The organism is Paenibacillus sp. NPDC056933 (assembly GCF_042674385.1).
GTDB lineage: Bacteria > Bacillota > Bacilli > Paenibacillales > Paenibacillaceae > Paenibacillus.
This window is the reverse complement of the sequence record NZ_JBHUQN010000004.1, coordinates 230685-461370: the sequence shown is the minus strand read 5'-3', so window position 1 is coordinate 461370 and position 230686 is coordinate 230685. Positions and strand designations below refer to the sequence as shown.

General features: G+C 46.4%; 207 protein-coding genes, 3 pseudogenes and 2 riboswitches (1 of these 212 running past the window's edge). Of the genes and pseudogenes, 36 read left to right on the top strand and 174 right to left on the bottom strand.

Going from position 1 to position 230686, the window contains the following annotated elements; translation table 11 throughout:
* Together thiC and ACFTRD_RS26190 are read right to left on the bottom strand one after the other, a co-directional pair.
* Window positions 1-163: the 5' portion of a phosphomethylpyrimidine synthase ThiC gene (gene thiC, locus ACFTRD_RS26195; protein ID WP_379385265.1), read on the bottom strand. It extends 1622 nt beyond the left edge of the window; the window shows 163 of its 1785 coding nt (coding positions 1-163); the start codon lies at window positions 161-163; the stop codon falls past the left edge of the window.
* 366 nt (window positions 164-529) lie between these two features.
* Window positions 530-643: riboswitch (TPP riboswitch) on the bottom strand.
* Between the two features lie 119 nt (window positions 644-762).
* The gene (locus ACFTRD_RS26190; protein ID WP_379385125.1) at window positions 763-1506 is read right to left on the bottom strand and encodes an IclR family transcriptional regulator; all 744 of its coding nucleotides are present in this window, start codon (window positions 1504-1506) and stop codon (window positions 763-765) included.
* Between the two features lie 357 nt (window positions 1507-1863).
* On the opposite strand from ACFTRD_RS26190, the gene ACFTRD_RS26185 reads away from it, so the two are divergent.
* The gene (locus tag ACFTRD_RS26185) at window positions 1864-2892 is read left to right on the top strand and encodes an alpha/beta hydrolase (RefSeq protein ID WP_379385123.1); all 1029 of its coding nucleotides are present in this window, start codon (window positions 1864-1866) and stop codon (window positions 2890-2892) included.
* Window positions 2893-3090: 198 nt separating this feature from the next.
* Complete coding sequence (locus ACFTRD_RS26180) at window positions 3091-4410, top strand: Fe-Mn family superoxide dismutase (RefSeq protein ID WP_379385121.1); 1320 nt, start codon at window positions 3091-3093, stop codon at window positions 4408-4410.
* Window positions 4411-4560: 150 nt separating this feature from the next.
* Here ACFTRD_RS26180 and ACFTRD_RS26175 read toward each other — a convergent pair whose 3' ends face one another.
* The 8 genes from ACFTRD_RS26175 to ACFTRD_RS26140 form a co-directional block, all read right to left on the bottom strand.
* Window positions 4561-4785, bottom strand: coding sequence for a hypothetical protein (locus tag ACFTRD_RS26175; RefSeq protein WP_053779639.1), 225 nt, complete (start codon window positions 4783-4785; stop codon window positions 4561-4563).
* Window positions 4786-4855: 70 nt separating this feature from the next.
* Window positions 4856-5710 carry a lipoate--protein ligase family protein gene (locus ACFTRD_RS26170; protein ID WP_379385119.1) on the bottom strand — a complete coding sequence of 285 codons (855 nt, stop codon included), beginning with the start codon at window positions 5708-5710 and terminating at the stop codon, window positions 4856-4858.
* 219 nt (window positions 5711-5929) lie between these two features.
* Window positions 5930-6523 carry a GTP cyclohydrolase I FolE gene (gene folE / locus ACFTRD_RS26165; RefSeq protein WP_024633001.1) on the bottom strand — a complete coding sequence of 198 codons (594 nt, stop codon included), beginning with the start codon at window positions 6521-6523 and terminating at the stop codon, window positions 5930-5932.
* Window positions 6524-6603: 80 nt separating this feature from the next.
* Window positions 6604-6867 (bottom strand): YneF family protein, encoded by a 264-nt coding sequence (locus ACFTRD_RS26160; RefSeq protein ID WP_192263097.1) that lies wholly within the window; start codon window positions 6865-6867, stop codon window positions 6604-6606.
* 224 nt (window positions 6868-7091) lie between these two features.
* Window positions 7092-8123 carry an HD domain-containing phosphohydrolase gene (locus ACFTRD_RS26155; protein ID WP_062326241.1) on the bottom strand — a complete coding sequence of 344 codons (1032 nt, stop codon included), beginning with the start codon at window positions 8121-8123 and terminating at the stop codon, window positions 7092-7094.
* A gap of 15 nt (window positions 8124-8138) precedes the next feature.
* Window positions 8139-10028, bottom strand: a complete 1890-nt coding sequence (gene queG / locus ACFTRD_RS26150) for a tRNA epoxyqueuosine(34) reductase QueG (RefSeq protein WP_379385116.1) — start codon at window positions 10026-10028, stop codon at window positions 8139-8141.
* A gap of 173 nt (window positions 10029-10201) precedes the next feature.
* Window positions 10202-10777, bottom strand: a complete 576-nt coding sequence (gene lepB / locus ACFTRD_RS26145; protein ID WP_379385263.1) for a signal peptidase I — start codon at window positions 10775-10777, stop codon at window positions 10202-10204.
* A 389-nt stretch (window positions 10778-11166) separates the two neighbouring features.
* Window positions 11167-11592, bottom strand: a complete 426-nt coding sequence (locus ACFTRD_RS26140; RefSeq protein ID WP_192263093.1) for a GNAT family N-acetyltransferase — start codon at window positions 11590-11592, stop codon at window positions 11167-11169.
* A gap of 538 nt (window positions 11593-12130) precedes the next feature.
* Between ACFTRD_RS26140 and ACFTRD_RS26135 the strand changes: the two genes are divergently transcribed.
* Window positions 12131-12742 (top strand): superoxide dismutase, encoded by a 612-nt coding sequence (locus ACFTRD_RS26135; protein ID WP_024632995.1) that lies wholly within the window; start codon window positions 12131-12133, stop codon window positions 12740-12742.
* 110 nt (window positions 12743-12852) lie between these two features.
* On the opposite strand, the gene mutY is transcribed toward ACFTRD_RS26135, so the two are convergent.
* From mutY to ACFTRD_RS26110, 5 genes are all read right to left on the bottom strand, one after another.
* Window positions 12853-14202, bottom strand: coding sequence for an A/G-specific adenine glycosylase (gene mutY, locus ACFTRD_RS26130; RefSeq protein WP_379385113.1), 1350 nt, complete (start codon window positions 14200-14202; stop codon window positions 12853-12855).
* A 78-nt stretch (window positions 14203-14280) separates the two neighbouring features.
* Window positions 14281-14679 (bottom strand): holo-ACP synthase, encoded by a 399-nt coding sequence (gene acpS / locus ACFTRD_RS26125; protein WP_379385111.1) that lies wholly within the window; start codon window positions 14677-14679, stop codon window positions 14281-14283.
* A gap of 226 nt (window positions 14680-14905) precedes the next feature.
* Window positions 14906-15715, bottom strand: coding sequence for an ammonia-dependent NAD(+) synthetase (nadE, locus tag ACFTRD_RS26120; RefSeq protein ID WP_379385109.1), 810 nt, complete (start codon window positions 15713-15715; stop codon window positions 14906-14908).
* Between the two features lie 148 nt (window positions 15716-15863).
* Entirely contained in the window at window positions 15864-16298 is a 435-nt protein-coding gene (locus ACFTRD_RS26115) for a BrxA/BrxB family bacilliredoxin (protein WP_192263080.1), read from the bottom strand.
* A 168-nt stretch (window positions 16299-16466) separates the two neighbouring features.
* Complete coding sequence (locus ACFTRD_RS26110; protein ID WP_379385107.1) at window positions 16467-18161, bottom strand: two-component system sensor histidine kinase NtrB; 1695 nt, start codon at window positions 18159-18161, stop codon at window positions 16467-16469.
* Between the two features lie 301 nt (window positions 18162-18462).
* On the opposite strand from ACFTRD_RS26110, the gene ACFTRD_RS26105 reads away from it, so the two are divergent.
* Window positions 18463-19731 (top strand): BaiN/RdsA family NAD(P)/FAD-dependent oxidoreductase, encoded by a 1269-nt coding sequence (locus tag ACFTRD_RS26105; RefSeq protein ID WP_192263075.1) that lies wholly within the window; start codon window positions 18463-18465, stop codon window positions 19729-19731.
* Window positions 19732-19861: 130 nt separating this feature from the next.
* On the opposite strand, the gene ACFTRD_RS26100 is transcribed toward ACFTRD_RS26105, so the two are convergent.
* The 3 genes from ACFTRD_RS26100 to ACFTRD_RS26090 all read right to left on the bottom strand — a co-directional run bounded on the left by ACFTRD_RS26100 (window position 19862) and on the right by ACFTRD_RS26090 (window position 22361).
* A complete protein-coding gene (locus tag ACFTRD_RS26100; protein ID WP_379385105.1) occupies window positions 19862-20245 on the bottom strand; it encodes a hypothetical protein in 384 nt (127 codons plus the stop codon).
* 113 nt (window positions 20246-20358) lie between these two features.
* Window positions 20359-21609, bottom strand: a complete 1251-nt coding sequence (locus ACFTRD_RS26095) for an ABC transporter permease (protein ID WP_379385103.1) — start codon at window positions 21607-21609, stop codon at window positions 20359-20361.
* A gap of 20 nt (window positions 21610-21629) precedes the next feature.
* Entirely contained in the window at window positions 21630-22361 is a 732-nt protein-coding gene (locus ACFTRD_RS26090; RefSeq protein ID WP_379385101.1) for an ABC transporter ATP-binding protein, read from the bottom strand.
* Between the two features lie 273 nt (window positions 22362-22634).
* Between ACFTRD_RS26090 and ACFTRD_RS26085 the strand changes: the two genes are divergently transcribed.
* Window positions 22635-23096, top strand: coding sequence for a MarR family winged helix-turn-helix transcriptional regulator (locus tag ACFTRD_RS26085; protein WP_379385099.1), 462 nt, complete (start codon window positions 22635-22637; stop codon window positions 23094-23096).
* Between the two features lie 79 nt (window positions 23097-23175).
* Here the strand turns inward: ACFTRD_RS26085 and ACFTRD_RS26080 are convergent, their stop codons facing one another.
* The 5 genes from ACFTRD_RS26080 to ACFTRD_RS26060 all read right to left on the bottom strand — a co-directional run bounded on the left by ACFTRD_RS26080 (window position 23176) and on the right by ACFTRD_RS26060 (window position 26687).
* On the bottom strand, window positions 23176-23361 hold the full coding sequence (locus tag ACFTRD_RS26080; RefSeq protein WP_192263064.1) for a hypothetical protein: 186 nt from the start codon (window positions 23359-23361) through the stop codon (window positions 23176-23178).
* A 42-nt stretch (window positions 23362-23403) separates the two neighbouring features.
* Window positions 23404-23883 (bottom strand): hypothetical protein, encoded by a 480-nt coding sequence (locus ACFTRD_RS26075; protein ID WP_379385097.1) that lies wholly within the window; start codon window positions 23881-23883, stop codon window positions 23404-23406.
* Between the two features lie 93 nt (window positions 23884-23976).
* Complete coding sequence (locus ACFTRD_RS26070; RefSeq protein WP_379385261.1) at window positions 23977-25488, bottom strand: MDR family MFS transporter; 1512 nt, start codon at window positions 25486-25488, stop codon at window positions 23977-23979.
* A gap of 129 nt (window positions 25489-25617) precedes the next feature.
* Window positions 25618-26190, bottom strand: a complete 573-nt coding sequence (locus ACFTRD_RS26065) for a GNAT family N-acetyltransferase (RefSeq protein ID WP_379385095.1) — start codon at window positions 26188-26190, stop codon at window positions 25618-25620.
* Window positions 26191-26390: 200 nt separating this feature from the next.
* Entirely contained in the window at window positions 26391-26687 is a 297-nt protein-coding gene (locus ACFTRD_RS26060; protein ID WP_192263056.1) for a hypothetical protein, read from the bottom strand.
* Window positions 26688-26873: 186 nt separating this feature from the next.
* On the opposite strand from ACFTRD_RS26060, the gene ACFTRD_RS26055 reads away from it, so the two are divergent.
* A complete protein-coding gene (locus ACFTRD_RS26055; protein WP_062326261.1) occupies window positions 26874-27362 on the top strand; it encodes a GAF domain-containing protein in 489 nt (162 codons plus the stop codon).
* Window positions 27363-27513: 151 nt separating this feature from the next.
* Here ACFTRD_RS26055 and ACFTRD_RS26050 read toward each other — a convergent pair whose 3' ends face one another.
* The 7 genes from ACFTRD_RS26050 to ACFTRD_RS26020 form a co-directional block, all read right to left on the bottom strand.
* Window positions 27514-28326, bottom strand: coding sequence for a MerR family transcriptional regulator (locus ACFTRD_RS26050; protein ID WP_379385093.1), 813 nt, complete (start codon window positions 28324-28326; stop codon window positions 27514-27516).
* Window positions 28327-28693: 367 nt separating this feature from the next.
* Window positions 28694-30118, bottom strand: a complete 1425-nt coding sequence (locus tag ACFTRD_RS26045; protein ID WP_379385091.1) for an aldehyde dehydrogenase family protein — start codon at window positions 30116-30118, stop codon at window positions 28694-28696.
* Between the two features lie 90 nt (window positions 30119-30208).
* Window positions 30209-30631: a universal stress protein gene (locus tag ACFTRD_RS26040; RefSeq protein WP_379385089.1), complete on the bottom strand. Its 423-nt coding sequence runs from the start codon at window positions 30629-30631 to the stop codon at window positions 30209-30211.
* 19 nt (window positions 30632-30650) lie between these two features.
* Window positions 30651-31871: an MFS transporter gene (locus tag ACFTRD_RS26035; RefSeq protein ID WP_379385087.1), complete on the bottom strand. Its 1221-nt coding sequence runs from the start codon at window positions 31869-31871 to the stop codon at window positions 30651-30653.
* Window positions 31872-32062: 191 nt separating this feature from the next.
* Window positions 32063-32503, bottom strand: coding sequence for a MerR family transcriptional regulator (locus ACFTRD_RS26030; RefSeq protein WP_379385085.1), 441 nt, complete (start codon window positions 32501-32503; stop codon window positions 32063-32065).
* Window positions 32504-32747: 244 nt separating this feature from the next.
* Window positions 32748-33110: an SdpI family protein gene (locus tag ACFTRD_RS26025; protein ID WP_379385083.1), complete on the bottom strand. Its 363-nt coding sequence runs from the start codon at window positions 33108-33110 to the stop codon at window positions 32748-32750.
* A 97-nt stretch (window positions 33111-33207) separates the two neighbouring features.
* A complete protein-coding gene (locus ACFTRD_RS26020; protein WP_379385081.1) occupies window positions 33208-35631 on the bottom strand; it encodes a heavy metal translocating P-type ATPase in 2424 nt (807 codons plus the stop codon).
* 265 nt (window positions 35632-35896) lie between these two features.
* Here ACFTRD_RS26020 and ACFTRD_RS26015 point away from each other — a divergent pair, with 265 nt between their 5' ends.
* Window positions 35897-36268 (top strand): ArsR/SmtB family transcription factor, encoded by a 372-nt coding sequence (locus tag ACFTRD_RS26015; RefSeq protein WP_379385079.1) that lies wholly within the window; start codon window positions 35897-35899, stop codon window positions 36266-36268.
* Between the two features lie 138 nt (window positions 36269-36406).
* Here ACFTRD_RS26015 and ACFTRD_RS26010 read toward each other — a convergent pair whose 3' ends face one another.
* The 10 genes from ACFTRD_RS26010 to ACFTRD_RS25965 all read right to left on the bottom strand — a co-directional run bounded on the left by ACFTRD_RS26010 (window position 36407) and on the right by ACFTRD_RS25965 (window position 45273).
* Complete coding sequence (locus ACFTRD_RS26010; RefSeq protein WP_379385077.1) at window positions 36407-37567, bottom strand: AI-2E family transporter; 1161 nt, start codon at window positions 37565-37567, stop codon at window positions 36407-36409.
* 327 nt (window positions 37568-37894) lie between these two features.
* On the bottom strand, window positions 37895-38929 hold the full coding sequence (locus ACFTRD_RS26005; RefSeq protein WP_192263040.1) for an LLM class flavin-dependent oxidoreductase: 1035 nt from the start codon (window positions 38927-38929) through the stop codon (window positions 37895-37897).
* Window positions 38930-39092: 163 nt separating this feature from the next.
* On the bottom strand, window positions 39093-39404 hold the full coding sequence (locus tag ACFTRD_RS26000) for an ArsR/SmtB family transcription factor (RefSeq protein ID WP_063567799.1): 312 nt from the start codon (window positions 39402-39404) through the stop codon (window positions 39093-39095).
* A 93-nt stretch (window positions 39405-39497) separates the two neighbouring features.
* Entirely contained in the window at window positions 39498-40079 is a 582-nt protein-coding gene (locus tag ACFTRD_RS25995; protein WP_379385074.1) for an NAD(P)H-dependent oxidoreductase, read from the bottom strand.
* Between the two features lie 175 nt (window positions 40080-40254).
* Window positions 40255-40677 (bottom strand): MarR family winged helix-turn-helix transcriptional regulator, encoded by a 423-nt coding sequence (locus ACFTRD_RS25990; RefSeq protein ID WP_379385072.1) that lies wholly within the window; start codon window positions 40675-40677, stop codon window positions 40255-40257.
* 390 nt (window positions 40678-41067) lie between these two features.
* Window positions 41068-41745 carry an NAD(P)H-dependent oxidoreductase gene (locus ACFTRD_RS25985; RefSeq protein ID WP_379385070.1) on the bottom strand — a complete coding sequence of 226 codons (678 nt, stop codon included), beginning with the start codon at window positions 41743-41745 and terminating at the stop codon, window positions 41068-41070.
* Window positions 41746-42000: 255 nt separating this feature from the next.
* Complete coding sequence (locus ACFTRD_RS25980) at window positions 42001-42459, bottom strand: 2-thiouracil desulfurase family protein (protein ID WP_379385068.1); 459 nt, start codon at window positions 42457-42459, stop codon at window positions 42001-42003.
* A gap of 65 nt (window positions 42460-42524) precedes the next feature.
* Window positions 42525-43784, bottom strand: a complete 1260-nt coding sequence (locus ACFTRD_RS25975) for a hypothetical protein (protein WP_379385066.1) — start codon at window positions 43782-43784, stop codon at window positions 42525-42527.
* Window positions 43781-44359: an RNA polymerase sigma factor gene (locus ACFTRD_RS25970; protein WP_379385064.1), complete on the bottom strand. Its 579-nt coding sequence runs from the start codon at window positions 44357-44359 to the stop codon at window positions 43781-43783. The genes ACFTRD_RS25975 and ACFTRD_RS25970 overlap by 4 nt, the downstream gene beginning before the upstream one ends.
* Window positions 44360-44538: 179 nt before the next feature.
* The gene (locus tag ACFTRD_RS25965) at window positions 44539-45273 is read right to left on the bottom strand and encodes a class I SAM-dependent methyltransferase (RefSeq protein WP_379385062.1); all 735 of its coding nucleotides are present in this window, start codon (window positions 45271-45273) and stop codon (window positions 44539-44541) included.
* A gap of 167 nt (window positions 45274-45440) precedes the next feature.
* Between ACFTRD_RS25965 and ACFTRD_RS25960 the strand changes: the two genes are divergently transcribed.
* Entirely contained in the window at window positions 45441-46796 is a 1356-nt protein-coding gene (locus ACFTRD_RS25960; protein ID WP_379385060.1) for an MATE family efflux transporter, read from the top strand.
* 144 nt (window positions 46797-46940) lie between these two features.
* Here the strand turns inward: ACFTRD_RS25960 and ACFTRD_RS25955 are convergent, their stop codons facing one another.
* The 15 genes and pseudogenes from ACFTRD_RS25955 to ACFTRD_RS25885 form a co-directional block, all read right to left on the bottom strand.
* Entirely contained in the window at window positions 46941-48977 is a 2037-nt protein-coding gene (locus ACFTRD_RS25955) for a GxGYxYP domain-containing protein (RefSeq protein WP_379385058.1), read from the bottom strand.
* A gap of 323 nt (window positions 48978-49300) precedes the next feature.
* Window positions 49301-52588, bottom strand: coding sequence for a glycosyl hydrolase (locus tag ACFTRD_RS25950; RefSeq protein WP_379385056.1), 3288 nt, complete (start codon window positions 52586-52588; stop codon window positions 49301-49303).
* A gap of 23 nt (window positions 52589-52611) precedes the next feature.
* Window positions 52612-54618, bottom strand: a complete 2007-nt coding sequence (locus ACFTRD_RS25945; RefSeq protein WP_379385054.1) for a glutaminase family protein — start codon at window positions 54616-54618, stop codon at window positions 52612-52614.
* Between the two features lie 54 nt (window positions 54619-54672).
* The gene (locus ACFTRD_RS25940) at window positions 54673-56328 is read right to left on the bottom strand and encodes an extracellular solute-binding protein (RefSeq protein ID WP_379385052.1); all 1656 of its coding nucleotides are present in this window, start codon (window positions 56326-56328) and stop codon (window positions 54673-54675) included.
* 80 nt (window positions 56329-56408) lie between these two features.
* Entirely contained in the window at window positions 56409-57305 is an 897-nt protein-coding gene (locus tag ACFTRD_RS25935) for a carbohydrate ABC transporter permease (RefSeq protein ID WP_192263016.1), read from the bottom strand.
* A gap of 12 nt (window positions 57306-57317) precedes the next feature.
* Window positions 57318-58232, bottom strand: a complete 915-nt coding sequence (locus ACFTRD_RS25930) for an ABC transporter permease (protein WP_240661880.1) — start codon at window positions 58230-58232, stop codon at window positions 57318-57320.
* Window positions 58233-58280: 48 nt separating this feature from the next.
* The gene (locus ACFTRD_RS25925) at window positions 58281-61358 is read right to left on the bottom strand and encodes an alpha-mannosidase (protein WP_379385049.1); all 3078 of its coding nucleotides are present in this window, start codon (window positions 61356-61358) and stop codon (window positions 58281-58283) included.
* Between the two features lie 27 nt (window positions 61359-61385).
* The gene (locus ACFTRD_RS25920; protein ID WP_379385047.1) at window positions 61386-63605 is read right to left on the bottom strand and encodes a hypothetical protein; all 2220 of its coding nucleotides are present in this window, start codon (window positions 63603-63605) and stop codon (window positions 61386-61388) included.
* Between the two features lie 168 nt (window positions 63606-63773).
* A complete protein-coding gene (locus ACFTRD_RS25915) occupies window positions 63774-64910 on the bottom strand; it encodes a GntR family transcriptional regulator (RefSeq protein WP_379385045.1) in 1137 nt (378 codons plus the stop codon).
* Between the two features lie 370 nt (window positions 64911-65280).
* Window positions 65281-66245: pseudogene (locus tag ACFTRD_RS25910) on the bottom strand (TraB/GumN family protein).
* A 494-nt stretch (window positions 66246-66739) separates the two neighbouring features.
* Window positions 66740-67462 carry a DUF421 domain-containing protein gene (locus tag ACFTRD_RS25905; protein ID WP_379385043.1) on the bottom strand — a complete coding sequence of 241 codons (723 nt, stop codon included), beginning with the start codon at window positions 67460-67462 and terminating at the stop codon, window positions 66740-66742.
* A 250-nt stretch (window positions 67463-67712) separates the two neighbouring features.
* On the bottom strand, window positions 67713-68138 hold the full coding sequence (locus ACFTRD_RS25900) for a MarR family winged helix-turn-helix transcriptional regulator (RefSeq protein ID WP_192263006.1): 426 nt from the start codon (window positions 68136-68138) through the stop codon (window positions 67713-67715).
* A 111-nt stretch (window positions 68139-68249) separates the two neighbouring features.
* Window positions 68250-69353: a Gfo/Idh/MocA family protein gene (locus ACFTRD_RS25895; RefSeq protein ID WP_379385041.1), complete on the bottom strand. Its 1104-nt coding sequence runs from the start codon at window positions 69351-69353 to the stop codon at window positions 68250-68252.
* A 69-nt stretch (window positions 69354-69422) separates the two neighbouring features.
* Window positions 69423-70550, bottom strand: coding sequence for an NtaA/DmoA family FMN-dependent monooxygenase (locus tag ACFTRD_RS25890; RefSeq protein ID WP_379385039.1), 1128 nt, complete (start codon window positions 70548-70550; stop codon window positions 69423-69425).
* 25 nt (window positions 70551-70575) lie between these two features.
* Entirely contained in the window at window positions 70576-71613 is a 1038-nt protein-coding gene (locus ACFTRD_RS25885) for an LLM class flavin-dependent oxidoreductase (RefSeq protein WP_379385037.1), read from the bottom strand.
* A gap of 248 nt (window positions 71614-71861) precedes the next feature.
* On the opposite strand from ACFTRD_RS25885, the gene ACFTRD_RS25880 reads away from it, so the two are divergent.
* Entirely contained in the window at window positions 71862-72206 is a 345-nt protein-coding gene (locus ACFTRD_RS25880; RefSeq protein ID WP_379385035.1) for a winged helix-turn-helix transcriptional regulator, read from the top strand.
* Between the two features lie 285 nt (window positions 72207-72491).
* Here the strand turns inward: ACFTRD_RS25880 and ACFTRD_RS25875 are convergent.
* The 7 genes and pseudogenes from ACFTRD_RS25875 to ACFTRD_RS25845 all read right to left on the bottom strand — a co-directional run.
* Window positions 72492-72705 (bottom strand): annotated as a pseudogene (locus ACFTRD_RS25875) (IS66 family transposase zinc-finger binding domain-containing protein); the annotation flags it as partial.
* Window positions 72706-72781: 76 nt separating this feature from the next.
* On the bottom strand, window positions 72782-72871 hold the full coding sequence (locus ACFTRD_RS25870) for a DUF4260 family protein (RefSeq protein WP_379385259.1): 90 nt from the start codon (window positions 72869-72871) through the stop codon (window positions 72782-72784).
* A 37-nt stretch (window positions 72872-72908) separates the two neighbouring features.
* The gene (locus ACFTRD_RS25865) at window positions 72909-73085 is read right to left on the bottom strand and encodes a hypothetical protein (protein ID WP_379385033.1); all 177 of its coding nucleotides are present in this window, start codon (window positions 73083-73085) and stop codon (window positions 72909-72911) included.
* A gap of 1661 nt (window positions 73086-74746) precedes the next feature.
* The gene (locus ACFTRD_RS25860) at window positions 74747-75856 is read right to left on the bottom strand and encodes an NADH:flavin oxidoreductase (protein WP_379385031.1); all 1110 of its coding nucleotides are present in this window, start codon (window positions 75854-75856) and stop codon (window positions 74747-74749) included.
* A gap of 950 nt (window positions 75857-76806) precedes the next feature.
* Window positions 76807-78690 (bottom strand): PTS sucrose transporter subunit IIABC, encoded by a 1884-nt coding sequence (locus ACFTRD_RS25855; RefSeq protein WP_379385029.1) that lies wholly within the window; start codon window positions 78688-78690, stop codon window positions 76807-76809.
* A gap of 12 nt (window positions 78691-78702) precedes the next feature.
* Window positions 78703-80043 (bottom strand): glycoside hydrolase family 32 protein, encoded by a 1341-nt coding sequence (locus tag ACFTRD_RS25850; protein ID WP_379385027.1) that lies wholly within the window; start codon window positions 80041-80043, stop codon window positions 78703-78705.
* A 61-nt stretch (window positions 80044-80104) separates the two neighbouring features.
* A pseudogene (locus ACFTRD_RS25845) lies at window positions 80105-82294 on the bottom strand (alpha-galactosidase).
* Window positions 82295-82459: 165 nt separating this feature from the next.
* Between ACFTRD_RS25845 and ACFTRD_RS25840 the strand changes: the two are divergent.
* Window positions 82460-83296: an AraC family transcriptional regulator gene (locus ACFTRD_RS25840; protein WP_379385257.1), complete on the top strand. Its 837-nt coding sequence runs from the start codon at window positions 82460-82462 to the stop codon at window positions 83294-83296.
* Between the two features lie 299 nt (window positions 83297-83595).
* Here ACFTRD_RS25840 and ACFTRD_RS25835 read toward each other — a convergent pair whose 3' ends face one another.
* The 13 genes from ACFTRD_RS25835 to ACFTRD_RS25775 form a co-directional block, all read right to left on the bottom strand.
* Complete coding sequence (locus tag ACFTRD_RS25835; protein ID WP_379385025.1) at window positions 83596-83886, bottom strand: hypothetical protein; 291 nt, start codon at window positions 83884-83886, stop codon at window positions 83596-83598.
* Window positions 83887-83977: 91 nt separating this feature from the next.
* On the bottom strand, window positions 83978-84913 hold the full coding sequence (locus ACFTRD_RS25830) for an SMP-30/gluconolactonase/LRE family protein (RefSeq protein WP_379385023.1): 936 nt from the start codon (window positions 84911-84913) through the stop codon (window positions 83978-83980).
* A gap of 270 nt (window positions 84914-85183) precedes the next feature.
* On the bottom strand, window positions 85184-85822 hold the full coding sequence (locus tag ACFTRD_RS25825; RefSeq protein ID WP_379385021.1) for an NAD(P)H-dependent oxidoreductase: 639 nt from the start codon (window positions 85820-85822) through the stop codon (window positions 85184-85186).
* 132 nt (window positions 85823-85954) lie between these two features.
* Window positions 85955-87097 (bottom strand): MFS transporter, encoded by a 1143-nt coding sequence (locus ACFTRD_RS25820; RefSeq protein WP_379385019.1) that lies wholly within the window; start codon window positions 87095-87097, stop codon window positions 85955-85957.
* A gap of 62 nt (window positions 87098-87159) precedes the next feature.
* Window positions 87160-87750 (bottom strand): TetR/AcrR family transcriptional regulator, encoded by a 591-nt coding sequence (locus ACFTRD_RS25815; RefSeq protein ID WP_379385017.1) that lies wholly within the window; start codon window positions 87748-87750, stop codon window positions 87160-87162.
* A gap of 323 nt (window positions 87751-88073) precedes the next feature.
* Window positions 88074-89159 (bottom strand): alkene reductase, encoded by a 1086-nt coding sequence (locus tag ACFTRD_RS25810; protein WP_379385015.1) that lies wholly within the window; start codon window positions 89157-89159, stop codon window positions 88074-88076.
* Between the two features lie 35 nt (window positions 89160-89194).
* A complete protein-coding gene (locus ACFTRD_RS25805; protein ID WP_379385013.1) occupies window positions 89195-89896 on the bottom strand; it encodes an SDR family oxidoreductase in 702 nt (233 codons plus the stop codon).
* Between the two features lie 60 nt (window positions 89897-89956).
* On the bottom strand, window positions 89957-90655 hold the full coding sequence (locus ACFTRD_RS25800; RefSeq protein ID WP_379385011.1) for an SDR family oxidoreductase: 699 nt from the start codon (window positions 90653-90655) through the stop codon (window positions 89957-89959).
* 232 nt (window positions 90656-90887) lie between these two features.
* The gene (locus ACFTRD_RS25795; protein WP_379385009.1) at window positions 90888-91466 is read right to left on the bottom strand and encodes a TetR/AcrR family transcriptional regulator; all 579 of its coding nucleotides are present in this window, start codon (window positions 91464-91466) and stop codon (window positions 90888-90890) included.
* Between the two features lie 21 nt (window positions 91467-91487).
* Window positions 91488-91628, bottom strand: a complete 141-nt coding sequence (locus ACFTRD_RS25790) for a hypothetical protein (protein ID WP_379385007.1) — start codon at window positions 91626-91628, stop codon at window positions 91488-91490.
* Window positions 91629-91709: 81 nt separating this feature from the next.
* On the bottom strand, window positions 91710-92555 hold the full coding sequence (locus tag ACFTRD_RS25785; protein WP_379385005.1) for an alpha/beta fold hydrolase: 846 nt from the start codon (window positions 92553-92555) through the stop codon (window positions 91710-91712).
* 3 nt (window positions 92556-92558) lie between these two features.
* Complete coding sequence (locus tag ACFTRD_RS25780) at window positions 92559-93572, bottom strand: NADP-dependent oxidoreductase (RefSeq protein ID WP_379385003.1); 1014 nt, start codon at window positions 93570-93572, stop codon at window positions 92559-92561.
* A gap of 12 nt (window positions 93573-93584) precedes the next feature.
* Window positions 93585-94586 (bottom strand): NADP-dependent oxidoreductase, encoded by a 1002-nt coding sequence (locus ACFTRD_RS25775; RefSeq protein ID WP_379385001.1) that lies wholly within the window; start codon window positions 94584-94586, stop codon window positions 93585-93587.
* Between the two features lie 186 nt (window positions 94587-94772).
* On the opposite strand from ACFTRD_RS25775, the gene ACFTRD_RS25770 reads away from it, so the two are divergent.
* Both ACFTRD_RS25770 and ACFTRD_RS25765 read left to right on the top strand, forming a co-directional pair.
* Window positions 94773-95321 (top strand): TetR/AcrR family transcriptional regulator, encoded by a 549-nt coding sequence (locus tag ACFTRD_RS25770; RefSeq protein ID WP_379384999.1) that lies wholly within the window; start codon window positions 94773-94775, stop codon window positions 95319-95321.
* A gap of 590 nt (window positions 95322-95911) precedes the next feature.
* Window positions 95912-96664 carry an SDR family oxidoreductase gene (locus tag ACFTRD_RS25765; protein WP_379384997.1) on the top strand — a complete coding sequence of 251 codons (753 nt, stop codon included), beginning with the start codon at window positions 95912-95914 and terminating at the stop codon, window positions 96662-96664.
* Between the two features lie 1296 nt (window positions 96665-97960).
* Here ACFTRD_RS25765 and ACFTRD_RS25760 read toward each other — a convergent pair.
* The 11 genes from ACFTRD_RS25760 to gyrA all read right to left on the bottom strand — a co-directional run bounded on the left by ACFTRD_RS25760 (window position 97961) and on the right by gyrA (window position 109906).
* A complete protein-coding gene (locus ACFTRD_RS25760; protein ID WP_192262960.1) occupies window positions 97961-98422 on the bottom strand; it encodes a hypothetical protein in 462 nt (153 codons plus the stop codon).
* Window positions 98423-98511: 89 nt separating this feature from the next.
* On the bottom strand, window positions 98512-98850 hold the full coding sequence (locus ACFTRD_RS25755) for a YolD-like family protein (protein ID WP_379384995.1): 339 nt from the start codon (window positions 98848-98850) through the stop codon (window positions 98512-98514).
* Window positions 98843-100108, bottom strand: coding sequence for a Y-family DNA polymerase (locus tag ACFTRD_RS25750; protein ID WP_379384993.1), 1266 nt, complete (start codon window positions 100106-100108; stop codon window positions 98843-98845). The genes ACFTRD_RS25755 and ACFTRD_RS25750 overlap by 8 nt, the downstream gene beginning before the upstream one ends.
* A gap of 276 nt (window positions 100109-100384) precedes the next feature.
* On the bottom strand, window positions 100385-100624 hold the full coding sequence (locus ACFTRD_RS25745; protein ID WP_379384991.1) for a hypothetical protein: 240 nt from the start codon (window positions 100622-100624) through the stop codon (window positions 100385-100387).
* Between the two features lie 107 nt (window positions 100625-100731).
* The gene (locus ACFTRD_RS25740) at window positions 100732-101235 is read right to left on the bottom strand and encodes a CarD family transcriptional regulator (protein ID WP_379384989.1); all 504 of its coding nucleotides are present in this window, start codon (window positions 101233-101235) and stop codon (window positions 100732-100734) included.
* 64 nt (window positions 101236-101299) lie between these two features.
* Window positions 101300-102217, bottom strand: coding sequence for a sigma-70 family RNA polymerase sigma factor (locus tag ACFTRD_RS25735; RefSeq protein ID WP_379384987.1), 918 nt, complete (start codon window positions 102215-102217; stop codon window positions 101300-101302).
* Window positions 102218-102404: 187 nt separating this feature from the next.
* Entirely contained in the window at window positions 102405-103505 is a 1101-nt protein-coding gene (gene recA / locus ACFTRD_RS25730) for a recombinase RecA (protein ID WP_379384985.1), read from the bottom strand.
* 542 nt (window positions 103506-104047) lie between these two features.
* Window positions 104048-104395 (bottom strand): hypothetical protein, encoded by a 348-nt coding sequence (locus ACFTRD_RS25725; RefSeq protein WP_379384983.1) that lies wholly within the window; start codon window positions 104393-104395, stop codon window positions 104048-104050.
* 5 nt (window positions 104396-104400) lie between these two features.
* Window positions 104401-106938, bottom strand: a complete 2538-nt coding sequence (uvrA, locus tag ACFTRD_RS25720; protein ID WP_379384981.1) for an excinuclease ABC subunit UvrA — start codon at window positions 106936-106938, stop codon at window positions 104401-104403.
* 101 nt (window positions 106939-107039) lie between these two features.
* Window positions 107040-107285 (bottom strand): hypothetical protein, encoded by a 246-nt coding sequence (locus tag ACFTRD_RS25715; RefSeq protein ID WP_336765944.1) that lies wholly within the window; start codon window positions 107283-107285, stop codon window positions 107040-107042.
* 188 nt (window positions 107286-107473) lie between these two features.
* Window positions 107474-109906, bottom strand: a complete 2433-nt coding sequence (gene gyrA, locus ACFTRD_RS25710; RefSeq protein WP_379384978.1) for a DNA gyrase subunit A — start codon at window positions 109904-109906, stop codon at window positions 107474-107476.
* Between the two features lie 342 nt (window positions 109907-110248).
* Between gyrA and ACFTRD_RS25705 the strand changes: the two genes are divergently transcribed.
* Window positions 110249-110815 (top strand): CarD family transcriptional regulator, encoded by a 567-nt coding sequence (locus ACFTRD_RS25705; RefSeq protein ID WP_379384976.1) that lies wholly within the window; start codon window positions 110249-110251, stop codon window positions 110813-110815.
* Window positions 110816-111025: 210 nt separating this feature from the next.
* Window positions 111026-111520 (top strand): endonuclease III domain-containing protein, encoded by a 495-nt coding sequence (locus ACFTRD_RS25700; RefSeq protein ID WP_379384974.1) that lies wholly within the window; start codon window positions 111026-111028, stop codon window positions 111518-111520.
* A 218-nt stretch (window positions 111521-111738) separates the two neighbouring features.
* On the opposite strand, the gene ACFTRD_RS25695 is transcribed toward ACFTRD_RS25700, so the two are convergent.
* The 6 genes from ACFTRD_RS25695 to ACFTRD_RS25670 form a co-directional block, all read right to left on the bottom strand.
* The gene (locus tag ACFTRD_RS25695; protein ID WP_379384972.1) at window positions 111739-111864 is read right to left on the bottom strand and encodes a hypothetical protein; all 126 of its coding nucleotides are present in this window, start codon (window positions 111862-111864) and stop codon (window positions 111739-111741) included.
* 415 nt (window positions 111865-112279) lie between these two features.
* The gene (locus tag ACFTRD_RS25690; RefSeq protein WP_379384970.1) at window positions 112280-113578 is read right to left on the bottom strand and encodes an ABC transporter permease; all 1299 of its coding nucleotides are present in this window, start codon (window positions 113576-113578) and stop codon (window positions 112280-112282) included.
* Window positions 113571-114473 carry an ABC transporter ATP-binding protein gene (locus ACFTRD_RS25685; RefSeq protein ID WP_379385255.1) on the bottom strand — a complete coding sequence of 301 codons (903 nt, stop codon included), beginning with the start codon at window positions 114471-114473 and terminating at the stop codon, window positions 113571-113573. Before ACFTRD_RS25685 ends, ACFTRD_RS25690 begins: the two co-directional genes overlap by 8 nt.
* Before the next feature lie 20 nt (window positions 114474-114493).
* Window positions 114494-115390: an ATP-binding cassette domain-containing protein gene (locus ACFTRD_RS25680; protein ID WP_379384968.1), complete on the bottom strand. Its 897-nt coding sequence runs from the start codon at window positions 115388-115390 to the stop codon at window positions 114494-114496.
* A gap of 15 nt (window positions 115391-115405) precedes the next feature.
* Complete coding sequence (locus tag ACFTRD_RS25675) at window positions 115406-115798, bottom strand: GntR family transcriptional regulator (RefSeq protein ID WP_192273108.1); 393 nt, start codon at window positions 115796-115798, stop codon at window positions 115406-115408.
* A 96-nt stretch (window positions 115799-115894) separates the two neighbouring features.
* A complete protein-coding gene (locus tag ACFTRD_RS25670) occupies window positions 115895-116608 on the bottom strand; it encodes a hypothetical protein (protein WP_379384965.1) in 714 nt (237 codons plus the stop codon).
* A gap of 191 nt (window positions 116609-116799) precedes the next feature.
* Here ACFTRD_RS25670 and ACFTRD_RS25665 point away from each other — a divergent pair, with 191 nt between their 5' ends.
* Complete coding sequence (locus tag ACFTRD_RS25665; RefSeq protein ID WP_379384963.1) at window positions 116800-117129, top strand: hypothetical protein; 330 nt, start codon at window positions 116800-116802, stop codon at window positions 117127-117129.
* A gap of 107 nt (window positions 117130-117236) precedes the next feature.
* On the opposite strand, the gene ACFTRD_RS25660 is transcribed toward ACFTRD_RS25665, so the two are convergent.
* The 9 genes from ACFTRD_RS25660 to ACFTRD_RS25620 all read right to left on the bottom strand — a co-directional run bounded on the left by ACFTRD_RS25660 (window position 117237) and on the right by ACFTRD_RS25620 (window position 124867).
* Window positions 117237-117614 carry a hypothetical protein gene (locus tag ACFTRD_RS25660; RefSeq protein ID WP_379385253.1) on the bottom strand — a complete coding sequence of 126 codons (378 nt, stop codon included), beginning with the start codon at window positions 117612-117614 and terminating at the stop codon, window positions 117237-117239.
* A gap of 106 nt (window positions 117615-117720) precedes the next feature.
* A complete protein-coding gene (locus ACFTRD_RS25655; protein ID WP_192262935.1) occupies window positions 117721-118185 on the bottom strand; it encodes a DUF420 domain-containing protein in 465 nt (154 codons plus the stop codon).
* A 36-nt stretch (window positions 118186-118221) separates the two neighbouring features.
* Window positions 118222-119145, bottom strand: coding sequence for a cytochrome c oxidase assembly factor CtaG (ctaG, locus tag ACFTRD_RS25650; RefSeq protein ID WP_379384961.1), 924 nt, complete (start codon window positions 119143-119145; stop codon window positions 118222-118224).
* A 106-nt stretch (window positions 119146-119251) separates the two neighbouring features.
* On the bottom strand, window positions 119252-119572 hold the full coding sequence (locus tag ACFTRD_RS25645; RefSeq protein ID WP_192262931.1) for a cytochrome C oxidase subunit IV family protein: 321 nt from the start codon (window positions 119570-119572) through the stop codon (window positions 119252-119254).
* A 3-nt stretch (window positions 119573-119575) separates the two neighbouring features.
* Complete coding sequence (locus ACFTRD_RS25640; RefSeq protein ID WP_192262929.1) at window positions 119576-120202, bottom strand: cytochrome (ubi)quinol oxidase subunit III; 627 nt, start codon at window positions 120200-120202, stop codon at window positions 119576-119578.
* Window positions 120199-122049 carry a cytochrome c oxidase subunit I gene (ctaD, locus tag ACFTRD_RS25635; protein ID WP_379385251.1) on the bottom strand — a complete coding sequence of 617 codons (1851 nt, stop codon included), beginning with the start codon at window positions 122047-122049 and terminating at the stop codon, window positions 120199-120201. Before ctaD ends, ACFTRD_RS25640 begins: the two co-directional genes overlap by 4 nt.
* A 71-nt stretch (window positions 122050-122120) precedes the next feature.
* Window positions 122121-123173 (bottom strand): cytochrome c oxidase subunit II, encoded by a 1053-nt coding sequence (gene coxB, locus ACFTRD_RS25630; RefSeq protein WP_379384958.1) that lies wholly within the window; start codon window positions 123171-123173, stop codon window positions 122121-122123.
* A gap of 586 nt (window positions 123174-123759) precedes the next feature.
* Complete coding sequence (gene map / locus ACFTRD_RS25625; RefSeq protein WP_379384956.1) at window positions 123760-124521, bottom strand: type I methionyl aminopeptidase; 762 nt, start codon at window positions 124519-124521, stop codon at window positions 123760-123762.
* A gap of 157 nt (window positions 124522-124678) precedes the next feature.
* A complete protein-coding gene (locus ACFTRD_RS25620; protein WP_017690840.1) occupies window positions 124679-124867 on the bottom strand; it encodes a hypothetical protein in 189 nt (62 codons plus the stop codon).
* Window positions 124868-125260: 393 nt separating this feature from the next.
* Here ACFTRD_RS25620 and ACFTRD_RS25615 point away from each other — a divergent pair, with 393 nt between their 5' ends.
* Window positions 125261-125536, top strand: coding sequence for a transposase (locus ACFTRD_RS25615; RefSeq protein WP_192262921.1), 276 nt, complete (start codon window positions 125261-125263; stop codon window positions 125534-125536).
* A 113-nt stretch (window positions 125537-125649) separates the two neighbouring features.
* Here the strand turns inward: ACFTRD_RS25615 and ACFTRD_RS25610 are convergent, their stop codons facing one another.
* From ACFTRD_RS25610 to ACFTRD_RS25545, 14 genes are all read right to left on the bottom strand, one after another.
* The gene (locus tag ACFTRD_RS25610; RefSeq protein WP_379384952.1) at window positions 125650-126879 is read right to left on the bottom strand and encodes a hypothetical protein; all 1230 of its coding nucleotides are present in this window, start codon (window positions 126877-126879) and stop codon (window positions 125650-125652) included.
* Window positions 126880-127166: 287 nt separating this feature from the next.
* Complete coding sequence (locus ACFTRD_RS25605) at window positions 127167-127829, bottom strand: hypothetical protein (RefSeq protein ID WP_379384950.1); 663 nt, start codon at window positions 127827-127829, stop codon at window positions 127167-127169.
* Window positions 127830-128109: 280 nt separating this feature from the next.
* Entirely contained in the window at window positions 128110-128529 is a 420-nt protein-coding gene (locus tag ACFTRD_RS25600) for an SMI1/KNR4 family protein (protein ID WP_379385249.1), read from the bottom strand.
* Between the two features lie 11 nt (window positions 128530-128540).
* Entirely contained in the window at window positions 128541-128768 is a 228-nt protein-coding gene (locus ACFTRD_RS25595; protein ID WP_379384948.1) for an HNH endonuclease, read from the bottom strand.
* Between the two features lie 8 nt (window positions 128769-128776).
* Window positions 128777-129091, bottom strand: coding sequence for a deaminase domain-containing protein (locus ACFTRD_RS25590; RefSeq protein WP_379384946.1), 315 nt, complete (start codon window positions 129089-129091; stop codon window positions 128777-128779).
* Window positions 129092-129448: 357 nt separating this feature from the next.
* Window positions 129449-129886, bottom strand: coding sequence for an SMI1/KNR4 family protein (locus ACFTRD_RS25585; RefSeq protein WP_379384944.1), 438 nt, complete (start codon window positions 129884-129886; stop codon window positions 129449-129451).
* 1 nt (window position 129887) lies between these two features.
* Entirely contained in the window at window positions 129888-131747 is a 1860-nt protein-coding gene (locus tag ACFTRD_RS25580; RefSeq protein ID WP_379384942.1) for an HNH endonuclease, read from the bottom strand.
* A gap of 215 nt (window positions 131748-131962) precedes the next feature.
* On the bottom strand, window positions 131963-132427 hold the full coding sequence (locus tag ACFTRD_RS25575) for a DUF600 domain-containing protein (protein WP_247900587.1): 465 nt from the start codon (window positions 132425-132427) through the stop codon (window positions 131963-131965).
* Window positions 132428-132442: 15 nt separating this feature from the next.
* Window positions 132443-135475 carry a DNA/RNA non-specific endonuclease gene (locus ACFTRD_RS25570; protein ID WP_379384939.1) on the bottom strand — a complete coding sequence of 1011 codons (3033 nt, stop codon included), beginning with the start codon at window positions 135473-135475 and terminating at the stop codon, window positions 132443-132445.
* Window positions 135476-135505: 30 nt separating this feature from the next.
* Window positions 135506-135883: a DUF4280 domain-containing protein gene (locus tag ACFTRD_RS25565; protein WP_064642503.1), complete on the bottom strand. Its 378-nt coding sequence runs from the start codon at window positions 135881-135883 to the stop codon at window positions 135506-135508.
* Between the two features lie 12 nt (window positions 135884-135895).
* Window positions 135896-136555 (bottom strand): hypothetical protein, encoded by a 660-nt coding sequence (locus tag ACFTRD_RS25560; protein ID WP_379384937.1) that lies wholly within the window; start codon window positions 136553-136555, stop codon window positions 135896-135898.
* Window positions 136552-137049 (bottom strand): imm11 family protein, encoded by a 498-nt coding sequence (locus ACFTRD_RS25555; protein ID WP_379384935.1) that lies wholly within the window; start codon window positions 137047-137049, stop codon window positions 136552-136554. The genes ACFTRD_RS25560 and ACFTRD_RS25555 overlap by 4 nt, the downstream gene beginning before the upstream one ends.
* Window positions 137046-138173, bottom strand: coding sequence for a pentapeptide repeat-containing protein (locus ACFTRD_RS25550; RefSeq protein WP_379384933.1), 1128 nt, complete (start codon window positions 138171-138173; stop codon window positions 137046-137048). The genes ACFTRD_RS25555 and ACFTRD_RS25550 overlap by 4 nt, the downstream gene beginning before the upstream one ends.
* Window positions 138174-138198: 25 nt before the next feature.
* The gene (locus tag ACFTRD_RS25545; RefSeq protein WP_379384931.1) at window positions 138199-139779 is read right to left on the bottom strand and encodes a hypothetical protein; all 1581 of its coding nucleotides are present in this window, start codon (window positions 139777-139779) and stop codon (window positions 138199-138201) included.
* 283 nt (window positions 139780-140062) lie between these two features.
* Here ACFTRD_RS25545 and ACFTRD_RS25540 point away from each other — a divergent pair, with 283 nt between their 5' ends.
* The gene (locus ACFTRD_RS25540; protein WP_079348816.1) at window positions 140063-140401 is read left to right on the top strand and encodes a DUF4870 domain-containing protein; all 339 of its coding nucleotides are present in this window, start codon (window positions 140063-140065) and stop codon (window positions 140399-140401) included.
* 278 nt (window positions 140402-140679) lie between these two features.
* Here the strand turns inward: ACFTRD_RS25540 and ACFTRD_RS25535 are convergent, their stop codons facing one another.
* Both ACFTRD_RS25535 and ACFTRD_RS25530 read right to left on the bottom strand, forming a co-directional pair.
* Window positions 140680-142041, bottom strand: coding sequence for a nucleobase:cation symporter-2 family protein (locus tag ACFTRD_RS25535; protein ID WP_192262897.1), 1362 nt, complete (start codon window positions 142039-142041; stop codon window positions 140680-140682).
* Window position 142042: 1 nt separating this feature from the next.
* The gene (locus tag ACFTRD_RS25530; protein WP_062326302.1) at window positions 142043-142630 is read right to left on the bottom strand and encodes a xanthine phosphoribosyltransferase; all 588 of its coding nucleotides are present in this window, start codon (window positions 142628-142630) and stop codon (window positions 142043-142045) included.
* A gap of 304 nt (window positions 142631-142934) precedes the next feature.
* Window positions 142935-143034, bottom strand: a riboswitch (purine riboswitch).
* A gap of 265 nt (window positions 143035-143299) precedes the next feature.
* Here ACFTRD_RS25530 and mscL point away from each other — a divergent pair.
* Complete coding sequence (mscL, locus tag ACFTRD_RS25525) at window positions 143300-143800, top strand: large conductance mechanosensitive channel protein MscL (RefSeq protein ID WP_379385247.1); 501 nt, start codon at window positions 143300-143302, stop codon at window positions 143798-143800.
* A gap of 167 nt (window positions 143801-143967) precedes the next feature.
* On the opposite strand, the gene ACFTRD_RS25520 is transcribed toward mscL, so the two are convergent.
* Window positions 143968-144270: a hypothetical protein gene (locus ACFTRD_RS25520; RefSeq protein ID WP_062326304.1), complete on the bottom strand. Its 303-nt coding sequence runs from the start codon at window positions 144268-144270 to the stop codon at window positions 143968-143970.
* Between the two features lie 79 nt (window positions 144271-144349).
* On the opposite strand from ACFTRD_RS25520, the gene ACFTRD_RS25515 reads away from it, so the two are divergent.
* Window positions 144350-145036 (top strand): NUDIX hydrolase, encoded by a 687-nt coding sequence (locus tag ACFTRD_RS25515; protein ID WP_379384927.1) that lies wholly within the window; start codon window positions 144350-144352, stop codon window positions 145034-145036.
* Between the two features lie 253 nt (window positions 145037-145289).
* Here ACFTRD_RS25515 and ACFTRD_RS25510 read toward each other — a convergent pair whose 3' ends face one another.
* Window positions 145290-146096, bottom strand: coding sequence for a TrmB family transcriptional regulator (locus ACFTRD_RS25510; RefSeq protein ID WP_379384925.1), 807 nt, complete (start codon window positions 146094-146096; stop codon window positions 145290-145292).
* A gap of 71 nt (window positions 146097-146167) precedes the next feature.
* On the bottom strand, window positions 146168-146959 hold the full coding sequence (locus tag ACFTRD_RS25505; protein ID WP_192262889.1) for a zinc ribbon domain-containing protein: 792 nt from the start codon (window positions 146957-146959) through the stop codon (window positions 146168-146170).
* Window positions 146960-147304: 345 nt separating this feature from the next.
* On the opposite strand from ACFTRD_RS25505, the gene ACFTRD_RS25500 reads away from it, so the two are divergent.
* From ACFTRD_RS25500 to ACFTRD_RS25485, 4 genes are all read left to right on the top strand, one after another.
* Window positions 147305-149986, top strand: coding sequence for a UvrD-helicase domain-containing protein (locus ACFTRD_RS25500; RefSeq protein ID WP_379384923.1), 2682 nt, complete (start codon window positions 147305-147307; stop codon window positions 149984-149986).
* Window positions 149987-150351: 365 nt separating this feature from the next.
* Window positions 150352-150669 carry a hypothetical protein gene (locus tag ACFTRD_RS25495; RefSeq protein WP_379384921.1) on the top strand — a complete coding sequence of 106 codons (318 nt, stop codon included), beginning with the start codon at window positions 150352-150354 and terminating at the stop codon, window positions 150667-150669.
* A 96-nt stretch (window positions 150670-150765) separates the two neighbouring features.
* The gene (locus ACFTRD_RS25490; protein WP_379384919.1) at window positions 150766-151134 is read left to right on the top strand and encodes a hypothetical protein; all 369 of its coding nucleotides are present in this window, start codon (window positions 150766-150768) and stop codon (window positions 151132-151134) included.
* Window positions 151135-151337: 203 nt separating this feature from the next.
* Window positions 151338-152378, top strand: coding sequence for a zinc-binding alcohol dehydrogenase family protein (locus tag ACFTRD_RS25485; RefSeq protein WP_379384917.1), 1041 nt, complete (start codon window positions 151338-151340; stop codon window positions 152376-152378).
* 116 nt (window positions 152379-152494) lie between these two features.
* On the opposite strand, the gene ACFTRD_RS25480 is transcribed toward ACFTRD_RS25485, so the two are convergent.
* Both ACFTRD_RS25480 and ACFTRD_RS25475 read right to left on the bottom strand, forming a co-directional pair.
* The gene (locus ACFTRD_RS25480; RefSeq protein WP_379384915.1) at window positions 152495-153565 is read right to left on the bottom strand and encodes a Gfo/Idh/MocA family protein; all 1071 of its coding nucleotides are present in this window, start codon (window positions 153563-153565) and stop codon (window positions 152495-152497) included.
* A gap of 38 nt (window positions 153566-153603) precedes the next feature.
* A complete protein-coding gene (locus tag ACFTRD_RS25475) occupies window positions 153604-154080 on the bottom strand; it encodes a GNAT family N-acetyltransferase (RefSeq protein WP_379384913.1) in 477 nt (158 codons plus the stop codon).
* A gap of 288 nt (window positions 154081-154368) precedes the next feature.
* Between ACFTRD_RS25475 and ACFTRD_RS25470 the strand changes: the two genes are divergently transcribed.
* Complete coding sequence (locus tag ACFTRD_RS25470; protein WP_379384911.1) at window positions 154369-155442, top strand: copper amine oxidase N-terminal domain-containing protein; 1074 nt, start codon at window positions 154369-154371, stop codon at window positions 155440-155442.
* A 194-nt stretch (window positions 155443-155636) separates the two neighbouring features.
* On the opposite strand, the gene ACFTRD_RS25465 is transcribed toward ACFTRD_RS25470, so the two are convergent.
* The 22 genes from ACFTRD_RS25465 to ACFTRD_RS25360 all read right to left on the bottom strand — a co-directional run bounded on the left by ACFTRD_RS25465 (window position 155637) and on the right by ACFTRD_RS25360 (window position 184747).
* Complete coding sequence (locus ACFTRD_RS25465) at window positions 155637-156065, bottom strand: RidA family protein (RefSeq protein WP_379384909.1); 429 nt, start codon at window positions 156063-156065, stop codon at window positions 155637-155639.
* Between the two features lie 226 nt (window positions 156066-156291).
* Window positions 156292-157263: a M15 family metallopeptidase gene (locus ACFTRD_RS25460; RefSeq protein WP_379384907.1), complete on the bottom strand. Its 972-nt coding sequence runs from the start codon at window positions 157261-157263 to the stop codon at window positions 156292-156294.
* Between the two features lie 317 nt (window positions 157264-157580).
* Window positions 157581-158408 carry a hypothetical protein gene (locus tag ACFTRD_RS25455; RefSeq protein ID WP_379384905.1) on the bottom strand — a complete coding sequence of 276 codons (828 nt, stop codon included), beginning with the start codon at window positions 158406-158408 and terminating at the stop codon, window positions 157581-157583.
* A gap of 249 nt (window positions 158409-158657) precedes the next feature.
* Window positions 158658-161861, bottom strand: a complete 3204-nt coding sequence (locus tag ACFTRD_RS25450; protein ID WP_379384903.1) for a DEAD/DEAH box helicase — start codon at window positions 161859-161861, stop codon at window positions 158658-158660.
* Between the two features lie 354 nt (window positions 161862-162215).
* Complete coding sequence (locus tag ACFTRD_RS25445; RefSeq protein ID WP_379384901.1) at window positions 162216-162668, bottom strand: chemotaxis protein CheW; 453 nt, start codon at window positions 162666-162668, stop codon at window positions 162216-162218.
* A gap of 208 nt (window positions 162669-162876) precedes the next feature.
* On the bottom strand, window positions 162877-164961 hold the full coding sequence (locus tag ACFTRD_RS25440) for a serine hydrolase domain-containing protein (protein WP_379384899.1): 2085 nt from the start codon (window positions 164959-164961) through the stop codon (window positions 162877-162879).
* 260 nt (window positions 164962-165221) lie between these two features.
* Window positions 165222-166184, bottom strand: coding sequence for an ABC transporter ATP-binding protein (locus ACFTRD_RS25435; RefSeq protein ID WP_379384897.1), 963 nt, complete (start codon window positions 166182-166184; stop codon window positions 165222-165224).
* Window positions 166181-167158, bottom strand: a complete 978-nt coding sequence (locus ACFTRD_RS25430) for an ABC transporter ATP-binding protein (protein WP_379384895.1) — start codon at window positions 167156-167158, stop codon at window positions 166181-166183. Before ACFTRD_RS25430 ends, ACFTRD_RS25435 begins: the two co-directional genes overlap by 4 nt.
* A 111-nt stretch (window positions 167159-167269) precedes the next feature.
* Complete coding sequence (locus tag ACFTRD_RS25425) at window positions 167270-168616, bottom strand: M20 family metallopeptidase (protein ID WP_379384893.1); 1347 nt, start codon at window positions 168614-168616, stop codon at window positions 167270-167272.
* Between the two features lie 95 nt (window positions 168617-168711).
* On the bottom strand, window positions 168712-170295 hold the full coding sequence (locus ACFTRD_RS25420) for an ABC transporter substrate-binding protein (RefSeq protein WP_379384891.1): 1584 nt from the start codon (window positions 170293-170295) through the stop codon (window positions 168712-168714).
* A 262-nt stretch (window positions 170296-170557) separates the two neighbouring features.
* A complete protein-coding gene (locus ACFTRD_RS25415) occupies window positions 170558-171433 on the bottom strand; it encodes an ABC transporter permease (RefSeq protein ID WP_192273096.1) in 876 nt (291 codons plus the stop codon).
* Window positions 171434-171484: 51 nt separating this feature from the next.
* Complete coding sequence (locus ACFTRD_RS25410; RefSeq protein ID WP_379384889.1) at window positions 171485-172495, bottom strand: ABC transporter permease; 1011 nt, start codon at window positions 172493-172495, stop codon at window positions 171485-171487.
* Between the two features lie 310 nt (window positions 172496-172805).
* On the bottom strand, window positions 172806-174338 hold the full coding sequence (locus ACFTRD_RS25405; RefSeq protein ID WP_379384887.1) for a PucR family transcriptional regulator: 1533 nt from the start codon (window positions 174336-174338) through the stop codon (window positions 172806-172808).
* Between the two features lie 370 nt (window positions 174339-174708).
* The gene (locus tag ACFTRD_RS25400) at window positions 174709-175335 is read right to left on the bottom strand and encodes an aspartate/glutamate racemase family protein (protein WP_379384885.1); all 627 of its coding nucleotides are present in this window, start codon (window positions 175333-175335) and stop codon (window positions 174709-174711) included.
* 224 nt (window positions 175336-175559) lie between these two features.
* Complete coding sequence (locus ACFTRD_RS25395) at window positions 175560-176513, bottom strand: aminopeptidase (protein ID WP_379384883.1); 954 nt, start codon at window positions 176511-176513, stop codon at window positions 175560-175562.
* A gap of 19 nt (window positions 176514-176532) precedes the next feature.
* Window positions 176533-177204 carry an AroM family protein gene (locus ACFTRD_RS25390; RefSeq protein WP_379384881.1) on the bottom strand — a complete coding sequence of 224 codons (672 nt, stop codon included), beginning with the start codon at window positions 177202-177204 and terminating at the stop codon, window positions 176533-176535.
* A gap of 99 nt (window positions 177205-177303) precedes the next feature.
* Window positions 177304-178254 carry a DUF1177 domain-containing protein gene (locus ACFTRD_RS25385; RefSeq protein ID WP_379384879.1) on the bottom strand — a complete coding sequence of 317 codons (951 nt, stop codon included), beginning with the start codon at window positions 178252-178254 and terminating at the stop codon, window positions 177304-177306.
* Window positions 178255-178481: 227 nt separating this feature from the next.
* Window positions 178482-180428 (bottom strand): alpha/beta fold hydrolase, encoded by a 1947-nt coding sequence (locus tag ACFTRD_RS25380; RefSeq protein ID WP_379384877.1) that lies wholly within the window; start codon window positions 180426-180428, stop codon window positions 178482-178484.
* A 151-nt stretch (window positions 180429-180579) separates the two neighbouring features.
* A complete protein-coding gene (locus ACFTRD_RS25375; protein WP_379384875.1) occupies window positions 180580-181170 on the bottom strand; it encodes a TetR/AcrR family transcriptional regulator in 591 nt (196 codons plus the stop codon).
* Window positions 181171-181608: 438 nt separating this feature from the next.
* Window positions 181609-182907, bottom strand: a complete 1299-nt coding sequence (locus tag ACFTRD_RS25370; protein ID WP_379384873.1) for an ABC transporter substrate-binding protein — start codon at window positions 182905-182907, stop codon at window positions 181609-181611.
* 121 nt (window positions 182908-183028) lie between these two features.
* Window positions 183029-183865 (bottom strand): carbohydrate ABC transporter permease, encoded by an 837-nt coding sequence (locus ACFTRD_RS25365; protein ID WP_192262853.1) that lies wholly within the window; start codon window positions 183863-183865, stop codon window positions 183029-183031.
* Complete coding sequence (locus tag ACFTRD_RS25360) at window positions 183866-184747, bottom strand: carbohydrate ABC transporter permease (protein ID WP_379384870.1); 882 nt, start codon at window positions 184745-184747, stop codon at window positions 183866-183868.
* A 142-nt stretch (window positions 184748-184889) separates the two neighbouring features.
* On the opposite strand from ACFTRD_RS25360, the gene ACFTRD_RS25355 reads away from it, so the two are divergent.
* Both ACFTRD_RS25355 and ACFTRD_RS25350 read left to right on the top strand, forming a co-directional pair.
* Entirely contained in the window at window positions 184890-186716 is a 1827-nt protein-coding gene (locus tag ACFTRD_RS25355; protein WP_379384868.1) for a cache domain-containing sensor histidine kinase, read from the top strand.
* A 5-nt stretch (window positions 186717-186721) separates the two neighbouring features.
* Window positions 186722-188353, top strand: coding sequence for a response regulator (locus tag ACFTRD_RS25350; RefSeq protein WP_379384866.1), 1632 nt, complete (start codon window positions 186722-186724; stop codon window positions 188351-188353).
* Between the two features lie 657 nt (window positions 188354-189010).
* On the opposite strand, the gene ACFTRD_RS25345 is transcribed toward ACFTRD_RS25350, so the two are convergent.
* Window positions 189011-189958, bottom strand: coding sequence for an arsenic resistance protein (locus ACFTRD_RS25345; RefSeq protein ID WP_379385244.1), 948 nt, complete (start codon window positions 189956-189958; stop codon window positions 189011-189013).
* A 232-nt stretch (window positions 189959-190190) separates the two neighbouring features.
* Here ACFTRD_RS25345 and ACFTRD_RS25340 point away from each other — a divergent pair, with 232 nt between their 5' ends.
* Complete coding sequence (locus ACFTRD_RS25340) at window positions 190191-190949, top strand: tryptophan-rich sensory protein (protein WP_379384864.1); 759 nt, start codon at window positions 190191-190193, stop codon at window positions 190947-190949.
* A 137-nt stretch (window positions 190950-191086) separates the two neighbouring features.
* On the opposite strand, the gene ACFTRD_RS25335 is transcribed toward ACFTRD_RS25340, so the two are convergent.
* The 5 genes from ACFTRD_RS25335 to ACFTRD_RS25315 form a co-directional block, all read right to left on the bottom strand.
* Window positions 191087-191461, bottom strand: a complete 375-nt coding sequence (locus tag ACFTRD_RS25335) for a RidA family protein (RefSeq protein WP_062322713.1) — start codon at window positions 191459-191461, stop codon at window positions 191087-191089.
* A 91-nt stretch (window positions 191462-191552) separates the two neighbouring features.
* Window positions 191553-192233 carry an oxidoreductase gene (locus ACFTRD_RS25330; RefSeq protein ID WP_379384862.1) on the bottom strand — a complete coding sequence of 227 codons (681 nt, stop codon included), beginning with the start codon at window positions 192231-192233 and terminating at the stop codon, window positions 191553-191555.
* A gap of 30 nt (window positions 192234-192263) precedes the next feature.
* On the bottom strand, window positions 192264-193475 hold the full coding sequence (locus ACFTRD_RS25325; protein ID WP_379384860.1) for an MFS transporter: 1212 nt from the start codon (window positions 193473-193475) through the stop codon (window positions 192264-192266).
* 154 nt (window positions 193476-193629) lie between these two features.
* Window positions 193630-193965 (bottom strand): ATP-binding protein, encoded by a 336-nt coding sequence (locus tag ACFTRD_RS25320; protein ID WP_379385242.1) that lies wholly within the window; start codon window positions 193963-193965, stop codon window positions 193630-193632.
* The gene (locus tag ACFTRD_RS25315; RefSeq protein ID WP_379384858.1) at window positions 193920-195044 is read right to left on the bottom strand and encodes a sensor histidine kinase; all 1125 of its coding nucleotides are present in this window, start codon (window positions 195042-195044) and stop codon (window positions 193920-193922) included. The genes ACFTRD_RS25320 and ACFTRD_RS25315 overlap by 46 nt, the downstream gene beginning before the upstream one ends.
* Before the next feature lie 231 nt (window positions 195045-195275).
* Here ACFTRD_RS25315 and ACFTRD_RS25310 point away from each other — a divergent pair, with 231 nt between their 5' ends.
* Entirely contained in the window at window positions 195276-195929 is a 654-nt protein-coding gene (locus tag ACFTRD_RS25310; protein WP_379384856.1) for a phosphatase PAP2 family protein, read from the top strand.
* On the opposite strand, the gene ACFTRD_RS25305 is transcribed toward ACFTRD_RS25310, so the two are convergent.
* The 4 genes from ACFTRD_RS25305 to ACFTRD_RS25290 all read right to left on the bottom strand — a co-directional run bounded on the left by ACFTRD_RS25305 (window position 195922) and on the right by ACFTRD_RS25290 (window position 200176).
* The gene (locus ACFTRD_RS25305; RefSeq protein ID WP_379384854.1) at window positions 195922-197451 is read right to left on the bottom strand and encodes an HD domain-containing phosphohydrolase; all 1530 of its coding nucleotides are present in this window, start codon (window positions 197449-197451) and stop codon (window positions 195922-195924) included. The two genes, ACFTRD_RS25310 and ACFTRD_RS25305, sit on opposite strands and share 8 nt — an antisense overlap.
* A gap of 250 nt (window positions 197452-197701) precedes the next feature.
* Window positions 197702-198679 (bottom strand): anti-sigma factor domain-containing protein, encoded by a 978-nt coding sequence (locus tag ACFTRD_RS25300; protein ID WP_379384852.1) that lies wholly within the window; start codon window positions 198677-198679, stop codon window positions 197702-197704.
* Window positions 198676-199272 (bottom strand): RNA polymerase sigma factor, encoded by a 597-nt coding sequence (locus tag ACFTRD_RS25295; protein WP_379384850.1) that lies wholly within the window; start codon window positions 199270-199272, stop codon window positions 198676-198678. Before ACFTRD_RS25295 ends, ACFTRD_RS25300 begins: the two co-directional genes overlap by 4 nt.
* A 604-nt stretch (window positions 199273-199876) precedes the next feature.
* A complete protein-coding gene (locus tag ACFTRD_RS25290) occupies window positions 199877-200176 on the bottom strand; it encodes a hypothetical protein (RefSeq protein ID WP_379384848.1) in 300 nt (99 codons plus the stop codon).
* A gap of 776 nt (window positions 200177-200952) precedes the next feature.
* Here ACFTRD_RS25290 and ACFTRD_RS25285 point away from each other — a divergent pair.
* The 3 genes from ACFTRD_RS25285 (at window position 200953) to ACFTRD_RS25275 (ending at window position 203496) form a co-directional block, all read left to right on the top strand.
* Window positions 200953-201222: a helix-turn-helix domain-containing protein gene (locus tag ACFTRD_RS25285; RefSeq protein WP_379384846.1), complete on the top strand. Its 270-nt coding sequence runs from the start codon at window positions 200953-200955 to the stop codon at window positions 201220-201222.
* Window positions 201223-201378: 156 nt separating this feature from the next.
* Entirely contained in the window at window positions 201379-202509 is a 1131-nt protein-coding gene (locus ACFTRD_RS25280; RefSeq protein WP_379384844.1) for a PsbP-related protein, read from the top strand.
* Window positions 202510-202974: 465 nt separating this feature from the next.
* Entirely contained in the window at window positions 202975-203496 is a 522-nt protein-coding gene (locus ACFTRD_RS25275; RefSeq protein ID WP_379385240.1) for a stalk domain-containing protein, read from the top strand.
* Between the two features lie 102 nt (window positions 203497-203598).
* Here the strand turns inward: ACFTRD_RS25275 and ACFTRD_RS25270 are convergent, their stop codons facing one another.
* A complete protein-coding gene (locus tag ACFTRD_RS25270; protein ID WP_192262825.1) occupies window positions 203599-203925 on the bottom strand; it encodes an MTH1187 family thiamine-binding protein in 327 nt (108 codons plus the stop codon).
* 646 nt (window positions 203926-204571) lie between these two features.
* Here ACFTRD_RS25270 and ACFTRD_RS25265 point away from each other — a divergent pair.
* The 4 genes from ACFTRD_RS25265 (at window position 204572) to ACFTRD_RS25250 (ending at window position 210373) form a co-directional block, all read left to right on the top strand.
* Window positions 204572-206905, top strand: a complete 2334-nt coding sequence (locus ACFTRD_RS25265; protein WP_192262823.1) for a ribonucleoside-diphosphate reductase subunit alpha — start codon at window positions 204572-204574, stop codon at window positions 206903-206905.
* A 210-nt stretch (window positions 206906-207115) separates the two neighbouring features.
* A complete protein-coding gene (locus ACFTRD_RS25260; protein ID WP_062322688.1) occupies window positions 207116-208147 on the top strand; it encodes a ribonucleotide-diphosphate reductase subunit beta in 1032 nt (343 codons plus the stop codon).
* 198 nt (window positions 208148-208345) lie between these two features.
* Window positions 208346-209320, top strand: a complete 975-nt coding sequence (locus ACFTRD_RS25255) for an SMI1/KNR4 family protein (protein ID WP_379384841.1) — start codon at window positions 208346-208348, stop codon at window positions 209318-209320.
* 18 nt (window positions 209321-209338) lie between these two features.
* Window positions 209339-210373, top strand: coding sequence for a phosphotransferase family protein (locus tag ACFTRD_RS25250; RefSeq protein ID WP_379384839.1), 1035 nt, complete (start codon window positions 209339-209341; stop codon window positions 210371-210373).
* Between the two features lie 117 nt (window positions 210374-210490).
* Here the strand turns inward: ACFTRD_RS25250 and ACFTRD_RS25245 are convergent, their stop codons facing one another.
* The 17 genes from ACFTRD_RS25245 to ACFTRD_RS25165 all read right to left on the bottom strand — a co-directional run bounded on the left by ACFTRD_RS25245 (window position 210491) and on the right by ACFTRD_RS25165 (window position 228355).
* Entirely contained in the window at window positions 210491-212302 is a 1812-nt protein-coding gene (locus ACFTRD_RS25245; protein WP_379384837.1) for a S9 family peptidase, read from the bottom strand.
* A gap of 120 nt (window positions 212303-212422) precedes the next feature.
* Window positions 212423-213133 carry a 4'-phosphopantetheinyl transferase family protein gene (locus tag ACFTRD_RS25240; RefSeq protein WP_379384835.1) on the bottom strand — a complete coding sequence of 237 codons (711 nt, stop codon included), beginning with the start codon at window positions 213131-213133 and terminating at the stop codon, window positions 212423-212425.
* 17 nt (window positions 213134-213150) lie between these two features.
* Window positions 213151-214374: a M16 family metallopeptidase gene (locus ACFTRD_RS25235; protein WP_379384833.1), complete on the bottom strand. Its 1224-nt coding sequence runs from the start codon at window positions 214372-214374 to the stop codon at window positions 213151-213153.
* A 16-nt stretch (window positions 214375-214390) separates the two neighbouring features.
* Window positions 214391-215689, bottom strand: a complete 1299-nt coding sequence (locus ACFTRD_RS25230; protein WP_379384831.1) for a M16 family metallopeptidase — start codon at window positions 215687-215689, stop codon at window positions 214391-214393.
* Between the two features lie 24 nt (window positions 215690-215713).
* A complete protein-coding gene (locus ACFTRD_RS25225) occupies window positions 215714-216694 on the bottom strand; it encodes an LpxL/LpxP family acyltransferase (RefSeq protein WP_379384829.1) in 981 nt (326 codons plus the stop codon).
* Entirely contained in the window at window positions 216694-217875 is a 1182-nt protein-coding gene (locus ACFTRD_RS25220; protein ID WP_379384827.1) for an arginase family protein, read from the bottom strand. The genes ACFTRD_RS25225 and ACFTRD_RS25220 overlap by 1 nt, the downstream gene beginning before the upstream one ends.
* Before the next feature lie 27 nt (window positions 217876-217902).
* Window positions 217903-219288, bottom strand: a complete 1386-nt coding sequence (locus ACFTRD_RS25215) for an MATE family efflux transporter (RefSeq protein ID WP_379384825.1) — start codon at window positions 219286-219288, stop codon at window positions 217903-217905.
* A gap of 19 nt (window positions 219289-219307) precedes the next feature.
* On the bottom strand, window positions 219308-220276 hold the full coding sequence (locus tag ACFTRD_RS25210; RefSeq protein ID WP_379384823.1) for a hypothetical protein: 969 nt from the start codon (window positions 220274-220276) through the stop codon (window positions 219308-219310).
* Entirely contained in the window at window positions 220269-221426 is a 1158-nt protein-coding gene (locus tag ACFTRD_RS25205) for an acyl-CoA dehydrogenase family protein (RefSeq protein WP_379384821.1), read from the bottom strand. The genes ACFTRD_RS25210 and ACFTRD_RS25205 overlap by 8 nt, the downstream gene beginning before the upstream one ends.
* Window positions 221423-222157 (bottom strand): hypothetical protein, encoded by a 735-nt coding sequence (locus ACFTRD_RS25200; RefSeq protein ID WP_379384819.1) that lies wholly within the window; start codon window positions 222155-222157, stop codon window positions 221423-221425. The genes ACFTRD_RS25205 and ACFTRD_RS25200 overlap by 4 nt, the downstream gene beginning before the upstream one ends.
* Window positions 222144-223130, bottom strand: coding sequence for a 3-oxoacyl-[acyl-carrier-protein] synthase III C-terminal domain-containing protein (locus tag ACFTRD_RS25195; protein ID WP_379384817.1), 987 nt, complete (start codon window positions 223128-223130; stop codon window positions 222144-222146). The genes ACFTRD_RS25200 and ACFTRD_RS25195 overlap by 14 nt, the downstream gene beginning before the upstream one ends.
* Before the next feature lie 18 nt (window positions 223131-223148).
* Window positions 223149-224030: a hypothetical protein gene (locus tag ACFTRD_RS25190; protein ID WP_379384815.1), complete on the bottom strand. Its 882-nt coding sequence runs from the start codon at window positions 224028-224030 to the stop codon at window positions 223149-223151.
* The gene (locus ACFTRD_RS25185; protein ID WP_068964052.1) at window positions 224027-224287 is read right to left on the bottom strand and encodes an acyl carrier protein; all 261 of its coding nucleotides are present in this window, start codon (window positions 224285-224287) and stop codon (window positions 224027-224029) included. The genes ACFTRD_RS25190 and ACFTRD_RS25185 overlap by 4 nt, the downstream gene beginning before the upstream one ends.
* Window positions 224288-224305: 18 nt before the next feature.
* Window positions 224306-225592, bottom strand: a complete 1287-nt coding sequence (gene lysA / locus ACFTRD_RS25180) for a diaminopimelate decarboxylase (RefSeq protein WP_379384812.1) — start codon at window positions 225590-225592, stop codon at window positions 224306-224308.
* Window positions 225593-226981, bottom strand: coding sequence for a preATP grasp domain-containing protein (locus ACFTRD_RS25175; RefSeq protein WP_379384810.1), 1389 nt, complete (start codon window positions 226979-226981; stop codon window positions 225593-225595).
* Window positions 226920-227930: a 3-oxoacyl-[acyl-carrier-protein] synthase III C-terminal domain-containing protein gene (locus ACFTRD_RS25170; RefSeq protein ID WP_379384808.1), complete on the bottom strand. Its 1011-nt coding sequence runs from the start codon at window positions 227928-227930 to the stop codon at window positions 226920-226922. Before ACFTRD_RS25170 ends, ACFTRD_RS25175 begins: the two co-directional genes overlap by 62 nt.
* Before the next feature lie 113 nt (window positions 227931-228043).
* A complete protein-coding gene (locus ACFTRD_RS25165; protein ID WP_379384806.1) occupies window positions 228044-228355 on the bottom strand; it encodes a hypothetical protein in 312 nt (103 codons plus the stop codon).
* 183 nt (window positions 228356-228538) lie between these two features.
* Here ACFTRD_RS25165 and ACFTRD_RS25160 point away from each other — a divergent pair, with 183 nt between their 5' ends.
* Complete coding sequence (locus ACFTRD_RS25160) at window positions 228539-229789, top strand: helix-turn-helix domain-containing protein (RefSeq protein WP_379384804.1); 1251 nt, start codon at window positions 228539-228541, stop codon at window positions 229787-229789.
* Between the two features lie 130 nt (window positions 229790-229919).
* Here the strand turns inward: ACFTRD_RS25160 and ACFTRD_RS25155 are convergent, their stop codons facing one another.
* Window positions 229920-230117 carry a hypothetical protein gene (locus tag ACFTRD_RS25155; RefSeq protein ID WP_379384802.1) on the bottom strand — a complete coding sequence of 66 codons (198 nt, stop codon included), beginning with the start codon at window positions 230115-230117 and terminating at the stop codon, window positions 229920-229922.
* A gap of 133 nt (window positions 230118-230250) precedes the next feature.
* The gene (gene fosB, locus ACFTRD_RS25150) at window positions 230251-230670 is read right to left on the bottom strand and encodes a metallothiol transferase FosB (RefSeq protein WP_379384800.1); all 420 of its coding nucleotides are present in this window, start codon (window positions 230668-230670) and stop codon (window positions 230251-230253) included.
* Window positions 230671-230686 lie beyond the last annotated feature (16 nt).

Here is a 230686-nt window from a genome sequence, read left to right as displayed (position 1 = left end):
CTTGGGGAGTATTCGTGTCATGAAGGGCTATTTCACGCTCCGGTACAGCAATGTCCGGTCGTGAGCCCTGAATGTACACTTTGCGGCTGCCCGGGAAGGGCTGAACCCGTCCGGCCGCACCTGTACTCTTTTCCAACGGCTGATCCTGCTCGTCTTGTCCCATCGTTCTGTTCTCTGTACTCATCGCTCTTGTCTCCTCCTCATTGGTAATCGACTGGATTGATAGCTTTGTGCACAGTCCCGGATCATCCACAACACAGAAAAAGAAAGAGCGGTCATACGTCAGAAGATAAGGACATCACATTCCAAGTAATACAGACAGTGGGGCAAAAGCACTTCCTACCCAACGCTCGCGAGCCGCTCTGAGCACATGGTCCAAAAAACAGCTCTGGTATCGTCGTTCGCCTGTATACGGTATATAAAAAAAGCCGGTTCCCAAGGGAACCGGCCTATGTCCATCACCACTCATGCAACTCATGCAGGCTCCAGAGCGGAGTCCATCCATAAGTCACATATGTGGTGTTCGTGGTCGTATCGCCGATTACTTCCCTACGCTGGTATGATCCAGATCAGGTGCAAAGGGTCCGGAATCTCATGCGATTCCGTCTCAGTCCGGACAATTCGGACTCCCCCAGTAACGTTAACAAGTTGCAGCATATACGCTGCAGATCCATATTCAGTTATGCTGGCCTGTGAGGCCGTCCATTACAGAGTAGCGTATTGAAATAAAAAAGACAACCTTTATATTCCAGAAATCTGAAATCAGGACAGCATAAGCCCCATCTGTGTGGCAGCTTCCTTCAACACAGGTGCGTATTCGTGCAAGGTCTCCTGGGACAGGCGGCTAACTGGGCCGGATACCGACAAAGCGGCAGCGATATTACCTCTGCGGTCCATAATAGGGACAGAAACTGCTGCTGCTCCCGGCTCACGTTCCTCATAACTTGTTGCGTATCCATGCTCACGAATGTCACCCATCTGTGCTAGATACACTTTGGGATCGATAAATACAGGCCATTCCGGCCCATTCATCAGATCCTCACGGTCCTCTTCGGTCGCAAAAGCCATCAGCACTTTGCTGGACGCTCCCACGGATAGCGGCAGCCTCACTCCCACCGGAGCCACACGGCGAATCGCTTGATCACTCTGCACGGCTTGAATCCGAATCCGCTCACTGCCATCACGCAAATACAAACTCACCGTTTCGCCCAGCCGATCTCTTAGCCGCTCCATCGCAGGAAGGAACAGAATGGCTGGATCATCGCTGCGTGACATATGTGCAGACAGCTCCCATATGCGTATGCCGAGTCGGTACTTCTCGGTTGCTGCATCACGGATGACGAATCCTCGTTCCTCCAAAGTTGCCATCAGACGGTGGACTGTACTTTTGTGCAGACCGATCTGGCTGGCAATTTCCGTGAGTCCCAGATCACTGCGGGTTGTAAAACATAATAATATATCCAGCGCCCGTTCTACAGCCCGGACGGTTAACTTGCGGTCTTCCATGGATGTTATCCTCCTCATGTTTCATCACATGAAACTCGGTTACATAAATTATATGAGAAACGGTCTCATCTGTAAACCAGAAGCGCCAATATGGAATAGGGAGAAGTGTAAATATTTTCTTTTTATAAATATAAATCCCCTGCAATTTGCACCCTTAGGAAATGTTAACCATATATCTTCAGAACTATATAACAATTGCGTAACAAATGCCTCCAATCAATTGACTTTGACTATATTGGAACATACGATAAAGATATATTAAATTCAGCTTTTGCTTCATAAGTAGTCAGAAAAATCATTTATCCGCTCTGTTCGTCTCGTTGTTATCTTCATTTGATTTTAAAAGGAGGGGCAATCATGTATCAGACATCCCAGAGCGAAGCCCCGCTGCAAACGAAAGTGTCCGATCTGCCCTCTTCGTTATCACCGAGGCTGATCCGGTTAAAACATATTGTCGTGGCGTTATTGCTCTCCGTTGTATTTTTTCTGCTCTTTTGTTTCATTGCACTACACGGGTATATTGCCTGGGTATTATCCAATCCAACTGTAGCGCCTGTCTTCTCCAATCCCATGCAGGCCAAGAACATGAAGTATCAAGACATCACGTTCCCGGCAGCTGACGGCAGTCGAACCATGCAAGGTTGGTATATTCCGGCAGATGATAATGCAAATAAAACCATCATATTCAGCCATGGATATGGTGCGAATCGTGAGGAAACCTGGGTTCCGATGTATGATCTGGCCCATTATGCTCACCAGCTCGGATTTAATGTGGTGATGTTCGATTATGGCTTCGCCTCCCAGGTGAACAAGGCCGTCGCTACAGGAGGTAAAGCCGAGTCCCAGCAGCTGCTTGGTGCCATTCAATTTGCCAAGCAGCGCGGAGCTCAGGAGCTTGTCGTATGGGGCTTCTCCATGGGTGCCGGTACGGCCCTCCAGACTGGACTTATTACCAAAGATGTGGATGCGATGATTCTGGACAGCACGTTCCTGCTCGAACCAGATACACTGTATCACAACATCCATAATCAGATTGACCTGCCACGTCAGCCTACGCTGGAGATTATGAACCTGCTGTTCCCGATTCTGAACGGAACCGGATTGCAGCAAATTCCGTATCAGGAAGTGAAAAAAGAAGATTATCCTTTCCCGATCTTCTTCATTCATGGTACCGAGGACGAGAAAGCCCCTTACCCCATTGCGGAGCTGCTTGCTGCCAACCAGACCAATCCGTATTCCGATGAATGGATTGTGGACGGTGCGCATCATGAGTTGATCTTCCGGGAGCATCCGAAGGAATATCTGCGCCGTGTCTCCACATTCCTGAGTCATGTGACGAAGACCAGCAGCGATGATGTGGATAATACCAATAACGGAGAATCGTGATGATTCGGTAATTCAAGAGCCCTTAGGGGCTCTTTTTTTTATGTACACATAGGACAACATGCCGGGAGAATATACTCTTGGGACGTAATTAAAGACAGCTCTAACTTCTACATTAAAATGGAGCGAACCGGGCGATCCGTTTTTATTTCTGCTGTTGGGTCTGAATTTGAATTCAATTTGAATGGAGGTTCACCGTATATGAATTGGTATGGATATGGGCATCTGCTGCCTCTGCGGGTACTCGAAGAGATCCGTTTCTGGAAAGAGCAGGAGAAAGAGCATACGATTGTTTTGCGAGCACTGGTTCCTGAGCTTGAGTCCTCTTATGTCAAGCTGCTTGAGGAATGGGAGGCTACCTTTGCGAATAGTGAGCGAACGGCAAATCAACTGCTGAAGCAGCTCCTGCCAGGAACTCACCCTCCGGCCCCCTACATCATCCGCTGCATCGAACAACTGATCGCCGCCTCCTGCTCACAGTCGCGGGAGTTCATTAGACAGTTGTATGTCCTGCTGGAGCAAAGTACTGCCGTGCAGGCTGTGCCACTCGCCAAAGTGGTTCTCCTGCATTTCATTCGAGAATCCGAGTATTTCCTGGGGGTGCTCGATACGCTGAAGCAGCCTGGAGTTATGCGGGATTTGGCGGCTGACCCATCTTTTTCACTGGATCAGATTCTTCAAACCTCGGGGTACCCGTCTGAACCTAATTTACAAGAAAACCTCACATACGATTCCGGGGAGGCCATTCGGGAGGCAGCGGAAGGTCCTGCTTCTACAGTCGGAAAAATGAGCCCTCCTCCATCAGTGCAGGCACAATCATCTGCGGCTGTTCAGTCTAGTCTTTCAACTACAGAGGGTTCATCCACCTCTTCGGCAGCGCCGGTCAAGGAGAAGCCTGTTCCCATCGGTGGACACACTCTCCCTCCCCTGCCCTATGCTTATAACGCCCTTGAGCCCCATATTGATGAGATGACGATGCGCATTCACCATGACAAACACCATCAATCCTACGTGGACGGACTGAACACCGCAGAGAAAAAGCTGGCGGAATCGCGGAAAAAGAATAACTTCGAACTCGTCAAACATTGGGAACGTGAACTCGCCTTTAATGGTGCAGGCCACTACCTGCATACGATCTTCTGGACGGTCATGAATCCCAAAGGTGGAGGCAAACCCTCCGGTATGCTCTCAGAGCAGATCAAGCGGGATTTCGGCAGCTATGAAGCGTTCAAAAATCAATTCACCGAAGCTGCCAACAAAGTGGAAGGCAGTGGCTGGGCCATGCTGGTCTGGAGCCCACGGGCGCACAGATTGGAGATTCTGCAGGCGGAGAAACACCAGAACCTGTCCCAATCCGACATCGTCCCACTCTTACCACTCGATGTATGGGAGCATGCCTATTACCTGAAACACCAAAATGAACGAAAAAAATATATTGAGGACTGGTGGAATGTCGTGTACTGGCCTGCTGTGGCAGAACGTTACGAGACCGCACGCAAGCTGTTGTGGCCGCCTTACTGAGAATTAAACATTCGGAAATATGCCAAAAAAGAGATATCTTTCAGCCGGATGACTGAAAGGTATCTCTTATATTGAAACTCACAAAAAAAGCAAGCCTCTTGATCCAAGAAGACTTGCTTGTATCAGGATAATTCTATGAACTTCACGCCATTAAGAGGCGCAACCCTCACAGGCCACATAGTTGTCGCCAACCTGTTTGCTAATCGCGATCAGATCACCCAGCTTGATATCTTCTTCACCTGTAAATTCAAGATCAGCGATACGTGCAACGATCAGGGCAGCTGCTTCTTCCTTGCTTGTTGCCATTTGGCTGAATTCAGACTTTTCGCCTGTGGAAATGACCTCATATAAATACGTATATCTTAATGTTTCCATGTAGACACTCTCCTTTCGAAATCACATCATATCATCTCTATTACCCAATTCCAAGTCCAAGCTTGTGAAACTAATCGTAGCGCAGCTTCATCTGCTCGGCTGTGAGTCTTACGGCTTCCTGCTCCACGGTCAACACTCGGTTTGTCTCTGCCAGGGGGTAACGCTGCCGCAGTGTGCGCACCAGCGATGCGGTATACGCCGCAGTAGAAGGGACACCTGCCAGTTCCTGCAGACTCGCCATCGTTCCCGGCCGAACATCGGGATACCCTTCGCCTGCACCGCCTGCTGCGTCCTGATAGAACTTGCGAACGTCTGCTGCCAGTTGGTCTCCTTGTCCTTCCACGATGATAAAAGCTGTAATGATATAAGCCTTGGCCTGCCTGCGCTGGGCAATACCACAGAATTTCAGTCCGCCCACACTGACATCATAATCACCAGGACAGAAAGCACCTTCGATTTCACCCGTCTGTGCCTGACTCGACCATGGTGTTAGCGATTCGGCGATCAGTGAAGCCATCTCCCGGAAATCATCATGAATATTGATCGCACGGCCCGGGTTGGGTAGGATCAACGACACATTGACCACCCCTGGATTCAGGGGAACTGCTGCTCCACCCGATGGACGAACACAGACCGCCGTTCCCATGTCTCTAATGCGTTCCATGGCTTCTACGGCATGTGGCAGCCTCCGATCCCGCAGCCCCGCTACAAAGGCATCTGGATGCCGCCAAATATGAGCAACAGGTAACTGCCCCTCTCCCACTCGGCGGCACATCACTTCTTCCCAGGCAAATGCTTCAAGAACGCTGCTTCCGTGGCGCAGCAGTGGTGTCTCCCAAATCTGAAGACGCAAGGACTGGTGAAGCGGCATTGGTTGCTCTGCTCCCGGCGATCCGGGTTGATCTGAATTGGACGGTACACTCATATTATGATAGCCTCCGACTAAACTAATCTGGATGAAGTGAAGTAATAGCGTGATCCTTATGTATCACCTTGTGTACATGCAAAAGTAATATATAAATAAGCCGGTTCCCCAGGGAACACGGCTTATTTTATGAAATCTTCCATGGGCACTAGCATCTATTCTGCCATTGCCAAAGGATCAATACTTCCGGCTTGTCCAACGAGTGGACTGAGCCCGATCTTAATCTTTCACGAGCGACAGGAACTCGGCACGCTGTGCCGGATTGTCACGGAAAGAACCACGTACAGCCGACGTTACCGTCTTGCTGCCAGGCTTCTTCACGCCGCGGGAACACATGCACAAGTGCTCACCTTCCACAACGACCATGACACCGTTCGGCTCTACCGCTTCAGTCAGAATATCGGCAATCTGTGAGGTAATACGCTCCTGAACCTGCAGGCGGCGGGTAACCGCTTCAACCAGACGGGCCATTTTGCTCAATCCCACAATCTTGCCACTCGGTACATATCCAATGTGCACCTTGCCAAAGAAAGGTGCCATATGGTGTTCACATTGGCTGTAATAGACAATGTCCTTCACAATGACCAGTTCTTCATGATTCTCGTCAAAAGTAACTCCCAGTACATCACGTGGGTCCACTTCATATCCGCCAAAAATCTCTTCGTACATCCGGGTCACGCGTGCAGGCGTTTCAAGCAGCCCTTCGCGTGTACTATCTTCTCCGATCAGTTTGAGGATCTGTTCCACATGGTACTCGATCTTCTCCCGATTGTCGGATACTTTTGAATTCAAATAATCTTTAACGCCAGCCACTGCCGAACGCCTCCTTTCGAACCACATGCTGTAAGCAGTCATTCACTTCAGCATTATGCATAATTCGATTCAAACAGCTTTTATTTTCGGCGGCCCGAGTTTTTACGCGCAGGATGTTGCCCAGGCTGAGGCATCTTCGCGCCAGGCTGCTGGTTCTTCATCATCTGCTGGGCTCGCTGCATTTGCTTGCCGTTCAGGTTATAACCCATTTGCTTCGCCATCTTCTGGAGCATGTCGGGATCACTTTGCATTTTCTCGAGTTGTTTACGCAAGTAGTACACCCCGATGAAAAATCCCCCGACCAGACCTACGATCAATGTAATAATCGGTATTACAATATCCATCTCTTAGACACCTCTGTATGCAATCTAAAAAGCCTGATGATCCGTGTCAGCACTTGATGTTAAACGCTCAAGATATAAACATGTCACGAACCGGATTTCCTGAAAGCTATCATAGCATTTCCGCACGCCTTGAGCAAACGGATTTTCCAGTTGGTTTCTGAATTTGTCACCCAGCAAACGAACAGAAAACGGTGCTTAAAACCACTCAGGCAGATCCGAATCAGCTACGCAAGCACTGATTCTATGAAAACGGTTGTTTGCTGAGCCAGATCCACTTCTATTACGTCCAGATCATAACGTGTACTGCCACGTGCAACCCGAATGACCGGCCTGCCGGGCAACCCCCGATGCTGACGTACAATAACTCCGGTCTCTTTGGTAGACAATCGAACAGCTGTTCCATTCGGATAAACGGACACACTTCGGTTGAATTCAATCAGAATATCACGGTCCAGCCTCGTGCCAGACATGGCCATCATCTCTTCACATGCTTCGTGTGGCAGCATGCTGCGACCCGACAAACCGTTAATCAGATTATCATACGTGTTAGCTGCACTGACGATTTTGGCAAACAGATGAATGTCTTTTCCCTTAATGCCTCTTGGCAGCCCTGTGCCATCCACATGCTCATGATGCTGCAGAGACGTATGTGCCACGAGCAGATTGAACTCCCGTTTGGATTTGATCAGCTCAAATCCCCTCCACGTGTGGTGCAAGGAAGAATTTGCTGCCGAACCGCTGCCGGATGACTCGCCCACTTTGCCGATATCATGCAGCAAGGCTCCAATAGCGAGATCCTTAAGCTGCACATAATTCAGCCCCAGATTCAGGCCTATGACAGACGACAGCAGGCATACATTCATGGCATGAACATACTGTGCGTTATCCTTGGTCCGAATATCGGTGAGCTGAACTAGCAGTTCACGTCCATTCAGGACATCATTCAGCAGTTTGTCTATGCTGATTGCAACCTTTTTCGGGCTCCAATCCTTCCCGGAACGGATAGAGTCAAGCGTGACACTCATTTCATTAATTACTGCCTTTTTCGTGGCTTCATCCAGAATGTCTTCTGTATCCACATCTTTATACGCTTCATCCTGGATGTATAGCATGGTAACGCCAATACGCTTCAGCGTATTAACCATAAATACGGTGAGTTGGACTCCGGCAGACAGCAATACTGTACCGTTACCGGAATATACTGTTTTGCCCAGAAGCTCCCCCGCTTCCACGCTCTCCACGTTAACATACTTCATGAACGTCCCCCGCTCTTACGATTGCTGCTCCAATGTGAGCAATTGCTCTTTGGTTTGCAGACCGCCTACATAACCCACCAGGGTTCCGTCCTTGCCGCTGATGCGGTGACAGGGAATAATGATCGGAATCGGATTTTTGCTAATCGCATCCAGAACAGCACGAACCGCTTTGGGTCTGCCGATGATTTCCGCAACCTGTTGGTGTGATGAGGCCTCTCCATAAGATATATCGGACAGGACTTGCCATACTTGTAGCTGAAACGGTGTTCCAAACAAATCGAGCTTCAGATCAAACCCTTTTCGTTCTCCAGCAAAATACGCTTGTACCTGCTTTGCAGCTTCACTAAGCTTCTCTTCATTTCTCTCATATCGATACTCGCCAATCCAGGTACGGGCCCATTGTTGCAGATGCGCTTCACGCACGTGGAAAGCTCCAAAATCAATGTGACACAGGCCTTTATCCGTAGCACAGAGCGTAAGCGTACCAATTGGTGTCAGCACCTCATCGTAATAGACCGGCGTACCATGCAGGCCCGTTACGGCCGAAGGTTTCCATGCTGCCGCTTCCGGTTTGGCTGACTTTGTAGTTTGCCCGCTTTCCTGTTCGGGTGCATCTTCCGTTTTCTGAATCGACAGTTGCATGTCCAACGGGTTGTTCTGCTTGTTTTGTTCCTTCTGTTCCTCAAGCTTAACATGGCTTACTTGCTTTGCCTTCGTCTTATCGGGTAAGGTCATGGACGCACTCAGTCGTTCCTTGGCCTTCTGCAGCATGCTTAGCACGTTCCCATCTTGTTCGTTAGCGGCAGCTTCCCCAATCGCTCTCATTGCGTCTTCTCCTCCAATTCTGCTCAGCGCCCAGGCTGCGGTTCCCCGCAGCTCAGGACGCGGATCTCGCTTCAGTACCTCGGTTAGTTTCGGTACAGCGGTTTTGTCTTTGAAATTGCCCAGGGCAATCACGGCGTTGCGCTGAATCGGCTTCTTGCCCCGCCAGGCGGCGGAGCTTTGGCCGAAACGCTCTTTGAATTCACGGTTGCCAATGTCCAGCAGCGGTAACAGCAAAGGCTTCACAATCTCTGGATCGGGATGAAACTCGGGATGATGATCCCAGTTCTTGCCACGATTCTTTGGACAGACGATCTGACAAGTATCGCAACCGTACAGACGGTTACCAATTTTCAGCATAAACTCTTCATCCACGAACCCTTTCGTCTGGGTCACAAATGAAATACAGCGCTGTGCATTCAGCTGTCCAGGTCCCACCAATGCTCCTGTTGGACAGGCATCAATACACTTCGTACATTCACCACAATCCTCCGTCACCGGTGTATCCGGCTGAAACGGAATATTCGTGACCAGTTCACCGAGAAAGATCCATGAACCGAATTTGGGCGATATAATGGCACAGTTCTTGGCGCTGAATCCAATCCCTGCGCGCTGAGAGACTGCACGATCTACCAACGCCCCGGTGTCTACCATACTTTCGATCATGGCTTCAGGTACGCGCTCACGTATAAAATGAACCAGCTTGTCCATTGCTGCCCGCAGGACCTGATGATAATCCTGCCCCCAGGCGGAACGGGCCAGAATACCGCGATATGCGCCTGGCTCTGACTTCGGAGGATTGACCATCTTCGACGGATAAGCCACGGCAATGGCAATGAGCGAAGCAGGCTCGCCATCTTTCAGTTCAGGACGTACCCTTTTCTCAATATCAGGCTCCTCAAATCCGGACTCATAGCCTTTAGCCCGATGCTGTTCCAGTATGGATTTCAATGTCACAAACGGTTCTGCCGAAGCAAATCCAATATCATCAATGCCCAGTCCTGGGGCAGCAGCCTTAATCTCCTGTTTTAACTTCTCCCATACAGCGGCTGCCTGTGCTGCCCCGGTCTGTACGCTTGTCATGTCTCTTCCCTCGCTTCTTCCAGCTCGTATTCCGTAAACAGGGAACGCCCGCCTCACGGGGGAGGACAGGCGCTGATTTCGATATGCAAATCTTGCATAACGTATTTGAATATGAAACCGAGTCTATATAATTTACGCAAAATGCGTTGTGAAGTTGTTGTCCTGCTCACATTTTACAGTTTTCTGATCTCCGAGAACGGCCAAAAGATAAACTCCGCCCGGCCTACAATTTCACTGGATGTAATACTTCCAAACACACGGCTATCCTTGCTCTTGCCTTCATGACGGTTATCCCCCATCACGAAGTAATGGTCCGCTTCCAGCGTAACCGGTCCAAAATCAGGATCCTGAACCTCCGTATCCGTATACGTTTCCGCTTGCTGCTCGCCATTCACGTACAAATGATGATCCCGTACTTCAATCGTATCTCCGGGAAGTCCGACAACCCGTTTGACCAGAAAATCCTTCTTCTCGACGCCTTCGCTTGGATCACGAAGTACGATGACATCCGAACGGGATGGTGTCCCAAAATCATATACAATTTTATTCACAAATAAACGGTCCCGCTCGACCAGCGTTGGCTGCATCGATTGCCCTTTGACCATCGAGAGATTGAATACAAACAGATTGAGAAGCATCATGATTACAAAAGCAATCACAATGGTTTTCACCCAATCCCACAACTCTGCAGCCCAGGATTTTCCCGGTTGATCAGGCATTGCCGACCCGTTTCGTTCCTCTGGAGCCATATGCTCCGTAGAAAAGTTGTTGGAATTCACAGGGACACCTCGTTTATCAATTTTGTTAAAAACGTCTATTTCCGGACTCTCAGCAAGTTGTCCACACATAAAGACGTTGCTCATCCAATAACAATAATCCGGTGCTCTATAGGTACATACGTTCAGTTATGATCTAATTCGATGCATCATACTCTCTTTAAGTCTACTTCATTTGGAAGTGTGAAACAATTGGTTATGAGCACCAATATCCGGCAGAAGATGCGATGCGAAAACAGGGGAATAATCGGTGAATAGCGCACATATAAATAGAAAGGCGTATCCCTCACGTTGTTACACGCTGAAGAGATACGCCTAATATGAAATCAAAATCTGTTTTTATTTCTTTTTAACCATACAAACTAAGCTTTGGACAAGATACTAAGTTTCTGGAAAGCACTCATAATCTGATTGGCACCATAACCCATTGCTTCATACAGAGGCATGGCTACTTTGTTGTGCTCATCACCTGCCACCCATATTTGACTGACTTTACGCTGCTGGAACCGTTGTTCCATGGTCTCGACAAGTTTTTTGCCGACTCCGCGGCGACGATAGTCTGGATGGACCGCAATACGGTAGATGCATCCCTGGTTGTGATCAATCGTACCGATCAAAGCGCCGACGAGGTCTCCCTCTTCTTCTGCAACCATGATCAGGTCAGAATCCCATGACAATTGACGGGCAAACGGGCCCATCGTGTTCTCATAACACTCTTCCGATAGTGCAACCTGGAGAAGCTCCGTCATCTGGCTTGCATCACTCAACTGAAAGGAACGAACGTGCATGTCTTAAATCTCCCTTTTCGTTAGCTTAGATGAGGTTTTACAAAAAGGGGCTCCCCTTTTTACCAAAAACCCAATGTTCATATAATGACAAAAAACGAGAAAATACCGCTTCTTCGTCAATTAAACCATACTTTACGCCATAAAACACGCATTTTCTTTTGAAAGCGCTTAATTGTAACCGTTTACATACGAATATTAAACTTTCCCTCTATTTCTCTAGCGAAAATCACATAAATATATTCATAATGGGTAAAATATGTTTGTTATCTCTAGCCCATGTATAGATCAATGTCTCGGGGGACTTAATAAACAAAAATGTTGCTTAATTAGCCCGGATGCGGTTTAATATTAGTGGCAAGGGTATTATTACATAGGTACCTGAGCAATTTGCAAAAATTCAAATGAGCGACTTCAATCAGCAAAATATAGATCGAAATGATTCTATTCGTCTAAATCTTGTCCCGGGAGCGCTTCGAAATTGAATTATGCAAAATGCTAACCTTAACCAAAATCCAAAAATCTCAGGAGGTATTTCACTATGACTTTTCAATTACCAGCACTTCCTTACGCTAACGATGCATTGGAACCACATATTGATGCACAAACGATGGAAATCCACCACGATCGCCATCACAACACTTACGTAACTAACTTGAACGCAGCTCTGGAAAGCGCTCCTGAACTGCAAGGAAAAAGCTTGGAAGATCTGATCGCAAACCTGGACAGCGTACCTGAAGGTATCCGCACAGCAGTTCGCAACAATGGTGGCGGACATGCGAACCACAGCCTGTTCTGGGAAATCATCGGACCTAACGGCGGCGGCGCTCCTACTGGCGACATCGCAGCAGCAATCGATAGCGAACTGGGTGGCTTTGACAAATTCAAAGAAGACTTTGCAAAAGCAGCTACAACTCGTTTTGGTTCCGGCTGGGCTTGGCTCGTAGTTGGCAAAGATGGCAAATTGTCCATCACTAGCACACCTAACCAAGATAGCCCTCTCTTCGAAGGTCTGACTCCAGTTCTGGGTCTGGACGTATGGGAGCATGCTTACTACCTGAAATATCAAAACAAACGCCCTGACTACATCGGTGCTTTCTGGAATGTAATCAACTGGGACGAAGTAAACAAACGTTACGCTGCAGCGAAATAAGACTGTTAGCATAATAGAAGAGCCTGATTCGGTCATTGCGACCGGATCAGGCTCTTTTTGTGTCTTTCGCTTGCTGTGCGTTAGTTCATATCAATATAGGCATGCTCCCATTATTCACGATTAACGTCATATGCTCCTGCAAAATAACTGATGATCAGCTTCAGGAAGATATTCGGGAATGCCATCTTGTCCATATCTTCCGGTCCGATCCAGCGATAGGTCAGGCCATCGCCCTTCCCTGTAAGCATGAGCTGCGTGCTTGCGTTATCAGCCTGTGGTGATTCAGTTCGCAGACTCGGATCGTTCGCAATTTGGAGTGCCTTTGTACTGAACTGCTCCGAGTGATTCGCTGCCGACTCAAATGCAGCTGAAGCTGAGGAGGAGTTGTCCTTGGCAGCCGCCTGTGCGTCGTAGGCGGCTCTGGCTTCCGCGGCGATCAGCGGAAGCTCGTTACTCTGGTCCTGCTCGGTGCACTTGTACACCTGCAGGCTCCAGACAATATGGCTGAACACATGCTCCGCATGGGTAGCCAGCCCTTCCGGGCGGGCAGCGAAGCCTTCCGCCCACAGACTGCCGGCCAGCAAAGCCATGGCCGGCTCATCTGCCAGCGGCCCCGCCGCCTTGTCGGCTGCGGCGGGCGCCGCCAGCACATGCGGCAGCTCCCACATGCGGGCCAATAGGCCCGTTGCTGGGCGCTGGCGCACAAGCACTTGGCCGCGATGAGCACCGCGGCCCTCCACAATGGCGACCAGCCGCTGCTCAGGACGCGGCGGCTTCGCCTTGGTCTTGACCGGCAGTGTGAGCTCCCGTCCGGCGATGCGGCCGGAACATTGCTCCATAACCGGGCAAGTCAGGCAGTGCGGCGCTTTGGGTGTGCACACCAGCGCGCCAAGTTCCATCAGCGCCTGATTGAAATCACGCGCCCGCCCTTCCGGAATGAGCTCTCCTGCGAGCTCTTCCATCAACCCCCGGGTGCTGCCCTTCATAATGTCCTCATCAATGAGGAAGTAGCGGGACAGTACCCGCATGACATTGCCATCCACCGCTGGCTGCGGCTGGTTGAAGGCAATGCTGAGAATGGCCCCGGCTGTATACGGGCCGACGCCTTTTAACGCAAAGACGGATTGCTTGTCCTGCGGCATCTCTCCTCCGTGCAGCTCCATCACTTGTCTGGCAGCTGCCTGGAGATTGCGTGCACGGGAATAATAGCCGAGTCCCTCCCAATTTTTCAGAACTTCTTCTTCCGGTGCCTCAGCCAGCGCCTGTACCGTCGGGAAATTGCCGATAAACCGATTGAAATACGGGATCACCGTATCCACCCGAGTCTGTTGAAGCATAATTTCCGATACCCATGTAAAATACGGATTGTTGTGGCGACGCCACGGCAAATCCCGTCTGTTAACCATATACCAATCCAGCAAATTGACGCTGAAATGTCGTTTCTGTTCCATTAAACCCATATTTCGTCCTCTCCTGTTACCGTGCTAACGTTTTTCCCACTTTTCATTCCCTCATTGTTACTATTCCAGCCTGGGCAACTACTTCTCCAACTGCTCCACAATGGCAAAGGCCGCAGCCAGTTCCGTCTGATGCGTAATACTCAGATGAATGTCATATTTTTTGCCGTAAGGCAACTGAAGTCGTTCCCATGCCTGAGCGGACAGTGTGGCAACGGGACGCCCTTTCTCATCAGGCAGCACCTCAATGTCGGTAAAACTCATCATGCTCCCGATGCCGCAGCCAAATGCCTTGGACACCGCTTCTTTTGCTGCAAATCGACCGGATACAAACTCTGTCATCCGCTTACCCCGGTGATTGGCAATCTCCCGCTCTGCAGGTGTTAAAATCCGATTCATAAATGCTTCCGCATGGCGACCGGACAACAGCTTGCGCATCCGTCCTATCTCCAGCACGTCGTTGCCAATACCATATATCATTAACGCTTCACCCGCTTAATCTTTTATACTGTAAAAGATATCCATTCCGTCGCATTATCCGTAACTCTCCGAACACGTATTCTATTGTAGCAGGAGGGGCGCGCAGAAGCGAGTACCTCCTATCCACATAACAAAAAGAGCCGCTGCTTGTGCAGAGACTCTTTGCTTGTTCACCCTGTTCAGATCCTGGCCTTAACCCTTCATGGCTGGCACGCCTGCATCGTTATTAGATGCCAGGAATGGCATTGCGTTTGTGATGTGTACGCTTGTAGAATGCTTCAAGACGTTCCTGAGCAGCCGGGTCGATGGTTTTGCCTTCCAGATAGTCACTGTTCGCTTCATACGAAATGCCCAGTTCATCCTCATCTGTCTGGCCTTCCCATAATCCCGCCGAAGGAGCTTTGTCCAAAATGGACTGCGGTACATTAAGGTAGGCAGCCAGCTGACGCACCTGACGTTTGTTCAGACTGCTCAATGGTGTGATATCGACAGCACCGTCGCCCCATTTGGTGTAAAAGCCCGTAATGGCTTCGGAAGCATGGTCTGTACCCACAACCAGCAGGTTTTCCTCAAAAGACAAAGCATATTGCATCACCATGCGGGTTCTCGCTTTCACGTTCCCCTTGCCCTGGTGAGTCATATGACGCGGACTGCCCATGGATTTGAAGCCTTGCTCCACTTCAAGAGCAATCTCGTTAACGGCATCTTCAATGTTTGTTTCCACGACATGTTTCAGGTCAAAGGCTTTCGCAACAGCATAGCTATCGCCGATATCCGATTGCTCCCCGTAAGGCTGGAACACACCCAGCGTCTTATATTCCTGGTTGTTCTCGGCAGTTAGCTCGTCCGTCGCTTTTTTGCAGAGCGCAGCAGCTACAGCGCTGTCTATGCCGCCACTAATCGCAATCAGCAATCCTTTGGAACCTGCGTTCTTTACATACGTTTTGAGAAAATCAACGCGTTTGCGCACTTCCTCTTCTTCATTAATGCTTGGTTTAACCTTCAATTCAGCGATGATCTGTTGTTGCAAACTCATCGTTCACACACCCCGTTTCTACAATAATGAAATTTGATGTCCACTTTGAAAGGTCTGAATAAGGTCTGAATGGTTCAATAACCTTATCCACCCAAAATGAAACGCCCCGGCATCGGTCATCCGAAGGGCGGGGCGCTGTTAGAGCTGATTAACGGCAGTAACGGTCAAACGCACTTGTGAGCTCAGCCGCAATTTCCTCCGCAGAACGGTCTTCCACTTGGTGACGCTCGATAAAGTGAACGAGTTCTCCGTCTTTCATCAAGGCGATAGACGGTGAAGATGGAGGGTACGGTGCAAAGAATTCACGTGCTTTCGCGGTAGCTTCCTTATCCTGACCAGCAAATACCGTGTACAGGTGGTCTGGCGTAATGTCATGTTGAAGTGCCTGAGATACACCCGGGCGGCACTGACCTGCCGCACATCCGCAGACAGAGTTAATGACAACCAGAGCAGTACCTTTCGCATCCGGCAAACTTGCTTCAACTTCTTCCGGTGTACGAAGCTCCTGAATTCCCAGACGAGTCAACTCATCCCGCATTGGCTGAACCATATCTTTCATGTATTGATCAAATGACATCGACATTCAGTTTCACTCCTTAAACATGTAGGTTCTATTATTTCAAAAATTAAATGCTTTTATGCTATTCCTATTATACATCCCTAAGCAATGAAAGCAAGGATCAGACACCGCCTGCGGAAAGGCTTCTTCTTCAATATGATGTCTTCATTCTTGGCAAAATATGCTTAAGGCTCAGCGTTGGAATGTCACCTTGAACGTCGTCCCCTGATTCTCTTCCGATTCTACAGTGATGCTTCCGTTATGCCTTTCCACAATGCTCAGACACATGGATAGACCCAATCCGGTTCCTTTCGCCTTGGTTGTAAAAAAAGGTTCGAATAGCTTCTCATGTTTTCCTGGAGGTATACCCGGCCCTGTGTCTCGTACACAGAGCTCTACAGTGTCATCCACCAATCGGGTCTCCAGCGTGAGTACCCCCTTTTCATTCATGGCCTCCATTCCGTTACGGGCCAGATTAAGGACGACTTGCTTGATTTCTTTGGAATTCAGATGCAGCTTGGGTACATTATGAGCAAGCTTGAATTCGATACTTTGACCGCGCAAATTTGCATCCGCCCATAACAATGGACTTAGTTCATGAATAATATCATGCAGCTGGGCTTCTTCTTTCTCGGCAATCCGATTTTGTGCCAATGACAGAAAATCATTGATAATGCTGTTGGCACGATCCAGCTCCTCCAGAACAATCCGATAATAATGATCCAGGGACTGCGGGCTCTTCTCCTGCATTAGTTGAAGAAAACCACGCACAACCGCCATCGGATTCCTTACTTCATGGGTAATACTCGCGGCCATTTGGCCGACCAGACTGAGGCGATCCACATTATCCAGCTCACTTCGCAGCATTTCAAGCTCAGTGATATCCTGAATGATCAACATGGCTCCTGTGACCTCTCTTGGATACTCCTTGGAAAAAGAATAGAGGGGCACTGTTCGGGACTGGAACACATGTGAGCCGTATCGTACAGTCAGTCCGCTCACTTCTCCATGAACAATGGCTTTTCGAATACCATTCTCCATCTTGTCTGCCTGAGCTTGTTCGACAAACTGGCTTGCCGGATGTCCAATCAGGTCCGGTGTCGTTGTGCAGGGCAATTGATCCCGCGCCGTTTGCTCCATGGTGTCGTTGACAAACTGTACGGTCCCCTCCTTATCTACGGTGGCAATCGATAAAGGCACGGCATTCAGAATTTGGTTAAGCTTTTCCGTTTCTGCTATGTATCTGTGATGAACTTCGGATAGATGCTGTTCAAGTCCCCGATGATGCTGCATCTGTTCAATCCAGAGCATACTAAGACTGCCAGCTATGATTGCACCGATCATGTACCCCAGGGATGTCATTACCCACTGCAATATGGAGAACATGGGTTGGCTTTCAAGCGATAGGAAATACAGTACACTCGCTACAGCCAGTTCAGCCGTAATCAAGGCGATAATCGTTCCCATTTTGCGCAAACGAGTATAATGCTTGAATCGTTTGGCTGACAACCATACAATAGGATACAGAAGAATGCCCGTTTGAAGTAGAAATTCGAACAGATTATAGGGATGCGCCAAGAGAAAATAGAAGAATACGTGGAGAAGAGACAACATGATACCGATGCGGGGTTTGCAATACAATATGACGAGGGTCAAAGGCACAATACCCATGGAAATGGGGACGGACACTGAACTCGCATAGTTGGCAAAAAGCAAACACAGCAACATGCTTACCACGCTGGTTGCAGCCAAACTGATCTGCGTCATTCCAGCACGTTCCAACTTGGCGGCAGCCTGTCTTGTGAGCCCCAGATGGAATAAGGGAATCAGGAATACTGCAGATCCTGCAAGCAGAACCTGTAAAAGAATATCCTTTAACGCAACCACAATGCCATCTCCCTCCTCGCCTGCACATCCCTTATGTATTTCTGATTAAAACATAGGCGACAGTATATTACAATATATCCCTCAAGACAGCATAATAGAACGATTGATTTGCCATAAATGGTCAAAAATATGTACCATTTAAACATAATCCTGCATAATTCGATAATAAAGGCCTGACTTCACTATATATAGACGAAACAACAAATAAAAACCTATATATAGATGATTTGTTTTCAATCCCAAGAATGGATACAACTAAAGATATACCGATAAAATTAATAAAAAAAGAGGGTAATAAAATATGTATGATGTCATTGTAATTGGCGGCGGGTCGGCGGGCTTAATGGCTTGTGTGGCTGCTGCCGAGTATGGAGCCTCCGTTCTTCTGTTGGATAAAGGAGATCAACTCGGCCGCAAGCTTGGAATCTCTGGGGGAGGTCGCTGTAATGTGACCAATGCCAAGGAGACGGATGAACTGATCAGACATATTCCAGGCAACGGACGCTTTTTATATAGTTCATTTCAGAATCTGGACAATCAGGGTATTATGCGTTTCTTTGAGAATCTCGGTATTGCCCTGAAAGAAGAGGATAACGGGAGAATGTTCCCGGTCACCGATAAAGCCAAAACGGTCGTTGATGCGTTGGTAGGCAAAATCGTTTCCCTCGGGGTAGAGATCCGCACCAAACAGCCGGTTAAGGATTTAATTCAAAACGGTCAACATGTGCAGGGCGTTAAGCTGGCTTCCGGTACAACAGTGCTTGGACGATCTGTCATCATCGCTACCGGGGGCAAATCCGTTCCTCAAACCGGATCAACCGGAGATGGCTATCCTTGGGCCGAAGCAGCTGGACATACGATTACAGAGCTATATCCGACGGAAGTACCGATTGTGTCTGGCGAGAGCTGGATCCAATCCAAAGAACTGCAAGGCCTCTCCTTGCGTGATGTTGGGTTATCTGTTCTGGATGCCAAAGGAAAATCGGTCATTTCCCATCGCGGAGATATGATCTTTACCCATTTTGGCGTGTCAGGACCCATCGCGCTGCGTTGCAGCCAGTTCATTCGCAAGGTACAGATGAAATCAGGAAATCCTCAGGTCACGATGAGTATTGATCTGTTCCCGGATCTGTCCGCTGGTGCACTGGAAAACCAGGTTCAGCAGGTGCTGGAACACGAATCCCGCAAAGCGGTTAAAAACATACTGAAAACATGGGTTCCTGAACGCATGATTCCATTATTGATGAAACGTGCGGAGATTAGCGAAGACCTCACATTCCACCATTTTCCCAAAGGCATGTTAACTACATTGGTTGGACTAATGAAGGCTTTTACCTTCCGCGCAGACGGAACACGCTCTCTCAAAGAAGCCTTTGTAACTGGTGGAGGAATCCACTTAAAGGAGATATACCCAAAAACCATGGAATCCAAGCTGCTGCCCGGACTATTCTTTTGCGGTGAAGTTCTGGACATTCACGGATATACAGGAGGCTATAATATTACCGCTGCCTTCTCTACAGGATACACGGCTGGTATGCATGCAGCAGCGTATAAAAACGCTCGTGTATGATGCAAACATTTCATGATGTATAACAAAATCTCGTTACGAATTCCGTAATAAAAACATGAAAAACCTCGACATTCCACGATCTGTGGTGTTCGAGGTTTTTTCAGCAGCGAAGGTATCGCTTAAGTGGTCCTTACGCTTTGACACTGCCCGAAAATCCATCAACGGAATCATCATATGTCGGGTCATCGTCCCGGTTATGCAGACCCTGCTCGGGACTCTCTGTCTGGCTTCCGTTCGTATATGCTTCATCCCAATCTTCGTTCACAAGATGAGCCGGTATGGATATATTCTGAAACTGATCCAGATCCTCTACAGAAGATGCAAACACCGCACTCCCTCCATGGGATTGTACGATTTCCACAGCAGACTGCGGGTCCTGACGATCTGTAGGAATGTACAATTCCAGCGGACCTGATTGATACGGCTTATAACCCAGTTCCTCCAGTGTCGCCTGAGCGGCAAGCAGATCTGTACGGTCTGAGAAATGCACCTGAAGTTCACGATCATCCAACATAATCTCTTCCTCCTTGCTAGCTCATCTCTTACCTTCAAAACGATAGGAGCTGCCCTTATATAGCATGGTCAGTTACACGACCGGATATGCTACGATGCGAGGAAGAATATCAATCAATCGGAACGGAGGGAACGAATCCAGCCCGTTATAGACAGGATAAATAACCCCAATGCCACGACAGCAGCAGCTGTAACAACGCCCTCCAACCAGCCCAACCATGCTGCTCCCAATGAAAATCCCATCAGAATCCCCAGTGGTATGAACAACATCCTTACCATGGTCTGCGCTGCCCGGTTCAACGCCTCGGTATCGTATGATACGAGCTGAATATAATCGGAGGTAGCAAATACATCCCATGAACGGTAAAAGAGTACACTCAGCATGATAATCAACAATACACACACAATCGCATTGACCGGAAAAGGCGGCAGCGCAACGGCAGCGATCGATAATCCACCAAGCTGCAAATACAACTTCATGGTTGATGAGTTCCGAAAAAATGCCTTGAATGCCGTCTCTGCTGTCCGATTAGCGATGGAACGATTACGCAGCAACTTGCGTGGCTTGCGAAAGATCATCGTCCGTGTGCGCGGTGCTTTGGGCTTGGTCACAGATCGACTAAGTAAAAGTGCCGTAAGCTTTAGTCTTCCTCGTAGATCCTCACGCACATCGCCTTCAAATGTTCCCTTCATGATCAGCCTCATCTGGCCAACCGTCATTACAAGAAGCATGACCATCACAATACCCAGCATCATTCTCCAGGTCTGTGTATGCATCCATGATGTTGCAATCACCGTCATGATGCCCATTGCAACAGCCAAAGGGATCATTCGAATCCAGCGTCTCCACCCGGTATGACGCACTTTCGCCATATGCAGGACTATGGCCTGAAATGAAGCAACTGCCCCGAACCAGACTGCTATAAGAGCCATCTGGATAAAAGACATGTTATAGACACGGGACCATAGTGGTGCCGTCAGGGCCATAATCGCAATCATTTTGCCCAGATGCTGCAAACAAGCCCGGTACATCCCCTGTTTCATCAATGTTCGCATCCACAACGGCCTCGATTTCAGGAATAACACGTCCGCTTCCTCTACAAATATCAGCACGCCGCCTGTGAGTATAACGATGTCAATCAATCCGGTCAGTGTAGGCAGCGTTATGCCAGTCGCCCATGAGGGCAGCGGTTTGGTCCATAAACTCACATACCACCCGCTAAGATATAACAGACCGGGAACAAGCAGGTATACCCATACCGTCCAATCGACCACCAGTTTCAGGTTTTTCAACTGTTCTTTGAAGTGCTCTCTGCGTCTGCGTCGGTATAAACCAAGTGGTGTGTAACGCTGGAAGGTTTCCATCTCATCTTCCCCCTTTCCGGTCAGGATGTCAGTGTATCAAAACAATCAAATAACGAGGCTTCCGGCAAATCTGCGGCTGCACGAATTTCGTCCAGCGTTCCCTCGGCAGCAGAACGTCCAGAGTGGATGAGTATAAAGCGATCACAGATTCGCTCAGCAGTATCCAATACATGCGTAGACATGAGCACACCTGCACCACGGCGGCGTTCATCATCCAGCAATTTCAGAAAATCCTTGGTTGCCCGCGGATCCAGACCGATGAAAGGCTCGTCCACAATATATACATCCGGCGAGGACAGAAAACCAATCATCAGCATCATTTTCTGCCGCATGCCTTTGGAGAAACTGGCCGGAAGATCGTTGCGCACATGGTCCATTCCGAAACGAACCAGCAGCTCCTCCGCTCTGGTTATAAAGATGTCTTCTTCCATCTCATAAGCAGCTGCAGCCAGATCGAGATGTTCCCACAGCGTCATATATTCGTAAAAAACAGGTTGTTCCGGGATATAGGCATAGCGCCCGTCTCCTCCAATAGTTACTTCGTACTGGGCATGCTCCATCAGGCCAAGCAACGTTTTGATGGTGGTGCTTTTACCAGCTCCGTTCGGTCCGATAATGCCCACCAGTTCCCCCGGCGCCACGTGAATTCGGATGTTTCGTATTATCGATTGCCCCGCAGTATACCCTGCTTCCGTAATATGTACGTCCAATATGGACTCCTGTGCGACTGTATCTTTGTTTTCGATTTGCATATTATTCACTCCCTGCCCTGTCAGGCGCTTGTTTGATTCATTATTGTTATTGTAATCGAGTTAATGAGGAAATGTTTGATCATTTGGAGCATAATTTCCAAGTATGCTGAAAAGACGGAAAATGATTAAATTTTAATTGCTAAAAATGCAAATCTTGTGACATATCGCATGTTTTTCGTGCAAACAGACACTTACAATAAAAACATGGCGAACCTCTGAATCGTCAAATGTAAATTCACATCAACTCCAATAATCTGAAAAGGCGGGATCAGCATGCTGGAATTACAGGAAATCGGAACCGAACGTTCTCTTCATCTGTACCGCACCTTGGCCCAGACATTCAAGAGCGTGAATGAACACGCTGTATCCGGAAGCAAAGTGCATGGCTTCAACCCCACCGCTTACGGGGTGCTCGAAGTGTTATATATGAAAGGAGCACAGCCCATTCAACAAGTCGGTGCGCAGCTTCTGCTGCAAAGCGGAAATGTCACCTATGTCATTGACAAGCTGGAGCAAAAGGGACTTTTACTTCGAAAACACTGCCCGCAGGACAGACGCATTATTTTCGTTGAATTGACCGAGGAAGGCCAGCGTACGATGGATGACATCTATCCGGGTTACGCACACAAAATAGATCGTGCGGTCAGCGGCCTTAGCGAGGATGATAAAACATTGCTCTCTGAGCTGTTGGAAAGGCTTGCACACGGTGCGGATCGTTTATCTGCAAACGGCTAAGACCAGAACCGTATCACCTGTTCAACTACAAATAACCGGTATGCCTATAGAGGCAGTACCGGTTGTTCGTAGTTGTTCATCAAAGATACAGAATCCACATCAATAACGTTAGGGCAGCGACGACCAACCCACCTGCAATCAGCAAATCGACAATGTAACTGGACAGACCCGAGCGGCTGTGACCCTCGATCTCCCTTTGATTCTCTTCGTACTTACGTTTGGCTTCATCTTCCTTGGACGAATTCAGATTATTGGGAAACATCATCCGCGCCTCCATTCAGCATGAGTTGGCTAGTTATCAATAATGCTATTCTGATCTGTTCTTATCACGGCCCCTGCTTAATAACCCGCTCAGCCCTAGTTGCCACAACAGAAAGACAAAGGTCATTATAACGATGTACTGATAATGACCTGTATACTCAAAGGCATCCAACTTGAATACAAAGATCGAGAACAACACTCCACTCCCCACTCCAAGGAGCAAATACGTTAAGATTGCAAATATCACCTTGGTTACAATTCTATTCATTCTTCGGGAAGCAAGCACATTATCCGCAAATAACGATAAAGGCAGTATCAGAAACAGAAGAATAGCCGAGCTGATAAGAATGCTTATGATCAATGTATACCAGAAGGGATAGTAATATGTATGTTCCGCTCGTTCCGCCAAGGGAACATATTCCATGATCCCGACAATCAGAGAAATTGAAGTGCTGGTCAATATGGCTGCCAGACATTTGATTGGGAAAGGTACGAACCAGATCGATCTGATCCATTGATTTGTCATTTCAACTCGCCTCCCATTTATTGCAAACTCCCTTTTAGAAAATAATAAACCAAAAAAAGCAGCCTAGGAACAGCTGCCTTGATTCTTTTCACATCACTGACCGGAAGCTTGGGCCTTTGGCGGAGCATCTGCTGCGTTCTCAGGAACGATTAGCCGTTTGCGCAATGCCAGTGTCGTTATCCATGAGATCATGGCAATGACAAACATGATGACAAACAATGAATGCAGACTTCCTTCCAATACGTTACGCAGAAGCGCCCATTTGTCATCTGACAGCGCAGCTTCTGTATGCGGAGCAAGCAGCTGATTCAGATCACCTTCCGAAATGCCTGCATCTGCAAGATGCTGTTCGTCCGACAACGTTGAAATTCGGTAATTCAACCATGTACCAAACGCTGCAGCCCCGATGGTCTGTCCCAGCGTACGCATGAAGGTATGCAGCGCCGTAGAAGATCCACGTTCCTTATAGCCGACCGACGACTGCGCAATAATGGTGAATATGGTAAAAGCAAATCCGAAGCCGAGTCCGTAAATAAAGGTTAATATAAACAGTACCGCCTGAGGAGACGTTCCACCGACCAGGAAGAGTCCTCCCGATCCAATGGCGATCCCGGTTAATCCAATCACCGCTGTTAAGCGTGATCCAATCTTCATCAACAGACGGCCGGCAAGAACACTACCAATCAGCCAACCAACCGACATCGGTGCAAGCAGCAACCCCGATTCAGTCGCATTACCGCCCCGAACCCCCTGCACCCAAAGAGGCAAATAACTGGTCAGGCCAATCATCAGGGTACTGGTTAACAGTCCGGCGATATTCGCCACCCGAATGTCCCGAATACGGAAGAGATGGAGAGGAACCATCGGGGCCTGGGCCCTTTTTTCCACCACAAAAAATAAAATCATAAAAACAACAGCCACAATGCTCAGTCCCACAATAATCGAAGAACTCCAGGCATAATACTGTCCACCTGCGGACAATACAAAGAGCAATGCGGTAATACCAACGGTAAAGGTCAATGCACCCATATAGTCAATTTTGGCGGTACGTGGAGACATTTCTTCCTTCAAATAACGAAACACAAACCACATCGCCAGCAGCCCGAACGGCACATTGAATCCAAAAATCCACTGCCAGCCCAGATTATCTACAAAGTAACCGCCCAGCAGCGGTCCGGCCAAAGATGAAATGCCCCACACCGAGCTGATCCAACCCTGTATTTTGCCTCGTTCTTCAATGCGGTAAATGTCGCCAATAATTGTAAACGTAACTGGGACCACCGCACCGGCGCCAATCCCTTGAATCGCGCGAAAAATAATCAGTTGCTCCATGTTCTGCGAAAGGCAGCACAGGAGTGAACCCAGTAAAAATAAGGCACAGCCAATCAGAAATACCGGCTTACGCCCGTACAGGTCACTGATTTTGCCAAAGATCGGCGTACTCACAGCCATCGTCAGAAGATATGCGGTAAAGATCCAGCTGAGAAGCTGCACACTACCTAATTCACTAACAATGGTTGGTCCGGCTGGTCCAATCACCGTACCTTCAATTGCAGACAAAAAAGTCGCCAGCAGCAATCCTGCCAGAATGAAACTGCGGTTCAAACCTCCGGTTGTATTCACTCAAACCCTTCTCTCTTCAATTCTCTATATAATTTGGAACATTGATTTACACAGCCCACTAGGGACCAGAACAATTTTTCAATCGCTGTAATCCCTGATTTTTTTCATCTTTTATTTATCTCTCTTACGCAAAAACTCATCGTACAGCAGGGAATACATCACCATATCCTTATATCCGGTGGACGTATGCTGCACCTGACGCAGCAGGCCTTCCCGCGTGAAGCCGCGGTTCGTCAGAAACTCTCCGGAAGCGAGATTACGCGGATCAACCAGCGCCTCGATCCGATTGAGACCCATCGTTTCATACCCGAACGGCAGCAACACCGAAAATGCCTCCGTCATATAACCGTGACGCCAGTGTTCACGCCCTAACTCATATCCGATTTCGCCCCGGAATGCTCCTTCAAGCTGCCATGTGTTATAACCACAACTGCCGATAAGCTGCCCCGTCTCCTTGAGTTCGATTCCCCAGCGAATCGCCTCCTCCTCTCCTGCCATATGGTTCAGCAGCCCAATCATATCCGCGGCTTCGCTTGTCCCAATCATGGGCGCTAAATTCATATAACGGGTCACGTCCCGGTCGGACCAGCAAGCGAACATCTGGGCCGCATCTCGGCGACGCATTTTGCGTAAACGCAGCCGCCCTGTCTCTAGTTCGGGAATTCTCCCTTTGCATTTATACATGAAAAAGACACTCCGATCCGATCTATCTCTAAGACCATAAGATTCAATAGCCATCTAACCATAACCTGCGCTGAATGGCAACTGTTCAGTCATCATAATCACGTCAAAAAAACCGGGTCTCTTCCGCTCCCGGTCTTGTTGTTACGTATGAATCCATTCCAGTTTGAAAGTATGCCCGGGCATGCCTGTCCAATTCAAGTTCAGACGTTAGACGTTTTCTTGCCTGTCGCAAGTAATTCTTCGCTTACTCGGCCAAAGACAGCTATGATTTCTTTAAACTCCTCAATGCCTGTCCCCGTGAGGCTCCATTGATCTCCATGGGCAGTCAGGAAGTTCTCCTGTGTCAGATGCTCAAGCTCCTGCTTGATCTCTCGCTCTCCAACACGATATCCCCGTTCTTCCAATAGAGGCAGCGCGTCGCCAATGGTTAAGTCCTGATTCTGAGCGAAATATAAAAGATGAATTCGTACAAAAAGATTCTGTACCTCTGCATGCATAAGCCAAGCTCCTTCCCGGGTTGTAGCCCTCCGTGATTGCTAAGTAATTACCCCACGCAGGAAGATGAGAAACAGGGGGGATACTCGGGGATTGGCCTCCTTTTCCGAAATCCTCCGCTTGACTAACCGGAGGCTCTGCACTATCTTGAAAATAAGTACCATTTTTGCTCGGGAGGGTGATTTACCATGTTTCAAGCTGTTTCCTATGAAGGAACACGAAGCGAGCAGCACACCGCCGTCCTGGGACAGTTAAGTGCTCTGATCCGCGATGAACCTAGCGCCATTGCCAATCTGGCAAACGCTGCGGCGCTGCTCAATGTATTTTTGACCGATACCAACTGGGTCGGCTTCTATCTGTATGATGGAAAAGAACTTGTACTCGGTCCCTTTCAGGGGTTGCCTGCCTGCATCCGTATTCCGCTTGGACGCGGTGTGTGCGGCACATCTGCTGCGGAAAGACGTACAATGGTCGTTGAAGATGTTCATGCTTTTCCAGGCCATATCGCCTGTGATGCCGCATCGAACAGTGAAATTGTTGTGCCGATTATCAAAAACGGCGAATTGTACGGCGTGCTCGACATCGACAGTCCGCTCAAGAACCGTTTTGACGATGAAGACCGCGTCTTCCTGGAAAAAGCGGTAAGCCTGATTACAGAGCAGTTGGAATTATCCTAAGGACCTCAAGTGAGGCAAATAAGCCGATGGAGAGTTCATCGGCCTTACGATGATGTCCATAACAAAGAGCGCATCCTCCCAAAGGACTGCGCTCTTTGTTATCATTCTTTTCTCACACCCATGTTCTGCTCGCCCATGATACTTTATGCATCTAGGATAAATCCTGTTCCGCTTTTATCATCATCCCGTCTCGCAAAAACTCGGCCAACTTGGGGTGGTATCCATCATACATCTGACGGAAATTTTTGTGCTCGACGTACAGATTGCCCAGATCCCGATAGATCTCTGCCGTGGGGGTGTAATAACCTTTGATCCATTCGAGATGTCTGCCGATAATCTGCTGCACTTCCGGGCTTCCGGGTTCTAACCCATTCTCGATAGCACTCTGCAAATCCAGATGAATGCGGTCAAGCTTCGCCTGGGAATCGAGAAAATCTTCCTTCGACTTCATCTCCTGAACCTCAGGCAGGGTGGATGGCTCCGGGGAAATGGCGTTGTACTTCTGACTGGCCTCTGTCTGCTTCTGTTCAGAATACTTCTTGGTTGCATGGTCAGAGGTTGCTTCATTCAAAAGCCGATGACGCCCCTTATTCGAAAACCCAGCATACAGTTCATCCTTACTCAGTTCCTGCTCGCCACGTAAATAGGATATGGTTTTGTCCAGTGTCTGAATCAATCCATGTAAACGAAGTGCCTTCTCCAGTATCTCGATCCGATGCTGCTGCATGATACGAATCATGTCCCGGGGAGTGTCCCTGAGCATGGGTCCTATCTCTTCCTCCTCCATGCCTACTTCTTTACAGAAGAGAATCTGCTGCAGTCTCAGCAACTCTGGTTCCTCATAGTAAATATCCTCATCTGGACCCACGAAGGCAGGATTCAGCAGACCTGTCTCAGCGTACTGTCCCAATTCACTCAGACTTACACCGGACATCCCGGATACGTCAGCCATGGAATATGCCATTTGAATACACCTCCTGTCTGGCCTGTGACTTCTAGGTTCAGGCTTGTTCATACTGCATTGTATTTAAATTCAAGTGTGAGAGTATAAGACTTCCAACAATTCTGTACCCCAAAATTACGTTCATTTCTCTGAATGGATACAAAATGTTTCGGTGATATGATAGGCATCTAATGGATAGATTTGCGGTACGATAAGTATTTATACCCTTCTCATCAGATGTGAACCCCGGGTCATTGAAGAAAGGCTATGTATTTTTTGACGGAATGGACTGATGGAGAAAAAGCAAAAAAATCCTGCACCCGTAACTCGGGCACAGGATTATCTATTTTATTTTTATCTCAAATATCCGCTAATCCTATGAATGTCTTCAGTTCTTGTTAAACATTACAAATTTCAATTCCGTCATTTCCTCCACGGCATATTTGACCCCTTCACGTCCCATGCCGCTCTGCTTCACGCCGCCGTAAGGCATATGGTCCACACGGAATGTGGGAATATCGTTAATCATCACGCCGCCAGCTTCAATGTGATCTGCTGCATGCAACGCAGTATGAATATTATTCGTGAACACACCCGCCTGAAGCCCATAGATGGAATCATTCACATACTCTATTCCTTGTTCAACCGATTCCACCGTATTAATGACAACGATGGGGGCGAATACCTCCTGACAAGATACCTTGGCATCCCGCGGAACGTTAACCAGCACCGTTGGACGCAAGACACCTCCCTCGGCTTCGCCGCCTGCTGCAACCTCAGCGCCTGCCTGCTTTGCTTCATCAATCCAATCCATTGTACGCTGTACGTCTTTGGATGTAATGAGCGCAGAGACGACAGTATCCGGGTTCAGCGGATCTCCTACTACGACTTGTTTTGCGGCTTCAGCGAAGCGGCGAATAAACTCATCCGCAATCTCGCTGTGCACATAAATCCGCTGCAAAGAGATACATACCTGTCCTTGATAGGTAAAAGCTCCGGTAACACATCTCGGTACCACGTTGTCCAAATTGGCATCTGCGTCTATAATAACTGCCGCATTGGACCCAAGCTCCAATGTTACCCGTTTCAGTCCGGCTTTGCTGCGAATGCTTGTGCCTACAGCCGGGCTGCCTGTAAATGTAATATGAGCCACATCAGGATGCTCTACAAGCACATCACCAATCGTTTTGCCGTCACCGCTCACCACATTCAATGCTCCATCCGGTAATCCGGCCTCCTGAAGCAAGCTGGCGATATAATAGGCAGACAGCGGCGTCTGTTCCGCCGGCTTCAGCACAATTGTGTTGCCTGCCGCCAGTGCTGGGCCTACCTTGTGAGCCACCAGATTCATCGGAAAATTAAACGGCGTAATGGCTCCGATAACGCCCAAGGGCTGTCGCATCGTATACCCGATCCGTCCTTCTCCGCCTTTGGCTGCGTCCATGGGAACCGTCTCTCCAGTGAGCCGCTTGGCTTCCTCTGCGGCGAAACGGTACGTTTCCACCGTACGATCAACCTCCGCGAGCGCCGCAGTAATCGGCTTCGCTGCCTCCAGCGCAATAATCCGAGCCGCTTCTTCCTTCCGTTCTTCCAGCAAGGCAGACAGCTTGTAAAGGATGTCTGCACGCTGATGGGCAGGCATTCTGCGCATCTCTTGACCCGCCTGAATTGCAGCGGCAATCGCCGCTTCGACTTCCTCAGGCGACGCTGTGGATACTTCTGCCAGCGTTTCTCCAGAGTACGGTGCTTGAAGTGCTTTATAGTCTACTGATTCGGTGGGCTTGCCCCCGATGAACAGATGTTGTTTTTTCATTGCTGTATCCTCCATTCATGTTTACCGCAGAGTTTCCCTATACCTATTTATACACTACTTTAGCATCATCCACACAAGAAGGTCATACCACTATTTCACAGTCATCACCGGACATCCTGCATGTTTCAAGACGCCGTGGCTGACACTGCCCACGATGATTTCAGCGAGCATGCTTTTCCCGGCCGTCCCCATCACAATGAGATCACAGTCTCTATCCTTCGCTACACGGCAGATCTCATTCACGGGATCACCAGCTATCAGCAAAGTTTCATAATGAACAGAACGAGCAGCTAACAATTCATTAACAGGTTGTATAATATGCTGTCCTTCTTCTGCGATTCTTGCTTCCAGATCCACACCCAGTGCGGGCTCATTCAGCGAGATCGAAGGATTAACATGTACGATAATCAAGGAAGCCGGTTGTATCAAACTTTCTGCCAGAACAACAGCTTGCTCCAGACCTTTGTGTGCATGATCCGACCCATCGACCGCAACCAGTATTTGTTTCAGCATTTTCCATTCCTCCTGTTCATTAATGATGCGTAATGGCAGCATCGATATCGCGCAGATGTCTGCGGCGTACCAGAAGTACAACGACCCCGATCAGAACCATCAATGCGCCAAAATAAAACGGGGTCTCCGGCAGAAACCACTCGGACAATTTACCAGCAAGCCATGGTGCCAGCGCACCGCCAAGGAACCGGACGAAACTGTAGGCCGCCGATGCCACAGAACGTTCCACGGGCGCAGCTTCCATAACTGCCGTTGTAATTAACGTGTTGTTGATCCCGAGGAAAATCCCGGCCACGATAACAGCAACAATAACCGTTGTGGATGATCCCATCACCGTACCGACAGCCATCACCAGCAAATCAATGGCGAACAGGGTCAGCATGACGCTCATGGAAGGAACCGATCCGAATCGACGTTGCAGTCTTGGTGCGACAAATACAGACGTAATTGCCAGCATCAGACCCCAACCGAAGAATACATAACCGAGTCCGTGCTCATCCAGATTCATGACATAAGGTGAGTAAGCCATCAGGGTAAAGAAACCAAAGTTATACAGGAAGGCGGTAATCGCCAATGTTTTCAATGAAGGATACCCCAGAGCCTTGAACGGATCGGACAAGGAGCTGCGTGTTTTCGGTTTGGCCATCTTAGGCAGCATCAACGTAATACTGATAAAAGCAATCGCCATCAGAGCAGCTACACCATAGAACGGGCCACGCCACGAGATGGAACCCAGTTCACCACCGAGCAATGGACCAACGGCAATCCCCAGACCAAGGGCTGCTTCGTACAAAATAATCGCTTTGGCTGTCCCCGAAGTGGACAGTCCCACGATAGCGGACAATGCGGTTGCGATGAACAGGGCATTCCCCAGTCCCCAACCACCACGATAACCAACGAGAGCCCCTACCGTGTCAGAGGTTCCGCCGAGGAAAGAGAAAACAATGATCAGCAATATCCCGCTGAGCAGTGTCCACTTCACACCGATCCGGCTGGATACAACACCTGTAATCAGCATGGCTACCCCGGTAACTGCGTTATAACTTGTAAACAGTAAAGATACCTGGCTTTTGGAAGCATGCAGTTGATCCGCAATGGCAGGCAGGATTGGGTCAACCAATCCCAGTCCCATAAAGGAGATGATACAGGCAAAAGCTACCGCCCATACGGCTCTGGGTTGGGACAGCAGTCCTCCACGGGATGACGGCAATTCGTCAGGTAATGAGGGTTCTCTTTTCATACGTAATTCCTCCTGGTTCATGATTTCTGTTGTGAAATAAATTGTGAAACGTTGTGAAAATAGTGAAATAATTATCTTTATTTTCAGAAATAATGGAAACAAAACGGCACAAATGACACCGGATCTCCCGGTGCTTGTTGTGGAATACTGATTGAGCATTTTGCATCATTTGGTTCAAATCAAATGCTCAGTTATGTGTCATCTTCGTGCCCTTCCAACCGTCGAATGCCGTTCTGAACCCGTTCACGCAATTGCTCCAGTTCCTCCTGTACGGCATGAATGCTCTGAAGTTTCTGCTCAATGAGTTGCAGTTGGTCATCCAGCGTCGCTTCTATCTTGGTGAGCTTCTCAATCCGTTCCCTCACTTCAGTGGTCTGCTGATAATCAAAACGCTGTTCGTTCAGCGCATCGGCCGTTGCCACATAGGTATGCAGCTCCTGAAGCGAGAAACCCAACACTTCCTTCGCCCGAACCACCTTTTTCAGATAATCGATATCTTCCCGGGAGTACAACCGTGTACCGCCGTCCGTCCGCTGAGGTGAAGGCATAACACCGATCTCTTCGTAATACCGAATGGTACGCTTGGTCAAACCGCATTCCTTCGCTACGTCGTCGATTTTATATAAACTCATTTCCTTCACCTCACTTTTATATGTCTGTAATGTTATGTACATAATTATATATAATATTAACGTTAACGTCAACGTTAGATTCAGAGCTCGAATATTTATTATGTGTCAAACGTAGACAGATTATCTCAATAAACACTTTATAATATGTTGTTAAATGTAGTTTCTGGTATTCTCCACCTCTATAAGATGCAAAAAAGATCCGCTCTCGCGGATCTTCATTCAGTTGCGATTTCACATCGTACCTCTAAGCGCCTTGTTTTTTCTGCCCCTGCTGCTGGACACGCTGCATTTCCTTCAAGCGGCCTTCCACCTTGGTAAACAGTCGAATCGTATAAAAAACAACAGCGAACAGACTCAGAACCAGTGCCTGTACATCAGTAAACCAGAAACCGAGAATACCAAACACGGTGATAATCACACCAAACTGCATCATCAGATTGGCACTATACCGTTGTGCTTCTTCCCATAGTTCTGGGTTACTCATCGCGCGCGGGGTACGGTAACCATATATGCCATTAATTCTTTTAGGCGGTTTTTTGTAAACCATTAACCCCAATACGAAATAACATACGCCACATATCAAACCAACAATTGCTCCTGCCACCATGTCCTCCCCTAACTCCATTAAAAATACACCACTGATATTAAAACAAAAAAACGGCTCTACGTATATACGAAGAGCCGTCTGGATCGTTTCGTAAATCTTAGATGTCCTTCACCCGCAGTACACGCATGGCGTTCAGGACAGCCAGCACGGTCACCCCTACATCAGAGAATACCGCTTCCCACATGGTTGCAATTCCGAACACACCCAGCAGCAGGAAGATCGCTTTGACACCCAATGCAAAACCGATATTTTGCCAAACAATAGTTCGTGTTCGTTTTGCAATCCGGATCGCACTGGCCAGTCTGGATGGCTCATCCGTCATGATGACCACGTCGGCCGCTTCAATCGCTGCATCCGAACCAAGTCCCCCCATCGCTACGCCTACATCAGCACGCGCCAGCACGGGGGTATCATTAATGCCGTCACCGACAAATACCATTTTCTCTTTCGGTGATTTGGCAGCTTCGAGTCGCTCCAGTTGTTCGACTTTATGCTGTGGCAGCAGCTCAGCGTATACTTCATCGACACCCAGCTCACGCCCTACAGCTTCACCAACAGCTTTGGCATCCCCGGTCAGCATGACCGCTTTGCGGATACCGAGCTTCTTGAGTGCCTGAATGGCTGCCGCTGCATCATCCTTCACCTCATCAGCAATGATCAGGTGACCGACATAAGATCCCGATTCGGCAACGTGCACCACCGTGCCCACAGTTTGTGGAGTCGTATAGGAGATGCCTGCCTGCTCCATCAATTTGGCGTTACCCGCAAGCACTTCATGTCCGTCCACACTAACCTTGATGCCATGCCCTGCAACCTCATCGTAATCATCCACACCCTGGGTACGAATATCTTTTGCCCAAGCTGTGCGAATGGATTCTGCAATTGGATGGTTTGAATGGGCTTCGGCAATGGCAGCAAGCTCCATCAATTCATCTTCCGTACGTCCAGCTTCCGGGCGGATAGCTGTTACTTTGAAAACACCTTTGGTTAGTGTGCCCGTTTTATCGAAAACAACGACTTTGACATCGTTCAATGCTTCAAGGTAGTTACTTCCTTTGATGAGAATACCGTTACGCGAGGCAGCTCCGATACCGCCGAAGAAACCAAGTGGAATGGAAACGACCAGCGCACACGGACAAGAGATCACGAGGAACACCAGTGCACGATAGATCCAATCGGCGAACGTTGCACCACTGAGCACCAGCGGTGGAACAAGCGCAATCAGCGCGGCCAGGATGACAACAACCGGTGTGTAATACCGGGCGAATTTGCTAATAAAGTGTTCCGTTTTGGCTTTACGGCTGCTCGCGTTCTGTACCAGGTCCAGAATTTTGGATACGGTGGATTCACCAAAGGTTTTCGTTACTTCAATGGTCAACATCCCATTTTTGTTCACAAATCCACTCAGTACATCACTGCCAGGTTCCAGTTCACGAGGCACGGATTCACCTGTCAGAGCAGACGTATCCACCATGGAACGACCTGCCTTGACGATCCCGTCCAGAGGTACCCGCTCACCCGCTTTCACTACAATGCGATCACCAATGCGTACTTCTTCCGGAGTAACCCGTTTGGTCTCTTCTCCCGCACCGATCAGCATATTGGCATAGTCCGGGCGAATATCCATAAGCGACTGGATGGACTTCCTTGAGCGATTCACCGCCATTCCCTGAAACAGCTCACCGAGCTGATAGAAGAGCATAACCGCAACACCCTCAGGATATTGACCAATGGCAAAGGCACCAATGGTGGCGACGGACATGAGGAAGTATTCATCAAATACCTGACCGCGAATGATATTTTTGAATGCCTGAAGGACGATATCTCCCCCTGCGATCAGATAAGCGACAACATAGAGTGCAAGCTGCGCCCATCCTTCCAGCGGAGACCAGATCGCGGCTGCCACCAGAATGGAACCCGCCGCCAGACGTGCCAGCAGCACCTTCGTCTGCCCAGCGCCATGTTCATGTGAGTGTCCGGCGTGCGCGTCATGGTCGTGACCGTCCGCATGTCCGTGATCGTGCCCAGCAGCATGACTACCATGATCATGCGCTTGCCCTTGAGTGCCGTGATGATGGCTGTGGTCATGTGCATGATCATGCGCTCCATGTTGATGGTTATGGTTATGGTTATGGTTATGATCATGGGCATGACCATCATGATCGTGCCCACTCGTAGCATGTTCATGCCCGTGGGTCACACTACCTGCATATGCGTGCATGTTGCCGGATGTCGAGCCTTCTGGCGCGGCAGCAGCACGACTTCCGTGCGAAGGTTTACCTTTTTCCGATATACGAATATGCGGCTCCAGTCGGAGCACTTTGCGTTTCGCTTCTTCCACCACCTGCTCATCCATATCGGATGTGGTGTGCATGGATAAGGTTTTGGTTACAAAATTGACCGAGCAATCGGTAATGCCTTTAATCTTTTTGACGCCATTCTCAATCTTCAATGCGCAGTTGGCGCAATCCAATCCATCCAGCAGCAGTTCCCTTTTCACCTGTTCCTGTCCGGTTCCCATGTGAACTCTCCCCTTTGCAGTACGTAAAACATGATGGTTATCCGTAATCTTTCGTATTTACAATCCAATATATGAGCAATCATTCATATGTTTTATTACCCTTATTATATGCACGCTTAAACACGAGTGTCAACAATTCCTGTTGATTTTTCATACAGAATATGCTAATAGTAATCATTTCGCTTTAGACGTTTTTTGGATATAATAGGCTTATCGAAGAACAACACTTCATCAAAGGTTGAGTTCATATAGGTGGTGATAGGAAATGGAACAACCGGTTAAGGCTCCAGCCGAATGCGACGCGGCCTGCTCCGGAACAGAGGCTGACGTGCAGACGATTCGCTCTTCTCTCATGGATCGCGAGACCTCTTCCGAGATGGCGGATTGGTTCAAGGCATTCAGCGACCCGACACGGCTTCGTATTATTGATGCGCTGTTGCAGAAGGAATTATGTGTGCACGATCTAACGGTGCTGCTCGATATGGGACAGTCGGCCATTTCGCACCAGCTGCGGTCACTTCGCAACATGCGAATCGTCAAGCGGCGCAAAGAAGGCAAGACCGTGTATTATTCTCTGGATGATGCACATATTGAGCAGATCTTCCTGCAAACGCTCCAGCATATTAAACATGGCTAGGCATTAGCCTGCCTGTTCACACAACAGAACCCCCGCCTCTCGGCTTTAGCCGATGGACGGGGGTTCTGTTGAATAAGGGTACCGTTTTGCCAAAAAGGAAATTTATTACAGGTTCAATTAAGGGCTTGCCCACTCCGGTTACAATAGATTGTTATTCTTCGGATCATATAGACCGGATCGATCCTTGAACCAGTTGAAGATATGCGACACACATACTTTCAGCACAGCGTATCCCGGAACGGCCAGCAAAATGCCCACTACACCGAACAGATTGCCTGAAGTCAGAATGACGAAGATAATCGTGATCGGGTGAATCTTGAGCGTTTTGCCCATAATCTGAGGTGAGATGAATTTACCCTCAATTAATTGCACGATCGTCCACACCGCCACCATCTTCAGCAGCATCACCGGAGAAGTGACCAGAGCCACAATCAACGCAGGCGTAATGGCAATCGCAGGTCCCAGGTACGGAACAACACTGGTAAACGATGCGATAATGGCAAGAATCAGCGCGTAATCCAGACCAATAATCATATAGCCGATGTAGAGCAGAATGCCGATGCAGAAACTGACGATAATCTGTCCACGAATGAACGAACTGATCTGGTGATTGATATCTTCCAGCACATGCATTGCACCTGTACGGCTCTTGATTGGCAGGAAAGACAGAATTTTCGCTGGAAGCTTCTTGCCGTCTTTGAGCAGATAGAACAGGATAAACGGAACCGTTACTATAGACAGCACCGTCTCGGTGAATGCTCCGAGGAAACCGCCCAATTTGGTCCAGGTCGAATTCAGAATCTCAGTGGCTTTCTGGGAGATCGTACCCCACCAGTCCTGTGCATTCAGATTCACCGTCTCCTGGAACTGACTAAACAGCTGGCTGCCCGTAAGTTCCTCAAACTGATGCTTTACCGTCTCACTGTACGTTGGGAAATTTTCAATCAGCCCCATAATCTGGTTACGCACAACCGGAATGACCGCCAGTACGACGACAGTCAGGATACCCCCGATGGCGAGATACAAGATCAGAATGGACCAGCCACGCTTGATCTTCCACTTTTCCATGACATCCACAATCGGATTCAGCAGGTAATAGAGGATACCTGACAGAATAATCGGCAGCACAATCGTCTTGATCAGTACCGCGAGCGGATGCAAAACAAAGGATACCTTGGTAAGAACCATTACGTTCAGTCCTACCAACAGCAGAATCAACAGAAAAAGAACAAACTTGTTATTCAAAAAAAATCGCTTAAACCGATCCGGCCAAATGCGGGGTTGCTCGGGTTGCTCCATAGGCATGTCTTCCTCTCTTATGTATCCTTAATCAACGAATAAGCTGGAAATCTGCATGTTCCATCACATGCGAATAAAGTTTCTTGTACAAGCCAACATATGTATAATACTCTGGGTTTATACGCATGGCGCTGTTTAACCGTTTCAAATTAGACTGGAATTGGACCGGTAAGATCATTTTACCCTAAAAAGAACCATCTGCCTCATACAAACTTTTATGAAAAACAGACTGCCAAAAAACGGTTCGCCTCCGAAGAGACAAACCGTTAATATGTCAGCGGCATTCGAGCCTTATGTTCACGTTCGCTGTTGCGTTTATGCTTTTGTTTATGCTTTTCCCGCCAGTTGTGCAATTAGCTCATACGAGTGCAGGCGCGCCTGATGATCATAGATCATCGACGTAATAATCAGCTCATCTGCTTGGGTCTGAGCGATAAACGATTCCAGTTGACCACGCACGGTCTCCGGAGAACCGTTCACAGCTGCTTTCAGCGTCTGCTCAACACCAGCTTTCTCACGATCTGTCCATTTACCTTCCATATCGGCTGGTGGCTGCACCAATCCGGTTGTCCCACGAATAATGTTCAGGAACTGCTGCTGCATCGTCGTACCCAACCATGCAGCTTCTTCATCCGTATCCGCAACGACTGCATTTACACCCACAATAACGTGAGGCTCCTTCAAGTGATCGGATGGCTGGAAGCTGCTCCGATACGTTTCAAGTGCAATCCGGGTGTAATCCGGTGAGAAGTGGCTGGCAAAAGCAAACGGCAATCCCAGCTGGCCTGCGAGACGAGCACTGAAATCACTGGACCCGAGCAGGTAAATCGGGATATTTAACCCTTCACCGGGTACAGCTCGAACAGGCGCATGATACGATGTGGCAGAAGCATCAAAGTATGCTCTAAGCTCTGCCAGCAATTCCGGGAAATCTTCACCGCTGTTCAGATCTTTGCGTAGTGCAAGTGATGTCCGACGGTCACTACCTGGCGCACGGCCTAGCCCAAGGTCAATACGGCCTGGATACAGTGATTCCAATGTACCAAACTGCTCGGCAATGACAAGCGGCGCATGGTTAGGCAGCATGATACCACCAGAACCGAGACGAATGGTCTTCGTTCCACCCGCAAGATAACCAATGACAACCGAAGTCGCGGAAGAAGCGATGCCCGGCATGTTGTGGTGTTCCGCTACCCAGTAACGGTGATATCCCCAACGCTCTGCGTGCTGAGCAAGATCCAGACTGTTGCGAAGCGCATCCGCAGGTGTGGCACCCACGACGACAGGAGCCAAATCCAGAATGGACAATTTAACATCGTTAATATGTTTTTTGGGGGATGAAGCTGTGTTTTCGGTAGACATAATAGAAAGTTCTCCTCTGTAGGTATATTTTTATTTTTGTATATCCAGATATATAGATGTATAAGCACAAAAAAATGATGTGACAGAGCTGCTCCTCAGCCGTTTACATCCGGACGGAATACCCGCCTGCACCTGCATTCTTGCTTCCGTCTCGGCGTCCGGCTTATAGCTCGTGCTGTACGTACTCGGCAAATTGACGAATGGTTTCTTCGTTGCGGCGATAATACGTCCACTGTCCCCTGCGCTCGGAGATCAGCAACCCGGCTTTGAGCATGGTCAGCAGATAGCTGGATATGACGGATTGAGCCAGTCCGGCCTTCACCTGGATCGTACCAACACATATGCCGCTCTTTCCTGCGTCCGGATGCTGGGATAACTCCAGCGGTGGAAAGTGTTGCTCGGGGTTTTTGAGCCACAACAGAATCTGTCGACGTGTCTCGTTGGATAATGCTTTGAATATGAGTATAGGTTCCATGGGTAAGATTATACCGCCTTTCTTTCATTTTGCAAACCAAACAGGCCGATTCGACGAACGAACCGGCCTGCCAATAAATACATGTGTATACGTTTAGAATTTGGTGCTGACCGTTTCTTTTACTTGCTCCAGCATGGACTGGTAAGCCGTCGCTTCCAAATATCCGATACTGCCGAAGAACAAATGATCTACTGCTTCAATGCCTACAAAATCGAAGATACCCACATCGGAAGTCATTTTCATACTGGCAATCATGCCGATTTGATCGTAAATTTCACTTGGCGTGCCATGTGTGTTAATGATCAGTCCTTTTTTGCCTGTCAGTAATTTCTCAATGCCGGCTTCACCGGAAGCATAAGCGAAACCATATGCGAATACACGATCGACATACCCTTTCATGATTGCTGGAAGACCTGTCCACCAGATGGGATAAATAAAGGTGATGGCCTCTGCATCCGTGACATATTGCTGCTCGGTTGCGATATCCTCAGGCGTCTGTCCTGCACGCATGGACGCTCTATCCGCCGCGCTCAATACAGGCTGGAATCCAAGTGCGTACAGATCCCGTACAACGACTTCGTGCCCTTGAGTCTCAAGTGCTTCCACTGCGGTGTTCAAAATGGCGTGGTTCAAGCTGTCTGTGTGCGGGTGCGCATATACGATTAAATGTTTCATAAATAAATCCCTCCAAGTTTATATTAAATTTTGCTGCCAAATCGTGAATAATTCTCTTTATATACATAGACATCTATGTATATGAGTAAAAAAAAGGGAGTTGGAGCATTTTGCATTTTTGATCATCCGATCGTCTCGGTTTGTTGATTCATGCAAAATGCTTATGGTTTTATGGTTATAACTTGCTAACGATACTGGTCAACAAACTCTCCAGCTGATCTGCCTGATCGTCTGTCAAATGACCATATACCATCCCATTAATCTGTTGTGATACCTGTTGGAATACAGGTTCCAGTTGCCGGCCCTGTTCTGTCAAACGAATCATCGTCACTCGACTGTCTTCGGCACTCTTACTGCGTTCTACATATCCCAACTTCTCCAACTTGTTCACCAGTACTGTTACAGTTGGCTGGGTCCGATGAACTCGCTCCGCCAGTAACTTGATGGATAGTGCATCTTCACGGTACAGGAACATCAGGATATCACCGTGGGACGGAACTATCCCTGTAACATCTTGCTGCTCCAACTGCTGAACAATCCGTTTGTTAATGTGATCTCTGATTCTTGCGATCAGTGCAATTGCGTTGTAATTTGGCATGAGTTCATTATACATAGATGTCTATGTATATTCAACTCTTTTTTAACAAGGAACTCTCCCGAAGGGGATTTTTCTCTTGCCCAAGCGCTAACGAACCTACCGCACCTTCTAAGGCAAAAAATCAGGGAATTCAAAATGTAACGAACCTCAGCGCAGTTATTCATTCATAAAATGGCCCCAGAACGTAAAAATCGACCCGTTGGACGAAATAACGCCTCTGTAATTCGTTACATCTCAGACCTGTGAAAATACAAGCGAATAGCGTGTGCTCGGTTCATTAGAATAAAATAACACCAACAAAGGGCGCCTATATAATTGTTCATGAACAATTATATAGGACCGCCCCCGTTATGATTTATTTATATATAAACAGCCGATATTACATTAACTTTAATCAATCCACTGCGTGATTTTATCCAAAGGCTGACGGGATTTCTCACGTTGTGGATCTTCTGCGCGATATCCAAAGGCTGCCATTACGGAGATATCCCAAAGGCCATCTTCGAGCAAGCCCTCTTCTTCCAGAATAGAATGTACGCCCTCATAGTTAAACCCTTCAATCGGGCAGGAATCGATACCAATCAGCGCTGCTGCAGTCATCATGTTGCCGAGAACAATGTAGGTCTGTTTGGACGCCCAGTCCAATAAAGTACGGGGGTTCTCCAGCATTCGTTGGTTCTTTTGAAACTTACCGTATGCTTCACGGGTTAACTCGAATACGTCATTCGGCATGCCCTTAATTTCCTTCAGCATATACTCCGCGTAAGGTGAGTCATAACTCGCATCGGACCGTGCCAGGATAACAACAAAATGGCTTGCCGTCGCCAATTGTTTCTGAGCGCCGGAAGAGACTTCGGACAGACGTTTGCGCAAGTCCGGGTTCTGTACAATCAGAAATTTCCATGGTTCCAATCCGATCGAGCTTGGCGACAATCGTCCCGTTTCCAGAATATACTCAAAATCCTCTGCCGAAATGGTACGTGAAGCATCAAACTGTTTGGTTGCATGCCGAAAATGGTAAGCGTTCAGGACGCTTTCTTTTGTAATAGCTTTTGCCGATGATTCCATTATATCTGCACATCCTTTTCTTGTTTATGTTCATGTTCATGATTAAACCCGAATACTTAGTATTATTTTAGATGTTATAATCAAGTTATAAAAGTACGCACAATATTGTTCCTTAGTTTATAAAAGTAACTATTATTTCTAACAAGGTTTTTTCAATAATCAAGTGCATGCCCTGTTGTAACAAAAAACAAGCCGCCATGGATCTGCTGCTCCCCAAAGCGACTTACCTGTATTTCGTGTCAGAGATGATTATGATTACAACTGTTCCATGAACTCATTTTCTGAGATGACCGTAAATCCTTCTTGCCGCAGTAAGGCAGAAGTAACCCCTTCGCCCACGACTTTGTGGTTGGCAAAGTTGCCATCGTAGATCATCTGTGTACCGCAGGAAGGACTGAATTCTTTGAGCACCACACAGGTGACATCCAGTTTCTTCGCCCATTCAAGTGTCTGATAGGCTCCTTTAACGTACAAATCCGTGACGTCCTTGCCACTCTTCTCAATTACCTTGGCTGTACCTGCCAGCACATCCTTACCCGTACCGCCTATAATTTCAGCTGGCTCCCGCGGGGTGGAAAACCCTCCAAGCAGTTCCGGGCAGACCATCTTTGCCTGTTCCTGCTCTACAAGCTCCTGAATTTTTGCATCCAGACTCGCTGTTCCGTTGTAACGGCAGGCTACGCCAGCAAGACATGAACTCACCAAATATTTCATCGTTATGCTCCTTATTCTATTCTCGATCCATCTATTAATTTGATTGTACCATATGAAACCAAGGCTTAGAGGACATTTAGTGTAATCATTGTGATCCGTGCATCGTCTTCATAACGAACCTTAAAAGTACTGTAAACCTCTGTCTCTGCTGAACGGAATGTGACCATTCCAGGCGTATTTGGATCTCTTTCAAGTTTATATTTATCAAGATCGATATTGAACATTTGTTTGATTACTGGTGCTGCCTTCTGCCTGATTACACTTTCCTTCATGTTAAGTAACTTCTCAAAGTAAAGTTCATACTCTTCCCGAGTTTCAAGGTCTGGAGTCCCCCTCTGGAAATCCATTACAGTATATCCGTTGCTAAATATCCCACCAATTATACTTACTAAATACCGATCTCCAAAATACAGGTCCGTTGTATCTTCAAGCGTCTTGCCATTTTGTTCAAAAGTTATATCTTTCAAATCAGGTGCGGGCTCACCAGACAAGGCTTCAATCGACATTCTGGCTTCTGTTATTGATTCTTGTGATACAGTATCTGAACTCACACTACCAGAAACGGATACTGCTTCATCCCTCGTCCATTCGATACTGCCACTGCCCCTACTATTCTCCAAAAACACTGTTGTGAACCATACCGGTTTTTCCTGACCCTGCTTCATTTTCACATAACGTCTGGCTGAGATCGGTTTTAGCGTAGGGTCACTTTTTATCCCTTCAAGTAGTGACGGAATCTGGCGCAAATAACGATGCTCCAGCTCATTAGCTGCCATCTCCCGTCTCATCTGTACCTCACGCAGATTGCCTGTTGCTGCATCAAGCCAGATCAACGCATATTCTGCATCTCCTTCTTTTCCAGCCTCGACGGACACTCTTCCAGAGACAGGAAGGTCCTGCACTTTGGTTATGAGTAATTGTTTGCCAAGATAGTCTCGCATCGTGACAGCTACATTCTTTTTCATCTTGGGTGTGAGCAGGCTCATACCGGCATCATCCGTATATTGGAGCGCTGCGGTGGGATATACATTTTCAATTACAGGCTCCACAATCTGTCCGTTCCAGAGAATGAACCCCGCTGCCACGGCTGCAACCGCCGTGCACGCCATAACGGCTCTGCGAGAGCGAAGACGGTGTCTACGTTGATTCGACCGAACATGTCGCCCGTTAGACTCATCGTGAGCATCGCTCATTTTCTGTTCAGATCCCGATTTGAGCCAGGCTACCTGACGAAGTACGTTCTGCTTATGCTCTTCGGTAAAAGGAGACGCCGCAAACGGCTCCTTTCTGACTACTTTTTCCCATTCGTCATCGATATGTTTCATTCGCTTCGCTCCTCCCACTGTTTCCGTACTTTGGCCTTCGCCCTGGACAGTCGCGATTTGACCGTTCCCGCGCTGATGCCCAGCATTTCCGAAATTTCACCCGTCGTAAGCTCATACTTCAGATGCAGCAAAAGCAATTCCCGGAATTTGTTCGGCAAAGCCATGATGATATCCCAGATTTCATGAACGTGCTCCCTGCTAATCGCCTCGGCTTCGGCAGAGGGGTGAACAAATTTTTCGGGTTTCATCTCACCCTGGCTTGCATTAACCTGTTCCGTGTGGATTGGCAGTGTCTCTCCCCATAAACTGCTGCGAAAAAATCTGGATTTCCGGTATGTAAATGTCGTGTTCCTAGTAATAGTCAGCAGCCATGTCTTCAAGGAGCATTCTCCTCGAAAATGGGTGATCCCGGAATATGCCCGGATAAATACTTCCTGTGACAACTCATCCGCTTGCTCTGCACTTTTGGTCAGAAAGTACGCGTAGTTCCATACGTCGTTTCCGTAATCATCCATCATGCTTTTAAGTGTGTAATTGTCGATCGTCTGAGCATGTGCCAGATATTGATAGTCCAACTGATGTTCACCTCACTTAATAAGACTGCGTCCATTCGGGTTTGGTTCCCAAACGGTTTATTTCTTCTCCCTCTCCTGAAAATAAAATAAACCAGCAAGATCCACATGTGCGGAATGCGCTGGTCTATCTGCCTTAAAGCTCTAATTCTTTTCTTCTTTTCTTCCTATCTCGCAGCTGCTTATGCCTTAACCGCAGCCATCATGAGAAACATCGGTCGACGGCTCTCGGCTCGCATACCGGGAACCTGTTCCATCATCTCTGGGGATGGCTTGGACTCCGCTACCTGTTGAATGACAAACCCAGCCTGAATCAATTCATTCAGATGTGTCGCCATCGTCCGATGATATTTTACCACGTCCTGGTTCAAAAAGTTCGCTACCCGCTGCCCTTCCTCTTGATAATGATCCACAGGCCAATGCAGTATCTCACCCTGAGGTCCATAATGCCAGTCCTGCTCCGCCCGCGCCGTGAAGATGGGATGCTCCGCAGACAGGACAAACGTACCTCCTTGAACAAGACATTCATTGATTTTGGCGTATACCTGATCCAGACGCTCGATATAATGCAAGGCCAGTGAGCTGATCACCACATCAAATTGTCCGGGTGCAAAATCAATATCCTCAATCGCCGTACGCTGGTACTCGATATGAGGGTCATCCGTCATCTCGCGTGCACGCTGTAACATATTCTCGGACAAATCCACGCCAATTACAGAACGTGCACCTTGCTCACGTGCATATCGGCAGTGCCAGCCAAACCCGCACCCCAGATCAAGTACGTTCTTGTCCTTTAAGTCCGGCAGCATCGTTTGCAGTTCATGCCACTCGCCAGCAGCCTCCAGCCCTTGAGTCGAGCGGGCCATCTGGCTGTAATTGCCGAAGAATTCGGCTTCATCGTATTTATTTTGCTTCATAAACAGATTCCCTCCCGTGTCATAAAAGATGCTCCATTAACTCTACCATAGAAACGATAATCCTTCGGAAAAGTTGCCAACCAAATTCTTGGCATGTTATTATACAGAACGAACGTTCAGTATAATATAATATAGAATGAACATTCAGTATATTAACGGAGGTCATCATGAACACAAATTGGACGCATCCATTAGAAAGGCAATCTGTAGGTAAGGCATTTGTAAGCTACCTCGTGCCTTCCGTATTAGGGATGCTGGTTGTCGCTTTTAATTTTATTATCGACGGCATTATGGTTGGACACAAACTGGGGTCTACCGCGCTGGCCGGAATCGGGATTGCTTCTCCTGTCTACACGCTTTTTGTGGCCATGTCGCTATGGATTGGAATGGGCGGGGCGACCTTGTATTCAACCTACATGGGCAAGAAAGATCTCACGACAGCGAAGCAAATTTTCACCAAATCCATTACGATCATTTTGCTGATTACGATGGTCATCGGATATACCGCATATACATTCAAAGATAAACTGGTCTATGCCCTTGGTGCCAATGCCGAAACATTCCCGTTTGCTGCGGACTATATAAACATCATGTTATTGTTCGGTTTCGTCTTCACCATTGAGAATGCACTCACTATTTTTGTTCGTAACGATGGAAATCCCAATACGTCCATGTATGCTCAGATTACATTTGCAGTAGCGAATATTGTGCTCAACTATGTAACGTTATACGTGCTGGAATGGGGCGTTCGTGGCGTCGCGATTGGTACAATTGTATCAGCATCTCTGGCACTTCTTGTGTTGCTGACTCACTTTTTCAAAAAAACGAATAATCTCACCTTCACCCGATTCAAATGGAATACCAAACTGCTGGCTTCCATTGTACTCATTGGTTTCCCCAGCTTCCTGGCTGAATTGGGCATGTCCGTCTTCTCCATCGCTCACAACATTTCACTGGACCGGATTGCGGGCACGGATGGCGTAGCATCCTTTACAGTCTTAAACTATATTCATGGCGTTGTACTCCTGGCATTCCTCGGTCTGGCCTCCGCCGCCCAACCTTTGGTCAGTTATTATCACGGAGCCCAACAGACGGAACGTGAAAAACAAACTATTCGTTTAGCCTCCAGAACAGCTCTCGCATGTGGGGTCCTGCTGTTGCTTGTTGTACAATTGGGCGCACCCTATTTTGTGCAAATTTTCGGGAACTTCAGTGACAGCGTGACGGATAACGCCGTGTACGGCTTGCGAATATTTACCTTTGCATACATGTTCATGGGCATTAACTTTGTCATGAGCACATACTTCCAATCTGTTGGAAATGCCAAAATGGCCATCTGGATCACAGCTGCGCGTGAGATGATTATCATGGTTGCATTAATTGTTATCCTCCCCGCATTCTTGGGTGTTACCGGCGTATGGCTTGCCGTTCCGCTATCCGAAATGGTGGTGCTAGTGACTATCGGTATGTACTATAAAAAAAGATCCATCTCCGAACGGATAAATGGTTTAACGATTGAATAAACGTACTAACCAATCAAAGACCCGCCTGATCCCCAAGGATCGGCAGGTCTTTGATTTGGGATTATATTCGGATATCAAACTGGACTTGCGTGACTCAAGCTTCCGATTGCTTCTGCTTCAAAGACTGCCGAAAGATTCATACCCTTACTTGGACAAGCCATATGCTTTTCGGATCAGCGAGAAGTACTCATCCGCTTTCACAACCTGGAATTCTGCTCCAAGAGATTCCGTGATCGCCAGCACATCCGATGGTGTCATGCTCCATGCGTTGATGCCAACCGAGATAAACGTTGGAGAGCTGCCATCCCAATCGGACTTGGTAGTATTCAAGATATTTTTACCATCCTGCACGGTTGAGATGCCTCGCAGAATGGAGACCGGAAGGCTGCCATTCATGATCTGAACATTGGCTTTGTCCTCGCCTGCGAGGAACAGGCCTGGAAGTTTATAGTTCTTCTCGTACGCAGCTGCAATCGAATCACTCAGCGGAACGTCTTTTCCAAGTTCACGATTGAGTACAAAAGGGTACGACATGTTTGTTTTCTTCAGATAAGAGAAGGTTTGTTTCAGATACTCCGGGAATGTACCTGTTGGCCAGACATTTGGATTGAAGTAACCCACTCCGGATGGGCCTGCAACAAGCTGATCATTTGGTGTCGCGGTTGAACGGTAATAGTTTAGGATGGCAGGAGCTGCATCATAGAGTAACGGACTAGAAGTCCAGTTGATAGGCACTTTACCCCGAGCGGGATCAGCCCACAGGTTGCGCATATGATTCTGATCGTATTGCATGTTGTCACCTTCGCCAAAGGTATAAGTTACATAGATTTTGTTCTCCAGCTTGGATTTTACCGGTTTGGGAGCAGGCTGTTGTTTTACGTTTGTTCCTGAAAATACGGTCATGTTATGGAACCAGTCGGAAGGAACAACATAGACACCATGACGAGATGTGAGTTCTATGCCAGCAACTTCGCCTTCAAAATCATTGTCGAACCAACCCAGATAAGGTGTCCCTGGCTTTACATCAGACAGAATCTTCTCAAATAGCGCCTTTTCCTCTGGCACACTGGTAGACAACCAGAACACCATGGCTTTGTTCGCTACGGCATAATCGCGGAGATAGCCATAAGGTTCCTTTTCTTCAGACGAGAGTGGTTGAACATTGCTCGCAGATACCTTGTATTGGTTCCACATCTCGATCGATACGGTTAGTTGCTTTGTGTCCGCTGCAGGCTTAAATTCGTATACAAAGTAGTTTCCATTATCCGCGAAGCGGTGATCGCTTCCAGGCAAAAATTTGGAGTTATGTCGGTCATAGAGAAACGCTTCTTCCTCAGAAGAACCCGTTTTGAAATCCGCAATAATCTGTCCATCTGCTTTCACCGTCACTTGATGAACGGCAGGCCCCCAGCCATCCTGAGGAAAGGCATCATTAAAGCGGAGGTAGACCGCTTCTTTTCCCAAATAGGATGACAAGTCATAGTCGTAGGTCTTCCTGTTGCTTGCATCACGAATCTGTTCCTTCTCGACTCCAACCGTTTGGAATGAATCAAAATTTCCGGACGGAATCGGGATGGAGGTGTCTGGACTCAATCCAACCAACATTCGTTGAGTGGTCTGGCTCCAGAGATGCTCATACTGCCAGTTGTATGCATCCATACGATTCTTGAACTTGCCCTGCAAGTCTTCGATTACCGACAGGTGATACGGTGCAGCAGTCAATTGTTGAGCCAGTTCAGGACTGGCAACAACAGCATTTTTGAGTCCGGCAAGTGTCGTTGCCACATTAATGGAGTCCGGCAGCTGCGGATCATATACAATAATACCTTTGATCTCTTTCGCATATTTCTTGAGAACATCCATTACGTTGTCATGCTGCTTATATGGGACGTTCAAGTCCTGCAGCCAAGGGTCCACTTTATTCTGTTGTATATAAATTCGTGGTTTTTCCCGATTGATAACTCCTTCAAGCGTCGTCAAAAGCAATTTGATATCGCCAGATTCCTCATTTACATTCGCCACATCCAAACGTTCTACTTTATTGAAAGTTGGAAGCGCTTGATTTTGGGGCCACTTCAAAGAGTTTGTATGCTTCAACTCATCTGTGGCAGCAAATGCGCTAGCCGATAACACGGTTGTACAGACCAGGGCAACACACAAAACAGTTAATTTACGAATCATAATGTTCATATCTCCTTTTAGAGGTTGTTCAAAAAGTCAACTTTTGATCACGAGGTAACTCGAGAAGCGGATTCGACATCGAATCTTGAATTCAGCCGGGCCTATAGCATATGCTTCCGAAGTATGTTTCCTACGGAAACATTTCAGTTGCTCACGTAGGTTCGCAAGCACATGCTTCCGAAGCCGTTTTCTCCAAAAACGTGTAGCTCCGCTACTCCGTCCCTAACTTTATCCAACTCCAGCGTTTTGAAAAAACGCACTTCGGAAGCATAAGCTTCGGTGCTGAAAACCTGACTTTTTGAACACGCATTTTTAATGTTTTTTTATGATTTGTTGTGATGTTGTGTCTGTGATGTTCTTCGCGTTCGTCGGATTAACCTCACCTGTCCATTAATTCCTGATGTCAACGCTGACTTTACATACAAATTCTCCAGTGTATTTGCGGCATGTAAGTTCATTTCATTCAATCCTTCTTGAATATATGGCGTTATGTTCCATTGGTAAGGCGGCCATAAACGAATACCTGCTTCAATATCATTCACATATAGGCTTGCTGTCTCCCTTATATCTTCGGCTACCAGCCATAGCTCCTCATTTGCAGCTAAGTTTACGTTAGACAGATCCACCTGCTGCGAGTAGACACCCGTACCTGAATAATAAGGATAGCCAGCAGTATTCCAACTTCCACCCCATTGTTTCACATCGGTATTTAACGTCATATCGTTTTCTATCGCGAACGGACCAATCAGAAATGCTGGGAATGAAATAGCAGGCATCGGCTCCAATAACGAAACCGTCAGAATCTCCAACTCATTCTCGCCAGCCAACAAATGTGGAGTGATATCTACACTGTCATAATCACCATCCTGCCACGAAGAGCGTCTTAACGCTTCCTGACGTACCCCATTGACGAATATTTCAAGATTACGCCTACGCTGCAAAAATCCGATATGGGATGGAATTATCTGATCTACATCATCCAGAAGCAATTCCATCCTGCCCCATGATTCTTCTCCTGCCTTACCGGAACGATCCGAACCACGCCGGGATTGAAGCCGTTCAATCAATTTTGCCGTCATTTCAAACGTCGTGCGATACGTATTTACTTGCCCGGGCATGGTCGCGTTCATCCTGGAATGTCGGTCATTCAACGTAACATGCCATTGATCTAGCAGAAGAACGTTGGGGCCTGCGGTCCTGAACCCCCACTGCTCATCCAGAATAACCTCTACCACATTCGTGGAAAAAGATTTATCTCCCAGGCACGCTTGCTCTGTATACTCCGCATGATCCGTACGTTCTTGCGGAAAAGAGGAGCTCTCTTGAGGACTTACCGACAGCACACGCAGCTCTCCGGGTACGAATGAAAGGAACGATTCAGCGTCAATGCTGCATACTCTTCCATTCTCCAACTCCCACTCTTCCAAGTAACCTTTCTTTTCATCGCAGATGGGCCTAATGGTCACGGAGTGCTCTGACCAATTCATCAGCCATACATACACCAGATTTCCAATCCTGCGTTCGACGATAATCAAATCGTCAGACTGACCTGCAATCCAATCCCATCGTATTACCGGTGGTTCTCTGATCAACTCCCCTAATTGAATACAAAACGCTTCGAGTTGATCCAGACGCTGACTCTGACCGCCTTGATGAACAGCCTCATCCATGGAGTAAAACAGACTGTGCCCCTTGCCAACAGCAACTAATTTTCCGTGCTGAGGATCGGAACCAAACAGCTCCTGGATATCCTTCAGCAGCGCTGGGTCTTGCCGCAAGGATTCACTATGCTGCGGAATTGTACCTATCACAATTAACGTTCCGCCCTGCTTAACAAAGGATACAAGCCTGGTTGCGATGTCCCTTGACATCACCTCAATCTCCGGCATAATGACCATCGAATAGCCATGACCATCTCCATCAAATTGCAAGCCCTCTCCTTCAACAAGGAGCGCATCGCGAAGCTGGCATTCATCCACATAGTCGTAGTCGATAGATGATCGCAGCAAGCGATCCGACAAAAGCGAGAACAGCACATCTGATGAAGGATGCATATCCGCTTCGCCTGATGTGAACATGTTTTCATATACCGTATGGAGAGGCGATAACAGCAGAACTTCCGGCGTTCGTTTTCCTTTTGCTCCAAGCAGACTCAATCGCCCTATATAATCGGCAAAAGCACGATAATGCAGCCAATGGGGTGCATGTTTGAATTCAGTCGGTGGAAAGTCGGTCTTCCGATACCCGGCAAACGAATAATAGAATGCATGCGGAATAAACAGATTAACTCCCAAAAAGGCCATAAAATTGGCATCAAGTCGCCGCTGGCGCATGGAATAACCATGACCACTTGCACCAAAGGCTTCACAGATCACTCGTTCCTTCCTGTTCAGCTGCGCGACAGAAGCCGCCGTCTTGACGGACACAATGCGATGCGGATTCGCCTTTGACCCGATGCCGGGAGTGAGATAATCCACGCCTGCATAGTGGAATTGCTGCAATACCCGGGTCTGATTGCCCTGAGATCGAGCCTGCCCCCAGACAGGCTCCTCCAGCGTATGACCGATATAGAGCAGACCGGATTGTTCACACCATGAACGAATCGCGGCATGATATCCCTCCACATACCAACGGGTGATCGTATCATAATATTGCTGCCTTGTGGATCGGCTGCCGTCTGCCACTCGATACAACAATGCGCCTAACCGCGGGATTAGATCATACCCATTCTCTTGCTGATATCGTTCGGCCATCCCCTCAGTCCAAGCGAAGACGAGCCCAGGCAAAGTAGCCTCCACATCATGAACAGCGGTTCGGATTGCCTCCACGCCGAAGAAACCATCATGAATCATAAGCCCCGGCTCGTCTGTAAACACCCCTTGGATGGTTGAGCCGTAATATGGCTTTAATGCAAGAAACGGTTCATAAGACATCTGAATGAAAGACTGAACCGCTTTCGGGTTCAATGTATCCAGATAATACCCTTGAGCAAAGGTGATTCCTTCGGCAATTTCACAAGACCAGCAGGCGAGCACGATATAAGAATCATCGACATGATTCGGCGTCCACTCCCGCCCCCAATAATGTGTGATATCTTCCGATTCATCATGAAGCAGCCACTCTCCGTCGCAATTAATCGCGCGATAGGCCAGAATGGCGATCAGCTCATTGTGATCGCAGGAGGCAAAGTCCAGCTTCATGCCTTCCTGCGATGTACCTTGCAAATACCGTTTTTCCTCTATTCTCAAATAACGCATGCGATATTCCGGGTGCTCCCGTGTCAGTTTTCCACCCAATGTTCCGCTCGGCCAATTCTCCTCATCGTACAGCCAAACAACCATATTTCGTTTCGCGCATTCTGCTGTGCAGAACTCCAGCACTTCCATGAATTCCGGCGAAAGATATGGCATTTGCATCCCATGCCGAGCATGCAGAACCACGCCACCAACTCCCGCTTCAAACATGGATTGAATCTGGCTCTCCAGTTCCGTCTTCTCCAGCTCATGATTCAGAAACCAAAAAGGCTGTGGACGATATGTTTCATCCGGATTCGCAAATTGCTGTTTGAGTTGTATGGAAAGGTTACAGATTTCTTCTGCGTCTGCCTTCATACTCACCACCTGCCTAACACCCATTAGTCTGTAGACTGCTGCATGAGTAATTGGATAAAGAAGCCGCCGACCACAGAACGATTCTGAAAATTCATCTGCTTAGCGGTGATCGTGTCATACCAATCCGTTACAGGAACACGAGACGAAGTTTCATTCATGAAATCCCACAGCGGTGAAATGAAAGACTCAAACTGCGCTTTCGTTGAACTCATGGAGGCACACCATACCATCCAATCGGATTTGGTATACGTTTCACGGCTATCCAGCGGCAGGCCATAGCGGTTTTGTTTGTGCATGTAATATTCAAGTTCTTTGGCGGCGATCTCTTTCGGGAACAGGTGCAGGTCGAGCAGATGATCCCAGACCAGATTGTACTTCATGCTCCATGAATCGGTTGGACTATCAAACGTCAGCTTATAATGGTCCCCGGCATCTGCCATGGACACCCACTCCTGAGCCATGTTCCGAGCTTCCTCAAGGTACTTCGCCCCTTCCTGCAAACCGAGCTTTTCACACAGGTAGGAATACGCAGCAATACCCAATATGGCCTTGATCGATAAATTGGTATTGTGCGCCAAATGTCCCGCAAAGTCATCTGTGCACAGCTGGTTTACAGGATCAAGTCCATTTTGCAGCAAATAGTCTGCCCATCTCGTAAGAGGTTCCCAATGACTCCGGGCAAAATCGATGTTCCCCTCATACTTGCTGACCGCAGCAGCCATCAAGAGCATATTTCCGCATTCCTCAATCGGCATCTGGTATTCCAGCTTGTTCTCACCGTACACCTGACCGTTTGCCCTAGGGTATGTTCCTACATCATGAGGTGCAAAATCAAACGTCCAATCATGGCTCATCGCATACTTGTAAATCGGACGCATCATGCCCTTGATCAGTTCAGGGTTGTACCTGAGGAAAAGTGGGATCGAAGGGTAGCTGACATCCACCGTAGCGATACATCCATTGCTGAAATTCTCTTTGGAGAAAAATAGAACATTCCCCTCCTCATCGGCAACCAGCTTATGCGCTGCAATCGCCTGTCTGTAGGTTAGCGCCACAATATCCCGGTATTTCTCACCGCCTGCGCCCTGACTCTCTGCCATGAGTTCAAGATTAAAGCTGTCACAGCGCTGCTGAATCTCTTCGTATTGTTGAGCTGCCAGTAACAGCATTTCATGAAACGTTAATCCATTTCTTTTCCAATACGCAGTCAGCGGTTGTTGAAAATATTCAATCGCATGAATATCGTCATACGCAAGCATGAGATATTCGGATATCGGTTCTTCCTGGACAGCCCCCAGATCGAACTCGGCTGCCATAACCGGCATGTTGTCCAATACAGCTCGCGGCTGGTACTGATCATCTTCTGTCGGCAATTGACGAGTGCGTACATACTGTTCGCGGCCTGTCACTGAGTGAATGGCCGTCTGGATATGAGAGGATTGAGGAACAGCGAGAACCATATATCCCCAATCGATTCGTGTATCATCACCGGCAAGTTTCAATACGGGCTGATCCACAGTACCCATGGACATGGCATTCCATTGTTCCTCAATGACATGGCGTTCCCAGGTTACGTGCTGATCGGTTGTGTTTACACACCATTCGCCTGTTACATCGACGTAAATTTTGACTTGGTGGGATGCCCCATCGATCGATTTGACCTGAAAATTCAAATACGTCACCGGCCTGGATAACAGGTCCAAATCATCCAGCAATAAAGGTGTGGTGAACTGAACATTAAGCTCTATTCCTTCGCCTTGAAAGGTATATCGAGTCGTTACGGGCTGGACAGTCAGGTTGGTCTGCACCAGCACTTCAGGTTCCTGGACAGCTGTACGCTCTTCCGATCCCACTTTCCCCATAAATCGTCGAAGCTTTCCATCGATCACCGCCAAGCCCACCATGCCATTCGTTTTGTTCGTCCAATGCCGGGTATGATCTTCATACAGATGGTCTGCGGCCGACCATACGCTAAAGTAAGGGTCCACGGTGACAAGAGGTACGGAAGGTGGTCTGAAACGGGTGGTCATATCCTTACAACTCCTTCGTGTAAAAGTCAGAATCAAGAATAACAATGGCCGTCATCAGTTTGGCATCTGAACGGTAACTACGTCTTTTCCTTTCAAATTTTCGTTCGTAAACTGCATGGCTTGATCATATCCGGTCTTTCGAAGCTGCTCGCGAAGCTCGTTGATAATGCCCAACGCCGCTTCATCCGATTTCGCAAAGATTGCTTCCTTCCAGGCATCACCCATCCGGTCCATGGAAGGCTTCAGCATCTCCCATTCCGGTGCTTTGGTCATCACATCGCCCGGGTTATAGGCTGTAATGACATGAATGCCATGAGGACGCAGAATTTTTCTGGCTCGTTCCATGGCATCAAGCCGTTTCTGATCGGCCCAGATATCTCCGCCTGCGACCGAATTGATTCGATCAGGCCCCGTGATGGATTCCAGACCAATGGAGATGCCTTCGTTCTTGCGAACTTTACCCGATTGATCTGCCGTAAATTTATCGAACCACTCCTTATTGGCAACAGGTTTACCCTCCTTCATATCCCAATGAACGCCCTGCACTCCGTATCTTGCCAGCATAAATCCTTCATCGGAAGCCATGTAATCGAGGAACTTCAGCGCCGCATCTACACATGCGCCCTTGCAGTTTTTGGTGATCGCTGTTACGTTGTTGCCCTGAATGCCCAGATCCGCAGGGCGATTCGGTTCAACATCTGCACGCTCCAAAGGGCCGATCGGGATATAATCGCTTCCAGGGTGTGAAGTAACATATTCTTTGGAGGCATCCAGAATGGCCGGATAGTGTGCGGCCAGAATGGCGATGCGGCCCTGATTGATTTTCTCCTTGGCGATCGGGTCAGTCTGGGTGAATGCTTCCGGGTCCATTAACCCTTCTTCAACCAGTTTCCGATAGAACAGGGTGTATTCTTCATAACCTTTGGTGAAAAAGTTATGCTCTACCGTTCCGTCACCTTTGTCAACATAACTGCCACCCGAATTGAACATGGTATTGCCGATGCCGACGGACCAGCCGTTGCTGAAGCCACCCAGTGGAAAGACCGGCTGCCCGTTCTCTTGCAGATTGGCATCCTTGATTGCTTTGAGGAAGTTATAGAATTCCTCCTTCGTTACGACCGATTGAGGGTCTATACCCACCTTATCCGCGATATCCTTGCGAACATAGAAGCCGTACAGCCAATCCATGCCATCTTCATTCTGGGCAGGCTGGTTTTGCAGGAGTAGATATTTTTTGCCGTCATAGGCATTAATCGCTTTTTCGTAGAGCGCTGGGGGTACATTTTCTTCAGCAATGGATTTCGCGAGGTTAGGATAGTCCCCCAATTTGTCGGAAATATCGACGAGCTGCCCTTCTTTGGCCGCCTTGATAATGCCATCCAGCTCACCTCCCCATGCGGGTCCGGTATAGATATCCGGCAGATCCTGCGTGGCAAATATCTGGTTTACCTTCTCGGTCTCACTGCCTTTGGTATACTCCCAATCCAGCGTGACGCCAGTCTTCTCCTTGATGACTTCTTCCACAGGCGTTATTCCGTTATCCGAACCACCCGAACCGTTCCAGTTGTGCAATATTTTGAGCTTGTATGAACCATCAGCTGCTTCTCCGCTATTCCCGTTTCCTGATGAATCCGTGCATCCGCTCAACGATCCTCCAACCAAGATGGACACGAGTAATACGGATACGCCTTTCGACCAAATTCGGTTCAAACCAATCGCCTCCTGAAATATGATTATGAATGATCTGGGTCAAGCCTGGTAAAACTCAGCAAATTCCGGGTCAGGATCACCTAACCTTTCACCGAACCGATCATCACTCCTTTTACGAAATATCGTTGCAGGAACGGGTAGATGCACAGGATCGGGAAGACCGTGATGACAAGCAGAGCCATACGCAGGGATTCGGGTGTCGCACCCGCTCCGCCTGAACCGCCAATCGTCTGCCCGCCCTGTTGTGCTGCGCGCTGCATCGAATTGGACAGCGACTCCGCTTCGGTCAGCATCTCCTGCAAGAGGGTTTGCACCGGAATCAGATCCTTGTTGGATACATAGTAGGCACCCGAGAACCAGTCATTCCAGTGGGCGACCCCAATGAAGAGGGAGATCGTTGCCAGTACGGGTCCCGAGAGAGGCAGAATGATGCGAATGAAGATTTGAAAATCCCCATACCCGTCAATGTGGGCTGATTCCTCCAGCTCTTCCGGAATTCCTTGCAGAAAGGTCCGGATAATGATGATATGCATGAAGTTGAATAACAGCGGCAAGACGTACACCCAGAAGGTATTGATCAGATGCAGCTTCTGAAGCGTAATGAAGAACGGGATGAATCCGGCACTGAAAATCGTAGGCAAAAAGATGTAAAAGGTGAAAAATGAACGGCCCGGCAATGATTTCTTCGAGAGCGCGTAAGCCATCAGTGTACACAGAATCACATGAAGGAACGTACCCAGCACGGTGCGCATGATGGTGATCTGGTACGCCTTCCAGATGCGTGCGTTATCAAATACCTGGGCATAGTTCTCCAGTGTAAATTGTCGTGGAAGGAAATAGATCGCGCCCTGCATGGAATCCTTGCCGTCATTCAGCGAGTACGCCAGGATGTAAATAAACGGGTAGATCATGGAGAATCCAACCAAAGCGAGAATGGTATAGTTTATAACTGAAAATAAGGACCATTTGCGTGTCATCACATCACCTCCTTAGAACAGGGATACATCACTGACTTTGCGGGCAATCCGGTTGACCGTTAGTACCAAAATCAGCCCAATCACACTCTGGAACAGCCCCACAGCTGCCGCGTAACTCAGACGCCCTTCCCGGATACCCGAGTTAATGGCGTGCACGTCGAGTACACTGCCCATGCCAGCGGTCGCAGGTCCATTCAGGAGAAGCAGCTGCTCATAACCCGCGCTCATCAAGTTACCCACTGCGAGAATAAATAATATAATGGCGACATTACGGATACCCGGCAGGGTCACATGCCACATCTGTTGGAAACGCCCTGCACCATCGATCTTGGCAGCTTCATATTGCTGCTGGTCAATTCCGGCAATGGCAGCCATGAATATGATGGAGTTCCAGCCGATGTTCTTCCAAATATCCGATCCAACAATCATCTGATAGAACCAGGTGGGATTGTTCAGGAATTGGATTGGATCAGTTCCGAACGACCCCAGCAAATCATTCACTGGCCCGCCGTATGGCGTGAGCAATCTCTGCATCAGGGTGACAACCACAATCCAGGATACAAAATAGGGTAAATAGGAAAGTGTCTGAACGGTTTTCTTGAACCTGATCATGCGTATTTCGTTTAAAAGAATGGCGAGAATGATTGGCATCGGAAAGCCGATTAACAGCTTCATGAGACTGATGATCACCGTGTTGCGGATGATATCACCAGATTGATAGTAGTTAAAGAACTGTTGAAAGTACTTGAAACCTGCCCAAGGGCTTCCGGTAAAACCGCCAACGAAGGTATAGTCCCTGAAGGCAACCTGAATTCCATATAAGGGAACATAGGAGAATAAGAAAAACCAGATGATGCCAGGTAACATGAACAAGTAAAAGAGCTTATGCTTCCAGATTCGCTTCATTAACACACTGTTCTTAATCACATTCCCAACGCTCCTTTCCCTTGTGGAAGGTTGAAACCGATATTCTTGCTACCCTTTTAATCGCAGCGAGATGATCTCGAATGGTGTGAAGGATACAACTACGTCAGATTGATTGTGCAGCTCCAGGGATGAAATGTTATTTTCCATGAGATCAACCTCCCAAACTTCAGCAGTATCCCATCCGATAGACAGTTTCGTTTTGACCTGGGTTCCCGAGGTCTCATACAGACGGACAATAATGTCATTGCTGTCCTCGGCTTTTTTGATTGACTCCACCATGATGTGCGGATGATCCGGCTGCAGGAATGCTTTCGTGTAAGGCAGCTTTTCCTCTTCTACATCCATTGAAGGTGCAGACAAGGAACTCAGGCGCAGCGGAATATTGAGTTCATTGCCTCTTCGATAGATTTCAGCCTGAACATGGTTCCCCTGATGCGGATATAACGAATAGGTGAATTGGTGCTCTGCACGATCCGCCACCGGATCCGGGTAGGAACTGCTGCGCAGCAAATGAAGGTCAAGCACATTGTTAATGGCTCGATGCCCGTATTTGCAATCGTTGAGTAAGGCGACTCCGTAATCCGGTTCTGATATATCCACCCATTGGTGAGCGCAAATCTCATCCTTGGCAAAGTCCCACATCGTATTGCGGTGAGTCGGCCTGCTCAGGCTGCCAAACTGGATTTCACAGTGAACCTGATCGGTACGAATCTGCACCGGGAACGAAGTGCGTAACATTTTACCGTTTTCCTGCCAATCCACGACCGTCTCAAAATCAATACGCCGACTGCCCTCAGTTAAAATAACGGTTTGGGTTAGAGACGACTCACCGTAGCTGTAATCAAAAACCAACCCAACTCTTGGACCATCCCGAAGCTCATGGATATCATTCAGAATTAATGGCATCCCCGCTTGCGCTGAATAATCATGGCGGAAATCCCAGGCATCGCCTTCGTCATGATATACACGAAGATCGTTCCCCCGCTGTCCTTGCAGGATGATTTCACGGGACTCCAGTTTATCCAGGATCGAGGTAATGCCGCCATTGGGGTCAAATTTCACGATGAGAATGTCATTCTCCATACTGTGCTCCTTGGCTGTGTCACGGAAATCTGTTTCCAGCGCAGCAACATCCGTTTCAATACCAGTTGCGATCTCCCCCATGACCTCCTGGTCTTCATGATCAGATACCACGGTGTAGCCCATGGATGGAACCTGCACCTTATGCCATCGTCCATGGAGGTGCAGCCACTCCTGACGTTCCCACGGTAGTGAGTTGAATACCACAGTTGAATTGGAGCTTCCCTCTTGGGAAGAGATATAATCTGTAATATAGCTGTAGGTTTCGGTGATCATGCCTTCCGTCTGCTGGAGCAATGCTTCATACCGTATTAACGACTCATCATATACTCGCTTAATCGAAGATCCGGGGAGGATATCATGGAACTGGTACAGAAGCACTTCCTTCCAGATCGTCTCCAATGCTTCGGCCGGATAAGACTTGCCAATGCGGGCAGCCAGTACAGCAGCAAACTCCAGCTCGCGCAGAGCTTTCTCCATCTTGCGGTTATACCGCTTGCTCCGTGCCTGACTGGTCAGGGTTCCTTGGTGCTTTTCGAGATACAACTCCCCACGCCAGGTCTGGAATCGCTCTCTTTCTTCATTCAATCGTTCAAAAAATTTCCAGGAAGGTTCCTGCACAACAGGCGCCAGACCGAGCAGGTTCTTCTCCCGCTCCAGCCGTTCCAAATGCTCTTCTCCCGGCCCGCCGCCGCCGTCTCCAATGCCGAAGAGCATCAATGCGTGGCTGGAAACATTTTTGTCCAGATACTCCCGCTCTGCTTTGGCAATGGAACGTGGGGCGGCCGGACTGTTGTACGTATCCTCAGGTGGCATATGTGTTAACACCGAGGAACCGTCGATCCCTTCCCACAGAAAGGAATGGTGAGGATGGCGGTTGTACTCACTCCAGGAGAGCTTCTGGGTCATCATGTAATCTACACCGGATTTCTTCAACAACTGCGGCAAGCTTGCGGAGTAGCCAAATACATCTGGCATCCACAGCGACTTCATCTCCATTCCGAATTCCTGTTGAAAATAACGTTTGCCATACAGGATCTGGCGTACAAGAGATTCACCGCCTGGCACATTGGTATCCGACTCGACCCACATGGCCCCTTGTGGTTCCCATCTTCCTTCCTGAACCCGTTCCTTGATCTGGTCATACAGCTTGGGATAATGCTGCTTCATCCAATCGTATAGCTGAGGCTGACTCGCTCCGAACACATAATCGGGATAACGTTCCATCATGCGAAGCACCGTTGAAAAAGTTCTTGCGCCCTTGCGGATCGTTTCGCGAATCGGCCATAACCAGGCCAAATCGATATGGGCATGCCCAACCGCACTTATGTTCATCACGGGGTCTCCGCCACGACGTGATAATGGTTCGTTTAATAATTTCTTGGCACGCTGAATGCGGTCAGGGCTGAGTTCCGTCAATAATATGGAAACGTCATATAGGGATTGAAGAATTCTTTCTCTGCGCGCCGTGTTGACAGGAAGATGTTCTGCCGTCTCCAGAAGCACTTCTGTGTCGTAATAGAGACTTCGGATATCTTCACGACAGATGGCTATAACCGCTTCTTTTACCGTACCGCCTTGGTATTTGCCAAATAAGTCGTTATTGCCAGCATCAGCCCACAGTTCGAATGCCCCGTCTGTCACTGTTATCGACGCATGGTCCAGTTCAACCACTCTTTTCCCGGGCAGACCCAATGTGAATTCAAACTCCGAGTTGATGGTTGTCAAACCCTGTACAGGTGTTCCTTCCTGATCTACCAGACAGAGTTCGCCGTTCACGTCCAGCAGGAGAACAACCTTGGCGTCACTATCAAACGGTGGTGGAATACTGCCCGTAAAACAAAACCAGGCACAATCCCATAACTCCCCCCAACGCTCGCCCTGTGAAAGGGTGATTTTCTGACCTGACATTCTTTCCTCGAACGAAACGGGCTCCGGGGTAACCCATGCTGTCACATTCAACTTGGCAATCGGCTCATATATGGCTTCACGGAGTTTGGACAGCATTTGATTCAAATGTCCGAGTCTAATCGGTTCATATGGCATAATTGTTTTGTTCTCTCCTCTCGTTCATCAAGCTTTTGCATTCTCACGATCCCACCTTACTTGAATCTCCACCTTGTTCTTGCTGCCATGCTCATATTTCAGCAGTACGGTTTTCGATTTTGAATCCCATTTCCATTCGGCAGGTACAGTCTGGTGTTGATCTATACTGCAAACGGATATGGGTTCAAATGGGCAATAGAATCTGGCGGTGGCCTGCATGTTGGTCGGACCCTTGGCTACACATTGAAAACCTGTATTCGTTATCGTCAGCTCTTCAATTCTGGAAGAGGCAGAGATCAGGCTCACCTTGTCTTGCTGTGGCCTTCCGGCCGTAATGTCGTATAACAGTGCTTGTTCACCAGGAGCCAACTTTACTTCTTGCCGAACATGCAGGTCAGGATCGAACAAGTCCACCACTGGACCTGGGATAACCAGTGGTTCTTCGGATATGGACTCTTCCAGGACAGAGGCTATGATGTAGGGCCCACGTTTAATTTTAAAATAATGCTTGGCTTCCCAACGGAAGTTGGAACCCGGAAGTTTCTCCAATGTTTCTTTCACAGACTGGCGAAGTTGATCTGCCCCCGATTGGCTTGACGAATATACAGCTGGATGTACTGAGAGCCAATGCACCAGTCCTTTGCCCACAGGATGAATTCCTTCCTGCTCTGCCTTAAGTCCAAGCTGTTCAAATAAGTGCTCGCGTGGTGAGGTATATATGGTATTTGGGCCTTCACTGTGCTGATCATTATTCCACCATGCCCGGATGTTGTGATACGGGTCGCTGTCGTCTCCAACATAGATTAACGCGCCCCCATCCTGTACCCATTGGGCCAGCGCATTATGGATATCGGAGTGCTCTGGCTTCATGTACTCGTAACTCAACAGCAGGACACGATAGGGAGCCAGGTAATGCGGATAGCGCCTCACATTATCGAGCTGGACGGGTCTCACAGGTATACCGTGTTTAAGCAATGGCAGAGCAAGACCATAGAATGGAGAGAAATCCAGCAGCTCTGTGTCGCCATCCTCTTGAAAACCTTCTGGATCTGTGCCGTCATACTTTCCTGCATTCGGTGCTTCCGGCTCAGGCTTCATGCGCTGAAACATCGCTGAGTCGGCAATCAATACACCAACCTGAAGAGATTCACCTTCTGTTTCGATATGGTCTTGATCCATATTTCCAAGTGTGTGCATCACATGCAGCAATGTCGTTGCATAATCAGGTGGGATCTGTACTTTATGTGCACCGTCATCAGACGGATAAGTTCCTATGAAGATTCTTCGCGGCCAAGGCGCAACCTCGTAATGGGAAACTCCCGGATGGAGAAGTGAAGCAGCAACCGTCTTCAGGTAATTCTGTTTATAATCGGCCCATGTATAATTCGGATTGTCCTCGATAGGGTCATGCAGAAACCACATTCGTCTGTCTGTACCCCGCACAAGCTCTTGCATGACACCATATTCCAGGTAAGCGGTTTCAAATGTTCGTTCTTTCCGCACCCCTTCATACACGTTCGCTGTTCGTGAAGTCCCGGTCCAGATTTGCGCAATATATCCATCAACGGATGGAAGCTCAATCAATCGAGACTGCGGGCTGACAATTCGCCACTGCGTATAATTGATCAGACTGTGGGTTGGGACGTAAAATCGCAGGATGCGATTGTAACGTTTCAGAGCATAATCTTTCATCTCGGTACATAAGCGGTCTAACACACGTGTGTATAAGTAAGCTTTCAATTTGGAGGCCCGAAACTGTGCATCGGGTGAGGAATGAGGCGGAATCCAGGGTTCTTTGTAATACAGCTGCCATTCTCTCTTAAACGATTCCGAGTACCCTCCGTTCACCCAGAATTCAGGCTCTTCCAGATGAATCGCCTCTACGCCCGAATCAACAGCTACACGTATGCGTTCAGCGATATATTTACCAAAGGAAACCGTTGGGACCATGTAAGGAATAATGGGTTCCTTCCCATGGACAATCATCTCGCCATCGCGATCCATCTGGGCTTCATCCCAGTGCGTTTCCCCGTCTACTTCCCCGTCCAGATAGTCGTTATAGGTCCCCCATGCTACCCCTGTCATTAAATGGACCACGTACCCTTTATCCTTCCATTCCTGAATACGCTGAGGCATCGTATCGTCAATTCCATAGACCATGACAAAATCCGTTTGAAGATCATAATCAGGATGATAGGGTGCTGATTCCTGGAATCCGGTTCGTTCTTCTTTCCGATCTCTGACCACAGCTTTGACCTCCCTGCCCTGTTGGATTGGTCTTCCGTTGTAAATATTCACCATTTCATAAAATATAATATACATTAAGAATATATTCAATATGTTTTTTGAGAAAAATAAAAAAGCCCTTTCCGTACATCTACGGAAAAGACTTGAATTTAAGCATTGAAATGATGATTAGGGACAGCTTCCAGTCGTTTGACGAACGACAAGTTCAGGTTCAATCAGAATTTTGCTGAAGCCCGTAATCTCGCGGCTATTCCGAATGACTTCAAGAAGCTGGTTGGCTGCTCGGATTCCCATCTCTCTCTCAAATTGCTTTACATGCGTAAAAATACTAAATTCCTCCACGATGGAAGTGGGGTCATCAAAGCTTACAATCGATACATCTTCGGGAATGCGAAGACCAGCTTGCTTGGCCATTTGATAGATCTGAACCCCCAGCCTGCCATTCAGCGATATATAAGCAGTCACCATTTTGTTGCTGATATATCGGTACAATGGATGGGCTTCGGCGTCCTTCAGAACAGACAATGGCTTGAAATCCGTAATCATATGAGCGGGATTAATCAGTGCTCCCTTATCCCTCAGCGCTTCAATATAACCATCAATCCGCTCCTGGACCGTGACGGTTTGCAATGGAGAATCCGAGCAGATCGCTATATCACGATGTCCAAGCTCCCATAGATGTTCAACGGCCAGCCTCACGCCCAACCTTCCATCAGCCGCAATGTAATGGGTTTCGACGCCAGGCAAATATCGGTCAATCAGCAAAAAAGGGAACCCCGATAACTTCATGCCGAGAATCTCCTCGTTATAGTTACCTTCATCCACAGGAAAGATTAACAGCCCCTCAGCTCCAAGTGCCTTTAACTCCCTGATCGCGTCCTTTTCTTTCTCGATGTTGCCATGCGTCAGCATGATCATGCTGCGATAGCCTTCCTGATTGAGTGACTGCTCGATCCCTTCGATGAGTCGAATCGCAAAGTAGTCGTGAATCGTAGGCATGATCACCCCAATCATCCCTGTACTCGATCTGCCTCCCCTTACTGCCGGAGATTCAGAAAATGCGGTGTCAGCTGCATCTGTGCCCTCTGCGACAAAGCTGCCTTTGCCTGGGACACGTGCGATCAACTTCTCGTTAGCCAAACCTGTCAGGGCGTTGACTACCGTAATTTTGCTAACGTTAAATCGATCCATGAGTTCCTTCTCTGTCGGTATTCGATCACCCGGCTTCATATTTTCCGAAGCAATAAATTTGCGGATATAGTCTTGAATTTGTTGGTACAACGGTATTCGATCATTCGTACTCATGATAATCACATCACCAATTCATTCATTATATTTTTATATATAAAATATATTTTTACACATATAAGTACAATAAACAACCATTTCATACCTGTCAATGTTGTCGTCGATGCCCTTGAGGGAAGCTAAAACCAAAAGAGCCTGCAAATCGATTCTATCGATCTGCAGGACTTTCAGCGTTTCATTTTTACCCAAAAAATCATATTTCGTGAAGATGTTTCGCTCTATATGCGAATATCAAATCGGCCATTTCTGTCTGTCGTTGCGTTTGCCATTTCTTGTGGGGAAGCTGCTTGCATGCCATTCCTCTATATCCCATCCAAACGAAAGGAACGTTAAATTCAACTGAAAGGTTGCTGAATGATAGGTCTGTTTATTTACGCACAACGTTATAACCCTTATCCTTCAGTAACTGGATGACCCCATCCTTACCCAGGAAGTGACCTGCGCCAACCACGATGAAGTATTCCTCTTTCTTATCACTGTTCAAGTAGCCATCGATTTTGTCGGCCATACCGATATTCCGATCGATTAGCATCGCTTTGTTATACTCCGGGTCGACAGCCATGCTGTTGGTGAACTCAAGCAATCCTTGGTCATCCCCGGTTTTCCACATTTCGGCCATCTGGTCGACACTATCATCAAGCACATCAAAATTGTCGAGCGCAGCGTTCAAATTCTTCTCTTGCAATTCCTTGGAGAAATCATTGAACATTCCTAACTGGGATTCATACGATTCCAGCTCCAGCACAGGCAATTTCCGTTCAACGGCTTTCTGAATGAAATATAGATCGATACCCGCAGACGCTTCATAACCAGCCTTCACTGATTTCAGACTGCTGATCGTCGTCTCCGCCACCCAAGGTTTAAATGTATCAAGAGCATTGGTCTCCAACCCACTTTGCTTCAAGATATCACCGAGCTTGGCATACGTTTCCTTGGACACATGATCCTTCAGTGATGTTCCATCTTGGTACATTCCCATATCCATAATCAGCTTCTGCTGTGCTTCATCGGCCGCTTTACTGATATCAATTTCTACACCCAGGTAGTGGCTTCTGCAAAAGCTTCCTCAAATTCCGGACGCAATGGGTAGAAGCTATCGTCTGCAATATGCATGGAGCCTACCAGATATACCGTATTGCCCTTATGCTCGACTTCCCACATAAAACCACGGGCCCCTTGCCCTGTTGCTTTGGACACCAGAAGTACGGTGCGAGATTGCTGATCCCAACGGACCTCGTAGCCTGCTGCCTCACCAACGAGCCGGATCGGAGCATACATCACGCCGTTAATCAGCTTTGTCTTGCTTTTTAGTGAGACCTCTTTGCCATCCATAACGATATGAATGGTACCATTCTCCGCGCCTTTCAGCTTGATATCCATCGCCTGAAGTGTCGTTCTCAACGGAACCAGGGTTGTGCCCTGATCCACGATCGGTGAGTGGATTGTATAGTCCACGTTGTGATCATTGACCTTCAATGCTGTCTGCTGTGGAGCAGCCATAGCCGGAGCCGCTGTTGCCAGCAAACCTGTAGAAATGATGAGCGATAAAAGCGATTTTCTCCAATTTTTCATATTCATTATTTTCTCCCTACATCTAAGAATGAAGTGCAAGAACAGTCCTCATTAAACCAAATCCGATCAATTCAAAAAGACCGTTCTCTGATTATAAATAACGGTCTTAGTTAAAATTAGTTTCATATAATTAAATCTATTTGGACCAAACACTCTGCACGAGAACAAAAAAAGACGGAGATCACCTGAAGAAACAAAGCATTCGCTTCCCAGATGAATTGAATTTTTATCCCCGTGTGTGCTTCCCCTGCAAGTTATTCTACGTCAATAGGATGTTTAATTTGATCCACATAATAATCCATATACAGCCGTCCATCACTTCCTTTAACCGCGTAGAATACATCGCTAACGTTCTTCTTCTGTGCTCCAAGCTGTTGGACTAATTCCTCTTCGGATATGCCATTCAGCTTCAGATTCTTGCTTAATATCTCTCCATCCATAATCAACTCCACAGGCATACGTTCACGGTTCTGTTCTACCTTCTTATGGACATCCTGAACTGTAGCCGTTCTGTAATTGGCTTTTTTCATTACCGAAACTTGCCCACTTACTTCGAGTAATGCATACTCTACCTCCTCCATGTTGAAAATGTCTTTTTGCCTCAGGATTTGGTTAAGGGAATCCAATGTTAGTTTATTCTTTGTGAGGTTATTTTCCATGATTTTCCCACCTTCGATCAATACGGTAGGTGATCCTTCAGCCAATAAACGGATTTTTCTGCTTTTCAGATTTAATTTGGATAACAAATACGAGGTTCCTGTAAAAACAATCAGCGATATGATTAAATGCGTGACTTTCATCTTCTCATTAAAAGCTAAATTGGCGGCTATTGCTCCCATGATGACTGCAGTGACAAATTCATGGAAATTCATATTCGACAACGTTTGCTTTCCCAGTATGCGCGCGATGACCAAAAGAAGTAAGAAGGCAGAGATACTTCTAATAAGGATAATGAATTGATCGATCAATGTTAGCACCCTTTCACTCGTTATAGTCGCGGGACTATATCAAGTATCAACCCAAAAATCATTAAATATAAGGTTCGGCTCAAATCTGGATTACATACTTGATTAAACTTCAAACCTCTTTTGGGAATTGAAAAAAAGCCGCTATTTCAGCGACTTTGTGTTGAGCAGTGAAGCTGTTATCCGGTACAGTCCAGGTACAGCTGTCCTTTTGTTCCGCGAAATGCCGTGCGCCTGTCGATAGTAGGGAAACTGAGTTCCGTCATATTAAATTCCTCTCCATTTGTTGCATTAGCTGTCTTAATATCAACCGATCTTCCGTCGAAATGGATTGAAGCAATTTATCCTGCTGCTCCCTCCATTTAATCTCAACAGGCTTTTCTAATTCTTTTCCTTTGTCCGTTAGATAAATACGCATGATCCGGGCATCTTGTCCATCACGTTTACGATATATGAATCCGTTCTGCTCCAGTGATTTAACCATGTTCGTTACCGTTGGCGGCTCACATTTCAAGTGTTCACACAGTTGCATTTGTGTTACCCCATCACCCAACCACAGACGATACAACAAATTATCTTGTCCTACATAGAGATTAAGTTCCCTAAGAGATTCACTATAATTCCGACGCATTTGGGAGGAAATCCGATCTAACGACTGTCGAATATCACAATCTACTGCATCTGTCATGAATTATCCCGCCCTGTCATCCGAATGATATTTAGCAGACTAAATGTATCACGGTGATATTAAAGTGTCAATTCACCTTAGAGTTACCGCCTATCGGGGGCAACTCATGGATTAAAAATATTGACGTTCACCGGTCTGTGCTGATTTTTCGACGGCATCCAGAAACTGATGAAGTTTCACCGCATCCGCGAAAGTAGGTGCTGAGGTAGTGCCTTCTTGAATATCTTGCGCGAATTTACGATAAGCCTGAGCCATATTCAGAACAAATCCGGAGTCATTTTTTAGAGATTGTGGGCCCCAGTAATAGGAATCCGGAATGGTTAGTTCACGAAGGTCGTTGTCAGTAGCTCCAGCACCGCGTAATTGGTGTGATCCGAATTGAATGGATGCAGGCGCACTCAGCACGATTGTCCCTTGATCCCCGAAAATCTCAAGCGTTAGTCCTGTCTGATGTTTGACTCCACCTTGAATGTGAATACTGGCTGCAGCACCACTCGTTAATTTTCCAGCAATCAGTATTTGATCATCTGTCGTCTTCTCAATGGTTTTCTGAATATCCACCAATTCGACTTTAGGAAACTGTTGTGCTGTGAGAGCAGAAAGTTCAGTGAAATCCCCAAGCATGAAGGTAAATGCATCCAGATTATGTCCACCTACAATAGTCAGCAAGTTCCCTCCAATCTTCCGATCAAATAGGTATGCACTTGACTTGTCGCCCACGCCACCCATACCATCAATGGAGATCTTCAAATTGGCAGATAACACTTTACCAACATACCCTTCTGCCAATAAATCTTTCACATACTGAACGGCCGGGGCTTGTCTGGCCTGTAATCCAATCGCATTTGGTAATTTTGCGGACGCTACCCATTCCTGCATTTCAAGTGCTTCACCTGTATTCGATCCCAGTGGCCATTCACAATAGATCGGTTTTCCAGCAGGAGCGATGGCTTTAACGGCGTTATAATGTTCCTTGACGTTAATACTGACAACGACCATGTCCACATCAGGATGTTGAGCCAGCGCCTCCATGTTATCAAAGCCGTGATCTGCGTAGAACGCTTCTGCGCTTTTCTTCGCACTCGCCATATTGCTTGTCCCCACTGCTGTAAGCTCAAACTCATCCAAATGCTCAATGGCTGGAATATGTGTACCCCTCGCCCACCCATTATTAATTGAAGCCCCTATGATTCCTGTACGAATTTTCTTACTCAATGTAAAACATCTCCCTTGGTTTTTTATTTATTATCTCAGCTGTATCCTAATCTTCAGTATTTTTGATTATTACTTCGTGTATTTATTTTCAGGGTAAGGTAGACCTAAATTCCCCCGAAGTGTGTCATCCTCATATTCTTTGCGGAATATGCCTTTATCTTGCAAGATAGGAACAACCAATCTAATAAAGTCCTTAAATCCTGCTGGATGATCTTGTCTAATGAGCAAGATATCCATGACCCCTTCTCGATACCAATGTTCGATTTGTTCGGCAACATGCTCTGCCGATCCTATTAACCCAGGTTTCGGCATTCGATAACCTTTAGGCATCCATGATTCGATTTCCCTTAGTTTTTCCAGTGCCTCCTTTTCCGTTTTACCAACGATCGGGTTGTGAGAAGGCATCATCAACAGGTCATGTGGTGAACGCCCTTGATTTTGAACTTTACGTTTCAGTTCAGAAGTAAATGCTTTGAGATATTCCAAATCATCTCCAGGCGCCATAATGACTTCGGCATGCTGCGCAGCAATATCCATGAATGCCGGAGAAGTACCGGCTTGAAAGACGACCGGTCTGCCTTGCCTCGATCGACTAATATTTAAGGGTCCCTCCACGGAAAAGTAATTCCCCGTATAATGTAGTGGATGCATCTTACGCGGGTCATAAAATACCCCACGTTCCTTATCACGTATAAAAGTATCGTCTTCATACGAATCCCAGAGGCCTTCTACAATCTCCAAAAACTCTTTTTTCATGGGATAAAGATCTGCTTTCGTTAAATGGGACCGACTGTAATTGGCTAATCCTCCCGGATTCGAGGTGATCGCATTCCACCCTGCTCTACCCTTGCTAATCTTGTCGAGTGAGGCGATTTGCCTGGCAACCGTAAAGGGATCTGCATATGAAGTCGCTATGGTTGCTGTCAAGCCAATGGAGTGAGTTACCATACTTAGTGCAGACAAAATGGATACGCCCTCAAACATGCTTAGATAGTGCGGGATCATGCCAGGTCCGATATGACTTACGTCTGCCAAAAAGATGAGATCGAACTTTCCCTGTTCAAGTTGTATGGCTTTCTGTACGTAATACTCCATATTTTCACTGGCATCCGCTGGAATAGCGGGGTGTCTCCAACCCGTGTAATTCCAACCCACGCCATCAATAATTCCTCCTAATTTAAGCTTTCTATCTTCCATTTTGAATAATCTCCTTTTCACGAGTTCACTTATTTCCTTGTGATAAACCTAATTCTTTTGCCAATAATTCATGACCTTTCTTGCGGCTTTCTTGATTCGGATAGAAGTCCGCAATCATGATTTCATCCACTAAACTTGCTTTCGCAAGTTGCCTAAGCTGCTCCGCAACTTGTCCAACACTTCCAATCACAAAGCGATCTTTATTACGTTCTCTAGCCAGCTCTTCATGAGGTGTGTATGTGTGATTTTTGGCTTCTTCCGGTGTAGGGAACGTAAGGTTTTTCGTCCCTGTGCTCATCTGTGCCCACATTAACTCCGCCGGTCCTGCGATATATTTAGCCTCTTCTTCCGTTTCAGCTGTAATAACGATTGTCGCTAACATACTTTGAGGTTCAGTCAAACAGTACGAAGGCTTAAAATTCGAACGATAAGCTCTCAACACAGGAATAGCCAGTTGCGGTGCCAAATGTGCAGCAAATACAAACCCTAATCCTTTTTCCAAGGCAAAATGTAATCCACCCTCGCTAGATCCCAGCATAAACATATCTGGAACCATTGAACTGTCTCCCGGAGGATGGATGGAACTAAACGGGTGGTTTTCTTTAAAGTTACGGGCAAAGAAGGAAAGCAGGTTATCTAATTGCTCTGGAAAATCATTCACTTCCATTAATTCTTGAGATCTCAACAATGCCCACATGGTTCTGCCATCCGTGCCTGAAGCTCGTCCAATCCCGAGGTCAACCCGCCCTGGATATAATCCTTCGAGGAGCGTAAAGTTTTCCATCACTTTCAAGGCACTGTGATTCGGCAACATGATGCCACCTGAACCTACTCGAATGCTTTTGGTGTGAGCTGCCGCATGCAGGCTCAGTAAATCTGGTGAAGTACTCATCAAGTTTTTGGTGTTATGGTGTTCTGCAAACCAATATCTGTTGAACCCCCACTGTTCTGCTAGTTGAACCATTTCTGTCACGTTCTGAAGGCTTTCCGTGGCCTCAGTTCCGTTATAGATATGAACAAACTCTAAAATTGAAAGCTTTAATCCGTTTGCTGTATTCAACATTAGTTACTCCTTTCTGTGTATAATTATTATTTAGCTTGCTAAATATAGGATAAAAAAATATAATGATTACTTAGCCTGCTAAGTATAAAACCAAAATGAGATTATTATTCTTTTACATCTTAGGTAAACTAAAATGGTTTTGTTTTGGTTGTTGACCCAATCATAAGTGTATTCGTTTCATTTGCAAAGAGGGCAATTTAAATGAACATAGTACATCTATTTGTACCTATAGATTAGGAGTGATATCAATGAGGGTTTGCAATGATGGATTTGAACAAGAGTTTATGGAGGAAAAAAGTGATATGTACGCGATAGCTTTTACTCAGAATGTACTTTCCGGACGCTGGAAGTATTTTATATTATGGTTTTTAAATGTTGAAACACGTCGCTATTCGGACATCAAGAAATTCCTTGGAGATCTATCTCAAGGCTCTCTTACGAAGCAACTTAAGGAATTAGAGAATGATGGCGTTATTCAACGTGATGTTTATCCGGAGGTACCTCCACGAGTGGAGTATTCGTTAACAGACAAGGGAATGAAGTTACTACCCATCCTTGAAAAGATGGAGGACTTCGGTAAAGAATACGGATGAACTACAACTACCATTTGCTCCAATGATTCAGCTAAAGGGATGGCTAACAGTTCAATAGGTTAAAAAAGTCTGGAATTACAATAAACATTAACACTTCAAAGCATAAACAGTGTACAAGTAAACGTTTCACCACACGTTTATGATCTAAATATACTCCATCGCGTTTCAAAGCTATAACGGTTTGCTTATGGATAATTGAGATTATTCTATTTACAATACGCCAAAACAAAAAATAAACGAAGGGTCTGCTTATAGCAAAGCAGCCGACCAGCGTCACATCCTTGACCTGTAGAGCGGTTGGCTGTTTATATATTTTTGGCACATCACATGCGCCATCGCCGATGGCGAAGCCAAGCTGCCAGGATAGACCGGCCGTGACGATCGGCGTTTGCAGTTCATGGCGCTCACACTGACGGCAAGCATATACCTGCCGCACATGCTGTACCACCTTGACCTGCGGCGGTACCACCGCGATCTCACGACGAGCCTCCGTCATCATTCAACTCTTCCAATTTCAATTGCATCCCTGCCCGCAGACTATTTTAATTATCGGTACAATGAGTGCAGCCGCAATTTTAAAGCCTTTGTATATGTGTACTAGTAAATGCAGAATCTTGATATTTCAATCCGGCACCTATTGCTCTATCCAAACATATATGAGCTATCCAAATTGTTATGGAGCCCCTGTAAGATGAATACAGATTAGTGCATGCGACAGGTGCCCGGAAGCTGCGGCGACCATGGCATGAACGTTGTTAATGCTTCCGGCTCTTGCAAGTCAGTCAGCTTGGCAGCTGCAAAAAGTACATGAGGCAACCCATTTTCTTTGGTCGTCTTGATCTCAGTATTCTTTGCTTTATTGGGACCAAGCAAAGCCAAACCCATGCTTCCAGTTGCACAAAAGTTCATTAATTAGAATGTACTTTTTATAGAATGTATCGCAGGTTATGGTTTCGTAAAACACAAAAAAGGCTCGATGAATGAGCCTTTTTTGTGTTTTCTAATCCATATTTCATTAAATAAAGGAATACCTAATCGTCAACATTAAGTGATACTTATTTGCGGGTTATATTGTACCCTTTATCCACCAGCAATTTTACAATTCCTTGGTCCCCAGATAATGAGCTGCCCCAACCAAGATGAAATATATTTAATTTATGTGTGTTGTCATAATTAGTGAGACAAAATAGCAAAAAAAAGGCTTATATATCATCCGCAATTTCATATTTAATGAGAAAAATTTATTATATCATTTAAATTTCTCAGTGATTTTCACAATTAGTGAGAAAAAACACAATACTCACTTTGTATCTTTATGCAAGATAATGGATATTTTTTTTAGGGATATTTTCATCTAAATTATAACACAGCAAAAAGACTGTTATCTAATATTAGACAACAGTCTCGGTTAAGATTTTATATTTATTAAAATCAAATCACTATATCGTTTGCCATTCTATAATATAGATACTACTCAAACACAACTTTTGATCCATGTGTGGTGTTAGAACAAATTACTTATATTACTTCTTTAATGTAACTACTTCTAGCAACATGTGATGAACACTCTGAAATTTCATTGCATAAAAAAAATTCCACTCCCACTTTTTTTATTGTAATCTATTAGATATTTGAATACTGCTAAACTTAACTTCGTAGATTCAATGCTCTGATAACCATAAATTAAGGAGTTTAATATTCATATTATAAGAGTTTCCTAAACGGTAATATAATTATATCTTAGTTGTTCTTAAGAACAGAGGAGCATTGTATTCCTGAAGCATACTTCGTAACATATCATTAGAGATTTTGAATCTATCATAGGCGATTTCATACTGTATGCACTAGTCATTAAATTTGTTCTTTATGAATCAGATAAATCTGAAATTAAGAAAAAGGCCTTATTTCATTTTGAACAAAGTCTAAAATAAGATACTGTGTTTTTTCATATCTTTCGTTAATCATATTCATGTCTCCTAATACTATCTTTAATATTAAGAAGTATGGTCATTAAAAACAACCTTTATACATATGACGTGTACATTTGGTTGATCCTTTTCCGCGCTCCATAATTGCTTCAATTTCGTGAGAAGAACAGTTAATTTACTTAAACATGACTTATTCCCCTTTTTTGAGAAAATGAATGGTTTGTTCTACAACTGCATAAAGATTACGTTTCATCTTGTCTTCAACCCCCTTGCTGTTCATAAACTTTATCATCATAAACTTTCTAATTAAAAACATTATAAAATGAAAACTTTGTGCAGTTTTTCAGAAAAAAATCTCGTATTTTGTGTATTTTCAACAATAGTATTTTCAAAATAAATGTGCGCAACAACGAATTCTCGATCAAAATAAACATCAACTAACAGCTTAGTGAATTCAATGACATCTGATGACCTAAACACCTATCAAGTTTGAACTAATGCAACCTGGCTAAGTGGGGCTTAGAAGCAATATGTGATTGAATTGCTATAATGCAAAAAATAAAAGCGAGATCACGTAAGTGTTCTCGCTTTTATTTGTCTTTTGGTTAGAAGCTAGTATAAAGTTTTTAGGTCTGCTTTATCAAAAACGTTGATTTCTTCAACTTTTCCAGTTTGAATTTTGGTTACCCATGCCGGATCACTGATCAGAGCGCGTCCAATTGCAATTAAGTCAAATTGCCCTTCATCCAATTTATCTCCTAGTTCATCTAAGTGAGCCGTTGTATCGTTGAACTTGCTCTCATCAATATTTTTGGTTAATTGCGCAGTTAATCCAACAGAACCTACAGAAATAACTGTTTTTCCTGTAAGTTTCTTGGTCCATCCAGCCAAGTTAAGATCAGATCCCTCAAACTCAGGTTCCCAAAAGCGACGAGTTGATGCGTGGAAGATATCAACACCCGCATCTACAAGTGGTGTTAAAAAACTTTTTAACTCTTTTGGATTTTTGACCAGTTTATACTCGTAGTCATTCAACTTCCACTGTGAAAATCGGAAAATAATTGGAAAGTCAAGTCCAACGGCTTCGCGAACAGCTTTAATTACCTCAACAGCAAAACGAGTGCGTTGGGACAAATCCCCACCGTATTCATCTGTTCTCTTGTTAAAAAACTCAGAGAAAAACTGGTCAATAAGATAACCATGTGCTCCATGTATTTCAACCGCATCAAATCCAATTTTTTTTGCGTTTGCTGCTGCTTCAGCATATTTCCTGATGAGATCGTGGATCTCATTAACAGTAAGGGATTGGGAGCTTTTTTCACCTTTAAAATTAATGCCAGATGGTCCAACAGGTTGAATATTAGAAGCAGGAAACTTTTCAGGCTCTCTAGCCATACCGGTGTGCCATATTTGAGGTGCAATTTTCCCACCAACTTTGTGAACCTCGTCAACAATACGAGACCATTCATTTAATGCTTTTTCACCATAAAAATGGGGTACATCATGTTCTGCTCCAGCAGCTTCATGTTCTATCAGTACTCCTTCTGTGATGATCAAACCCACTTCATTTTCTGCTCTACGTCGATAATATGCTGACACTTCTGAACTGGGCACTCCATCTGGAGAAAAGCATCGAGTCATAGGTGCCATGACCACTCGATTTTTAAGTTTCAGACTTCCAATCTCAATTGGTTTTTCAAAAGAAGATTTGATAGGTTTCATGTTTGTTAACTCCTTTTACTCTCAGTGATGGTCATGAATTGTTACTTAAAAAATAGATAAAACCACATGATATTTATAAACCACTCAATTCTCTAAATATTTACATTTCAGATAATATACACCTCTCTTTGATTTTTATGAAAATATAATATCATAACTTTCAGTAGAAAAAGCAAGTAGATTTTTTATTAAGTTTCTTTTTTTACAAAATTGAAATACTTAGTTATGATATTTAAAAATAGACATAAGAACTGATAATTCATTACGTTACAACTAATCACCCATTAGTTTAAATGATTTGTGATAAGCTTCACTCTCTGTGACCATGAATATTTAGAGGAATTTTACTTTCTCATCAATCATCAATCTAGCACTTACTTTTTCTCTTTGAAGCGATGCTTCATTGAGAATATTGTCACCAATATATAGTTACTAGAGACTGCACATAAAATAGGGATCAAATAACCTTGCATGTTTAATCACTCAGTCTTCGGAAATGTGTCGGAGACTGGTTATTTATTTCGCTTGAATCCAAATTGATTATAGTAGGCGATGTAGTCTCGAACGACTAAAGGGCGGTTTACACATAAGATCTTTAAGGCAGAATGTTTCAGACTTAGTCACGGAATGAAACTACTCAATGGGGGCATTATCAACGGGTGTTTCTTTACGAGGTATGCTCTAAAGCTCCTCCAAATATGTACTGAGCCAATTCCCATCTATCCTCATGCCATAAAGAGATGACAACTTTGCCGACATACTTTTGAGAGACTAAGCAAAAACCGATGTGCTTATTATAAACACATCGGCCAGCTATTCAGTAAACGTTGATTTTTAAAATTAGAATAAGGACATAACTAATCCAATGTCAGTCTTAGGTCATCGTTGCATCAAGATGAAAAAAAGGTTAAACAGAATATTCTGGTAACACAAGTATCAAAAAATGCTTATTAATTGGACTGTACGGAAATACGCAAGATCGGTCCATCGATACGACTTTCATTAGAGACTAGAGATTCAACTTTTTGAATGTTCTCTTGACCATCTGGAATAATGATCGGACTGATCACCGGGTAACCCGCGTCTTGAATGGCAGGAATATCAAATTCCAGTATTAACTGTCCCACCTGAACCATATCACCTGATTGTACATAACTCTGGAATCCATTCCCCTTTAGGGAAACCGTATCTATACCTACATGAATGAGTAACTGGACACCTGAAGCATGCTCTACAATAACAGCGTGCTTGCTCTTTTCCATGATGTGCATGACCTTACCTGTAAATGGTGCAGTCACTTTTCCTTCAGATGGCATGATTGCAATGCCATCACCCATGGCTTTACTTGAGAATGCTTCATCCGGTACAGACTCGAGAGATACAGCATGTCCTTTTATTGGGGAAGCGATCTCAATTACTTCGATATTCGACTTCTTTTTACCTTTGGCTACGGGATCTGTGTCATCGCCTGAGTTTCGATAGCCTATCGTGTAAGTCAGACTAAATGAAACCGCAAAAGCAACGGCATTGACCAGGATATACAGAGGTAATTGATTATTCAAATAGAGCAATATCCCCGGAATACCTGTTAGCGACATGCCTGTAGCTTTTAATTGTAAAATAGAAGCTAGAAATCCACCGACTCCTCCACCAATCATCGACATAATGAAAGGCTTCACTAGAGGTAACGTTACACCAAATACTGCAGGTTCCGTTATCCCCAGAGCTGCTGAAAAACTAGAAGGATATGCAATTTGTTTTAACTTTTGTGATCTTGTTTTGATCGCTACTGCCAATACAGCTCCTGCTGCCGCAACATTCCCTGGTGAAATCGGATTCAACATATTCCAACCTGTTTGCGTGAGCATGTTAATTTCCAGAAAACTTATAATATGATGAATCCCAAAAATACCTAACAATTGACTGAAGCTGCCATAGAGAAGGCCTCCCAGTCCAAACGGTAATCTGAGTAAGAATTCAACTCCGTGCAAAACAAATATTTCAATCTCATGGAAAATCGGACCAATCATAAATAGTGCGAGTACAATAGAAATAAGCAGTGTTAGGAACGGTGTTAAGATAAGGTCAAGTGAATTCGGAATTTTCGTTCGTAGAAACTTTTCTATTTTAGAACCCACGATACCTATAATAAATGCTGGCAATACGGAGCCCTGATATCCCAACACTTTAATAAAATCGAAAAATACCAAGGGTTCTGCCAGGTTCTGTCCTACAGCGTAAGCATTAGGCAAGGCCGGATTAACAAGCATCAACCCGAGCACGATCCCCAGAACCGGACTGCCACCAAACACCCTAAATGTGGACCAACAGATTAAGGCTGGCAGAAAGGCAAATGCAGTATCTGTGAGAATCTGTGTGAAAAGTAACAATTCCTCTGGAACATTCTCAGGTGTTAAACCAATTAAACCTAATACGGCGGCCTGAGTCAGCAAACTTCTTAATCCCATAAATAATCCTGTCGCTACAAGCACGGGTATAATTGGAACAAAAATATCCCCGAATATCCGCACTGCACGCTGAAAGCGATTCCCTTCTTTTTTTACGGGAGCCTCTGTTGGTACTGTACCATCCATTAACTTCATCATTTCTGCATAAATTTTATTAACTAAGCCAGTTCCAAGAATGATTTGATACTGACCCGAATTAAAAAAACTTCCCTTTACGCCTTGAAGATTTCCCATTTCTTCATCATTAATTTTATCCTTGTCCGCGATCATGATTCGCAACCGTGTAGCACAATGTTCAACCGAATGAATATTATCTTTGCCTCCTACTAATTCCAAAATCCTTTTGGCTAATTCATGATCTTTCATATGAGTTTCTCCTTAGAATGAGTAATATTTAAGTTTACCATTATGATGCAACCCTTGATATTCAACACGTAACTGATGTTCCTCGGTAAAATACCTCGATGAGAAAACGCATTCACCATTATTTACGAAAACCTCAATGGTCGAGTTATCGCTATAAAGGCTCATTTGTGATAAGTTCTGAATCTCGTTTACTTTCGTTTCTCTTGTGTAGCTGACCCAGTTTTCTCTCGTAATTGAAAACTCATTATTCTCTCCAATATAACGAATCTCAATTGCGCCATTTCTTAGAGAAAGATAAAAATCACTTGTACTGTCCTCTCTTCGCAATTCCAGTTCAAACTGTCCGCTATCCAATTCAAAATCTCCTAGACGAGAAGTAAATGTAATTTCCGTTTTTCTTAGTTGTTTGACTTCTTCGATAGGAAGCTGGATGAGTCTGTCATTCTCCCAAGTTATAACCCTAGGTAACGTCAAACAATGTATATATCCGTATTGTTTAGTAGGGCATCGTTGTTCTTCTTCCTCAGACATTCGAGACATCCACCCCACCATGATCCGTCTGCCTTTATCATCAGTGAATGTTTGGGGCGCATAGAAATCAAAGCCATAGTCAATCAATGCTAACGACCCATTCGGCTTAAACTGCTTGGTTTGCTCATTAAATTTCCCAGATAGGAAGGCTGCATAACTTGTTATGCCTGTTGCGACTTCTTCTTCTGGAATTACCTGTGGACAACAGACCAATATATCAATACTATCGTTCAAGGAGAATAAATCCGGGCATTCACACATGTTGTCTAACTGTTGATCATATAAAATATTTTCATACGTCCAATCTGACAAGTCACCTGAAGAAAAGAGAGCGACTGCGCCTTTTCGCTCTTTCGTTTGAGCACCAACGATCATCCACCATCTGTCACTTCCTCTCCATACCTTAGGATCACGAAAGTGTTCTGTGAACGCTGTCGGCGTTTCGATTACCGTCTCTTCTTTCACAAAAGTCTGACCATTCACAGATTTACTCACACACTGATAGCTCTTTCTGACTCCGTTATTCTTCACGTTACCTGTGTAGAACAGGTACATTTCATCTTCATGTTCTATACCACTGCCTGAATACACTCCATTACGATCCCATTGTCGATCCGGAAGAATAGCCGTATTTTGATTCGTCCAATCGATCATGTTCGTTGATGTGAACAATCCCCACTCTTTGTAACTATGGTTCGTATCAAATCGATTCCATTGATGAAAAAAATAATACGTACCTTTGAACCAGATCAGACCATTTGGATCATTCAACAAACCTCTTTCCGGCTCAATATGATAAGTCAATTTATAAGGATTTCTCAAAACAACATCCCACTTTCCAAATTTAAAATATTGGTTTACACGGTTATTTCAAATCATTGGATCATTCTTGCTTTTTGAATCTCCAGAAACGACTAGTGAAGTCTTGTTTCTTTCTCGGAAATGTGAGGCCTACGTTCATCAACTCATCTCCCCCGAATAGCTCTCCAGTTTCGATATTTTCGTAGATAAATTCCGGGTTAAGCCCTTTGCATTTAACGGTCTGGACAGGAGCCGCTGGCTGAGATAATACTGTAAAATAACTCAGCGCAACCTCGGTTTGATCTTTTGAAACAAAGCTCCATGCAGCTTCATTCCCATCAAAAGGACTGACGATTCTGTGGAATCTGCCGAATTGAATGAGTGGTCGAATTTCTTTATACAGGGCAATTTGCTGCTTAACTGATTCTTTTTCGTGCTCTGTTAATTTCGTCAAGTCCAGCTCATATCCAAAGTTTCCAGCCATGGCAACATATCCTCAGGTATCGAGAGGTGTTATTCTACCTACTTGATGATTAGGTACAGATGAAACATGTGCCCCCATAGTTATTGGCGGATATACTAGACTTGTCCCATACTGGATTTTCAATCGACTAATCGCATCTGTATTGTCACTTGTCCACGTCTGGGGCATATAATACAGCATCCCTGCATCGAAACGTCCACCACCACTTGAGCAACTTTCAAACAATACGTTTGGAAATGCTGTAGTGATTTCTTCCATGATTTTGTACAATCCCAACATATAGCGGTGAGCCGTTTCCCGTTGTCGCTCAGGCTCTAACGCAGATGATCCGATATCTGTCATGTGACGATTCATATCCCATTTGACATAGGTTATCGGAGCACTTGATAGAATATCTGTGAGGGCGTGAATTAAATAATCGCAGACTTCCTGGCTTGATAAATCCAATACGAGCTGATTCCGGCCTAATGTATGTGGGCGATCTGGTACATGCAAGCACCAATCAGGATGACTTCTATATAAATCGCTATTCATTGAAACCATCTCCGGTTCAAACCATATTCCGAACGCCATACCCAGGTTACAGACTCGGCTGGCGAGATCTAATAGACCCTGCGGCAGCTTTTGTGAGTTGACTACCCAATCACCTAAAGAACTTTTACTGTCGTTACGTTCTCCGAACCAGCCATCGTCCAGGACAAACAGCTCTATTCCTACCTCTTTTGCCTCAGTTGCAATTTTCTCAATCTGGTCTGCGGTAAAATCAAAATACGTCGCTTCCCAATTATTGATGAGTATTGGTCGTAATGTGTCACGATACGTGCCCCGACATAATCTCTGACTATACAATTCATGATAGATTCTGGACATATCACCCAATCCACTCGCTGTATAAACCATGACAACTTCCGGAGTTTGGAAGGTCTCTCCTGGCTCCATTAACCATGAGAAATCGAAGGGATTTATCCCTATGGAAACTCTGGTAGTCCGGTACGGGTCAACCTGAACCTGCGCTGTAAAATTCCCGCTGTACACGAGGTTGAATGCATAGACCTCTCCATGATCTTCGTTAGTCTCCTTTTTTACCAATGCCATAAATGGCGCTTGTTGAGGGCTACTGGCGCCACGACAGCTGTCGACCATTTGAATTCCAGATACAATTTTGCGTCTTTCTATATTTTTTTCATTTTGAGCAGCACCATACAGTGTCATAAGTTCGTATTCATCATCCCGAAAATCCACACTTGCGCTTAAGGCCCGGAGCAGTTTCATATTCTGTGTCCCTTGATTTTCAAACTGCACAGACCTGGTGATTACATCCCTATCCTCGTATAGACTATATGTTAATGTGACTATTAGCCCCAGTAACTTGTCTTCCATAACCACTTCCAACGTTTCAGCCTCGTTGTCCGTCTCTACATAAGTAGATGGTAGCCCTTCCAATTTTGGTTTCCCTCTATACGTTCGATGTTCTTTGTAGCGTAGGTCTGTGACAGTCGATCCATTTTCTTGTTGTATTTGATAAGAGGGAACCCGAAAGTCACCATTGCCATAGGCAGGATACTCTTGGGGGAGCGTATCCAATGAAAATGTCCGATCAGAACTATCCGGATTAGGTGAAAATACTCGATCAATATAGATAATCTGATTACTGCCTCGATAGGTTTGGATGCCTTTCCCCCAATATAAATGGGTTAAATATCTCCCTTTGGTAACCTGCATAACATAGCTGGTCTTCTTGCTTTTCAAATGAAATATGAGATGTTCATCATCGATGTAAATAGACATAATTTCCTCCCATATATTTAACTGATCTTAATAAACGATTGAGAAATACATATTGCTTATACATGTATACTAATCGTTTTAAATGTTCACTAATATGGAAGCATGTAGACTCATTATGGTACGATGTGATAACATGTAACCATTTTCAATATTCGAGGTGATATGATGCTGTTGAATTTTTCAAATCAATATCTCAACAATCTAGATCTTAATTTATATACATGTGGAAGAGAGGAATGTGTCAGTAGTTACTCCTATGGTCCAGCAATTCGAAGCGGATATATTGTTCACTACATCCTTAAAGGAAAAGGAATATATAAAGTTGGGGATCGGACCTTCCATTTGGAGAAAAATGACGGGTTCTTAATTACACCCAACCATTTGGTTTATTATGAGGCAGATGCTGCAGACCCATGGGAATATGCTTGGATTGGCTTCAGTGGAGTGAAAGCAAAAGAATATTTAAACCGGTCTAGTCTATCCATGGACCATCCGATTTTTACGTTTAATGAAGATCATGAGCTTATTCATTGTATAGACGGTATCATAGCGGCATCCAAACAGATTGCTAATAAAGATCTGTTATTAACATCCAAACTGTACGAATTTCTATTTTTACTCTGTGAAAGTTATCCCAATCGCGAAGTTACCAGTGATGTCAAACAACAAAAATATATCGAAGATGCATTGCTATTCATTGAACAAAATTATGCGCACCATATTACAATCCATGATATTGCTAAGTACATTTCTATTGACCGATCCTATCTTCACCGATTGTTTAAGCAGAGTCTTCATAAATCACCACAAGAGTTCTTGTTAAATCTGAGAATGGATAAAGCATGTTTTTTGTTGACTAATTCCACTTTCAAAATCGGTGACATCTCTCGATCCGTTGGATATAAGGATGTTCTTTTATTTTCGAAAACGTTCAAGCGGATTAAAAAATGTACTCCTTCAGAATATCGAAAAAATCAAGAAGGCTTGCACCACAAGGATTAGAAAGTTACCCTATCCTCGCTGACTCAAACAATAAAAAAACAGGCAGCCCTAGTTATAGGAACGGCCTGTTTTCAACTTAAACCTCTCTCTTTTGAAAGCAAAGCAACAATTTATTTTATCGACTTTTGAGCTTTCACTTCATCCATCGTAGGATAATCTGTATAACCCTTACTTCCGCCACTATATACAGTATTACGATCAACTTCATTTAAAGGGAACCCTACTTTCAGACGTTCCACAAAATCTAGCCAAAGACCATGCACCAACGGGTACCAGATCAGCTGTACCACTATCAATATCTACACTAATATCATCAATCGCACGCCCTGCTTACCTTGTTTAAGAATCATTTGACCCCAAGTATGCGTGATATAATCCGGGGCGAACTTCATTGAAAAGCGCATAACTTTAGTAAAACCTGCGTTCACGCGTAGTTTATTTCTCAACATACCCTTAATACCAAGGAGCAGCTCTAAACCGGCAACTGCTCCTTGCTGACTTTCAACTAACTTTTCTTGATATAGTGTGAAATGCAAGCCCACTTGGATTAAGTCGTCTCCAGAATGTTGCAAAGCTTCATTCTCTGCCAATATCGTACTTCAGGCTAGGAACCGGAGTGACTTTTCGCTTATCATAAGGTCTGTTTTACCTCTCATCAGTGACTAGGTCTTGTTGCGGCCCTCATTGTTCATACGGAACAGTGCTAAGGGAAAAGTCCGCGATCGCTGGGTCTTTTACCGTAAAGCGTGCATTTGGAAGGTAGAGTTTTTCCCCATGACGTGCGACTGCGGTGGGAGTGTCAAAGCTAGGGCTTTTCAACTCATTCTGTAGGCTTCCGGATGTTCCGGAGTCATCAATTTTAAGAACCGCAATTGTATTTGGCATGTTACGCACGATGTATAGCAAATTGCCTTCACGCATCATGCCGTCACCCCAAGTCAGATCTGCGTTGCCGATATTCACTGGAGTAGCTGCGCCATTTAAGGGATCCACATGGAATAGTATACCTGTATTCGTTTGTATAATTAATAGTGCACTTCCATCCGGAGTCTGGCTAATACCGTTTGCATTATAGCCCTCCCCATATTTGATACCAGTGAGAGGGATCGTCTCAATCTCATCTTGGTCCGGCAAAGCCCCACCATTGCCTAATGGCAATTTGTACATTACGGACTCATAAGAATCCGACACGTATATTGCATTTCCGAGCTGGGTGAAATCATTAACAAAGGTCTGTTTCGAATTCGATACCTTATAGTTGGCGAGAACGTCTCCACTAGTCGCATCAATAACCTGTACAGTACCGGTCGAACCGCCCGCTACGAAAAGGCGTCCATACTCATCGTGAAAGATGCCGACCGCAGTGTTGTTGTTCCCGGAATTCAGTATTGCAGAGCTGCCGTCCTGTAAGTCAACTTGATAAATAGTGCCCTGGGATAGAGATGTAACGAATGCCGTGGAGTCTTTAATAGCGATTCCTTCAGGAACAGAGCCTTTCGGCATTGAGATAACCGAAGGGGCAGTCTGGTTATCTACTTCGATGTTAGAGCAGCCATACAGAAAGATAGTGCTCGCAAACACTCCAATACTAATCATAAAAAATCTTAATTTATTCATCTCAGCTCTCCTAAATATATTTAGATTCGCGTGAAGAACACCTTGCGGTATTCCATAGCGTCGATTTGTCTAATCAACTTCCAAATTAGATTTTATAAAATAGAATACTAAACTTATTAATTCCTTTCGATTACTTTCACGGACGCTCGGACGCTGAGCAGAAAAAGAAATCCCAACACGAATTGGTAGCGTAACGTCGAGCTTCCTGATAATAAAATTCATAAATCCATAATTATTTTTCACCGCGTTCACAAACTAATTGAGCATATATTAGGCACTTTCTTTGGCTAACTTATGAACTGTTTCAACAACCTTTCCTAAACCAGTAGATATAATTTCATCAGAACGAGCAGAGTCAGCATTGTGACCTTCAATAATGATTTCATCGAATTTTTGCATACCAAATATTTGACCTACAACTTTGTTAATGAAATTAACACACATTTCTCCTGCGTTTGCTTCTGGAGAAGAGTAGTAACCTCCTCGTGCATTTAGTACAATGTATTTTTTGTGAGTTAACAAACTTTCAAGCTGGCCGTTTTCGTTGTATCTGAATGAATAACCAGGAGCATACGTATAATCAATAAAAGATAGCATGGCCGCTGGAATAGTTTGGTTCCACAGAGGGAATGCATAAACAACCACATCAGCACCATCCAATGCATCTCGACATTTACGTACAGCCTCTAATGAAGCAGATTCTATTAGCTTCATTGCTTCCCCGGTTTGCGCTTTTCCATAGGCATTATATAGATCTTGCCCAAAATAAGGCATATTGGCTTCAAAAACATCAAAAACTTTAACGTTTAAGCCTTCAAACTTTGAAGATTCAGATACAAAAGTTTCAAACATTTTGGTGGAGATTCCATCGGGTCGGTTGTTACCCTTTACTACTAATACATTAGTCATATCGAATTACCTCACTCTTCATTTTTTTTTATATTAATATTCTTTATATTAATATTGATAATTTTGAGACAACTTCTAAAATCAAAGCATTGCCCACAAGACATTGTTATTACTGCATTGCTACATATTTTTTTATTTCTGGCTACTGGTCACATTTTGCTTCACAAATTTCACGAAAATCAATAAGGAAATCAGTGCGGATATAACACAAACAGTAAATAGCATTTTGTAGCCCATATATTGAGAAACAACTCCCAATAAGATTGCCCCCACGCCAATTCCTAAATCCAAAGCAGTTAAATAAGAAGCATTTGCTACTCCTTTTTTATGACTAGGAACCAGGCGCAGAATGACAGCTTGAAGCGTAGGTTGTGCTGCACCGAATCCAATGCCATACAATATGGCAGCCCATATGATTCCAGAAAGTCCATCTGAAAAACTTAGGACAAGAAGTGCTATAGCAGCAATGATTAAAGATGGAAAAATAATCGTCCTCTCGCTGTAGCGATCCGCTAGTTTTCCTGCTATAGGGCGGGAAGCTGTAAGCGTAATAGCATAGACTAAAAAGAAAGTGCTAGAGCTAACATGTATAGACTCAGCAAAAAGAGGCATAAATGTTGTAATTCCACCATAAGTGAAAGAGAGGAAAAATATAGCCAAACTTGCCGGCAACACACTCTTGTCGAAAAACTCAATTCGCCTTGAATGTTCACTTTTGGCAAAAGGAATCTTAGTTATCATAGCTATAAGGAACGATACAAGAGTTAATCCAAGAATAAAAATAAACAAATTCGAGAATGAGGATCTTTGGATAATCCACAAACCTATGATAGGGCCAAGGGCCATGGATATACTCGTAGCCATGCCATACCATCCCATTCCTTCTCCTCTGCGATCAGCTGGTATCACATCGGTGATTGATGTTCCAATAGCCGTGGAAGATAATGCCCAGCCAAAACCATGAATAATTCGTAGAAGAATCAACATACCAATTCCAGCCGTCCAATTATAAAAGTAAATAGATACTCCAAAAACAATGAGACCTACAATAATAAAGACACGTCTTCCAAACTTGTCCAATAATCCACCTACGATTGGACGAGCTATTACTGCTGCTAGCGTGAATACTCCTACAATTAACCCGACTTGAGATTCGCTTATGCCTAACTGTTTAATGTATAAGGGCAGTGTAGGCATAAGCAAATAAAAACCGAAGAATAAGAAAAATAACGTTAATGTCATACCAATAAATGATTTTGTCCATAGTCGATTCATACATCTCACCTCTAAATTTTTATTTGTTAGTTAGTAGTAACTAACATTCAGCAGAAAAAAAATCAGGGTTTTAACCCCTTAGCAATAATAGATACCGCTTCGTTCAAATAATCACTATTGGTTAATCTAATAGCATCAGTTCCTTCCGTAAGAGTATTAGCAACAAATTTACCATAATTGAACTGCATTAGAGTTAGGGCTTGAGCTACGGGATCGCCAGTAATCACTTTCCCCTTTTGTTGCATTGTTTTCATGTACTCAATCACTACACTAATAAATTTGGTAACGTTATTATGAATACTCAGGTGAATTTCAGGCATGGTATTTCTCTCCATGATTGAAATTAGATATACCTCTTGATTTTTGTTAACCATATCTTGATAAAATTTGCTTAACATTTTGAGATCGGCTTCTAAATCAAAAGTGATTCTTTCCTGCACGATATTATCTATAGGAGCAGAGTACAAATAGTTCTCAATGATTTTGTCCAAAATGGCTTTTTTACATCCAAATGTTCGAAACACGGTCATTTCGCTAATACCTGCTGCCGTGGCAATCTCTTTTATTGTTACAGCTTTATATCCTTTTTCAGACATTAATTTTACAGTTACTGATAATATTTTGTCTGAGCTACTTTCATTAGCGGAACTCATTATAGGAACCACCTCTCTATGTTTGTTAGTGATAACTAACATTTATCTAATAATACTTATTCATTTTTAAATTGTCAATGGGCTCCTACAGTTTAATTTTTATATAAATGAATTTTAATAACTAAGTGCGCTGTTTAGACTAAAGAGCTTTACAGAGTATTGCTATAGCTTGGACTTCGTGGGGATGGAGTTATGAGTTCTCATTAGTATACCCTCTTACGGAGTATTCAAAAGTTAAAATCTTGCAAAAAACAGGCAGTCCTAGTTATAGGAACGGCCTGTTTTCAACTTAAACCTCTCTCTTTTGAAAGCAAAGCAACAATTTATTTTATCGACTTTTGAGCTTTCACTTCATCCATCGTAGGATAATCTGTATAACCCTTACTTCCGCCACTATATACAGTATTACGATCAACTTCATTTAAAGGGAACCCTACTTTCAGACGATCTACAAAATCTGGATTAGCCAACGACCATGCACCAACGGGTACCAGATCAGCTGTGCCACTATCAATATCTACACTAATATCATCAATCGCACGCCCTGCTCTGTTGACCAATAATGCGTTTGTCCAGCTTGTGCGAATGTCTTGGAGAAGCTTCTCATTTCCAAGATGCATGATGTGAAGGTAAGCTAAATCCAATTGAGCTAATTCCTTTACGAGGTGGAGATAAAGTTCAGAACCTTGTTCCCCATCTTGTATTCCTCCAAGAGGTGTTCCTGGCGAAATACGGAAGCCGGTTCTTTCTGCTCCAATTTCTTCGATAATGGCTTTCGCTACTTCAATCGCGAAGCGACTACGATTTTCAATAGAGCCTCCATATTCGTCTGTCCGTGTATTTGAATTCTCTCCAAGAAACTGATTGATCAGATAACCATTCGCTCCATGAATTTCGACACCATCTGCTCCTGCTTTTATAGCCGCTGCTGCTGCTTTTCGGAAATCAGCAATGGTTGTTTGAATTTCTTCTTTAGTTAACTCCCGCGGAACCGGGATATCCTGCATTCCTTTAGCGGTGAACAGCTCCACACCTGGCGCGATTGCAGATGGAGCAACAGCTTGACGATGATGGGGTGTGTTATCTGGATGCGACATGCGGCCCACATGCATTAATTGGATAAATATATAACCATCCGCTTTATGCACTGCATTCGTAATCTTATTCCAACCTTCTATATGCTTTTCAGTATAGATACCAGGTGAATTCAAGAAACCTTGCCCATCATCAGACGGTTGTGTGCCTTCACTAATGATTAACCCCATCGATGCTCTTTGAGCATAATAAAGGGAACTTAGTTCACCCGGTGTCCCGTCCTCTTCTGCTCTGCTACGTGTCATTGGTGCCATAGCTAAACGATGAGGCAATTCCATTTTTCCGATTTTTGTTTTAGTCCACAATTTACTCATTTCGAACAACTCCTCTGTAGTTTAAATCAGTTTTTTTATTTATAAAGTTGTGGGTATAGTGCAGCTACACCACCGGCAAGTCCACCTTGTACTTGACGACTAACTTCATCTGCGATAATTTCAAAGCTGTCAGATTCTATGCCGTCAATAGCTGTTTTCGCGATATCTGCAGGATTGGATTTAGGCATGTCTATGTTGGAAGTCATGTCTGTCTCCATAAAGCCAACATGTAGACCGGCTACTCTTACATTGCGTGGATATAAATTTAATCGTAAATCATTCGTTAATGCCCACTCTGCAGCCTTTGCAGCCGTATACGCGCCTAAAGTTCCGGAACTAAACCATGATAATCCGGATAGAACATTCAAAATTGATCCTCCCCCGTTTTTCTCTATGATCGGTGCAAATGCCCGAACCATTGATAATGTACCGAAAAAGTGTGTATTAAATTCCAAATCTATTTTTTCAGGAACACCGTCTAGTAAAGACGCCCCTGTTGATGAACCTGCATTGTTAATTAGCACAGTAACATCCTGAGCGATCATAGCAGCAGCTGCAACTTCTTGAGGGTTGGTAATATCCAACTTAACGGGTGTAACACCTGGAATATCGATAGTCTCCGGGTTTCTTGCACCTGCATACACTTTCGCCCCTCTTGATAGAAGTTCAAGGGCAAGATGGCGGCCAAATCCCCGGTTTGCTCCAGTAACAAATGCGACTTGTTCTGAGATTATCATTTTTATTGTCTCCTTTGTTCTGTTTATAAGTGAAATCCCTAATTATTAATGCCCCTTATTTTAGGAAAGTTGGGGGTATAGTGCAGCTACACCACCGGCAAGTCCACCTTGTACTTGACGACTAGCATCATCTGCAATAATTTCAAAATTGTCAGATTCTATACCATCAATCGCTGCTTTTGCAACGTCCAATGGGTTAACTTTGGGAACTTCTAAGCCCAATGTCATGTCTGTCTCCATATAGCCCACATGTAACCCTGCTACTCGAATATTTTGAGAATGGAGATTTAAACGTAAATCGTTCGTCAATGCCCATTCTGCAGCTTTTGCAGCCGTATAAGCGCCCACAGTACCCGAACTGTACCAAGACAATACGGAGAGAATATTCAGAATCGAACCACCGCCATTTTTAGTCATAATTGGCGCAAAAGAACGAACCATAGAAAGAGTACCGAAGAAATGCGTGTTAAATTCTAATTGTATTTGATCTAGATCTCCTTCAAGTAAAGAAGCACCTGTTGAAGATCCCGCATTGTTTATTAGAAGTGTTACATCCTGAGCGATCTTAGCAGCTTCTATCACCTCTTGAGGATTGGTAATATCCAGTTTCACGGGGATTACACCTGGGATATCAATAGATTCTGGATTTCTTGCTGCAGCATAAACTTTTGCTCCTCTGGACAGAAGTTCAAGCGTTAGATATCGACCAAGACCTCGGTTGGCACCAGTGACAAATGCGACTTGTTCAGAAATTTTCATTTTTAATTTCTCCTTTTTATTTTGTAGTGTAGTATTGTAAAATATTTTTTTGTATTCTTCTCAGTTATAAATGCTTATTCGGAGGAGGGATATGTTTTATAATATAAGAATGATAATTCTATATTTAGTAAAAAGAACGATCTCTTCAAAAGAAAGATTTGTTAGTCTAAAAATATTAAAACGATCATTCTAAAAATGATATACAATGCTATATAAAGGACATTTAACCATACTATGTGGTTAAAAGTTCTATAGATATGTTGGCTGTACGTTGCAGTTTCTCTTTAGGAATGGAAGTTCTCGCCATTGCTCTCAACCCAATACCCACCACATTCAGATGTTCTGCCAGTACTTCGGCATCATAATCTAGGTTTAATTCTCCATTCTTCTGTCCCCACAAAATAATATCCTTGAACAGTTGCTCTGCGAGTGTAAATGATTCAGTGGCCTTTGAATCCACATCTACATCGCGCATAGCTAATTCCACGGCAGAATTGACCATTAAACAACCAGAAGGTGAATCTTCATTCCCATAAATCATGTAACTCATAATCAATTGAAGAGCCTCAACAGCCGTCTCAGAGCCTTTAACTATTCCTGCAAGCTCGCTATTTACTTTAGTTCGAAATCGATCCATTGCTTTCAGAAACAACGTATGCTTGTCGCCAAAGGTGTCATACAAACTTCTCCGATGGATACCCATATGCTCCACTAGATCCGTCATTGAGGTCTTTTCATAACCTTGTTCCCAAAAGAGCTTCATTGCCTTATCTAGTACTACATTTTCTTCAAATTCTTTGTAACGTGCCATTCGGGTTCCCTCCTCCCATACTCAATATAACATATCGAGAACGATCGGTAAAGAATGAAAATGTATAAGATTAGTTTCAGAGATAACTGGTGGACAAAGCTCCATCGCATGAATATTTTTGCCTTTGTAACGGATTTGCTCACGTAAGCCATCGCTGAACATGTGGACGCCAGCCTTCGTTGCAGAATAAGTCGGTGCGTCGCAACTGTAATATTAGCAAGCAGTGAGCTAACGTTAACATTGTTATTTATCTAAAAATGCTATTACTGATTTCACAAATTCATCATGATTTTGAAAAATCCCACCGTGACCGGAATCTATATAAATAATGAGCTTGCTATTTGGAATGCGTTGTGCCAAATCATAGGAGTTAGGTGTAGGTACCATTCTGTCATCATCACCGTTTACTACAAGGGTAGGTTGCGTAATTTTTGACAAATCAGCAGGTTTTTTCATTCCCCACTCGTGGATGGCTTTAAGTTGTCTACGATATCCTTTGACACTAATCTGCTTATCTCGCGCCTCTTTACGTTCTTTGATACGAACCAAGAATTCTTTTGCTTTCTGTTTGCCATTATCTGTTCGCGTGAAGAATAAATAGGTTTTAATATCTCTCAACGTGAAGATGGCACGTATCAAATCACGATCAGAAAGTTTCGTAACATGTTCAATGCCTTCACCACCACGCGGGCCTGTTCCTGACAAAACAAGTTTACGAACCAGTCTTGGTTCGATGGCCAAGAGTTCTTGTACAATCATACCACCCATCGAAAATGACAAAATATCGATTTGCTCAAATCCCAGTGTATGAATGAACGTTAACGCATCTCTTGCCATTTGTTCAATCGTATCTGGGACTTTCCCACTAGAAAGCCCAACACCCTTATTATCAAATGCAATGACCCAATGTTTTTTGGCAATACCGTCCACTACGCGTGGGTCCCAGTTGTCCAAATTTGCAGATAAATGAGTGAAAAAAATGACGGGGATACCCTTTTTCTCTCCTAGTTCACGGTATGCGTAAACTGTTCCATCAGCCGCCTTAATACTTAGATTTGGTGCTTTAACATATGAATAGTTAGTTGCCATAATTCATTTACCTCCATCTTCTACTTGTAACAGAACTTTCCCTCGGCTATGCCCTGTCGCAATCTTAGCAATCGCGGCATTCACTTGGTCAAACGTGTACTCGGAATCAATCACCGGCTTAATGTTTGTTTTTTCAAGATACTGTGTAAAAGCTGCTAATTGCTGACCATTCGGCTGTACATACAGAAAGTCATAACTCTTCTTATGCCATTTCGCTAGCCCATCAAAAGGCAACCCCAGTAAACTGAAAAGAATCTTCTTCCCCGTTGACAAGTCTGCGCTTCGATTAGCGAAACGGGCATTGGGACCAGCGCTTAACGCCAATAATGTACCACCGGGTTTTAGTATCTTCATATGTTTACTAATTTCACTGGCGCCACGGGTATCAATAACATAATCATAGTCTCTCCGTATGTGAGTATAGTCCTGCGTTTCATAGTCGATAAACTCATCTGCACCGAGTCGATTGGCCAAATCACGCGCAGATCCACTACCACTGACGGTCACAAACAGTCCTTGTGACTTCGCGTAAGGTATGGCAATCTGTCCAAAGCCACCAGTACCTCCAGAGACAAATAATTTACTGCCTTGTTGAGCAGCTAAAATATCTAGAGCTTGGATGATCGTCAAAGCAGATAATGGCACGGCCGCTGCTTCTTTAAAGGAAAGATTGGCTGGCATCTTAGCCACAATTGCCGCATCTACTGCGACATATTCGGCAAACGCCCCCATCTTATCAAGCGGTGGCATGGTGTACACGTGATCACCCACCTTAAAATCCATAACACTAGCGCCGACGTCGATCACAACTCCAGCCAACTCGTTGCCCAGAGTCAATGGAAAGTCGTAGTGATCAAACAACTTTACTTTGCCTGTAATCGCCAAAACAAGGTGTGGATCAACACCGGCTGCCTTAGTCTTAATCAGAACCTGAGTTGATGTGATTGATGGAATATCGATTGAGTTGATTTCCACTTCAAGTGTTTTGGAATATCCAGCAATTTGTGCAGCTTTCATTAGGTGCTCTCCTTAAAATCGGATAATGACTTTTCCTTTAGGATGACCAGTCGCAACAAGCTTCAGAGCCTCATTAATATCTTCAATGTGGAATTCAGTGGGGTCCACCGCTGGTACAATCCCGTTATCTTCAATAATCTTGGTGATTTTCTTTAATTGTTCACCATCACTGCGAACAAAAATGAAATGATATTGAATCTTCTTTTTCTTCGCTTTGTGATCATACTTAGCCCCGGCAATGGTGAAAAGCTTTTGTTTCCAACCTGGTAAGCCCATATGCTCGGCGAAACGTTTGTTAGGTCCGGTCCGCAGAGAAAGAAGGCGACCTCCTGCTTTAATAATGGAAAGTTCATGATCAAATTCGCTTGGTCCCAACGTATCCATCACATAATCTACATTACTAAGCTGCTCCCAATAATTCTCAGTCGTGTAATCAATATATTGGTCTGCTCCAGTCGCCATTGTCCGTTCACGTGCTTGCGGATTTCCACTAACGATGACCCTCAGCCCCATGCTTTTGGCGATAGGAATGGCCATTTGGCCAAATGAACCAGAACCCCCGGGGATAAACACGCTTTCGCCAGCTTTGGCAGCCAATTCTTCATGCAAACCTTGATAAGCAGTCAATCCTGTTAGTGGCGCAGCAGCACCGGTTACAAAATCGAGATTAGCGGGCAAATGCCCGATGGCATCCGCATGAATCGCTGCGTATTCCGCAAAGGCACCGATTTTTTGTAGTGGCAGGCGTGAGTAAATTGCATCGCCAACTTTAAATTCCTGGATATTCTTACCAACCTTTTCAATAACACCTGTCAGCTCGTTACCCAGCGTCAAAGGGAACTCATAATCCTGAATCAGCTTCACACTTCCAGTACCGATGAGTAATTCTAAATGATTAACCGCCGCCGATTTCACCTTGACCAAGACTTCGTTATCATTTATATCTGGGACTGGAATATCATTAATTTCTACTATAAACTTTTTTGAGTATTTGTTAATTTGTGCTGCTTTCATAATGAATAGCCTCCTATGTGCTGAATAATAAGTAACATTTAATTATTTTTGTAACTTGTGTGACAAGCATAAAGCCAGAGGTTACAAAAGTCAACAATTGTTACTCGTTATTCTGTATGCTAAAATACAGGCAGGTGTACAACCGATTATTGGGGATGTAATGAAGAAAGAAGGGTTGGCAGCAAAATGGCTAAAATCACACAAGAGCTCATTATTGAAACAGCGGAAGCGTTAATTGAACGCACGCAAAAAACTGAAGTGACCCTCTCTCAAATTGCGGATGAATTAAGTATCACCCACGCAGCGCTTTATAAACACTTTAAAAATAAGCAAGAGCTCTGGGCAGCTGTGTCGAAGAGCTGGTTCAACCGGATGATTTCAGAACAAATCAAAATAGACATGACTAATATGGCTAATCCACAGGAATTGCTCCACGATTGGCTTTGGGCATTTGCTAACGCAAAAAAACGTGCCTATAACGAGAATGCCAAAATGTTCGCCTTGAATACACAATATGTTGACAGCAATCCTCTGGTATTACGTGACGTTCTCTGGGATTCCTACCAAATTATTGACGGCTTCATGGACTATCAGGATCCCCATTTGGAACGGGCAGAAGCGATTCTCTCCGCGTTTGCCGTGTTTAGCCTCCCGTCCTTCAAAGAATCCTGGAATTTACCAGACTATCAGGACAGGTTTGAACGCATCTGGAGTCTAATCAAACAGGGTCTATGAATCCAAACCTCTAGTTGGATTCGAAAAAGTCGTAAAAGAACCCTCTCTAAAACCAAAGAATGTCTAAATCCTTTTTGGAGCTTCTCAAATTCATCACGATTTCATTCTCTATACAAAACAAACAACCGCCTCTCCACACATTAGTGTACAAGAGACGGTTGTTTGTTTTGTTAGCGTTCTGGATCAAAACAACAAGAACAGTAATCATAACATGGGAACGATTTTCTTTACGGTGCAATCGGTAAACCCCCATTGATAAGGGGTGCAGCTCAATTAAAAAAATACTTTACCGATCGTTCTCAATATGATAATATGAATTTGCAGACAGGGGTGGTGTAGCAAAAAGCGTTAGAATGATCATGGCGAGAAGTAATACGAAAAACTTCCATAGAAGAGCTTTTCCAGGGCAAGTGCATTCACAGAAGAAGCTACAACTTTAGCAGTCCTGGGCTAAATTTTTAACATAATTAGAATGATCGTTCTTGAATTTAATCAAAAGCGGCATTCATTTTTGGTGCGATGCTAATCTTATAATCATCAAGGCTAAGTCAAAGAACTGTATAAAATAAATCTCAAAGGGGAATTTAAAAATGACTATAAACATGGATGGTAAAGTTGCTTTTGTAACTGGAGGAAATCGTGGTATTGGATTGGAAACAGCACGTCAATTAGGTAAGCTTGGCGCCACGGTCGTTATTGGGTCACGCGATTTGGAGAAAGGGAAGGTTGCTGTGGATACACTTCGTTCGGAGGGAATCCAAGCGGAGAATATCAAATTGGATGTCAATCTAGCCGAAGACCTTCAAGTTGCTTACAATTTTTTTGAACAGCAGTACGGTAAGCTTGATATGTTGATTAATAATGCTGGGATACAGATAGAGATTGAAGATCTTTCACCGATTAATGAAACAAGTACCGTTACGCCGAGCGTTATGCGTGAAACCTTCGATGCCAATTTCTTCAGTATGGTTGAATTAACTCAACTACTGCTGCCGTTAATTCGCAAAGCGCCAGCCGGAAGAATTGTTAATGTATCCAGTGCGCTTGGATCGAATACACTCCATTCCAATCCCGAGGCTCAAATTTATGATGTCAAACTTCTTGCTTACGATGCCTCGAAGGCGGCAATGAATACCTTTACGACCCATCTAGCACATGAGCTGAAGGATACACCAATCAAAGTGAATTCTGCTTACCCTGGTTGGGTGAAGACTCCACTGGGCGGAAAATACGCTGATATGGATCTTGAAGATGGCGGTAAGACAAGTGTAATGCTTGCCACGTTGCCTTCGGATGGACCGACAGGTAAGTTCTTCCATATGGACACAGAGTTACCTTGGTAATACGATAGTCAATGGAACAACGTGTTAATACGGCGAGTGCTTTCCAAATGCAACGCGAGAGCGCTCGCCGTATTAACACGAAAAAGTGATGATGCTCTCTTGTTTTAATTCAGAATCGAAAATATTGAAATTCTCAATCATCCGTTGCTGTAACAGTTGGAAGATGTAACTCATAATATGGGACGTCATGTTGACGGTGAGAATAATGTATAAGATTTCGACTTTGGCCTATATTTCAGCCATGTAACTCAGGATTATTGGGACAGAGAGATATATTAGAATGTCAGCTAAAACGAATTTGCGTGTTTGGCAACGTTCCATAATGCTTGGGAGTCTAGCTGGTTAAGTACTGGAATTGCAAGCATATTTTCAATGTATTCGCTTGATCGTAGTACTTAAGGATTTCACCTTTGTCTCGGTTAGCGTGTGTATCCGTTCGTCCAATAGACGATTAAAAAATCGTCGGTAGCTTACTAAAGCAGAGTCAATTCCCCTAAGGCTGTTTTATATTCAAATAAAGTCTCTACTTGTAAACTATCAACATATCAATGCTCCTTTATAGTTCAACGTTGCTCTATTCTTATTCTTTGGCCCAAACATTCCCCTTATAATCTATTGACGTAAGCTGCTCAAGCTAACTCTTCACCACCTTTTTCATACCATCCGATTGCAGGCTCTAAAGCTCCTGCTCTTCCTTCAACTCAAGAATCTCTTTTTCTATTGCTGAAGTTCCTGGTTGCACCTCTGGGATCCTTTTCAAGTAATCCTTACCCAGACTGAGAAGTTCTTTTTGTTATGCAAGTATTTCTGATCGAATCATAGGATTAGGGGTTACTCTCGCATACGTAATCAACATACCTAGTGCTTCTTGACCTTCAACCGGGTTAATCGCTAAAATTGTTTTATTTACGACTCCCATAAAACTCCTCCGAATATGTATTGAGTCACTTTCCCTCTAACTTGCATCAACGAGATGATAACTTCGTTGACACACTATTGAAAGACTAAGCAAAGACCTACGTATATATTATATACACATCGGACAGCGTTTCTGTGTAAACTTGATTTTACTAAATTAGAATAAGGACATAAAGTAACGGAGAAGAACTTTAAACTATTGCTTTTCTCTCAAAGTTGAAACAGACCAAGGATTATTCCTTGGTCTGTTGTTTATTTCAAGAGACATTTGATACACAACAATTTCTTGGTATGAATGATCTCATTTCTGTTTAATTGGAGTTGGGGGGAGTATGACTACACCTAGATTTCAGAGAGTCCAAAATTCGATTTAGTCTTTTACACTTCTTTAATGTTGACACTTTGAATGTGGTCTTCATTCTGCTCAAAAAAGCGCTGATTATGAAGCTCTGGCATCCCCTTCTCCCTTAACCCAAGCTGCATGATCATAAGATTCAGTGTTACTTTACTCAAATTAAGTTGTCTTGCAATTTCCCTGCGAGGAAGTATCCCATATTGCTTTCTAATGTGGTCTTCATATCCTTCAGGTATTAATACTTCAATTGTCTTTTTTTGTTTAGATATTTTCTCAGTGTTATCCTCAATTTCATACGTGTCCAAGAGAACTTCACACTGTTCCTTTACATTGTCCGATCGCTGAATAGCTAAACGCTGAACCAGATCATTGACTATATCCTCTACCTCGAACGTGCTAATCCCTAGTTTGCGAGCAATTTCCTTTCGAGTGCTACGATTGCGGATTTTTTCGATTACTGTGGCCTCTTTCCTTGTAAGAATCATATATACCCTGCTTTCAGATGATTTGAATTGCGAACCGTAAAATATAATCAAAATGGCACGTGGCACAAAATTAATGTTTTTTTATCTCTTTATAGGATATCAATGATGTCACTAAAAAGGATACTGGCAGGACCGTCTTTACTACTTACTTCAATTGATTTTATATCTAACCTGCAATTTTTAATTTTGCCATGTAACTGTTGAAATTCATCACCACTAAAATAAGTTATTGTGATATAACTTTGTTCGTAAAATGCTTCTTGAATTAGAAATGCAAGCTCGTTACTGCGTTCTGGGGTAAGAACAGGTCTTTCCTGCTTTCCATGACTCGCTTTCCATTGCAACAGACGTTCACGATGTTCTGAAAGTAAAAGAGAAGTCCATTTTTTATTTCCCCGGTCATACGGCAAAGGATACTCTCTACTCATAATGTCCACCTATTTTCTTAGCACGATCTTGAAGGGTACCAGCCTTGGTAAGTGATGTTGCTCGGAAGATTCCTGTGGTTCCGAATTTGGCTACTATTTTGTCTAAAGCTGATTCAAGAGCCCGTTGTTTCTCATCCTCTTCCCAACTAAATAAATCCAACTGGATTTCTGATTCATGAATGACATTCGTTACTGACATGGAAATTTGTCGAATTGGTGCCGGTATCTCATTCTTAGAATTCATAGTCATACAGGCTTCGAATAAATGAATGGATAAATTGGTCGCGGATGATAAAGTGATCGATTGAGAAAAGCGCCGACCATTATAATCATTCGTATAACGCATTGACAAATTCACTGTAAAAGCTGCCATATGATAAGAGCGAAGCCGAGCAGCAAGTAAATCAGATAATTCGTGAATAACTACTTTTGTGTCTTCCCACGAGTAATCAGTCATGAAGGTAATCCCATTGGAAAATCCCTTACGAGCCTCCATTATTGGATCAACAAAAACAGGACTAAAATCTAATCCGTTTGCATGATAATAGAATTGTTCTCCCATGGCTGGACCAAACTCTTGTCGCAGCACATGTAGCGGTTTTTGGGCTAATTGACCCAGTGTATAGATTCCCATTGCATTGAGTCTTCTCGCATATCGACCTCCAATACCCCAAACGTCCCTCACTGAATGTGGCCACAGAAGTGTTTCAATTTGATCATAACTACATTCAGCATAACCACTCTTTTTACCAATTAAGTCCATCGTTATCTTAGCGACAACTTTATTTTGCCCCCAACCTATACTTACAGGAATTCCAAACACTTTGTATATATCATGCTTAATCTTCATGGCGACCTGTTTATGCGAGCCATGCATATGTTCAGTACCATCTATTGTAATTATCCACTCATCAATAGAATAAGCATGTATAGCTTCTGATGGTGCATATTTATATAAAATATCCATGATACCCATAGATACATCTACATATCTTCCCATACGGGATTGAGCCAATATGATATCTTCACGGTTAGGAATCTGGAAAAGCCTGCTACCCGTTTTGATATTGTGTTGGAGTTTTAATTCGGGTGATGCTGCGAGCACTACACTACCGCGTTTCGACAAATCGCTGACTACAGCAAGTTTGGTCTTCAATGGATCCAAGGACCGGTCAGATAGCTCAACTGAAGCGTAGAAACTTTTTGCGTCAATGGCCAGAACACTATGATTGGGCCACTTTTGTCTTGGTGGTAACATTTTCTCCACTCCTTCCAACAAGAACATTTGTTCCTGTATGATACCACGAAAAATACTATCTGACACGCGGAAAAGGAGGTTATTAATCTAAAGACACATTTTCAGTACAATGTTTATTGCTCTTTGTACTGTATATTTATAGTCCTGTTATAAAATATTTAAAGTTTTTTTAGAGTCCCTGACTAAAGGAATAACATAATTTTATTGAGAGACTCCGTTCTTTAAATTGATAGTAAAACACAAGTAAACTAACAATCACTCTCGATACTGCACTAACTAGTCCAGGTAACTACCGCAATCATAGTTATTGTGCTGTCTTTTTAATTTCACAATAATAGACCCATCGATTTGATGGATTTCCTCAATAATTTTGTATTTTTTTTTCTTCCGTTGTAAAGTTGATTTGAAATCTTCTAATTCTGCTCGAACAGTCCGTAGTACAACTTCACTCTCGGCATCCTCTTTTAAACGAAAATGTATGGTTTGTTCAATACACGCATAAAGTACACGTTTCATCTGCTTCTTTACCACCTTGTCTTTAAATTTTCTTAGTGTACTCCAACTTAGTGATACCTAAATTCAGCACACGTTAAGCAAATCAATTTTGATCATAACAATAATAGTTATTTGTTCTTTGATCTTGACTTAATAGTACGCTTCAGAATTTCAGAAACTTCTTCACTCGATAAATTGAGAACATGCATCAATTCGTCTTTCAATAAGTTACTTGCTACTTCAAGTAACTGTTTGTCCTGGAAACCTAATCTAAGATCATATTGAGATGCACAGACTAAATCTCGAATCACCTCAATTATGTTAAGGACTTCTCCTGATTTTAGCTTTCGGTCCAACGATTTCTTTCTTTCAGAGGCTAGAAGAGGTAATTTATTGTATTTTTTAAAGAAATGTTTTTTTGATTTCTCTAAAGTTTCTCGACTTGTCAGTGCCCTTATTCCCTTCTGTTCAGCCGAGTCCACAGGTATGAAAATCTCCATTTTTAGTTCATGAAAATAGACTTTGAGGTAATCCTTTTGTTTATCTTCACATGGACGCGTTACTTTTTCTTTTAAGAGCCCTACCCCATGAAATGGATAAAAAACCATTTCTCCTGTCTTGACTCCATTCATGTTTTACCCCCATAAGATCCCTAGAATTTGCTAAAATAAATTAAATTCTTTAAATACCAAACTCTCAGACCTCAAGAAAGTCCTGAAGTCGTTCTTCACGAAAATATTCGCTTATTTTTTTTAATGCTTTAATTTCAATTTGGTAAATACGTTGACGCGAAACACCATACACCTCACCTATTTCTTGAAAACTATGCACTTCTCCGTCATCAAATCCGTAGCGAAAACGAATTATACCTTCTTCCCTCTCGCTCAAAGTATGAAGAACATTGTTTATCCTTTCCTCTAGAAATTTTTGTTCTACAAGTTTAACGGTACTTTTTTCGTTAGTACATTCAAGCAAATCTCCGAGTTTTGTATCTTTGTCTACCCCAACCTCTAAGTCTAGAGACAAAACTAGTTTTTCAGCCAGTTTTTTTATTTCAATTATCTTGTTCATTGGCATGTTCATTTTGTGTACCATCTCTTCAAGAGTAGGATCACGACCAAATTCTGAAAAAAAGACTTGGTAAATTTTTTGCCATCTTCTCAATAATTCAAAAATGTGAGTTGGAAATCTAATAATCCGTCCTTTTTCTACGATAGCCTGTTCTATTGCTCGGCGGATCCACCAAGTCGCATAGGTACTGAATTTGAAACCCTTCTGAAAATCGAATTTTTCTACTGCTCTTATTAGACCTAGGTTCCCCTCTTGAATGAGATCAAGAAGAGGCAAGTCATTCCATTTATACTTGCTTGCAATATTGACAACTAAACGCAAATTCGCCTCTATGAATTTCAGCTTAGCTTTTTCATTGCCTTGTTTGACTTGGCTTGCCAAAATTGTTTCATCCTCTTTAGAAAGAAGCGGTACTTTTCCTATGTTGTCTAAATAAAATTGTAGAGAATCCTTCATCGAACTTTCTTTCCGTAATTGTCGGACATGGGTGTCTTTATTATTTTCATACATTGCAATTGATTCATTAAAATATTCTTTATTCATATGGTCCCTTTACTCTCATAATGTTACTCATTGCGGATGTCCATTTAGATACATCAAAATCAAAAAAAAATTCAATTATTATAGCGCATGTTTTAAGAACTAATCGATGTTTTAGTTGAACTTCAATCACGAAATAAAGAAGTTACAAGAAGTTTTAACGAATAGCATCTTGTGTCCCACACAGAACTTAATCATTATTCAATTTGGCCCCATCATCCCTAGCATCCAATAATAGATGTTTGTCCTGTACTGAATTTTTCTCATTATCATCTACAGAAGCGTGCTCCCATTTTCGAATTTCATCTTCTAATGTTTTTGCTTCATCAGGATGATCCATAAAATATTTCTTTGCTGAATCTCTTCCTTGTCCAAGTCTCAATTCTCCTTGAAAAAACCAAGAACCAGATTTCTGAATCAATCCACGTTCAATTCCTATATCGATAAGTTCTCCCATCTTTGAGATACCCTCACCATACATGATGTCAAACTCAGTCATCCGAAATGGTGGAGCTAACTTGTTTTTCACAACTTTGACACGTACATGATTTCCTACAATTTCAGATCCATTTTTTATGGATTCTATTCGACGAATATCAAGGCGTATAGAGGAAAAAAATTTTAATGCTCGCCCTCCTGAAGTTACTTCCGGACTACCAAACATGACACCAATTTTTTCTCTAAGTTGATTTATAAAAATGATAATACTTTGTGTTTTTGAGATTGTACCTGTCAGCTTTCTTAATGCTTGACTCATTAAACGCGCTTGGAGTCCCATATGGACATCTCCCATTTCCCCTTCAATTTCTGCACGAGGAACGAGAGCTGCCACAGAATCTACAACAATCACATCAACAGAGCCAGATCTTACTAATGCTTCTGTGATCTCTAGAGCCTGCTCTCCGGTGTCAGGCTGGGAAATAAGCATTGAATCAACATCAACACCTAATGCTCTTGCATAGGTTGGATCCAATGCATGTTCTGCGTCTATATATGCTCCCGTTCCACCTACTTTTTGAATCTCTGCAACGACATGGAGAGCAAGAGTAGTTTTACCTGACGACTCTGGGCCATATATTTCAATCACCCTACCTTTTGGTACACCACCTATTCCCAATGCCAGATCAAGACCAATAGAACCTGTTGAAATTGTTTCTATTACTCTATTAGTTGAATGTTCACCTAAGCGCATGATAGATCCTTTACCGAAAGTTCGCTCAATCTCCGCCAATGCCTTTTCTAACATTTTTTGTTTTTCAATCTTTGATGTCGATGGTAATTCAGTGTTCATAGTTGAACCCTCCTTAAGTTATCTTCAAAAGTTGAATAAGTTAGTTAAAGCATTTTTTCCTTTTTTAGTGTAAAGATATAAAGTCAAATATTTCACAAAACTTATCTGTATACTTGGTTTTTTTGTTGATGATTTTTTGTACATCGTGACATTCTTACCTGAAGAAATACCGGCAAGCATTAGTAATCCATTCATAAATTAATTATATCACATGCGTGTCAAGAGATTAGGGCCCATTAATTATGTCTATTGTGTGAATTATGGGTCCGATAATCTCTTCTTCTTAGATTAGCGACTAGCTATCAACTTCTTCGATTTCTCATTAATTTTTCGTATTAGATAATAAAATTCGAATCTTAATACAGAACTAAAAGGCCATTCAGGAATATGAGCACCTTGCACGTACAATCTCAGAATTGAAACTCATAATATATGCATGTGGATCATTTGGACTTTTAATAATGAATTATTTAATCACAAAAGATTTTGTTTTTTTTGAAACGCAAACGTCTTACCTAATTTCCATGCGGCAGTTATTAAACTCACGTCTTTCTTTTTAGTGCCTTTCTCTTTAATGCCGCAGCTTTACGAGTTGTTGCTTTACTAGCCATTTCGGCCGCCATTTGTCGTTCCTCTTCCTCTTTTTGAAGCTGATGTTGCCGTTGTTTCTCAGCTTCAATTTCCTTTTGATTTTGATAATATTGGTTAATCACATATTCTTGAACGTTATGATCTTCCATCCATAAATACTGTACAAAAGCATCTGGAAAAACGAATACTTTTAGACCTATCGGATCTGAAAAATGAATGCTGATTCGATTGTCTGTTTTGTTTACGATAAATCCTTCACCGAAACGAATATGCGTTACTTTTTGGTTAATCAGTTCCATAGCTTTCAAGACTCCTCCAACACTTTTTTTAAAAATCTCCCAGTGTGGCTTGTTTCGCATCTGGAAACTTCCTCTGGTGAACCGACGCAAACAAGCTCCCCTCCGTTTATCCCACCTTCTGGTCCCAAATCAATGATGTAATCAGCGTTTTTGATCACTTCCATGCTGTGCTCGATGACGATCACGGTGTTCCCACTATCGACCAGTTCATGCATGATATTTATCAATTGATTGACATCATCTACATGCAAGCCTGTGGTCGGTTCGTCCATCACATATAGGGTTTTCCCAGTGGCTGGCTTTAAAAGTTCTGCAGCAAGCTTTACCCGCTGAGCTTCTCCTCCAGACAATGTTGTGGATGCTTGTCCCAGTTGGACATAACCCAGCCCCACTTTGCAAATTGCTTCAATTCTTTTACGAATTTTCGGCATGTTTTCGAAGAACGTTACAGCTTCTTCAGCGGTCATCGCCAACACATCCGCAATATTTTTTCCCTTGTAATAGATTTCCAAAGTTTCACGGTTAAATCGTTTCCCTTTGCACACCTCACAAGGAACAAATACATCAGGAAGAAAATGCATTCGAATTTTCATTACACCATCTCCAGCACAAGCTTCACATCGTCCCCCCTTTACATTGAAAGAGAATCTTCTCGCTTCGTACCCACGTACTTTTGCTTCACTTGTAAGTGCATAATGGGAACGGATAAGGTCAAACAAACCTGTGTATGTCGCAGGATTAGATCGCGGCGAACGCCCAATTGGGCTTTGATCAATGTGGATTACTTTGTTGAGAAATTCAGCACCTACAATTTCTTTATGTTTTCCAGGCCTTGTCTGAGCTCGGTTAAGTTGAGCAGCTAATTTCTTATACAAGATCTCATTGATTAAACTAGATTTTCCTGAGCCCGAGACACCTGTAACACAGGTTAGTGTCCCTAAAGGAATGTGGACATCAATACCTTTCAAACTATTTTCGGTCGCACCAATTATCCCTAATGTATTCCCATTTCCGGAACGTCTATTTTCAGGCACACGGATTCTTTTTTTACCCGATAGATATTGACCAGTTAAAGAATTTGGCTCATTCATGATCATTTTCAGTGTGCCCTGCGCCACAAGTTCTCCGCCGTGTTTTCCTGCTCCAGGACCAATGTCTACAATCCAGTCTGCCTGACGAATTGTTTCTTCATCATGCTCCACAATAAGGAGCGAATTCCCCTGATCTCGCAAATCACGTAGTGCCGCTAACAAGAGGGAATGGTCACGTTGATGTAATCCAATGGAAGGTTCATCTAGGACGTAAAGCACACCAGCCAAACCTGAGCCAATTTGTGAAGCCAATCGAATCCGCTGACTCTCCCCACCAGAAAGTGTGCTTGAAACACGAGAGAGTGTTAAATAAGTCAAACCTACTTTTTTCATAAAAAGAAGCCGAGTAATTATTTCGTCAGTTATAGGCTTTGCAATGGTGCTTTTGGCTCCTCTTAACTCTAGATTATTTATTGCATCAATAGCATCATTAATGGATAACTTGCAAAATTCAGCAATGTTCATTCCTCCAACCGTGACAGCAAGAGGCTGCGCGGACAAGCGATCTCCTTGGCAATCTGGGCAAGATAGAGTAGTAAGCTCGCCATAGGTTTCAAACTGCGAATTCTTTAAATGTTCATAATCCTCAGGTTTGAGTTGAATTCCTAGCCCATGACAAGTTTGGCAAGCCCCTAGTTGATGATTAAAGGAAAATAACCGCGGGGATAATTCATTAAGTGAAGTTCCACATTTTGAACAGCTGTAGCTTTGAGAGAAGCTTGTTTCTTGCATATTCTCATACTCATAAATTGTGACAATATCTCCTGAAAGAGAGAGAGCCAATTCAATGGAGTCTGCCAAGCGTTGAGCATCCTCATCTCTGACAGTTAGCCTATCAACAACGATGTCGATGGTATGCTTCTGACCCTTGTCGATTTCTATCTCATCCGACAAGGTATAATGTGTTCCGTCTACACGAACACGTGCGAAGCCATCCTTTCGTGCTTGATCAAATACGTCACGGTGCTCTCCTTTTTGTCCACGGATGATTGGCGCCAGTACAGCAAATTTTGCTCCTTGTGGTAACTGAAAAATGTGCTCGACAATCTCGTCAACAGATTGACGGCCTATTTCTATTTTACAATTCGGACAATGCGGTGTACCTGCTCTTGCCCAGAGAAGACGCAGATAATCATAGATTTCTGTCATAGTCCCTACAGTTGATCGAGGATTACGTGAGGTTGTTTTCTGTTCAATAGCCACAGCTGGGGAAAGTCCCTCTATGGAATCTACGTCTGGAGTAGTATTTTGGCCTAAAAATTGCCGTGCATAGGCCGACAATGACTCCACGTATCTCTTTTGACCCTCAGCATACAGTGTATCAAATGCCAAGCTTGATTTTCCCGAGCCACTCACTCCTGTGAAAACAACCATCTGATCACGAGGCACATCAACGTTGATATTTTTTAAATTATTCTCTCTTGCACCTCTGACATAAATATAATTTTGCACTGTTGAACCTCCCTTTTAAAGACACAATAGATTGCTCTAAACTAAGTGTTATTTCTTGAGCTTAGTACACGAATTATTAGTAATAGGATATGAGAATGTAATTAAACAGATACGCAAGCCTTCTGATTCAGTGTTTTTGTGAACAAATATGGCTTTTGGTTATAATGCCTACGCTGATTTTGCTGATCTCTTTTGTATATTTCAACTTTCATTTCTAAGTTAGCCACTTCTCTTTGAAATCTAGAAATATAATTTTTAGTATAATTAAGCCCGCTTTGTTCAGTAGCACAAAAGTGTACCTTAAGAAGGAAATCATTCACACTTATCTCAAATTTGTAGTTATTCATTATCACGTACTCCTCTATTGCTTTGCTTGATGTAAAAAGACCTTATGATGGCTCTAAAGTGCCACTGCCTTGTATGGTATATGTCGATTTTACGTTGTTATACGTTACGAACAAGTTGGACGATAACAATGTAATATCGACATCTCACCTTTACCACCTTAGGTTCTGATGGAATTTGTAAATAAATACTAATCTTCCGTTTCAGATTGATTAGATCGGCATACAGTGGCCACGGAGTCATCATCGCGCGTGTTAATAAGCTTAACACCTTGAGTGGAGCGTCCCATCGTTGATATACTTTTCATACTCATTCGAATAAGCGTACCGCTAGAAGTTATAATCATCAAATCTTCTTCACTGCTGACCACTTTTAAACTAACCAACAGACCATTCTTTTCAGTGGTATTTATTGTTTTGATTCCTTTACCACCACGACTTTGAATGCGATATTCCTTTGTCGGGGTCCGTTTACCATATCCATTAGTAGTTACAACGAGAACATCTTGATTAGGTTCCATAATATCCATGCCCACAACAATATCTTCTTTGTTTAGATCAATACCCTTGACCCCTACCGCTGTTCGTCCCATTGCGCGCACATTTTTTTCAGAGAAACGAATGGACATCCCCTTCGTAGTCCCCAATATTATTTCTTTTGTACCATCAGTGAGTTTTACATCTACAAGTGAGTCCTCGTCACGCAGATAGATAGCAATTAATCCAGACTTTCTAACATTCTTGTAATCAGCTAAAGAAGTTTTCTTTACTACGCCTTGTTTTGTCGCAAAAACAATAAAATCATTACTTTCAAAGTTCTCAACCTCAATAACTGCATTGATGACTTCACCTGGTTCAATTTGAAGGAGGTTAATTATTGCTGTTCCACGAGCTGTACGTCCAAGTTCAGGAATCTCATATGCTTTTAGTCGATAGACCTTGCCTTTATTTGTGAAAAATAACAAATAGCTATGTGAATGTGTTATGAACAGATGCTCTACAAAATCATTACTTTTGGTATCCGTACCCACAACTCCTCTACCACCGCGTTTCTGCGAACGGTATGTTGAAACTGGTAAACGTTTAATGTATCCAGTGTGAGTAATCGTGACGATTACATCCTCACGAGGGATCAGATCTTCATCAAGAATATCTTCAGTATTTGATAAAATTTCAGTGCGTCTAGCATCAGAAAAACGATCTTTGATGCTTATCACTTCTTCTCGAATGATCTCTAGAACCAGCGAATCACTAGCCAGAATTTCACGATAATATGATATTTTTGCTGAAATCTCATTGTACTCACTTTCAATTCTCTCCCGTTCTAAACCAGTTAGTCTCTGCAATCGTAAATCAAGAATGGCCTGTGACTGATCAAGACTTAGATTATAACGTTCAATCAAACTTTCTCTAGCAATATCACTTGAAGCAGATGATCTAATTAAATCTATGATTTCATCAATATGATCTAAACCAATTCGCATACCTATCAATATATGGGCTCTTGCCTCTGCTTTACGTAGTTCGTACTCAGTACGACGTCGTATGACAACGATTTGATGTTGTAAGTAATGATGTAAAATTTCTCGTAAGCTCAAAATTTTAGGTTCATTGTTTACAATTGCGAGCATATTGATGCCAAAATTAGTTTGTAACGATGTATTTTTCAACAAGTTGTTTAGTAAAACATTTGGATTAACACCACGTCGTATTTCAATGACTATCCTCATACCCATACGATCGGACTCATCACGTAGATCAGTGATACCATCAATTTTTTTTTCTCGAACAAGTTCTGCAATCTTTTCTACAAGACGAGCTTTGTTTACTTGATAAGGTATTTCATGCACGACAATTCTTGACTTGTTTTCAATTTCTTCTATGGTTGTTTTGGCCCGCATCGTTATCGAGCCTCGACCAGTTTCATAAGCTTGCCGGATTCCAGAATACCCCATAATATAACCTGCTGTGGGGAAATCTGGTCCTGAAATGTAATTCATTAATTCTAGCGTAGTAATGCTTGGGTTATCTATCATGGCATTCAAAGCATCAATAACCTCTCCTAAATTATGGGGAGGTATATTTGTTGCCATTCCCACTGCAATACCACCCACACCATTAACAAGAAGGTTAGGGTATCTTGCAGGCAACACAAGTGGTTCTTGCTCCTCACCATCGTAGTTAGGCTGAAAGTCTATTGTGTCTTTGTTGATATCACGTAACATCTCTGTGGCAATTTTAGATAACCTAGCTTCCGTGTAGCGCATCGCAGCAGCCCTATCTCCGTCTATAGAGCCAAAGTTACCATGCCCATCAACAAGCATGTAACGGAGGGAAAAGTCTTGAGCCATTCGCACCATTGTTTCATACACCGCGACATCCCCATGTGGATGATACTTACCAATGACCTCTCCAACAATCCTTGCAGATTTCTTATATGGTTTATCAGAGGTTATACCAAGCTCAGACATTGCATACAGGATGCGACGATGTACTGGTTTTAGTCCATCTCTCACATCAGGCAGAGCTCGACTTACAATGACGCTCATCGCATAGCCAATGAAAGATTCTCGCATTTCTGTGCTGATGTCACGCTCTACTATTTGTCCATCAGGTTTGTTCATATTCATGACCTCTTTTTCTTTTAAAACATTGTCAATTTTAAAGTGACTAAGATAGAGAATTAAATCATAGTAAACATACCGTTTTACTCGGTATAAGAGAATAACAAGCTACATAGGACTTTGTCACTTCAAATTATACCTGTGATCAATACTTACAAGTTATTTTGTAAGCATACACTTTTTATTGTCGTACTAGTCAAGCTTTTTTTAATTCAAGTTTCTTTTACTTTTGATAATGTATGTTGTCGCTCAAAAAATATATTGACAAAATTCTATCCTGATGGGGGTTGACAGGGGGATGTTATAATAAGTTAATGACTGACTGAACGTGAGGGAAAACACATGATTGATATCAAGGTTGGAGAATTACTTTTCTATCCATTGCATGGTGTTGGGATTTTAGAAGAAGAAGTTACACTCTGGGTCGAGAATCAACAAAGGCACTATTATAAACTCTATTTTAGCGAGCTCAAGATGAACATTTTAGTTCCTCAGGAATCAGCGGAACAACTTGGAGTCCGCCCTCTCTCTAGCTTATCCATTTTAGAAACATCTCATATTCATTTTTTCAATAAATTTAGCAAATTACCTGTTCTTGTTTCAGATAGAAGGAAACTTATAGATTCTAAGTTGAAGTCAGGAGAAATTTTCAACTTAACGGAGGTAATTCGCGATTTAGTATGCGCATCAAAGTATGAACTCAAACTTACTTCACATGACAAATATTCACTAAAAAAAGCTTGTGATCTGTGCATAAATGAACTTATGTATGTAGCAAAATTATCCCTCGAGAAAGCAAAAAGTAATGTAAAAAAAAGTATAGACCTACGGCTGAATGGTAAAAAGAGCGATTTTACCTCTCTCGTTCGTGAAATAAGTCTTCAAAATTTAAAGAATTCTAGAAAATAGACTAGGATAGAATATACGGAGAGTATAACAGGAAGGAACAAGAACTGATGGATCAGCAAAGAATAATTCTAATATATGAACGATTGCGCAAAACACAACCAACTTTTGTTGAAACCGATAATGATTGGATTGCCAAGGGCTTGTCCAGCTCCCCTTTTAAAGCATTAGTATCCGTAGCAATTTCTACCATGACTACTGAAAAAAGAACTATTGAAGCTTGTACAACTCTTTATGACAAGATCTCTACCCCCCCAACAATTACTTCAACTTGAGGATGAAGAATTATCTTCCTTAATCAAACCCGCAGCCCATTACAATAGAAAAACAAAAAACTTGAAAAAGATGTGTCACCAGTTAATTGAAAGACATAACGGAGAAGTTCCTGGCACTAGAGATGAACTGCTTGCTTTAACTGGCGTTGGGCGTAAATGTACGGATATCCTGATGCACTTCACTTTTAGAGAGCCAACTATTGCTGTAGATATACACGTTCATAGGGTTGTGAATCGTCTGGGAATCACACACACAACTTCAAGAGAGGACACCGCAGATGCAATAAATGAAATAACTCCATTTAAATTTAAACATCATGCCCATGAATGGATTATTCAACACGGCATGAAAATTTGTGTCGCACGTAAGCCAAAATGTTCAGATTGCTCTTTAACTGATTTGTGCGATTACTATCAAACTGAAGTGGTGTAAAAGTTGAACAATGAGAGTTAAAATAAAGTTATGTGATCACTTAGGACCATGCAGCTTTACTTTGGGACATATTGATTTACTTTTGGAATGTAAATGCACTCAGTCTTAAAACAATTCTACAGGGAACAGTACCGTAGTCAGTAGCCCCTACAATGATAAAGTACTCCTCCCTCCAATTACTCTTTAGGTATCCTTTAATCACACCGGCCATACCGATGTTACGATCGATCGTCATTGCCCCTTTTCCATGTCTCAGCCATTTGCTCCACACTTTCATCCAATACATCGAAGTTATCTAGTGTTGCTTTCACTTCTCGCAGTTCTTTGAAAAAGTTATTAAACATGCCTAGTTGGGACTCGTAAGAGTCTAGCAGGCGCTGTTGAAAAACTGTGATGCTTAAGAAAAAAAGACATTTTCATTGAAATGAACCGACAGAATACCATCAACTGACAATAGTTCACTAGAAAAATTTTAGCAGGTTCAGCACCCTCTTCCAGTGCAGAACCTGCTAAAATTTAATTGCGTTTAATGTAATCATCCATAGATCAGTGAGTTCTAACATAAATCCCCAAGCACCCATCGGGTCTTTGCTACTACTATGGATATATAACACCTTATAAAATATTTTTCCATCTGAGGCACTGCTGCATATCATTGTATAAATATACACGTTTCACTAATTATGAAAAAGTTGTCTCATTAATTCTGAAAATAGTCTCACTAATTATGACAACACACACACACACTAAATCATCAGATTAGATTTTATAAGCCTTCATCGCTTTGAACAATTCCTTGAACGTTGGGCGTTTACCATACATCAGCACACCCGTACGATAGATTTTCGCTGCAAGCCAGCCGAAGATCATAATCGAAACTAAGAGAATCGCAAGTGACGTCCAGATCTGCCAGGTTGGTGCAACGCCTGCCCCAATCCGTACCAGAATCGCCGTTGGGGAAGTGAACGGAATGAAGCTCGCCACTTTCAACAACAGGATGTTCGGTGTAGCAATACTGAAGATGGCGATATAGAAGGAAACCAGGGACAACATCGTAATCGGCAACACGGCCTGACCCAGTTCTTCTGTCCTACTCACCATCGAGCCAATGGCGGCGAACATAACTGCATACAGGAAATAACCAAGAATATAGAAGATGAGTCCATATACAATGACGGCGACGTTCACATCACTCAGATTCATATTGAAATCGCTCAATACATCGCGGTTATGCGGTAACAGCATATTGCCGGCAACCACGGCACCGAAAATACCGATTTGCAGCAAACCTACCAAGAAAATACCGATAATTTTACCAAACATCTGGCTCAGCGGAGATACACTCGTAATCAGAATTTCCATAATTCGCGAGCTCTTCTCAGCCGTAATTTCGGAGGCAATCATATTACCAGTCATCATCGTTGAAGTGAACAACAGGATAATCAACAGGTAAACAACAATATAGTTGATGCCACTCATGCCACCTTCCGACTCGGCAGCAGCTCCACTCTGATCAGAATCAAGGCTTTGCTCTGTCAGTTTCACTGGCGTACTAATGAGCTGTTTTTGCTCTGCTGTAAGTGTATCCTTCACCACCACATCCAGCCTCACAATTTGAAGTGCTGCTTCAATGGGTGCTACAACCTGCGGGGAGATATCTTCGCTGGAGTACAGGACAGGCTTCGGGAAGTCTTGCCCCGCAACAGGTTCAAACTTCAGGTAGCCATCCAGAACCCCAGACTCCACATCGGCTTTGAGTGCCGCTTCATCTTTACTCGCATCGTTAACGAAGTGATATGTCTCGTTGCCTTGTGCGGATGAGTAGGTCTCCAGCTTCTCAGCTACCTCCGTTTGCCCTGTGCTCAGCAGACCGATATTCACAGAACCACTTCCGCCTGCACCTCCGCCAATGGGACCACCATTAAATAAGGTAATGAAATATGGAATATTGAGTCCAATCGTAATTAAAAGTGCAAGTACAATGGTTGTCACCATGAAAGACTTCGTTTTCACTTTGTTTTTGAACGTAAATCCGGTAATCGTCCCCATTTTATTCATTCGACTCACCTACCTCACGAATAAAGATTTGGTTAAGCGTTGGTTCCTTGATTTCAAAGTGCTCCACTGTCGTCTGAGCCATCGCTGCTCTCAGAATTTCCTGAGCTGCCTCCATCTGACCAATGTGGATCAGGTATCCGCGCTCATTTTTCTCGACCTTGTTCACACCCGGCAACTGTTCCAGACCACTCACATTGCCTGTTGTGCTCAGGAACACCTGCTCACGTGGATAACGACTCTTGATCTCCTTGATCTCTCCCTGCACCACGGTATTGGAACGATGCAATATGGTTATCTGACGGCACAATTCCTCGACGTGCTCCATACGGTGTGTTGAGAACAGAATGGCTGTGCCCTCATCACGCAATTCTTTGACCGTGGACTTAAGCAGTTCCACATTCACTGGATCAAGTCCGCTGAAGGCTTCGTCCAGAATCAGAATTTGCGGTCTGTGCACCACTGCGGCAATAAAGCCCATTTTCTGTTGATTTCCTTTGGATAATTCCTCAATCTTTTTGTCGTAATACTCTGGCACTTCGAATCGGTCCAACCAATACTTCAGGCTCTGGTCCGCGTCCTTTCCATTCATGCCGCGCAGCCGGGCCAGGTAGTTGATCTGTTCACTGACTTTCACCTTTGGATACAGACCGCGCTCTTCCGGAAGATAGCCCATAATCTGCTGCAGTTCCGTGCTGTAGGGTTTTCCATTATACTGGATATTTCCCCCGTCAGGATGGATCAGCCCAAGTACCATACGCATCGTTGTCGTTTTGCCTGCGCCGTTGGCTCCGAGCAGTCCGTAAATCTCCCCTTCTTTTACATTAAGCGTTACCCCGTTAACTGCTGTTTTGTCTGCATATTGCTTGACTACCTGCTTCAATTCCAATCGGTTCATCATGTATCGTCTCCCTTCGGTTATCTCCACTGTGCTGGTGCATACCCGGCAATCCAGAATGCCAGCACTTCATCCAGCTCCAGATTCCGGACTTTCATGACTCGTATTCCTGCAAGCTCCAACCGTTCCTGTGCTTCACTCACCCGGGTTGTAATTACCCGTATCAGACCGTTCTCTTCCTGAACCGATTCAACGACGCCAGGAATGCTCTCGGGTCGCAGTTCGCCTTCATACCAGATTTCCCTCCATTGATCGAGTACGACATCTTTCTCCGCCATACCCAGAGACTGTCCGCGATGCATCAGCACAATGTAGTCCGCAAGTCGCTTCACTTCATCGGCAATATGCGTGGCAACCAGAATCGTGGTGTCCCCTTCCGCCATAAATTTTCGGAATTGCTCGATCATGATCTTCCAGGAAAAAGGGTCCAGTCCTGATGAAGGTTCATCCAAAAGCAGAAGTTTAGGCCGAGCTGCCAGAGCCGCTGCAATCTCGTATTTGCGGCGTTCCCCTTTGGACATTTTGATCAGTTTCACATCATAAGGTACGTCCATTTCATCCATCAGTTGATTGAAAAGACTCATGTCCCACCTTGGATACCAGTACGATCGAAACTTCGCCGCATCAAGGGCCGTAATATGGTTTTCTTCCAGTCCCCCGTTATCTGCGACAAAACCGATCTGCTGCCTAATCTCTATGGGGAGCCCTTCCTGGTAACTGTTTCCAAACCACATGATCTGCCCCGCATCCGGCAGCACCACTTGTTGCAGCATGTTTAGCAGCGTGCTTTTGCCTGAACCGTTATGTCCCAAAATGGCAATCACATAACCCTCCGGGATGGTCAGGTCAATAGGCCCGATGATTCTTCGTTTTCGCATTTTGGATACACCGTTCAACTGAACTGCTATCGATTCCATGTGTGGATCACTCCTTTACTTCGAATCAAAGATGGTCTGGAGAGCTTCACGGAACAGAATTGCCATTTCCTCTTGGCTGCATCCTACCGCTTTTCCCGATTGTACCGCAGCCTGTAAAGCTTCTCTGGCCGCAGTTAATTTATAATTTTCCCGATCCCCAGCTTCAACCTCGGCAACAAATGTACCCGTCCCCTGCTTTGTACGAAGCAGGCCCTCATTCTCCAGATCCTGATAGACCCGGCGAACCGTGATGACACTGCAATTCAAAGATCCGGCGAATTCACGAATGGACGGCAAATGTGTCCCCTCCCCCAATTGACCTGTAATAATTAACGATCTTAACTGGTTTTCAATTTGGTGATATAAAGGTTCAGCACTATTTTCATTAATTTGAATCGGTATATTCACGTCTTGCACCTCGCCCTCCGGTACACTTCAGTCTGTTCCATGACTGTGCCGGTTCATCCTCTACTCGTTCTATTCGGTTATATTTCATATCATGAACTAACTCAAATCCCGCTTCGCCAGCTTCTTCATCGTTAACCGACTGAACAGCCATAATCCTGCTAACCCCACCAGCAGGGAAGCCCACATCATCGGGGAGAGCATTCCCCAAGTTCTGCTCGTCTCCATCAAAAACTGAAATCCATTGCTGTCTGCCATTCGAATCAGAATGGAGATGATGACCACGACCGGGATAAATAACATACTGAGAAGCAAATATTTCTTGCCGCTGTGTAAAAATTCACCGTATATATATAAGCCTGTAACCAATATTCCGTAGCCCGTGCAAGTCAAGGCAAAAGCCAGATATTGATCCCATCGGAATCCTTCTGTACGGAGTCCAACGAAATATAATGAGCCGTAGAAGAAAATGCCATTGTATACAAAGGCCATCAACGATTGCTGAATACGTGACCACATCACCGTTGGTTCCGGGATCGGAATTCTGCGGTAATAGGTTAACATCTGTGTATAGGAATCTTCCTGGATATATCGGAAGGATCGTCTACTGAACAAGTATCCCTGGAACGGGCACATGAGCATAAAGTAGGCATCTCCAAATGGACTAAAAAAATCCTCCTGCCGTTGTCCCAGTAACATCACACCGCCCATGCCGCCAGTGTAAAGCATAAAGACCGCAGTCCATAGCCATTGGAATTTATCTTTGTTCAATTCGTAACGAGTCAGCCACCATGCCTGATTCCATGCGTTCATATCGCTTGCCTGCCTTTCCATCTTGACTGTGTTCACTGTATCTACTGTGTATATCAATATATACAGTATACAGACCTCTTTCTTATTCCGTCAACCCCTTATTTTCCTGAATCAGGAAGAGGGTATGGGATTCATGTGAGAGTTACGTTAAAATAAAACTTGATACGCGTACAGAAAGGAATGATCAAAACATGGATTCGCTAATAGAGATTGGGTTTGTGTTCCTTTTTCTGATCGTGGTTATCTGGCTGATCGTTCGTGACGAACCCAAACGACATGCTGCCCAAAAAGGCAGACATCGTGTGCGGCGTAACAACGGCTACTCCGACTCATCTTCGGCATACCCGGTCATTACCAATGATGACTCCTATACTCATCATTCCAAACACACTCAAGATTACAAGCATCATGATGGTGATTTCCCCTCAGGATCCGGTCATCATTACAACAGTGATAGCGGAAGCAGCAACGACAGTGGTGGCGATAGCGGAGGTGGTGACGGCGGGGGCGGGGGAGATTAAGATAACTCCTCCAACCAAAAAAAGAGCTGTATCCGATATTGTGCGAACACAATTCGGAACAGCTCTTTCCTTTTTCCCGGCACCTGAATACAAAAGAGGTTGCATTCTTAAACGAGGTTATAGCCACTTGGCAGACTGCGATTACGGCGAATCGCGCGAATCTCAGCCAGCGTCAAACGCTGATTGGTGGAGATCAGGGATTCCACATCATTGCCACGGATCAGATCATCCAAATCTCTCAAGTTAGTGTTGCCGCGGAAGACTCGGAATCCACCTTGAAAGTTAGGACGTGTAAACACAACCAACGTTGCATTCGACCTTGTCGAGAAGAAACGCAGGCTTTCTACTCCACCCAGAATGTTGTCATGATTACGAAGACCCGTGTTGCCACGGTAAATCCGGCTTCTTCCAAAGAAGTTTTCTTCTGAATAGACCGTGAGACGTGGATACGTTTGACTAACATGGACTGTTTTTTTATTTGTTATTCCCCCCTCTCGATCTCATTCTATGAATGAAAGCGAGAGGAAGCTTGGACGCATCAACGGATCAATTCATCCATTTTCATATTTTCAAAGTGTTATATTCATTGACCTACACCCCAAGGATGACTTCCCATACCGGACGTGTATGTCCACCCGGATATAGCAAGTACAACAAAACATATACAATGACGCCAGTAATGGCGCTGCTAAACCAGATCATGGATGTGAATCGTCCCCAGCGGCGATGTGTCTTGAATTTCTTTTTGAAACCAAGCACCAGTGTGGAAATACCGAAGACCGCTGCCACGGTAGCGAGGATAATATGAAAGATCAAAAATATCCGATAGAAGATCTCCATCTCCGGGTCCCCACCCCAAGCTGTATTGCCAACAAAGATGGTACGAGACGTGTAAATGACAAAGAACAGCAGCGCAGCAACGGCCCCTGCAACCATTGCGGTTTGGTGCGCCTCCCGTTTGCCACGAATAATCAGCACCCAGCCGATCCCAACCAACACCGCACTAATCACAATGAAAGAAGTACTGATCGTGGGTAGCCAAAAATACATATCCATCGTGTGTTTCCCCCTCTTGTCCAAACAAGACTTGTGTTATTTCGCTGCAGGATTAAGTGGTCCTCCCGTATTCTCTACAGGATATGGATCGTCATCATCTTCCCGTTTTTCCTTGCGGTACCATTGGAAAAAGACATAAGCCAGCATGGAAACGAAAATGCCTTCCTGTATGAATTTCATCAAAATACCGCCCACCTGCTGATCCTCCTTGGCAGAGGACAGGAAGTTGAAGAACGCCGGTCCACCGAATGATCGCAGCAATGCCGTGGAATCCCCGGATACACAATACCGCATCGCCTCGGCCCATACGGCGGGATTGCTGTAGGTCTCATACAAAGGTTCGGAAGCAAAAATAATTAGCCCACAAGCTGGTGTCAGAAGCACCATGTTCAGAAAAATAAATCCAATCTTGGACAAGCCCGATGCCTGTCTGCCTTCCGGCAACGGATTAAGCAATGTCCACCACATGAGCATGGAAGTGATAAAGAGTACAAAGTAATACAAGCGGTGAACCGTAAAATTCAGCATGACATAATCATGTACTACCGGCAGATGATATAACGAAAACAATCCGTTAAATATTACAGCCGCCACGATGGGATGAGCCAGAAAGGATAACTGCCTTGTCGGAAGCCACTGAACTATTTTCCGCCATACCCAAAGCGGTAAACCCTTCATTAATAAAGGAGGTGCGACAAGGTAAGACAAAGCCATACTCACCATATGGAAGCTGAACATCACATGACCGAGCAGATTAAATGGCCCCGCTTGAGCCAGATAAAACACAATAAGTCCTGTAATAAACATGATTTTTTGCGTAGCCGTTGTCTGATCGGCCTCCTTGATCCGTTCACTGAACGGACCAACGAGCACTAGATAAGCTGCGGCAATGAGCAGAAATAATGCCAGAATAAGCGGACTCCATAAATCGTTAAAACTAAAATATTGCAACCCGAGCATACGGGAAACCTCCCCGTGACCTGATTTGGTTGTTGCCTGAATCCATTGATGGATTGATTCGCCTAAAAGGGGAAAAGACGGCGACACTGCGCCGCCGCCATCTCTTTTACCACCAAACCCAATAGAGTGCCATAATGATGCATGTGAAAGCTACGAAAAATCCAAAGGCCATGAACAGGATAGGCATCAAATGTCCTTTATCCTTCAAGTGCATCCAATAGCCAAGTTGCACAAACACCTGAAGGATTGCCATAACCACCAATATAATAATGGTAAAGGTCGTATTAACTCCTCCCGCGGCGGCAGCCGCGAACGCAATGAGCGTCAGGATGATCGAGAAAATGAAAACAACAACGTGTTTCTGTGGCCCCTCCACCCGGTGACGACGCTTCACAGGCTGCTGATCACTCTTATCCTGTACCGACATGTGTTACCCCACCTTTCCGAGCAGGTACACGACCGTAAAGATAAACACCCAGACCACGTCAATAAAGTGCCAGTACATTGCGGAGACGTATACTTTAGGTGCAGTTACGACCGTTAAGCCTTTTCTGAACAGTTGCCCGATAATAAGCCCGATCCACATAATACCGAATGCAACGTGAGCTCCGTGGAACCCAACCAGCGTATAGAACGCTGAACTGAATGCACTTGTCGTCATGCCGAACTCTTTATGTTTCACATATTCATAGAACTCGTAAATTTCCAGACCGAGGAATCCGAGACCCAGTACAACGGTAATGCCAAGCCAGAGAGCGAGAGCATTGCGCTTCCCCTTGTGCATAGCCTGGATGGCAAATACACTTGTCAAACTGCTGACCAAGAGAATAAAGGTTGCGGCAGCCACGAGTGGCAGATGAAACAATTCATTCGCCGTCGGTCCTTCATTCGTTTGGCCACGGAGAGCCAAAAAGGTTGCAAAGAGGGTTCCGAACAATACCGTCTCGCCGCCGAGGAACAACCAGAAGCCTACAAGCTTGTTGCGTCCTTCCAGCGTTGCTTTCTCCGGTTCATGCGGCAATTTGCCGTTTACCGGTTCGGCATGTGAAGTTGTCATGTTCTAACCCCCTTCTCATCCTGATCCTCTGGTTCAATATGCCAGCCATGATCATCGTAGAGTGAACGCAGTGCCATCGCACCAAATGTAATCAGCAGACCTATAATGACCACAATATAATTGTTGAACAACCCGTTCATAAACGCATTGTGGAAGTCATCCTTGCTGAACATGAGGCCAAGTCCGGCAATGAATATACCGACAGACATCACAAACGGCAGCGGAGTCGCTGACGGCATATGAATCGAACCTACAGGTTCGGCCGGTGTCATCTCCGTATGTCCTGCCATCTTTTCCTTCCAGTACGCATCAATACCACGAACCAGCGGAGTCTGTTTGAAGTTGTATTCTGGCGGCGGAGATGGAATCGACCATTCCAGTGTACGGCCATCTTCCCATGGATCATTCGGCGCATCTGCTGGTTTTCTCGTTGTGATCACGATGTTCACGAGGAACAAGATCACCCCAACGCCCATCAGGAACGCACCGACGGAACTGACCAGGTTAAGCAGGTCGAAATCCTGATTCGGCAAGTATGTAACGATCCGGCGCTGCATCCCCATCAGACCGAGGAAATGCTGTACAAAGAACGTTAGTTGGAAGCCGATCATGAACGTCCAGAATGTCCATTTTCCGAGCGTTTCGCTCAGCACGCGACCGAACATCTTCGGCCACCAGTAATGAAGGCCTGAGAACAAGCCAAGTACCAATCCACCAACGATGACGTAATGGAAGTGAGCTACAACAAAGTACGTATCATGGAACTGGAAATCCGCAGGTGCAGAGGCCAGCATGACACCCGTAACCCCACCCATAACAAAGGTTGGTACGAATCCAACAGCAAACAGGTTTGCTGCCGTAAAACGAATCTGACCGCCCCACATCGTAAAGAGCCAGTTAAATATTTTGATCCCAGTTGGTACAGCAATCAGCATGGTTGAGATCGAGAACAATGCATTGGCAACTGTCCCCAGTCCTGTTGTAAACATGTGATGCGCCCACACCATGAATCCCAGGAAGGCAATCAGGATGGTGGCAAACACCATGGAGCTGTAACCGAACAATCTTTTACGTGCAAAGGTTGGAATGACCTCAGAGATAATACCAAATGCCGGCAAAATGAGGATATACACCTCCGGGTGCCCGAAAATCCAGAAGATATGCTGCCATAGTACCGGGTTACCGCCACCTGCAACATCGAAGAAATTCGCTCCCAGTATACGGTCAAACGTTAACAATACAAGTCCTACCGTGATGGCAGGGAATGCAAAAAGGATGATGGCTGATGTAATAAATGTAGTCCAGGTGAACATCGGCATCCGCATATAGGACATTCCCGGTGCACGCATCGTTATGATGGTGGCGAGAAAGTTAATGCCCCCGATTAGTGTACCCAGACCTGCAATCTGTAGACCGATCGTGTAGAAATCCACACCGTGCGTTCCGCTGTACTCGCTGCCCGAAAGTGGCGTATACGCAGTCCAGCCGGCATCTGGTGCCCCTCCCATCAACCAGCTCAGGTTCAAGAGCAGTCCGCCAAACAGGAATGTCCAGAAACCCAGAGCGTTAACAAAAGGGAAAGCGACGTCCCGCGCCCCAATCTGCAAAGGCACAACGGCATTCATAACGGCAAAAATAATAGGCATGACACCAAGGAAAATCATCGTTGTTCCGTGCATCGTAATCAATTCGTTGAAGACCTGCGCCGACACAAAATTATTCATCGGTTTCATCAATTGAATCCGAATCAAAATGGCTTCAATGCCGCCGATCCCAAAGAAAAATCCACCCGCAATTAAGTACAGCACGGCGATTTTTTTGTGATCGACGGTGGTAATCCAATCCATTAAGCCCCTATACCGCTTGACGCTATGAGCATGAGCCAAGGTTGTGTACCCCCTTCTTCGTCCTTGCTGTTCTATTCATAGTCCAATTTGTAGTTGGCCAGATATTCGGCAATTCCGTCGATTTCTTCATCTGTGAGTCCAAGGTCCTTCGGATTAGGCATCGTATTACCCGGCTTCACGGATTGTGGATCATGGAGCCATTGTTTCATGTTGTCCAGTACCGGATTACCGTCTTCCTGGCCTTCGCCCTGATTCAGCAGAATGCCTGCCACGGACTGCTTCCCACCGATACCTGTCAGGTTAGGTGCAACTGGCCCGCCCTGGTCCCCAACTGCATGGCAAGAAAGGCAGTTCGTTTTGAACTTCTCGGCCAATTGGGTATCTTCCGGAAGTACCGCTGGAGCTTTCATTTCGTTGACCCATTTGTCAAAGGATTCCTGGCTGACCGCTTTGACCTTGAATTCCATGAAGGCATGCGATCTGCCGCATAATTCAGCACACTTCCCTCGGTAAACGCCTTCATTTGGCGCCGAGAAGCTAAATTTGTTAAGTGTTCCATCCGGGTTTGTGTCCATTTTGCCCGCAAGTGACGGCACCCAGAAGGAGTGAAGCACGTCAGCGGTTTTCAATTCGAATGCGATTTTCTTTCCGGTCGGGATGATGAGGTCTTGAGCGGTGGTTACGTCATATTGAGGATAAGTGAATTCCCACCAGTACTGATGCGAGGTGACTTTGACCTGAATTGCATTTTTGTCCTTGGACAGATCTTCGCCTTGGGCAAAAATCGTTTTTACCGTTGGTACTGCCAGAACGATAACGAGCAGCAACGGAATGGCTGTCCATATTACTTCCAGCTTGAAATTGCCTTCAACCTGTTCGGGCATTTTATTCTGCCCGGCTCGTCTGCGAAACCGGATCAACACATAGGCGGCAATTGCAAATACAATGATGAGCACCACGATCATAATCGTAATGGACAGCTTCATCAGATCATATTGGCCTTGTGCCACAGGACCCTGAGGTTTCATTACCGACAAGTCTTCCCGCCCGCATGCGGATAGCAGCAAAGAGAACACCGCTAGCAAGGGGAGAATTCGCTTTGCAACCTGCCACTGTTTCATCATTGATCTACCCCACTTTTTACATTTTCGTAGATTACCGGTGTCGTCTGGAACAAACTTAACTCAGTCCGTTTCAATACAATACACGTAATCCTGTCCGTCATACAGAACGCTTACAAAAATAACGCTTCCAGTACTCCCGTCATTTCCTGCTCAGGGCATGTCTGCGCATTCTTCCAATTCATTCTATATGGTTCAATCACTTATTAAATATAAGTTGAGGGTATGATTTTGTCAATCTTTGGACACATGTTCACAAATTGTTCACTATATGTAAAAAACCGCACCACAACTTGTTTTGTAAACGATTTCAGTTAAAAATATTACTCTCTACATTTGAAAATTTTTGCCAAATTTCGGTGATGAAATTGATTTTTTTGCCGATTTTTCTCACATTGGAAACATGCAGTATTATGCAAAAAGGAACAACCTGCATCAGGTTGTCTCTCTTACAGCTCCTGGAAGGAGCAATCGAGCTCCATACCGCCTCATTCAGGATTAGACGGCACGGAGTTTATTAAACAACTTTAGATCCCGAATCCCGGATACCATATAGGCTTTCACTAGCAGCTTGTGATAGATTGAGCGTTCAAGTACCGTCAGTCAGTATAACAGGGCCATCCCCAGTGATAGCTACCGTATGCTCATACTGGACGCCCCAGCTTCCGTCAACCGTTCTCACCGTCCATCCGTCTTCGTCCCATACAACCGCCCCCGAGCTGCCTTTCGTAAATATGGGCTCTATCGTAATAACCATGCCCTCTGTCAGCATCATACCCGTCCTGCGCTTCCCATAAGGGAGTACATTCGGTGGTTCATGAATATATCGACCGATCCCATGACCAATGAGTGGCTTCACAATCCCGTAACGATACAGCCTGGCTGTCCGTTCAATCGCGTTCCCGATATCCCCCAGCGTATTTCCTGGAACTGCCTGTGCTATCGCCTTATGAAGGGCCCTTTCCGTTCGATTCATTAGTTTGCGTATGGATCTGCGTTGTTCACCGATCCCGTACGTCCATGCAGAATCGGCAAGCCAGCCATCTTTGTTCACCACCATATCAATGGTTACCACATCCCCTTCGGCCAACTTCCTGTCATCCGGGAAGCCGTGGCAAACCACTTCATTCACTGAGGCGCATGTGGCATAAGGATAGCCTTTATATCCCTTTTGCTCCGGTATAGCTCCTCTTTCAGCCAGGAAAGCCTCCACCCGCTCGTCAATATCTCCTGTCGTTACACCGGGAGTGAGCCACTTTTCAATATGCTCATGGCAACTTCGCAGGATTCGTCCTGCTTCCCGCATGTAGCCAATCTCTTCTTTTGTTTTCAAAATAGGGTCCACAAGCATTCATCCTTCCTGCCATATGTCTACTTCCATGTATATGCAGCAGGAACAGAACAAAACCCCCATCATTTTCCACACAAAAAAAACCGTCTGCCGGAGCATGATGCCCGGGAGACGGTTCTATTCATATCGGAACAGTATAATCAGAGTTGTGTGTGTTTCAGGACACGGAAGAATCCATCTTGACAAGCTCATGCTCAACCACAGAAGTCAATTCTTCCTCGTATCCACCCGTAATCCGGTATTTTCTCACGTACTCCTTCACGAATTTTTTTGGATCTTTAGGACGGAAAATCCGAGTCATTTCCCTCAAACTTTCTTTGACCTCATTGTGACCTTTCGTTGCCATTGTAATTCCCTCCCAAAACGTTGAAAGTGAATGCTCCGTTTAGAGAATGCCGAATAAGTCTTAAATGCCATCCATGAAGTTGTGTGCGCGGCTCAAAGCAAGCTTTAGGTCGGGAACCTTGCTTAAGCAAGTACCTGACACTATAAATACCCGATATGATTCAGTATGAATCATAATCTTATTGTAGCATATTCGGAACTATGTTACGACTTGACGATTTTACCTAATATTTATAACGGTTTTTATGCCCAAAAAGTTTAATTCCGAATCATAGTCATGAATATGACCATTCTATACGGATTAATCTGTCCAGCATAACACTCAACTATTCGGGGGATATTATCACGGACTACCTATACAGTTAAATTACTGCTATCCAAAGGAGGCCGTTTCATGGACCGCAAAGAACAGGATATGCTGCCCCTTTCGCATGAAAAGGTGGAAGTGGACGGAGTGTACATTAACGAAGCCGGACGCGAGGAGCATCTGCACCGGGGGCAACATTTCCCGGCTGACCCCGTGCTTGGCAAGTCGGAATGGAAACTTACCGAATTTGCATTCGATAACCACCATGAAGGGCGTACCGATGAACGTTTGGTGCCCAAAGAGAATGATACGGACAAAAACGGCAAGATCACCAGCCCGCGCAGACAATTCCAAGGCGGATAACTGTTCTGTTGGTTAAAGTAAGGTTGAACCACAAAAAATCAGGGGCAGAACAAGCCGTCATTGGCTTCTACTGCCCCTGATTTTATTTTATTATTTTAATCGAAATTCGTTGGTTAGTTTCCCCTCAGATCACTCAGCAGAATTTTCTGGGAACGCTGTTCCAACTGTCGAAACTCCTCGTTAATTCTTCGCTCTTTAGCAGCATCCGGCCGATACGCAGGAATCATCGCCCAATGCTCACGTATCAATTCTATGCGATTCTTCATTGGAGGATGATAGCTACGGTTCGGAGTATCATTCAGTTCCTGCAGCCGCTGAATCCGAAGAAACTCTTGAGTTGGAACGGTAGAAATCCGTTTTCTGAACTCCTCATACAGCTCCTTGTTATATTGATATTCCGCAACCTGTTCAGCCGTATGTGCAAAAAGGCCTTCCATCTCGGACTTCAAAAATAGAGATAACACTGCCTCACTGCCAGCTGTCTCAGATGCTTCATTATCTGCGATGTAGAATACTCGCTGCATCTCATTCCGCATGCTTTTGATTAACAATGCATAGACACCGCCTATAACAGCAAATAACAATAAGCGTAGTATTATGAGTGGAAATACCACCCAATATAACAGACCGCTGTCTTGTGGATCAACGGTGTCAATCCATGAATTCAGTACATGCCTGGCTCGCTCGACCAGTGAGCTGTCGGAAATGTTCGGATGTGCAAATTGACTCATTTGGTGACTGATCGCGGCTATCTTCTCCTGTAGCGTCAGGGCTGCAAAAAAGGGAATACCTAAGACAAGTGCCCTCCTTTTCCTTTTGAGATGCAGGTTGTATATGTTATATTCTTCGCTAATGATGACCATATCCACAGGTGGAACATTCAAGCGCTCACCAATCTCATCAATCATTCCATACAATTCTGGATATTCGTCTCTGGAGATGACCCTGCCTGGAAGTCGCTTCCGGTATGGCAATATAATTGTGATCCAGAGGAACAACAACGCAATACCAAATATACCTAGCCATGTTGAATTGGTTGAAAAGAAAAATATGGCTATTCCCAAAATGGATAACGTTGACAGATGCACGGTTAGAGCAACCAAATAGGTGTAAAACCTCTGTTTAGTGAAGGGAAGGTCCCGATTGACGTTATACTTAAACTCCTCTAACAATCGGTCTGATGATCGTTCATCATCATTCCCGTTTAACCCTCCATAAGTTCCTTGTCCTCTTTCATCCTCATAAACATTCCAATTACACTTCCTACACCAGGTGCTGTACCCTGGATTCGCTTCCATCTGGTGTGCACATTCCGGACAAATCTCTTGCTCTGTGTAATGCAAAATTTCTTCCACTCCTCAACTACACTATGTAATGTCGAATACGAATAAAGCTCGCTGCCCCCTCTCTTTCATCTAATTCTAATTTATTATTTATATATCAATCGGAATTTTATGGAAAATTTTGAATATGCAGAAAGTCTCAAATTGGATGTGTATATACGCATTTCTATTTTTAAATATGTTCTTATCCTCAAAGTTTTCAACAAAAAAAACAGATCGATCCCTTTGACCGAGATCGATCTGTTTTTTTAATAGCTACTTATTTTATCTTCAAATATTTCCATTATCTACAGACAACTATTCTTCCGATCCCACTGATATACTGCCTCAACGCCATTGGACATCAGCTTGCTGATCAGCGAATCTCGTCCTTTCTCAAAAAAGTGTATAATCTCCTCCCGGTACAAGGGAAGCAATGTATGGAAATAGATCGGCCATTCGCCCTCCATCTCCTTACCTTCATCCCGGTACGGCATGTTTAACGCTTCTGCGCATTGAGGTAGCGGCGAGTCTCCCGTATTATCAATGACGTTATTTACGCCCGTGACCGTTCCCTGTACCGTAGCATTCCGCTCCGTTAACGATCCGACCGGTTCTCCCTTCACCCAGCTGTATAATCCTTGGGCATTGTCACCCCCGACAATGCCTGTAAATGCGAGGTCAGCCACATCGCCTACCATACTGAGCAGGCTTTTGCCCTCTTCGATTACTCCATCTCGTTTTCCCTTTTCACGTGCATCCCAGTTTCGCTTCAGCCGCGCTTCCTTCAGCGCGCTCTCCCCCATACTGGCCAGACTCTGGTCGAACGCTGACTGAATCATGTCAAAGGAACGATGGATCTCGGCTTCCAGTACTACATTCTCACTCTTTCCGTTGACCTCTTCCACAAGCTCCACATGATCTGTCATCGTATACAAAAAAACAGGTTGCTTATGGTCGTGTCTGACCATAAGCAACCTGTTTAATGTAACGAAATAGTGTTATTTAGGTTATAAAATTAAAGCATTTGATATGCGTACAACCGAAGTGGAGAACTCTTTGTACTGATATTACTTAGGATAAGCTACTTGGAATCAGCCGCCCGACTTATTCGGTATTGGGTAGGGAGCTGAGACTGAACAAGAGCAATAAAAGTGCAGTTAGCTCGCCATGTAACAATGTCGGCTGTCAATCTTTGTTTTAAGAGGTCTAAGTTCACTCATACAACACAGCCCATATTGAACGAAATCTTTAATATAAGTTGTCAAGAAAATCGTTGAAATTGCTTTTAAAAAAAAACATATTCCCCATTTCTTCATCTGATTCCATATCATGCATCCAAAAATAAATTTCTCCAAAGTATCTCTCACCAGTTCCAATACAAATTTCGTTTCCTCCTGGATCATTAGCAATCGATATAAATCCTTCAGGTAACTCTCCATCTAAAACCTCAAATACCTTACCCAAATTCCCCTTCATGTTACCAATTCCGTAGAATTTATTTACAACACTTTCACCCTCTTCATCAGAAATCTTAAATGTCGACTTTTCAGGGTACCCTCCATTATATCTAAGTAAGAAATCAACGTACTGTTCAGGAAGCTTAAGAACATATTCACCTTCAAATTCACGAATATCATTTATAGTTATTTTCTCGTTTTCCCGATCCATATTCGCCACAGCTATTCTCCTTTTTTGTTTTTTCCATTTACTGTTGACTGACCACCAATATGCCTACACTCTCTATGAATATCTTCATCTACAAGAATCATTGTCTTTCCATCTTCATGGTGATGCCACGTATAACCTTCAGGTGGCTTATTACTTGCTGGCACAGGTGGATCAGAATCCTTATTAAGTCCTGTTTCTAAATTTGCTTTTTTAAAGTCTTCTTGAGGGTTTTTAGGCACAGTAACTTCTATTTAGCTAATTCATTAATCATTTTATATTCCGTATCTCCCTCCCTTGGAATCATATCACCTTGTTTATCTGGAGCATCTTTTGCAGGATACCTTATTGTTTCTGGTTTGAATGAAAAACCATCATAATTCATATTGGGTTGATGAGCTGGCGGTGAACCATTCACTTGACTATGTGCATAAAATTCAGTTTTTATATTTGGAATATCAACTTCCATATATCCGAAATTCCCCCCACTTTTATTTAATGCGCCATTTGAAAGCCTTTGTTTTAACTCAGCAACCCTATCAATGATGTATCCCTCATTATCCAAGTTTATAGATCTGTTAACTTCTAATGTATCTCTATCCAGAAGGTGCAACGGATAAGATAGCTCACCTATCGGGGCAACGTATCCTACAGTTGTAAAGCATTTTCAAAAACCTGAGAGAAGGCGAACATAACAAAGAACAGGCCAATCATGGTGGTATCTGACCATAATCGACCTGTTATATGTAACGCTTTAGCGTTGTTTAGGTTATACTTTTCAAGCATTTACGTGCGCACAAAGGGAAATCAAGAAAATCTTGTAGCGGTATTACAGTGAGTGCTATTGGTTGGGTTCAATCGGCACTGGGTAGCCCACAAAATAATTACTTTTATTACAATGCATCGAAGAAGAATAATCTAATTATTTTTCCGTCTCATCGTATAATTTCTCTAAAAATCCCTCAAAATCCTTAGCAAGGAAGTACATATTACTCATATCTTCTGGGTCTTCATCATGAATCCAAAAGTAAACATTTCCAAAATGCTTTTCAGTAAAACCTAAACAGATTTGATTTCCACCCGAATCATCTGCAATTGGAATAAAGCCTATATCCATAATATCGTCAAATATATCAATTTTTTTATCTAAATTGTCATACATTTCACCGATACCATAGAAAATATTTACCATACCAATGCCTTGCTCTTTAGAAATAGTAAAGTAATATGGTCTAGGATATCCCCCATTGTATTTCAATAAAAACTCTCGATATTGTTGGGGAAGTTGCACTCCTATTAATCTTTCAAAGTCTTGAAGTCTAGATTCTGTTAAAACTTCATTGTTTCCTTGTATCTCCAATTTAATCTCCTCCAGTTCCATTTACAATGGACTGTCCGCCCATGTGTTTAAATTCGTCGTGTATATCTTTTTCAACAAGTACCATTGTCTTTCCATCCTCATAATGATGCCAAGTGTATCCTTCTGGAGGCTTATTTTTTTCTGGGACAGATGGATTAGATGATTTACTAAGCCCTGCCTCTTTGTTTGCCGCCTCATAGTCTTTTGGATAATTTTTAGGTTGTGCATATTCAATTTTTACTGGTTTTACATTAGGGTGATAATATTTGGAAAAATCCGGGAATCCATTTGGATAACTTATCGATATGCCACTTTTGTTAGTGTATGTCCAGACTCCTTTTTCATCAATAGAAATATGCCCACCTTTAGCATACCATTTTTCTGGAATTCTAGCGTACTTGGGCTTTGTCGCCATTATCTCTTCTGTGATATCTGATAGTTCTAATTTCCCTGTCTTTTTACTCGTTCCCTCAGTATTCCCATCCTTGGCCTTGGTTCCATCTTTCGAATCCACATGAGAAGTGTTCGGCGATCCCTTCGAACTTCCAGAGCCACTGCCTTTCTCACGATTTCCACCTGGTTCCGAGAACATATGATGGTCATTCTTCACAATCACAGGCACGGTCTGGCCGTTGCTCAGCCTCACCCGCTGAACTCGCCATGGAACGCTGGCTGCTGCGCCTGCGGTCATGTTGCCCAAGGCCTGGCTGATTCGTTCTCCCAGCTCTGCAAGTGATGAAGGCATTAATGCCGCATTGGTCTTGAGCTTGCCATCCTTCATGGCCCCGCCTGAGGTTCCCTCTGGCCCATCTCCATGACCATGTGGGACGCCGCCCTTGGCTCCATCTCCATCTGCATGACCAGACTTCTTGCCACCACCCTTGAGCACCTTGACGCCATTTTTGACTAAGGATGCCCCACCAAATATGGCCCCCGCTGTATCCACGACTCGCATCGTAGCACCAACATCGTTTAACCCTGCGTCGTGGCTCTCCTGTTCCGTCAGGGTCAGCATCGTGCGGTTGTCTTCGCCTTTCAGGTCCATGAACGGCTTGGCATACGCTTCTCCCGCACTGGATACATCCTGCCAGATCTCTTTCCCTGATTTCTGACCCGTGACCAAGTCTCCCGTATAATCGATGACGTTATTTACGCCCGTGATCGTTCCTTGTACCGTGGCATTCCGCTCCGTTAATGACCCAACTTGTTCTCCCTTCACCCAGCTGTATAATCCCTGGGCATTGTCACCCCCGACAATGCCTGTAAATGCAAGGTCAGCCACATCACCGACCATACTGAGCAGGCTTTTCCCCTCTTCGATCACACCGTCCAATTTGCCCTTTTCACGTGCTTCCCAGTTTCGTTTCAGCCGCGCTTCCTTCAGCGCGCTCTCTCCCATACTGGCCAGACTCTGGTCGAACGCAGACTGAATCATGTCAAAGGAACGATGGATCTCGGCTTCCAGTACTACATTCTCACTCTTTCCGTTGACCTCTTCCACAAGCTCCACATGATCTGTCATCGTCTGAATGTACAGACCTTCTGTACCCTCAAGACTCACGCTGGCTCCGCTGATGTTTAAGTCACCCATGCATTGGATCTGCACGTGGGTTGTGCTATTCAATGTAACCCCGTTACCCGCAGCCATCGAGATATACAAAGCACCCTCTTGGGCGTTCATGACAAGTTCGCTGTCGCCAAGGGTGAACGATTTCCCCTGCGGGTTACCGAAAGACTTTACACCCGGGTCTTGCATCACTTTGCAACTCTTCTCCACATGTCCCGCTTCCGGTGGTTCCTGACAAACCGACTGCATCACCATGGCTTCATCTTCTTCTGCACTTGGGAAATACAGTTTCACCTTCGCTCCGGGTTCGGGCAAAACAAAAAACAGATCAATTACGGTGGCATCTTACCATAATCAACCTGTTTGATGTATCGGAATATTTAGGTTTTAAAATTAAAGTATTTGATGTGCGTACAACCGAAATGGTGAGATCTCTATAGGCCCACCATTCTCACTATTTCAAAAGATGCTCATAGTTTTGCATCATTTACAGTGGATGAAAAATCACCTTACTCGCTATGTTCCTCTTTAATTTGCTCGAACCATTCCTTCGCAATGTCGTCTGCGGTTTTTACAGGGTCATTTGAATAAACCAACTCATATTTATATTCTGCTTTAAGGCTATTTTTTGTAACATCATATACCAATTTTATTTCGGTTGGCATTTCTCTTTTGTGTTCGTCGCATAATCTATATATCTTTTCAATATCATCGTTAATAATATTCAGAGCGCCTTTTTGTCTTTCGACTGATATGTCATATAGAAGACCATAACTATCATCTAATGCATCGTTAAGTTTGTGTTTCTTTACAAGCCTACCATTAATAAAATAGAAAAAATCACTAGAAATAACTCTTTCTTCAAATGAACAATAAATATATATTTTTTCGGCTCTTTTGTGAACATACTCTAAACAAATGGAGACCATATCAGCTTGAAGTTCACTAAAAATATCTTCAAATACTTTGCTCATAGTAACCTGCCTTTCTTAATTTAATATACTCTTTGAGAAAGCTTCTCCATCAATTTCATACTGTACATTAAATTTAGATGGGCGTATACTGTCTCCGTCATATTTCACTTCAACATTTACTTTTACTTTTTTCCCTTCTTTAATCGCATTAGCCCATTGATTCTCAATTTTCTTATATTGGCTTAAATTCACATTGCTTAGTTGTGAAACAAGGTTGTCAATTTCTGGTGAACCACCAAATCTATCCCCTGCCAAATGCCCTGCATGGTCGCCCGGCTCTTTGCCTGGAGTATCTGGATCATGAGGTAATCTGCTATCCCTCTCAGTTAATTTTAAATCGTCAGCAGTAAATTTTTCAAGCCTTCCCTTACTATCAGTTTTGTAGATATATTCATATTCACCTGTTTTATATGTTACATTTGGCTTTAGCTCCCCATCTACTATATGGCTTCCATCTCGTAAAATATCATCAGCCTGGCTACCACCCTCACCAATTTTCCCCGTCCCCTCAGTATCCCCATCCCTGGCCTTAGTTCCCTCTTTCGATGACGGAGCATCTTTAGGTTTAGATGCATCCTTCGGCTTAACCGGCGTAACGTTTGAAGGCGTCTTAGTCGACTCTTTAGAAACGGTTCCTTTCGATGGCGCACTACTCTCTCTCGAATCCACATGAGAAGTGCTCGGAGATCCCTTCGAACTCCCAGAATCACTGCCTTTTCCACGATTCCCACCTGAATCCGAGAACATATGATGGTCATTCTTCACAATCACAGGCACGGTCTGGCCGTTGCTCAGCCTCACCCGCTGAACTCGCCATGGAACGCTGGCTGCTGCGCCTGCGGTCATGTTGCCCAAGGCCTGGCTGATTCGTTCTCCCAGCTCTGCGAGAGAGGAAGGCATTAATGCCGCATTGGTCTTGAGCTTGCCATCCTTCATGGCCCCGCCTGAGGTTCCATCTGGACTATCTCCATGACCATGCGGGACACCGCCCTTGGCTCCATCTCCATCTGCATGGCCAGACTTCTTGCCACCCCCCTTGAGCACCTTGACCCCATTTTTGACCAGTGATGCTCCACCAGCTACAGCCGTTACCGTATCAACAACCCGTACCGCAGCGTTGACATCGTTCCGACCAGCGTCGTAACTCTCTTGTTCCTTCATGGTCAGCATCGTGCGGTTGTCTTCGCTTTTCAGGTCCATGAACGGTTTGGCATACGCTTTTCCCGCGCCGGATACATCTTGCCAGATCTCTTCCCCTGATTTCTGACCCGTGACCAGGTCTCCCGTGTAATCGATGACGTTATTTACGCCCGTGATCGTTCCCTGTACCGTAGCATTCCGCTCCGTTAACGATCCAACTTGTTCTCCCTTCACCCAGCTGTATAATCCTTGGGCATTGTCACCCCCGACAATGCCTGTAAATGCGAGGTCAGCCACATCGCCTACCATACTGAGCAGGCTTTTGCCCTCTTCGATTACTCCATCTCGTTTTCCCTTTTCACGTGCATCCCAGTTTCGCTTCAGCCGCGCTTCCTTCAGCGCGCTCTCCCCCATACTGGCCAGACTCTGGTCGAACGCTGACTGAATCATGTCAAAGGAACGATGGATCTCAGCTTCCAGTACTACATTCTCACTCTTTCCATTAACCTCTTCCACAAGTTCCACATGATCTGTCATCGTCTGAATGTACAGACCTTCTGTACCCTCCAGACTAACGCTAGCCCCGCTGATGTTTAAGTCACCCATGCATTGGATCTGCACGTGGGTTGTGCTATTCAATGTAACCCCGTTACCCGCAGCCATCGAGATATACAAAGCACCCTCTTGGGCGTTCATGACAAGTTCGCTGTCGCCAAGGGTGAACGATTTCCCCTGCGGGTTACCAAAAGACTTTACACCCGGGTCTTGCATCACTTTGCCGCTCTTCTCCACATGTCCCGCTTCCGTTGGTTCCTGACGAACCGACTGCATCACCATGGCTTCATCTTCTTCTGCACTTGGGAAATACAGTTTCACCTTCGCTCCGGGTTCGGGCATCATGTACCATACTTGACTGCCTTCCGCGGCATACGGGAACCAGCGTGCCTCTCCGGCCTGCTGACCCTCATCCATATCCAGATGAACCTTCACCTGGTTACGTTTCACATCAATGATTTTCCCTTCGATAGCAGCACCCGTGATCATCGTTTGAAGCTGTCTGGGCAGTGGATGCGATGCTGGCAATGCACATGTATATTTCCACTGTAGCAAGCCCCGTTCCAGCATCGCCTGGCGAGAGGTTATGTTGTAGGTATGGCCATCAGAGGATACTTCATCCCCCAATTGAAGCTCCTGCCCCAGATGGAAGGTATACGTTGTATACTCCTCCTCGGTTACCGCATGTTTTCCCTGGGCTTCGGTATGTAAAAAACGCTCAATATTACGACTCTTCTCAAAAGGGATGACTTTCAGCTCAAATGCCCCTCTGCCCTCAGGATATCCAATCCAGAACCTGGGCTTGTGTGCAGTCACATCCGGCACCAGATCTGCTCCCAGATGAGAAGCGAGCCGTTTCAGAAAGCTCCAGTCGGTCTCCTGATACTGCATAATAAAAGCGCCCGTCTTTGTCTCATCAAAGGCAAAATCAATATAGTCTCCTTCAGGATAACCCTTCATAACACGATTAACAATGTCCAAATAACGCAGCTTATCGTTCTGATAGGATTTCGTTCTCTGTAAGGCATCCAGTTCATAGGTATGTGAGATGACTACAGCCATCACATATACGATCCCTCTGGTGGCTTCGACTTTGATCTCATGGAGTTGTCCCTTGAACAGGGGCAGCTCCCTTCCGGTTTCATCCATCTGGATGAATCCGACTCGATCGTGACTTCCAGCTTTCTGGATAATGGTCTCTTCCCATTCTTCATCGACCCATCCACTGAAGGATAACCGGGCATGGGCCCCTGCTTGCTGGATCAATTCCAGCTTATCCAGGCGTATCTTGCCATACGGCCAATGGACATGGATATCCCCATAAGTTAGAGTTGATTTTTCCAATGTCTGCACAGTGTTCCCCCTTTCTTATCCGTCTGCATCTTACAACTGACCATCGACCTCAATCTTGATAATCCCGCCTTTTCGGCATATCAGTTCAGATCGACTAAGCAGAGCAGCCTCACCTTCCACCAGCACGTCCTCCTTGCCCTGACTCCATTTATTGAAGAACGTATCTGGTTCGCAGAGGGCGCCATCCATTTTGCAAAACCCGCATCGTCCGACGTTAGCCAGTGGAATCACGTCCGCAATGTTCAATACAGGCTGTTCCTTGATATAGATGCCGTGGGAAAGAGGCAGGTTCAGTACACCCGGATCTGACCCCTGACTACAGGAAATCTCGGCACCTCTGACCACATAGGTAAATTCACCACCGAAACCTCCTGACATCAAAGCTTTGAACAGCATGGGTAGCAGCATTCCAATCCCCTCCTATGTTAATAAATCGATTGGTTCATTTCCGTTTTCACTCATCTGGGCGCATGTGAATATCGCCCTTGTTAGAAGTCGCCATAGATGAAGCCGCTCAACCGGAAAACGAACATTTCCTGTGACCGCTCTTCCTTTTACCGATGTAACGAACACAATGTCGTACGCCATTCCCAAGGTTGAGGGTTGAATGGATTCTCCATAGAAGACAATCAGGCTATCTCCTTGTACCGTCTCCTCATGTAACCATTGCGTATCCTTTTTGAGCGTTCGCATCTGATCTGTGATGACACTGCCCATTCTCTCAATCTGGCTCACGTGCAATGGATGAGAAGATCTAGATAGCCCTAAGCTGATACCCTTTTGCTCATCGATCCACATGGCCTCATCTCGTTCATGGCTGTTTCTGCCCTCCTTTATTTTGCCTCGGGGAACCTGGACCAGATCATCCGGTAGAGGAATGATCAATTCACCCTCCCAGATCCGGTGGTTGTTCAACGTGATGCTTTCTTCTTCCATCTCGATCAGACCCTGTCGTACTCCGTATGTAACCTCTTCCTGCGTCATCAGCTCACCACTTGACGCTTCGGCTTCCTGAATGCGCTTCGCCAAACGGAAATCCCGATCCATTTTCAGCAGCATCTCATCACCATATTGGTTCATTCCAGATCCACCTTTCGCAAAACAAAGCCGCTCAAACCTCTGCGAAGCATACTTTCCGCTACATCAAGACGAACGATTACACCACTCCCTCTTACACCCTCCAATGTAAATATGCGTTGATCTCTTACTCTCTCGCTCTGTAATAACAGTTGCTGTATTGAACCATTTGGATATAACAGACTATTATCAGACAAAGCCAACACAGCAGGGATATGACACGCCCAGTAGTTCAGCTGTTCCCCGCTACCTTGATCGATGAAGGTGATCGATTTGAATAACAGTGCTTCATCGACCATCTCCATCAGCCGCTTCATGCGATCAGTGACAAAATATGAAGGCCTACTTATCCAATCGGTCGGCTCTTCATTCAGTTTGCGTTCAATCATCATGACGGATGAAATGGGCAACTCATCAAAACTGGTTTGTAGTGCAGGGGGCCTAAACGGATTCAATATCCGATGATCCTCGGTCAGTTCATAAAATCGTGGGATCATAACTCTTCCTCTTTCTCATGGGAGACAACCCAGCGTATTGATTCAATCTGCTCTTCACTCAAAACATGTGTATACCTCTCACGGTCATGAAGCCATATCTGTGCCTGAGTCAGCCTAGCCCCCTGGAAATCAGCATGGAATAGCTGTGCTCCCCTGAGGTCGGCGCCTTCCAGATTGGCTCCTGCAAAACAGATTCCCTGAAGACCAAGAACACCTTCCTGGAATTCCATACTCGCTCCATCACTGACATCACATAGGTTGGCTCCACTAAGACTGCATTCCCGGAACACAGCATCCATGAGTAGCGCCCCTCCGAGGTCAGCCCCACTCAGGTCGCTTTGTTCCCATCTGGTCCCAATCAATACAGCACCTCTTAAGTCGCTCTTGCTCAGATCAGCAAGACTGAAATCGGAATACCTGATATCAACGTGATCAAATAGTCCCTCTGTCAAGGATAGTGACGTATAGTCTGCATAGGCACATTCCAGCCCTTCTGCTAACGTCAATTTCTTGCGAATATTCTGAATATCCCTATACCGATAGTCCCTGACATACACAGGCTCACTCCAGTCCTTGTATTCACCTACCCTGATCTGAAACTGATCCCCACGGTGCAGGCGTTCCATCTCTTTCAAGTTCAACATATGAGGAACAGCCAAACGTGCAATCGCAGTGACATAGGCATTGAAACGACCCGCAGACTGCAACATCATCCGTTCCGCGTCAGAAGCATTAAGTACACCCCCATAACGTCTCATTTCGATATGAAGAAGCTCTTCTAACGAAGACAACGACTGGAATGCCCACGTCGCATCATATGTATGCAAACACTCTACCTCATCCCAATACCATTGATCGGAGTACGCTTCCAATAAGCAGATGTAGCTCCCTTCCAATATTGATGTTCTCAACATGGAACAATGAAGAATTGAGATTGGTTCTTTCCCGAGTTCCTGTTGTGCCAACTCTGCTTTTAAACAGAGTTGCCGCATAGACTCTACGAAAGATTGAATTAACGAGTTTTGATGTTCCATAATGTACACCCGGAGGCTTGAGAGATGATCCTGAAGTACAGGTTCCAATGTTTCCTGCTGCAAATGTGCGATCGCTTCCGCTTTGTTCATATCTCTTCCTTTCTACCACTCTTGGCTAATTCATCTTGATCTCCGCCCCGTGCATCTTCAACTCTTCTTCCAAAGTGATGGTATTGCCCTTTCCGGTTAACTCAACCTTCTCGCCTGCGATTCGAATGGTTTGTCCAGACATGACGACATCCTGACCCGCTGTAATACTGACATTCTGATCGCTTACAATCTCGATGCCATTCTCGTCACTGACCGTGATATACATTCCACCCGCCGAGATCACAATTTTGTCTGGAGCCAGCATGATCTCTTTCCCATACTTGGTTCGGAATGTCTTGATGTCCGGATTGCCCATTCGATCTTCGGGCACCGGGGGTGGGGCTACTCTGCTGGCCGCACTTGATGTTCCTCCGCCTACACTTGCGCCTGAACTATTTCGATTGCTCCCACTTGAACTTCCCCCAGACTGTCCTGAAGCACCACCCTTTCCAACCGCTGATGATGCGGTTGAAACCTGCTTCGGTACAGCCGGTACAATCTCAGGATCTTGCCTTTTTACAGAGCTTATGGCGATGCCATCTTCCTCTTTTTTGCTCGGAAAATAAATACGGATGCTGTCATTCACTTCAGGCATGCAGTACCAGCCTGTATTGTTCTCGGAAGCATAAATCGTTGAATAGGGAAAGAAATAGGCCGTGCTCTCATCCTGCTGCTCATCCATATCCAGCTTGGCACGAACTTTGTCCCCCTTGACTTGAAGAACCGAAGCCTGAATAGAAGCGCCAATAATGGAAGTATTGTAGCTCTTCTTATAACGAAGCCCCTCTGCCGGGAATAAGGAATATGTATGATTTAGCAAACTATCGATGAATCGGGTCTTCGCCTCACCTACAATCCACTTTTTGGATTTAAACTCTACTTCATTCCCTACTTCGAACCATTGCCTGCTGTCCGCTTCGTATACGATATAATCCGGATCTTTGACACCCGGTACTTTGTTTTCCTTGGCAGATCGATAGTCGGCAATTCGTTTGGTTGCTGTGTAATGGGATGCTTGCAATTCTCCCTTATACTGGCCTTCGGGTAAGCCAAAATAAAACTTTGGCTTACCCGAAGCTGTATCCGGAACAACTCCCGTGTAGAAATGGGAAGCCATCCTTTTGATAAATTGCCAATCTGTTTCCTCATACTGCATCACAAAATCTCCGATCTTACGGCCGTCTGTAGCAAAGTCAATGACATCTGAACCTTCATAGGGAGAAATAATCTTGCGTACCAAATTCTTGTAGGACAGATTAGGGTTTTGGAAGGAACGCTTGTGCACCTTTACATCCAGCAGGTAGGTATGGGATACAGCGTCAACCATAAGTGTATGTACATCGTTAATGACGTTCACTTTCACATGTAGTACCACGCCGGAGAAAAACACCTTCTCATGTCCATCGTCATCGGTAATTTTCACTTTAATATCGGTTTGGGATGTTGTTGCCTGGACATAGCTGTCTTTACGAGCTTCCGGTATCACTGCCGTCATTCTCATTCGCGCATGGCCGTTCATCGTTTTATTCACTTCAAGAGTCTGAAGGCGAACGATTTCGTAAGGTGTTACCCGAACCTGACCGTATGTTGTTGCGGATATATTCATGAATAGGCCTCCTTGCATCTCAAATTAATTAATGGTTTACCCTTTATAATTGTATTTATATAATTCGGAATTTTATGGAATATTTTGAATATGTAGAAAGTCTCAAATTGGATGTGTATATACGCACTTCAATTCTCAAATGAATCCATAGTCTCACGTTGTGCTTACCTAATTGAGTATCACCTTCTCTTTTGTCCATCTGGAACATTCCTTGATCAAACCGGTTCAGTTCTGTCCACCTCCTTCATATCTTATATAAAAAGGACAAAGGAGGCTGGACCGGATGTCCCCCATGAAATCATCAAGCGGTCTGGATGAAAATATTGCCGGCATGCTCTGTTATCTGTTCACTTTTGTAGGCGGAATCGTCTTTCTCGCTGTAGAGAAACGCAGCCGTTTCGTTCTGTTTCATGCACTTCAATCTGTCACGGTATTTGGCATCATCATGGTTGGTCATGTGCTATGTGCATTCCTCCCGCTGTTCGGGCCACTGCTGGCATCGCTGTTGTCCCTCCTCGGTGTGGTAGTCTGGCTTCTCATGGTGGTCACCAGTCTGCAAGGCAAATGGCTGAAGCTGCCATGGGTCGGAGACTTTGCAGAGAAACAGATGCGGCATCTGTAACAGATGCGAGTTCGATTCAAAAGTAATTCATCCCGTGAGTCAACATAATCCTTGTTTTGTTTTCGATCTGAAAACACAAAAAAACACCGGATATCTGCTCTCCCGAGCAAGAGTTTCCGGTGTTAGCTATTCACAGGATAAGTGATTCAACCCCTAAATAGTTCATGTCGTATGCCATTTTATTTCACTTCATTTATGATTCATTCCATGAAACATATACAATTAACATAACATACATGTTGAAGGCAATAACAACCCCGATTTCATAACATTATATGTTACGCAGACTTGCCATTTTCTCCAAGGATCACATCCGCTTGGCGTTCAGCCATTTGGTCAGCCGCTGCTTGAGAACCCAGACCATTAAAGAGCAAATTCATGAAAATGGCCGTAAAACTTCCCGCAATAATTCCGTTACCGAGCATAATTTGTGCCCAGTCCGGTGCACCTGCGAACAGTTGAGGTACAACCGTTACACCCAGTCCCATACCTACAGAGCAAGCGATGATGAACAGATTCTCATGACGGTTCAGATCTACCTGGCTTCCGAGAATACGAATACCGGATGACACCACCATGCCGAACAACGCCACCATCGCTCCGCCCAGCACCGAACCTGGTACCAGCTGTGCCAATGCGGCAATTTTCGGTACAAATCCGATAACGACAAGCAGTCCACCCGCTACAACAATAACATCCCGTGTTTTCACGCGAGTCATCTGTACAAGCCCTACATTTTGCGAGTAAGTGGTGTAAGGGAATGAGTTGAAAATACCACCCAGCACAATGGCGAGCCCTTCTGCACGATAACCACGCGCCAGATCCTTGGAGGACAGATCTTTGTCCAAAATTTTGCCTAGAGCCATAAATACACCTGTAGATTCCGCCACGCTGACAATGGCGACCAGAATCATGGTCAGGATCGGAACAATCTCAAACGTTGGTGTGCCAAAGTAAAACGGCTTCACGACATGGAACCAGCTCGCTTCACGAATGGGTGCAAAGTTAACTTCGCCCATAAACCCGGCCGCCACCGTACCCACGAGAAGCCCGATCAGGACCGAGATTGAACGAATGAATCCTGTAGTGAACCGCGTCATCAGAATGATAAACACCAGGACACCGAACCCGAGCAGAAGATGAACACCGCTGCCAAAATCCTCAGCCCCTTGACCGCCACCCAGATCATTGAATGCTACCGGAATCAGGGTCAGACCAATAATAGTTACGACCGAACCGGTCACGACTGGCGGAAAGAGCCGAATCAATTTGCCAAAAATCCCTGAAAACAGGACGACGAATATTCCCGATGCAATGATCGCACCATAAATGGCAGATACTCCACTGTTGATACCGATCAGGATCATCGGAGATACCGCCTGGAATGCACAACCCAGCATGACCGGCAGCCCAACCCCGAAGAAGCGGTTGCCCCAGACTTGCAGCAATGTTGCCACACCACAAGCTAGCAGGTCAATCGCAATCAGATAGGTCAACTGCTCCTGCGTAAAACCAAGTGCCTTGCTGACGATAAGCGGAACAACAACGGCTCCTGCATACATCGCCAGCACATGCTGGAGACCCAAAGAGAACGTTTTGATCGGATGCCGATGCCGCTGAAAAATACGTTCGCGTGCCATATTAGATCGTGACCTCCTCGTCCGCAAACGTGACCTGTCCGTCGGACAGCGCCCCGATGCGAACCAGCGATTCCACCCGGTATCCTGCTTCTTTCAGCAAGCGGCCTCCCGGCTGGAATGCCTTCTCAATAACGATGCCAATCCCAACCACTTCTGCACCGACTTGCTCCACTATGCGGGCCAGACCAAATGCCGCCTCGCCATTGGCCAGGAAATCATCAATGATCAATACGCGGTCACCGGGCTGCATGAACTTCTTGGCGACGGTAATTTCATTGGTCTCCTGCTTGGTGAAGGAGTACACTTTCTCAACCAGAATATCCTCTGTGAGCGTGAGCGACTTCTGTTTGCGTGCAAAAATAAGGGGGACATTCAGTTCCAGCGCAGTCATGATCCCGGGTGCAATCCCTGACGACTCAATCGTCAGCACACGAGTAATGTTCTCTCCTTCGAAGCGGCGGATAAACTCCTTGCCGACCTCCTTCATCAGAACCGGGTCCATCTGGTGGTTCAGGAATGAATCCACTTTGAGCACCTGCTCGGACAGGACAATCCCTTCCTGTCTTACCTTGTCTTTTAACAATTGCATGTCATTCTTCCCCCTGTATGCCCTCCAAAGCAGATGTCCGCATGCCCTCCCATCTCCAAGGCGTAAAAAAACAAAAAGCCCGCCTTTTCACACGCTGCGGAAGAACCGGAGACGGGAAAAGACGGACTTGTACGTATGTGGACAAGCCGCATGGATACTGCAAGCGTAGCGTAATGGAAGAGCATGATAACTGGATAACTCGGAGCAAACCTCTGACCTCCCTATCCAGGAAGGGAACTAAAGCTGCCTGAATATCCTTTTTCAGACACACGGCCCGAGAATCATCTCTCTCCATACCTTAAAAACGTTGCAGAATCTTTCCCGTAGTCCGATCATTCCGGTGATCGGGTAGAAACATGCAGGCCTATTCCTGCACATATACGAGTCGGCATATTAAATTTTTAAGCTCCATGATTCGTTACAATGTATGATCGCGAACCTGAATATAAAAGTGTGAACGTAACTGATAATGTTAGAAGTATACCGAATCAGCGCTGTGAAATAAAGAAGTATTTTCATGGAAATTGCGGAAACTTGTCTTAATTTGCATTCAGGGGGGTGATTGCCACGTGTTTTTTATGTACAATATGAGGGCGGAAGCGTGTGTCCGAACGGAGAATGGATGGAAACGCCGCTTGTGTTATGAATTTATTCGTCAAAGGAGATTTGCTGAACATGAAAGGTGTACTTAAGGAATTCAAAGAATTTGCTGTACGCGGCAACGTCATCGACCTGGCAGTCGGTGTCATTATCGGGGCTGCTTTTGGTAAAATCGTCACATCCCTCGTGAATGATATCATCATGCCACCGGTTGGTAAGCTGCTTGGAGGGGTTGATTTCAGTCAGAAAATTTTCAATCTGGATTGGGATATGAGAACCGCCAGTGGGCAGGAAATCAACACATTAGCACAAGCCAACGAAGCTGGCGCAACCGTAATTGCTTACGGGCAGTTCATCAACGTCATGATTGATTTCATTATCGTTGCTTTCTGTATTTTCATGCTTGTCAAAGGTATCAATTACATTAAAAGCAAAGAACACAAAAAGCCCGAGCCACAAAAAACCACCAAGGCCTGCAAATACTGTCTGTCCGAGATTCCGGCTGCCGCTACCCGCTGTTCGCACTGCACTTCAGAGCTTGAAGCAGAAGGAAACGGTGCAACGGCTTAATCGTTTCCACGCTTCAAGCTATCAAAGAACTAAATTTCTGCTTAGCATCGATTGAAGACAACGGGTATTATCCTTAATTATCTTAGTGTTATGTAAAAAACACTTGAAAGGTCTCACCGTAAAGGTGGGGCCTTTCCTATTTCACACCTACAGGTGCCTGCTTAAAACTAGAAACGACGTGGCAACAAGTGCTCCAAAATCGACTTCAAATCCTTATCCTCTTTATAAACTTCTTCCCCGGTATCCAGCTCGGTTACCCGGATATACTCAAAATTCATTGAAGCATCCACGGGTTTGAACAACAATTGGCTCTCGTCTTCCAGACGTACGTTGAAGCCCATATCCTTGAACATCGTCGTTAACTGGCTATTGGCTGGCTCTTGACCCTGCCCTACTATAATCAACCCTCTAAGATTTTTGCGCTCCTGAGGTTGCGGATAAATGACCTGAAAGTGTACAATGCATTCCATACAATCGTTCCCCTTTCGTTTAAAGCATACTTTGTGAAATTTTGAACTTTAAAACTTGCTATATAAGGAGATACGTTTCATGACCCCAGAACGTTTCGATATTTATGACCATCAGCAAAATTGGATAGGTACCGAGCTGCGCAGTGTGGTTCATGCCAAAGGATTCTGGCATCGTTCATTTCACTGCTGGATCGTGCGCGACGAAGGCGAGCAACGTTTGGTTCTTTTTCAGCGACGACGGGAGATCAAGGATACCTTCCCTGGATGTTACGACATTACAGCTGCAGGACACCTCACTGCCGGCGAACAGCTGCATGAAGCCAGTCGTGAACTGGAGGAAGAGTTGGGTGTGCAGACACCTTTTGAAACATTGACCTACCTGATGACTGCAAAGCAGCAGTTACAGGGGGAAGTGCGAGGTGTACCCTTTATCGACCGGGAATTCAGTTCCGTGTATGGACTTTGCCTGAACCAGCCTCTCGAAGCCTATACCTTGCAAGCAAGTGAAGTCGACAGCTTGTTCGAAGTACCCCTAGATGATCTGCTCGCCTTGTTTCGAGGTGAAACAGACGTCATTCATGCTGCTGGAGTGAAGGCGGCCCAGTCAGTGGGGCCGGATCATGTACATCATGTACATCAGACAACGGATAATCCAGTTCCCCTGTCCATTCAACAACGTCCGATTCGAGCCTCCGAATTTGTACCACACGGTACAGCATATTATATGGATGTCCTTGAGGCGTTATATCATGTGCCCAAAGACTGATCCCATTCTGCCTATGCTCAAGTTACGTTCATAGCTTCATTTTCTCGAAAATAGCAAGACTTCATACCTCTATTACATTAACTTAGCAGGGAACATTTGCTGTGATGAACATCACTGCTTCGGTTCAAGCAGCATAAACAGGCGTCTGTCTCATGACAGCGCCTGCTTCGTTTAAGCATGTATTGAAAATAGGAAACCTGGTTCTGTTTAGGATACGTGCGTATGCAGGTTGAGGATGATTCAGCACCAGTGCTCAGGCCTCCTGATCACCTTTCGAGGGAACCGACCAATAACGAGCGGAGAGGTTTTTGTACCGATGTCCATAACGTTCCTCCAGCTCCTCACCCATGTCCTGCTCCAGTTCATACAACACCAGTTCCTGTGCAAAATGGTTCAGCAGGAGTCCGGTCATGACGGGATGTTCTGTCACCAGCGCCTGAGTCGCACAGGATTCTCCGCGCATCCCTAACATGCTCCAGCGGCGATCAATTACGAGGGAGAACTTTCGGCCATTCCCGGTACCGTACAGAGGCAGGCCTGGCCAGGGAGCGGGTTGGTCCATCATGCCTTCTCCACCATCACATGACCATAACAGACGCACACCCCGATCTTCCGCGCGCCGCAAGTCATCATGCAGCAATTCCGCTTCCTCACGCCATACATCCACCACGATCTCATGTTGGGCCTCAGCCAGTTCACGGCTTAGGTTCTCAAATACATTTTTGTCGCCTTCAATGTTGTAAAAGACTGGCTTTTCCGGCTCATGCTGCGGCATACTGCTCTGTACATACTCCAGCGAGGCACGCATCTGCCCAGAGATCATGCTTGTCATCTCGTCAGGCTTCAGCACACTGTACTTCGCAGGCTCTCCTGGGCTGCATCGCAGGAATCCCCGCTGTTCCAGACGTTGCAGGGCGCTATATACATTGGAACGGGACACGCCCAGACGTTTGGCAACCTCATACCCCGAGGCTGACCCTTGCCGGGCAAGTTCTACCATAATTTTAGATTCCATCTCGGTAAACCCGAGGTGACGCAAATGATGCAGCAGTTGGTCCATATTCCCGTCCCCCCATGCTGTCAGCAACCAGCGCTGCCTCACACTTTGAATGTAACAGCGCTTCTACTGCATCAGATCTGCTCAGCACCGCAGCGCGGGCACCATTTTGAACCTTTGGGCAGCTCAGCTGCACAAATCTGACAATTGACCATTTCACGTGGCACTTCGGTTTGTACGTCGACTGTATTCACAATTGGGTTATTTTCTTTCCAGTACCGAATGCGCTCATCCAGTTCCTGCTGACGTTCACGCTCCCGCTGCATTTCTTCATCCCGGCGGCGCTCCCACTCTGCATCGAACGCTTCCTTTTCTTCCTGGGTAAACTCCGTGCTGTTATATTCCGATTCAGTCTCCAGGTCCGCGATGGACGGAATTACCGTATGATACGGCTCAGCTTCCTCCAACTCCTCTTCCATTGGCGCATCGTAAGCTGGCCGCTCCGGGCTTTGGGCTACAGCCGCTTCCTGTCTCGCCGCACTTGTGGCTCCCACAGAAGCTGCTGCAGGCTTGAATTCTCCCAACTTGCGTCCGCATTTCGGACAGAAGTTGGCATCCAGTGAAGCGACGTGTCCGCACTCGCATAACCGCTCATTTTTGAGCTCTGCAATTTTGTTGCGCAGACCATCGATCTCATCCTGCAGCTCGTCGCATAACCGTGACAGATCAACCATCTCTTTTTCCGCACGCGTCATGTCCTGTGCCCGATAACCCTCATAGAAGATTCGACCCATATCTGTAAAATGGACTTCCTGCTCCTGTTGCAAGCCCACAATCTGGTTATTCAATTTCCCAATTTCAACAGCGTGTTGAGCACGCTCTGTTGCTTTGTTCGCTCCGTTTTTAATTCGCTGAAGCAATTTCATGAAATCTCCTCCTCGGTCCCGTCAAAACCCATATCATTTTGAATGTTTCATTGTTAAGCATTCTGCATAATCAGATGATGCTCCAGTATATAACTTATACGATATCATGCCAAAAAGTTGCGCAATCTTGCGTGATTGCCCGTTTTCTGCCGATGCTGGATGAATTCGGGGGCTTTCGTCAGGACCATACGTTCGGTTATAATGAAGCTTTGGCCCTGTTGATCCGCCTACTTGGATAATTAACTCTATCATACCAATTTACAATGTGATTGTGAAAAGGGCAAATGGATTACTTTTGAACCGGGATAGTCCCTATCCCTGAATGCATACAGAGGTGGATGAAACATGTTAAGTCCGAACTCAACGTTTTACCCCCGTCCGCTTGGGGTTACCCCGGCGGCATCCTTGCCTAACTCTCCTTCCGCTCCGTTGGAGACGAGTAGGCAACTTGTGAGCAGCGATGAACGGGATGCCCCTTATTTCCGCTCGCTGGAGGAGGTGGGCATCCGGCTGAACGGACCCCAAATCTCCGCGGTTCGCCATGGCAAGGGACCCTTGCTGACCCTCGCAGGAGCGGGCTGCGGCAAAACAACCGTACTCGCTGCACGAGCCGGCTATCTAATGGAGGTTAGTGGGGTTCACGCCGGCAGCATCCTGCTGGTGACGTTCACCAACAAAGCTGCTACCGAGATGAAGGACCGTATTGCCGCACTGCCTGGCATCCGTCCCGCGGCCGCAAGAGCGGTGCAGGCCCGTACCTTCCACTCCTTTGCACTGACGCTGCTGCGTCATTACGGCGTGCAGGAGGAGATTTTTGGCGAGTCCCGGGCTCAGCACACTGTCATCAAGATGCTTCTTCGCCAATATGGCATGAGTGAGGCATTCCAACCGGAGAGTTTGCTGGCCATGCTGTCTGCCTGGAAGATGCAAGGATCGGAAACCAACGATCTGCCCGAAAAATCTCAGGAAGAACGCGATGCCAAGCGTGTTCTTCTTGGTTATGAAGCCTGGAAGCGGGATCGGAGCAAAATGGATTTTGATGATATTTTGCTGCGCGCAGCCGCTCTGCTGCGTGATCCTGCGGTGCTTAAACCGCTTCAGCAGCGTTTTCAATACATCATGGTTGATGAGTTCCAGGATACCAACGGTCTGCAATATGAGATTGTACAAAAACTGGCTGCAGCCCATCGCAATCTCATGGTAGTGGGAGACGACGACCAGACGATCTATACGTTTAATGGAGCGCGCCAGGAATCCATACTGGAATTCGATAAAGTTTACCCTGGTGCACGTATCGTGACGCTGGATATCAACTACCGCAGTGATGCGCGTATTCTGGGACTGGGCAGCGAACTGGTTGCCCGGAACAAACGCAGACGCGACAAACGGCTGCGGGCAGCTGGACACCGCGGGGACGCCCCCCGGTTTGCAACCCCCTCCAATGCCGAGGAAGAAGCTGCTTGGGTCGTGAACCAGCTGTGTCAACAGGTGGAGGAAGGGTTGCACACTTATCGAGATATTGCGATTCTCCACCGGACAGCCAGCAGCAGCCGAGCGATATTTGAGCAACTTGTTCTGAAGAATGTACCTTTTGTACAACATGGGGCTTCGCCGGTCTTCTATGATCAGTCGCTGATCAGACCGCTGATGGATCATATGCGTCTGTCGCTAAATCCACGCGCCATGGAAGCTCTGCCGAGCGCACTTGGACCCCTTTATGTGTCCCGGGACGCCGGTCTGGAGTGGATTCAGCATAGTGAACAGCAACAGGCGAAGAAATATCCACTCATCCATCTGGCCAAATGGGACAAGCTGAAACCTTTCCAGCAGGAACAGGTTAAGGAACGCATCAAACTGATCAAATCACTAACGAAACTGAAGCCGGTTATTGCCATCCAGGAAATGCGCCGCCAGTTCTACGACAAGTATATGGAGAGCGGTGATCCAAGCATCTTTACCCATTACAAGGAGACTATGCTGGAGACACTGGACGAATTCGAAGCTGCCGCCAAAAAATTTGAGACCGTTGAAGAGTTCATCCAGTTTGCGGATGAACTCTCCCGCAGACACCGAGAGATGGAATCGCTGCGCCGTGCACAGGACAGTGACGCGGTACAACTAATGACCATCCATCGTGCCAAAGGGCTTGAGTTCCCATGTGTGTATTGGATCGGAGCCAGCGAAGGAATCGTGCCTCACAGCACAGCTCTGCGGCAGGATATTCCCGAAGACCAGAAGGCTGCCCTTACGGTGCAGCAAACGGACGCAGAACTGGACATGGCTCTGGAAGAAGAACGGCGGCTCGCTTATGTAGCCATCACACGAGCCAAACAGTATTTATATGTTACTTCTCCCGCCAGTCATCACGGAAAACCGGCCGAGGTTTCCCGTTTTCTACTCGAAGCCTTTGGCATGGAGGTACCGGACAAACGCAAAAACCGCGATGACAGCCGGACTGGAAATCATGCGTCATACGGCAGTGGTAGCAGCAACTGGAAGGGTAACGGGAACACGAATGGTAAAGCTAACGGCAATGAGAGTAGAACTAGAAATGGAAATGCAGCTTACGCCCGTTCAGGTTCGCGGCCGCAGGGACGAGATGCAATGAGTCCAGTTCAGCGTGGTTCAGATCTACGAAGTGCAGATCAGCGCAGCGCGATCCGTCAAAGTGATCGGCGAGATTTTGAAGTACTCGATGAACGAGACGAGGATCGTCTCAGTGAGCGGCGCGGCAGCGGGGTGATTCGCAATCACACGGCGTTCAGCACCACAGGTGTAAGTCAGGCTGCTTCGTCCTCCAACAGTTCGGGGTCGCATTCTTCAGGAGATGCTGAACGTACGGAGACCGTGGCAATCTGGAAGTGCAGCTCGTCCACCTGCAAAGCGTGGCTACGCCAGAAACCGGATGGTGCTTCTGCCAAGTCATCCAAAAAGGCGACCTCTGGTCCTCCGCCCTGCCCGCTATGTTCAGGCACAATGGAGGCCAGTACCCGTAAGGTTCCCGTAACCGGGCGGTTCGGAAGGTAACAAGCACGTATAACCAATGCACATTATACTAAACATTATGACGATCTGAGGAAGAGCTGTCCCGTAAGTCATGAGTGAATGCAGGTTGGCACCTCTTGTTTTTTTGTCTAACGAAACTAACACACGCTATTTGCTCCGATTTGCGCAAAGCTGAGTTGTAACGAATCACAGAGACCTTATTTCATCGATTTTGGCCGATTCTAGTTTCTAAAGCCTTTTTATACCTAAATAAGGTCACTGAAGTTCGTTAAAATTTACAATCCTTGAGAATCGGCCTTTTAGGGTGCGGTAGGTTCGTTAGCGCTTGAAGCAAGAGGAAATCCCTTTCGAGATAGCCCCTTTGCTCAAATCAGAAGAGGTAAGTTATGGAATTGGAAGCAGTAATTAAAGAGCGGATACAAGAAAGATTCGACATATTACAAGAACTGTATACTATATGGTTTACTGAAAATCCTGCTTATATCGTCCCCCAAAAAAGATTCTATCCGGATGCACACATAGAGAGACAGAGAACGATCACATATTTATTGAACAAAGGATTCATTGTTGTAGATCCCGTAGAAAATGAACCAGCAATGGTTGCAGTGAGTATCACAGTTAATGGAATTGATTTTTTTGAACAAAGTCTTTTGGATGGCAAAGGCAATGGATGGTCGGTTGTAACCGAGCACCTTGATGAGTAAGACGAAGGTAAACGATTGCCATTCGTTTCAGGACGCTTCCTGCTGTTTATTAACAGTAGAAGCGTCTTTTTTCCATTTTAGAATGGAGGTTGGATTATGCAGGACGGCAAAAAGCATTACTATGTATCGGTAACCCATAATCTCATTGAACAGACCAAGAACGAATCAACACCATTTGAAGTCATGGTCGACGATGAACAGCTAAACCGGCTGAAAGACCTGATGAAAGTGCTGGAGGATGAAGATGCCTATACGCTGCAACGAGCCCCGGTTCCCTACAAATCGGCTGATCATGATGAAGCTACGGAACAATTTTCGGATGGCATGACGCTGCTGTACACCTTTCTGTATGACCACGGCACTCCGGATACCCGGCAGGCGATTGAAAGTATGAATGTGCTTTCCCGGCTGCAAGACACGGATTACGATGATCCAGGATATGAGAATTCACCGATGAATAAATGAACTCTTTTTACAAAGACTTCCTCTCCTATGACAGACCAGTTGTCTGCTTCAGGAGTGATGGAAGTCTTTATTTTTTACAGATTCAGCCCCATTAGTATCATTATTGATACTATAAACCAAAAATGATACTACTATTTATTTTTAATATTATGATATATATTTTTATATATAAACTTATTTCTGCGAGGAGGATAACGATAGCGATGGGAAATCCAATCACGATGAAAGCGTTCGGATATTACGAACCTGGGCTAGAGACTGACATACCGCCATTTCAGGAGGTAGAAGTGGAGAAACCCAAACCTACAGGACAGGATTTACTTGTTGAGGTGAAGGCGGTGTCTGTGAATCCGACGGATTGGAGGTCGCATCTTTCCAAACATCCAGACGATTTATCCCTGACTGTGCCTGGTCGTGATGTAGCGGGAGTGGTCGTGGACATCGGCTCCGATTGCAACTTGTTCAACGTGGGTGACGAAGTGTATTATGCAGGGAGCAATATGCGTCCAGGCGGGCACAGTGAGTTTCATTTAGTGGATGAACGAATTGTCGGCAGAAAGCCGAAAAATCTGGATTTCGCCCAAGCGGCAGCTTTACCTCTGACAAGCCTTACGGCGGGAGAAGCCTTTTTCGAGCGCTTGGGCATTTCCAGGAATGCATCGGATAATGAAGGCAACAGTATGCTTATTATCGGGGCTGCGGGGGGCGTCGGTTCGATTGCTACTCAATTAGCCAAGTTGGCCGGACTTAAAGTTATAGCAACTGCCTCTCGTCCCGAATCGGTCTCTTGGGCAATATCAAATGGAGCAGACCACGTGATCAACCATCATCAACCATTTGGACCACAACTTAAAGATCTCGGACTCGCCGGTGTACAATATATTTTCGTGCTAAATCATATAGATGAGCATATGGAACAGATGGCAGACGTTATTTTGCCGCAGGGGAAAATTTGCTCCATTCTGCCCTTGGAAAAACCAGCCGGACTTCAAAAGTTATTCTCAAAAAGTGTAACGCTCGTTTGGGAAATGATGTTCACCCGTCCGATGTTCCAGACAGATGATATGATTGAACAGCATCATCTACTTAATGAAATCGCAGATCTGGTGGAGGCTGGCAAGATTCATACAACGATGGCAGAGCGGATTGAACCAATTAATGCCGCTAACCTGCTGGAAGCCTACCAAAAAAGTAAATCGGGCACTGCGATCGGCAAAATCGTGTTGGAAGGTTTTGAAAAGTAAACATACATCCGTCTTGTCTGATCACGATCAATAAATAACCAAAGGGTGTTGTCTCTCCAAAGATAAGATGGAGAAACAACACCCTTTGATACTACGTTAGATTAACTCTCTCTATATCAGTCCAGACGAATCTCCTGACCTTTTTCGGCTGACTCGTAGATGCCGCACAGCATCCTTGTCGAAGCCACACCATCCGCAATGGGACTGATGGGTTCGGTACCATTCAGACAGCAATCCACAAAGTGATCAATCTGATTCTGGAAGGCACCGTGAATATCGAGACCTGTATAGTCTGTCTGGGGTTCAATGTTCAGAATCGTATGGTGTTTCTCGGTGACGATTAGCGTTTTGGGTTCCAGCTCGAATCCCCCGCGCTCACCGTACAGCTTAACGGAAGATTCATCCCCGCGGGCATGCAGGGTAAAACTCACATCTACTGCCAGAGAGGCCCCATTCTCAAAGCGAATCAGTGCATTCGCCATATCCTCCACATTGTTAACTGCGGAGCTGTAGTCTGCGGCTTTGTAAAAAGAAAGATGTTCGATATGGGCACGATTGCCCAGCTTCCGATACGTATTGCCACTGACCGAAACAGGCTTCGGTCTGCCCATCAGATACCAGCATTGGTCGATAATATGTACGCCCAGATCAATGAGTGGACCACCCCCGGAACGGTTTTTGTCCGCGAACCATCCTCCGGGATTCCCCAAACGCCGCAGGATAGAGGCTTTGGCATAATAGAGTTCACCAAACTCACCCGCATCAATGAAACTGCGCAGCATCTGCATATTATTGTCATAACGACGCACAAAACCCACGATGAATGTACACCCGCTCTTCTTCACGGCCTCTTCGATTCGCAGCGCATCTTCCACATTGGTTGCTACCGGCTTCTCCAGAAGCACATGTTTGCCTGCCTCCAGAGCAGCGATGGCAAAATCCGCATGGGTATTGTTCCACGTACAAATACTAACGGCATCCACATGCGGGTCTTTCAGCATCTCCCGGTAATCCGTGTACACTGACTGTGCATCATATTTCTGTGCGGCTGCGGTAGCACGTTGCTCGTTCAGATCGCAGATGGCGTAGATAACGGCATTCTCGTTTTTGGCATAACACCTCATATGAAGATCCGAGATGGACCCCGTGCCGATCATGCCAATATGCAGCATTTTGCTCGTGCTCATCTTCGTCCTCCCTTCCTTTTCCTGAACATGGATATTGTTTAGTCTGCCCGGAGCATGCCTTTGTAAATCCCTGGTGTTGAATTTTCGATCTTCACGGCCCCCAATGTCTGAGCATAAAAGTCCACCGGTCCCGCCGATCCAATGATCGCGTAAGCGTAACCATCTGCTTTCATGGCATGCATACAGGCCAAGAGCAAAGCAGTGCCCACCCCTTTACCCCTTGCCTCCGAACCCACACCTGTTGGACCAAAGAAGTTGCGACACGTCGCCTCGTAGCAGGCAAACCCGATCATTTTGCCATGCTCAAGTGCAATATAACAAGACACGGGTTGACGTGCAAAGGCCACATCACATTCATCCACCCACGCCTGGCTAAAATGGGATCTCACCCAATCCAGCACAAGCTGCTTCTCTGGTGCGATGGCTCTTCGGATAATAATGGAGGATTCCTCCAACTTTCTCAGTCCACTCTCTTGCTCCGGCAAATCGTAAAGCTTAACCAACATATCACTCATCTGACCTGTTCCTCCTTGTATTGAATGTTGTCAACCACATAAGAATTCATTTCAAGACCATCAGGAAAGTGAATTACAGGTTGTACCGCTCACCTGGAACTTAACCGTATCCTGATGCCTGTAACCTGCAATCAGACCGATATGATAAATAAACAACTGACATACTGCTTCCATTCATTACATTCAAGTGCAACACTTGATCAAGTTGTCCCGTCTATAAGAATGAAACGCGGCCCTAATTAGGAGTTTACCGCGATATAACCAAGATTAGAAGGGATGAAATCAACGATGAACAACAACATGAAAAAAGTAAGCGCCCTGATGGTCCTGTCCTTGGCCCTGAGCGGCGGAGCGGCATATGCAGCTACTCTGGACAGTACACAACCGATTAACTCAACTTCCGTATCGGCTGACAACAAAGGCCTCGAAGCCGTTAAAGTATCTGTGAATGGCGCATCCATGGCTGACGGCTATTGGAATAAAGATGGTCAAGTACCGATGATTGCACTGCGTGATCTCACCGAGGCACTTGGCATTGAACTGAAATGGAACAAGGAGAACAAATCTGCTGAACTGACCAAAGACACCCTCTGGACACTCGTCATCACAGGCAAAGACCAGTATTCGGTCAACAAAATGCTGATTACGCTGGGAACAGCACCCGAAATCACGGACGGCAAGCTATTTGTACCTGCTTCTTTTGCAGAAAAAGTATTGCACGGTCAAGTCAAAACAACAGGAAATCAGGTTAACATTTCTCTTGAAGAGGACGTGAAAACCGTTACTGAGCGTGGTGTCATTACAGGAATCAACAGCGAAGGCAAATATCAATCCATCCATATCGGCGGTGCAGGTACAGACGGGATCGTACTGAATGTCGGTGAGGATACCACTTTCAAATCCTCGGATGGCAAAGATATCAAACTCACCGATCTGAGCCTTGGCATGAACGTGGAAGCGGAGCATTCAGAGATTGCAACCCTCAGTTTGCCACCGCAAACACCTACCTACAAGGTCACTGTACTGGATACCGCAGCTTCTGAATCCCAAGCACAACCAAAAGAGGTTCTGGGTACAGCAGGTACAATTGAAAACGTAAAAACAATAGAAGATCACGGCACCCAGATCGAGATCTCCGGTTCCCGTCTGACAGAGACAGCACCTGATCATGTTATCCTTAACATTGGCAAGGATACACAACTGGTGAACCATAAAGGGGAAACCGTTAAACCGGAAGAGCTGACCAAAGGGGCCAAAGTCATTGGATTTTACAGCCCGGTCCTGACTCGCAGTCTGCCGCCGATCGGTAACGCTTGGAAAGTGGTACTGGAAGCACCAGCAACACCATCCGAAGCGAAATAAACAGCCAGTAATAGCTGGCCTGCTTCATCTGTAGAAAACCCTGGATCAAACATGGTTAATGAACAAATAACCTTATCCCGCATATCCTCTTTCATTGAGGTTGGGTAAGGTTATTTCTCTATCCCGCATTTTTTACATCTTCCAATGTATATCTTGCTGTCCAAAAAAGTTCTTCGCGAATGTACGTATTGGATCTATTCTGTTATTTCGGCATCAACTTCAACTTCAGCCCCAGTTTCTGCTTCTACAATGGCCTCCACTTCGATCTCGACCATCAACAAAGGATCAATAAGTGCACGAACCTCCACCATCGTGGCGACAGGCTGGATCTGACCAAAAAATTCACCATGAGCCTTGCCCACTTCTTCCCACCGGGAAATGTCGGTTACAAACATGCGGGTTCTTACGACATGAGACATGTCTGCTCCCAATTCTTTCAGTGCATTTTCAATGGTCTGCAAAATAAATCTCGTCTGTGCATATGGATCACCTGCTCCAACCACAACACCGTCCTGCATAGCCGTTGTCCCCGCCACCTCAATCCGGTTGCCTGCACGGATGGCACGGCAGTATCCGACAAGCGGCTCCCATGGAGAACCCGTAAACACCTGCTGTTTGCTCATTCTGCTGTCCCTCGCTTTCGTTGTCATACCCCTTGATTAATCTCTGAAGTATATCAGTCTATTGTCCATGTGGACAAGGAAATTAAGGTTCTCATCGGTTGAATTTCATATATATTAAAAAAGCCCCTGAAAGATCACCACTTACCTCGGTAAGTAGTATCTTTCAGGGACTTCGGAATATTGATCCTATTGCACTCTCGTATGCAAACGTAAGGCGGCCCTTAACTTACAGCTTGATATTGGCCTCGTCGAAGTATTCTTCAAGTGTCAAGCCACTTTTCACAACATCCGGGGCCAGCTCGGTGCCAACATAACGGATATGCCATGGCTCATACACATAGCCTGTTATACGATCTTCACCTTTCGGATAGCGGATAATATACCCATATTCTGCTGCATGCTCGGCCAACCACTCGCCTTCTTTCGATGTGCCAAACACCTCTTCCAGCGCATTGCCTACACTTGGACTGGAAACGTCAATCGCAAGTCCGGTCTGATGTTCGCTGTGGCCTGGCACAGAGCTTACACGATCCGTGTATTCTTGACCTTTGGTTTTGACATTGTTGTTGTAGATGGACACCTGACGCTGATAAGAACGATAGCCAGATACCGCACGAAGCTCAATGCCGTCCGCCTTGGCACCTGCAAACAGCTTCTCCAGCGCCTCGGCAGCTTCCTTGCGCATATGACGCTTCTCATGCGGTCCGTCGAAGGAGAACGGTACGTTCGGCTCCACCAGATCATCCGGCTCGTACCCTTCAGGCAGGCTGCGCTGTTTATTAACGATAACGGTCATCGCCTGTGCATTGGTCACTACCGATTGTGCATCAATGGTCGTTTGCAGTGCGCTAATGCTGCGTTTCTCCATCAGGGGATCATCTGCTGTGGCTCCATTGCCTGCATCAGAAGATCCTTGATTTTCTCCATTTGAAGCATTGCCAGAACTACTATCCGTACCTTCACTACTATCGCCAGAAGATGAACTCTCATCCCCACCTGTGTTACCTTCATCGCCGTTATCCTCGGTAAAATGAACGGTGGTCCCATCCGACTCTTGCTGTGCACTTCCTGCTGCGTTCAGATTCTGATTCTCCTCTGATCCTGAACCGTCCTGGCAAGCGGACAGCAAGGCTCCGCATATCATAAGTGAAGACAGCATAACTGCAATGTAGCGCTGTCGTCCTGTACGTGTTTTCATGTAAAAACTCCTATCGCAATATGATCAAAAATGGCTGAAATTGTGCATTCGGGCTTGTCATCCCCTGCGACAGTATACCTTAAATTGCAACAAAGCTCCACCGATAAAGAGCTCCCTGAGAAGAGGTCAACATAAAGATATGCCGTGTGTACAGCTTGTACGGTCGTTTTTTGGACTTTTAGGCCCTTATCCCATGGATGTATACAAAAGAAGTGAATTGGACGAGTGTGTATACCTTTCCGGGTAGAAAGCTAGTTCGGATGCACATCACAAACAAGCGGGGGCGATCTGAGATCTCCCCCGCCACAATGGATGCATCATTTGGTTGCCGGGCTGTCCTTCTTCTTCTGGACAGCCTCCCACATCCGCGCAGCTACGCGCTCGCGGATCAATGCCAGCCCTGCGGTGGCCGGCACGCCTGGCAGCAAAGCCGCCAGTTCCGGCGTTGCCGGGGGCTTGCCCGGCTGCGCCAGCCGCACCTTCACGGCGCCGAAGCCAGGCCCCGGCTGGTGCATGGCGCCTTCCGCGGCGGCCTCGGCGATCCACTCGCCGACGGCTGCGCCGCCTTCGCCGCCCCGCGCCTGCGGGCGGCCGGCCGTTTCGGCTGCGCGGCCGGGGCCGCTGGGGTCATGGGCGAGTTCTTCCGCCCATGACCCCAGCACGCCGGCGAGCAGCGCTTCGCGCGGCAGGCCGGCGTGCGCCAGCTGCAGCAGCGGCTCGGCCGCGAAGCGCGCAGCAACGGCACGCTCAGCGGCTGCGACATGCGCGCAGCCCGGGCGGCCGCAGGTGCACGCCGCTGCGCCGCCCGCGCTAAGCGAGCTGCCAGCGGCGGCCGTGCCCGGCGCGGCCTCGCCTGGCGCAGCGGGAAGCAGCCCGGCGAGTTCCGCCGAGGCTGGGCCGCCGCGCAGCAGCGCATACAGCGCCAGCGGGCGCTTGCGCAGCTGTTCTAGCACGGCCTCGCGTGCGGCTTCACTTAGCTGCGGTAGCTTGCCTGTTACCGTAAAGCCGCCTGCGGCTGTGCCTGCAGCGGCTCCAGTCTTGCCTGCATCTACTGATACATCTATGCCTGCATCTGCAGCTGCACTCACTTCTGCTGTCCATCCACCGGGGGACATATGCAGCTCGACATTCCATTTTTCGCTCACAACAATCCCCCTTCCTATCATTACACTCCGCATGTATTGTGAGTGTGTATCTATATATGTTTAATTAAACATTTACACAATAACGGAGAGGACAGAAATAACCTGAAGAAGCAAAGCGTTCGCCTTTATCCCCGGATTTCCCCATTTCAAAAAGGAATCAAAAAAATCTGGGGATAACAGCGATCGGAAGGTTGTTCTGTCATCGGAGTGCCAGTGTAAATATTCATTTATTGAACTTATATAGCAAACCTACAGCCACGTCTCGCCCTGAAGCGAGATCAGGCCGCGCAGCTCATCATCCGACATCTCAGTCAACCAGTTCTCACCTGAACCAACGACTTGCTCGGAAAGTGCCTTTTTACTCTCAATCAGCTCATCAATCCGTTCCTCCAGGGTGCCCTGACAGATCAGTTTATGCACCTGTACATTGCGATTCTGCCCGATTCGGAAGACCCGGTCCGTCGCCTGATTCTCCACCGCCGGATTCCACCAGCGATCGTAGTGAATGACATGACTGGCACGCGTCAGATTGAGACCCACACCCCCGGCACGAAGAGACAGGACAAACAAGGATGGCCCCTCCCCTTTTTGGAAGGTCTCCACCATATCATCCCTTTGCGACTTCGATACACCGCCATGCAGGAAATACGGCTCTTCCTCGTAGCGCTGTGTAAGCCGGGAAACGAGCAGTTCCCCCATCGCCACATACTGGGTGAAAATCAGCGCTGATTCCCCGTTGTCACGGATTGCATCCAGCAATTCCAGCAAACGTTCCATTTTGCCGGATGCCTCAGCCTTGCCATGTTCCTTCCGGCTGCTGTCCGCCAGAACCGGATGGTCACAGATCTGCTTCAGCTTGGTCAGTGAGGACAACACTATTCCTTTACGGGCGATACCGTTTCGCCCATCCAATCCACCCATCAGATCATCCACCACGCGCTGATACAGAACGGTCTGCTCCGGCGTGAGGGAACAATAGGATTTCAGTTCCAGCTTCTCCGGCAGATCCTTGCGAATATCCGGATCACTTTTCAGTCTGCGCAGCATAAAGGGCGATACAAGCCGATGAAGCTCACGCAAGGACGCTGCATTTTCTTCGGATGGACCCAGTCCCGTATACCGCTGGCGGAATGAAGAAGCTGTACCCAGATACCCCGGATTCAGGAATTGAAAAATGGACCACAGCTCGCTTAGCCGGTTCTCTACCGGCGTACCCGTCATCGCAATGCGGTGCGGCGCAGACAGACGCATGACGCTTTGTGCTTGCTTCGTACGGTAATTTTTAATATATTGTGCCTCATCCAGCACAACGGTAGACCAATGCAACGAAGCCAGATCCGGGCCATCTCTGCCTGCCAGATGATAGGTTGTCAGCACAATATCATGAGACTGCGCTTCTTCCTGAAAGTCACTGCCGTGCAGCCGTTGTCCGCCATGATGGATATACAATGACAGATTCGGGGCAAAGCGCTTCAGCTCACGCTGCCAGTTCCCGAGCAAAGAGGTGGGGCACACAATAAGCGCAGGCAGATGTACACCCTGCATGTTCAGCTGCTCATCATTCAAGGAACGTCCTTCCATACCCATAAACGCTTCATGTTCACGCGCTTCTTCAGCCGCCGCTTGTTGTTCCTCATGCTTCAAGTCCAGCAAGCAGGTGATCACCTGAATGGTCTTCCCCAGTCCCATATCATCGGCGAGACATACACCAAACCCAAGCTCACGCATGGCGGATAACCATTGGTAACCCCGCTCCTGATAAGGTCTTAGTTCACCATGCAGCTCTGCCGGAACCTGACGCGGCTCAATACTGCGAAGCACCTGTCCGTCGAGCAGGAAGGAGAGCAGTCCTTCGGATTCCGCGCCAAAGACGGAAAGCCCCTTCCATGCTGTATCCTCACCTTCCTCAGCTGCCAGATGCAGCCATTCGGAGAGAGGCATATATTGTTCTTCTTCTTTTTTCATATAACGCAGAACCTGGCGAATCTCTTTTGTATCCACTTCAATCCATTCGCCGCGAAACATGACATAAGGCACCGTTGCTTCCGCAAGGGCAGCCAGTTCCTCCGCCGTAACCGATTTGCCGTCCAGCATTGGTTCTGCCTTGAAGGCGACCAGCTGCTCCATGCCCAGAGCAGACGGGGCCCCGAGCGGCCTTTCTGTTCCACGATTGAGCATCTGCAGGCGCAATCCTGCACGGCGCTTCCCGGCACGGCTCCAGCGGGAAGGCATTAACACGGTTACTCCCGCCTTCTGCAGACGAGGCACAGCATACGTCAAAAATTCAAAAAACGCTTGCTGTTCCATCTTCATTCCTTCCGGTCGTGCATGAAGAAGTGCCGTTTCCAGCTCCGGTGCCAGTTCTGCTGCTTGACCCAGCGCCATCAGCAATTGTTCTGCAGCCGAAATATAACACACCTTGCCCCGGTCCAGATCCCGGTCCGGATGGGCCCAGATTGTACGTGCGGGCAATCTCAGACCAGCTTCCTGCTCACTGTCTACCCAGAAGGTAATTCCCCACAACGATTCATGCTCACCCAGGGGAGGTTCGAGCCGCAGCACCAGCTTCAGTTGACCTTCCGTCGGTGCGGTCTCTTCGCTTCCTACGACAGGCATCGCTGTTCCGCCTGCTTCTTGCAGCGCGCCAATGAGTTCTGTCATTTCTTCCGTCGGGCCCTGCACCGTCACCGGACGGAACATCGAGATCAGGCTGTTCCACCATAACTCCGCAACCGGAGAAGATCCACGCCGGAATGGGGTACGGTAGCGAGACAACTCACTATCCATACCTTCCATCTCACCCGTGACAACCGCATGAACCATTCCGCTCATAAATGAAAATAATACGGCCGCTCCCGCTTCCTCCCGTGATTCCGGTTCAGAAGATGCGTATGCTCCGGGAGCAGACAATCCGATCGGCGGCATCGATTCCGCCAGCTCCCGGAAACGGTCCACATCCGCTTCTTGCAACAGACGTGGACGCCATACCCCTGTCAGCGTTTCCTGTCCAGTACGGCGACGCGCACCCGTCTTGGCCGCAAATTCAGCGGAAGGAGCAAATTCTCCCCGCAGCAGCAGTTCCTGTGTAAACTGTGCCGCTTTTACCCAGTAGCGAATTTCTTCTCCAGCCTGAATTCCTGCCGCATTCAATATACTGTCGTCCCAATTTAGCAGCAGTTTGAACGTATCTTTGGGCGAGATAGCCAGCCCCTCCAACGTCCGTCCGAGCAATTGGCGCCGCTTCGTACCCTTCGCTTCCGCAGCATTACGCATCGGATTGGGCCAACGAAGCTCCGCAAGACGCAGAGCGGCAGGCTGAAACAGACGGCCCCCGTCGCCAAAATTCAGCTTCCGTACCACGTGGCTCCACGCATCCACACGCGGCTCCGATGTTTCACCGGAAAAACAAAAAAACACGTCACCAAGCCATACTCCATACAGCGATTGCATCATTACAGTCTCCCGTCATCCCTTCGCATTGTTACTCTCCATCATATACGAAAATGCTCGGTTTTAAAAACTTTTACACATAAAAAGTGCTTCTTTTATTCCCCGTCCCCTCTGATCTGTACCGAAAAATAGTTCCCTTTTCCGTTTTTCTGCTTCTACATCACTTCAAAAAAAACCATCCAAACCACTTTATATGATATTGACTACGTCTGTTAAAGGGTGAAACACAACACATAAATTGCATTGGAGGATAGGATGATCACACTAAAAAATGCCCCTCATCCCTGAAAAGGGCAAGGAGCATTTTCATAACTAACTGAGTTTATGCTTTGTATATAGCATCCGTAAGAGCAATGCTTAATGTGATTGGGTTAAATTACCAAGCAATACGTCCAGATTAAGGATACCGGACTCATGGTCGTCATTGTGCGCAATTTCCTTGAATATTCCCTTTGTGTAACGACGATATTCTTCCGTAGGCTCTTCAAACCGGTCATACATCACCACGGAATCCACTGAATCGACAACGAGCGGTACATAATCGTTGTGATACGGCACGACAATGATGCGAGTGGACGGTGTAGGCCCCTCGTCAGGCATGCCCAGCAGGACGCGTACACTAACAACCGAAACCACTTTGCCGTAAAGGGGTGTAAATCCCTTGATCTCAGGGCTGCCAAAAGGAACAGTGGTTACCGGGAGCATTTTGATAATTTCATGAACTTCATCAATGCGAAGCGCACAAATCTGATTTCCGACCGAGAAATTAATGTATTGAACTTGAACTTCCTCATCCATTAATGTTTTCATACCCTTCTTGTTTTCAGTTTCAATAGAAGCTTTTTTATCGTCATCTTAATCATGAATAATTACATTTCATGTTGCATTCTCTGTGTTTATATCGGTTGAAGCGAGAAAAAATTTTACCTACTAAATTAATTAAGTCTAATTACTGCTTCACATTTATTAAATAATGACCAATTGTACTGAGTAACTCTATAATTAGGTAACACTCTGATTAGTCCTCTAATTGACCATTCACTCCGTATAACAATACCGGAATTTTTTCACAAAGAGTATCAAACATGACGGCTGCTTCCTGACGAAGCATAGGGCGGGTTGGCTCATAGTCCACAGCGCCATCAGTATCTACCTTCACCTCTGGACCATAGAGATGCATAGCAGCCGCAAATTGCACTGCTTCTAATGCCCAAGGTGCTGGCAACGTTCCCGTCAGCTTGACTTGTGGCGCCGGAGCGGATACATTGATTTGAATGAATCTCCAAAGAATAGAAGCCGCTTCTTGTCTGGTAATGGCACGGTCTGGCTCAAAGCGGCCATCCTGTGTCCCTTTTAGCCCTGCATACAGAACTGCTGATTGAATCTCTTGTGCCAAATCATGTCCTACTGCATCCTTAAATATTACCGGGTCCTTAGATAGCTGGAACCCGACAATTTTCATTAATATTTGCACAAATTCTCCACGTGTCATTGCTTCTTCTGGTCTAAAGGAATTAGTGTCATTTTTATTCAAAAATTGCTGTTGATTTAATTGGTCAATAGAAGCCGCATATGGACTATCGGCAGATACATCAGAGAATCGAGCTTGTACAGGCATTCTTTTCAGGAAACTATCTGGATAGTTGTAATACATGTATTCAATTTTGCCATCCTCATCTGCCTTAAAGCCTGCTTTTACACCTTGTTCATCCTGAAATAACAACGCCTCTAACTGTTGAAGCTTATGGCTTCCCAATGCATCCTTTATAATAAGTGTTCCATCCTCACCCGCCTTCACCTCTGCACTAAGTAGAGGTATTCTCAAACCTTGAAATCTCCCTTCAAACTTGGCCAAGCTTTCCTTGGATGATTGGATTGGTGTGGCAGCCTTGTGTTGTTCAGGATAAAATTGATCCATGAATGAGCCGAATATTTCATCGCGAGGGTCCAGTGCTTCACCATTTACAATGATCATGGCGCCTACCTTTTGCTCTGGCACCATCCACAGCCAGGAGTGAAAACCAGGAAGGTCGCCACCTTTTCCAATGACGGTCTGACCATTGAAAAGATGATTATGCATGGCTTCAAAACCATAAGACATTACGGGTAAGCTGTCATTAATACCGTATTGGTAGGCTTCCATTGTGTTTGTCGTTTTTTCTTCCAAAATGCGGCCATCACCAAGCTTGCCCCCATCTAACATAGCGAGCATGTATTTGGCCATATCACTACCGGTAGAGAACATGCTGCCACTGGGGTCTATGTCAGGATAATTAGGATACACAGCGATTTCTTTACCTGCATTGTCATAGGTTTTTGCAAGATTTTGTTGAACTTGGGGCGATAATAAAAAGTCGCTATGTGTCATGCCAAGCGGCTTAAATATGTTTTGTTTTACATAAGTATTGAAGTCAGTTCCAGCTACATTTTCTACGATATAACCTTGGTGTACAAAAGCCAGATTATCATACCGGTAGGCCTCGCCAGGTTTTATTTTTACCGTAGGCACGTTATTTTTGACATAATTCTGGAGAGAGACGCCCGGAGTATTACCAGAGAAATCAGTAAAATCATAGCCTGTTGTGTGGGTCATCAGGTTCTTCATTGTAAGGGGAACGCCGGTCTGATTAGAGATCTTAACTCCATCCATATATGCAGAGATATCGCGATCCAAGTCTATCTTGCCTTGTTCGGCAAGCTGCATCACCGCTGTGGTCGTAAATAGCTTGGAGATGGATGCCATTCTAAATTGGGTAGTGTCAGGATTGATTGGTGTTTTGGAAGTCACATCTGAGTAGCCATATCCTTTGTTAAGCAGGACTTTGCCATCCTTTACAACTACAAATAATGCCCCCGTAAGCTTCTCCTTCACATCAGCGCGAGCAAAATAGGCATCTGCAAATTTCTCTACGGATGTAGCTGTGATCGGAGGAATTGCGGAGGCTGCTGTCCCTTTCTCAGCCAAGCTTTGGTTTTGGGCCTGATTGCTATTTGGAGTGGCTGCTGCATAAGCAGGCAAGCCCGAAGATGACAGGGCTAAGCCGGCGATCAAGAAACTAGCTAGGATAACCTGTCTGGGCAATTTACAATTTGATGGTTTCATATATTTTCTCCTCTACCACTTGGGTTGTTCTTCCATCAAAATTGTATAATAAACCCATTTTAGGAAACAACCGCCCTCAGCCTAGTCGCACCCAGGACTAAAGTTAGTTCCCTGTACTGAACGATGGTCCAGATTAAAACCAAGACTTTGGCCCATTGTCACCTATTTCCGTGCCCCAAATGAAAACACTAAACAAGAACAACAGAGACACCCTCATTCCCACTTCGATCGTGGTCTTGAAGGTGTCTTCTCTCTGCCAACTAATACAGATGACACGCCACCTGACGTCCCGGGGAAATCTCCCGCAGCTCCGGGATAACAGAGCGACACTCGTCCTTTACATACGGACAACGGGTATGAAAAGCACAACCGGATGGCGGGTTCTCCGGATTGGGCACATCTCCGCTCAGGACAATTCGTTCCTTTTGCACATTCGGGTCAGGAACGGGAACAGCAGACATCAATGCTTTCGTATACGGATGCAGCGCCTCGGTGAACAACTCGGAGGTGGGCGCAAGCTCCACCACTTTGCCCAGATACATGACGGCCACACGATCACTGATGAACTTGACGACGGAAAGATCGTGAGAGATAAACATATACGTCAGTCCGAATTGTTCCTGCAGATCCTGCATCAGATTCAGCACCTGTGCCTGAATGGACACATCCAATGCAGAGACCGGCTCATCACACACAATGAACTTCGGGTTCAATGCGAGAGCACGGGCAATACCGATCCGTTGGCGTTGTCCACCCGAGAATTCATGCGGGAAACGGTGTGCCTGATATGGAGATAATCCAACCACTTCCATCAGTTCTTCGATTCGGCTTTTCAGCTCGTTTTTCCCCAGATTGTGGTGGGTAAGCAGTGGCTCCTCCAGCGTACGCTGTACCGTCCAGCGCGGATCGAGGGAGGCATACGGGTCCTGGAATACCATCTGCATGTCGGTTCGGAAACGGCGCAGCTCTTCTGGGGTCAGCTTTCGTACATCCCTGCCTTCGAAGAACACCTCGCCATCCGTCGGTTCTATGAGTCGTAAAATCGCACGCCCTGTGGTAGATTTGCCACAACCGGATTCCCCGACCACGGCAAGCGTTTCACCGCGCTCCACGGACAGCGTTACGCCGTCCACCGCTTTGACGGCACCGACCTGTTTGGAGAACAGACCTTTACGAATGGGATAATGCTTCTTCAGGTTTCTGACTTCCAATATCGCACTCATATAATCCCCTCCTGTTGCAGCAGGCAGCGGCAGCTGTGGCTAGGCGCCGTCTCCAGTAAATCGGGTTGTATCGTCTCGCACCGCGCTTCCTTAACCGGACAACGAGGAGCAAAGCGGCAGCCAGACGGCATATGGGCGGGATTCGGAACCTGGCCCGGAATGGACTGAAGACGATCCTGATCTCCCGCAAGCTGTGGCAGTGAAGCAAGCAGTCCACGGGTATACGGATGCTTCGGATCGGCAAAAAGGGTTTTGACATCCGTCTCTTCCACCACTTGTCCTGCATACATCACCATGACACGATCACACATCTCAGCTACAACGCCGAGATCATGGGTGATCATCATGATTGCCATATTCTCCGTCCGCTGGAGGTCACGCATCAGATCCAGAATCTGCGCCTGGATGGTTACATCCAGGGCGGTTGTCGGTTCATCTGCGATGAGCAGCTGCGGGCTGCATACCATCGCCATGGCGATCATCACCCGCTGGCGCATGCCGCCGGAGAGCTGGTGCGGGTATTGTTCCGCAATTCGTTCGGGACGGGGAATGCCGACTTTGCGAAGCATATCAACTGACCGTGCCCAAGCCTCTTTTTTGCCCAGCTTCAGATGGTATCGTGCCGCCTCCGAGATCTGTTTGCCGATTTTGAATACCGGATTGAGCGAAGTCATCGGTTCCTGAAAGATCATGGCCATTCGGTTACCCCGAATTCGGCGTATCTCCCTCCCGGACAGCCTGAGCATGTCTTTCCCCTGGAAACGGACTTCTCCTGAAGCCACACGGCCGATCTTTTTGGGAAGAAGCTGCATAATCGATAACGAGGTAATACTTTTCCCGCATCCCGACTCCCCTACAATACCCAGCACCTCTCCTTGCCGTATGGAAAGGCTGATTCCGTCCACGGCACGAATTACGCCTGCATCCGTTATAAACTCTGTCCGCAAATCCGAAACTTCGAGCAGTGCAGTCATGTTGTTCCCCTCCCATACCATTACGTTCTGAATCTTCTGCATCCTCACACATGTCCCTACCACTCAGTCGTTCAGCTTGTTCTCCAAGCTCCCTTCTCTCCCGAAAAAGAATTAGCGCTTGGCAATCGTGGCTTCTTCGGAAGCTGCACCGTTCAAACCCTTCGAATTCTTCAATGACGTCTCATCTTCCATGCCTTCCACACCCAAATATTTAAGGGCGCTCAGCGCATACACTTTGGCGCATTGGATAATCTGCCATACGGGTGCTTTTTCGTTAAAATTGTGAATCGTGGACAGCTCTGCCGGACCATATTGCAATACCGGAATCTGATGATTACGGAAGTGGCGTGCATCGCTGGATGCCCATTGCAGCACACCGTACGCCTCTTCGCCGCTCACTTCGCTGATGCTCTCCACCAGTTGGCTAACGATCGGTTCATGCGCTGGCGTCCAGTTTGCGTTGCCCTGGAAACCAAAAGGCTTCAACTCCGACTCAATTCCTGCTTCAAGCAGAAGCGAACGAGCACGGTCGAGCACATCCCGGTAATCCACACCAAATGGAACACGTGAATCCACCTGAACCGTACAGCGATCCGCTACCACGTTCACCTTGGTTCCACCCTGAATCGAACCGATATTCACGGTTACATGATCGAACACCTGATAGGCCAGACCTGCCTTCTCCCGGTCGCGAGCATACTCCTGCGAGATGCGGATAATGTCCTTCACGTCTTCCGGGATGTCCGGCTTGATGTCCCACAGCCGCTGTAAGGCTTCAATACCCTTGGCCGCCTTCACAATCGCATTATCGCCTACAATGGGCTGCAGACTGCCATGACCCGGTGTGCCTTCCACTGTAAACTCAAACCAGCAGCTCCCCTTTTGTCCAATCGTCGGATGCTGAGGGCTGGACGGCTCGGCAATGACTGCTGCAGTACCCGTTGCCAGGCCGCGCTCCAGTACCCAGGGCACACCCAAATCACCTCCCGTTTCCTCATCAGGGACAATCATCAGTGACAGGTCACCCCGCAAAGGTACACCCAGCTTCGCCAGAATAACCGTCGCATAGATCAGACCCGCAAGCCCGCCCTTCATGTCAGATGCACCCCGTCCAAGCATGTAGCCGTCCTTAATTTCGCCGCAGAACGGATCAAAATCCCATCGTGAAAGATCCCCGGCTGGCACAACATCCGTATGCCCACAGAAAATCAGGTGTTTATCTGACTTGTCCGCCCCTTCTCCATTCAACGTTGAGATCAGGTTAAACATGGTTTCCGTTGCCGCATGTACTTTGGTATCGATTCCGGCCTGATACAGATATTCGATAATAAAAGCGCTAATCTCGCGTGAATCCCCTGGAGGGTTCTCCGTAGGAAAGCGGATCAACTGTGAACATAACTCCAATAATTCATCCTGGCCTTCCTCGATTGCTTCAAGTACTTTCCTTTTCCAATCCATCCTGATCAGGCTCCTTCCAATATTGGCTGTATGGTACTTGGCACGAATCGTCAGAAGACAGGCATAATTGCCTGTCCCCCAAAGTCATCCTTCGTTTACTGCTCCTTGCTAAGTGGGTAGAAACGCAGAACCTCATCCGGGTAGTACACATATCCGCTGACTTTGTTGTTCATGCCGACAACCCGGTTGTACTCGTAAAGATAAGCCCATGGCGCTTCTGTCGTAATAATCTCTTGTGCCTTCATGTACAGTTCATTGCGTTTCGCCTGATCCGGCTCTGCGCCTGCTTCTTCCCACAGTTTGTTGACTTCCGCATTGTTGTAATGAATGTAGTTGGAAGAACCTTTGCCGTAGAGCAGGAAGCCCAGGTGGTATCCAGGATCATTAACAAAAGAGGTCCATTTGGAAATGTAGGAGACCAGGTTGCCTTCTTTTTGTTGTTCCAGGAACTGTGCACGAGCGACCTTGTTAATGTTCATTTTGACACCGATCTTGGCCAGTTCCGCTTGAATCAGCACCGCATCATATTCCCAATCGTCAAATCCGGAGCCAAGGGTAAAGTCAAAGGTGAATCCCTCTGCATATCCTGCTTCTTTCAACAATTCCTTGGCCTTGTCCAGATTGTACTCGTACACATAGCCTGCATCCGTAAAGCCTGGTGTGTTACTCGCCACAGCACTCTTCATCTCTTTGGCCTGACCATACATGACATCGTTGATTAACTGGTCATAAGGGATCGCATAGTTGATGGCCTGACGTACTTTTTCATTATCAAACGGTTTGACATTGTTGTTCATCGCGAAGAACAAAATGCGGTTACTCGCATTCGACTTAATCGTCAAATTACTGTTCTCTTGCAAAGCCGCAACATCTTTTGGAGGAATCTCAATTGCCATGTCCACGTCACTCTTGTTCAACAGCAGGACACGGTTGGAGGCTTCCTTCGTGAATTTCAGTGTTACTTTGCTGAGCTTCGGCGCACCCTGCCAATAATCATTGTTAGCCTGGAAGACGGCTTCACTGGCCGGGTCCCATTTTTCGAGTGTGAACGGGCCAGAGCCAGCGGCATTTGTTTTCAGATAATCGTCACCTTTTTCCTCGACCAGCTTCTGGTCCACAATGGAGAAGGTATACATGGCAATGATCTGGGTAAACATGTGGTTGGCTTTATTCAGCACGATCTCGACAGTGGAGTCGTCCTTGGCAGTCACGCTCTTGATGTCGGCCATTCCGTATAGAAAGCTGCCGGAGCTTGATTTCGCCACACGGTCAAAAGAGTACACAACTGCATCCGCATTAACCGGATTTCCGCTTTGGAATTTCAGGCCACTTTTGATTTTGAACGTATATGTCTTGTTATCATCTGATACTTCCCAGCTCTCAGCGAGCATCGGTTGAATATCTTCTGTGTTGGCTACGTCTGCACCATCCACCGTTTTGACACCATAGGTTACCAGCTGGTCGTAGGTTGCCAGTACCAATGTGTCGGAAGTCAGGTCATTCGCCTCAGCCGGGTCCATCGTCGTCCCACCCTCTGAATACGCAACCGTCAGTGTCGGTGCAGGTTTCGCTGCTTCCCCTGAACCGGATGCCGCAGGCTGCTGGTTGGCATTGCTGGCACAGCCGCCTAGAACAACCGTAAGAGCGATCATTGCAGAAAACCATTTGAGCTTTTTCATTTTTAGTTTCCTCCCCTTTTCGAACCAGTCTTATGATGCAGTACAGCTGTAAAACGTTGCAGCTTTCATTAGACAGAGCAAATGTGTACTTCAGTACCGGGAAGGCAGCTCACCTCACTCCCGATGCCAAACACCAGCATTCGATCAGCCTACTGCCGATGATGGAACCTTGCATGCCGTTATCTCAGGCATTCCCCGCAAGTCGGTTCCACCATACAGCTATCTATGAATCGGTTCTATAGAGGCTGGTGGTGACCAATCTCTATTTTCCCGAACGCAACCGCGGATCCAGTACATCACGGAAACCATCTCCGAGCAGATTAAAGCCAAGAATGGATGTGGCTATAGCCAGTCCAGGGAACGTCACGAGCCACCATTGTCCGGAAATGATATACTCTCGTCCTTCAGAGATCATGGCCCCCCATTCGGCTGTAGGCGGTTTGACGCCAAGACCGAGGAAGCTCAAACTGGATGCCGTCAAGATCGCAAAACCCATACCGAGCGTTGCCTGCACCAGCAGCGGGGCCAAAGCATTCGGCAAAATGTGGCGAAACAGAATCACTCTGTCCCGTACACCAATGGCTCTGCTGGCTTCTACGTACTCCTTCTCGCGCAGAGATACCGTCTGTCCATACATCAATCTGGCAAATTCGGGAATGCCGACTATTCCAACAGCAATCATTGCACTCGTCAGTCCGTTGCCGATGGAAGCAGCAATGGCCATGGACAGCACCAGAGACGGGAAGGCAAGCAATACATCCATTACCCGCATAATGATATTGCCGGTACGTCCACCGTAATAAGCAGCAATTCCGCCCAGCGGAACCCCAATGACAAACGAGATGCTGACGGCAATCAAGCCCGTCCAGATACTGATTCTGGCTCCGTACAGTACGCGACTCAGAATGTCCCGACCATAGTTATCGGTACCAAACCAGTGACCGCCTGACGGGGATTCCAGCTTCACGGCCGTATCGGTCATATACGGATCATATGGTGCGATCCAGGGAGCAATGGCTGCAATGACAGTCCACATGACGATAAAGACCAGACCAATGGCAGCGAGCCGATTGCGGAGCAATAGTCTGAGAAAGGTTTTGGGTTTGGGAACAACCGCTTGTGTGGGCTTTGTTCCCATGGAAGTCGGTGCGGCAGTACTCACAGCGGTACTCCTCCTTTCGCGGCGACCCTATTCATAACGGATTCGTGGATCAATCAATCCATAGACCAGATCCACCGCCAGATTAATAAAGCTGAACAGAATGGCACTTACGAGTGTGAACGCCTGAATTGGTGCATAATCGGCAGCCAGAATCGAATCTGTGACATAACCGCCGACGCCAGGCCAGGAAAAGATGGTTTCCGTGATTACCGCACCACCGAGTAATCCTCCGAACTGAAGGCCGAGCACAGTCAACGTGGGAATTAGAGCATTGATCAGGGAGTGTTTGCCCACGACCGCGGTTTCGCTCAAGCCCTTGGCTCGTGCAGTACGCACATAATCCTGTCCGATGACTTCCAGCATGCTGGACCTGGTCATACGCGCGACAATCGCCATGGTTCCTGTGCTCAGGCAGATCGCCGGGAGCAGCAAGTGTGCAAGACTGCTTTTGAGTGCAACCATATCTCCGGTCATAAGACTGTCTACCACGTACAATCCGGTGATATGAGTCGGTGGGTTGAGGTCTCCGCTGATGCGTCCCATGGGAGCCGGAGCCCAGCCGAGGATGGAATAGAAGATGTAAATAAACAACAACCCCAGCCAGAAGATCGGTACACATGCTCCAATCAGTGAAAACACCCTGGAGATGTGGTCCACAAAGGACTCTTTTCGGGTTGCGGCGATGATACCTACCGGAATTGCAACACAGATGGCTATAATCACGCTGGCCAGCGTCAGCTCAATGGTTGCTGGAAAGCGGGTACCGAAATCACTCAGCACTGTATGACCGGTATGGTAGGCGAACCCCAGATTCCCTTGAAGCAATTGTCCAACGTAGCTAAAAAACTGTACAATTAGCGGCTTGTCCAATCCCATGTCCATTCGGATTTTGGCAATGACATCATCCGTGGCCTGTTCACCAGCCATGACAATGGCGGGATCTCCCGGAAGAACACGGGACAGGATGAAGGTAATCACCACGATGCCGATCAGCGCCGGAATCATCTGCAGCAGCCTTCGGAGCGTGTAAGCAAACAATCGATCAACCCCTTTAACTCTGATGTCTCACTTGCTGTTTTACGGTTCTCTGTGGACGGCCCAATGTTGACAGCATGTCTGTCATCCGTCTCTTCTTTTGTAATTGTGCTTATTTTACCTAGAAACCAAGCGACGAACTACGTCCCATTTAGCTAAAAAAAAGCACAACCGTTTGTCGATTGTGCACTAATGTCTCCCCAATATGTCATGTTAAATCACACTTAAAGACATAGTTCGCTATTTTTCGACCTTTATCTTCCATATAACTCATTGTTGGTTATGCTGTGGAGCTAGGACCGATGAGTAGAACCTAAACCTTTTGTCTGTCCTGCCTCATGTAGTAGTACACCAGACACAGATGACAGACAAATTGTTCACGCGGGTGGTTCAAATCGAAGCCCGTAATGTCCCTAATCCGCTCCAGGCGATATTTGACTGAATTCCGGTGGATGTAGAGCCGATTTGCTGTCTCAATCAGACTCCCCCGGCTTTCCAGATAATAAAAAAAGGTCCGCAGCAAATCGCCGCTATGTTCTTCGTCATAGTCACGTAATTTCCCTAGCTTTCGCTCAAACAATGCTGCAAAACCCGGATCATCTGCCGTTTCGCCCAGCAGATGGTATACCTCCACATCCTCAAACCGGGTCGTACGCCCTCCCGACAAACGGGAGGATACCATCAGAGCATTTCTGGCCTCTCCATAGCTCTGATGCATATTCCAAAGCGAAACCTGTGTGCCCACACCAACTCTACATTGTCCAAACTTGTTTGCCGGATCTTCGATCCATACCGCGATGGTTTCAGTCCAGGATTGAATGTGATCCATCCACACCGCATCCTTGGACTCCGGTGTTGGCAAAAATAGCACAGCCCGGTTAGTCCTGAACTCAATATGAGGTGTAACTCTCCGTTTTCTGGCTTCATGTGCAAGCAATTCAGTCAACAAGTCTTCATCAGGGGCAGCCTCACCTTCCATTACGGCCACTTCCCATAGATGCTCCGGATTCATTCCGAGCTTGCGCCCTCTGGATTCGGCTTCATGCCGTAAGAGCAGGGGCGGTGTCAAAAGTTCATCAATGAAATTGCCTCGTAAACGCAATTCGGTATCTTCCGCCACCTTGTTTCTCATCAATTCCAGGGATAGAACCAATCTGGCCTGTTCAATTCCGACTTGTTCCATTTCATCAAGGGAGTCCTTATCCACCAGCAGCCGCGCAACCTTCCGGCGATCCAGATTGATCTCCCATACGAGTGGGCTTACAGCTTCCTTCCAATCATAATCAGGGGGTGAAGATACAATAATCTGTCCACCATTGTCGATGACACCTACAGGCGCCTGAAGCAGTTCGGCCACGTTGTCTCCCACAGCCTGAATCCCACTGTTTTCAAGCACCATAGTCATCAGTGTTCGATATACTTCCTCGGACCTGCGGAGCAAGGCTGCTTGTCGGTCCAGCACCAATTCCATAACAGGTTGCGTAATATCCATGTAGGGTATTTCGGGAGGAATCTCAATAATAGGCAGGCCGCAGTCATTACTGGCTGCTATGGCTTCTTCCGGAATTTCTTTGAGAAAACGGGCAGGTTTTATAGCCAAAGCAGCCGCCCCCGCCTCATTAAGCGTATAGATCAGTTCCCCAAGCAGACCGGGATTATCGCGAATCGAATAGGCCGTCGTCAGCATGAGCATGCCTTCCCGCAACCATCCTTGCAGATCAGGCACCTCCATAATATCCACAAACCGAACAACCCGATCCAATCCCTGATGCCCACTGATAACCTTGGCCTTACTGAGTATAGGAATATTCAACAGTTCTTTCAGTGTAATGCCTGTCGTTTTCAAGCCTATCGACCACCCTCAGCCAGATTTGCAAATCGCCCTCGCATACTGCATCTAATTTTTTGGATAGTTTACCAGACTATCTGATCAAAAAAAACGGGAAATTCTGTGATATTCGTATGGCTTGGATTACGTTCATAAAATATAACAAACCTTTCAGGTTGTTAGTTGCAGCATATAATCCAAAAAATAATTTTAACACTTTATCGCGTCACATTATAAAACAAACTTCACTTATTCACTTCCTATACCGAGATTAACTATCCTAGCATCACAAATAACGCCGACACAGTTGTGAATAACTGCATCGGCGTTAGAATCAAGCTATATTTTCCTGCTAAAATACGATTCAGGCATCCCATGGATTAAGCATTTATCGCAGAGACACAGCTGCACCTAAGGAATAGATCGGGTCGAGTGCGCGGATATGCAGTTCTTTTTCCACTTCAAACGCGAAACCCATCGTTGCAAAGCCGGTACACGCGAGAACAATGGACTCAGCACCCTCAGCCTTCAGTCTTCCAGCAGCTTCCAGTGCCGCCATCCGCCCTGTTGGCGTGTTCAGATCGAGGGTTGTAACCACACCTTCGGGTCGGTCCATCCCGATATAAGCCTCTCCAAGTATTTCACGAATCAGGGTAGGCACTTCCTCCAGAATCGTCAATACACCTACGCGTGTAGCTGAGGTGAGTGCAAGATGTGCAGCACATGATCCAGCACCATATACGGGTACCCGAACAGCGGCGCGTATTTCTGCAATACCCGGATCAGCTGCACAACTAATACCAATAGATGTACACCCTTCCTGTTCCAGTTCCCGCGCCAGATCCACAATTTTGGGAATCGATTCAAGCTCTGTAGCTTGATCATACACACCCAGCGGTTGCTGGGGAATGCATCGACTGCGGACCCGAATGCCATATCGCCCTTCAATTAATGCCCCGTGTCTGTGGATATCTTCTTCATGATGAAGCGTAATCACTCTTATAAGACCCAACATTGGCGTTCCTCCCCAGGCTGTGGATATCTTGTGCGTATGTTACCCACAATCTGTTGATAGTTACCCCCAATCATGTGGATATCTATATATATATTGTGAATATGTTGTGTATTTGTCGCTAAAACTACCGCGAAATTTACGCATCTCCCCCATTGTGGATAGGTTGTGGGTACGCTCTCATACACCTCTACTGATCCACAGGGTTATCTCATGATTATTCTGCTCTATTTCTGATCAAGCAGTTCTCCCTGACGCATAATAAGGACATCATCGATGTAGACATCCGGCTTCTGCACAACAGCATCAATATGAACCCCTGCTGCAACTGTACCACCGAAGGTATTGTTACTGCCAAAAGCAACATGGATCGTCCCGTAGACTTTCTCGTCCTCCAGGACAACCCCAGTAATTCGGGCCTTGTCATTGGTACCAATGCCGAATTCGCCAAGAATCCGACCCTCACCTTCTCCAAGCATGGATAGCAGCTTGTCTCCTTCGGTGCCGGTTGCCGAAACAAGACGGCCCTCTTTAACCGTCAACAGGACAGGTTTGCTGATCGCGCCTATTCCTGCGATGGAGCCATCCACCAGAATTTCACCCTCGCCCATGCCTTCAACGGGTGCGATGTAAGCTTCACCTGAAGGCAAATTGCCGGACTCACCCGGATTGAGATACATGCCTGTACTCGGCACGCCATTGCGTCCCTGAATGGAGAATGACAGCTGGTACCCATTCTTCTCGATGCGAACGCTGCTCCCTGCACTTAGCATGCCTGTAACCTTATCGGTCAAAGCCTTCACTTTGGGATACTCTGCGGTAATGGCACCGTTCATGAACATATCGTCCGTCATGCCCGGCATCGTGGCTACCCGGGTTCCGGCAGCTGCCGCCTGTTTGCGAGCCTGTGTATGGGTTAGTGAATAACGGGTTACGCACACCGCGACATCCGCACGTTTCATCGCTTCGGCAATCGGTGCAGGCGGCTCTTCACCGGATTTGCTCCGTTCCTTCATTACCATAAGCACCGCATCTGCTCCAAGTGCCTTGCCTGCCTCATATATAGATTCCGCCAGTTCTCTCTTGGCATCATCCGCTACAACAGCCAGTGTCTCATCACTGCGAAGTCCAAGGCATTCCACCAAAACATTTTTACTGACATCAATTCGCTGCTGGTTCATTCGTTCGTCTCCTCCTGTGTCAGACCATTTCCGCTACTAACTTACCCATTAGAGCATTCGACAAAATGACCGGGATTCCTGCGCTTGCATTGGCAACCCATTGACGGTGGCGCTCATCATACCCCATGCAATCCAGTAAAATGAGCTCAACACGCCCCTTCAGTGATTCGGCCGCCTGACGGAATTCGGCTTCGCCGGATGTATAGGGAGAAGCTGCGGCAAACGCAGGCTGGACCAGTGAGGAAAACTTCAAATCGAGCTGTCCCGCTTGCTCTGGTAATGGTCCGATAAGCCCCAGACGGCGGCCATCGGCCATCGCCTGTACGGCTGGAGGAATAATACGGTCAGGCTCAATGAGATGCAGCTTGGCTGATCGCAGACCCGGAAATGAACCTGTACACAGCAACAGAATATTAGGAACACCCAAGACTTCGAATTCACGGATTTTGCGTTCCAGTATCGGCCTGATTTTTTCTCGGGATACGATAGCCGCACTGCCGTCCTGCAGGCGGGAAGTTAGCACATATTCACCAGGTTCCGGTGCCAGCGCAGCGATCTGCGTTGCTGAAAGTCCGTCCAGCACCCCGACCTGAACGAGTTCAGCCCTCCCCTCCAAATGCTTCTCAATGACAGGCGCCACATCGGTTCGCGGAGCTTGTCCAATGGTTATCATGCCAAGCTGCTTTATCATTTTATGCCCCCTACATCTCAGATCTGCTGTACACGTTACGTACGTATGTCCACAGCAGCATTCCCATCTGCCTCTTCAATCGCTGCTTCCTCAAGAACACTATGCAGAGGGAGCTGCTTGCATCCCCGGGGTCTGAAGTACTTTCATTGATCCATACAAACGAGTAATCAGGTTATATTCCTCCACGTTGTAGAAAGAACAGGTGCCATTGGTGAATTCCTTGGCGGTCTCCACAACCAAACGAACTGCGCTTGCAATATCAATCTCATGGCTTGCTCCTGTGCCGCATCCCGGCACTGCGGATTGGGCTGTTACAGCTACGCCTACAACAGGTGCATGTGTAGCCACCGCTGGCTGTAAAATGGAATTGATATGGTATAAGTCATTGCCGTAAGGCGTAATATCCTGTGTTGTAATCGGGAATGTCACAGGCAGCTGCCCTGTGGTCATCTCCATGATGCGGAGCAAATCATCGCTCACCCGTAAAATGTATCCCTCTTTCACCGTTGGCGAAATAGCGATCCCTTTATGATTAATCACCCGGTTTCCTTTGGTTGTGTCGATAGACAAAATGGCTTCCATCTCGGGCAGAACCTCATGTTCGTTCATTTGCAAAATATCGACCGGAGAGTCCATAAAATCAACCGGCTCATGCGGCAGAGTAGGTGCATCGGGGCAGATATGCGTCGTCACAATGACATCCCCTTTTAACGAGTCGCCTTTAGTCTGCATGTCGGCGAGCTTCAGGCCTGCTGCAACAGCAGCGACGGCGCCGTCGGCATCCGAGACAAGTCCAATGCGCGTTGGACGGGCACCAATCCCACCTAATCGTCCTACAATACCCATGGTCGGGGCTTGTCCTCCCGACCGCTTACCCTCCGTACCGGGGATGATGATTTTAACAAAATCCGTACTCCCCTTTTCCCCATGTACGGTCAGTACTTCAACGGAAACCTTTGGATATTGAACAAATAATTGCTTTACACTCTCACCATTCACATAAGCGCTGTCCAGCGCGTCCAGTGCCAATAACGTTTTTTGAAGTGGCATCGTACACATCCTCCTCTTAGCTGTTGATCTTGAGATCAAGTCTATCGCAGTTCAGAAGAGGGTCACAATGTACTGCCTTGCCAAAATGAGCATGGTTTTATTGTGCGGCAAGTATAAATGGGAATAAAAATAACGCTTTCACACGTTTTATCTAACTGAATGTGTTATTTTATTTAACATTAGTGTCGATTCTCCTGAATATGATCCAATCCTTGGGGATGTAACACTCAATTCAACGATGTCCTACTCTTCATTTGCCAATTAACAAGCAATGAGGCTGTTTCTTCCGCATAAAACACAGGAAATTGGTGACCGTAGGGGACTTCCACACGCTGGACTGATGAATGTATATTTGCCGGGCGTGTGTAACCTTGATCGTTTATCCCCCAAATCATAAATGTGCGCTGTGCCTCCACACTCGTCTGTGATATTTTATGGTCTGGATGGGACTGTATCCAGTGGAGCAAATCTGCATTCGCTCCTGCGATGCGTGGTGATTTCAAACCGGAAGAGGCTCTCTTCGCATAATCCTCAAGCATTGTTGAATGGGTCTCCGAAGCCTCTGCTCTTTTTAGCTGCGCGGCTACTTGCTGAGGAGTCATCCGCGACAACAGTCCTCGCAGCAGTCTTCTCGGGAACCTTGAGACCAGGCGCTGCATCCCGTCCCTTGCTCCGCCCCATATCGGTTGAAGCATGGCAAGCTGAATATTTTCACGCCCACTCTCCTGCATGGCCACCGCGGCTATCGCCGCTCCAACAGAATGCCCTACTAGTTTGACCGGACCTTGTATCTCATTCAGTACACTACGCACCGCTTTGACCTGCCCCTGAAAAGCCGTCCCTCTTTCTTTGTTCCGCTGGACCGGGGAACGTCCAAATCCGGCAAGATCCACAAGCCATACCGGGTTTCCCGTCATACTCCATAACGCATCTCCCAGGGCCATCATATCGTCAGCACTGCTCATCAAACCATGCACAATCACCCAGGGGTCCCCCTGACCTTCATGGATCAGCGCCGCCAGAACACCTACGCGTGTCCGAGTCCAGCCCTGAGGCAAATCATTCTGTGAAGGATAGCTGAAACGATAGTCCAAATCAGCTGTCACGTAAGGCAATAGCTCGCTAACCTCAGGCAATCTTTTTCCCATTCGCTCAAATAACCGCTCCGTCTGCTGCACTTCAAAATCCTGTTTCGTAATAAACGCAATGGATTCGGGCGGTATTCCGCTGATCTTTGTGCCACCAGCCTTCATGGCTGCATGGATCATGGGCAGAGGCACTGACCATCGCGGTGCCGCTACATCCAGTTCTGCTGCCAGCAACCGAATCAGTTCCTTCATATCCGGACTGTCCGATTTTCTGGATAACAAGGGATAAGTACCGCCGGAAGGATTGCTGTCCCTCGTCAGAAAAACAAGGGTCTGTGCAACCACGTCATTGGATACGAGTGGCAACCAGTGCTGCAGACCACCAGGAATCACCGGCATTCTCCCTCTTCTCATCGCCTGTATCATCATGCCAATCCCGCCCGTTTGTTCGGTTGCACCCGTAGGATACGGACCCACGACTGTACTCGGGTTTACAACCGATAAGGCATACAAATGTTGCTCAGCGTGCTGTCGAATATAGCGATCCGCTTCGAATTTCATATGCTCATAAGCGCTTTCGGAGTGGAACGCTTTGCTAATCCATAACTTGTGCCTGCCCGACTTATCCCCAACATCTTCATTGACTGAAGATATGGACGGAGAATCCTTCCTCCCATACGGACTCATAAAACCGACGACGTGGATAAAATGCCTCAATCCGTGTGTACGCTGAATTTCCTCAGCCAGTTTGGCAATCTCTCTTGCCCCATTCATAAAAATCTGTTCTGCCACCTTCGGTTGCAACGTGACATCCATTGTTCCACCTGCATGAATGATGACATTGGCCTGCAGGGCACGCTCACGATCAGCTTTGGTTAGACCCAGATCTGGAGCTGACAAATCTCCCTGAATACAGATTATTCGGCTGAAATCCGTTACTCCGTATGCTTTCAGAACCCTCCTCGCTTTGGATTCAGAGCGAACAAGCAGTACTAATTGCACTTCACTCTGCCCAAGTTGTTTTACCGTCTCCTTGCCTATAAATCCGGTACTGCCAGTCATCAAAATAATGGTTTTTTCAGCCATTACCTTACCCATAGCCTGGTTTGAGTAGGGGTTAGGGATCCTCTTATTTTTTTCGTTTGCTACAGATGTAGTATGTATACTCATTTCTATTTCTTCTCCTTTATTATTTAGTACTATATAGTACTAAATTTATTCAAAAAAAGAGCTTCGTTTACCGAAGCATCTGACAAAATGTACGTGCCGTTTGTTCAATAATCCCTGTATCACGCGCAGTCTCAGCGAGTACAAGTGAACCTTCCAAGGCTGCAATAAATAATGAAGCCGCCGGTCCAGGCTCGATTCCTTTACGGAATTCCCCACGATCCAGCCCCTGTTGGAACAATTTTTCCATCATCGGCTGCAACTCACGAAAGAAACGGGATATGCTTTCTTTTACTTCAGGCGCACTGGCTGGTGTCTGCATATACAGTGTAATAAATGGACAACTCCCTTCATAGTCGCGGCCCTCCATGCCTGCGGACAGTAATGCCATGAACGAATAGATCCGTTCTGTGACCTCACGTTCACGCTGACTGAGCAGCAGGTAGAGCTCCGATTCATACTGGGCAATCCAGTATTGCACCACGGCCTGAAGCAATTCCTCCTTGTTTTTGAAATGGTAATAAATATTCGATTTGGATACCCCGCTTGCCCGCACGACCTCATCCATGCTGACATAGCTGTATCCCTGACGCAAAAATAACTGAGCGGCTACTTCCACTGCCTTGGTCCGATTGACCGGATTGGAACTTTTGGATTTCACAGATCCAGTGATTGATTTTTTACTTGTCATATTTAGAACTATACAGTACTAATTAAACAAACACAAGTTTTTCCGTTAACAAAAGATGCTCTTTGCCCGAAATTAGTCATACTTGTCCACATTTAGAACGTTGTACACACAGGATATCCACATATAGTATTATCCCTGTGTTAAATATGTCATTGAGCTTCTACATATGATGGAGTTATCCACATTTCAGGGTAGTTTTTTTATTTTATTGTTCCAATCTTCAATAGCGGAGTCCCAAAATTAAAAAATAGGCCAACCAAAATGCAATTTTGGCTGACCTATTTGAGTTGGCTACTTATTTAAATCACATGCGAATGGCTCCCATAGCCTGTGGATACTAGTATGTGGATAACCATTCAAGGTTGAGACGGCACTATTTTACTTCTGCACATGGCTAATCCGAGTGGTTTATTTTTTCAGACTATCCCAGTTTTGTTGCAATGCATCAAGCAGGGCTTTTTTGTCCGATTTGCCTGCCACATAAGCCTGAATCGTGCTGCCGAATTCTTGTGGAACACCCTCAGGGAAACGGTTGAAGTTCCAGCTTAATGTTTTGTTTTCCTGGCTGTACTTCATGATATCGGTTGCGAGGTCACCCAGATCCTCTTCAGATGCCTGAATGGAACTAAATGCCGGGATAAACTTGAATTCTTTGGTCATGTATTGTTTACCGATATCCGATGTCACGAGCCATTCCAAAAACTCTTTTGCTTCCGCTTTCACTTGCGAGTTCTTGTTCACAACCCAGTAGTTCGGTACACCAACAAACAGTTTGTCATTCGGTTCATTCGTAATTGGCATCGGCAAAATGCCGAGATTCAGATTAGGATCGATGCCATCAATTTGTACCTGCGTCCAGTTCCCTTGCTGCATCATCGCTGCTTCTCCACTGGCAAACAGGGTTACCTGTGTGTTGTAGTCGGTTGTGAGCGGGTTTTTGTTGCTGTATTTCAGCGTCAAGTCCAGCAGGTTCATCCAGTCCGCGAACACCTGATTGCCAGGGATTTTCTCCGTACCTTCGTTAAGACCCTGAATAAATTTCACCGGATCAGCCTGATTCGCAAATGCCACGTTTACGTTATGATTGCCGAGTACCCACCACTCCTGATATCCATTGGAGAACGGGGTAATTCCTGCGGCTTGAAGCTTCTGTGCAGCCTGATCCAATTGTTCCAGTGTAGTTGGAATTTCGGTGATGCCTGCTTTTTGGAAGAGGTCTTTGTTATAAATGAAACCATAACCTTCCAGTGCCAGCGGCTGTCCATACAGTTTACCGTCTTTGGTCATTGGCTCTTTGGCTACATCAAGCACATCTTTTACCCATGCTTCACCTGACAGATCTTCCAGGTATTCGAGCCATGTGTCCAGTTCACGATAACCGCCAACGTTGAAAATATCCGGTTGCTCGCCAGCCGCGAACTTGGCTTTCAATGCAGCGCCGTAGTCACTGCCGCCACCCACAGTCTGAATGTCCAGCTTGATGCCTGGATGGGATTTCTCGTATTCCGCTTTGAGACGGTTAAGCGCTTCCGCAATTTCGACTTTATATTGAAAGATTTTAATGGTTTTGTCCCCTGCTGCTGCCTCACCGCCACCTTGGGCGTCTGTGTTAACAGGACTTCCACTCTTATCTCCGTTGCCACAACCCGCAAGCATTACGGAAAAAGCAATTAGCATAAGCAACGTCAACTTGGTCATTCTTTTCATACATACACTCTCCCTATAGTAGTTTCAGTATAACAGCTTCCTTGCTTTTTAATTCAGGCCACCGGGGAACAACAGCGATCGAAAGCGCACATGATCTCGAAGCTGCTCCAACCCCTCACACTTACCCTTTAACTGATCCAGCGGTAATCCCCTGAATGATGTATTTCTGCATCAGCAGGAAGAAAATGATAATTGGCATGATGCCAAGCACCAGTGCAGGCAGGGCCAGATCCCATTGCTTCGTATATTGTCCGAAGAGCGCAAAGGTCGCAATCGGAATTGTACGCAAATTGGAGCTTTGCAGAATCAGGGATGGCAGAAGATAGTCATTCCAGATCCAGAGTGTATTCAGGATAATGACCGTAACATACATCGGCTTCATGAGCGGAAATACAATCCGGAAGAACACGCCGTAGGCGGAGCTTCCATCCACTCGCGCTGCCTCTTCAATTTCGAGCGGAACCGATTTGACAAATCCGTGGAACAGGAAGATGGACATCGGTGCGCCGAAACCGAGATAACAGATGATGAGTCCGAACAGACTGTCGATCAGTCCAAGATTACTGGTTACAGTAACGAGTGGAATCATGATAGACTGAAACGGAATCACCATGGCAGCAATGAACATGCCGAACAGAATCCGGTTGAATCGGGTATCGCTGCGAACCATTCGATAGGCGGCCATGGAGCTGATTAGTACAAGCAGCAGATTGCTGACCACTGTGACAATGAGCGAGTTCATCAACGCTGATGGGAATTTGATTTTTTCCCAGGCGTTCGCATAGTTGCCCCATTGGAATGCTTCCGGCCAAGCAGCTGAATTGGTGAGCAAGTCACCGAACGTTTTGACCGAATTGACAAACAGGAAGTAGAACGGTACCAGGAACAATAATCCAATGAGCACCATAATAATTTCGGTTACAATGGTACTGAAGCGATAATTTTTCGACGTTTCCATCTATGCCTCCACCTCCTTGCTCTTCGTCACACGTACCTGAATCATCGTGATAATGGCAACGATTACGAAGAACACAAGTGCTTTGGCTGTACCGATGCCGTACCGATTATTCACAAAAGCTTCGTTGTAAATATTCAGAGCTACCGACTCTGTTGATCCAAACGGTCCGCCTTTGGTCAGGGACAGATTGAGATCGAACATTTTGAACGACCAGGAGATCGCCAGGAACAGACAGATCGTAACTCCCGGCATAATGAGCGGAAAAATAATGCTGCGCAGTACCTGCCAGCGGCTGGCACCATCAATTTCGGCAGCTTCCAGCAGATCAGGCGAGACGTTGGTCAAGGAAGAGATGTAGATCACCATCAGATACCCTGCGGTCTGCCAGACAAATACAATGACGATACCCCAGAAGGCGGTCGGTTCATCTCCCAGCCATGGGAGGTTGAAGAAGGACCAGCCCGTTACATCGCCTACAGCTGAAAACCCTTTCACAAATATGAACTGCCAGATAAAACCGAGCAGCAGCCCGCCGATCACGTTAGGCATAAAAAAGATCGTACGCAGAATGTTTCTCGTCTTGAGCGGTTTGGTCAGGAAATACGCCAGGAAAAAACCGATCACATTGGTCAAGATTACACCAACCAAGGTGAAGCGCACCGTAAACCAAAACGCAGATACAAACTTGGGATCATTCGCAAAAATTTGTTTGAAATTATCGATTCCCACCCAATGAATGTTAGCTGACACCCCGTTCCAGTCGGTAAAAGAATACACCATACCAAGCAGGAAAGGGACCACGATAATGAGAATAAAAAAGACGATGGAGGGACCCACGAACACAAGCTGCTGTAACAGCTGTGAAGACTTGCGATGCTTCATATCGTTCTCCCCTTCTATTGATGGATGAAATTGGTCTCTTGTTCTATTAAACCCCAATCTCGGGCAGGGAAACACCGACCCTGGTGAACAGTTGGGTGTAAAATATTGTCCTCTATTATCCTGCAACCAGAAGGGGTGTCCGATGTCAAAATACTACAGTATTCGCACCAAGCTCATCGCTTTTATGCTCATTGCCACGACGATTCCACTGCTGGCATCCATCAGCATGACGTTTATCCAGACCAAGACCGCTCTGCGCGAGCAGGCTGTCGAAGAGAACAAACGCCTGATCTTTCAGGCGTCCACGAATCTCAACAATTACGTGGATAACGTGGCAAGGGCTTCGCTTGCTGTGTACAACGATCCGAATTTTTTGCGGAATCTGGCGAAAATCCCAGGTGACTATCGCGCAGTTGCCGAGGTATACACCACTTTGCAGACGATCCGCGCGGCTGTACCGGATGTTTTCCAGCTGTATTTGCACTCTTTTGTTGCCAATCAATCGACATTGATTGCGAGTCCTTTCCCGAAGCGGGAAGAACGAAAAAAGGCCTATTCCGACTCGCTTCATGGAATAGCCGCCGGCAACAGCCCGGATATCTGGGTCGAATCCGCGCACCTTAGTCATTCCTACGGCTTCAAGGCGGCGTCAGCGGACGATCCTCCAAGAACAGTAATCACCCTTCACCGTGTGATCAAGGATGTACCTTCGACTGAACGATTGGGCGTGCTTGCCATTGATTTGAATATGGATACAATTGCCGAAATTTGCAGCAGACTGTATGATCCGGTAAAGGAACAGATCTATGTCATCGACAATCAGAACCAGATTATATACGAAGGAAAGTCAAAAGTCAGTGGAACGGATGCATTACGGCAGGAAGCGGCGACTGAGCTGAATTCAGCACGTACCGGTACAGGGGCAGCCCAGACCGCGTCGGGACATTTTGAACAAGATCATTCGATGTATGTGTACCAGCAATTAGGCAGCCAATTTGCCAACTGGACCATTATCAAGCAGATTCCGAATGAAACGCTGTACGCCAGTGCCACCACATTAACGTGGAATAACGCCATGATCGCCATTGCTGCCCTGTTATTGGTCATTGTGGCAACTCTGTTCATCTCCATTCGGATTACCGGACCGCTCAAGCAATTAATGCGTTATATGAACCAGATTCAGGCAGGACGTCTTCATGTGGATATCCGGTTAACGAGTCGAGATGAGATCGGTGTGCTCGCCCGCCACTTCCGAGATATGATGGATACGGTAAACAATTTGATTTTGCGGGAATATCGGTTGGAAATTGCCAATAAAACCAATCAGCTTAAAGCACTGCAAGCCCAGATTCATCCCCATTTTCTGTACAATACATTGCAATCCATTGGTACACTGGCGCTTCAACAGCAAGGACAGCGGGTGTATGTGCTGCTCTCTTCCTTATCCAAAATGCTGCGCTACAGCATGCGTGACCAGACTCAGGTCACGTTGAACGAAGAAGCCGAGCATGCAAGGCTCTATCTGGAACTGCAAAAAGAGCGGTTCGGTGAACGCCTGGAGGTTGAGCTGGATTTTGCAAGAGATACCCTGCGCGCTGAAATGCCGAGAATGACTTTGCAGCCTTTAATTGAGAATTATTTCAAACATGGAGCGGACATCCAGCCAGGTAAAGGGAGGATACAGATCACCAGCCGCAGGACGCCTGACGATTGGATTGAAATTCATCTAAAAAATAACGGGCCGTCCATCCCGGAAGACAAGTTGTCCGAAATTCAGCGTTGGTTGCGTGAAGCGTCCATCTCTTCCGGCCCTACTCAGAATACAGAAGAGAGCGAGTCGATTGGACTGCGTAACGTGATGCGCCGGCTCCAACTGAATTCCCCGCCCGGATACAATGCGCTTCTTACGATTGGCAATCTGAAACCGAATGGCGTGGAGATTATAGTCAAACTATACGCGGGAGAGTGAACAACATGAAAGCCTTGATTGTCGACGATGAAAAACACGTCCGCGATGCGATACGGCTACTTGGCCAATGGGATGCGGCAGGAATTGATACCTTGTATGAGGCCGCAGATGGTCACGAGGCGGTCGCCGCCATTACGGCCCATCAACCGCAGATTGTACTCAGCGATATGCGAATGCCTGGCAAGGATGGCATGGCTCTGCTTGAATGGATATCCGCTCATGCCCCGCATAGCAAGGTACTGGTCATCAGCGGATATGATGATTTTGAACTGGTCAGACATGCGATTCGTTATGGAGGTACAGACTACCTGCTCAAACCCGTCGAAGCAGATGAACTGAATTCATCCTTGTTCAGAGCCGTCGATGCCTGGAAAGAAGCGGATGCGGTACGTAAGCAGTCCACACGACAATCCATGGTAGTTAACCAGATGCGCCCTCACTACCATGATAGACTGCTCACGGAGCTGGTCGTTGGGCGCGGGAGTAACCATACCCAATTCCAGCGGCTGCGGGATGAATTGAATCTGCCCGAGCAGATCGACAGTTGCAGTGTGGCAGTCACCAGCCTTTCGCATCTCGATGCTCAATGTTTGGCGAAATACCGCAGTCAGCCTGACCTGCTTGTATTCTCCGTCCTGAATATCTGTGCGGAGATGTTATCCCCACCTGCCGAAGGTGTCGTGTTCCGCCAGCTTGATCGACCGGATGAGATCGTTATCCTGTACTGGGGCCAATGCTCGTCACTTCAATCCATTCTCGAAAAAGTGAACGATGGACTGGAACAGACTATACAGCGCCGTCTTCATTTTGGTATATCCAGCTGTGAGCTTTATCCCTCAGGAACCTCGGGAGCCTATCAGGAAGCAAGTATGCGGTTGTGGCGACGCAACGCCTTGCAAACGAAGCAGCGCATTCACGATGCACTGGAGTCCTCCATTGGCAACAAGGGACTGAGGTTATCCACCTTTGAGGAATCTTTGCGACTCGCATCCATGAGCGGACGTGCTTCCAGTGTGTCCAATGCAGTTGCAGAATGGATTGATCCCATCACTCGGCTCGATGTTGTAACGGCCGAGCAAATACAGCAATGGGTGGATGAATTGGAGTGGATGCTCGACCGTTGGCTCGACGATGCCGCAGGCGCACCACCGAAGGAAGAAGAGGAATCGATAGAGGAACAGTCCATTCCATTCGCTGAGTTACCTTGGGATCACGAAGGTCTGATATCTCTACCCTTGCTGCGTTCCCTGCTGGAACAACGGTTGCTCGCTGCCGGTAAGGCACTCACTGCACATCATCACGCCACTCCGGACCCGATGAGTGAGATTGCACGTTATATGGATGCCCATTATCAGGAGGACCTGTCCCTGCAGCAGATTGCTGCACGGTTTTACCTGAGTCGCGAATATATTTCACGCAAATTCAAGCAGCAGTTCGGGTTGAACTGGTCGGAGTATTTGGGCAAACTTCGGATCAATAACGCCAAGCTGCTGTTACAGAACCCTTCACTACGAATTGCAAAAATCTCGGAGATGGTCGGTTATCAGGACGAGAAGTACTTCAGTAAAGTGTTCAAAAAAATGGAGGGCATCACACCGGGGGAATACCGCAAAACATTATCTGACGGGATTACTTAATGAGTCTCCGGAACTGTGAAAATTCCACTAAATAAAACGTGCTCTATTCGTTGAACTGTAAAAGGGGCATCCCGTCATGTTATGACTCTGGGATAGCCCCTTTTCCTTTTTACATATATGGATGCATTCTAGGGTCTGTCTTCAAATTCAAGTTAGCTATCCTATGGTGGAGGTTAACGTCTAAAAATTCTCGAAGTGCAAGCCTGCTTATCCTGACGAATGTAGTTGAATTTCTAAGGAACTCAGGACTTCTTATTTCCCCTTCAGGTTCTCTTTCTAAAAAATAAGGAACCTCAGACACGTTAATTCCTGAAATCCCTGATAAAAACCCTGCAAACGGATGTTTATTCTGATATAACGCGTCTCAGATTTCTTAGATTTCTGCGGTCACTTCAAATCCTTGAATAAGACGCCTCCGATTCGTTAGCGTAAGGCGCTCGCTGCATGCTCGGTCCAAGCTCTGCTCCAACCGCGAGCGAAGTTTTTCAGAGGAAGGGAGAAACTCCGCTTTAACGGCATTTTAATCGCTTGCTTATACATTCAGGATGCCTTGCGAATTCCTGCTCCGAACACGTTCAGGTCCTCTTTGGCTTCCCTAAGGTTTGAAGACATTCTCTAATGCATACACCCTGATCTTCGATTTTCTAATCTAAGGGATCAGCGATCCCGCAGTATGACGGAAGGAACAATTCGAATATAGATTAACTCCCCCGCCAGTTCCACGATCGTCTGGGTTACAATCACAGCGGCGGCAATTGTCGCCCACTCTTGGGGCAGCGCAAGCGCCAGAGGCAGTACAACGAGTGAATTCCGGGTGCCTGCACTAAAAATAAGGGCCCTGCCTGCACCTGCATCCAAACGGAACAAAGCAGCAACGATTCGTGACCCGAAAGGCATAACCATCAGAAAAATAATATAGATGGGCAGAACATCCACAATCATAGCAAAATCATGGTAGACCTTACCGATCTGCGATGCGACAACGACAATCAATGCCAAAGCCATCATGGGCACAGGCAGCCAGGCTGTCGCGTTCATTACCCGTTCCCCTCCGGCTTTGCCTCGGGTCAAGACTTGAGTAAGGACTGCCAACAGCAGCGGAATGACGATCAGGAACAGAAAAGCCTCCACGAAAGGCCCCACCTGCATGACCTGTGCCGCTTCCTTCCCTATCAACAACCACAAATAAACGGGCAATAGGACCATCTGCATCACAAACAGGATGGGTGTTGCGGCAAGCATCAACTTTTCATTGCCACGACCCAACTGTGTAAAAACAATAACATAATCAATACAGGGAGTCAGCAGTACGAGATACACGCCTATGAGTACGGCAGGAGGCTGCGGAAACAGCAACGTTAACAACCACACAATCACAGGGACAACGATAAAATTTGCAACCAGCAAAGCTCCAATAAACCGCAGGTTAGACCAGGATTCTTTTAACTGTAAAAAAGGAATCTGTGTAAACATGCTGTATAACAAAATGGCAAGCACAGGTGAAACCGTATAATGCAGCGCTGATCCCCATTCAGGGGTGCCCAGCCCAATTCCCGCTCCCACGAACAGGGCAACGACATAAAACCACGTTTGTTGCTTCTCCATCGTTTCTCTCGTAAACAACCTTCTTCCTCCTTTAAAGTGAACATATTTCTGCTTTAGCTAGCGTACATTGAGACGTAGCACAGCGAATAAAAGAGCGGCAAACCGCAGGATAGAAGACAACGATCCTGTGAATTTTTTTGCGGCTTCTTATTAGAATGCGAAAAAATGGGGTATATTCATTGTAGACTGACCCGTGGTTCATTCATTTTTGTTAAACCAAGGAGGAAACACCATGTCACGTAACAATCCGTACAAGTGGTTAAACGCGATTGGATTTATCGCTGTGATCGTAGTAAACTACCTTTCCAACGCTCTGCCGATCGGAGGCAGGACCAATAAGGACGTATCGGATATGTACCCTGTATTGCTCACACCTGCAGGCTATGCTTTCTCCATATGGGGACTGATCTATCTGCTGCTCGCTGGTTTTGTCATCTATCAATTCGTTTCTTCTTCGTGGAAAAGGGACTCCATTACCCGCCTCGGTTACTGGTTTCTGGCAAGCTGTGCCTTTAATGTAGCGTGGATTTTTGCTTTTCAAAACCTCAAAATCGGACTCGCATTAGTCGTCATCGTTCTGTTACTGCTGTCCCTGATCATGTTGTATGTAAAAACGCGTGCAATCACCCTCCCCACGACTGCCGAAGTCTGGCTCGTGAAGCTGCCGTTCAGCATATATCTTGGGTGGGTTAGCGTGGCAACCATTATCAATACGGCTGTATTATTATATAAAGTCGGCTGGGATGGCTTCGGGCTCAGTGAACCTACCTGGACCATCATTATGTTAATTGTAGGTCTGATGCTGGCTGTACTCGTGAGCTTCCCTTACCGGGATAGCGCGTATCCACTTGTTTTCACATGGGCATATATTGCCATCGCTCTCAAACAAAAAGACGTCACTTCCGTATATTATACGGCAATTATCATTGCGATCACATTGGCCATTTATGCGGTATGGCTGTTCTTCGCCCGTAATCAGGATCGGGATTGAGTCAAGCCTTCTCTCATGAATAATTTAAAAAGCCGATTTCAGTCATACGACTGAAATCGGCTTTTTATGTATCCGAGCATGTTGCATAAATCCCAACACGTAAAATGCTGATTCTGCTTGGCAAATACCCGTCAGCTCTATTTCAGAGCAATGACCTCGATCTCCACAAGTGCATCCTTCGGCAGACGAGCGACTTCAACCGCACTGCGTGCCGGATAAGGCTGTTCGAAGAACGTGCTGTACACTTCATTTACCGGAACAAAATCGTTCATGTCTTTCAGGAATACAGTCGTTTTCACGACTTTATCCATACTCGTACCTGCTGCTTCCAGAATTGCTTTTACATTGCTCAGGGACAAACGAGTCTGCTCCTGTACATTTGCTCCGAATTCTCCCGTATGCGGGTCCAAACCCAGTTGACCGGAAGTGTAGATGAAATCACCTGCATCAACGGCTTGGCTATATGGACCAATAGCGCCTGGCGCCTGATCGGTGGAGATTGGTTTTTTCATGAACGAGTTCTCTCCTTCTTATTCGCCGTCCTGTCTCTCTAGGGAGCAGGCCCCGAATTTATTTATACTGCCTATTATACCACGATCCCTCTCAGGACTCATCCAATCCCAGCACATGGATGACGTCATTGGAATACACATGATTTCCCTTCGCTCGAACAATGGCAATGTTAATCATGGCCCTAGCTAAGACAGATGCCTGGATTGCCCTGTATTTATCCACTCTGCCTTTCATCCAGCGATCCAGAAATGTCATGACATGCGCAGCCAACTGCTCTCCCAATCGTTTTTCTTTGCGATCTCCAAGGATTAAGGACGGACGGAATATATGCAAAGAACGAAAACCGATAGCCGACAATGCCTCCTCCATCTCTCCCTTGGTTCGACTATAGAACAATCGGGAACCGGAAGCCGCTCCCATGGAGGAAATGACAAGCATTTGGGTTACTCCCTGCTCCTTGGCAAGTGCGGCGGCTCTTACGGGGTAGTGAAGGTCCACTTGGCGGAAATTTTCCTGACTGCCTGCTTTTTTAATCGTTGTCCCCAGACAGCAATACAAGTCATCCACATCATCAAACAAATCTGCGCGGCTCTCCAATTGTCCCCAGTCCACCACATACTGCTCCAGCCTGGGATGTTCCCATTCCAGCGGTCTTCTGACCAGCACTCGAATTCGATGATACCCCGGATGCTGGAGCAGACTCCGCACCAATAAGCCACCAACAAGCCCTGTAGCTCCAATCACTATCGCTTTCCGCTCAAGACTCTCCAATTACATCCCTCCAATCGCCAATCTGGATCTTTATTTCAGAAGTACACGGCGGCCCAGCGTAAAAGTGAGAATCAGCATGGCTGCACCGACACCCACTTGGAACCCATAGGCAGAAACCCAGTTCAACGCATCCGGCCAAGCTTCCATTCTCTCATACAACCAGCCGCCTATCAGCGGCCCAAGAAACGAAGTCACTCCGGTCAGAGCTGAATAAACGGCGACAAACATTGGTCTTTCGCTTTTTGGTGTATCTCCGATTGTAAAGTTGAAGGCAAGCTGGTTGAACCCGCCCACACCAATACCGAGAAAAATATGAGATAAAAAGAGTGCTATCAAAACAGGCATAAACGACATCAATCCCCATGACAAACAGGAGAGTGCAATGATCGGTAATGTCCAAAATAATAAGGTTTTGTTGCTGAATCTCGCGTTCAGATTGCCCCAGATATAGAATCCGGCCATCATGACGAGCGTCTGCACCACGGTGATTATGGACACCGTCTGATAATTAATGTTAAGCAGGTCGAGCATCACATAGGAAAATAGCGGAACGATCAACGTCTGGATCAGTAACCAGGCAGCGAGGAACAGTGCTGCCTTCAGAAAGGAAGAATCCTGAAACGGCTTTTTGAACATCTTCCAGAAAACCTTTTCAGTTGAACGCTCAAACGGCACATCCGGATAAAAGAAATAAATCACCGTATTGGCGATGGCACAGATCCACACAGGAATGAACAGGATCAAGAACCCCGTCTCCCCGGGGAAACGGTCCAGAACGATGCCACCTACGAATAAGCATACGCTTCCAAGCGCATTCAGAATGGTGTTCCGAATTCCGAAATATCGTCCTCTGACCTTGGCAGGAACAATGTCTCCAATCAACGAAGTCCAGATCATACCGCCAATTGTATTGGCTATGAATGCAACCGTATACACACCGATGTATATGACTACCCACCACTCCTTGGGAAAAAGGAACGGGATTAGCCCCGTCGAACTCCACAGAATGCGATGCATTCCTACAAATACTATTAGCATCCGTTTGCGGCTGCGAATACGCTGCATCCAGTAAGCTGCTCCAATCTGGGCGATATTCACAAATGTCGTGATGGCGAGCACGAAGCCAATATGTCTTGACCCGGCCCCGAGGTACAACAGAAATCCGGTTAAAAATGGGCCTCCCAGCAACGTCTGCAAAATAATTGCCGGTACACCCTCCCATGTTGCAATGGATAAATTCATGCGTTGTGTTGAACCCTTGCGCCGTGGTTTGCCTGCAAACGGGGGAGGGTTAACGTTGACCGTCTTCTGTATGGGGATACACTCCTTAGACCGGGTTTCAAGTGCCGGTCGATGCTAGTTGTCACCCCAAATTCTACTCACAGCGTGAGGGTTGTCAACTCATTTTTTCACGGTTCAACGGCAGATAGAGATAGAAGGTGCTTCCCTTGCCCTCAGTGCTTTCAAGTTCAATCGATCCGTCCAGCAATCTGGCCAAATCCCGACTAATGGACAGGCCAAGACCTGTTCCCCCAAATTTTCGGCTAATAGACCCGTCCGCTTGTTGAAATGCCTCAAAGATGGATTGATGTTTATCCTTAGAAATCCCAATCCCGGTATCTTGCACCGAAAAAACAATCCATTGACTCTGAATACCTGACTTCTTGATCTGCTTGGTACTCACGGTCAGTGTGACCTTCCCCTGATGTGTAAACTTGATGGCATTGGACATGAGATTGCGCAAAATTTGCTGAACCCGCTGGGGATCAGACCAGAGGGTCTCTGGCAACCCTGGTTTCTTGACCAGATGCAGCTGGATTCCCTTTTTCTCGGCAACCAGTTGGAAGGGTTCATGGCATCTTCCGTGAGTTGTGCCACACTGATGTCCTCCAAGACGATATCCAGTCTGCCTGCTTCCACTTTGGACAGATCGAGAATGTCGTTGATTAATGCAAGCAATTCCTGACCAGATTGTTCAATCATCATTGCAAAACGGCTGATATCCTCCTGTTCCATTGTATCGCTGTTCTCACTGATCATCTGGGCAAAGTTAATCACGCTGTTCAGCGGTGTTCGCAGCTCGTGTGACATATTCGCCAGAAATTCCGATTTGTACTGCGAAGCGATCATCAATTGTTTGGCGCGATCTTCCAGGACTATTTTCGCTTTCTGCAATTCTTCCTTTTGTACAGATAATAGACGGTTTGTGCTCTGGATGAGCAAAATCCGATTCTGTTCATTCTGAAAATCACGCAAAATAAAAGCAAAAATAAGGCTGAGTACAATACCTGCTGGAAGGGTATACGGCATAATATGTGAGAAAAAGTATGCAGCCGGGATAACACCGAAAGCAGCGATGTTCAAACTATTGATCACATTTACGATCACAGTAACGAGGACACATTTAACAATTAGCCTGTAGTCACTGCGCCTCATCCATATATTCAACCCGGCACACACCACGCCCAGAATCGACATATTAATCAGTGCAGCCAACGTAGCCTCATTGATACCGAAAGTTAACCTGGTCAGTCCAATGCCAACCCCTACGATAATAGCGCTATAGGGTTGTCTATACGTCAAAACCGCAACAATTAAAGGAACAAAACGAAGATCGAAGACCACTTCATCATTAAGTTGAAACCCAAATACCGTGCTGATCCAGCCGGCAAATATAAGTACAAACAACGAACTGATCTGTTTTACACGTGATGAAGCACGTATTACGACATATTTATAGAACACACTGGCGAGGTAAGCAATGGTAATAAGCATCCCCATATTCAATACGAACATTTTTGAAAATTGCATTCACTCACTCCTGTTGTCGTGTATTCAATGACTGAAAACCTTAGTCCGTATGTGCCTCTATCATATCATGCCCTTTCAACCTTCGGCATTCCCACGCCATCAAAAAATGCACAAAAATACACAAATCAGGATTCAATTTGTGCGCAGAACGTAGTAGAATATATTGTTGTTTAAATTTTAATTACTGTGGTCCTGTTCCTTGAGAACATGGATGAAAGGAGAAACAGTGTTGTGCACTTGTTAAAAAGCAAATCCTATTGGCTGTCATTAAGCTTAATGCTTTCCCTGGCTGTCATGGGAATGTTCTATGATATTCTGAATAGTCCGGAGCGCGGATTCTCTATACTTGACTCCCCGATCGACCGGATAATTCCTTATGTACCTGCCATGTCCATTCCATATCTAGCCTGGTATCCATTTGTTTTTGGAGTGCTGGCTTATCTATGTGCGAAGGATCGGCTCACTTATTACCGTGTCCTGTTATCCATGAATATCTGTGTCTGGATCTGTTATCTGATCTATTTTAATTTTCAGACTATGGTGCCCCGTCCCGAGTTAACAAGTACAGGTCTCGGCGCTTCTGTTCTTGGATGGCTATACAGCCAGGATCGTCCATATAATTGTTTCCCCAGCATTCATGCTCTTCATTCTTATCTGGTTATGCGTGCAGTTCTATCCGTTCAGAACATTCGAAAACAGGTCAAATGGTTTATTGCTGCGGGTGCAGCCCTGATTATACTGTCCACCTTAATGATCAAACAACACGTCATCTATGACGCTCTGGGCGCAGTTGTTCTTGGCGAATGCATTTTCACAATCATATCCGGACTTGCTCTTCACCGTCGGCGCAGAAAAGAATCGAAGTGGACAGAGGGGATCAGCTGACCCCTCGCTCGGCTGGCTCCTGAACATGCTGTTGTTGCTGCCTTCTCCACTCGTCAATAAACAAACCGGCAAAATAGGGATCCCACTGGGTCCCTTTTCCTTCTTCCAAAATAGATAACGCTTTCTCATGGCTCATCCCATTCCGATATGGACGGTCAGACGTCATCGCATCAAATGCATCGGCTACGGCAATGATACGGCCAAACAGCGGAATCTCCTCACCAGCCATGCCATCCGGATATCCTTTGCCATCATATCTTTCGTGGTGAGATCTTACACCCGGCAGAAAGTCTGCCATTGCATCGATCGGCTCAATCTGTAGCAGAATACTCTCCCCCAGCACGGGATGCGTGCGAATAATGGCGAATTCATCATCGCTTAGTTTTCCATCCTTCAGAAGTACTTCATCGGGTATGCCGATTTTCCCAATATCATGCAGCAGCGCTGATTTGTATAACAGATCAGCTTGCTCTTCATTCATTCCGCTCAACTTCCCAATCAGGATAGAATATTCTGCCACTCGCATAGAATGACCAGCCGTATATTTATCCCGTGCATCCAGTGCAGCCGCCAGGGTCGAAAAATAACTCTGCAGCAACTGCCGGTTGCGTTCCTGTCGCATTTCAAGCCGGTTAATCATCATATTGAATCCGGAGATCAGTGCAGAAAATTCATCCGCGTACAGATCAGGGGTCCTTCTGCCAAGATCTCCCTCTTGAATTCGGGTCATCTCCTCAGTCAGCTCCGCAACCGGACCGCGAACATCCCGAATCAGCAGACAGCTTCCCGCAAGAGCAAATCCCCCGCCCAGCACAATGATTAGAACTGCCCACAGAATATACTCTTTCGCAAACTCGCTATCCATATACTGAAGACGGATAAATGTAGCCAGAAAGAACAGAAGTAATGGAAATAAACCAATCAGTGCCGTACTCAGCTGAAATTTACGCTGAATGGAAACCAGAACACGTCCACCAAGCGATGGCTCCATGCCATGCTGCTCTTTGCCTCTGCGACGAACTTCCAGCAGCAATGGTCTCACCGTCCGAACGGTCAGGAAATACTCAATCATGGCATGCATAACGGCGATCAATAACGCACACGCAGCTGCAACTGCGACGTATCCGTACGGAAATTCCAGTCCACCGGTAGAAATCATCCATATCGTCAGTCCGGCAGCCGGCAGGGAAAAGCCAAGCATATGCGGACCCAAAATACGATAAATCGTTTGTCCAGGAAAACGGTGGATGCTCTCATACATCTTGGTCAGATCAGCCTTCTCATGATGCTCTGATGCAAAAAATTGCCGAATGGGCCCAAGTTGCACCCATAGGGTAATCAGTTCAGCGACAAGCATGAACAAGAGTGAAATCAGCACAATGATAATAAGTCGTATAAATTGAATGTTTGGTAGTTGTAGGGTAGATACCATAACCACGGAACCAACCACAAAAACAGCCGCTATTGAACCGATCAGATAATTGCGCAACAGACGTAAGATAAATGAACGGTATACTTCCAACCCAACCCCTCACTCTCTTGGTGCAACCAGTTCTCCCCATTGATGACAGTGGAGAGATTAAGAGTATTGCCTCCTATTTGTTATCGGTTATTTGGACTAAAAAAATTAATTGAATCAGCCAATAGAAGAACTGGAAACCCACCCCTGCTAAATTGTTGGAATTGTACTTTTCCACTCCTATCTATACTCATACAGCACGATAAAAAGACTGCTCCCTGCAGGGAACAGTCTGATATGGTCAGTCATTTTATTATCCTTTGATCTTGGCAGCCAGAATCATCGTGCCGCGAGGCTCCTTACCCATTGCATCCGGTTCAAGCGTGATGGCAACCGTATCGTAGTCGTTGGCAGAGTCAAGTGTGTAATACACTGCTCCCGTACCGTCACGACTAAGGAATGTCCCTGCATTCTGAGGAGTATCCCCCTTGATCAGCCAAACTTGGAACGCCTCATTCCCCTCCAGCGTGGGCAAGTTCTCTGCCTGTACAACAAGGTGCGTCCCCTTGCTGTCAATGACGATGGTAGCCAAACCTTGGGCCACGATGTCCTGCGTGGCAGGATTGAGCCTGACGGCTTCACCTGTCTGCATCCCCTGTGCAGGCTGCATTGCTGAAGCAAGCCGCTCTTGCAGCTGCTCATTCTGTGCCTGCGCCTGAGCAAGCTGCTCTTGCGCAGCCAATGAGCCCGCAGCTTGCTGCTTCAGCGAATTGATCTGGCCTTGCAGCTGCCCGGCGTAGATGCCAAGCACGAGCGCCGCTGCCGCAAGGGCTGCGCTCGCTACGCGCCAGGCGCGGCTGCTGCGTGCACGCGCGCGCCCTTGAGGCTGCCACGGCTGTGCCTGTGCAGCCTCTTCCACCCGGGCTGCAGGCACCGCCGTCTCCGGCGGCAGGCCTTGCCCGGGTTGCGCCGCTTCCTGCTGCGGCGCAAGATCCTCCTGAAGCACCGCGGGTGCTTCAGGCTTCGCAGGAGCTGCCGGCTTCGCCTCGGCGCTCTGCTGCGCGTGGCCAAGCACGTTGCCCAGCACACGTGCTCGCATGCTAGGCGGCGGTGCAACAGGTTCCGCCGCGAGTGGCAGGAAGCCAGTGACTTCCTGCAATTCCCTCACCTCCTGGCGGCAAGAATCACAATGGGCCAAATGCGCTTCAAACGCTGCCACTTCCTCCGCTTCGAGTCCTCCCAGCACATACACCGGCGCCAGATCAGACCATTCCTCATGTCGTTCTATCATGGATGTATGCCCTCCCTTCCCGCGTCCGGATGCAATTCAGCATCGGCGAGCAGCTTCTGAAGCTGCCGCATGGCAAGCCTGACACGGCTCTTTACCGTACCCAGCGGAATCCCGAATCTGCTGGATACCTCCTGTTGCGTTAAGCCTGCATAATAGATCGATTCAATGACCTGTTGCTGGTCAATGTTTAACTGGGACAGGGCCTCTTTGATTCGGACACCTTCCCATTTGCGTTCTATTTCTTCTTCTGTATTTGTATGTTCATCGGCATAAGCCGCCAGTGTTTCGTTCTCCACTGAGGTCGTAGCTGCACCTTTGGATTTCCGCCTCAGCATGTCCACTGCAATGTTGCGCGTAATGGCAAACATCCATGTGGTCAGCTTCCCCTGTGAGGCCTCATACCGTTCAGCATTGTTCCAGACCCGCAAGAATAATTCTTGGACAGTCTCTTCTGCAGTCATCGGATCACCAACGATCCGGTAGGCAAAAGAATACACCGCCCGCTCATAGCGGTCATATAAAAGCTCCAGAGCGGAGACATCACGTTCCGCTATCTGCCGCATCAACCTGCTGTCCTCCATTGATTCAGCCATGCGAAGGCCCCTTTCCGTGTCATCCCTCTTATTATAACCTACGCAGAATCAATTGAAGAGGATTACCTTATGGAAGATAAAATTTGAAATATTTTCGCAATTGTTTTCAAAAAAAAGCTTCACCCTTCCTTTTAATTGCAAAAAATTACAGCCTGTGGTATAGTATAAGAGTTGGTTTTTAAACAACCTCATATGATTTTCTGTCTTCTTTTAACCCCGGAATATTTTCTTCATGCTGCGACCGCAGCGAACAAGCACATTAACCTATGAAGATTGAAGAACCTGAATCACAATAACCCGGTAGTACAGAGTTTCACAAGATGTTCCCATTCACACTGGCGCGGTCATCGGAGCCGCAAGGACAAAAGAGAGGTAGGGCTTTTGTTGTTTTGGATGTCACTTATTCTTGAGAAGATTGAAAACATACACAAAGCACCCGGAATTGGGTTCCGGGTGTTTTTCCATGTCTGTTTACAGAAACCACGGGATTGCAACCGTGTTAAGTTTCGGCAACGCCAGACCGCCAAAAGGCGCCGATACAATCTCGGCGCCTTTCATCGGAGTTGTATGGATCAACTCCCTGAACCAGTTGCTATGGCAAGAACTAGAGAAACATCGTTTTGGAGATAATGACCAACAGGATGAAAAGGACGAGAATCGTACCCATCGACCCCCAGCTTCCTCCACCATGTCCATAGGAAGTTCCACAGCCCTGCTGGTAACCATGCAGCATTGGAGCATGATTCGCGTATCCGTAGCCATATCCCATCGGCATTGTACAACCATATCCGTACCCATACATTTCATGACCTGTGTATTGATATCCTTGCATATGCTCATACCCTCCCATATGTCCATACACGTATCCCTGTCCGTTCGGTGAATTCGGTTTAACTTCGCTCATTGTTCATTCCTCCTTAACATTTGCCTACACCCCTAAGCTATGTATTATGCCTACCTCTGGACCGGGCTATGGCCCTGCTTTGACAAAATAGGCGTTTTCACTATTCATATGGGCTTGTCCTTAACTTATAAAAAAAACCCCACCGGTAAACCGGCGGAGTTCCACACATTATACCCAGAAAGATTTAGTGATGATAACAAGAAGAATGAACAGAACCAAAATGGCACCAGTCGATGTCCAAGCGCCGCCGTATCCACCTACTCCTCCAACAACTCCACTCATGTAAAACCCTCCTTTATTTTGAGGTACAGTTCACTATATGCAAAAGTCCCTCGTGAGACCGGGCTCCAGTTAAAATTGGGCGGCTGTCCTTTAAAGGAAATCTTCCCTACAGCAGTGAAACTTTAACTTTCATTTTGTTGGCGTCCTGCTAGCATAGAAGTGCAGTATTGCAGGAGTTCAGCACGCATGTGAACGTTAAAATAAACAAAGGGGGTGTATGTAATGAATTAGAATATCTGTACAGCCGTTCAGGAATAGCTTCAATATTACACATATAACGATCCATGGTTCTTTAGGAGTACGCATTTACTTATTAAAATCATAGTTTTCTATCAAGGTGTTGTTTATTTACATCCTTAAACATTACCGTAATGGTATATTTTATGTTATTGGATTAATGTTTTTTCAGCACATTCATTACCTTTTCGGTAATTATATATTCTCATTTATGTACGGATGATATTATTTTACTATTCAAGTAGAAAGGAGTGTCTATGCCTACTCTAGGTGAACGAATTAAACATTTAAGGGAACTGAAGGGTTTTTCTCAGAAGGAATTGTCTGAAAAAACGAACCTTACAATAGTTCAATTGTCCCGGTATGAAACCAATCATAGGAAACCTGATCCAGATGCTTTATGTCGTTTGGTGACCGTTCTGGGGACGAGTGCCGATTATCTTATCGGTCTAACCTCAAATCCAATTCAGAATTTAAATGAGCAAATGTCTTTTACCTGGATCATCCCTTACACGGAGTCTTTCTGAGGGAATTTTTTAATGCGCCTGATCAACTCAAAAACGAAACCAGGCATTTTTTCAACTTTATCATGAGCAGTTCAGATCTGAATCATTGACCCTACACGATGACCTTGAGAAAAAAATCCCATCCTATGGGGAACACACTAGGAGCAATTAGATATCATGAAAAAGCTTATTACGATTTTGGCATTAACAGCATTGCTTAGTGCTTGCGGTAATTCAGAAACAACAAAAACAGCAGACACACAAACTTCAGAGAAAGCAAGTACAACCGAAACGGGCTCTGCCGAGGCTAAAGCTACTAAATACACTACATATAGTGGAGAAGGTTTCTCATTTTCATATCCGGATCACTGGAAAAGCGTAGATACAAGCCAATTGAACGTGCCAGCACTCAAAGCTGCTTTTTCTAACCAGGAAGCAACCCAATTTGCCGATAACGTTAATTTTCTTATTGATGCTAATCCGAGTGGTGAAACTAACCCCGAAGCAATAGCCAATGCAACCGTGGACTACTATGAACAAAATGGGCAAAGCATTGGTGTTCCAGAGTATAAGAAGACCAGTTACACCACAAAACCTTTCAAAGATTACAATGCCGGTGTTCTGGAAGGAACATATAACCATCCATCTGGAGGAGAGGTTGTCATGATTCAATACCTGATTCCATCCAATGCTGAGCTTTATAGTCTGACATTAACCTACTCCAAGAACTATTATGAACAAAAAGGAAAAGAGCAAGTCAATGAAATTTTGAATTCATTGGTTATTTCCTCTCCTATTGAACAGACTAAAGCGAATACAGCTTCTATAAACCAGGAGACAGTAGTAACTGCTGCTGACTATTTCAAAGAATTAACCCCGATCTTGACTAATGATACAGCGATCATGGAACAAGTTTCTTATGACTTTTTCACAGCGCACGACGATTTAATCCCAGCCAATACAGCTGAAGTTCGCAAAAAGCTTAAAAGTTTGGTGGATACCAAAGTGACAACCAAACATTTGAATAAAAATGTTGCGAATTACTATGAACATTTTATACAAATTAGCGGTGAAGTTATTGAGGTTGAAGAAGATACTTCTGATGGCTCCACGGCTGCTATCGTTCATATTATGGATGATAACGGAAACAATGTACTCGCCATCTATCCATCCTCCACAGGCGATTTGCTTGAGGGAGACTACGCTACCGTAATCGGTGCTCCGATCGCCAACTTCTCATTTGAGAATGTTGGAGGTGGTTATACCAATGCTACGCTCATTGGAGCAGCACTGGTGACTGCAGAATAGCCTTCTCAATATTCCTTAAAGGGGCTGTCTCAAATGCCCTTAAAAGCATATTGGTGAAGAGAAATAACACCCATACGTTCAAAAGGGACGAAGCAGCGGTTTATCCTGCTTTGTCCCTTTTGCGTTTTTCCACCATTGCGGCTTTTTTAAGCAGAATGCGGGCAAGGCAAAGCCACCAGACCTCCAGGCCTTACTTTGGGCAAGCCGCGGTATTAGCATAAAAATGAAAGGATATAGTCCTCTTGTCATAACACTATTTTATTAATACAGATCTTTGGGACCAATTAAACAACCCATTCATAAAATTCATGAATATATTTGGACATTTGAATGTATATATGAAAGCCAACAATTGATTCATAAGGAGTAAAAATATAATAATTTACACCCGTGTCAATCCTTCTTGATTAGGGTATTATTCCTAGGTATAGCATACTTACATAGGAGATGATGATGCACGTGAAAATGAAAAAGGTAATTGTTGCTTTATCCGTCGGGATGTTGATCGGGTCTTCTTCCATGGCTGTTGCAGCTACCTCCAAAAAGGTACAAGCCACGCTTGCGAACTTTAAAGTTATCGTAAATGGCCAATCCAAGTCAGTAACATCTGATCAATTGCTCTATAAAGGTAATACATATCTCCAACTACGCGAGGCTGCTAAAATCCTCGGTTATGAGGTAAACTATGCAAGTGCAACTCGCTCTATTGAATTCTCTGCCAAAAGCCAATCCCAGGCAGATTGGATTACATTGATTGATTTGTCTGCATCAAATGGATACCAGGTTAATCTAAAGGGAGATTCAGCAGATGTATATAACATTTCTAAAAATTTAAAAACAATCCTCAGCGTCAACGCCAATGGTCTTAAAGAGGATGAGGAGAAAGTTGTAACCGCCCCATCCGGAAATACAGTTCGTATAAAAAAACTACAAGGATCCTTGGTACTAAACAGAGCTGATCTTAAAAAAGCAGGTTTAATTCTATAGTAGTATCCTGTAAACCTAAAAAGCTTCGCTAGGAGAAATCCTGCGAAGCTTTTTAGGTTTACAGCCTGCATCAGAATGCCATATACATTCTAAAGGTATCTGCTAATTGGGCCGAGCTTGACGAGATGCCAGTTGATCCTGAACAGATTGCAACTTCTGCACACTGGAAGCGTCCGGTTTGTCACGACGGTCGTCTATCTTGACAGAGGTGGAGACACGCTGGGCTCCAGATAGAAACGGAGCTTCATGCAAGGCCGCAATTGCGGTGAACACCTCATTCAACGGGCCTTCAATAATGGTGCTCATGGAGGTCAACTGATATGTAATGCCCCGCTGATTTTCCAACACTTTCTGCATATCCGCCACATAACTGCTCAAGCTGGTCGTCCCGGTTCCAATTGGAATTACAGTCACTTCTGCTATTGCCACTTTCGCTCCGCCTCCTCTGGGCCCCGTGATTCACCGTTGCCGCTCATTTTAGTCGATTTTTGACTATTTTTATTCTACCAGCTGAATGCGTAACAATTCAAACTGACGTGAAGACGTCATCTGATTTGACCCAAAAATTTTTTTGAACAATCTTCAAATCTTCCAGTCCTTTTCCTTTGCGGATTCCTGGCTAAAATGGTATACTCGGAATTACGTTTCACGGTGTTGACCCTGTTTACAAACACTATATGTTGGGTTACAGTATGATAACAGTAACAAAATGTAGTGAATTCGAATTACCCCACTTCTATGAGTCACCTTCTGAAATCTCGTGAAAAAAGGATGAAATCACCTTCAAAGGCACGTCCCTGTAGGTGTAAATCGCTTTCTCGAAACAGAGCTGACACTGAGGTTAACGGGGCTGTTTGGACTGCACCCGGTATCCTCATCATACAGGCGCGTTTTGCAATAGACAAAAGTTTACATAAGAACCCTTTTATGTCATTTGTTGCACACTACCCTGTCACCACCATTCAGTCCGCATTATGCAGTATATATCTATATCCCAACGTAAGAAGACACTCAATTCTTTATATAAAGAATTTCTCCATTTTATCTCTTAAACATGTGAAAGCGAGGAATATTCATGCCACAAGTTGTGACCAAGCCGAACAACCGCCAGCTTGCCTTTGATGAAATGCGCATCTCGGTATATGCGGATCGTATTCTGGAAGGACTGGACATGCTGGACAAGGAACGTCTGGTACGCGGGGTAAACAGCAAGCTCCGTCGTGACGAAGTTACCGGAGACGAGATCAGCAACGCTTTTATGATGAGTGCACTGGAACTGGTAACAAAGGAAGAGCCTAACTGGAAATTTGCAGCGGCGCGCTCCCTGCTGACATCCCTTTACAAAAAAGCGGCCACAAACCGCAGATACAAGTCATATCCGGAAGAGCCATACGGCGCGTTCCACCCTCTTCTCGTAGATCTCGTGAAGAAAGGTATCTACCGTGAAGAATTGCTGGAATGTTACACCAAGGAGCAGATCGACGAACTTGCTGAATGCATCGACTACCGTAATGATCTGTTGTTTGACTATATCGGCTTGCTCACACTGGCAGAACGTTACCTCGCTCACGATTTTGACGGAAAAGTAATGGAGTTGCCACAAGAGCGTTACATGGTTATCGCCATGTACCTGATGCATCAGGAGCCTGCTGAGAAACGTATGGATCTCGTTAAAGAAGCGTACTGGGCCATGAGCAACATGTATATGACAGCAGCTACACCTACAATGTCCAATGCGGGCAAGAAAGTGGCTGGACAACTCTCCAGCTGCTTCATTGATACGGTAGACGATTCCCTTGAAGGAATCTTTGATTCCAACACGGATGTAGCGCGTCTGAGCAAAATGGGCGGCGGCATCGGCGTTTATCTTGGTAAAGTCAGAGCTCGCGGTTCGGACATCCGGGGGCACAAAAATACAAGTTCCGGTGTTATCCCTTGGATTCGCCAACTGAACAACACTGCGGTCAGCGTAGACCAGCTCGGAACACGTAAAGGTGCGATCGCTGTTTATCTGGACGTCTTCCACAAAGACATTCTGGCCTTCCTCGATCTGAAGCTGAACAACGGTGACGAACGGATGCGTGCGCATGACGTGTTCCACGGCATTTGCCTGCCAGACCTGTTCATGGAGCGAGTAGCCAGCCGCGGTGAATGGAGCCTGTTCTGCCCGCATGAAACGAAAAAAGTGATGGGCTGGAAAGACGAGAACGGTCGTCCACTCGGCCTGGAAGATTTCTATGATGAGTCCGTAGGCGAAGGCGCATTCCGTGAGAAATATGAGGAGGCGGTCAACCACCCGCTGCTGTCCCGGATTACGGTTCAGGCGATTGACATCATGAAACGTGTCATGAAATCCCAACTGGAAACGGGTACGCCTTACATGTTCTACCGGGATACCGTCAACCGTGCGAACCCGAACAGCGCACATGGCATGGTATACTCATCCAACCTTTGTACCGAAATCATGCAGAACCAATCTGCAACTGTAGTTGAAAAGGAAGAACTCGTAACGAAAGATGGACAAACCCGCATCGTGATTTCCAAAGTGCCGGGCGATTTCGTGGTCTGCAACCTGAACTCCATTCACTTGGCACGTGCTGTGCCGCATGATGTATTGGAGCGTCTGGTACCGATTCAGGTTCGTATGCTGGACAACGTTATCGACATTAACAATATTGAAGTGCTGCAAGCCCAATATACCAACAGTCAGTACCGTGCGGTTGGTCTGGGAACATTCGGACTCCATCACCTGCTTGCTCTTGAAGGCATTCGTTGGGAATCGGAAGAAGCAGTCACGTATAACGATAACCTGTATGAAAAAATTAACTACCTGCTCGTTAAAGCCAGCATGGAGCTGTCCAAGGAAAAAGGTCATTATCCGAAATTCCAAGGTTCCGATTGGCAAACAGGTAAATACTTTGATCAACGGGAGTACACCACAGGTGAGCGCGTAGGCAAATTCGTTACAACCGATCAATGGAAAGAACTGCAAACGGAAGTACAGCAAAACGGTGTACGGAACGCCTGGTTGTTCGCCATTGCACCGAATGGTTCAACGTCCATCATCGCCGGCTCAACAGCCAGCATTGATCCACTATACGAACTGTTATCCTATGAAGAAAAAACGACATACAAGATTGCCAACCCGGCACCTGACCTGTCTGAAAAAACGATCTGGTACTATAAAACGGCGTTCATGGTGGACCAACATGCTTCCATCAATATGGCTGCTGCCCGTCAGCGCCACGTCGATCAGGCTCAAAGCTTCAACCTTTATGTACGTCCGGATATTAAAGCAACTGAGTTCCTGGAGCTTCACCTGCATGCCTGGAAGGCCGGCCTGAAATCAACCTATTATGTCCGCAGCCGTGCTTTGACTATTGAAGAATGCGATTCTTGTGCAAGCTAAGTTTTATCAGTGAAGAAGAAGATTCACTAGATCCAAGATGACCACCAGGGCATCCCTGTTTTGATTGCAAAATGGCGTTGCCCTGGTACTTTTTTGCCCAAAACATGATCACAACATCATGAGATGTTGATATAGATGCCACATTACAGCCACTAATATATAAGTTGAAATAATATTACAGTGTAAATTCATTCAAGGAGTGAACGGATTATGCAATTGCAGAAAATTTTCAATACCGAAGCGCCTAACCAGTCTACCCGTATCATTGAAGGTGAATGCTCAGGCATTCTGAACTGGAACGATATTCGCATGCCTCATATGTACAAGCTGTACAAAGTATTGCTGCTCAACCACTGGATCGCGGATGAAATCCCGATGTCCAAGGACGCTTCCCAATTTGCCCAATTGGACCCGGAAGAACAGCGTACATTCAAAGTCAACATCTCCCTTCTCGCTGTACTGGACTCCATGCAAACGATGTTTGTCGGTGACGTGAAACGTTATTTCACTGATTCCTCGCTGGAAGCGATCTCGGCAATTATTGGACAACAGGAAGTGGTACACAACCAATCGTACTCCTACGTCCTTTCTTCCATCGTATCCGATCGGGAGCAAAAGGAAATCTTTGAATACTGGAAGCATGATCCGGTGCTGCTTGATCGTAACCGGTTCATCGCCGACATCTACCAAACGTTCCGGGATAATCCGTCTCCACAGACATTCTTCCAAGCCATGGTAGCCGATCTGGTACTTGAAGGTATCTTCTTCTATAGTACATTTGCCTTCTTCTACAACCTGGCCCGTGACCAGAAGATGATGGCAACCAGCCAGATGATCTCTTATATCCAGCGTGATGAAAACCAACACTGTTACTTCTTCGCTGAAGTGTACAAACAGCTGCTGGTAGACTTCCCTGAACTGAACACGCCTGAGAACATGGACTATGTATACAAAACAATCCATCGCGCTGTTGAGCTTGAAACCAACTGGGCACACTACACACTCAGCAACGTACGCGGCATTGACCTGAACGAGTTGGAAGACTACATCAAGTACATCGCTAACAAACGTTTGCGCCTGATGGGTATGGAAAAAGCATACGAAGGCGTGGATGTGAACTGCATGCCTTGGATCAAACCATTCTCCGATGAAGCACTGAATGCAACCAAAACAGACTTCTTCGAAGCTAAATCCCGTAACTATGGTAAAGTTGGCGACGATAACGGATTTGACGATCTGTAAGTGAATTGATGAATTGAACGCAACATAAAACAAATACACAACACTCCCCTTGTTGAACTGTCTTGATGGCTTTCAGCATAGGGGAGTGTTTTTTTCTATACAGCTGGATAGGATACTATACCCATTCATCCTGCAAGCTTGTAAGATATAATGGAAATAGGTTAGGTTCACATTCCCCTATTGAAATGAGGCATAGCGATGGAAAGAGAACTGCTGGAACAACTAAACAAGTGGCATGAACAGGACCAGTTCCGTCCCATTATTGAACGTATTCAACAAATCCCTGAATCGGAGCGGGATTATGAGTTAATTGGACAACTTTCCAGAGCGTATAACAATGAAGGACGTTACCGTGAAGCTGTCCAACAGTTACTATTCGTCAACGGGCAGGGAGCAGGTGATCCGCTCCGGCACTACCGCCTGGGTTACGCCTATTATCATATGGCCAAGTATGAACAGGCGCTGCAAGCTTTTGAGATGGCGAACGAGCTCTCGCCCCATGATGAATCGACCATCGAATTCCTTGGATGGGTACGCCCAAAAGCAGAAAAGATGCAGCGGGACCGTCAGCATCATGAAGAGAGACGACTGGCTTTGGAACAGAGTGGTACACTGAATCATCTAAGGGCGGCATCGGGTACATATGTACCTGCAACATTTTGGGAGCAAAGTGAATATGCGCTGGAAAGCTATGTATCTCCGCCATTCGACGAAGATTTAATTATCTCCATTGAACAAGAGCTGGGGTACAAGCTCCCCGCTTCCTATATTCAGCTAATGAATACCCAAAACGGGGGCATTCCTGCACGCACCGCTTTTCCAACCAAAGCAGCAACTTCATGGGCTGAAGATCATATCGCCATTACCGGAATCCTTGGAATTGGTCGGGACAAATCCAATACGCTGGCTGGGGAATTTGGAAGTCGTTTCATGATCGAAGAATGGGGATATCCCGATCTCGGGATTGTCATCTGTGATTGCCCTTCCGCCGGGCATGATGTGGTGATGCTGGACTATCGATTCTGCGGCCCGGAGGGCGAGCCTGCTGTCGTTCATGTGGATCAGGAAGACGATTATGAGATTACATATCTTGCACCTCATTTTGAAGCATTTATACGCGGTCTGGTTGATGAGGATACGATTGAACTGTCTGACGAAGAAGTTGAGGATTAAACACTAGGAGGGAGCTTTATGACAACCCGTATTTACTTTGGCTCCAACACACTTGGAGAGATTTCCTCTGCTTCATTACAAGATGCACTGCACCATTTTAATCTGGGAACGCTGATCGATTATAAGCGGACAGAAGAAGGCATGATGGGCCAGACGCTGCTCGTTCGTTCCTCCCTTGGGGAGTATATTCTGAAAGGTAACCCCCTATATCCAGGACAGCTCCAGGAGGAACAATTTTTCATAGAACAGCTGACGACTCACACCAACATTCCTGTGCCTGATCCATACCTGCTAGATGAAGAAACTGACACGTTGGGCTGGAGCTATGCCATTATGCCCCGATTACCCGGAAGGCACCTACATGATCCGTCCTTAAAAGCTTTACTGTCCCAGGAGGAGCAGGAGAATATCGCCACCATGCTCGCCCACGCCTTGGCAGAATTACACCGCTGGAAAGTACCCGACGCTGGTGAATACGACCCAGTAGTTGGAAGGATTGTCCCCTTTGCCGGAACGTACCAAGACTGGCTCTACGGAACCATCCGTCACTGGCTACAGGATGCTGCGAAGTATTCTGTGATTACGGATGAAGATCTACAGTGGGTGGACGAGCAATTAAGACAGGCTGAATCTGCGTTTCACGCCTTTGCGGTTGCCGGGTTTGTGATGGGGGACTTTAAGGTCGAAAACTTTGTAATCCAGAAGAAGAATAGCCTTGCTTCGGAATGGGAAATTAGTGGCCTCTTTGATTTTACTACTTCCTATTTTGGAGACGGTACAGCCGATCTCACCAAAATGACAGCCAGGTATGTAAACGAGGGTTCCCCAGAACTCGCTAAGCGTTTCCTGTCCGGTTACCGGGAGCTTGTATGTGCAACAGACGCAGAGCGATGCCAGCACTTCGCTACACGCCTCAGAATACATCTGCTGTATCAACGTATTTTGTTGTGGGGCGAAGCTAAAGCAACAGACCGAGTGACCTGGAATTCAGATATGCCATTTGCGCAGTGGGCGGAACAATATCTGGATTCGGTTGTTGCTCTGCTGGATTAGCCTAATCAAACCACTCGCCAAAAAAACCGTCAGGCGATGAGAACTTCTCATTCTGACGGTTTTTCTTATACATTAATTCACAATGAAGTTGGAGCTAACGGTAGACGCTGATCTGTATTAGGATTGCGGAACCGGAGCTTCCTGATGTTTCTGTAGAAACTCCAGCATCCGTCGGTAAACGAGAATCTCATTCGTTTTTCTGGAGAAACCGTGACCCTCATCATCCAGAACAACGTATTCCACGTCTACCCCTTTCTCCTGCAGCGCGGCCACGATCTGATCTGATTCCGCCTTCACAACCCTTGGATCATTGGCCCCTTGAATGACCAGCATCGGGTTCACCATCTGGTCCAGATACGTAATCGGTGAATCCTTCGTTAAGCGCTCGCGGTCCCGGACAGGATCACCCAGCCAGTTGTCCATCATCGGCTTCCAATCCTCCGGCACGGATTCCAGAAATGTGAACAGGTTGCTCGGCCCAAAAATATCGACCGCAGCGCGGAATAACTCCGAATGACGTCCTGCCAGCAGCAGGGTCATGTATCCACCGTAACTTCCGCCCACCACAAACAAGCGCTCTGGAGACGAAATACCCTCGTCAAACAGCCAGTTTATACCGACAACACAATCCAGGCGGGGACCCTCGCCCCAATCCCTCTCAACCATTTTGACAAATTCAGCTCCATATCCCGTGCTTCCCCGGAAGTTCGGGGCAAAAATATGATAGCCCTGTGCCAGCAATAATTGGAACATCGGTCGGAAAAACTTCGCTTCTGATGCCTGTGGCCCGCCATGCGGCCAAAATACGGTGTAGCCATTAGCCTGTTCCGGCTTCGCCGTGAAAAAAAGCGCTTCGATCTCCAGTCCGTCGTAGGAGTTATATCGAATAACATCCGGGTAGACGAGATCACTCGGATCAAGCCCCGTTACCCGATTGGCTGTCAATGGTTCCCAGGAGTCACTACCTGCCATCAACCGATAGATGTTATGCGGCTGGACGGCTCCACGCCCCAGAATATACACGTTGCCAGCCTCGGTAACCGTCACTTGATCAACCGTATCCAGCGGTATATCCACACGACGAGGCTGCTCGGAGCCTTTATCCAGCGCGTACATCCGATTCTCTGGTCCTGTAAACGTCCAGAAATATAACGTCTCTGAAGCTTTGTGCCAACGAATTGCCTCTACGTCTTCGCCTTCAATTCTGCACAATGAGCGGAATTCTCGGGTATCCATCCGGTATTCAGCTACATAGGAATACGCTTCGTCATCATTGGTAATCATCAGAAGCCGATTATTGTCTACAAATAGGACATACGGGACCTGACTCTGCCGCTCGGAGACCGGAATAATGGATTCTGACTCACCGTTCCGGTACACATATGCTTTCTGATAGGTATTAGAGTATACATCCAGGATTACGTAGGCTTGTTCATCCGAACTCACAGCAACCAGATTGCTTGTAACCTCTTCCCCCTGATGCAGAAGCTCATCCTCCCCCGTTTCCAGATTAATCCGGCGTGAATTGAGATAGTTGGGGTTGTCCCTACTGGTCATATAATATAAACGCTGTCCATCCTCGGATAAGTGGGCATAATAACATCGATCATTCGGCTCTCCCGGAACAACAGGAAACGGAACGCCACCTTCCTGTTGGAGTGCATATAGATGGTAATTCTCATCTCCATCCCGATCAAACGCCGTGAGAATATGGCGTCCTTGTGGGTCTGCTTTAATAAACTGGCTGCTCTGATTTAAATACGTCAAGGGATACGGATATCCACCTGGCAAATCCATCGCCCAGATATTAGGCTGACCATTCAGATTACTGTCAAAATACATGCGCTTCTCGTCGGCCGATACGGCAAAATGGGATATCCGATACGTCTGGAAATATTGCTCTACATCCGGTTTGGGAAACTGAATCATGACATTCCTCCTCCAACATGGTAGTCCGTTGAACAGTGGTAAATTAAGGGTTTACTTGTCCATATTATATGTACATCCATTGTTTGCACAAGAGATATGTAAGCTATTTCCTGTCCAAATTCAAATCAAAGACATCCATCGGATGGAAGGCTCTGTTCTCCCTTCAGTACATAGAGTGGCATTATATCCCGATCCTAAGTTATCCAGTTTGCAAAGCATATAAAAGCGTCCTTCGTGTTCAACCAGATCCAGCTTAGTGAAACGTTCATCCACGGTATTTAGCGCCCTCCATTGTCCACACAGTGCCTGACCACACGCTTTGATCCAAGCCTCCTTGCGAGTGATCATCTCCCATAACAGGAGGAAATGCTCTTCTCCCTTACTCGCGCTATCCAGAACATAACCTTGCTCTTCCAAAGTCAGAAATCGGTGAATAATGGCTTGCTGACGCAGCAACGGACGCATCCACTCAACGTCTACTCCAAGCTCTGTATTACTGGGTTTAACAGCCAGCACACACAGACCCTTCGTATGAGACAGGCTAAATTGAGGCCCGCCGTGGATATACGGCTTCCCAGAGGGTCCATATTCAATTTGGATATCCCTTGCTTGTTGCTGCATATACTGTGCCAGCACATTTCGGAGGAAAAGCCTTGAAGTCATCCAGCTATGCGCCCCAAGCAGGGAGACTTTCTCGATTTTCCGCATACGCTGCTGTTCTTCTGGAGTAAGTGTATCTTGGGCCAACGCCAACGCTGACTGCAGCTGATTCTCGCTTGTGGGCAGCGCTTGCTTCCAGAGTTGGACCTCCGTTTTCACGACATTTGGCATGGACTTGCCCCCCTCTGTTAGCGTAAAACGACCATCCGCAGATGAGCAGGCGTTGCCATTTTTCTCAAACCGTGTAAGATTTCATCTTCTGTCAGTCCGGATACATACACGCCGATCTGCATATAGTCCAAACCCATCACAGCGTGCTCCGAAACGTTCATGCATCGCTGTTTTAGCGAATCCATATCCGCATAATAGTCACTTAGCCATTTCATTCGTGCAACCTCCAGATTGTGCAGGGACATGGCGCCCTCCTGAATCTGATCACACTGCTGCTCAATACGGGTATATAATGAAGCCGGATCTGCCGAATAAACGTAAGCGTTCGAAAACGCAAATTCCTGGCGATAATAATGGTCCCAGGCGGCACCTTTGCCAAGCAGGCCCGACTCGAAGCACTCTGCATGGAAATCGGAAGTTTCACCCAGAAGCGCTTCAATGCCAATGATGCAAGCCATTTGATCCTTCAGCTGCATCCCCTCCTCAGCCCGGAACCCGAACCTCACAAGCGGCAGGGGCAACCCGTATTCAAGTTCCATATAACGTTCACTGGACTCCTCCCAAATTCGGCCCAATGGAACCACACCCTGCCGGGAAGTTGTCTGATGTGCCATCATCGGGAATCGTTCCAGCATCTCGATAATAGCCTCCGGTTCAACCGGACCTGCCACGGCAACGGCCATTTTACCTGTGGCATAATGGTCATTGTATGCATCATTTAGCTCATCCATTGTAATTCGATACAGGCTGTCCGGCGTACCCGCAACGTCCAATGTAATGGGGTGATCACTGCCGTACATCATCTGAGTCAGCAGCTGCAAGGATCGCCAGGATGGTTGATCTGCAAACATGGACAGTTCCTGATGAATGGCGGCTCGTTCCTTTTCAATATCTATCAGCGTAAAATACGGCGTTGCCAGCATCCGGGTAAACAGCTCCATACTTTGCTTCAACTGCCCCGTGCAGGCCATCTGGTATGTCGTTACATCATAACGTGTCAGTGCAGATGTCGAGGCGCCAAGAGCATGCAGCATTGACTTTACAGGTTGCTTATCCGGGTTGTAGAACATCATATGCTCAAGGAAATGTGCCCTCCCGGGCAGTACCGCATCATGAATCGATCCATAAGACACTGACCACGAAACAAAGGTATGGTGGAAATGGGGCTCGGGAAAGATGCTGACGCAGAGGCCATTGGACAAGCACCGCTGGATGGGCGCGGTATTCACAGCAAGATTCATGATTCTCCTCCTACAGTTATGCCGAATATTCACTCTCGGGATACAAAATCCAAGTCACTTCTTTTTTCATTCCAGAGGCCACTTCTGCCACTTGCTCTGATGTCACACTCGCTATGGCATCCAGAAATTGCGGAGTAGTCATTGAAACCTGATTGAGCAGCCGATCGATATGGAGGTCGACAACCTGCTCAGGCAGATCGTAGCCCACTTGCACATAATGCATGACATTCTGAATGGCTCTGTGCAGCTCCCGTTCCTGGATGTCTCCGTTGCATAATTTCAACCACTCCGCATCTATCGCTTCGAGAACCTCTGTTGCATATCCGCTGCTTGTTCCCGTTGTCACATGAAGTGTGCCGCGATAATCATCCAGTGTGCTGTAGATCTGGTATACCCATTGCTTTTGTTCACGGAGCCCATACTGGAGCCTTGAGGCAGGCGTGGCGCCAAACAGCGAATGAAAAAGAAACAAGGCGGGATAGTTGGAGGCACCGTAATCCACCCCGGTCGCAAAGGCCACATTAATTTTGCATTGCTGAACATCCATCAGTTCCATCATCAGCTCACCTTCTTCCCTCCGTGCAGCAGTCCGAGGGTCACGTGGTAAGGATGAGGTCTGCTTATCATCAGCTGCTCCCTCCATTTCATCCAATGTCCGAAACGTCGCCAAAACATGGGCTGTCATGGGATCAGACTCGACATCACCGATAATATGAATATGGATCGGACAACGAAGCATCTCCCTATACCACTCCGGGAGTTCACCATCACGTACGCAATCCCGAAGCTTCTCAAGCTCGCCATCCCTGCCCTGTTCTGCATATCCCAGCCATTCCAGACAACGCCCCCGCACCACCTTGTCCCATTCGGAAACATCGTAACCGGCATGATGCTCTGCCCATCTGGTCTCTTCCTGTACCTGCACCTCATCAAAATCAAAGCCATCATTGGAGACAGGTCCAAGCAATAGCTCTGCAAGCAGCTCCAGTGCATCCTTTGTTCGCGTCTCCGACCAGGGCAGTACACTTCCAGGAGTACGTAAACGGATAGATGCAAGCTGGGCATCTCCCTTGTATTCAAAGTCGCATCCAAGCCCGTCTGTATAGCAGGTCCATAGACGCTGGTGCAACTGTCTTTTATCCAGCGAACCCCGTCTTGGGTTGAACAGCAGACGAACAATGACCATAAACACGGCTGGAGGAATTCTCCCCTGTTCGTTAACGATACTAAGATGGATATAGCGGCTTACATATTGGCGAGTTGGCATCACATGAACCGATAGTTGATTACGCTGCTCCGTAATGAAAGACTGCATCCCTACATCCCCCTTGTCTGGCGGTTAACCCAAATTGTAGATCATACCACTCCCGGTGTTCAGTCCAAGTTGACCGAATCCATCCAGCGGTCTGGAGAACCAGTCCACCCGACTTTCAGCTTCTTCGGATTGATGCGGGACCTCATCCTCTTCCCAATGAATAACCTGCTGATGGTGCCGATCCCAAAAACGCCAAAGTGCAGGCTGCTTCCGCAGCTGAGCACGAAATGGCTCATATACACGTCCTGCAGACACCTGAATATCCTCTTCCAATGTGAACGGAGGCAGAAAAACGATTTTCGAACGGAAATCCTCGGTCAACGTCATGAAGTAGGGACATACAGGCTTGCGGGCCTTCGCCAAAATGCGAAATATGCCGCTCCTCGTCCGAATCCGTGAGCTAAGAAAAGGAAGTTCCACTGCCCGGTTATCCGCATTAAAACCCGTCTGTCCATCCACAAAAAGATTGAATGAGCCTCCTTTCCGCAAATGAGAATATAGTCGTATGCCGATCATCTCATCCTCTGCATTAAGCAATTCAGCCCCTGCATACTGCCGGATCGAATTCCAGGCCTGCAGCTTTTTCTCTTGCTCCACCGTCCCCTGCTCGGCTACCAAGTAAAAAGGAAGTTTGGCCTTCGTATGTCCTGCACGAATCTCCTGACCAATCGTAATCATATTATGTCTGACAAAACCATAATGCCAGGTCAGCAACGCTCCACCTTCCTTAAGCGTGGTCCTCAAATGCTCGCGTCCCTCTACCTCATCCCACTCCATAAAAGAGAACGGGCTTTTTTTGTGTTCATCAATCGTACGCAAAAAAGCCAGGTAATCCATCCAGATTGCCTCGGGAGACAATGCTGGCTGAAGCGGTGCAAGCTCCTTAATAATATTCATCAACGCATAGAAGTATCCCAGATGGATGCCGCCTGCCCTTTCCTTGTATAACTCCTCCTGAACCTGTTCCCGGTGAAACGTATATAATGCTCGGAAATCCTTCATCATCACGTCTCCTTTGTCCCTGTATTCATCGATGCTCCGGTTCCTGTCAGTATGCCTTCTTGTAGGGTATCCCCACAGACAAGCGAATCAAACCAACGACGATTCCGGTCTATACCATCCAGCATGTAAGCCAGCATGCGTAGCGCCAACTCGTATTGTCCTGGAATGTGCCCGTCTTTCTCCACGCCCTGCCCTTCAACCATGTCCATACCAAGATAGGGTAGCGGAACCTCCAGCGCTGCAACAACGCAGTTTCGAATATTCTGCCAGGTCGGCCCCCCGCCAATCGGAAAGTCCACATAAGGGAAGCTCCCAGGATCAAGGCAATCCAGATCAAAGGTCAAATAGGCTGAATCGATATTATACCTCTGTTGAACTTCAATGAGCGTTTCCTGTACTTTCTCCGGTGTCATTTGCTCTGCTGATATCTGTACCAAGCCTGGATGCCTGTACATCTGATCCGCCGAACGAAGGCCGCGCAAACCGATCTGTACAACAGCATCAACCGTTCCGTCTTCCAGCAGATGCCTCACAAAATTGGAATGGCTGGGCTGCTCCTGATGAATGGCATCAATGCCGCAATCATGATGGGCATCGAACTGGACCAGGACCCTGCGGTTGCCTGCGACCTTAGGCATCCGTTGAAGCACGCCATGCGTAATCGAATGATCGCCACCCAAGCAACACAGCAGTGCCTGATGCTCCCTGGCATGCTCCAGAGCGGAGTCAAGTCCCTTTGTATAAGGCAGTTCTGCATTCGCATCTGCTCCATCCATGAGGCAAGAACCCCAATCCTGCATAATCACGTCTTCAAGTAAGTGGGTTCCATTTCCGATATCATATAATCCCGAATTCCCTGATTGTATTAATGAAGGATATAACACTTTTTTATACGATTCTGTACGTAGTGCGTGCACGAATCCGGATACAGAGGAATGTACCAGGCTCGTCCCGCCGGAATAGGGAATGCCCACGATACAGAGTTTGGGCACTTCATGTCCGATGCGCGGTTCATACAAAAAAAAAGGGACCTCCGGGGGTTCAACCCCCGGCAAATCCGGAGAGATTCGTGGCTCCAGCTTGTATTCAGGCTCAAGTTCATAGAACTGGCTGAACGTTTTATCCGCAGCAATCCATGTATCTCCGATGCGACGCACCAGATAAACAGGTTCGGAATGGTTCATGCAAGATCCTCCTGTCCGTGGTTAGATTCAAGACTGGGTGGAATATCCCTGATTGGACAGAGCTGATTCGTCCTCTGAGATTCCTGCCTCGTGTCCAGACGGCTCTACATAATCCCGCTTCAGCCTTCGCATGAAAGGCAGGAAAAAAGACATGCCAATGACGTTCATGCCGGCAATGACGCCATAGAAATAGATAACGTGATTGAACATTCGAGTCAGTCCCCAACCCAATAAGATAATGAGCAGAAAATATATTGCATTAAGGAACATGGCCTGATACCCGCGTCCGCTCTGTTCCATTGTAAGCAACGTAGTCATCATGGGTCCCATGCCAATATAGGAAAGAGCCACCACAGAAAGATAACGTGCCGCTTCCGCACGAGATGCCGCATCTTCAATCAGGAACGAAGTAAGCGGTTCTCTCCATACCCAGATCGCAATGGCAATGACTGCATAGAGCGCGAAGGATTGCAGCAGACCCTGACGATAGCTTGCGTAGGCCCTTGGCCGATGAGGGGACTGTAAGTTGTGATTGATCATGATGCCAATCGCGGAACCAATCACAATACCGGGCAGAATCGCCATCGTCTGGATTCGATAACCGACGCCAAACCCGGCAACGGCACCTGCGCCAAAATGGCTGACAATTTTATTGAAGAAAAAAGTACTCAGAAAGATCATGCAATATGAGATGAAGACCGGAATACCTACATGTCTGAGAGTAACAAAATGCTTTTTCGCAAAAACAAAGCGTTCCATAAGTACTTCTTTGCGAATGAACAGAATCAACAGAGAGATGACCCAGGACAATGTCGATGAGATCAAGTTGGCATACACGATCCCTTTCAGATCCAGCCCGAAAATCGATACAAACATGTACACAAGGGAAATATTCAGCAGGGCCAAGCCTACCGAATTCCACGATGCCGCTTGCGCCCGGCCCAGACCCCGAAGTGCTGCACCACTTACAGCTGCCAGAACAGCAGGAATACTCGCGGCCATCATGCCCCCCACATACAGCGTAAACATGGGGGCAATGTCGGCAGGCACAGCATAAAACCATGACAGTACGGGAGTCAGCAGCATGACAACACCGCCTGTAAGGATAGCCAGCAGCACTGCACTTCCCATCATATGGACAAATAGCTGTGTAAAAACTCGTGAACCCCCAGCACGACTGCGCGCCACCGCCACCTGAACCGACAGCTGCATCGCTTCGATGATAGCAATCATAACGAATGAGACCGGAATGTACAGTGACAGCACATACAGAACGCTCTGACTTGTATGTCCCATGAAAAATACATTGGCCAGTTGCGTAATTACATTGACCAAGGAAGCAAGCAGCATCGGGACGGCCGTTCGTAACAGCAAACGTTGGATCGAACCGGCCGTATAATCGATCCCTTGCATGGTGATTCACCTCCACAATTCATGTTGTCCTGATTTCTTGAATCATTGTAAGCCTGCTGAGCAGCGGTATATGTATCACATGCACGCAGCAAGCGGATATCAAGTGGTCGCCATCCCACGAGACCATTACTACCCGCTCGTCTGGCCCAATCATTCCTCGCTGCAATTTTTCTGCCAGCTGTATCCACACATCTCCGCTCTGGTAATCCGTATGTGGGACACAAACCGTCTTGGAAGGACCAATATTCAAAATAGAGCTACCGCTCATGTGCAGCCCCAGCCTCGACTGAAAGATGACATGTTCAGCTTCACAGCCATCCATCAGTTCACGGATAATATCCAGGACCTCGGAGGCAAAAGAAGCTGCTTCGTCAGAATGGATGATTCTTCTCCCTGCATAGCGTACCTGCAATGCGCCTTGATCCTTGCACGCCTGAAGGGCAACCGCCATATCAGCCGTATCACCTTGGCTTTCGGCTTGCAGGCCATATCCAACCTGACCATCGTCATGAAGTACGCGCTGTTCCACCAGTACGATGGCAGCGCGCTCCTTCCGGCCAATGCTCCACTGGGCCGCCTGAATGGCCTCGGTACCGGCCAGCGCTCCCAGATGTGACAAGCCAAGCGGATAATTAACGTGCCATGGTGCCGTTTCGAGCATACGGGCAAGCGGGGCATTAAGAGCATGTCGCTCGGGACAAGTCTGCGCCAAAATCAGCCAGTCCCAAGTAGCCTTCGTGGACAACCGCTCCATCACCATGAGTGCAAGATCCCCAGCAGTCATGCGTTTCCCATCTGCCATAAGCGAACGGGTAAGCGTTCCGACGCGACCATAATAGTGATCTTCCATATATATGTGGGGGGAAACGTAAAAATAATCATCCGGCGTTGGCCAGTCCAGCGTATACAGATGATCCTCCGCAGTAACCCAACTGATATGATCCACATAGATGGGGGCGCCAGCAGCATTGTGCAATGGTTCAGGCATGCTGCATCTTCCCGTTGGCATAGGCTTGGAAAACATTGATTTTCTGAATGGAAGTTGTTCCTTCCATAAACTCAAATGCCCTGGCATCGCGATACCATTTATTCAGCAAAGGATGTTCCATCATGGAGCCGGGCCCCATCATGCCCAATGCCATTTCCGTCGCTTCCTCGGCAAGCGCAGCTGCGCGAATTTTGCTAAGGGAAGCCAGGTACCCTTTCTGGGCATCATGATCAATCTCTGCCGCAGCATTGCGAATCATGCTTCGAAGCGAATGCAGGCGCATCTCCATTCTCTCCAGTTCCATCTTTTCCCGCTCCTTGAAAATGGATCTGTGCTCCAATACGTAATCGTATGCAGCCTGTGCAACCCCAAGCGCCAATGCAGCTACGCTTGGACGCATGCGATGGAATGTACGCAGCGCCCCCCACAACCCCCGTTTGGTTGGACTAAGATGACGGCCAATGATATCCTTCTCTTCCAGTGCGAAGTTTTCAAACTTCAAATGACTGATCTGCAGTCCGCACAGTCCCATCGTATCCAGCGGAGTTGCCGTAAAGCCCTCCATGGAGGGATCGACAAGTGCGATTTGAATGCCAAGAGGTGTACGATTGGTCTGGGCAAACACCAGACCGACACTCGCGCGGCTTCCATTTCCTATGTAGATTTTATGACCGTTCAGCTCGATATCCCCGCCTGGATGACGCGTGATACGTGTGCCAATATCGGTAGCATCCGAACCCTTCTCCGGCTCCGACATGGCAAAAAAGGCCCATGATGCGCCCTTCAAAAAATGGCTATAAAATCGTTCCTTCTGCTCCTCATCAGCTAGGTCCATCATAACGATACTGGACATCGACGGACCTGGGCCACCCAGAAAAGCTCCGGCATCTCCTGCTGCCAGCTGCTCAATCGTGATTACCCGTTCCAGAGAGGAGAGTCCATAATATCGTTCATTACCTATCGTTACGATCGGTTGACCGCCATACTCCGGTGGAATCATCATATGATTGATGGCCTGCATGGAAGGCAAGTGCTGAAACTCCTGAATCCGTTCAGGCTCGCGGTCAATGATAAGGCCGACCTCGCGCAGCTCCGCAGCATACTGCTTCATGACATGCTCAAAGACCGCAATGGTTGAAGGTGTGATCATCGATAATCCTCCTCGCCTGTTAATAGCATGTTTTTCACCAATTGGCCCGTATATATATAGGAAGATACACCCTGTCTCAAAAATCCGAAACCTCCACCAAGGCGCTGCACCTGTCTGAAGGCCTCATCCAGTTCCTGATGCATCCATGCGTGAACCCGGCCAGACGGAAGGTCTGGCTTGGCTGACAGGAGGTGTTCCTGCGGCAACGTTTCCGTCATATAAAGCGTTGTCAGAATATCGGCGACCATGCCTTTAACCAGTTGATGCTGGAAGGTGGATTGCCCACCAGATATACGACCAGTCAAATGTCTCCGCATCTGTTCCAAACCAGTCCTGCACAATTCGGCCCGGAATTGGAGCAGCCCCTTTTTCAAAACATCGTCCCATTTCGTTCCCTCGTCATTGCCGTACTCCTGAGCCTCCTCACCCGGATTCAGCTGCACTCGATATAGTTGAATTTCGGAAGGTTCCAGCATCCGATCCTGTACAAACACGACATGCAGCTGGTCCCAACGGTACATTCCCCCAGATTCTTCATGCCAAACCATAGGTTCTTGTTCAATCAAATGGGACGTCGCCAGCAGGTATGCCCCCACAGCCAAAAGCACGGGGCGATCGCTCCACCGCACAGTTGCCTCTTCCAATAATTCCGAGATTGGGGCAACGGGGTCGCCAGCCGCTTGCAGGCCAGCAGGTTTCGCTCCCGCTCCCTGGAATTCAATGACGTGCATTGTCACTCCTCCTGTTCACTCGTTCTTCGTTCCCTCCATGCTCCACCAATGCAAAACCGAAAAAGCTGCCCAGCCCGATGCTGACCATGATGGAGCGTCCCTTCCTGCAAACCCAGTCCTGCTCCAATCCCGAGCTCAAATTAATAAACGGATCTGTGGAGAAGGTATGCCCGATTCGCTGAATGTTATCCAGATATATCCGCTCCTGCCCCATCCCCGTTCGCCGCGAGAATTCCCTCCAGGTCGTCCAGTTGACGTTATGGGGGAAGATATGATCCACATCCTGAAGAGTCAAGCCTTTCATGGACAGCAGCTCTTCCATGCCTTGAATGATATGATCCACATACAATCGGTTAAATGCCGTAATCTCATCGGCGGTTGCGTGATAGCCGGTATGGAACCGGGTATCCCGAAAAATATGCGTCGCCTGAACGACATGCTGATGACTATCCCTGCTTAACAGAACGGCTACGGCAGAATCACCCAGGATCGCCGATTTGCGTAGATAACGCCATTCGGAGGGCAGAAAATTGAATTGATCTGCACAGATAAGCAGCACATTCTCAATGTGAGGCTGTGTTTGTGCAATGCGTTCAAGCCATTGAAGAGCAGCTATCGATGAGGCGCAGTTCATTTGGGATATGCCATAGAAAGGTACATCTTCCATTCCGAAACGTCGCAGCACACGCTGTATAAGCCTGTAGTCGCCAGGTGTCTGCACCTGGAAGGAATGGACATAGAGAACAAGGTCTATTCCGGCGAGGGACTGTCTGGCCTGGACGCGCTCCACAGCTAGCGCAATCGTATCATCCAGCATCTGACTCGAGTCCGTCATAGGTACGCCCTCCAGGTGATGGCACTTGCGTAAAAACTGAAGTTCACCCTTCCCAAGTTCCAGGGCAGCCAGCACCTCTTCCGGCTGCTGGATCTGTTCAGGCAGATAGACGCCAATATCCACAATACCGAAAGTCACGGTGTTCCCTCCTCCTTGTTACTGACCGTCCACCCTTGCATCGCCAGTTTGGATTAACAGGGCATGAATAAATGAATCGGTATGCTCCAGATGCATAAGGCATATGTATTCACTCCTATCCTCATACTCCAGAAGCTCCTGTAATGCAAAGAACGGAGCTGCACTCCAGCGTGATGGATCGTAACACCCCTTCCATCCACAATCCTCGTACCATGAACTACCCACACATTCCTGTTCCAGATCAGGGTGGATCAGCAAAGTAATCTGACTCCGGTGAATGGATGTCTCCGTGCATAATCGATCCATTACCAGAGACGCCGTATCGGATATGGACTGATCGGCATATCTCATCTCCACGCCCAGCAGGCAGGGTCCCCTGCCTGTTCTCCGGTCAAGCAAAATCACTGCAGCGGTATCCGGCCCGTTCGTTACATTCAATTCCATGGTTTCATAGGGAAGAGCGGTCTGATCCATGATCAGCAGCATGCCCTTGTTGTAACCTTCCCGGCTCAAATAGTGCTGAATCATATGAAGTGCCGCAAAAGGAGCCCCAAAACCAAGATCATTTACAGCAAAGCTGGTAAAGCGCGCCTGATATCGATCCATCAAATAATTCACGATTGAAATGTCCGGACGAATATTCGGGAAATTGTAAGCAAGCAGCAGTACATCCACATCCTGCATGATCCCATCAAGGCCCGTCGCTTCCAACAACTCCACGCTCATGTCATGATAGGCATTGTTGTTTCGTTCCTGTAGAAGATCAACATCATACTTTACCGGCGTATCGGCAAACATGTCCTGGTGTAAGCGCAGCAAATCGGGATGCTCAAATGGAGGATTCCTGTCCGAGAATAGCCTGACCCCCATCTCCCGAATGGCAACAGGCGAAGCCATCAAGCCGCAATCAGCTGCTTCTCGATGTAAGCAGCCAGAGAGCCTACTGTATCGAAGACATCCGGCTCCAGCTCGTCCGGATCGATCTCCAGACCCTCAATCCGGTCCTCCAGCGTCATCAGCAGTTCCAGTACTGAAGTCGAATCCAGATAAAGTTCGTCAAATAAAGAGGTGCTCAATTGGATATCCTGCCTGGCTTCCGTATTCAATACTTCAGCAATAGCACCCTTAATCTCTTCAAGCAACAATGCAGTCGTCATGTTCATCATCTCTCCTTATCAATTGGTTATTGCCGTATGCGATACTTGAATCAAATGCTGTTTGCCCAGCAGATCCTGCGGCGTATCCCTATCCCGGATCAAATGGGCCTCTCCGCCGACAATCAGAACTTCGGCCGGACTTCCGTGACTCAAAAAGTGCGTTGGAGAAGCCGTTGGCCCATACGCTCCGGAGTGAAACACCCCAATCAAGTCCCCCCGTGTAATAGGAGGAAGCTGAACACGTTTGCCCACAACATCATTGGGAGTACATAAGGGACCCGTAATGTTGTACTCGGCCACAGGTGCTTCTCCATAACGCGTCAGGGATGCGATCGGAAAGTTGCGCTTCACGTAGGAACCTGTACCTACTGCTGCCATATGACAGTTCGTCCCTCCATCCGTCACAACAAAGTTTTCTCCATATGATTGCTTGACGTACAACGCGCAGCTGACCAACATACCGCAAGTACCTACCAAATAACGCCCAAGCTCCATGATCAACCGGGTATTCGGGTGCCCAAGACGAAAGGCTTCGAACTGCGGATTTAATTGCTCCGTCAGGGATGCGATGGACAGAGGCTGTTCACCTTCATGGTACGGCACACCCAATCCCCCGCCGACATCAACCATGCGCAGCGTAATATCAAGCTCATTCTCAAGCCTCTCAGCCAGATCCAGAATATGACGGGTATTCTCGGCAATTGGTTCGACTTCCAACATGCGAGTTCCCATGTATACGTGAAGACCCATAATCTCCACATGCGAACAGCCCTCAAACTGCTTCTTCCCCTGAAGCACACTTTCTTCGTCCATACCGAACTGGCGCGGTTTGCCGCCCATAGTCAGCCTTGACCCTTTAACAGAAAAGGAAGGATTCACTCTGAGAGCCACGGATACAATCCGCCCTTCGCTGGCGGCGATCATCTCGATGCGCTCAAGTTCCTGAAACGATTCGCACACGATAGCATAAATGCCGTAACGTATACAGGCTGCAATCTCTTCATCGCTTTTTCCAGGTCCAAGGAAAATAATGCTTTCTGGCGGTACGCCAGCACTTACAGCCGTATGCAATTCTGTCAGGGAGCATACCTCTGCCTGTGCGCCCATCTCCCGCAGCATGTGTACAATGGATATATTCGGGTTGGCTTTCAGTGAATAAAACAGTTCCACATGGGGTGTAAGCGATCCCCTAAGTTCTTGATACACCTGTCGCAGTATATCCCCGTCATAGACATACAGGGGCGTCCCGAATCTCTCGGCTATTTCCGATATGGGCAACTGCTGAACCTGATATTCGGCTGACATTCACATCACCTCGTTTATAGAAGATAAGACGGCTTCTACCGATTCGTCGATAACTCGCAGCCGTTCAGGGGAAGACGCAATAATTACGCCATACAGACGTCCGGAAAACAGGGTTCCTTCACTTCTGAATGCCGCATTGACCGTAGCAAAGTTGTTGATTAACAGTCCCTCGCCATTTTCCGGCTTGAACATCAGCCCGCCCAATCTTGAGCGCAGGTCTCCGTACTCCAGCAGATGATTGAGCCGCAGAGCGTACTTTTTCGCCAGGCCGAACATGCCGTCTGGAAGCCATTGATTCTGAATGTTCGTCTGGTAAGTCGACATATTAAACCTTGCATTGATTTCGAGATTCGGCCAAATCGTGCCATCCTCGTCCAGAATCGCGTCCATGCCGGCGATACCATAATATCCATCCCGATGCAATGCTGTACCGATTCTCATGGCTGCCTCCCGAATAATGCCCAGTTGAACATCATCCAGACGAGAGGGCATGAGATGTCCCTGATGTACGCCCTGCTCTACCAGCGACTCCTTTACGCCGAGGAATTCGACTCCACCGGACCGATCGATGAGAATCTGGTAATTCAGGTCACAGATTTTGTCGATCCATTGTTCGAGCACATAATTGATCCTGTGAATGTCCTTTTTACTCGCCTGCTTCTCCAACATGCTCATACATTTGTGAAACCGGGTTTCGTCGGCAATGACGGTAATGCCTTTGCCCGATACACCCATGGAATCCTTCAGCACAAGGCGCCCGCCCTGTTCAAGCACAGGCTTCAGACGCTCGAAACCGGACGCAAGCTCTTCCAGAGACGTACATTCTACGCCTGGAATCTGGCGAATGCCCAGTTCAGCGTTGAGCCGGCGCGAATAACCCTTATCATTCACCCTGCGGAACACGTCCGCGGAGGGAACGGCAAGAGGGATTCCCGTAAGGCGGGAGAGCTCTTCTTCCTGGGCTGATGTCCCAAAGGGAACCAGAAAAGCACGTGTTCCGGACTCCTCAGACAGATATCGCAGCTTGTCCAGGGTCTCTGGACAATTCAGAAGATTAGCAGTAATGTTCAGTGCCGGCTCATTGCATCTTGCAGCAACACACCTTGCCCGACCAAAACCGAGTGTCTGTGCCTCGGCTATGAAGGCTTGATCTGGCACACTCTTGAGCAGGATGATATCGTTCTCGCCGGCGAGAAAAAGCCCCAGCTCCTCCATCCGGTTCACAACGTCTGCAGCTGAGCCAATACTCAATGAAGGCAGCTTAAGAATTTCCGGATCACCCCAATATTCCTCAACCTCAAAATTGTTCAGGAATACAAAAGTAACATCATGCTGGCCCGTTAACGCCCACTTCAACTTGCTCGAAAAATCGGTCAACACTGTTGTCACGCCTATTCCCCCCAATTCCTGCATATTGCATTACTGCTACACTGAAGGTAACCCCAAGACCAACCGTGACAAGCAGATAGTAATCATCCGGTCGCAGAAGCTCCTGCTCCAGAACAGCTTGAAGATTGATATACGGATCCGAACAGAAGCAATGACCGATCTCTTCCACATTCGATGTATATATTTGTTCGAGAGGATACGACAACCTGGCAGCAACTTTCTTCCAGGAAGATAAATTCACATTGTGCGGTATGATATATCGAATGTCCTGCAGTACCAGATCTGTCTGCTCCAAAGCTGTCATAATGGCCTCGCATAACCGGGGCGTGTAGATCTCCTGAAATTCCCTCTGTAATTGGGAATTCCCCGTCAGCACATTGCAGTACTGACCCAGCGTAACGCTCGTAAGTCCAACCATCCGGCTTCCTTCTCCGATATTGCCAACCAGGACAGCTGCAGCTGCCTCCCCCATCACGGTTGTGTTGGGAATCAGCTGCACAACGGGGCTAAACGTTTTTTCCCCTGTCAAAATTAAAATATGATCATCCGCTTCCAATGAAGGCAGCAATGTCTCGGCAACATTCAGGGCAACCAAACCCGATGCGCAGTTCTGCTGCGTAAGCGAAAACGCGATGGCATGCTGCAATCCGTACGCCCGTTTCAGGCCTTGCAAAACTTTCATAGGAAAGGGGAAATTTTCCTGAATTGTGTGGCAATAAATGATATACTTAATTGAAGCAGGGGCTACCTTCTGATGGTTTACCACCTGGGCAAGCACACGCCCGAGCAGTGCCGTCAGATCTCCGTCCCTGTCTTGTCGAACCTGTTTCAAACCATGAATTTTTTCCAGTACTTTCGTCTGGGCATTGTTGAGTCCCAGAGCATCATTCAGTTCCCGAATGGGTACGATATGTTCTGGAATATAAGACCATATTTGCTTGATATGCATCGGCTCAAGACACCTCGTTATCACCAACGTGCGAATCTCTCTGAATATAGGGAGAGAGAGCTTCCGCGGAAGCTCTCATCTATGAATCAAACTAATGCGATAAGTAAGTAGGATCAGGCACGGGCTGCTGCCGCACGAGCTGCTACAGCGCGAGCTTCTGCTGCACGAGCCGCTGCTGCACGAGCTTCTACTGCGCGAGCTGCTACTGCACGAGCTTCTACTGCACGAGCTGCTGCTGCGCGAGCTTCTACCGCACGAGCTTCTACCGCACGAGCTTCTACTGCACGAGCTTCTACTGCACGGGCTTCTACTGCACGGGCACTAACTTCACGCGCCTCACCCAGTACGTTAGCTTCCATTTGTGCTGCTTCAATTTCTTTGCGTTTCAATTGCTCCAGTGTAATGGGAGTCGCTTTAAGGACCATTCATTTCTCCTCCTTTCATCTTGGATACTATCATTCTATAATCTCCTAAATTGGAATTAAACTGTAAATGGAGGTAAATGATCCCCTTACACCCCTTACTCCTTGCTTATGCCACTCCATCGAATCAACATACAATTCACTATTCTAGTAAAATCAAACTATATTAAGGGACGGTGAATGAACATGCTCGGACCCAAAATCCGGGAAATCCGGGAGCAGCTTGGTCTCTCGCAAAAGCAATTGGCGGGGGAGGATATGACACGCTCTTATATCAGCCTTATCGAAAAAGGCAGAGCCGTTCCTTCTCACCGTATGTTGAAGATCATTGCCAAACGACTGAACACACCTATGGAGTATTTTTTGGGAGGAAGTATAGGGACAGATACGGATATCGGTGTAGCCGTGCTGGATAAAGCGAAGGCCTATCATGAGGAGAACAACGACCATGCCTGCATTCGCATGGCTCATAATGTGCTCACACTGACCAAGGATGTGCTAGACCAGACAGACGCCTATCTCCTCATTATGCGCAGCTATAACCGAATGGGTGAACATCGCGAAGCCATGGACAAGGGAGAGGCTGCAGCCTTTACAGTAACCCGTACCGGAGATCGGGAGCGCATTGTTCAATACTATCTGGAGATGGGGCGATCCGCTTTTCACGCCGAGCTGTTTCATGCTGCCCGCAAATATTATGAACAGGCGTATACCTATAGCAGCAGGCTTAAACACCTGCAGGATGATCATATTCGTGCACTAACATATCTTGGAACCACTCATTTGCGCCTGGGGAATGTGGACCAAGGTCTGGATTTCTACCATAAAGCAGAAAAAGAAGCCCGGATGACAGGACAACAGGAACTTTATGGTGAGATTACGCTTGGCTTGGGCAAAGCTTACTACATGTCCGGGCAGGACGGGCATCTGTCGTTAAGCTATGATTGGACCAAAATCTCGGCAGATTCATATAAGCGGGCAAAAAGCGAATCCTACGTTCTGGCCCTTCACAATCTTGCCGTTATTCAGCTCTATATGGGGCAAAAAAAAGAAGCCCTTCCCTTGCTGGCTGAATGCGCCGAAATATACGACAAACGCAATCTGCCCCACAAGAAGGCTTCCATATTGGAGGAAATCAGTAAAATCTATCTGGAAGAGCGCCAGCCGCTGCAGGCAGAGGCTGCCATCAAAGAAGCCCTTCAATTGCTGGATCAGCGAGATGAAGGGATACTCCGGGCAAAATTATATCGTCTTCTTGGCGTGGTGTTTCATGAGAAAGACAATCCGGACGAAGGCTATTACTTTCTTCGAATGAGCCATGATCTGCTAAAACGCATCTATGCAGACCGTGAAGCGAACATCAGCCACCAATTACTCCTTCTGAGCAAACAGAATGGTAAAATGGAATACAACGACTACAAAGCATTTATCAAATAAGGCAACTATCATCTTCTCCTAACAACTGTAGAAACAAAACGAAAAGGTTTTATGGTATCCAGGGTCTCTGGTACAGAGGCCCCTATCTACGGCTTAAGCTTCAAAACGACACAGAATCCAATCAACATGTTCATCTAAGAGGAACCGGATCATTCAGATCAAGTAGAGTTGCAGGTGGAAATCCGTAATTCTGTTGATCCGAGAATTCAGCAAGCCCCGTGCGTTCCCCCGAAACGTGAATCCCCCCTGTAAGAACCGAAACCAGCACGACTGTGGCCATGCAGAGTCCACTTGCCATTACCCGTAATTTGGATCCTTTGCTCCCCACGTCCATCTCTCCTTCTGTATCATTTGGCAATAGATCTATCCTTTATCCTCGGCGAACCTGAGACTTATTTTACGGATAATCGCAGTGACATTAAATACGTTAATTACCATTTACCTCCATTTACACAATGATTTTAAGGATAAAAAGTCATATGAGGCTTCTCTTCGCGATAATAATCCACCCTTTGCTTCATGTTACCTGTATGCAGTTCGAACAGGTGACCATCTGGATCGGTAAAATAAACGGACAACGCATCCTTTGGATCACGTGGTCTTCCTGGGAGAATGTCTGCCCCGGCTGTCCGTAATTGCTGGACAGATTCATCGAATTCTTCCTCTTTTACGGTAAATGCAATATGCGTATAGGTTCGTTCGGTATAATTGCGAATCACATCTTCCTGATTCAAGGCGATCCAGAGACCTGCAAGCTCGAAGTAGGCCAGCTTACGTCCCTTCACTTGAATGCGGGCACCGAGAGCCTTCTCGTAGAAAGCAATGGATTGTTCCAAATTAGATACCGAAAAGCAGAGATGATTGATCCCCTGAATATTCATTTGGCTCTTGACACCT

What these genes read in the sequence shown, in the direction of transcription:
- ACFTRD_RS25945 (WP_379385054.1), bottom strand. Translation starts at nt 54,618, where the DNA reads ATGACCACCCGTTTCAGACCACCTTCCGTACCTCTTGTCACCGTGGAC.
- ACFTRD_RS25900 (WP_192263006.1), bottom strand. Translation starts at nt 68,138, where the DNA reads ATGACAGATGCAGTAGATTGTGATATTCGACAGTCGTTAGATCGGATT.
- ACFTRD_RS25510 (WP_379384925.1), bottom strand. Translation starts at nt 146,096, where the DNA reads ATGGACCAACTGCTGCATCATTTGCGTCACCTCGGGTTTACCGAGATG.
- ACFTRD_RS25655 (WP_192262935.1), bottom strand. Translation starts at nt 118,185, where the DNA reads ATGGATATGTATTTTTGGCTACCCACGATCAGTACTTCTTTCATTGTG.
- ACFTRD_RS25685 (WP_379385255.1), bottom strand. Translation starts at nt 114,473, where the DNA reads ATGAACCGATTGGAATTGAAGCAGGTAGTCAAGCAATATGCAGACAAA.
- ACFTRD_RS25300 (WP_379384852.1), bottom strand. Translation starts at nt 198,679, where the DNA reads ATGATAGAACGACATGAGGAATGGTCTGATCTGGCGCCGGTGTATGTG.
- ACFTRD_RS26185 (WP_379385123.1), top strand. Translation starts at nt 1,864, where the DNA reads ATGTATCAGACATCCCAGAGCGAAGCCCCGCTGCAAACGAAAGTGTCC.
- ACFTRD_RS25885 (WP_379385037.1), bottom strand. Translation starts at nt 71,613, where the DNA reads ATGTTGAATACAGCAAACGGATTAAAGCTTTCAATTTTAGAGTTTGTT.
- ACFTRD_RS26140 (WP_192263093.1), bottom strand. Translation starts at nt 11,592, where the DNA reads ATGCACGTTCGTTCCTTTCAGTTGAGTGATGCAAGCCAGATGACGGAG.
- ACFTRD_RS25810 (WP_379385015.1), bottom strand. Translation starts at nt 89,159, where the DNA reads ATGAGTAAATTGTGGACTAAAACAAAAATCGGAAAAATGGAATTGCCT.
- ACFTRD_RS26100 (WP_379385105.1), bottom strand. Translation starts at nt 20,245, where the DNA reads ATGTTGGATGATCGTGAACTTCAGGTGCATTTCTCAGACCGTACAGAT.
- ACFTRD_RS25620 (WP_017690840.1), bottom strand. Translation starts at nt 124,867, where the DNA reads ATGGCAACGAAAGGTCACAATGAGGTCAAAGAAAGTTTGAGGGAAATG.
- ACFTRD_RS25415 (WP_192273096.1), bottom strand. Translation starts at nt 171,433, where the DNA reads ATGGGAACAAAGCCCACACAAGCGGTTGTTCCCAAACCCAAAACCTTT.
- ACFTRD_RS25550 (WP_379384933.1), bottom strand. Translation starts at nt 138,173, where the DNA reads ATGAACAAAGCGGAAGCGATCGCACATTTGCAGCAGGAAACATTGGAA.
- ACFTRD_RS25165 (WP_379384806.1), bottom strand. Translation starts at nt 228,355, where the DNA reads ATGGTCCTTAAAGCGACTCCCATTACACTGGAGCAATTGAAACGCAAA.
- ACFTRD_RS25670 (WP_379384965.1), bottom strand. Translation starts at nt 116,608, where the DNA reads ATGAACGCATGGAATCAGGCATGGTGGCTGACTCGTTACGAATTGAAC.
- ACFTRD_RS25390 (WP_379384881.1), bottom strand. Translation starts at nt 177,204, where the DNA reads ATGATAAAGCAGCTTGGCATGATAACCATTGGACAAGCTCCGCGAACC.
- ACFTRD_RS25445 (WP_379384901.1), bottom strand. Translation starts at nt 162,668, where the DNA reads ATGAAAACATTAATGGATGAGGAAGTTCAAGTTCAATACATTAATTTC.
- ACFTRD_RS25985 (WP_379385070.1), bottom strand. Translation starts at nt 41,745, where the DNA reads ATGGAATCATCGGCAAAAGCTATTACAAAAGAAAGCGTCCTGAACGCT.
- ACFTRD_RS25975 (WP_379385066.1), bottom strand. Translation starts at nt 43,784, where the DNA reads ATGAAACATATCGATGACGAATGGGAAAAAGTAGTCAGAAAGGAGCCG.
- ACFTRD_RS25340 (WP_379384864.1), top strand. Translation starts at nt 190,191, where the DNA reads ATGTCACGTAACAATCCGTACAAGTGGTTAAACGCGATTGGATTTATC.
- ACFTRD_RS26085 (WP_379385099.1), top strand. Translation starts at nt 22,635, where the DNA reads ATGCTGGAATTACAGGAAATCGGAACCGAACGTTCTCTTCATCTGTAC.
- ACFTRD_RS25745 (WP_379384991.1), bottom strand. Translation starts at nt 100,624, where the DNA reads ATGAAACGTGTACTTTATGCGTGTATTGAACAAACCATACATTTTCGT.
- ACFTRD_RS26075 (WP_379385097.1), bottom strand. Translation starts at nt 23,883, where the DNA reads ATGACAAATCAATGGATCAGATCGATCTGGTTCGTACCTTTCCCAATC.
- ACFTRD_RS25780 (WP_379385003.1), bottom strand. Translation starts at nt 93,572, where the DNA reads ATGAAAGCTGCACAAATTGCTGGATATTCCAAAACACTTGAAGTGGAA.
- ACFTRD_RS25575 (WP_247900587.1), bottom strand. Translation starts at nt 132,427, where the DNA reads ATGAGCAAAGTATTTGAAGATATTTTTAGTGAACTTCAAGCTGATATG.
- coxB (WP_379384958.1), bottom strand. Translation starts at nt 123,173, where the DNA reads ATGATGAAACAGTGGCAGGTTGCAAAGCGAATTCTCCCCTTGCTAGCG.
- ACFTRD_RS26000 (WP_063567799.1), bottom strand. Translation starts at nt 39,404, where the DNA reads ATGGAACCTATACTCATATTCAAAGCATTATCCAACGAGACACGTCGA.
- ACFTRD_RS25790 (WP_379385007.1), bottom strand. Translation starts at nt 91,628, where the DNA reads ATGTTCAGCGATGGCTTACGTGAGCAAATCCGTTACAAAGGCAAAAAT.
- ACFTRD_RS26180 (WP_379385121.1), top strand. Translation starts at nt 3,091, where the DNA reads ATGAATTGGTATGGATATGGGCATCTGCTGCCTCTGCGGGTACTCGAA.
- ACFTRD_RS25185 (WP_068964052.1), bottom strand. Translation starts at nt 224,287, where the DNA reads ATGACGACTGCATTGTTGCTTGAAGAGATTAAGGGTGCTATTGCTGAA.
- ACFTRD_RS25420 (WP_379384891.1), bottom strand. Translation starts at nt 170,295, where the DNA reads ATGAAAAAGCTCAAATGGTTTTCTGCAATGATCGCTCTTACGGTTGTT.
- ACFTRD_RS26175 (WP_053779639.1), bottom strand. Translation starts at nt 4,785, where the DNA reads ATGGAAACATTAAGATATACGTATTTATATGAGGTCATTTCCACAGGC.
- ACFTRD_RS25560 (WP_379384937.1), bottom strand. Translation starts at nt 136,555, where the DNA reads ATGAACCAATATGGTGATGAGATGCTGCTGAAAATGGATCGGGATTTC.
- acpS (WP_379385111.1), bottom strand. Translation starts at nt 14,679, where the DNA reads ATGATATATGGTATTGGCAACGACGTGCTGGAGATAGGACGGATGCGC.
- ACFTRD_RS26055 (WP_062326261.1), top strand. Translation starts at nt 26,874, where the DNA reads ATGTTTCAAGCTGTTTCCTATGAAGGAACACGAAGCGAGCAGCACACC.
- ACFTRD_RS26005 (WP_192263040.1), bottom strand. Translation starts at nt 38,929, where the DNA reads ATGTCTACCGAAAACACAGCTTCATCCCCCAAAAAACATATTAACGAT.
- ACFTRD_RS25365 (WP_192262853.1), bottom strand. Translation starts at nt 183,865, where the DNA reads ATGGAAACGTCGAAAAATTATCGCTTCAGTACCATTGTAACCGAAATT.
- ACFTRD_RS25320 (WP_379385242.1), bottom strand. Translation starts at nt 193,965, where the DNA reads ATGTCCAATGCCATCAAGTTTACACATCAGGGGAAGGTCACACTGACC.
- ACFTRD_RS25220 (WP_379384827.1), bottom strand. Translation starts at nt 217,875, where the DNA reads ATGAACCATTCCGAACCTGTTTATCTGGTGCGTCGCATCGGAGATACA.
- ACFTRD_RS25815 (WP_379385017.1), bottom strand. Translation starts at nt 87,750, where the DNA reads ATGAGTTCCGCTAATGAAAGTAGCTCAGACAAAATATTATCAGTAACT.
- gyrA (WP_379384978.1), bottom strand. Translation starts at nt 109,906, where the DNA reads ATGAACAAACCTGATGGACAAATAGTAGAGCGTGACATCAGCACAGAA.
- ACFTRD_RS25950 (WP_379385056.1), bottom strand. Translation starts at nt 52,588, where the DNA reads ATGAAGGCAGACGCAGAAGAAATCTGTAACCTTTCCATACAACTCAAA.
- ACFTRD_RS25830 (WP_379385023.1), bottom strand. Translation starts at nt 84,913, where the DNA reads ATGAATAAATTAAGATTTTTTATGATTAGTATTGGAGTGTTTGCGAGC.
- lysA (WP_379384812.1), bottom strand. Translation starts at nt 225,592, where the DNA reads ATGTCAGCCGAATATCAGGTTCAGCAGTTGCCCATATCGGAAATAGCC.
- ACFTRD_RS25255 (WP_379384841.1), top strand. Translation starts at nt 208,346, where the DNA reads ATGGAAAGAGAACTGCTGGAACAACTAAACAAGTGGCATGAACAGGAC.
- ACFTRD_RS25680 (WP_379384968.1), bottom strand. Translation starts at nt 115,390, where the DNA reads ATGGAATCGATAGCAGTTCAGTTGAACGGTGTATCCAAAATGCGAAAA.
- ACFTRD_RS25545 (WP_379384931.1), bottom strand. Translation starts at nt 139,779, where the DNA reads ATGAATATATCCGCAACAACATACGGTCAGGTTCGGGTAACACCTTAC.
- ctaD (WP_379385251.1), bottom strand. Translation starts at nt 122,049, where the DNA reads ATGGATTGGATTACCACCGTCGATCACAAAAAAATCGCCGTGCTGTAC.
- ACFTRD_RS25425 (WP_379384893.1), bottom strand. Translation starts at nt 168,616, where the DNA reads ATGGATTGGAAAAGGAAAGTACTTGAAGCAATCGAGGAAGGCCAGGAT.
- ACFTRD_RS25435 (WP_379384897.1), bottom strand. Translation starts at nt 166,184, where the DNA reads ATGAGTGCGATATTGGAAGTCAGAAACCTGAAGAAGCATTATCCCATT.
- ACFTRD_RS25295 (WP_379384850.1), bottom strand. Translation starts at nt 199,272, where the DNA reads ATGGCTGAATCAATGGAGGACAGCAGGTTGATGCGGCAGATAGCGGAA.
- mutY (WP_379385113.1), bottom strand. Translation starts at nt 14,202, where the DNA reads ATGGGTTTAATGGAACAGAAACGACATTTCAGCGTCAATTTGCTGGAT.
- ACFTRD_RS25515 (WP_379384927.1), top strand. Translation starts at nt 144,350, where the DNA reads ATGACCCCAGAACGTTTCGATATTTATGACCATCAGCAAAATTGGATA.
- ACFTRD_RS25995 (WP_379385074.1), bottom strand. Translation starts at nt 40,079, where the DNA reads ATGAAACATTTAATCGTATATGCGCACCCGCACACAGACAGCTTGAAC.
- ACFTRD_RS25785 (WP_379385005.1), bottom strand. Translation starts at nt 92,555, where the DNA reads ATGGCAACTAACTATTCATATGTTAAAGCACCAAATCTAAGTATTAAG.
- ACFTRD_RS25530 (WP_062326302.1), bottom strand. Translation starts at nt 142,630, where the DNA reads ATGCAATTGTTAAAAGACAAGGTAAGACAGGAAGGGATTGTCCTGTCC.
- ACFTRD_RS26045 (WP_379385091.1), bottom strand. Translation starts at nt 30,118, where the DNA reads ATGAAAAAACAACATCTGTTCATCGGGGGCAAGCCCACCGAATCAGTA.
- ACFTRD_RS25605 (WP_379384950.1), bottom strand. Translation starts at nt 127,829, where the DNA reads ATGGTCAGACACGACCATAAGCAACCTGTTTTTTTGTATACGATGACA.
- ACFTRD_RS26115 (WP_192263080.1), bottom strand. Translation starts at nt 16,298, where the DNA reads ATGTCGATGTCATTTGATCAATACATGAAAGATATGGTTCAGCCAATG.
- ACFTRD_RS25215 (WP_379384825.1), bottom strand. Translation starts at nt 219,288, where the DNA reads ATGCAAGGGATCGATTATACGGCCGGTTCGATCCAACGTTTGCTGTTA.
- ACFTRD_RS25475 (WP_379384913.1), bottom strand. Translation starts at nt 154,080, where the DNA reads ATGAGTGATATGTTGGTTAAGCTTTACGATTTGCCGGAGCAAGAGAGT.
- ACFTRD_RS26015 (WP_379385079.1), top strand. Translation starts at nt 35,897, where the DNA reads ATGGAACAACCGGTTAAGGCTCCAGCCGAATGCGACGCGGCCTGCTCC.
- ACFTRD_RS25960 (WP_379385060.1), top strand. Translation starts at nt 45,441, where the DNA reads ATGAACACAAATTGGACGCATCCATTAGAAAGGCAATCTGTAGGTAAG.
- ACFTRD_RS25250 (WP_379384839.1), top strand. Translation starts at nt 209,339, where the DNA reads ATGACAACCCGTATTTACTTTGGCTCCAACACACTTGGAGAGATTTCC.
- ACFTRD_RS25820 (WP_379385019.1), bottom strand. Translation starts at nt 87,097, where the DNA reads ATGAATCGACTATGGACAAAATCATTTATTGGTATGACATTAACGTTA.
- ACFTRD_RS25505 (WP_192262889.1), bottom strand. Translation starts at nt 146,959, where the DNA reads ATGAAATTGCTTCAGCGAATTAAAAACGGAGCGAACAAAGCAACAGAG.
- ACFTRD_RS26010 (WP_379385077.1), bottom strand. Translation starts at nt 37,567, where the DNA reads ATGGAGCAACCCGAGCAACCCCGCATTTGGCCGGATCGGTTTAAGCGA.
- ACFTRD_RS25465 (WP_379384909.1), bottom strand. Translation starts at nt 156,065, where the DNA reads ATGAGCAAACAGCAGGTGTTTACGGGTTCTCCATGGGAGCCGCTTGTC.
- ACFTRD_RS26160 (WP_192263097.1), bottom strand. Translation starts at nt 6,867, where the DNA reads ATGGATATTGTAATACCGATTATTACATTGATCGTAGGTCTGGTCGGG.
- ctaG (WP_379384961.1), bottom strand. Translation starts at nt 119,145, where the DNA reads ATGCTCGGGTTGCAATATTTTAGTTTTAACGATTTATGGAGTCCGCTT.
- ACFTRD_RS25240 (WP_379384835.1), bottom strand. Translation starts at nt 213,133, where the DNA reads ATGCCAAATGTCGTGAAAACGGAGGTCCAACTCTGGAAGCAAGCGCTG.
- ACFTRD_RS25740 (WP_379384989.1), bottom strand. Translation starts at nt 101,235, where the DNA reads ATGAATGGAGTCAAGACAGGAGAAATGGTTTTTTATCCATTTCATGGG.
- ACFTRD_RS25360 (WP_379384870.1), bottom strand. Translation starts at nt 184,747, where the DNA reads ATGAAGCATCGCAAGTCTTCACAGCTGTTACAGCAGCTTGTGTTCGTG.
- ACFTRD_RS25355 (WP_379384868.1), top strand. Translation starts at nt 184,890, where the DNA reads ATGTCAAAATACTACAGTATTCGCACCAAGCTCATCGCTTTTATGCTC.
- ACFTRD_RS25925 (WP_379385049.1), bottom strand. Translation starts at nt 61,358, where the DNA reads ATGCCATATGAACCGATTAGACTCGGACATTTGAATCAAATGCTGTCC.
- ACFTRD_RS25535 (WP_192262897.1), bottom strand. Translation starts at nt 142,041, where the DNA reads ATGGCACGCGAACGTATTTTTCAGCGGCATCGGCATCCGATCAAAACG.
- ACFTRD_RS25565 (WP_064642503.1), bottom strand. Translation starts at nt 135,883, where the DNA reads ATGCTGCTACCCATGCTGTTCAAAGCTTTGATGTCAGGAGGTTTCGGT.
- ACFTRD_RS26090 (WP_379385101.1), bottom strand. Translation starts at nt 22,361, where the DNA reads ATGCAAATCGAAAACAAAGATACAGTCGCACAGGAGTCCATATTGGAC.
- ACFTRD_RS25245 (WP_379384837.1), bottom strand. Translation starts at nt 212,302, where the DNA reads ATGATTCAGTTTCCCAAACCGGATGTAGAGCAATATTTCCAGACGTAT.
- ACFTRD_RS25520 (WP_062326304.1), bottom strand. Translation starts at nt 144,270, where the DNA reads ATGGAATGCATTGTACACTTTCAGGTCATTTATCCGCAACCTCAGGAG.
- ACFTRD_RS25735 (WP_379384987.1), bottom strand. Translation starts at nt 102,217, where the DNA reads ATGAATAAAGAATATTTTAATGAATCAATTGCAATGTATGAAAATAAT.
- ACFTRD_RS25485 (WP_379384917.1), top strand. Translation starts at nt 151,338, where the DNA reads ATGGGAAATCCAATCACGATGAAAGCGTTCGGATATTACGAACCTGGG.
- ACFTRD_RS25725 (WP_379384983.1), bottom strand. Translation starts at nt 104,395, where the DNA reads ATGGAACTGATTAACCAAAAAGTAACGCATATTCGTTTCGGTGAAGGA.
- ACFTRD_RS26135 (WP_024632995.1), top strand. Translation starts at nt 12,131, where the DNA reads ATGACTTTTCAATTACCAGCACTTCCTTACGCTAACGATGCATTGGAA.
- map (WP_379384956.1), bottom strand. Translation starts at nt 124,521, where the DNA reads ATGCTTGTGGACCCTATTTTGAAAACAAAAGAAGAGATTGGCTACATG.
- recA (WP_379384985.1), bottom strand. Translation starts at nt 103,505, where the DNA reads ATGAACACTGAATTACCATCGACATCAAAGATTGAAAAACAAAAAATG.
- ACFTRD_RS26020 (WP_379385081.1), bottom strand. Translation starts at nt 35,631, where the DNA reads ATGGGAACCGGACAGGAACAGGTGAAAAGGGAACTGCTGCTGGATGGA.
- ACFTRD_RS25350 (WP_379384866.1), top strand. Translation starts at nt 186,722, where the DNA reads ATGAAAGCCTTGATTGTCGACGATGAAAAACACGTCCGCGATGCGATA.
- ACFTRD_RS25205 (WP_379384821.1), bottom strand. Translation starts at nt 221,426, where the DNA reads ATGATCACACCTTCAACCATTGCGGTCTTTGAGCATGTCATGAAGCAG.
- lepB (WP_379385263.1), bottom strand. Translation starts at nt 10,777, where the DNA reads ATGGCTCCAGAGGAACGAAACGGGTCGGCAATGCCTGATCAACCGGGA.
- ACFTRD_RS25990 (WP_379385072.1), bottom strand. Translation starts at nt 40,677, where the DNA reads ATGCCAAATTACAACGCAATTGCACTGATCGCAAGAATCAGAGATCAC.
- ACFTRD_RS25600 (WP_379385249.1), bottom strand. Translation starts at nt 128,529, where the DNA reads ATGGATCGGGAAAACGAGAAAATAACTATAAATGATATTCGTGAATTT.
- ACFTRD_RS25460 (WP_379384907.1), bottom strand. Translation starts at nt 157,263, where the DNA reads ATGAAAACACGTACAGGACGACAGCGCTACATTGCAGTTATGCTGTCT.
- ACFTRD_RS25370 (WP_379384873.1), bottom strand. Translation starts at nt 182,907, where the DNA reads ATGAAAAGAATGACCAAGTTGACGTTGCTTATGCTAATTGCTTTTTCC.
- ACFTRD_RS25890 (WP_379385039.1), bottom strand. Translation starts at nt 70,550, where the DNA reads ATGGAAGATAGAAAGCTTAAATTAGGAGGAATTATTGATGGCGTGGGT.
- ACFTRD_RS25500 (WP_379384923.1), top strand. Translation starts at nt 147,305, where the DNA reads ATGTTAAGTCCGAACTCAACGTTTTACCCCCGTCCGCTTGGGGTTACC.
- ACFTRD_RS25290 (WP_379384848.1), bottom strand. Translation starts at nt 200,176, where the DNA reads ATGAGCGAAGTTAAACCGAATTCACCGAACGGACAGGGATACGTGTAT.
- ACFTRD_RS26170 (WP_379385119.1), bottom strand. Translation starts at nt 5,710, where the DNA reads ATGAGTGTACCGTCCAATTCAGATCAACCCGGATCGCCGGGAGCAGAG.
- ACFTRD_RS25170 (WP_379384808.1), bottom strand. Translation starts at nt 227,930, where the DNA reads ATGCATATCAAGCAAATATGGTCTTATATTCCAGAACATATCGTACCC.
- nadE (WP_379385109.1), bottom strand. Translation starts at nt 15,715, where the DNA reads ATGAGTTTGCAACAACAGATCATCGCTGAATTGAAGGTTAAACCAAGC.
- ACFTRD_RS25645 (WP_192262931.1), bottom strand. Translation starts at nt 119,572, where the DNA reads ATGTCGGTACAGGATAAGAGTGATCAGCAGCCTGTGAAGCGTCGTCAC.
- ACFTRD_RS25380 (WP_379384877.1), bottom strand. Translation starts at nt 180,428, where the DNA reads ATGGCTGAAAAAACCATTATTTTGATGACTGGCAGTACCGGATTTATA.
- ACFTRD_RS26030 (WP_379385085.1), bottom strand. Translation starts at nt 32,503, where the DNA reads ATGAGTTTATATAAAATCGACGACGTAGCGAAGGAATGCGGTTTGACC.
- ACFTRD_RS25825 (WP_379385021.1), bottom strand. Translation starts at nt 85,822, where the DNA reads ATGACTAATGTATTAGTAGTAAAGGGTAACAACCGACCCGATGGAATC.
- ACFTRD_RS26050 (WP_379385093.1), bottom strand. Translation starts at nt 28,326, where the DNA reads ATGGCATATTCCATGGCTGACGTATCCGGGATGTCCGGTGTAAGTCTG.
- ACFTRD_RS25955 (WP_379385058.1), bottom strand. Translation starts at nt 48,977, where the DNA reads ATGATTCGTAAATTAACTGTTTTGTGTGTTGCCCTGGTCTGTACAACC.
- ACFTRD_RS25225 (WP_379384829.1), bottom strand. Translation starts at nt 216,694, where the DNA reads ATGATGAAGGATTTCCGAGCATTATATACGTTTCACCGGGAACAGGTT.
- ACFTRD_RS25765 (WP_379384997.1), top strand. Translation starts at nt 95,912, where the DNA reads ATGACTATAAACATGGATGGTAAAGTTGCTTTTGTAACTGGAGGAAAT.
- ACFTRD_RS25880 (WP_379385035.1), top strand. Translation starts at nt 71,862, where the DNA reads ATGAGGGTTTGCAATGATGGATTTGAACAAGAGTTTATGGAGGAAAAA.
- ACFTRD_RS25690 (WP_379384970.1), bottom strand. Translation starts at nt 113,578, where the DNA reads ATGAATAAAATGGGGACGATTACCGGATTTACGTTCAAAAACAAAGTG.
- ACFTRD_RS26190 (WP_379385125.1), bottom strand. Translation starts at nt 1,506, where the DNA reads ATGGAAGACCGCAAGTTAACCGTCCGGGCTGTAGAACGGGCGCTGGAT.
- ACFTRD_RS25280 (WP_379384844.1), top strand. Translation starts at nt 201,379, where the DNA reads ATGAAAAAGCTTATTACGATTTTGGCATTAACAGCATTGCTTAGTGCT.
- ACFTRD_RS25325 (WP_379384860.1), bottom strand. Translation starts at nt 193,475, where the DNA reads ATGAATTTATCCATTGCAACATGGGAGGGTGTACCGGCAATTATTTTG.
- ACFTRD_RS25430 (WP_379384895.1), bottom strand. Translation starts at nt 167,158, where the DNA reads ATGACTGCACTGCTCGAAGTTTCGGATTTGCGGACAGAGTTTATAACG.
- ACFTRD_RS25285 (WP_379384846.1), top strand. Translation starts at nt 200,953, where the DNA reads ATGCCTACTCTAGGTGAACGAATTAAACATTTAAGGGAACTGAAGGGT.
- ACFTRD_RS25705 (WP_379384976.1), top strand. Translation starts at nt 110,249, where the DNA reads ATGATTGATATCAAGGTTGGAGAATTACTTTTCTATCCATTGCATGGT.
- ACFTRD_RS25230 (WP_379384831.1), bottom strand. Translation starts at nt 215,689, where the DNA reads ATGCAGTCTTTCATTACGGAGCAGCGTAATCAACTATCGGTTCATGTG.
- ACFTRD_RS25840 (WP_379385257.1), top strand. Translation starts at nt 82,460, where the DNA reads ATGCTGTTGAATTTTTCAAATCAATATCTCAACAATCTAGATCTTAAT.
- ACFTRD_RS26095 (WP_379385103.1), bottom strand. Translation starts at nt 21,609, where the DNA reads ATGGAAACCTTCCAGCGTTACACACCACTTGGTTTATACCGACGCAGA.
- ACFTRD_RS25440 (WP_379384899.1), bottom strand. Translation starts at nt 164,961, where the DNA reads ATGAAACCATCAAATTGTAAATTGCCCAGACAGGTTATCCTAGCTAGT.
- ACFTRD_RS25260 (WP_062322688.1), top strand. Translation starts at nt 207,116, where the DNA reads ATGCAATTGCAGAAAATTTTCAATACCGAAGCGCCTAACCAGTCTACC.
- ACFTRD_RS25395 (WP_379384883.1), bottom strand. Translation starts at nt 176,513, where the DNA reads ATGAACCAGCAGCGAATTGATGTCAGTAAAAATGTTTTGGTGGAATGC.
- ACFTRD_RS26060 (WP_192263056.1), bottom strand. Translation starts at nt 26,687, where the DNA reads ATGCATGCAGAGGTACAGAATCTTTTTGTACGAATTCATCTTTTATAT.
- ACFTRD_RS25555 (WP_379384935.1), bottom strand. Translation starts at nt 137,049, where the DNA reads ATGATCCCACGATTTTATGAACTGACCGAGGATCATCGGATATTGAAT.
- ACFTRD_RS25385 (WP_379384879.1), bottom strand. Translation starts at nt 178,254, where the DNA reads ATGCCACTTCAAAAAACGTTATTGGCACTGGACGCGCTGGACAGCGCT.
- ACFTRD_RS25345 (WP_379385244.1), bottom strand. Translation starts at nt 189,958, where the DNA reads ATGGAGAAGCAACAAACGTGGTTTTATGTCGTTGCCCTGTTCGTGGGA.
- ACFTRD_RS25750 (WP_379384993.1), bottom strand. Translation starts at nt 100,108, where the DNA reads ATGTTACCACCAAGACAAAAGTGGCCCAATCATAGTGTTCTGGCCATT.
- ACFTRD_RS25715 (WP_336765944.1), bottom strand. Translation starts at nt 107,285, where the DNA reads ATGAATAACTACAAATTTGAGATAAGTGTGAATGATTTCCTTCTTAAG.
- ACFTRD_RS25210 (WP_379384823.1), bottom strand. Translation starts at nt 220,276, where the DNA reads ATGCCTGAACCATTGCACAATGCTGCTGGCGCCCCCATCTATGTGGAT.
- ACFTRD_RS25695 (WP_379384972.1), bottom strand. Translation starts at nt 111,864, where the DNA reads ATGTTTAATAACTTTTTCAAAGAACTGCGAGAAGTGAAAGCAACACTA.
- ACFTRD_RS25755 (WP_379384995.1), bottom strand. Translation starts at nt 98,850, where the DNA reads ATGAGTAGAGAGTATCCTTTGCCGTATGACCGGGGAAATAAAAAATGG.
- ACFTRD_RS25805 (WP_379385013.1), bottom strand. Translation starts at nt 89,896, where the DNA reads ATGATAATCTCAGAACAAGTCGCATTTGTTACTGGAGCAAACCGGGGA.
- ACFTRD_RS25315 (WP_379384858.1), bottom strand. Translation starts at nt 195,044, where the DNA reads ATGCAATTTTCAAAAATGTTCGTATTGAATATGGGGATGCTTATTACC.
- ACFTRD_RS25760 (WP_192262960.1), bottom strand. Translation starts at nt 98,422, where the DNA reads ATGATTCTTACAAGGAAAGAGGCCACAGTAATCGAAAAAATCCGCAAT.
- ACFTRD_RS26155 (WP_062326241.1), bottom strand. Translation starts at nt 8,123, where the DNA reads ATGAAGTATGTTAACGTGGAGAGCGTGGAAGCGGGGGAGCTTCTGGGC.
- ACFTRD_RS25450 (WP_379384903.1), bottom strand. Translation starts at nt 161,861, where the DNA reads ATGATGCAATCGCTGTATGGAGTATGGCTTGGTGACGTGTTTTTTTGT.
- ACFTRD_RS25275 (WP_379385240.1), top strand. Translation starts at nt 202,975, where the DNA reads ATGAAAAAGGTAATTGTTGCTTTATCCGTCGGGATGTTGATCGGGTCT.
- ACFTRD_RS25490 (WP_379384919.1), top strand. Translation starts at nt 150,766, where the DNA reads ATGCAGGACGGCAAAAAGCATTACTATGTATCGGTAACCCATAATCTC.
- ACFTRD_RS25795 (WP_379385009.1), bottom strand. Translation starts at nt 91,466, where the DNA reads ATGGCACGTTACAAAGAATTTGAAGAAAATGTAGTACTAGATAAGGCA.
- ACFTRD_RS25540 (WP_079348816.1), top strand. Translation starts at nt 140,063, where the DNA reads ATGTCCCCCATGAAATCATCAAGCGGTCTGGATGAAAATATTGCCGGC.
- ACFTRD_RS25980 (WP_379385068.1), bottom strand. Translation starts at nt 42,459, where the DNA reads ATGAAATATTTGGTGAGTTCATGTCTTGCTGGCGTAGCCTGCCGTTAC.
- fosB (WP_379384800.1), bottom strand. Translation starts at nt 230,670, where the DNA reads ATGAATATTCAGGGGATCAATCATCTCTGCTTTTCGGTATCTAATTTG.
- ACFTRD_RS25935 (WP_192263016.1), bottom strand. Translation starts at nt 57,305, where the DNA reads ATGACACGCAAATGGTCCTTATTTTCAGTTATAAACTATACCATTCTC.
- ACFTRD_RS25965 (WP_379385062.1), bottom strand. Translation starts at nt 45,273, where the DNA reads ATGAAGCAAAATAAATACGATGAAGCCGAATTCTTCGGCAATTACAGC.
- ACFTRD_RS26105 (WP_192263075.1), top strand. Translation starts at nt 18,463, where the DNA reads ATGTATGATGTCATTGTAATTGGCGGCGGGTCGGCGGGCTTAATGGCT.
- ACFTRD_RS25860 (WP_379385031.1), bottom strand. Translation starts at nt 75,856, where the DNA reads ATGAAACCTATCAAATCTTCTTTTGAAAAACCAATTGAGATTGGAAGT.
- ACFTRD_RS25335 (WP_062322713.1), bottom strand. Translation starts at nt 191,461, where the DNA reads ATGAAAAAACCAATCTCCACCGATCAGGCGCCAGGCGCTATTGGTCCA.
- ACFTRD_RS26040 (WP_379385089.1), bottom strand. Translation starts at nt 30,631, where the DNA reads ATGCTGAAACAAATACTGGTTGCGGTCGATGGGTCGGATCATGCACAC.
- ACFTRD_RS26065 (WP_379385095.1), bottom strand. Translation starts at nt 26,190, where the DNA reads ATGTATAAATGCAAAGGGAGAATTCCCGAACTAGAGACAGGGCGGCTG.
- ACFTRD_RS26080 (WP_192263064.1), bottom strand. Translation starts at nt 23,361, where the DNA reads ATGATGTTTCCCAATAATCTGAATTCGTCCAAGGAAGATGAAGCCAAA.
- ACFTRD_RS26025 (WP_379385083.1), bottom strand. Translation starts at nt 33,110, where the DNA reads ATGGTGGCAGGAGCAATTGTTGGTTTGATATGTGGCGTATGTTATTTC.
- ACFTRD_RS25615 (WP_192262921.1), top strand. Translation starts at nt 125,261, where the DNA reads ATGGACCGCAAAGAACAGGATATGCTGCCCCTTTCGCATGAAAAGGTG.
- ACFTRD_RS25640 (WP_192262929.1), bottom strand. Translation starts at nt 120,202, where the DNA reads ATGACAACTTCACATGCCGAACCGGTAAACGGCAAATTGCCGCATGAA.
- ACFTRD_RS25480 (WP_379384915.1), bottom strand. Translation starts at nt 153,565, where the DNA reads ATGAGCACGAGCAAAATGCTGCATATTGGCATGATCGGCACGGGGTCC.
- ACFTRD_RS25265 (WP_192262823.1), top strand. Translation starts at nt 204,572, where the DNA reads ATGCCACAAGTTGTGACCAAGCCGAACAACCGCCAGCTTGCCTTTGAT.
- ACFTRD_RS25200 (WP_379384819.1), bottom strand. Translation starts at nt 222,157, where the DNA reads ATGCACGTCATTGAATTCCAGGGAGCGGGAGCGAAACCTGCTGGCCTG.
- ACFTRD_RS25665 (WP_379384963.1), top strand. Translation starts at nt 116,800, where the DNA reads ATGGATTCGCTAATAGAGATTGGGTTTGTGTTCCTTTTTCTGATCGTG.
- ACFTRD_RS25855 (WP_379385029.1), bottom strand. Translation starts at nt 78,690, where the DNA reads ATGAAAGATCATGAATTAGCCAAAAGGATTTTGGAATTAGTAGGAGGC.
- ACFTRD_RS25495 (WP_379384921.1), top strand. Translation starts at nt 150,352, where the DNA reads ATGGAATTGGAAGCAGTAATTAAAGAGCGGATACAAGAAAGATTCGAC.
- ACFTRD_RS25235 (WP_379384833.1), bottom strand. Translation starts at nt 214,374, where the DNA reads ATGAATCTTGCTGTGAATACCGCGCCCATCCAGCGGTGCTTGTCCAAT.
- ACFTRD_RS25160 (WP_379384804.1), top strand. Translation starts at nt 228,539, where the DNA reads ATGCTCGGACCCAAAATCCGGGAAATCCGGGAGCAGCTTGGTCTCTCG.
- queG (WP_379385116.1), bottom strand. Translation starts at nt 10,028, where the DNA reads ATGACAAGCGTACAGACCGGGGCAGCACAGGCAGCCGCTGTATGGGAG.
- ACFTRD_RS25400 (WP_379384885.1), bottom strand. Translation starts at nt 175,335, where the DNA reads ATGTTGGGTCTTATAAGAGTGATTACGCTTCATCATGAAGAAGATATC.
- ACFTRD_RS25775 (WP_379385001.1), bottom strand. Translation starts at nt 94,586, where the DNA reads ATGAAAGCAGCACAAATTAACAAATACTCAAAAAAGTTTATAGTAGAA.
- ACFTRD_RS25770 (WP_379384999.1), top strand. Translation starts at nt 94,773, where the DNA reads ATGGCTAAAATCACACAAGAGCTCATTATTGAAACAGCGGAAGCGTTA.
- ACFTRD_RS25470 (WP_379384911.1), top strand. Translation starts at nt 154,369, where the DNA reads ATGAACAACAACATGAAAAAAGTAAGCGCCCTGATGGTCCTGTCCTTG.
- ACFTRD_RS26035 (WP_379385087.1), bottom strand. Translation starts at nt 31,871, where the DNA reads ATGAAAAGAGAACCCTCATTACCTGACGAATTGCCGTCATCCCGTGGA.
- ACFTRD_RS25800 (WP_379385011.1), bottom strand. Translation starts at nt 90,655, where the DNA reads ATGAAAATTTCTGAACAAGTCGCATTTGTCACTGGTGCCAACCGAGGT.
- ACFTRD_RS25915 (WP_379385045.1), bottom strand. Translation starts at nt 64,910, where the DNA reads ATGAGTACGAATGATCGAATACCGTTGTACCAACAAATTCAAGACTAT.